Here is a 225,190-nt window from a genome sequence, read left to right as displayed (position 1 = left end):
GTTATACCCGTGCAAAGCGTCGCAATCATTTTGTGTCATTCATTTCCCTGACTTCGATGATCGGGCTCGCCCTTGGCGTGGTCGTGATGATCGTCGTGCTCTCGGTGATGAATGGCTTCGATCATGAGATGCGCACCCGCGTGCTGGGCATGGTGCCCCACGCGACCATCGAATCCACCGAGCCGATCAACGATTGGCAAAGCCTGGCCACCCGCGTCAAGCAGAACCCGCAGGTGACGGCCGTCGCGCCGTTCACCCAGATGCAGGGGCTGCTGACCAATAACGGTCAGGTGTCCAAGGTGCTGCTCAACGCCATCGACCCTGCGCTTGAGCGCAATGTGTCGATCATCGACAACTTCATGAAGCAGGGCAAACTCGACGATTTGACGCCGGGCAGCTTCGGCATCGTGATTGGCGACAAGGCTGCGACCAAGCTAGGCGTGGGCATCGGTGACAAGGTCACTTTCGTCGCGCCGGAGGTCAGCGTGACCCCGGCCGGGATGTTCCCGCGGATGAAGCGCTTCACCGTGGTCGGCATTTTCCATGTCGGCGCCGGCGAACTCGATGGTTATCTGGGCGTCACCAATCTGCAGGACCTGGCGAAAATGCATCGCTGGAAGCCTGATCAGGTGCAAGGCATCCGCCTGAAGTTCGACGATCTGTTCCAGGCACCGCGCGTAGCGTGGAACATCGCCCAGCAGCTTGGCGAAGACCATTATTACGCTCGCGACTGGACCCGCACGCATGGCAATCTGTATCAGGCGATCCGCATGGAAAAAGCCATGATCGGCCTGCTGTTACTGCTGATTGTTGCCGTGGCGGCGTTCAACATCATTTCCACACTGGTGATGGTGGTGAACGACAAGAAGGGCGACATCGCCATTCTGCGCACATTGGGTGCGACGCCGGGCACGATCATGCGCACGTTCATGGTCCAGGGCACGGTCATCGGCGTGGTCGGCACGGCGATTGGCGCAGTGGTCGGGATCTTCGCCGCGCTCAACGTCAGTGCCGCGATCTCCGCCCTCGAAGGGCTGATCGGCCACAAGTTCCTTAATGCTGACGTGTATTTCATTGATTATCTTCCCTCGCAAGTGCAGAGCCAGGACGTTGTCATGGTCTGCGCCGCTGCGTTGGTTCTGAGTTTCCTCGCCACCCTGTACCCAGCCTGGCGTGCCGCGCGCACCCAGCCGGCGGAGGCGCTACGTTATGAGTGAGTCGGGCATGAGTGAAAAAGCAATCTTGAGCTGCCGCAACCTGGGCAAATCCTACGAGGAAGGCCCGGAGTCGGTAGAAGTGCTGGCCGGTCTGCAACTGGAGTTGCACCCGGGCGAGCGAGTGGCGATTGTCGGTACCTCGGGCTCGGGCAAAAGTACCTTGCTCAACCTGCTGGGTGGCCTCGACACGCCGACCAAGGGCAGCGTCTGGCTCGACGGCGAAGAACTGTCGGCGCTGAGCGAGAAGAAGCGTGGCCTGCTGCGTAACCGTTCGCTCGGTTTCGTTTACCAGTTCCACCACTTGCTGCCGGAATTCACCGCGCTGGAAAACGTCTGCATGCCGCTGTTGATCGGCAAGACGCCGATCCCGGAAGCCCGTCAGCGCGCTACCGCGTTGCTCGAGCGAGTAGGTTTGGGCCATCGTCTGGAGCACAAACCGGCGGAACTGTCCGGTGGCGAGCGTCAGCGTGTCGCCATCGCCCGCGCGCTGGTGAACAAGCCAGGCCTGGTGATGCTCGACGAGCCGACCGGCAACCTCGACTCCCACACCGCGCAAGGCATTCAGGATCTGATGCTGGAACTCAGCACCTCGATGCGCACCGCGTTTCTGGTAGTGACCCACGACATGAACCTGGCCCGCCAGATGGACCGCGTCCTGCATTTGCAGGAAGGTTGCCTCACTCCCATCTGATTGGTTGAAACCCGGCGTCTGAAGAGGCGTCGGGTCTTTTATTTTTATACGGTGCCCCAGCGAATGTTCAGACCGTTATCGATCTTTATCGGCACGCGCTATACCCGCGCCAAGCGCCGCAATCGTTTTGTTTCGTTCATTTCGATGACCTCGATGATCGGTCTCGCCCTCGGCGTGCTGGCGATGATCGTGGTGTTGTCGGTGATGAACGGCTTCCAGCGTGAAATGAGCTCGCGCATCCTCGGCATGGTGCCGCACGCGACCATCGTTGGCGTGAAGCCGATCGATGACTGGCAGCCCGTCGCCGCCGCCGCGATGAAAAATCCCGAAGTGACTGCCGCCGTGCCGTTCACCGAAATGGAAGGCATGCTTTCCTACAAAGGCTTGATGCAGCCGATCCAGATCAGCGGCGTCGATCCGGCCCAGGAAGGCAAAGTCTCGATTATCGCCCAGCACATCGTTCAGGGCCGGCTCGATGCCCTGAAACCCGGTGAGTTCGGCGTGGTGATCGGTGAGATTACCGCCCGCCGTTTCCGTCTGAATGTCGGCGACAAAATCACCCTGATCGTGCCGGAAGTCAGCACCGCACCGGGCGGCATCACCCCGCGCATGCAGCGGCTGAACGTAGTGGGTGTGTTCAAGGTTGGTGCGGAACTGGACGGCTCGATGGGCCTGATCCATGTCGCCGATGCGGCGACCATGCAGCACTGGGAACCGAATCAGGTACAGAGCGTGCGTCTGGCGGTGAAAGATCTGTATGCCGCACCGAAAGTCTCCACCGACATCGCCGCCGGCCTCGGCGCCGATTTCAAGGCTGACGACTGGACCCACACCCAGGGCAGCCTGTTCAGTGCGATGAAAATGGAAAAAACCATGATCGGCCTGCTGTTGCTGATGATTGTCGCGGTGGCGGCGTTCAACATCATCGCGACGCTGATCATGGTGGTGAATGACAAGGGCGCGGACATCGCGATTCTGCGCACCATCGGTGCCACGCCGCGGCAGATCATGGCGATCTTCATGGTGCAGGGCACGGTGATCGGGGTTGTCGGCACCTTGATCGGTGGTGTGTTGGGTGTGATCGCGGCGTTGAACGTCAGTGAAATGGTCGGCTGGGTCGAGCGGGTGAGTGGGCAGCACATCTTCAGTTCCGATGTGTATTTCGTCAGTAACTTGCCTTCCGAATTGCAGGGTGGGGATGTGCTGTTGATCTGCTCCGCCGGGTTCATCTTGAGCTTCCTGGCGACGGTGTATCCGGCGTGGCGGGCGGCGAAGATCGAGCCGGCTCACGCCCTGAGATATTCGTAATCGTTTAGACCGCTTTCGCGAGCAGGCTCGCTCCCACAGGGGATTTGTGCACGACGCAGATCCAATGTGGGAGCGAGCCTGCTCGCGAAGGGGCCCGGAACTGCTGGCCTCAATCTCCCTTGGGCAACTCAATCACAAACCGCGTCCATCCAGCTGCTGATTCGCAATGAATCTGCCCACCATGGGCCCGGACTATCGATTGAGTAATCGCCAGCCCCAATCCCGCGTGCTCACTGCTACCTTCCTGTCGCGCCGGATCCGCCCGATAAAACCGATCAAACAAGCGCGGCAACAATTCAGCTGAAATCCCCTCACCACTGTTCTCGACGCAAACCCGCACAGCGTTCGCCTGTTCAACGATCGACACGCGAACGCAGCCCTCAGCCGGGGTAAACCGCAGCGCGTTATCCAGCAGGTTCGACATCGCCCGGCGCAACATGCTGCGATCACCGTCAATGCGGGCACTACCTTCGCGACTCAGCGTCACGTCAGCGTCTTCCGCCAATGGCGCAAAAAACTCCAGCAACACATCGGTCTCATCCGCCAGCTCCAGTGCTTCACGCTTGGGCATCAGCAAACCGTGGTCAGCCTTGGCCAGGTACAGCATGTCGTTGACCAGTTGCGCCATCCATTGCAGCTCTTCGAGGTTGCTGTGCAGCGCTTCGCGGTAGTCTTCGAGCGGTCTTGGGCGGGTGAGGGTGACCTGGGTGTGAGTCAGCAGGTTCGACAGCGGTGTGCGCAGTTCATGGGCGATGTCGGCAGAAAACGCTGACAGTCGCTGAAATGAGTCGTCAAGACGTCCGAGCATGGCGTTGAAGCTGTGGGCCAGTTCCGTAAGCTCTGGCGGCATTTGCGCTTCCGGCAGTCGGGCATTGAGCGATTGCGCGGAAATCCCACGAGCCACTGCACTCATGCGCCGCAGTGGACGCAAACCACTGCGAGCGGCCCAGGCACCCAGTAGCGCGGTGGCCAGTGCTGAAAGCCCGACAGTCAGCCAGATCAGATGCTGCATGCGTTGCAGGAAATGCTGGTGATGGGTGATGTCCAGCAACAGGGTGAGTTGTGGCGAGTCGGGTTTGTCCGGGTAGAGCGGGGCGTTGAGCACACGGTAATCGGTGCCCTCGTCGCTGATGGTCGATAAACCGCTGGTTTGCGGCAGATCGCGTGGTACATGGATCGAGCTGTCGTACCAGCGTTGGCCGTCACCGCCAGTGATGCGCAGTGACAGATCGGCCTGGCGACTGAGTTCATCCGCCAGCCGTGCCTCACTTTCATTGGCCTGAACATCCTGCAGGGCACGCCTCAGGCCGATCAGTTTACCGTCGAGCAATTGCTGGTCGAGCTCAATGAAGTGCGCCTCGCTGGCACGATTGAACAACACCCCGGCAAACAGTGAAACCACGGCGGTGCAAGCGGCGAACAGCAGGGCCAGACGCGAACTCAAAGACAAGCGGCGCATCAGGCTGGACGCTCTTCGAGCACATAACCCATGCCGCGTATGGTGTGGATCAGTTTGTTGGGGAATTCATCATCGACCTTCAGACGCAAACGGCGGATCGCCACTTCAATCACGTTGGTGTCGCTGTCGAAATTCATGTCCCACACCTGCGAAGCGATCAACGACTTTGGCAACACTTCGCCCTGACGGCGCAGGAGCATTTCCAGCAAGGCAAATTCCTTGGCGGTCAGGTCGATGCGCTGACCACTGCGTTCGACCCGGCGGCGGATCAGGTCCAGACGCAAGTCGGCCAGTTGCAGGCTGGTTTCCTGCGGTGTGGCGCTGCCGCGACGTAACAGGCTACGTACCCGGGCCAGTAACTCAGAGAAGGCGAAAGGCTTGACCAGATAGTCGTCGGCGCCGAGTTCGAGGCCGTGAACCCTGTCTTCCACGGCGTCTTTAGCCGTCAGAAACAATACCGGCGTGTCGAGTCCGGCACTGCGCACCGCTTGCAGAATCTGCCAGCCATTGCGTCCGGGTAGCATCACGTCGAGGATCAGCAACGCATAGTCACCGCTCAAGGCCAGTTGCTGACCGCTGTTGCCGTCGGCTACCAGTTCGGTGTTGAAGCCGGCCTCGGTCAGGCCCTGGCGCAGATAATGGCCGGTTTTCGCTTGGTCTTCGACGATCAACAGTTTCATGGGCGACTCGGCTTGATTCGGGGTGCAGGAACGACAGCTTTATACCGTGGGCGAGCGCGATAAGCGCCAAACTGACAAAGTTGTAATCTGCGTGTCAGGTAGATGCCAGCGCAGGCCGGCTAAAGTTTCCCACAGGCTGAACCTTATCTTGTTGGAGTACGACTATGTTTTTGCGCAATCCTTTGGCCGTCGCCGCATGTGTGCTGGCGCTGAGCTCGCCGGTCTGGGCCGGACCTGCGCACACCTACGATTTCGGCCAACCGGCGCCGGCCGCGAAAGCTACGCGCAGCGTCGAGGTGGTGCTGAACGACATGTCGTTCGATCCGAAAGCGATCCAAGTCAAAGCGGGTGAGACCATTCGCTTTGTGCTGGTGAATAAAGGCCAGTTGCTGCACGAATTCAACCTCGGCGACGCGGCAATGCACGCTGCACACCAGCAGGAAATGTTGCAGATGCAGCAAAGCGGCATGCTCACGCCTACCGGCATGAAAGAAATGTCCCACGACATGGCGGGCATGGATCACGCTGCGATGGGCCATGGCATGAAGCATGACGATCCCAACAGTGTGCTGGTCGAGCCGGGCAAAACCGCCGAGCTGACCTGGACCTTCAGCAAGGCCACCAGTCTGGAATTTGCCTGCAATATCCCCGGACATTATCAGGCCGGCATGGTCGGCAAACTGACTGTCAGTCAGTAAGCACTCAAAGGCGCGAGCAAAGGCTGGTAGAATCCGCTGATTCTTCAGTCAGGTTTCCGCCATGCATCCCGCAGCCGAACATTCGCCGCTGGGCAAATCCAGCGAATACATCGCCACGTACACGCCGTCCCTGCTGTTCCCGATTCCGCGTACCGCGAAATGGGCCGAGTTGGGCCTGACCGCCGAAACCCTGCCGTATAAAGGTGTGGATTTTTGGAACTGCTTCGAGTTGTCGTGGCTGTTGCCGTCGGGCAAACCGGTGGTGGCGATCGGTGAATTCAGCATTCCAGCGGATTCGCCGAACATCATCGAATCGAAGTCGTTCAAGCTGTACCTGAACTCGCTGAATCAGACGGCGTTTGCCGATATCGCGACGCTGGAAGCGACACTGGTAAAAGACCTGTCTGCCGCTGCCGGCAAGCCGGTGGGCGTGCGGGTTCGCAGCCTGAAAGACGTTGAAGCGGAAGGTGTCGTGGCGCTGCCTGGCGTGTGCATTGACGATCTGGATATCAGCGTCAGCAACTACGAGCATCCGCGTCCGGAACTGCTGCGCTGTGATGATTCGCGCATTGTCGAGGAGAGCGTGCACAGCCATTTGCTCAAATCCAATTGCCCTGTGACCAGCCAGCCCGATTGGGGCAGTGTGGTGGTGGAATATCGCGGCTCGGCGCTGGATCATGCCAGTTTGCTGGAATATATCGTCAGCTTCCGCCAGCATTCGGACTTCCATGAGCAGTGCGTGGAGCGGATCTTTCTTGATCTGCAACGGTTGCTGAAACCGGAGAAGTTGACGGTGTTTGCACGTTACGTGCGTCGCGGTGGGTTGGACATCAACCCGTATCGCAGCACCGAGAGCGTACAGCTGCCGAACCACAGACTTGTGCGTCAATAAATAACCGGGGTGTGAAATACCTAATGTGGGAGCGAGCCTGCTCGCGAAAGCGGCGGGTCAGCTGACATCATTTTTTAATGACACACCGCATTCGCGAGCAGGCTCGCTCCCACAGGGGGCTGCGTTGCAAATCGTGGAAATGAAAAAGCCCTGCCAGTGATGGCAGGGCTTTTTCGTGGGGCAGGGAATCAGATCCCCATGCTGCCCAGCGCGTTGACGATGTTGCGCAGGGTGCCGGCAATGGCCGGGTGTTCGAGTTCGAAGCGATCAACGGCCAGATTCACGCCATCGGCAATGCTGGCGTCTTGAGTCGCGCTCTCCAGTTTGATTTCGGATTCAATCTGCGCCATCAACGCATGCAGATCTTCACGTTCGGCTTCCGACAGCGGCGGATTCTGCTCCAGCTGCTCGCGCAGGGTATCGAGCTGTTTTTGCAGTTCTTGGGCGGGCATGGTGTTTTCCTTTTATCGAGAGGCACTGGCATTGACCGCAGCCGCGCGCCAAAGGTCTATGGCTGACCTTTAGATTAATCCACTCTCGTACAACCTGCATGATCCCGATCAGGGCTTTTCGCCTTTTAGACGGCGCAAGCTGATGTCGGCCAGACAGGTTTCGAGCTCGCCCAGATGATCGATCACCGAGTGCACGCCAAGGCCGAATAACTGCATCGTCGCCTTGCCGCGCAGTTGCTCGCGTTCTTTCTGGCTCAGGGCCTGCCACTCGCTTGGCGCCAGACCGCAGAGCGAACCGCAGGACGCCAGGCCGATTGTCCATAACCCGGCATTGAGCCCCGATTGCAACAGGCGCGGTTCGCCGCTGACCAGAACGCAACCGTCGAGGCTGCCGACGTTCAAGTCCATCAGCGCCTGCCAGCACGCGTTGGGAGCGGGCCATGGATTAATTGTTGCCGAATATTGCGCAGGTTTGATCCACGCCGGCAAAGTCGCCGACAGCGGCAGTGCAAGGGCAGGGGCCAGCTCATCGATCCAAGCGCAGGGAATCTGCTGACGCTGCAAGCTATGCAAGCTGTCGAGTGCGCCCGGCGTGGCTTCGGCATGTTCCGGCAGGGAAGTGGCCTGTTGCCGGGCACGAGCACCGAAATCCACCAGGCAGCCACTGAGGCCGAACAACACAGCGGTCAGGCCGGGGGCGGCGAGGGGCAAGGTTTCGGCATGTGACATGGCAGCGTCCCTGAAATAACAATCAGGCTAGGGCTTGCCGGTGACAGTTGGATGACAGCTGTGTGAAGGGCCTCCCGGGAAATGTCCTACAGGCCACATCATTCGTGGACTGCCCAAAAGGTCTTTTACGCTTATACTAGCGCTCTTAACGCCCAGGCCCTGATGCCCGCGCCAGTACAAATCCAAGGAGTTTTTCTATGCGCTGGAGCAATCCGCTCGCTCAGCTAAGTGTATGTGCCGGCCTGTTGCTGGCTCCGTTCGCCACTCCAGCGGCAACGGAAGAAGACCCTTGGGAAAGCGTCAACCGTCCGATCTTCCAGTTCAACGACTTCGTCGATACCTACGCGCTGAAGCCTCTGGCGCAGGGTTATGAGTTCGTGACCCCGCAGTTTCTCGAAGACGGCATCCACAACATGTTCCGCAACGTCGGTGATGTCACCAACCTGGCGAACAACATTCTGCAAGCCAAACCGGCTGCGGCTGGCGTCGACACCGCACGCCTGATCTTCAACACCACGTTCGGCCTGCTCGGCTTCTTCGATGTCGGCACCAAAATGGGCCTCAACCGTAGCGATGAAGACTTCGGCCAGACCCTCGGTTACTGGGGCGTGGGCAGCGGTCCATACGTGATGCTGCCACTGCTCGGCCCAAGCACCCTGCGTGATGCGCCGTCGAAATACGTCGACAGCTACACCGGTCCATACCGCTACATCAATGACGTGCCGGTGCGTAACTCGGTGTTCGGCCTGAACATCGTCGACACCCGCGCCAGCCTGCTGTCGAGCGAGAAGCTGATCAGCGGCGACAAATACACCTTCATCCGCAACGCCTACTTGCAGAACCGCGAGTTCAAGGTAAAAGACGGCCAGGTCGAAGACGATTTTTAATCTCGACCGGTAAACATAAAGGCGACCTCAGGGTCGCCTTTTTTGTGAGTAGCTATTTCATCTTCAGAATGCTCAGACCGAGCTTCTGGCTGTTGCCATCCTGAGCCTTGACCCACACCACTTCGGTCTCGGCTTCCAGGCCGCTGAGGGCCGCATGGTCGGAATCGATGCGTACGCTCAATCGGTCGCCAACCGCGAACTGGCGCGGTGCTTCGACCTGCATGCCACTGCTGGAGAGGTCGATGCACACCGCGGAAACCTCATCACCTTCATGAATCAACACGACATCGGCATCGACCCGCATGCGGATGAAATCGCGTTTTTCGCTGTAGTCCCGACCGGTTTGACTCATGGTTTCGTCCTTCCATTGGGTTACGGTTTGAGCTGTTCTTATAACTCTCGGTGATTTGACAAGTAAAGTCGTCAAGCGACCATCGGCGCATGCTTGAAACGCCCCGCGGATGGGAGTACCGTCTGCGCCTTAGAAGGGCACCTCTGGTGCAACCGTGTACGGAGCCAACGCTCGAAAGCGGTGCAACAGAGAGGCTAGAAAGCGAATCCAGTAGTCAGTGCAGGGCCTGTAGCCCCAGCCAACTACGCCAACCTAATTCTGGCGCCGTTTGCCCACATGCCAAAAACCAGTGCCACGCTGCTGATAATCGATGATGACGAAGTAGTGCGCGCGAGCCTCGCGGCCTATTTGGAAGACAGTGGTTTCAGCGTCCTGCAGGCCAGCAACGGCCAACAGGGTCTTCAGGTATTCGAGCAAGACAAGCCCGACTTGGTCATCTGCGATCTGCGCATGCCGCAGATGGGCGGTCTCGAACTCATCCGTCAGGTCACCGAGCTGTCGCCGCAAACCCCGGTGATCGTGGTTTCGGGTGCTGGCGTGATGAACGACGCGGTCGAGGCGCTGCGCCTGGGCGCGGCGGATTACCTGATCAAGCCTCTCGAAGATCTGGCTGTGCTCGAGCACTCCGTGCGCCGGGCCCTGGATCGTGCGCGTCTGCTGCTGGAAAACCAGCGCTACCGCGAGAAGCTGGAAAAGGCCAACCGTGAGCTTGAAGCCAGCCTGAACCTGCTCCAGGAAGACCAGAACGCCGGTCGCCAGGTGCAGATGAACATGTTGCCGGAAAGCCCGTGGAGCATTGACGAGTTCAAGTTTGCCCACCAGATCATCCCGTCGTTGTACCTGTCGGGTGATTTTGTCGACTATTTCCGTGTCGACGAGCGCCGGGTTGCGTTTTATCTGGCGGACGTATCAGGCCATGGTGCCTCTTCAGCCTTCGTCACCGTGCTGTTGAAGTTCATGACCACGCGCTTGCTGTTCGAATCCAAGCGCAACGGCACATTGCCGGAATTCAAGCCTTCGGAAGTTCTTGGTCATATCAACCGGGGGCTGATCAGTTGTAAGCTGGGTAAACACGTCACAATGGTCGGTGGAGTCATCGACGAGGAGACCGGTTTGTTGACCTATAGCATCGGCGGACATCTGCCGTTGCCAGTGTTGTACACACCTGACAGTGTTCGATATCTCGAAGGCCGTGGTCTGCCGGTGGGGCTTTTCAATGAAGCCACCTACGAAGACCACGTGCTTGAGCTGCCACCGACCTTCAGCCTGACGCTGATGTCTGATGGCATTCTGGATCTTTTGCCAGAACCTACGCTCAAAGAAAAAGAAGCCGCTTTGCCCCAGCGGGTGAAGTCAGCGGGCGGCAGCCTGGATGGTCTGCGGCAAGTGTTTGGATTGGCCACGCTAGGGGAGATGCCGGATGATATCGCCCTGTTGGTGTTGAGCAGGAATCTTTAATGAGTACCGGTAGAATCCAGTTCGCCGAGCAGGATGGCACCTTCGTCCTGAAGTTCGTCGGTGAAGTTCGCCTGACCCTGTGTTCGGCGTTGGATGCGACTATTGAGAAAATCTTCACCGCGCTGAATTTCAACGCGATCGTGATCGATTTGACCGAAACCCGCAGCATCGACAGCACCACGCTGGGCCTGTTGGCCAAACTGTCGATCCTGTCGCGGCAGAAGGTCGGCCTGCTGCCGACCGTCGTCACCACCCACGATGACATCACCCGTCTGCTGCAATCGATGGGCTTCGAGCAGGTGTTCAACATCGTCAACCATCCCGTGCCGTGCCCGGAATGCCTGGACGACCTGCCTGATCAGGACCAGTCGGAAGAAGTGGTGCGGATCAAGGTGCTGGAAGCGCACAAGATCCTAATGGGGTTGAACGATTCCAATCGTGAAGCCTTCCATGACTTGGTCAATGCCCTCGAAAGGCACTGATGGCCCTGTGGCGAGGGAGCTTGCTCCCGCTGGGCTGCGAAGCGGCCCAAAAATTGGCTACACGGTTTTTTCAGACAGATTGCATTGGCAGGGTTTGTGACTGCTGCGCAGCCAAGCGGGAGCAAGCTCCCTCGCCACAGGTGATCATCTGACTCAATTCATCACCTGCAACACTTGGCTGTTACTGAGCAGCATAAAAAAAGGGCGAACCCAATCGGGTTCGCCCTTTTTTGCATGTCGCTAACTCAAATCACAGCTTGGCCTGCAACAGCGCCTCAAGCTTCTCCTGGTCACGGGCAAACTGACGAATGCCTTCCGCCAGTTTCTCGGTGGCCATCGCGTCTTCGTTGGACAGCCAGCGGAACTGCGCTTCGTTCAAGCTGAGGCGCGCTTCACCGGCATGACCTGGCGCCAGTTTGCGCTCCAGTTTGCCTGTGTCCGCCGCCAGCTTGTCGATCAGGTCCGGGCTGATGGTCAGGCGATCACAGCCGGCCAGTTGCTCGATCTGGTTCAGATTGCGGAAGCTCGCGCCCATGACCACGGTCTTGTAGTCATTGGCCTTGTAGTAGTTGTAGATGCGCGTCACCGACTGCACGCCCGGATCATCGGCGCCGGTGTAGTCGTTGCCGTTGGCCTTCTTGTACCAGTCGTAGATACGGCCCACGAACGGCGAGATCAGGAATACGCCGGCATCGGCGCAGGCCGCTGCTTGTGCGAAGGAGAACAGCAGCGTCAGGTTGGTCTGGATGCCTTCCTTCTCCAGCACTTCGGCAGCGCGAATGCCTTCCCAGGTCGAGGCGATCTTGATCAGTACACGGTCGCGGCCAATGCCGGCCTTGTCATACAGCTCGATCAGGCGATGCGCACGCTTGAGCACTGCGTCTTTGTCGAACGACAGGCGCGCATCCACTTCGGTGGAAATGCGGCCCGGGATCACTTTGAGGATTTCCTGACCCACGGCGACGCCAAAACGGTCGCTGGCCAGGCCAACATCGCCCTTGCAGTCGCTGACGCAGGCGTTCAGCAGCTCGGCGTAAGCAGGAATGGCCGCGGCTTTGAGCAGCAGCGAAGGGTTGGTGGTGGCGTCGACCGGTTTGACGCGGGCGATCGCTTCGAAGTCGCCAGTGTCGGCAACCACGGTGGTCATCTGTTTGAGTTGTTCCAGCTTGGAAGTCATGTGTGTGCTCTGTCCTGTGGGTTTGACGACATTACCCGAGCGCTGACAGCCACTCAAGGGCGCGTACGTGTATCGATAGCCCTCGCGGCAACAACCTGAAAACGATTGTTTGAATGGTGGGGCGCAGTATCGATGAATACGATGCCAAAACCGCTCACAGGTTCAAAGCAACTGACCTGCGTACAGGTCAGTTGCGCACGGATTACTGGGCATTCAATTGAGTTTCGGCGGCCATTTTTGCAGGTTTCGGTTGGCCGTCAGCGGTTAGCAGGCCGAAGTTCTTCTCGCGCTCGTTACTGCCCGAGTCACTGTTTCGCCATTCATAGAGTGATGTCAGGGGGATGTTGAGTTTTTTCACATCGGCGATAAAGGCGCCGACTTTGCTAGCCTGGCCGTCGTTGCCGCCATTGGAACTGAGGGCCGATATGCCCCATTCGCTGATGACCCCCGGCAGATGGAAGTTCTGCTGAATAAACGCCTGTGCGTTGCTGATCTGCGCCGCCGTCATGCCGTAAGGGTGGTAGGAAACCGCGCTCAGGCATTTAGGGTATTCGCTGACGATGCGACTGAGCGCCACGGTTGAAGCGGAGCCAGCAGTGGGTGGCCGGGCGAAACCGTAGCCGAGCAGCGGCGTTGACTGCGCTGTGCCCTGCAATGATTTGCACACGGCGCTCATGAATGGCACGAACGTAGTGTCGAAATTACGCGTCGGCCAGTAGGTTTCAAGATCCGGCTCGTTCCAGATCTCGATCGCCACCAGTTGCGTGCTGTAGGACTTTTCCAGACCTGAGAGTGCATTGGCAAAGGATTCGCCGGCTGTCGCCAGGTCACTGGGTGAGGTGGCGGGCAAAGGCTTGATGGCGCGCACCGTCAGCAAAACCGGCAAGCCAGCGGATCTGGCCGCCGCGAAGGCCTCGCTGACCTGCTGTTGATAGGCTTTGGCGCTGAGACTGTCGCTCCACACGCCGAAGCGCACAAAGCTGAACCCGGCGGCTTTTATATGCGCGGCGTCCTCGGCGGTGAAGTTCTGGATCTTCACCTGGACACCGAAGGTCTTGGCGGGAAGGTTGGGGAAGAGTTCACTGGCGTGAACTTGAGTGATGGCACTGAGTGCCAGCAACGCACAGGCGAGCCGTTTGAGATGTGCTGATTTCATGTCTGTTCTCCCGATGGGAATGACAACGGCGAATAGTTATCTCGTTACATAAATTACGAAACTAACAATGGCACTAAGTGCGTGAATGTTATTTTTTGTCAGGAAGTCAGCGCCTGAAAATCACAGTTATTTTTGGTCCGCTAATTCTGGTTGGGGCGCTTTTACCTGTGTGGTACTAAATACGCTGGTACTAACAGGGTTAATCTATTTCTGAGTGCAGGAAGATCCAGTGGGTTCATTAAAAAGCCGTGCTGGATGTTGGCAGTTTGATATTACACAGGAAAGTAAACCTTGTTCAAAAAGATCCTTGTCGTCTGCGTCGGCAATATATGCCGAAGTCCGACAGCAGAACTTCTGTTGCGCAACGCGCTGGCCCCGGCAGAGATCTCGGTGACCTCCGCAGGCCTCTCGGCGCGTGTCGGCGAAGGCGTGGAGGCGTCGGCCCGGCAGGTTCTGGAAGACCACGGGCATAATCCCGACGGCTTCAAGGCGCGGCAATTGACACCCGATATCGTCAATGAATCAGACCTGATTCTGGTCATGGAAAAACAACACGTTAATCAAGTATTGAAGATTGCCTCTCACGCGCGGGGCAAAGTGTTCTTGCTCGGCAAGTGGCAGAGCGAGCGAGAAATACAAGATCCCTATCGTCAAGGCAAGGCCGCTTTTATTCATGCCCATGCATTGATTGAAGATGCTGTCAGCGCATGGGCGCAACGTCTCGCACGTTGATGAATATTCTTCAGATCAGTGAATGGTAAGAACAGACTTATGCAGTTACCGTCAGTAATCGCCAACCGTGATAACGATCAAGACAGTATTGATCTGCTCGGCATATTCGGCAGTTTGATTGACCAGAAATGGTTGATCGGTGCGTTTACCGGTGCCTTTATGGCCGCCGGCGTTGCCTATGCAGTGTTGGCCACGCCCGTGTACCTGGCGAACGCGCTGGTTCAGGTTGAACCGAAAAAGAACGACATGCTCGGTTTTTCCGATCTCAACAGCATGCTCGGTGGGCAATCGCCGTCGGTGACCGAAATCGGCATCATCAAGTCCCGTGCGGTGATCGGCAAAACCGTCGATGACTTGCGTCTGGATATCGACGTCACGCCAAACACCTTCCCGGTGATCGGCGGTTTTCTCGCCCGTCGTTATCGTGGCGAGACCGAGTTCAGCGTTGCGCCGCCACGTTTTGGCCTGAACAGCTATGCGTGGGGCGGCGAGCGTGTCGAGATCACCCGGCTCGACCTGCCGAAAGAACTGCTCGGCAAGAAACTCACGCTGGTCGCTGGCGAACAGCATCACTTCCAGTTGCTCGATGAAAACGACAACGTGCTGGTCGACGGTGTCACCGGTGAAGCCTTCGCGCAAGATGGCTTAGAAGGGCTGATCGCACAGCTTTCGGCCAACCCTGGTACTCGTTTTGAGGTGGTGCGCAATCCACGCATCGTGACGATTCAGGGCTACCAGGATGCGCTGGATATTTCCGAGCAAGGCAAGGAGTCGGGGATTATTCGCCTCGCGCTGGCCAGCTCCGACGCCGCTGAGGCGGTGAAGATTCTCAACAAAATCGCAGCGCTGTACGTGGAACAAAACGTCCGTCGCACTTCGGCAGAAGCCGCGCAGAGTCTGGCTTTCCTGCAAAGCCAGTTACCGCAGGTCAAACGTGATCTGGCCAAGGCCAGCGACGCGCTCAATGCCTACCAGACTCACGGCAAGACCGTGAACATCTCCCTGGAAACCCAATCGGTACTCGGTCAGTCCGTAGCGCTAGAAACGCGGATTTCCGAGCTGAAAATGCAACAAGCGGAGATGGATCGTAAATTCACCAAACAACATCCGGCCTATCGCGCATTGATGAGCCAGATCGGCGAGCTGACCCAGCAACAGAAGTCGCTGGAAGGCAAAGTCCAGGACCTGCCGGCCACGCAGCAAGAATTGCTCAACCTGACACGCGATGTTGAAGTCGCTTCGCAGATCTACACGCAACTGCTGAACAAGTCTCAGGAACTCGACATCGTCCGTGCCGGTGCTGTCGGCAACGTGCGCCTGGTCGATACGGCGGATGTCGACCTGACCAGTCCGGTCAAACCGAAAAAAGCCCTGATTGTGCTGATTGCGACCTTCCTCGGTGGGTTCCTCGGTGTGGCTCTGGTGTTGTTGCGTAAATCCCTCAGTCGCGGTCTGGAAGGGCCGGAAGCTATCGAGCAGCTCGGTTTGCCGGTGTACGCTTCGATTCCTTACAGCGCACTGCAACAGGAAGAGGACGGCAAAAAAGGTCGCGCCCGCGATGGCGTGGACAAACCGGCGTACCTGTTGGCGTTGCGCAACCCGACGGATCTATCCATCGAATCGATCCGCAGCCTGCGCACCTGCCTGCACTTCGCCGCACTAGACTCGACTAACAACCGCATCATGATTTCCGGGCCGAGCCCACAGGTCGGCAAGACGTTCGTGTCCTCCAACCTCGCTGCGGTGATGGCGCAAAGTGGTCAGCGCGTGGTGCTGATCGATGCCGACATGCGCAAGGGCCATCTGCACAAGACCTTGAACACGCCGATCAGCAATGGTCTGTCGGACCTGTTGGTCAAGCGCTGCAGCATCGAACAGGCGATCAACCAGGTGGATGGCGCCAACCTGCATTTCATCAGCCGTGGCCAGGTGCCGCCCAATCCTTCCGAACTGCTGATGCACGCCAACTTCCGCGAACTGCTGGCAGAACTCAGCAAGTTGTACGACGTGGTGATCATCGATACGCCGCCACTGCTGGCGGTGACCGACGCGGCGATTGTCGGCCGTGAAGCCGGCATCAGCCTGATCGTCACGCGTTTCGGGGTGAACCCGGCCAAAGAGATCGAACTGACCATTCGCCGCTTTGCGCAGAACGGCATCGAGCTCAAAGGCGCGGTGTTCAACGGCGTCGAGAAGCGCGCAGCCAGTTATTACGGCAATGGCGGCTACGGCTATTACAACTACGAATACGCCTCCGACAAGTCCTGAGTCAGCGATCGTTCTTACATGTTTGAAGTGGGTGAGTTGTGAAAAAAATACTGCACGTGGCTGAAACGATCAAAGGTGGCGTCGCGACGGTGATCCGCACGATTTCGACGTCACCCGAAGACGACGCTGCCAACTATCAGCTGGTCTATCTGGTCCCGCAGGATCAGGAAAAAGAACTGCACGGCATCCCCGCGCAGCAGATCCGCACTTTCGCCAGAACCGGGCGCAATGTGCCGTCGCTGCTGCGCTTTGCCTGGCGCCTGGCCCAGGTGATGCTCAAGGAAAAACCCGATGTGGTGCATCTGCACAGCACTTTTTCCGGGGTGATCGGCCGTTGCGTGTGCGTGCTGTTGCGACCGTGGCGCAAGCCGAAAATCGTCTACTGCCCGCATGCCTTTTCGTTCTTGATGGAAAGCTCGCCGACCAAGCAGAAAGTCTATGCGTGGATCGAGCGCGTCTTGCAGAAAGTCACCGACGTGATCATTTGCGTCAGCCAGTACGAGCTCGACAAAGCCGCGAAGTTTGGCATCGAGCGCAAGCGCATGAAGCTGATCTACAACGGCATTCATCGCAAGGAAGACGCGCCGAAAGCCAACACACCCGAGCCGATTCATCTGCTCTTTGTCGGCCGTCTCGACTACCAGAAAGGCTTCGATGTGCTGCTCAAGGCCTTCGCCAACGTGCAGCGCAACGACCTCAAGCTGACGGTGGTTGGCAGTGCGGTCAACGAGGATGCGGTCGAGTGCCCGCCAATGGACGCCGTCGAATACCTGCCGTGGGTTACGCCGACCGAAGTGCACGCGCTGTATCAACAGGCCGATGCGCTGATTGTCCCGAGTCGCTGGGAAGGCTTTGCGATGGTGCCGCTGGAAGGCATGGCCATGGGCTTGCCGGTGATCGCAAGCAATTGCACGTCACTGCCCGAGCTGGTCACTGACGAAGTGTCCGGTTACGTCTTTCCCTCCGGTGATCACCAGGCCTTGGCCGATGTGCTGGCGAAAATCCAGAAGCCGCGCTTGCTCGACCTCGGCAACGAAGGTCGCAGCATCGTCCGCGAACGCTTCAGCGCTGCCCTGATGATCCGCCAGACCTACGACCTGTATTGCGCTCCCACTTATTAAGTAGAACTCAAGCTTATGAACGTAACGATTTTGCATGGCTACAGTGCGTCCAACTCCGGTGACGGTCTGCTGGTCGATCTGGCGATTGCGCTGGTGCAGCGCAACTTTGGTGAAGACACCTCGATCAGCGTCGTGGCTTCCGATCCCGAATCCTTCAACTATCTGCCGCACCCGCGCTTTGATGCGCCAGTGATGGCGGCCAAGGGTCTGGGCCGGGTCAAGCAAGCGGTGTTTCTCAATCAGTCCTACGCCGGGCTCGCTGATCTATTGAAGAAAACCGACCTGATCGTCGGCGTCGGCGGCGGCTACATGCGTTCGAAAAGTGCCTTCGAACATATAAAGCTGAAGCTCGGTCACGCCAAGCAACTGGAAACCGCGATCCTCAGCAAAGTGCCGTCGGTGTACCTGCCGCAAAGCATCGGCCCGTTCCACGGCGAGAGCAGCAAGATCGTCGAACATTACGCCAGCGCCGACGCGGTGTTCGTGCGCGACAATCGCTCCTCGGCCATTTTCGACGCCTGCGAAAACGTCTATCGCGCGCCGGATCTGGCAGTGCAGTCGCTGGCCGGCAAGATCCTTCAGCAACCCAAGTTCACCCGTTGCGCTGCATCGCCGGCGACTGTCTGCGTGGTGCTGCGCAAGCCGCCGGAGTGGAGCAAGGAAAAGAAGGTTGCCTACGTCGCCAACCTGAAGTTGCTACTGCAGCGCTTGAAGAACAAAAGCAAAGTGGTTTGCGCAGTGCAAAGCGCGGTACGTGGCAACGATGACGGCGCGTTCTATCGCGAACTGGGCATCAACGAAGACCTGTTGTCGTTGAAGGCGACTATTGCCAAATACCAACCGGATCTGGTGATTTCCGTGCGCCTGCACGGCGCCATCGAGTCGCTGCTCTCCGGCGTGCCGGCGTACCACATCAGCTACGAACGCAAAGGTTTCGGCGCCTATCAGGACATGGGCGTCGAGGACTGGGTGATCAATGGCGGCGACATCAATGTCGATACCATCATCAACACGGTTTACGCGTCGAATGCACTGGCGGATTTCGGTAAGCGCCTGACCGACACCTGCCGCGAGATCGAGGCGAAAACCGCGGCCATGGACGAGATCATCAAAGGGATCGTTCGATGATATTTCGGCTATTGCTTCGCGGCGGAGCCTTGGGCGCGAAGTTTTTGCTGGTGTTGGCGATCACTCATTACCTCGGTTATGAGGCGTTGGGTTTCTACGGCGTAGTGGTCGCGGCGTCGTTGATCGCCTCGAAGTTCTACAGCGTCGGTTTCAGTTCCGAGATCAACCGGTTGATCAGCGTTGGCGGCAGTTCGCGCCGCGTCGTCGATAAAGTTCTGCTGCTGTATCTGGCGGTGGGGCTGGTGCTGTCGCTGGTGACCGTGGCGATTTATTCACTGTTCCAGCAAGTCGAGGCGACAACCGCGCTGATCCTCTGCGTGACCCTGGTTTTGCTCACCGAGCATCTGTCGTTTGAGATCAATTCCTTCGTGTTTTCCGCGCAGAAAGCCACGGCGGGCGCCTTGTTGTTTTTCATCAAGACCGGCCTGTGGGCGGTGTTGGCCGTGGGCGGGATGATGCTCGGCTGGGTGTCGGGAATCGCCAGTGTGTTGTGGTTGTGGGTGGTCGCCAACGTGCTGGTGATCATCGCCGGTTACTGGATCGTGGTGAACGTTCATCACGGCCGAGAAGCCGGGACACTGGCCACGGCTACTGTGTGGAAGGCCGGGCTGCCGTTCTACTTCGGCACCGGGTTGATCGCGTTGAGTCAGTACGCCGAACGCTTTCTGATCGCCGACCTCGAACCCTACGCCAGGCTCGGGCAATACGTGTACGCGTGGTCGGCGGCCAACACGTTGCAGGCGTTGTCGTATGCGGTGGTGGCGGTGGTCGGGATTCCGGTGCTCGCCAAGCGTTTTCAGGCTGATCAACAGGCCTTTACGGTCAAGCAACTGTTCGTCAACAAATGGGTGATGCGCTCGCTGCTGGTCTCGTCCGCAGTGGCGGTAGCGATTTATCTGTTCTTCAACGTGGTGCTCGATTACGTCGCCACCAGCGTGCCGCGCCCGGACAACGCGATCCTCGGCGTGCTGATTTTTTCCTTCGCCCTGCGCGCGATTGGCGACATCGTCTGGGGCGGTTTGATTGCCTCGAAAAACAGTCGGGTGTCACTCGCCAGCGCAGCGATCTGCTTGCTGGTTTCAGTGCCGGTCAGCTACGTGCTGATCAAACACTATTCGATCTATGGCGCCGCCTGGGGCAACGTCTTCGCGATCATCGTGCAGCTTGGCGTGATCGCTGTGCTGACCCGTGTGACCGCGGCGAAAAAGGCTGCTGTGTCATGGGCCTGAAGTTGCCGTGCATCGAGTTTCGCGGCAAGAAACTCGATTCGTACGTCTCGTTCCTGATCCTCTTCACCGGGCTGTTTCTGTCGGTGGCGATGCCGTTGCTGATCCCTCGCGATCCCGGCCCGGATGCGATGACGTTGTGGTCGTCGTATGCGCGTGCCGACAACTGCAATTTCTGGAACCCGTTCTCACCGGATCGCTCCTCCTATGAGTGTTCGGCGTTTTTGCTGCGGCCCACCGGGATCAACCTGACCAACGCCTGGGCCTACGGGATGTTCTGCAACTTTTTCCTCACGGCGATTCCGGTGGTGGTCTTTCGGCGTATGCCGCTGGCGATCTTCGGCACCTTGTGCCTGTGGGGCATCGTGCGCTCGTTCTTCCTGGAAAACCTGACCAAGGAAATCATCGTGTCAGTCGCGGTGTTGAGCATTTTGCTCAGCTCGTTGACGCGCAAATATCGCGGCGGTTTTTTCCTCTCGGCGGTAATTTACGGCGTACTGATCCGGCCCTACTGGATTCTGTTTTCGCTGTCGTGGGTCGGCGTCTGCGTGATGAAAAAGTACGTGTCGCGCACGACGTTCTTTTTGATGCTGTTCCTGTTTTATCTGGCCGTGGCCATGTCGATCCAGGTCGCGCTCGGGTTTCCGGTGTCGTCGATTCGCGCCAGTAACAACGAGTTGCGTACGGCGGGCGAGGAGGGCTCGAAATCGCTGATCGTCTCGTGGCTCAGCGGCAGTGACTTCGTCTCGCAGGCGCTGGACTCGATGATCATCTTCTTCCGGCTGTCGTTCCCCGTGGAGTTGATTCTGCTGTCCGGGCCGGGGCAGGTGATCTTCGTTGCGTTGATGATCATGACCGCGTTGCTGCTGTTCAAAGTCATCACCTCGACCGATTACAAGGGCGCGCCGATCCAGACCAAACCCAAGGAACTGATCGCGATTCCGCTGGCGTTTTTGCTGGTTCAAGGTTTGTTCGAGCCGGACTTCGGCTCCTTCGCCCGGCACTTTTCCATGGTCGTGCCGGTGCTGTTTGTCGGCCTGGGTTTGATGCTGCGGGCAAACAAACCGGTGCAGGTTGAATCAAGAATTCTGAATTGAGGCAGGTGCTTTATGTCGAGCAAGAAAAAGTCCCTGGAGATCGAAACCCTGCGCGGCCTGGCATGCCTGCTGCTGGTGCTCTATCACGTCATCGGGCCGTTGGGCGGTGGTTTGAAGATCGATATCGGCTCGCCGTTCCGGGTGATCGCCGACTCCATGGTGTACGTGCGCATGCCGCTGTTCACCTTTATTTCCGGGTACATCTATTCGATCTACAAAATTCGCGGCAATGACTTTTCCGCATTCTTCAGCGGCAAGGTGCGACGGTTGATCGTGCCGCTGTTTTGCGTCGGCGTGCCGTTTTCGGTGCTGCAAGCGGTGGGGCCGGGGGTGAACAAGGATGTCGGGGTGATCGACGCGTTGTTGTCGTTCTGGGTGCCGATCAACCACTTCTGGTTCTTGCAGGCGGTGTTCATCATTTTCATGTTCGTCGGCTTGCTGGAATGGCGTGGCTGGCTGCGTTCGCCGATGCGCTTGTTCGGGCTGTTCGCGTTTGCGGCGGTGTTGTTTTTGCTGCCGCCGTTCAAGCTCGATGCATTCGGTATTAATGGTGCGATTTACCTGCTGCCGTTTTTTGTCGCGGGGATGATCGGGCAGGAAAATGTCGACCGCTTGAAGCAGACGTTCAAAGTGATCGGCCCATTGGTGTTCGTGGTGATTTCGCTGACGCTGCTGTACGTGGCGGCGATTGATCGTGAGTTGATTGTTGATCGCCGTAGTCTGATCGGTCTGACCGTCGGTTGCGTATCCTGCATCGCGTTGCTGTCGAGTGATATGCGTTCGAAGGCGCTGACCTGGCTCGGTGGCTATTCCTATGCGATTTTCCTGTTTCATGTGTTGTTTGCGGCGACGTCGCGATTCGTCCTCGGGCGTTTGGGCGTGAAGGACGAAAGCCTGCTGGTGTTGGGGGGGCTGAGCTTTGGCTTGCTCGGGCCGGTGCTGTTGTCGATGATTTTCAGTCGGTTCAACTTTACCTCTGTGCTGTTTCTCGGTGAGCGCGCGGCGGCTAAAAAACCTGCCCCGATCATTAGCCCAGTTGCGCCAATTAACAGCTAAAAGCTTCGCGAGCAGGCTCGCTCCCACAGTGGACTTGTGCAAATCACTCAATCCCTGTGGGAGCTGGCTTGCCAGCGATGAGGCCGGGTCTGACGCAGACTTATTGCCTGATCCACCGCCATCGCTGGCAAGCCAGCTCCCACAGGATTAGTGGATGACCACAATAAAGTGGGAGCGAGCCTGCTCGCGAAGAGGCCGTTACAGACTCAAGGAATTTTTGCATGTTGGCAGTTGATGACGCGCAGCCCGTTGCCGCCTCGGTGGTTGAAGTGGGCGATGCACGCGAGCGGTTTGCGCAGTGGCGTGAAGGCAGGGCCGGCAAGGTCCTGGCGGTTTCGGTGATCGGCGACAGCTACAGCGCCGGGCAGGATTTTTATCTGAACAAGCTGGTGCAGCGCGTGGCCGGGGAGGTTGGATTTGCCGGACCGGGTTATGTCGGTTTCAACCACGGCGCGGCGCTGGGCGGTACGCATTTCAAGTACACCCGCAGCAGTGAAAAATACTTTGGTGGTGGCTGGAAGGTTTCAGAACTGGGGCAGGCGAGTCCGGACAGTCGCACGGTGACGGGGCGGCCCGGCGCATGGTTGCAGGTGGATGCCAGTCCTACGCCGCGCATCGACACGGCGGTCACTCAGGCGAAACTGCTTTATCTGGGCAACGGCGAATCCAGCGAGATCCGCTACCGCTGGGCGTCCAAGCAGGACTGGCAACTCTTGAAACTTGCAGGCGCGGGCGTTCAGGAGGTGCCGCTGACGGGTCAATCGGCAGCGAAAGACTGGTCATTCAAACTGGAAGTGGTGAAAGGCACGCCGACCTTGTTTGGTGTGTGGATGAGCAACGATCAGAACGGTGTGCGCGTGTCGAAGCTTGCTGCATCCGGTGCAGCCTCCGCTGACTTTTATCACCAGGATCGGCAATGGCAGGTGCAGTGGAAAGCCGCCGTAGCAAAAATCCCCGCCGACGTTTACCTGATTATGCTCGGTGGCAATGATCAGGGTTTCGGCGTTAAGCCAGAGCAGTATCTGCACAACGTTCAGGGATTGGTGGGAATGATCCGCGAGATCCAGCCTGCGGCGAGCATCAACCTGATCATGCGGCAGGACACCACGCGCTCCAGCGCCTACCCGATGTCGGCGTATGCGCAGGTATTGCAGCCTTGGGCGCACGAGCAGCACCTGGGTTACGCCAATTTGCAATGCGCGTTTGGCCCGGACGTCAAACGCTACGCCGCCGCGATGATCGGCCCGGACAAGATTCATCCGGTGCCGGCCACGGGGGGGAAGGTGATTGCTGATTACTTTTATGGCTGGATCATGGGCGTCAAGGACCGGTGCGACGCCCTCCCGAAATAACCACCAGACCCACTACAGGGGAGTGTGTTTATTCGAATTGTTCTATTTGGCTCAGCAGCTCCGTGAGTTTCTGTGGCATCAAGCGCGTATCGCACCGCGTCTCAACATTGATGATGATCGCCGGGTCGTTGCAGCAAATCCGCACGCGAAAGCGCCAGTCACCGAAGATCACCTTCAGCCCATCACTGTCATCCATTTCCAGCGCCAGCTCGCCATACAGCTTTTTCAAATGAGCGAGCAGTGGATAGGGATCGACCATCGGCCGGCGGATATCACCGGACGCCGGAAACACGCCAATCCGCTCCACCAGCAAAATCGTGCCCAGCCAGGATTCGTTGGCGCTGGGCAACGGCTGATGGCGGGCCAGCCAGCTCATCACCCCGAGGTTGCCCACCTCCCGTTCAATCTCTACCGAATGCTGTGCAATGTTCATGGTTGTCTGCCTTGAAAGGAAAAGTGGGCGGGGGAGGAGGCCGGTTTAGCGGCCCTTGAGGTACACGTTCTCGTAGCAGAAGTTGGTCGCCTGCAAGTAACCCTCGGCGTCGCCGCAGTCGAAGCGCAGGCCCTTGAACTTGTAGGCCAGCACGCAACCGTTCTGTGCCTGTTTCATCAGCGCGTCGGTGATCTGGATTTCGCCGCCCTTGCCCGGTTGGGTATCGGCGATCAGGTCGAAAATGTCCGGGGTCAGGATGTAGCGACCGATGATCGCCAGGTTCGACGGCGCATCTTGCGGGGCCGGTTTTTCCACCATGTTGTTGACCCGGTAGATGCCGTCGGACATCAGTTCGCCGGCGATCACCCCGTACTTGTGCGTCTGGTCGGCCGGGACTTCCTGAATGGCGACGATCGAGCAGCGGAATTTCTTGTAGAGCTCGATCATTTGCGTGAGTACGCCGTCACCTTCCAGGTTCAGGCACAGGTCATCGGCCAGCACCACGGCAAAGGGTTCGTCGCCGATCAATGGGCGACCGCTGAGAATCGCGTGGCCAAGGCCTTTCATTTCCACCTGACGGGTGTAGGAAAAGGTGCAGGTGTCGATCAGCTCGCGGGTGCCGGCGAGGAACTTCTCTTTCTCGGTGCCGCGAATCTGGTGTTCCAGCTCATAGCTGATGTCGAAATGGTCTTCCAGCGCACGCTTGCCACGACCGGTGACGATTGCCATGTGTTGCAGGCCGGCGTCCCGTGCTTCTTCAACGGCGTATTCGATCAACGGCTTGTTGACGATCGGCAGCATCTCTTTAGGCATGGCTTTGGTCGCCGGCAAGAAACGCGTGCCATAGCCGGCAGCGGGGAACAAACATTTACGAATCATAAAAGTATCCTGGACAGTCATGGAACACAGGCAACGGTTGCAGGCCACTAACTTGCCCGCAAGTTTCAATGATGATTGAACGATTGCTTTAATACCTGAGTCAGGTTGTTAATGGCAATTACGTGGCGCGCTAAATGACGACAATGTTATTAGATGTCGGTTAGAGCGTTATTAGTTATTTTTAGTCGGTATCTGTTGATAGTGATGTTTGCACTTGCAGTGCTAATAAGTAGCGGGCAATACAGTGTGACCTGCAAAAATATTTATTGCCAGTCATTGAACTGAATTTGTTTTTTGTTGTTGTCGCCTTGTTTGTGTGGATTGCGACACATCTCCACAACAACAGGCTTGACAACCTACCGGCTACTTACCCACTAACGGACCGCGCTATGAAGATTCTGGTAACCGGTGGCGCCGGCTATATCGGCTCGCACACCACACTTGCTTTACTTGAAGCAGGTTATGAAGTTGTCGTGCTGGATAATCTTTGCAACAGCAGCGACGCGGCACTGCATGCGGTAGAAGCCATCTGTGGCAAAAGTGCATTGATGATTCGTGGCGATGTCTGCGACCGCGCGTTGCTCGACCGGATTTTCCAGGAGCACGCCATCGAAGCGGTGCTGCATTTTGCCGGGCTCAAAGCCGTCGGCGAGAGCGTGCGCAAGCCTTTGGCCTACTACGAAACCAATGTCAGCGGCAGCATCACGCTGTGCCAGGCGATGGCGGCGGCGGGCGTGTTCCGCTTGGTCTTCAGCTCATCGGCGACCGTTTACGGTGAGCCTGAGCAGATGCCGATCCGTGAAGACTTCCCGACCGGCAACCCGACCAATCCCTACGGTCAATCCAAGTTGATCGTCGAAAACGTACTTCGCGACCTGTGCCAGTCCGAACCGCGCTGGAGCATCGCCTTGTTGCGCTACTTCAACCCGATCGGCGCGCATCACAGCGGCCAGATGGGCGAAGACCCTAACGGCATTCCTAACAATCTACTGCCTTACATCAGCCAGGTTGCGGTCGGTAGTCTGCAAGAACTGTCGATCTTCGGCGACGATTACCCCACGGTCGACGGTACTGGCGTGCGCGATTACATCCACGTCGTCGACTTGGCAGATGGCCACTTGAAGGCCTTGCAGTCGATCAGCGGGCGCCACGGCATTCATACCTGGAATCTCGGCACCGGCGATGGCTACAGCGTGTTGCAAGTGCTGCGTGCCTTTGAACAGGCCAGCGGGCAACCGGTGCCTTACCGGGTGATGCCGCGTCGTTCGGGGGATATCGCCGAGAGTTGGGCCGATGCTTCCAAGGCTGCACAAGAACTGGGCTGGAAAGCCACGCGTAACTTGCAGGACATGGTCACCGACACCTGGCGCTGGCAATCGAATCATCCGAAGGGCTATCTCGGATAATGTCGTTTTGATACCGAATGTTAGTTTCGGTCAGGTGTTAGATATCGTCTGGAAAATACGCTGGAAATGCCTTTTGCAAGCCCGTAGATATAAACCTGCCGTTCGACTTTTATCAGTTGGGTAAGACTGTGAAAGCACAACGGATCTTGTTCGCATTTTTCGCGGACTTGAACTCTACCACCTCTAACACACGCCGGTTTTTAACAGGATGAATGTTAGAAAGGAGTTGATATGAAAAAAGTGATGGCAGTTGCCCTGTTGACGATGTTGAGCAACTGGGCTGCCGCAGCTGAAGCGCCGCTTACTGCGGTAACCAATGTAGGTGGCAATGTAGCGGCTTCGCAAGCGCCGGCAGCCAGTACTGCAATGGTTGCCAGTGCTGTAGCGGCGTCCAACAGCGGTGGCAGTGCCAACGGCGGTACCACTGGTACGACGGGTACCACCGGTACAACCGGCACGCATAACTAACAGCGATTTTTGTTAGTGCAGTAAGGGTCGCCCGACGCAAGTCGGGTGACTTCTTTTTAGATTCGCCCTTGAATAGCGTAGTGCCATTATGACTCGTAGTTTTTCTCTTTTAATGTTGGCAAGTCTCGCTTTACAAGGTTGCATGTTTTCCCCGGGCCAATACCTGAGCACCAGTGATATCACCCGCCAAGGGGCCAGTGAAAGCAGCAGGGTCGAGCTGATCCCGATCACCCCCAAGCTTATTTCCACGACTCGCGCTACGCAAAAGCGCACGTCGGTGCCGAAGGAGCTGTTGGCGACCCCGGCCGAATATCGCATCGGCAACAACGATGTCTTGTACATCACGGTCTGGGATCACCCCGAGCTGACGGCCCCGTCCGGCGCGCAACAACAGATCGATGCCAACGGCCGTCTGGTGCGTTCCGATGGCACGCTGTATTACCCGTTCATCAAGGAAGTCCAGGCCGCTGGCCGGACCATCCAGCAACTGCGCGCGGACATCGAACAGCGGCTGTCGGCGTTCATCGCCGAGCCGCAAGTGGACGTTGCCGTGCTGCGTTTCGCCAGTCAGAAAGTGGTGGTCACCGGCGCGGTCGGCAAGGCTGGCCCGCAAGCGATTTCGACCAATCCGCTGAGCGTGGTCGAGGCCCTCGGCACGGCCGGCATCGATACCAACAATGCTGACTTGTCGGGCCTGACACTGACGCGCAACGGGCGGGTGTATCCGCTCAATCTCGACTCGCTCAACCAGCAGGATTCCGAGTTGCAGGGTGTCTACCTCAAGGGTGGCGACCAGTTGTATCTGCCGTACAACGACAACAAGCGTATCTACGTGATGGGCGAGGTCAATCAGCCGCGTGCATTGAGCTTCAAGACCGCGACGATGAACCTCTCCGATGTGCTCGGCTCGGTCGGCGGCTTGAGTCAGACCACCTCCAATGGCAATGCGGTGTACGTCATTCGCGGCGTGGAAAACCTCGATGTCGAGCCGGCGAAAATCTACCAGTTGAACGCCGAATCGCCGACCGCCATGGCACTCGCCACGTACTTTGAAGTGCGCCCTCAGGACGTCGTGTATGTCGGGCCTGCCAACGTGACGCGCTGGAACCGCTTCATCAGTCAATTGGTGCCGTCGGCGTCGATTGTCGGGACCGGGGCTTCCGCAGCGAAGAACTGGAGCGAATTCAGTAACAACAGCAAATAAGGTCGCCGACTGTGAATACGTTGAAAGTTGGCGTCTGCCTGATGGCGGCCCTGTTGCTGTGTGGCTGTAACCCGCTGATGAGCGCTTCGCTGAACAACCTCAAATCGGCGGTGATCGGTCCGGATGAAGTGGACGTGACGCCGGCCGAGGTCGCCGGGGTCAGTTATCCGCAACTCAAACTGACCACGCCGTCCGGCTCCGGGGTGCTGGCGCTGGTGCGCGAGCGTGAGGACCTGCAGTTCTGGGTCGCCTCCGGCAAACAGGTTTTGCTTTTGCGTAATGGTCTCGCCGTGCGCAGCATTGGCCTGGGCCTTGAGGGCGACCTTGACGGCACGCGACTGGCGGATGACTCGCCGTTCAAATCGGGTTTGCATCAAGTTGCCGATGGCTTCACCAGCCGACGCTGGATCGACCTCTACAAAGGTCAGGAAGTCGGGGTGATCGTCAACAGTCGCTTCAGCCGTCGCGCCACGGAAACCCTGAACATTCTCGACAAGGAATACACCGTGCTGCGTGTCGATGAGCAGATTGACGCCCCGGCCATTGGCCTGAGTGCGACCAATCGTTATTGGGTCGATCCGCGTGACGGTTTCATCGTCAAGAGTGAGCAGCAACTGACCTCGCAATTGCGCGTGAGGATTGTGCAACTGACCCCTGATCGCAGGCACCTGCCGTGATGCGGCTCAGGATGCTGTCGGCATGCCTGGTGTTGATCAGCAGCATCAGCCAGGCCGCCGTCACCGTCAGCGGTGACGTCGCCAACCCCGGGCCGGTCAAGTTGCCGGCGGGCGGGCGTTTGCTCGATGTGATCAACGAAGCCGTGCCCAATGCCGAAGGCTATTGGTTGGCCGGCGTTCTGCTGCGTCAGTCGTTGCTGGAAGAGCAGACGCGGCTCAAGGCTGGCGTGCTGTTCGATCTGGACGTGTTGCAACGCATGGCGGCGCTCTTCGACAGACCGAGCCGTGTGGCGCTCGCGCAACGGTTGATCGAGCAAGTGCGGGAAATGCCGGTGACCGGACGGCAGATCGCCGATCTCGATCCGGTGGCAATTGAAGTCGGCTTCGCCCGCAATATTCGGCTAGATGACGGCGATCAGCTGATCTACCCCAAGCGCGTCGACGAAGTGGAGGTGCTCGGCGCCGTCGCCGACACCTGCCACTTGCCTTACCAGCCGCTGCTGGAGGCCCGTGAATACCTGGAGAGCTGCACGCCGCTGGACGATGCCGAGGCCGACTACCTGTGGCTGATCCAGCCCAACGGCGTCTCGCGGCGCGTCGGCATTGCCCACTGGAATCGTGAGAGCGGGCAGTTTCCCGTGGCCGGCAGCAAGATTCTGGTGCCGGTGAAAAATGATGATCTGGATCCGCCTGTCCCTGAGCTGAATCAGCAGTTGGCCGAATTGATTGCCACGCAGCTGGCCGAGGTGGTTCGTTGAAGTTACGTTTTGCAGCTGTGTTGTTATTGCCCTGTGGTCTGGCGCATGCCGAGCCGCGCATTACTCAGAATGACTTTGGTGGCACCGGTCTGTTGCAGACGCCGACCGCGCGCATGGCCCCGGCCGGCGAGTTGAGCGTCAACGCCAACCGCACCGAGCCCTATAGTCGTTACAGCGTTTCGTTGCAGCCATTGGACTGGCTCGAAGGTTCGTTCCGTTACACCGCGATCACCAACCGGCCGTACGGCTCCGAGGCCCTCAGCGGCAGCCAGAGCTATAAGGATAAGGCGGTCGACGTCAAAGTCCGGCTGTGGCAGGAGAGCCATTGGCTGCCCGATGTCGCTCTCGGGTTCCGAGACGTCGGCGGTACGGGTTTGTTCTCCAGTGAGTTTTTTGTCGCCAACAAGCGCTTCGACAATTTCGATTTCAGCGCCGGCATTGCCTGGGGTTATCTGGGCAATCGCGGCGACCTCGACAACCCGTTGGGCTACGTCAGTGATCGTTTCGATACCCGACCCGCGCTCGAAGGCACCGGTGACGTCAACTCGGGTTCGTACTTTCGCGGCAGGCCGTCACTCTTCGGCGGCGTGAGTTATCAGACGCCCTGGGATCGTTTGAGTCTGAAACTCGAATACGAAGGCAACGACTACAAGCACGAGCCGAAGGACAACATCATCCAGCAGGACTCGCCGATCAACTTCGGCGCGGTGTTCAAGGTGGCGGACTCGGTCGACGTTACGGCGGCGTGGGAGCGGGGCAACACGGCGATGTTCGGCATCACCTTCCACACCAACTTCGTCAGCCGCAAAGCACCGGCCAAGACTTACGATCCGACTCCGGAACCGTTGCCGGCAAAGATGCCGACCGCGTCGATGGAGCAGGTCGACTGGGCGAACGTCTCGCAGCGTTTACAGCAGAATGCCGGCTACAAGGTCGAGCGCATCAGCCAGCGCGATTCCGAGTTGATCGTGTATGGCGAGCAGCAGCGTTATTTCCACTCGTCCAAGGCCGTCGGCCGGGCGAGCCGGATTCTCGACAACAGCGTCAACGACGACATCAACTGGTTCACCGTGGTCAACAAGCGCTACGACTTGCCGCTGGAAGAAACCAGCGTGCCGCGCCAGACCTTCCGCGAAGTGATCAACAACGAAGAGCCGCTGCAATCGCTGCACCGCACCACCGAAGTCAATCCGGCGATGCCGCACAACGAGAAAACCCTCTACACCGAAGCGCCGCAGCATTTCAGTTATGGCGTGGGTCTGGGCTTCAAACAGAACGTCGGTGGTCCGGATGGTTTGCTCTATCAATTCAGTGCCGATGCGGACGCCGAGTACCGCTTCAATCGCAGCACTTGGTGGAGTGGTTTGCTCAGCGCCAATCTGGTCAACAACTTCGACAAATTCACCTATGACGCACCCAGCGGTTTGCCCCGTGTGCGCACGGATTTGCGGCAGTACCTGACCGAGTCCGAAGTGACCATGCCGCTGTTCCAGTTGAGCCATACCGAGCAACTGGACAAGGATCTGTATGGCATGGTCTACGGTGGTTATCTGGAATCGATGTTTGCCGGGGTCGGGGGCGAAGTGTTGTTCCGCCCGACGGGCGAGCGCTGGTCGGTGGGCGCGGATCTGAACTACGTGCGCCAGCGTGAATTCGATCAGGGTTTTGGCCTGCGCGATTATTCGGTGGTGACCGGGCATATCACCGGTTACACCGATTTGCCGTATGACACGCTGGCGGCAGTCAGCGTCGGTCGTTATCTGGCCGGCGACTGGGGCGGCACGCTGGACATCTCCCGCGAGTTCTCCAACGGCGTGCGCTTCGGTGCCTGGGCGACGATCACCACGGCCGGCAGCGCCGAGTACGGGGAAGGTAGTTTCGACAAGGGCATCTATCTGTCCATCCCGTTCGACGAAATGATGAGCATGTCGACCATGCGCCGCGCCAACCTCGTTTGGGCGCCGCTGACCCGTGACGGTGGTGCAAGGCTCAATCGCAGCTATCAACTGCATTCGATGACCGATAGCCGGGATGACGACATGTTCTATCGCAACTTCGAGAAAATTACCGAGTAACCCAAAATCCCGCCCACCCCCAATCGTTGTAGGAGTGAGCCTGCTCGCGATAGCGCCCGACCAGTCGCCATCTGCATGCCTGACACACCGCCATCGCGAGCAGGCTCACTCCTGCAAGGGATATGTGTCGAACCGCCCAAATCCCTGGGAGCTGGCCTGCCAGCGATGACGGCGGCACATTCGGCATGGATACTGTCTGGCTTGACGCCATCGCGGGCAAGCCACGCTCCCACAGTGGTGTTGTGTCGAATCCAAAATCCTGGTCAACACACGATCCCCTGTAGGAGTGAGCCTGCTCGCGATAGCGCCCGACCAGTCGCCATCTGCATGCCTGACGCACCGCCATCGCGAGCAGGCTCACTCCTACATGGCGTACCGCGAACCCCAAATCCGGGGCACAAAAAAGGGGACTTTCGTCCCCTTGCGTTGGTGCATCCGGTCGCTTCAGCGCGTCAGTAGATATCCTTCGACAACAGCGTAAACGGTGTCTTCACCAGGATCTTCAAGTCCAGCCACAACGACCAGTTGTTGATGTACTGCAGATCGATCTCGACACGCTTCTGCATCTTGTCGAGGGTGTCGGTCTCACCCCGACAGCCGCTGATTTGCGCCAGCCCGGTAATGCCCGGTTTAATCCGGTGACGCGCCATGTAGGCAAGGATTTTTCCCGAGTAGAAGTGATTGTGCGCGACCGCGTGTGGACGCGGGCCAACCAGTGCCATATGCCCCTGCAGCACGTTGAACAGTTGCGGCAGTTCGTCCAGCGACGTGCGGCGAATAAAGCGGCCGACGGGGGTGATGCGCGAGTCGTTGCGGCTGGCCTGTTTGACGTCGCGGTCATCGTGGACACGCATCGAGCGGAATTTCCAGACCTTGATCACCTTGCCGTTCCAGCCATGGCGATCCTGCTTGAAGAACACCGGGCCAGGCGAGTTGAGTTTTACCGCGAGGGCAATGATCAGCAGCACCGGGCTCAGCAGAATGATTGCCAGCAGCGCGACGCTTTTTTCCGCCAGACTTTTGCTCAGGGCGGCGGTCGGTCGACTGGTCAGCGGGCTTTCGTTCAAGTAGATCGCCGGCAGGCCGTCCACGACTTTCACCGAGTGATTAAGCAGGGTCAGACTGTTCAGGTCCGGCACCCAGACGACATCCACGTTGGCACCCAGCAAGTCGACATACATGGCTTCGATTTGCGCCGCTTCCGACAGCGGCAGGGTGATGTACAAACGGCGGATGTCGTGGGCGTTGATCAGCTCCAGCAACTGTTCCTGAGCGCCGACGACGCGCGGAGCATCGGCATCCAGAGAGGGCAGGGAACCGTTGCTGACCAATCCCACCAGCGGCAGGTTTTCGATCTGGCTGAGCTTTTTCGCCAGGCCCAACGCCAGTTCACCTGTCCCGACAATCAGGGTCTTGTGCTCGCTTTTACGGGTGCGCTGGTAGAACTTCGAAAACGCATGCAGCGGCGCGTACAGCAGCGCCTGACCGAGGAAACCGTATACCGCCCAGCTCAGGATCACCTGGCGGGAAAACAGCTCATCGGCCTTGCAGACAAACGCGATGAAAGCCAGCGCCGCCATGGTCATCGACCAGCCCATGAACAGCCGGCCCAGCCCGGTCAGGTAGTTGTCGCGTTTGCGATAAACGCCACTGAACGTATAGGCCGGCACCGAGGCCAATACCGCCAGCGTTGCGCACATTCGGTAGTAGAACGCGACCGTTCCGGTGTGCTGCTCGGCCAGTACAAACAGCAGAGCAACAATAAACCCCTGCGCCAGCGCCCATTGGCCCCAAAAGGTCAGTCCCTTGAGGCCCGTGCTTCGATTGATACTGAGAGAAAGATCCATACGATATCCCCAAAAGACGTCCATTCAGGTTTCAACAGTTGAAAGCCGAGTTGTTAGTCAGAGTTATTGTTTTTGTTTTAACGAGTGTTCTGAGGTAACAGCGTCGATATGCCGAACTGTTGTCAGTCAATAGACTAAGTTATTGCCGGGGATGGTGTCTGACGAGTTCTAACAAGGTGGCACATTGCCAACTTTTAATAATTAAATATGAGTCTGTTAGAAAAGGTCGCAGAGAAGGGGGTGAATAAGTGATGTTGTATTTGTTACTGTTGGAAGGGTGGAGGCAGGGAGTTTAAATTTATCAAGGGAGGTGAAATCAAACAGAGTGCTCTTGTTGTTTTTGTAATCGCACTGTTTATCTGTTTGTTTTGTCCGCGAAGGTCGCTGTGGTTAAGCGACGATGTCCTGGATGAGGCAATAACCGCGGTTTCTTACGGCACGAAAAAGTCGCTCACCCTTACTGGCGCTTTTGAATTTGTCTTGCAGGCGACTCAGGCACATTTCCAGACCGCGATACTGTTCGGGCTCTCGGCCGATGCTGAGGATCAAGTCGTCACGGCTGACAACACGCTCTTCGTGATTGAGCATTTTCCTCACCAGTGCGGTTTCCAGTCCGGTAAGACTGATCTGCACATCTTCCTTGACCAGTGCGCCTTGAGCATTGTCCAGGTGCCAGGTTTCGGTGCCAGATGCATCGCTTGTCATGACTGGAGGCAGACTGCTGATTTCCTCAGTCGTTGCCGGAACGCTATGAAATGGATTCGTCGATTGGGCTGCGCGCCATTCCGACTCAAGCGTGGCGATTATTCGCTGGGTGTCATATTCGATGGTGCGGGCGACGCTCTTTCGGGTCCCGCTTGGGTAAGTGAACTCCATCAGCATCGGAGCGGAAGAGGGTGAAGTAGCACCTTCAATAAACATTTGCGCCTGAGACGTGCCGAACGAATTGAAACGCTCGCTGGACAGAATGCTCTCAAGTTCACGCTGCGACGTTGTACTGTGAGTCACGACGACAAAATATTTTCTGGGGAGGGTTGTACTCGTTTCCATGTCTCTCTCCTTAACTGCGTACCAAAAATTGGCTAAAAGGTCATTCGGCAGGCGAGCAATGACTTCCTTGGAAGTAATCGACAGGCAGGGTCTGGGCCCGAAAATGGCCCTCGATAAGTTCCACTCGATCTGCTGCTATGTTGTTGAGTTTATTGTTATGGTGTCGCGCTCATTCAAGTGCTTTGTTATAGGTAGATATGAAGTGCAACGAGAGCTATATGGTTGCATCAGACGATCCTTCGTACGTATGCAAAAGGGTGGCTGCCCTTGATCAGGCAGTCGATATCAGGCCCCGCATCAGGCGATAGCCATAGCCGCGGATACTCTGAATCGCGTTTGTACCATACATGTCCTTGATTTTTCCACGCAAGCGGCTGATCGATTTCTCCAGCGCCCTTGGGTCGTAGAAATTGGTATTGAGCCCCATGATGGTGGCGATTTCATCGTGGCTGAGAATGTGATTACCGGTTTGCGCAAACGCTTCGAGGATCTTCATTTCGGCAAACGAGATGTCGAGTTTCTGGCTGGAGCCCAACAGGCAGATGCGCGTGGGATCAAGCGTCAGACTGATATCGCGTTGCCATTCTTCACTGCTGAAGAACTCGCCCAGCAACTCGGCGCTATCGTCGGAGAGGGTGTTGAGCTTGATACAGAAGTCCGCCCCGGCAAGATAATATTTGATCTTGTTGAAGGCGCCCCGGCCAGTGATGACCGTGCAGATGATCGGTTTCAAGTTGTCGGTGCGCAGGTTCTCCACCAGCGCGAGATTGTCTTCGAGGGCCTGCGGGCTGTCGATGACAATGAAGATCGCGCGAAACGAACCAGAGTGTTCATTCTGCTTATATGAACTAGTGAACGAATCGACTTCAAGTGCCAAATCGGTTCGTACGTGCTTGGCGAGTAGCGCACTGAAATGTTCAGCCACACCACGGGTACGGCCCAGAGTGAGAACACCTGGTACGTCGTTTGTCGGGCGCGGACTACTAGTCGCCAAGTTCCCTGAGAGCATCATGCATTGACTCGAATTAGGTGCTGACATCGGGATGTTAAAGCACCGGTTCTCATCTGTGACTGACAATTGGTAACATTTAAGCGGATTTTAGACGTGGCTCCCGAGTTTTCTAACAATAATTAAGCATTTCAAGCTTTTAGTTGATTTTTTCGGGGGTGTGAACTAGTCGTTAGATAGTGGCAATATGAAATTGTGCCACTATTTTGAGCGCATGGCGACAGCTTTGTTTATGTCCATTGGCCACTGTCTAGCCATCTAGCATAGTGTGACATTGGTCACACTTTATTGGCAAGACGAACTTTTTACTACTAAGTGCCTAATTTTTTTCACACTAGTTCGTAGGCGGACGTTTATTAACATGACTTGAGTGTGTCTTTTGATAAGACGTAATCTCCTCGGCCAATAACAGCAAAAGATCGCAGCCTGGGCAGCTCCCACATTTAATGTGATTCCTTGTAGGCGCTGCCGAAGGCTGCGATCTTTTGATCTTTGTATTTTCAGATACTCAATCCCTGAGTGTTATAAACCAGTCGCCCGCGAAGAGCGCTCTGACGGAGGATTAATGGATTTCTGGACCCTTTTCCAGGTGTTGATTTTAGGCGCAGTAGAAGGCCTTACCGAGTTCTTGCCGATCTCCAGTACTGGCCACCAGATTATCGTCGCCGACTTGTTGGAATTCGGCGGCGAACGCGCGATGGCGTTCAACATCATTATTCAATTGGGTGCCATTCTTGCCGTCGTCTGGGAGTTCCGGCCAAAGATCTGCGAAATCGTCAAAGGTCTGCCGACCCAGCGCAATGCTCAACGCTTCACCCTCAACTTGCTGATCGCTTTTCTTCCCGCAGTGGTGTTGGGCGTTTTGTTCGCTGACGCGATTCATCACTACCTGTTCAACCCGATCACCGTAGCCGTTGCACTCGTCGTCGGCGGCATCATCATGTTGTGGGCTGAACAGCGTAGCCATGTGATCAGCGTCGAGCATGTCGACGACATGCGTTGGTCTGACGCGTTGAAGGTTGGTTTCGTACAATGCCTGGCGATGATTCCCGGCACCTCCCGCTCCGGCTCGACCATCATCGGTGGCCTGCTGTTCGGCCTGTCGCGCAAAGCCGCCACCGAGTTCTCGTTCTTCCTGGCCATGCCGACCATGGTTGGCGCTGCCGTTTACTCCGGCTACAAATACCGAGACCTGTTCCAGCAAAGCGACCTGCCGGTCTTCGCCCTGGGCTTTGTTACCGCATTCATCTTCGCGATGATCGCCGTGCGCGGTTTGCTCAAGTTCATCGCCAACCACAGCTACGCTGCGTTCGCCTGGTATCGGATCGCGTTTGGCTTGCTGATTCTGGCGACCTGGGCTTTTGGCTGGGTGAACTGGACGGCCGCAGCGGCAAGCTGATCACTGACTGCTGATCAACGCGGCGACGGCGAGGTCATTCAATTCGGAGTCGGGCGACTCCTGACGAAACTGCTGCAAGGCCGAGGTGAAATACGCCGCTTGCAGCATGCCGTCGCTGGCGAGGAAATATCGTGCCGCTTCGACTTCTTCTACCGAATACACACGCTTTTTCAGGCCGGACATGTCCGACAACCCATCGACCGTGATCATCGTCGTCGTGAAAGTCAGAAAACCGGCCATCTGGGTAGATTCAAAAGGACCATCTTCCCCATCACCGCACCCTTTCAAAAAATCGCAGCTGGCGCAGGCGCTGGCAGGGACGGTGAGGAGTAAAGCGAGGAGGGTGAATCGCTTGAAGAAAACACAGCTGAACGCGGGCATAAACACAAGACATCCTGTCGGTACAACAAAACCTCGGGCAACGCTCATTCGTTGCCCGCACATACAACGCGTCGATCAACGACCCGCCAACAACTCCGCCGCCTGATCCAGCAACGCCAACGGATCCTTGGCCTTGTGAATATCCACCGACAACAACTGGCGGAATTTACGAGCCCCCGGAAACCCAGTGCCCAGGCCCAGCACATGGCGCGTGATGTGATGCATCGCGCCACCCGCCAGCAAATGCTCGGCAATATAAGGCCGCAACTGCGCCAACGCCTCAGCGCGACCGATCACCGGCGCCGAACTGCCGAACAACTGCTGATCCACCTCCGCCAGCAAATACGGATTGTGATAAGCCTCACGCCCCAGCATCACACCGTCGAACGTCTGCAAATGCTCATGGCAAGCTTCCATCGTTTTGATCCCGCCATTCAGCACAATCTCCAACTCCGGAAAATCCGCCTTCAGCTGCGCCGCCACGTCATACCGCAACGGCGGAATGTCGCGATTCTCCTTCGGCGACAACCCCTCCAGAATCGCAATCCGCGCATGCACGGTAAAACTGGTGCATCCGGCATCGCGGACTGTGCCGACGAAATCACATAGCTCCGCGTAACTGTCTCGACCGTTGATCCCGATTCGGTGCTTCACCGTTACTGGAATCGAAACCGCATCCCGCATCGCCTTCACACAATCCGCCACCAGTTGCGGATGCCCCATGAGGCACGCGCCGATCATGTTGTTCTGCACACGATCGCTCGGGCAGCCGACGTTCAGGTTCACCTCGTCGTAACCGTGCTCCTGCGCCATACGGGCGCAGGCGGCCAGGTCGAGGGGTACGCTACCGCCCAACTGCAAGGCGAGAGGATGCTCGGCTTCGTTGTGACGGAGGAAACGCTCGTGATCGCCGTTGAGCAGTGCGCCGGTCGTGACCATTTCGGTGTAGAGGAGGGCGTTCTTCGATAGGAGGCGTAGGAAGAAACGGCAATGGCGGTCAGTCCAATCCATCATCGGCGCCACACTGAAGCGCCGAGACAGCTCGGAACGGGTAGGGCTAGTATTTACAGGCGTTTCAAGATTTTCGAAATTCATTGATACTGATCTTTTATACAGCGGTTTTTACCCATTTTTCCTTGTTTTCTGATGTCGGTTGCTACAATGTAGCAACCGAATTCGGCAATGTAGCAACTGGAAATGGGCACGATCACATCACGCAAGCGCAAGGACAACTCGACGGCTTACACGGCGCAGATACGGATCAATCGGGACGGGCGCACAGTTTATCAGGAAAGCCAAACATTCGACCGCAAGCAGGTCGCTCAAGCCTGGATCAAGCGTCGCGAGACGGAGCTGGCCGAGCCTGGTGCGATCGAGCGTGCGAACCGCAAGGGCGTGACGATCAGGAAAATGATCGAGCAGTACCTGGACGAGTACGAGAAGATCCGGCCGTTGGGCAAGACTAAGAACGCAACGCTCAACGCTATCAAGGATACTTGGTTGGGCGATCTTGACGACTCCGCGCTGACCAGTCAGAAGCTGGTGGAGTTCGCGCAATGGCGGATGAGCAAAGAGGGCGGCGGCGTTCAGGCGCAGACGGTCGGTAATGATCTCTCTCACCTCGGGGCGGTCCTGTCTGTGGCGCGTCCAGCGTGGGGTTACGAGGTGAGTCCGCTGGCTATGTCTGACGCTAGGAAGGTGCTACGTAAGCTAGGCATGGTGAGTAAGAGCAAGGAGCGTAACCGTCGGCCGACGCTTGAGGAATTGGACAAGCTTATGAAGCACTTCTTTGAAATGCAGGAGCGCCGCAAAGCCCAGATTGACATGCCGAAGGTTATCGCCTTTGCGCTTTTCTCGACGCGCCGGCAGGAAGAAATTACGCGGATCCGCTGGGATGATCTCGACGAGTCCCGGCAGGCTGTCCTGGTGCGTGATATGAAAAACCCAGGCCAGAAGATCGGTAATGACGTGTGGTGTCATCTACCAGATGAGGCTTGGGCAATTGTGCGGAGCATGCCAAAGGTTGAGCGGGAGATCTTCCCTTACAACTCGAAGTCAGTGTCAGCCTCATTCACTCGGGCATGCCCAATGCTCGGCATTGAGGATCTTCATTTTCATGACCTACGACATGAAGGTGTAAGCAGGCTATTTGAGATGGGGTGGGATATTCCAAGGGTGTCTAGCGTTTCGGGGCATAGAGACTGGAACTCCCTAAGGCGATACACTCATCTGTTCAAGCAGGGAGACAAATATCTCGGTTGGAAGTGGCAGTAGTGGACCCCTGGCGTTATTTTTTCGTAGCTGCTTCGAGGAGCGATGACCTATATGGAATTAACTGTTCTGCTAGATGATTTACCAACCCTCGATGATAAGTTAACTTGGGATTGCGAGATAAGGCGAATATCAGAAAGGATTGCAAATTGTCCCACACCTCATGTGCTGGGTGTTCACGGAAACTGGGGTAGTGGTAAGACTAGCTTTATGAGGCAGTTACAACATAAGCTAGGCGGGCAGTTTGATGAAGACGGGTCTGTTTTTAGAGGTCGACGTTTTAAGCCTTCAAGAGAAAACAAAAAAATCGCAACCGTTTGGTTTGATGCTTGGCGGTATCAGAATGAATTGACGCCGATAGTGGCATTGTTGCAAGAAATTCGTCGGCAACTTTCCGCTATGCCAATGGTTAGGGAAAAGTTTACCAAGCTTGGTACAATAGCGCTTAGATACACATTAGATAGTTTAAGTGATGTCGGAAAGGCTATAGGTATCGAGGCTATACCTAGTGCGGAAAAAATTCAAAAAATCGGCGAGCAATGGGAAGTGCAGAACCACTCTCAAGTTCTTAATACCGATTCCATTCGAAAGCATTTGCATGATACTATACTCAGCTTGTTGCCTAGAGGTAATGAGTCAAGAATTGTTGTGTTCATTGATGATTTGGATCGATGCAATCCAAAAGCAGCATTTAGGCTATTGGAAGGGTTGAAAATTTATTTGAATCTTCCTAATTGTGTTTTTGTGTTGGGCATGAACGAAAACGTTCTTACTGACGCTATTCGTGAAGAGATTTCAGTGCCAGGGAATGCTGAATCTGGCGAATTAGACCTCAGAGCAAGCCATTACCTAGAGAAAATATGTACTGACATTTATCGCCTTCCTCTCCCTCAAGATTCGAGTGGCCTTTTTAGTGCCTTACTATCTGAGTCACTAAGCCAAGAGTATGTAAACGCTTTCAATTTGTGTGTGGGGAAGTCGATTTGTTTGCCTCCAAATCCTAGAAGATTGAAAGCGCTTGCAAATCAGTGGGCAAGATTTGCCGGGTGTATCAAGCTTCCTGAATCTGCTACCGATCAAGCAGTATGGGCGGCTAGGGTTACAGTAGCTGCCTATATACATCAATTTCATAGAGACCTGTGGGAGCGTTGGCATTTCAACCCTGACTTCTGGAGCGAGTTTCTAGCTTGGTGCATTGGAGAACGTAGTACGGATTCGAACGGTTTGACATCAGCACCTAGCTGGGCTTCAGCATTGAAACTTACCACCAGAAGCCTCGATCCTGCTACGGCAATGCCGCCGGTATGGGCACAGCAATATCCTAACCCTGGCGATATAGATGTATTGTGGATAGATGAATTGGTTCGCCGCTACCAAGACTTCCTTGAACCGGTGGACTTCGAGCCTCTATTAGCTGGTAAGCAATTAGCTAAGGAAGTATTGAATGCCTAACATTGTGTTGGAGCTTGCAGATTTGTGGAGTGAGACGGAGCTACGTCCATTTTTAGGAGAGGTCAAGCGTCGTCATGGAGTAGTTGAGACACTAGCCTTGCCTTCCATGCGAGACCTCCCTCCAGTTCAGATCGAGACGTTATTTGTTCCTCCTTTGCTCGCGCATGCACCTGTTTCTGCCGATAGCGATCCAGAATTGTGGCCTGATGGTCGAACACTTTTGGCTGAACTGCAGGACTTTAAACAACTTGTAGTTTTAGGCGATCCGGGTGGAGGTAAGACCACTTTAAGTAACTGGCTTGCTTGGAGGTTGGCGGCGGGTTTGACATCGCCCTTACCTGAAATGCTGAGAAATAGGATACCTATTCCTTGTGTACTTCGGGAAATGCCTGTTGATATCTTTCGTCAGACAGTGTCGGTTGAGGAGTTGGCATGCTCTGTAGCCGATAAGTTACTAGGCGGCCTTGCGACCACTTCCATGAAGCAAGCGCTAGTTAGGCGAGTGCGTGCTGGTGGATATGTTTTGATATTGGACGGTATTGATGAAATTCCGCTCCCGCATCGAGGCACCGTTTCTCGGTGGATTCGTCAAGCTTATGAACATGAAGGTTGTGTTTTGGCTACCTCACGAATCGTCGGATATGAGGATGGCCCGGTAGACTGCCCCTTAGTTTCTCCTTCTCCCTCGGGAAGTAAAAGAGGATCAGCGAAGAAGTCTGATGGTGCCATATATGGCGTTTTTGAAGGTATTATCGAGGAAGTATATAAATATACTCATGATTTAAGTACGTCTAAGGGCTCAGATTCACGAGAGCCGAGCAGATGGGCACATGTAAGATATTTGATGCCTTTTGATCAGGGCCGTATAGCGTCTTTTTCTGAAAATTGGTATAGGCAACGTTGCGTTACTGAGCAAGAGGCACGGCAGAAAACTACTGATCTACTTGCTGCGTTGAGTCAGTCGGAAGTTACTCAGAAGTTAGCGCGCACGCCTAATCTTCTTAGTTTGATGGCAATTGTGCATAGAGAGCGGGCTCATCTTCCAGACGGTAAGGCATTGCTTTATGAAGAGATCGCTAATGCCTACATTAATACAATTGATAAACAGCGAAAAATTGCTCCTGGTGATGTTCTTGCGCAATATGGATGGAATGATCGTAAGGCTTGGTTAGCTTATGTGGGTTTCATGATGCAATCGGCTCGCAGCCACTTATCGAATCAAGATACAGGCATTCTCGCTGAGGAGGCGGACGTCGAGCAGTGGTTGACCGACGCTATGATCGTTTCTGGTGTGCCTTCTCCACATGAAGCTGCCAAAATCTTCCTAAATTGGGTAGCCCGGCGTAGCGGCCTGCTTCTTCCAAGGGGAGAGGCGAGGTACGCGTTTGTACATTTAAGTTTTCAAGAATATTTTTGTGCATGTTATTTAGACTCATGCATAGTAAGACCAGCTTTTATCCGAGATTCATTACCGATTGAAGCGGATGTTACTAGAAAAAAATTGGTTCTATGGAGTGAAGAGCCCTATTGGCTTGAAACTTTAGTTTTCTTGTTTGAACTGCTGTCTGCTGAAAGAGCTTCCGAGTGGGTAGATGATCTCGCATATATAATATTTGGTAATCATATGGAGCGCATTGTCCTGTTCTCCCAGTCATCAGAGCTTGCTGCGAGAATTTTAAAAAATAAGCATATTAAGATCAGTGGGGATGTAAAGGGCGGCCTAGCAACAGGGCTAGGGGCGCAGGCTATCGGTGAGTGGAAAGACGAGGATTTCAATGGCGACTCAGGAGCTTTGTCAGCGCTATTGGATACTGGTTACGCATTAGCTGTCGTGGGAGAGAACCGGGACGCAAGTGAACTAATAGATAAGATTTACCTATCTAAGGTTGTGGCGCATTTGGAAGACGTTACTGCGCCAGATAAAGTTAGGGTTTTAATTATTGAAGGCGTGCAATCAATTTCTTATGACTTGCTCGAAGCATATGTAAATGTACGTTACTTGTTGGTAAAGAATTCTAATGTCGAAAGTTCTGATTTTCTAAAAAAATTTAGAAATATGCGAGTTTTGCATCTTTTTTCGTTGCCTCTAAAAGATGTAGAGCCAGTGGTAGGTTTTGATGAGTTACAACATGTAAAGTTACACAATATGCCCTTGGCGGATCTGTCGCCAATCGCTGCATTGAAAGGTATAGTTACGCTGGAATTGCATGGGTTGGCAGTCTCGGACTTAAACCCAGTTTCGAAACTGAAAAAAATAAATTATCTAAGCTTGAATAATATTTTGGTAAATGATTTGTCGCCATTGGTAGGGCTCAAGAATTTGCATACTCTCTTTCTTGATGAACTGCCTGGCGTAGATCTTGAGCCGGTTGCATGTTTGAAGAAGTTGGATTATTTGAAAGTCGCGGACTTGCCTATAAAAGATTTTAGCTTCGCTTTGAATATGAAAAAGCTCACGACTTTGGATCTAAGGCGCTTGCCAATCACGGACTACACTGATGTAGGTAATATGAAGTGGCTTCGATGCATTTACGTAGTTGGGTGCAGAGGGAAAAATTTAGATGCGTTGAAGAATCTCTCTGAGCTAAGCGTTCTTGGTGTAATGGGTATGCCAGTTACAAATGTAGATTTTGTTTCTTATCTCAAAAAAGTTAGAACGTGTTATTTTGCTGATACGCATATTAAAGATTTAGGTCCTTTTGGAACAATGCAAGGGCTATATTCTCTCACCGTGGAGCAAACTGTCGTTCCCGATGTGGCACCATTGAGAAACTGCACGAACTTGGTTTATCTTGATATAGTTACAAAGTCGGCAGTTGATGTTGGACCTTTAAAGGTGCTCTCTAATTTAAGAACTTTTAATATTAGGTCGCCAAGCGTTATTAATATTGAGTCATTATCTACAATTGATAAATTGCAACTAAAATGGGAGGTTTGAAAAAAAAGGGCACTTTGTGCCCTTTTTTATTAGATTTTATTGGCGAGTGCTGCTAGCTCTCTATTGGCTTTCTCACGCTGTTTGTCAATGTAAGCAGCCAAGTCTGCTAGATGTACCCCAAGCGCCGCTTTTTGAGTGTTTGCGCCGAGTCGAACCACAGGGATAGTTATTTCTCCGCTTAGCTGTTTTGCTTTGAATTTTTCAACTGTCAATCCCATATAGTCATGGCAAATTATATTTAAAGGTATAACAGCCTTGCCACCATATTGAGCCATCAGTAAAAAAAATGTATTCATACTATCTCCTTTATGGTGTGTACTGTTGGCGATTCTAAGTAGCTTGCTAAATCATGAAGATATACGACCGGTTTTGCACGGACAGAGTTGTGAAGTCTTTTTACCTCTAAATTGATACGGCCTGCTTTGATTTCCTTTAAGAAGTGGCGATCCGTTTTAATATGAGGGAAATATATTTCGCGAATTTTTGTGATCGGAGGGCAGGGGGTGTCGAACTGTCTTCTTAGTTGGTCAATTGTGTCGGTCATGCTGCATCCGTCTGATTCTGTTCTTTTTGAGAAAGAAGCTTGAGACGAATCCTTTCGCCCAGTTCTGTCTTACTATTTCCAATAGCTGCTGCGCACACGTGGCCTTTTTTGTCTACTATTACCGCCCCAAACGGGAATGCGGTTGAGTTGGTCGGCGTTACGTAGGCGACCTGATCGTTAAAGATCACGTTGTTTACGCAGCGGAAAACCTCGGCCAGCTCGGTGTTCAGTACGGGCATGCTTTTCAATAATCGTATGGAGTCCGTCGAGGCGCCAACGAGCGTTGCGCGGCTGATTACCCCCGGGCAGTTCAAGAAGATCGAGATCAGCTTCAGGGCGCCGAGGGCTTGCGTGTAGGCATTGAGGTTGTTGGTTTTCATGCAGCGGCATCCTTTTTGGTAATGATGATTCCTAGCTTCTTGGCCAGCCATTCGATCCCTTCTTCCTTCACCATCACCACGGAGTAATGACGGCATTTGTTGAGGGAGGGAATCAGGGTGCTGCGCGGATCCGAATACAAATAGCCGCGATCTCGGTGCTGGCTGGCTAGATCGCCACTGCTGTTGAGAATGCTCAGCTCGCGCAACCTGGTGCGGAAGGCGCGGGGCTTGAGTCCGAGCAATGCGGCTGTTTCGTCCAGGGTGCGATTCATGGCGCAGTCCTCAGGCAGCGATCAGTTTGCGAACGCGGGCAAGCAATGCTTCCGAGTCCGCAAGTGCTCGATCAATTTGCGCCAGTCGGCCGGACTGCTCGGGTGGCGCGGGTTGAGCTGATTCAATTCGGCCGTTCGCAATGTCCTGGATGAAATCCCGCAGGTGCAGGTGATTGGCGCGGTCCGATCGCTTGAGGGTCAGTTCGCCGGTGTGACCTCCCAATTCAACGCTGACGACTGCGCTGTTTTGAGTGAGCTCCACATCAAAGCTTGCATAGATGGTTTGCTCTGGTTGTTGAAGAGGGCACACGGCACCTCCACCAACCTGGAGCATGTGATGCAACAGGTCTTGTTTAGTGAGGGGGATGAGGTAGTTATTCATGCCGCATCGTCTCCGAGCGGCCCGGCAGTGGCTTCGGATGCGTTAGCGATAATGACTGGCCTGATAGCGGCGGCGCCTTTGGGGTTGCTGACCACGAGAAGTCCCGTGCGAAGCTGTAGGTCTTCAACTGCGGCGCGACTGCTGCATGCGGAGGGGTGCAGGTAAACAGGGCAGCGGGTGTCGCTTTGCTGTGTGATTTGCATAGGTTGATCTCTTTGGTGAGAGGTAGATTCCGATGCGAAATTAGTGTTACTGATTTAATATGTCAACAGTATCACTTATAAAACCTGATAAATAAAATTAGTAGACGAAAAAAAAGACCCTTACGGGCCTTTTGGGAGAGATCTCTTAAAGCATTACCGAGTACCAGAAAACCTTCCCGATGATACGAATGTGCTGTTGGACGTAGTCGCCATCGTAGCGTTCGTCCGGGTGTTCCTCAGTGTTGTAGCTCCGTAGGCGCAAACCTGAGCCTGGCAATCGATAGAGGAGCTTCACGCGCAACTGTCCGTCATGATCAATGGCGTACATCTTGCCGTCCTGAACGACTGTATTCGCGGTGTCTACACCCACGGTACTGCCATCCGGAAGCACTGGCTCCATGCTGTTCCCAGTTACTGGAGCGCAACCTGCAGAAGCAGGATCGATGCTTTTTCTTTTGAGAGTACGTTTCCCGAAGCGAAGCTTGCGTCCGTTTGTTTCAAGCCTAACCTGAGATCCATTACCCGCAGACAATTCCACTTCCTTAAAGAATGGCAGCTCTACCTCATCAGGCCCGAGCGGGGTCTCGTCATCCCACACTTCAATCTGATGCATTTCCCAGTCGGGGGTTCTCGAGCTTTCATTGCCGCCCTGCGAATGCCGCAGGCGGGGCATTTCGGCGAGAGCAGCGAGACGTGGACTTACCTCTTCAAGCGAAAAGCCCAAGACATTCGAAAATTTGATCAGCGCTCCGATATTGAGAGGGATTCGGCCATTTAAGTATTGGCTGACAACGCTTTGCCCAGCCCATTCGCACAGATCGGCGATTTTGTCCTGGGTAAGGGAGGGGTCATGCCGTTTGCGGTCCTGATAAATAGCCTTCAAGCGCATGGCTTCGGCTTTTCGGGTCTCGTCGTCGGCAGAGAAGGATATCGAGGTAATCATGCATCCCAATTTATAAGGAAGACTTATTTTATCAAAACAGCTGCACGTCTTTTTCTCTTGCTGTTTAAAAGAAGTAACACTAATATTCATGCCGCAACGCCCATTCGAGGAAACGTGGATGGCAAACGAAATAGGAATTCCCTTGGGAGATTTCGCCGAGGGTAAGACTCAACCAGAGCTTGCTTTACTGATTGGGGTATCGCAAAGCGCTGTCTCTCAAATGCTCAACTCAGCTCGAGATATTCGAGTTCGGGTTGATGAGAAGGGGGCCTGTACAGCGGTAGAGATTCGTCTAATCGGATCGCGCCGCAAGGTCAGGGCCGCTTAAAAGGTGTCGAGCTGGGGCCTCTCACCAAAGAATCCCCCAGCCCGACTACGACGATACACAGCACATGCACATCGGTCGTGGTCATAGGATAGGGTTTGCCCTGGGCTATGGCTACACCGTAAACAGGGGATTTACGGTTATGAGTCGCACAGATCTTTTGCCGGACGCTGGTCCGGTCCTGCCACTACGCCAAGCGATTTATCGCGCTGGTCGTGACTATAAGGGCGGAATTACCGCCCTTGCCTTTGAAATGGTGTTGGACAACGACACCCTCCAGAAAAAACTCAAGCTCGATGAAGAACGCCGGTGGCTGAATCCAGATGAGCTTGAGGAAGTGATCAGGCTAACCGCTGATTCACGCTTGCTGGACGCATTGATGCGTCCAGCAGGTGCGGTTTGGTACCGGCCCGTGGCCGTACCGGCGACCCGTGATGCCTTGAAAGCGGTTGGGAAGCTACTCGGGGAAACCGGTGAATTCGTGGCGAAGATGCACGACGGCGCGGCGGACAACGTCTGGGAGCTTCATGAAGTCGTGGATCTCGAAAAGCACGGAATGGATGTGATCCGCGAAGTCCTTGGAATCATGGCGGGCGCTCGTCAGGCGATGGAGGATCGCATCAATGGCTGATGATATCGACCGCGCAAACGAGCAGGCGCAATACCTGCTTGATGTTGCTATTCATCGCAGTCGCCGCGTGCCATCGAGCCGCGTTAGCGCGCAGTTCTGTGACGACTGCGACGAACCAATCCCGTTGCTTCGACAGCAGAAGGTTGAAGGTTGCGAGACCTGCGTCTCTTGTCAGGAGTTGCGGGAGGCCCGGCGATGAGTGAATCGGGCAAAGGAACAGCCATCGCTACATGGGCAAAGCGTTACATCAGTACTTTTGACTTGGCACTCGTATCGATTGATCCAGGTGAAAAGGCTCCGAAAGGCCTAGGGTGGAATAAGCCCGGAGGCTATATCACCGACGCCGACACGGCCGAGGCGTTCTGGCAACGAAACCCAAATCACAACCTTGGCGTCGTGCTGGGGCCGAGCCGCGTTTGTTCACTGGATGTTGATGACGTTCAATGGACGCGACATGTTCTGTATGAACTGTTGGGCCTTGACCTTGATGCGATGGCAGTAGTGTTCCCGACTATCGTCGGGAATCCGCTGCGATTCCGGGTGGTGTTCAAGGTGCCGGAAGGCATCGAACTCACGCGTCATTCACTTTCATGGCCGAATGAAAAAGACCCGGACGGTTCGATTTTCAAAGGGTTGATGGACACGGCTAAGGTTGCGAAAGAGCAGGGTGATCTTGCCGCAGAAGCTGCTGCACGAACCGAAGCCGAGCCGTTCAAACGCTTCACGGTCTTTGAACTACGTGCGGGATTGGTGCAAGACGTATTTCCACCATCAATTCATCCCGGTACCGGCAAACCTTACATCTGGAAAACTGCTCCAAGTGCTACTGACGGGCTGCCGACGCTGACCAACGAGCTGCTTACCATTTGGCAGAATTGGGAGTTTTTTAAGCGAGATGCTGAAGCTGCGTGTCCATGGGCGGTTGCGCCACCAAAGCCACCGGTCAAAGCCCAAAAGCGTCCTGCACTCGGTGGCGGCAAACAGCCCTCGGTAATTGATGAATTCAACCGTTGTCACGATGTTGCGGAGCTTCTTCGTGCCCATGGATACATCAAGCGAGGCAATAAGTGGCTGTACCCTCAAAGCAGCACCGGTCTGCCAGGGGTGACGATCAGTGAGGACAAGGTTTATTCGCACCACGGTGCTGACCCTCTCGCGAACGGGCATCAGAACGACGCCTTTGAAGTGTTCTGCTTACTCGAGCACGGTGGCGACCAGTCGAAGGCTGTGAAGGATGCTGCGCGAATGTTGGGCATGCAATACGCCGCCCGTCCAGATCCGAATGATCTTCCCCCCACCCCATCCGGTGAAATGAGCGGGCCGATCTCCGACGAAACATGCCCGTCCAGCGAGGCCGCTCCTGCTCCTGACGGGGGGGCGGGGGAGGTCATAACGTTGGATCACATTCTGCGTCGTTTTGCGTTGGTCGAGGGCACCACGCACGTGTGGGACTGCGACCAATCGAAGGGAATGAAGAAGTCCGCTTTCGAAGCTCGCGTGGGCAAGCCTCTAGCTAAAGCCTGGTTGGACCACACCGGAAAGAGGCTGATTTCTGACGACCATGTTCGCGACATCGAGCAGGCGCGCCGCATGGCCGGGAAGAAGGGCGGCGCATTCGGGATGTCTCCAACTGATCGCTACGTTTACATCGATGGCACCAAAGACGTTTGGGATCGCGAAAAGAAGCGGCGCATAGCCGAGGGCGCGGTCAAGATGGCTCTGGGAGATACTTATCCGTTGTGGTTGAACAGCAGCGAGCGCCGCACCGTCGATGTTGAGCACATCGTGTTTGATCCGACCATGACGAAGGATCCTGCGGTGTACATCAATACCTTTGACGGGTTGCCGCTTGAGCCAGTCAGGGATGATGCAGCGTGTGCCAACCTGCGTTGGCTGATCTCATTTCTTTGTAACCATGATGAGGCGGCAACCGATTGGTTAACTCGCTGGCTGGCGTATCCGCTGCAGCACTTGGGCGCCAAGATGGATACCGCTGTGTTAATGCATTCGATTATGGAAGGTTCGGGCAAGAGCCTTTTGTTCGCTGACGCACTCGGCATGCTTTACGGCCAATACGCGGCGACTGTTGGTCAGACGCAATTGGAAAGCAGTTTCAACGCGTGGCAAAGCCGCAAATTGTGGTCCGTCTTCGAAGAGGTGGTCAGTCGCGATCAGCGTTACAACCAGGTGGGCAAGATTAAGCACTTGATCACTGGTAAAACGGTGCGGATGGAGTCGAAGTTCATTAATGGCTGGGAAGAAGCCAACCATATGAATGCGGTATTTCTCAGCAACGAGATTCTTCCGTGGCCAATCAGCGACAGTGATCGACGAATGCTGGTGATGTGGCCTATGGAGACCCTGCCAGTCGCAAGGCAAAAGGCGATTGGTCGTGAACTGGAGCAGGGTGGGGTGGCGGCGCTCTACGGTTGGTTACTGTCGGTCGATCTAGGGGACTTCAACCAGCGCACGCGGCCGCCATCGACCGAGGCGCGTGAGCGTTTGGTGGCCTTGAGTCGGGCCGGCTGGCAAACATTCTTGCATCTGTGGAAGTACAGCGAGCTGGGGCATGGGCTTTGGGGACCGTGTCTATCGACCGACCTCTATTCGTTATTTCTCGAATGGTGTCAGCGCAACAAAGAGCACGTGATGAGTCAGACCAAGTTCTCTCTATTCATCAGTTCTGAGGTGGATAAAACGCGGGCGATACCCTGGACTGACGGCAATAACCGTCGCTTCGGCGCGTTTTTCTTTCCTGTGGATCTGGATGCTTCCCCGCCCCCATCACTCAAGGCGGCAGAGCTGGGCAAGCAGGTGGAGAACTGGCGGGCGAAGGCCAAGCTGGCGGGCTGGCACGTGGACAGCTGGGATCACATCAAGGCGCTTGCAGCATGACTATTTTCAAAAGTGTGCTGGGTGTGTTGAGTGTGTGTCGGGTTGATTTTGAATACCCCACACAATTTGAGTGCCCGAATTACATGCCTTCGCGGGTGTTGTGTGGGGTGTGTTGGGTTTTGTGTCGCGCACGCGCATGCATGACGTTCTTTGCAACGAATTCAACGGAAGGAATTTTTTCTTATGCGAAGACTGATAAACCCAACAAACCCAACACACTCAACTCAAGTTTGATTGAAGCATTGAATTTAAAGGGATTAATGTGTGTTGGGTTTGTGTCGGGTTGGGGTATTTCTGTGTCGGGTTGGGTTTTACGGGGGCAGGGCAATGATTGAGGCGATGGAGTTATTGCTGAAACATTGGGGCGAGCAATGCCGACACGGCGGTGAAGCCGGAGGCATGGGTAGCCCTATGGCGACGATCATGGAGTGGGGCGGTTGCGCGCCGCGAGGCACACCCGGTTCTCGGATCCTTCTCGGCGGTGGTGCGGGACCAGATGCAATTGCGCAGGAAGTTGGTGCCGCCCTTTCCGAGATAGCCCGGCAAGATGGTCGGGGTGAAAGGCTGCAACAGTTGGCGGTTATGCGTTATGGCTTTGACCCTGCACCAACATGGGCAGCGCAGATGCACGAACTGGGCTACGTCTCAAAGGCGAAGCAAACCTACTACGATCTTGTACACCGCCTGCATGTGCGACTCTTTGAGGTGCTGGCCGAGCGCAAGAACGCAAGAAAGTGGCTTACCGTTGGTCGGGGCGCTTTGCCTCAAAGTCTCCTCAAAGTTGCGTCAAAGTTGCGTCAAGTTGGATAACCGAAAATGCCCCCTTTTCGGTTCCGTACTCAGGGGGTAAAAAGTCCCCACGATATGGATTCTGCGCCTTGGCGCTTCCCCGAGCACGTGCTGTGCACTTCGTCCTGGCGTATGCCGCGACATTGAAAACCCTGCCCTTCGGCGGGGTTTTCTTTTTTGTGTTCGGCATGCTCCTTCACTTGAGGCACAACATGACAAATGAGCAGCAAGCGCTGGCAGAAATGCCGATCTGGTTGGTGATCGTCCTGGCTCTGGTCGGCGGGGTATCCGGTGAGATGTGGCGAGCAGACAAGGATGGTGCCCGGGGCTGGGCGTTAATGCGTCGGCTTGCGCTTCGATCCGGTGCCTGCATTGTCTGCGGAGTATCGGCAATGATGCTGATGATCGCGGCGGGCATGTCGCTCTGGACGGCTGGCGCCTTGGGCTGTCTCACGGCAATGGCCGGTGCAGATGTTGCCATTGGCTTGTACGAACGCTGGGCTGCCAAGCGGCTTGGCGTGTGCGATGTCCCGCCGAATGGCGGCGGACCAGCCTGAAACCGCCGGGGACCCTGGGGTTATTCGGAGGGTACGGGGTCGGAAACCCGCGGGAAACTGTTAGCCGCAGGTTCCCCAGCTTACTGAAATTTCAATCATTGAAATCTTGAAAGGATTCATTGAAATACGTTGAAAAAGGAGGACTCATGACAGAACCAACCTACCTGTCGAAGAGCGCCTTCGCGGCCCGGCTCGGCAGGTCGCCGAGTTACATCACCTGGCTGAAAGACAACAACCGTTTGGTGCTATCGCCCAACGGCAAACAGGTTGATGTGCATGCCACCGAAGCGCTGATTCTCGACACCGCTGACCCAAGCAAGGCCGCCGTCGCCGAGCGTCACCAGCATGACCGGATTCAGCGCGACGTTTACAGCCAACTGTCCACGTCGGTCGAACCGACTTCCACGGCTGCGCCGCCGCAGGTGATCACCGGCGATGGCAAGCTTCCCGACTTCCAGAAAGCCCGTGCCCTGCGCGAGCACAACATGGCAAAGCTGGCCGAGATCGAGCTGGGCAAAGCCCAGGGCTCACTGGTCTCCAAAGAAGCCGTCGAAACCGGTGCCTACAACGCCGGCCGATTGCTGCGCGATCAGTTGTTCGGTCCGTTGCCGCAACTGTCCCACGACCTCGCGGCGATGACCGATCCCTGGCTGATCGAAAAACACCTGACGGCCACCTTCCGTCGAACGCTGGAGGAGGCCGAGCGCCTCTCTTCAGCAGACCTTGAACACGCCATGACAACGGACTGAACCCATGCACACGGAATTTCCTGACGGTGCAGAGGTGTACCGTGAGGCTTATTTCCGTGGACTGCGCCCCGACCCAGATCTTTGGATCGATCAATGGGCCGACGAGTACATGCGGATCCCGCGAGACACCGGTGCCCCCGAGCCCGGCCAGTACCGCACCTCACGGACACCTTATGCCCGCGAGCCAATGCGTTGCCTGTCGCCGGCTCACCCCTGCAGGCGCGTGGTCACCATGGTGGCCTCGCAGTTGATGAAAACCCAGATCGCTCTGAACTGGATGGGCGGCCTGATCCACATGGCGCCGTCAAACATCCTCGCGCTGCTGCCGAGCCTGGGCCTGGCCAAGCGGGTCTCGGGGCGAATCAGCAAAACCATCAAGGCCACACCAGTGCTGCGCGAGCGAGTCGCTGCCACCCGTTCGCGGGATGCGCGTAACACGATGGACACCAAGGAATTCGAGGGCGGTTCGCTCTACGTCACCACCGCCGGTTCGGCGGCCAACTTGTCTGAACTGTCTGCACGTTACATCTACGGCGATGAGGTTGACCGTTGGGAGAATGACGTCGGCCAGGAAGGTGATCCCATCCGATTGGCGGAGACACGAGCGACCAACTTCGGCCGTAACGCCAAGATCTATTTTTCCAGCTCGCCAACGATCAAGGGCGCTTCGCGGATTGCGGATCTGTTCGAGTCCAGCGACCAGCGGCATTACTACGTACCGTGCCCCACCTGCGGCCATATGCAAGTGTTGGAATGGGAGCGACTGCATTACAGCAAGGACTTCAGCACCGTGCATTACGAGTGCGCAGCCCCTGAGTGCGACGTGCTGATCGAAGAACATTACAAGAGCGACATGCTCGCCCGAGGCGAGTGGCGCGCTCATGCGGGTGGCGACGGGAAAACCGTTGGCTTTCATCTCAACGCGCTGTACTCCCCAACCGGCTGGATGGACTGGGGATCGCTTGCCATCGAGTTTGAAGACGCCAAAAAAGCCCAGGCTCAAGGTGATACGAGCCTGATGCAGGTGTTCTACAACACACGTCTCGCTAAGGTCTGGGACAGTGCGCTCGAACAGACCAAGGCTGAGGTGCTGATCGCTCGGGCGCGGCTTGAGAACTACACCCTCGGCGCGATGCCGGTCGGTGTGCTGATGCTGACCGGCGCCGTTGACGTCCAGGCTAACCGTCTGGAGTTGATGGTAATGGGCTTCGGCGTCGGCATGGAACGTTGGGTTGTTGACCATCAGATCATCTGGGGTGACCCAGCAGACGAACGCACCTGGGCGGTGCTGGACGAGAAACTCAAAGCTCGTTACCGGCATCCTTGTGGTGTGGGTCTGGCGATTCTCGCCGTGGGTGTCGACTCCGGTGGTCACCACACAGATGAGGTCTACCAGTTCTGCCGCGTTCGTCGCTGGCGCAATATCTTCGCCATCAAAGGCGCGAGCAAGCCAGGCCGGCCGGTGATTGCACAGCGCCCGTCCATGGTTGACGTGACGTGGAAGGGTCAGACCGAACGCAACGGTGCCGAGTTGTGGTTCGTCGGTACCGACACCGCCAAAGACTGGATCTACAACCGCTACCCATTCCCGGACGGTCCGGGTTCGCTGCACTTTGCCAACGACCTGCCGGACGAGTTCTTCGCTCAGTGCGTCGCCGAACGCAAAGTCGTGCGGTACGTGCGCGGTCACAAGCGCATCGAATGGGTGAAGGGCAAGGCTGAGCGCAACGAAGCGCTTGACCTGATGGTGTACTGCCTCGCGATGGCGCATTACCTCGGCATCAACCGCTACCAGGAACACGATTGGGACAGGGTGCGACAAGCCCTGGCCCAGTCCGGTTTGTTCGATGACGCCTTGAGCATCAAGCCTGTTCAGGGCGAGCGACTTGATGCTGAGCAAACACCGGCGCCCGAGGCTGTACGCCAGGCTCAACCCGTACCACCACCCGCTGCGCCGGTTACACAATCGCGACCGGCAGCCCCCCCTCAACGCCGCAGCTCAGCCAGCGGCTATCTGAAGAGACGCTGATATGTCCTTTACGAAAAAGCACCTCGACGCGGTTGAGGCGGCCATTGCTCGCGGTGAAAAAACTGTGCGCTACACCGACCGTACCGTGGAATACCGCACAGTCGATGAGCTGCTCAAGGCGCGCGAAGAAATACGCTCGTCGCTGGCCAGCGCCGCCGGGCCACGTTCGCGCGTGGTCCGGCTGTATCACGCAGGGAAGGGGGTCTGATGGCCCGCTATTTTCCGACGCTGACCCGTAACGGATTTGTGCTGCCGTCCAACATCAAGGCCAGTTACGAAGGCGCAGGTGAGGGCCGCCGATCCGCTGGCTGGGATGCTCCCGACAACGGGATCAACAGCATCAACACCCCGGCACTGCGCAATTTGCGGTCGCGCTCCCGGGCAGCGGTTCGCAATGACCCGTATGCCTTCAACGTCATCGACAAGCGTGTCAGCAACCTGATCGGCACGGGCATCACCCCTCGGCCAACAACCGACGATGATGCTTTGCGCAAGCTGCTGCAGGAGCTGTGGGGCGATTGGGTCGATGAGGCGGATGCGGATGATCGCACCGACTTCTACGGCCAGCAGGCGCTGGTGGCGCGCACGGTTGAAACCTCGGGCGAATGCTTCGTCCGGTTGCGTCCTCGCAGTCTGGATGAGGGTCTGGCGGTACCGCTGCAGCTGCAGATCCTCGCACCGGAATTTGTGCCGCACGACAAATTCGAGACCACCAAAAACGGCAACGTCATCCGCGCCGGCATCGAGTTCACCCCGGGCGGCAAGCGGGTGGCGTACTGGATGTACTTGTCGCATCCGCGCGATGCAGCCTCGCTGAACGCCGGCTACAACCAGCTGGTCCGAGTCCCGGACGCACAGGTACTGCACATTTTTGAACCGGTGGAGCCTGGTCAGTTGCGCGGTGTGCCGCGATTATCGCCGGTGCTCAAACGCCTGCGCAGTCTGGACAATTACGACGACGCGGTGCTGTTCCGGCAGGAAGTGGCCAACCTGTTTGCCGGTTTCATCAAGCGTCCGGCGCCGGAATCGGGTCCGGCTCCACGCGATCCGGTCACCGGCCAATTGCTGGATCTGGACCGCGATGGCTTCACCCCGATGGTCGCGCTCGAACCCGGCACCATGCAGGAACTGGGGGCAGGTGAGGAGGTGGAGTTCTCCAAACCGCCAGACGCCGGCAACAACTATCCGGACTTCATGCGGCAGCAACTGATGGCTGCAGCAGCGGGGTCGGGTACGCCTTACGAGATCCTCACCGGCGACATGCGCGGCATCAACGACCGAGCACTGCGGGTGGTACTCAACGAGTTTCGCCGCCGCCTGGAACAACTGCAGTTCAGCGTGTACGTCCATCAACTCTGCCGCCCAGTACGGGCAGCGTGGATGGATATGGCTGTGCTTTCTGGTGTCCTGGTGCTGGACGATTACGCACAGAAGCGCCGCCAGTACCTGCGCACTCGCTGGGTGCCACAAGGCTGGGCCTACATCCAGCCGGTGCAGGACGTGCAGGCGCGGCGGATGGAAGTGCAGGCCGGGTTTTCGTCGCGCAGCGAGATGGTCTTGCGCACCGGCTACGACGCCGAAACGGTCGATCTGGAAAACGCTGCCGATCTGGCGCGCGCCACCGCATTGGGCCTCAACTACAACACCCTTGATGCCGTCGAAGACACCGACGACAAGGAGCAAACATGAGCAAAACCGCGAAACCGCGCATTTACAACCGTGCAGGCAAGCGCGTCGAGGTTCAGGACAAGACCTGGTACGCCCTGCTGGCCAGCGGAGAGGCCACCGAGCGAGTGATCGAGGTTTTCGTCTATGGCGAGATCGGCGCGTGGGGCATCACTGCCAATCAGTTCGTGCAGGATCTCCGCGCCATGGACGACGGTGTGTCACCGGTGGTCGCCGCGTTCAACAGTATCGGTGGTGATCTGTTCGACGGTCTGGCCATGCACAACGCGCTGTCGCGTCTGGGCGAGCGGTGCACCGGGCGGATCGATGCGCTCGCGGCCAGTGCCGCCAGTGTCGCCGTGTGCGGTGCGCACCGGGTGGTGATCGCTTCCAACGCGATGTTGATGATCCACAACCCATGGACCTACGCCGCCGGTGATGCGGAAGACTTCCGCAAGGTCGCCGACGTCCTCGACCAGACCATGGAAGCCATCATTGCCGCGTACAAGGCCAAAGCGCCCGACATCGATGAGGTGGAGCTACGGCGTTTGGTGGCGGCCGAAACCTGGCTGACCGCCAACGAAGCGGTGGCATTGGGGCTAGCCGATGAAGTCGGCGACGGCGTCAAGGTCAAAGCGTGTCTCGGTCAAGGCGCGGTGTTGCAACGATTCCAGAACGCCCCGGCTGAATTGCTGGCCCAGCTCGAAGAGCCACCAGAACCGGATCCCGAACTTGAACCTGTCGATCCGCCGCTGGTGCCGCCTGTAGTCGACTCGGCCAAGTTGGCGTTGATGATCACTCAGCGCTGCACGGCGGCGGGCATCAGCAACCTGGTCGAACCGTTGCTGAATTCCACTCAGCTCGAAAGCGAAGAAATCGTTCTCGCCGGCTTGGCACGTGCCAAGGCGGTGAACGACCTTTGCGTCGCCGCGCGTCTACCGGAATTCAGCGCCGAGTATGTCGCGGCAGGTCTGGATGCGGCGGCGGTCCGGGCGCGGCTGTTCGACAAGATCGTTACCAGCGGCAAAGGCTTTGAAATCGACAACAGCCTGCCACTCGACGATGACCCGGCACCTAAGGTGCAAGCCAAGAAAATTGATCAGCCATCTATCTGGTCGGCCCGCCAAGCTGCCCACACAGGTAAATCCCATTCCGCTACAGGAGCAAGACGATGACGATCCAACGAGAGCCGATGCATGCAGGTGAATTTCTCCTGTCCGAAGCGGCTGGCACCATTTCCCGCGAGGCAATCAATGTCGCTGCCGGCCCTGCATTAGAGCCGGGGCAGATCCTCGGTTTAGTTAGCCTGACCGGCGAATTCGCCCCGTACAACCCAACGGCCGAAGACGGCAGCGAAAACGCTATCGCCATTCTCTACGGTCCGTTGGGTGAATCGGACGTGGTTCGGCGCGGTCGTGCTGTGGTGCGGCTGGCCGAAGTCAGCGAAGCGCACCTGACCGGCCTGGATCCGGCAGCCGAAAAAGCGCTGGCTACCCACTTCCTGATCGTCCGCTAAAGGCGATCGTCATCAATTATCCAGCCCGCCCTGTGCGGGTTTTTTGTTTTCTGGAGATAGCTTCATGGCTGACATTGAAATCTTTAACGACGATGCTTTTTCGGTCTCTTCGCTGACCGCCGCCATCAACGAACGGGAATACCTCCCGGGTCGCATCAGCAGCCTCGGTCTGTTTCAGGAGGAGGGCATCACCACCCTGACGGTCCAGATCGAAAAGGACGGCGACACCCTCGCCCTGGTACCAGCCGGTGAGCGTGGTACATCAGGATTGGTCGTCGGTGGCAGCAAGCGCAACCTGATCCCGTTTAACACCGTGCACCTGCCGCAGCGCTTCGCCATCAAGGCCGATGAGATCCAAGGCATTCGCGCCTTTGGCACCCGTTCGGAGCTGCAAGCCGTGCAGGACGTGGTCAACAAGCGTTTGGGTAAAGCTCGTCGACAGCTCGATGCTACGCACGAATTCCAGCGCATGGGTGCGCTGAACGGCCAGATCCTGGACGCGGATGGCAAAACCGTGTTGCTCGACATTTACAAAACGTTCGGTGTGACCCGCAAAAAAATGTCCATGGGACTTAACAATCCTGACACGGAATTTCGCGTTAAGTGCGGTGAAGCGCTGGATCTGCAAGAAGAACAACTAGGCAGCATCACCAGCAGTGGTTCCAGAGCGTTCTGCGGTAAGAATTTCTGGAATCTGCTCCTGACAAACGTAAAGGTGAAGGAGACTTTCCTCAACACCCAGCAAGCCGCAGCGTTGCGCGGTGATGCCCGTGAAAGCTTCGAATTCGGCGGCATTGTCTGGGAGCGTTATCGCGGCAAGATCGCTGGTGTGTCGTTCGTCCACGACGATAAAGCACTGCTGATTCCCGAAGGCGTACCAGACCTCTACATCTCAGTGTTTGCACCGGCTGACTATATGGAAACGGTCAACACCGAAGGCGTGCCGTACTACAGCAAGATCGAACCGATGCCGTTCAACAAAGGCATGGCCGGCGAAGCGCAATCTAACCCGTTGCACCTGTGCACTCGGCCACTGGCCCAGATCCTGTTGGAACTCTGACCGTGGGCTTTCGCGATCTGATCGCCGAGGTCGACGCGGTGGTGTTCGAAACGCTGGGCGATACGGCGCGGATAGAGGGTCGCGAGGAGCCAGTGTTCGGCATGTTCGCCGCGCCCTGGCTGCAACCCAAGCTCGGCAAGCTCAACACCGGGTTGCGCGAGCCGCGCTTCGAGATTCGCGTCAGCGATTCGCAAGGTCTGGAGCAGGGCATGCTGGTCAGCGTTGACTTGCCTGCCTTGGACGGCGGCGGTGACTATGACCTGATTCAGCTCGAACCGAGCGGCGACGGCCTGGTTGCCCTGATTCTGAGGTTGCGCCCATGAGTGTCGGCAGCTATTTCAAACCCTCGGCCGGGGGCGGGATGATCTCCATCCAGTCCTCGGCCGCAGACTTTCAGGCGTTCCAGGACTTTGCCCAGTTGGTGCCGAAAGCAGCTGCGGCGGCGCATCGGCGCGCGATCAACAAGACGTTGGGCTGGTTGCGCACGCACATTGCCCGAGCCGTTAGCCGGTCAGAGCGCATCGCTGTTGCGGCGGTCCGTCAGCGGTTGCGCAGCTACCCGGTTTCCGGCGGGGCCGCGAGCGGCAAACTGTGGTTCGGTTTGAACGCCATCGAGTCCAGCCGGATCGGTCGGGCGCGGCAAACCGGCAGCGGAGTGTCGGTGGCGGGGCGGCGTTATCAGGGTGCCTTTCTCAAGAAGGTCTACGGCAACAAGCCCGACATCTGGATCCGCACGGCCAGCAAGCATTTCAACGCGGACGACTACCCCGACAGCACGGTGTCACCTGGTCGCGGGCCGAGTTCGGGCTGGGTCGCCGAAAACGGCAGTCGTTTTCCGCTGGCCAAGGCCAAGGTATCGCTGGAGCAAGCCCGGCCGCACTTCGAAAGCTGGGTAAAAAAAGCGGATGAACGCCTGCTGGAGATCCTCAAGCAGGAACTCAACTTTGAGCTGCAGAAATACCTCAAGAGGATCGGCAATGTCTGACGAACCCTTCAGCCTGGACCAGCTTTATCGGGTGGTAGAACAGCATCTGCGCGCTAACCTTCCCGGCGTGCATACAGTCGCGGCCTGGCCGAACGTTGCTGATCGTGTGTTGCTGCCAGCGGTGTTTCTTGAGGTGGCGGAGATCGAGCCGGGTACCGATATCGGCACCGGCGAAACTTCGCTGATCTTCAAGTTTGAGGCTCGCATCATCGTCGACCCCATCAAGCCGCACCATCATCAACAGGCCGTGCAACTAGCGACGCAGTTGGCGGTGCTGTTACGTGCGCAAACCTGGGGGTTAGCAGTTGAACCCGCCGAGTTTGTGCAATCGCTGCAGGACTGGACCCAGCCGCACCTGGATGGATACACCGTGTGGCTGGTGGAGTGGACTCAGCAGGTCTATCTCGGACTTGAGGAGTGGCCGTGGCCAGATGATCTGCCGGGTGAGCTGCGTTTGAATGACTACAACGTTGAGGTGACTGTCGGTCCGGAGCAGGGTCCATGAGTTACGCAAGCGCCCAGCATGACCGCATGATCGCGGGGGCGGTAAAGGCTTGCTACGTGGTCGCGGTGGATCTGTCCGCTTCGCCGCCGGTATGTCGCGTCTCGGACGGCAGTGAATGGGTCAGCGCTTGGGTGCGGTGGCACAGCATCGCTGCGGGCAAGGCCAGGCATTGGCGTGCACCGTCTTTGGGTGAGCAGGGCAGTTTGATCAGTCCCAGCGGCGAGGTGTCGCAAGGCACGTTTGTCCCTGGCCTGTATGGCAATTCAGGTCCCCCACCAGACAACCGCGACCATGTCGAGGTCTGGCGCTTCGATGATGGCGGCTCGCTGATCTACGACTGGCAGGCCAAGAGCTACAGCATCACTCTGCCGAGCGGTACGGTCACCATCAAAGTGGCCAGCACGGAAGCGGTTGTAACCGATAGCGCCGTGAGCGTGACTACCGGCAACATCAACCTGAAAGCGGCGGTGATGATCGAAGGTGCGTTGCACGTCACCAAGGGCATCACCAGCGCCGGGTCAATCATCGACGCCACCGGCAACAGCAACCACCACACGCATTAATTCATTCACGACAGCCCGCCCAGTGCGGGCTTTTTCATGCCTGGAGAAATACATGGCCAAGATCGATACGACCTCAACTGAGGTGCAAACGTCCTCGGAACCTGCATTGTCATCCTCTACTTACTCATCGCCTGAGTTCTTGAAATTCCGCGACAAGCTCTACACGTCGCGACTGTTGATCGTGCCCGGTACTGACCGTTCCTATCCGGTCGACAAGGCGACGGTTGTGGTGCCGACCTCCGACATCGAAGCGGTCAAGTTCCTGAAAGCCAGCGAAGAATACGAGCCGTTCAAGGAGTGACATCGATGATCGGAATGGATCGCCACACCGGCCTACCCATATCCGGCATCGAGCATCTGCGGCAATCCATTGCCGACATCTTGAGCACGCCGCTGGGCAGTCGCCGGCACCGTATGGAATACGGCAGCAAGCTACGGCGGTTTGTCGATTTACCCATCAACGAAGGCTGGAAAAGCGCCGTACAGGCTGAGGTTGCCCGTGCTCTGGGGCGCTGGGAACCGCGTTTGAAGTTGGATCAGGTGCGCGTCATTTCCGTCATTGGCGGGCAAATCAATTTGCAAATCGTCGGGAAGTACCTGGGCGACAGCGTCACGTTGGAGGTGGCCGCATGAGTACCGTAGATCTGTCGTCGCTGCCGGCGCCGACCGTGCTGGAGCCTCTGGACTTCGAAGAGGTTTATCAGGACGGACTGAGCGTGTTTCGCGGGTACATGGGCGGCAACTGGACGGCCGCGCTGGAAAGCGATCCAGTGGTCAAAGTGCTTGAGGTCGGGGCTTACAACATGGTCGGCAATCGCGCCCGAGTCAATGATGCCGGCAAGGCACTGCTGCTGGCACACGCCATTCGCGGCGACCTCGATCACTTGGGGGCCAACGTCAATCTGGCGCGCCTGGTCATTCAGGCCGCGGATCTGCTGGCGGTGCCGCCGGTGCCCAAGGTCATGGAAGACGACGATCCGTTTCGCGAGCGCATCCAGTTGGCCTATGAGGGCTTGACCACAGCCGGCCCGCGTAACAGCTACATCCTGCATGCACGCAATGCCTCGGGGTTGGTGGCAGATGCCACGGCCGAAAGCCCGGCGCCTTGCTACGTAACGGTCACGGTGCTGGGGTTGGACGGGGAAGGCGAAGCGTCGCCGGAGTTGTTGGCGACGGTGGCCGCTGCGTTGAATGACGATGATGTTCGCCCGGTCGCTGATCGAGTGACCGTGCAGAGCGCGCAGGTGATCCGCTACGAGATTGACGCCATCTTGCACATGGCCGGCGCCGGCCCCGAAGCGGACGCCAGTTTGGCCGAGGCGAAGAGCCGCTTGGCTGCCTGGATCAATCCACGCAAGCGGCTGGGCGTCGAGGTCGCCCGCTCCGCTGTCGACGCTCAGTTGCACGTTGCTGGCGTTGCCCGGGTTGAGCTGGTCGGGTGGCAGGATCTGGCCCCGTCCAAGGCACAAGCGGCGTTCTGTACGCGGTACAACGTGAGGCTGGCGGGCTGATATGAAAAGTCTACTGCCGCTCAACAGTACGCAACTGGAACGGGCCATGGAGGCCGCGTTCTTCGAAAAGACGATTGTCCCTCTACGCGACCTCTACAACGCTGATACCTGCCCGGTGCATTTACTGCCGCACCTGGCATGGGCGTGGTCGGTGGATCGCTGGGATTACCGGTGGAGCGAAGCTACCAAGCGCGCGGCCATCAAGGCGTCGTACTACATCCACAAACACAAGGGCACCATCGGCGCCTTGCGCCGAGTGGTTGAGCCGCTGGGCTACCTGATCGAGATCGTTGAGTGGTTCCAGACGGTGCCCGAGGGCGTGCCCGGGACCTTCGCGCTGAAGGTTGGCGTTCTCGACACGGGTATCACCGAGGAGATGTATCAGGAACTGGAACGCCTGATTGACGATGCCAAACCCGTCACACGGCAACTGACCGGGCTGGCCATCAGCTTGGAGACCCAAGGGAATCTGGACATTGCCGTGTCCCTTTACGACGGCGACGAAATCGACGTTTACCCACCCGTCATGCGTGACATTGAGGTCACTGGCACCTTTGGCGTGGTCGGCCGTGAACACACCATAGACACCCTGGACGTTTATTATGATTGATGCGAACTCGCAGTTTTTCGCGATCCTCACGAACGTGGGGATGGCCAAGCAGGCGAACGCCGACGCGCTCGGCATTCCCTGGAAACTTACCGAAATGGGCGTGGGGGATGCCAACCCGAACGGGCTGGCAGATCCGCCCAATCCGGTGCCGTCGGCCATACAAACCAAGCTGCTCAATGAGTGGCGCCGAAAGCCGCTCAACCAACTGAAGATTGACCCGGTCAATCCGGCGGTGATCATCGCCGAGCAGATCATTCCCGCCGATGAGGGCGGTAAGTGGCTCCGCGAAATCGGCCTCTATGACGCGGATGGAGATCTGGTGGCGGTGGCCAACTGCGCACCTAGCTTCAAGCCGTTGCTGTCGCAAGGCTCTGGCCGCACACAAGTCGTACGCATGAACTTTGTGGTCAGCAACACCGGCAATATCACGCTCAAGATCGATCCGGCGGTGGTGCTGGCGACTCGCGAATACGTCGACGCGAAGATTCTGGACGAGCTGAGCAAGCTGGATATCAAGCAGTCAGTTCGTGCGGCGACCACGGCCAATATTGCTCTGTCCGGTTTGCAGGTGGTGGATGGCGTTTCGCTGAACGCCGGCGACCGGGTGTTGGTGAAGAATCAGACGGCCGCCAAGGACAATGGCCCGTATGTGGTAGCGGCTGGTGCCTGGGCGCGCGCCAAGGATGCGGACGACAACGCGAAGGTGACGCCGAATCTGACGATGGCGGTTGAGGTTGGCGCGACGCAGGCCGACACGATTTGGCAACTGGTGACAGATGGCGTGATTGTTGTGGGGGCCACGCCGCTGACATTCAAAGACATTACGGACGGTTTTGCCCGTTTGCTTTCGCCAAGCTTCTCCGGCAATCCGACAGCGCCGACACCAGCGCAATTCGACAACAGCAAGTCGATTGCTACAGCCGAATTTGTTAAACGAATGGGTCTTGAGTATTCGGGGTTTACGACGAACAGCGCGAGCCTGGCCCTTGCGTCTTCACACGTTGGTGGGGTTCACAGTTTCTCAGCTGTTGGTCAACTCACTGCAACGTTGCCGCCGACTGTTGGTGTCGCGCAGGGCGCCACTATTACGGTGGTATGTGCTGGCTCTGGTGGTTTGAGTGTTGCGGCGGCTGTGGGTGACGTGGTGTACACCTCGTCGGGTGTCACCGGGTCGATTCTGATGGCGCTGGGCGATACGGCTGAATTTATCCGATTGCAAGACCAGTGGCGGCTGATCGGCGGGACGGTCGCGTTGCGTTACGCGGCGGTTATGGGTGGGCCGAACTTCCTGACTCCGCCTCAGTTCGACAGCTCGCTAAGGCTCTCTACGACTGAGTTTGTACAGCGGGCGCAGGGAAATCTGCGTTCAGAAACGGCGGTGAATTCATCGACAACCCTGGGTGCGAACGCAATTGGTCAGCTTATTGTCGGACTTGGCGCTACGCCATTCACCACTACGCTGCCCCTCGCGTCTAGCGCTCCAAGTGGGTCGCAGATTCACTTTCTGGCGACAAACCCAGTATCGACTTGGATTGTTCAGCGGCAAGGCGCCGACATTCTCGACAACAACGCAGGCGGAACTTACATCGTTCTCGGGTTGGGCGATTCGGCCGTATTTGAGTCGAACGGGGTTGGTACGTGGAGGCTCGTAGGCGGGAGCGCGGCGCTTCGAAAGTGTGCCGACTTTACCTCGTTGCTGCTCACTGGCGGCCATCAAAAGCTGCCGAGCGGACTGATTATCCAGTGGGGCGGGGGCGTGACAGGTTCGAATGGTCAAGGCACTTTTACTTTGCCGATCATTTTTCCGAACGCAGTCCTGAAGGTTTTTATCACTGCTTCTGGCACTAACTCCGTGGCTACTCTCGGTGCTGTTACCACGAACTCGGTGGGGGCAAATTGCTATACCGGGAGCACAGGTGCCGGAAAGTCAGAAAACATTCAGTACTTCGCTATTGGCTTTTAAGGGGGGGATGATGTTCAGTTCAAAATCAGCTCGCGGGTTCGTCGATGGAGTAATCAACACTGCTATTCCTGCCGACGCGGTGGAGATATCGGCCGAGCGTCACGCCGAGTTAATGGCGGGTCAGTTGGCCGGAATGGTCATTGAATGGGGGGATGATGGTTTGCCGGTGTTGGTTGCGGCGCAACTGCCAACCGATGAGGAGTTGGCCACCGCAGAGCGCGCCTGGCGCGATGCGCAGATTGTCGCTTCTGATGGGGTTGTGGCCCGCCATCGCGACGAAGTTGAAAGCGGCTCTGTGACCACGCTGACTTCTGATCAATACATTGAGCTACAGGCTTATCGTCGAGCACTGCGCAACTGGCCGGAAGCGGGGGGATTCCCGCTCGCCGAACACCGACCGACTGCACCGCCCTGGCTCTCAACGCTGCCGCAATAAACGCTCCGCACTGACGGGGCGTTTTTCATTCCGTTACGCGTAACCCCAACACCCTCACAGCCTCGCTCATGCGGGGCTTTTCCGTTTCTGGAGATTGGACTTTATGAGTTTCTTTCACGGCGTTACGACCACCGAAATCAAGACGGGGGCGCGCACTATCTCGCTGCCGTCGTCTTCGATCATTGGTCTGTGCAGCACCTTTACCCCGGGCATCCTCGGCGGCGGCACGGCCAAGGCCGGCGAACTGAAGTTGATCACCACCGAGCGCGAAGCCATTGCGGCATTCGGCCCCGACTCGGCGATCACCAAGGCCTGTCAAGCCATCTACGTCAAAGCCAAGGCGGTGATCGTCGCAATCGGCGTACCCAAGCTGGAAGACGTGGCGCTGCAAACCTCTGCGATCATCGGCGGCGTCCTGGCCTCGGGCCAGCGCACCGGCCTTCAGGCGCTGATCGACGGCAAAAGTCTGTTCAATGCGCAACCGCGATTATTGATCGCGCCGGGTCACACCGCGACTCAGGCGGTGGCCACGGCGCTCGATAGCTTGGCGCAGAAACTTCGAGCCATCGGCATCATCGACGGACCTGGTACCACCGACGAGGCCGCCATGGCCTACGCCGAGAACTTCGGCAGTCGCAACCTGTACATGGTCGACCCAGGCGTCAAGTATTGGGACACCATCACCAGCAAGACCGTTGACGCACCCGGTTCGGCTTGGGCGGCGGGGCTGTTCGCCTGGACGGATGCTGAATACGGTTTCTGGGCCTCGCCATCGAACAAGGAGTTGACCGGCATCACCGGCACCGGTCGCGCGGTCGAGTACCTGGACGGCGACGAGACCTGCCGGGCCAACCTGCTCAACAACGCCAATATCACCACGATCATTCGCGATGACGGTTACCGCCTGTGGGGCAACCGTACGCTGTCGAGCGATCCGAAGTGGGCATTCGTTACCCGTGTTCGCACGCTGTTCATCCTCATGGACGCGGTGCAGGCCGGGCACAAATGGGCGGTCGACCGCTCGATCACCAAGACCTACGTGACCGATGTCACCAACGGTCTCAACGCGTTCATGGCCGACCTGAAAGCCCAGGGCGCGATCATCAACTTTGAAGTGTTCCCCGACACCGAACTGAACACGGCCAGCCAGATTGCCCAGGGCAAGGTGTATTGGCGCATCCGTTTCACCGACGTGCCGCCGGCAGAAAACCCGAATTTCCTTTTCGAAGTCACCGATCAGTGGATGACCGAAGTGCTTGAAGCAGCCTAAGGGGGCGTAGCCAATGATTCCTCAGACTTTGTACAACACCAACCTGTTCGTCGATGGCGTGAACTTCTCCGGCGACGTGCCCAGCCTGACGCTGCCCAAGCTGACCACCAAGACCGATGAGTATCGCGGGGGCGGCATGGCCGGCCCCATCGAGATGGATCAGGGGCTGGAGAAAATGGAGGCCTCGTTTGTCACCAAGGGCGTGCGCCGCGAGTCGCTGAAATACTTCGGTCTGGCAGATGGCACGGCGTTCAACGCCACGTTCCGTGGTGCCTTCAAGGGCCACAAGGGTGCGGTGACAGCGGTCGTTGCCACCCTGCGCGGCCGGCTCAAAGAGGTGGATCTCGGGGACTGGAAAGCCGGTGATGCGGCCGAGATCAAACACGCCGTTGCGGTCACGTACTACAAGCTCGAAATCGACGGGCGCCTGATGTACGAGATCGACATGGTCGCCGGCATTCAGGTGATCGACGGCAAAGACCAACTCCTCGAAGTGCGCCAGGCGCTCGGCCTGTAAGGAATAGATTCAGATGACTCAAGCAATCGCTAAAAACCTTCCGGCGTGGCTGTCGCTCAGTGCTGTCGGTGCCGTCGTAACGCTGACCCGCCCAAGCCAAGCCAATAGCATCGACGTCGAGACGTTGAAACTGCGTAACCCGACCGTGCGTGAAGTGCGCGCGGCTGACCGTGCTGCCAATGGCGATGATGAACAGCGCGAACTGATGCTGTTCGCAGGTCTCGCCGAGGTCGGACTGAAGGATCTGGAAGGCCTCAAGCTGACCGACTATCGCCGCGTGCAAACAGCGTATTCGCACCTGGTACCGAAAACCGATTATTCGCACTCGATGCCGGCGTGGTTGTCGCTGACCACCGACCAGGTGCTGGTAACGCTGTCGTGCCCGAGTGAAATCAACGGCGTGACCGTCGACAAGCTGGCCTTGCGTTCGCCGACCGTGGGCGATGTGCGTGCAGCCAACCGTGAAGTGGGTGGCGACGACGAGCAGCGCGAGCTGGTGTTGTTTGCTGCGTTGTCCGGTGCGCCTGTGGCGGATCTGGAGGGGCTGAAGCTGGTGGATTTTAACCGCTTACAGGCCGGCTATTTTCGCATGGACAACGACGACGGGCTTTAACCCCAGCGTTATCAAGTCGGCGGCGAAACGTCTGGCGGCGGAAACCGGATTTTCCGCTGCTGAGATCCAGTCGATGCCGTTCGCGGATATGGTGTGGTGGCTCACGGATTGAGCCGCCACCGGTAGTGCTGGGCACATGAGGGCCATGACATGGCAAACAAACTCGCCCTCGGGCTGGTGATCGGCGGTGCCGTCAGCTCCACGGTCGGCACCGCGTTCAAGGACGTGACCGGGCGCATCAAGCGCCTCGAGGCAGAAGGCAACAAAGCGCGTGTGCTGCAGCGCACGATTGGCGACACCATCCGCCTGCGCGAAGAGTGGAAAAAGGCTCACGACACCGGCGCTGCCGGCGCGTCCAAATTACTCAACCGTTTGAACTCGAACCTCGACAGCTTGAAAAAGCAGGGGATCGAGGTCGGCCGTCTGGAAAAAGCCTATCGCTCGATGGGGCAGACGGCCAAAAAAACCGAGCTGAAAGCCAAGGGTCATCAGCAGATTGATTCAGGCGTAAAAGGCATGAAGGGCGCTGTCGGTGCAGCGGTGGTCGGTGTCGGTGCCATGGCGGTACCAACCAAGGTCAGCGCTGACTTTGGCGCGATTGTGCGTGACATCGCGATCAAGGCCGGCATTGCCAACAAGCCGCAAGAGCAGGAGATGTCGCGCAAGATCATCGACACTTCGCGCGATACCGGCATGGCGCGCAACGATGTGGCCGACGTCGTCAATCAGTTGGTCGGCGCCGGTATGGATCTGAGCAAGGCGCTGGAATATGCGCCCGTCGCGGCCAAGTTTGTCGTGGGCCAGGGATCCAGCGGCGTCGACACGGCGAAGATGATCAACGCCCTGGGGCAGAACGCCAAGATCACCGACCCCAAGCAGATGCAGCAGGCGCTGGAGGCGATTGCCTACCAAGGGCAGGCGGGCAGCTTTGAAGCGGCCGACATGGCCAAGTGGTTCCCCGAGCTGCTGGCGAACATGGCCAGCAACGGCATCACCGGCTTGGATGCGGTGACCCAATTGGGTGCCATGTTGCAGGTGCAGATGAAGCAGGCCGGCAGTTCGGACGAAGCGGCCAACAACCTGAAAAACTGGATGGGCAAAATCGGTTCGACCGATACGGTCAAAGCCTACGAAAAAGCCGGGATCGACTACAAGGGGTCGATGCAGACCGGTTTGCAGAACGGCATGTCGACGCTTGAGACCAGTATGGCGCTGGCTCAGAAATACATTCAGGCGACCGATCCAAAGCGCGCGGCGGCCATGGCCGAAGCCACGTCAAAAATCAGCAAAGAAGCCGATCCAGACAAGGCGAAGGCCATGATGGCCTCGCTGGAAGAATCCTTGCGCACGGGCGACCTGTTCGCTGACATGCAGGTCAAGGCCGCACTGTCGGCCTACATGCAGAACAAGGCGTTGTACAGCCAGCTCAAAAACGATTCGCGTGACGCGACCGGGATCCTCGACAAGAACCTCGCCGAGCGGCGCGAGTCGTCATCGCAGAAATGGGCGGAAATGGCCCAGTCGATGGATGACGCCATGCGCAGCATCGGCGATGCCTTGCGGCCGGTGACGGATGTCGTCGCGGAGTCGTTGACCAAGGTCGCGAAAGGCATCACTTCGCTGTCTGACAGCTCGCCCGGCGTCGTGACGGGAATTGGATTGGTCAGTGCTGCACTCGTTGGATTGTCCGGTCTGTATAGCTCTTTCAAGATGGGCAAAGGGATGCTCAACCTGGCGCGCGGAGCCTTGGGTAAAGGCAAGTCGGGTGAAGTGCAAAAGGTCTTTGTGACCAACTCCAAGGACGGGGACGGCGATGGTGACGACAAGGAGGCCGAACCCAAGGGGAAGGCCGGCAAGGCGTTGTCGCTGGTAGAAACCGGCCTCAAAGCTGTGGCCTCGTACAAGGGTGTGCCCATCGACGGCGAAGGCGATGGTGACGACGAGGGCGGCGAGGTTGGAGACAAGAAGGCCGGCAAGTTCAACCTCATTACCACCGGCCTCAAGGTGGTTTCCATAGCCAAGGAAGCGGTCTCAGGCGGCGATGGCGATGGCGACGGTGGCGGCGAGTCAGGCGGCGGTGGCGACGAAGTCAAAAAGGTGTTTGTCGTCAATGCCGGCGCCATGGGTGGCGGTGCGGGTGGTGCAGACGGGCCGGGTGAATCACGTCGACGTTCGCGCAGTTCGAGACGCTCCCGCCGCCGTGCGGGTGGTACGCGTCCGCCCGTAGCCCGTCCGCCGGTGCCCGTGCCACGGCCGCCGATTCCGCCAGTGCCACCGGTTCCGGCCGGTGCGATGTCCAAACTGACTGGGGTGGTGCAGGCCGTCGGCAAGGTCGGCAAAGTCGCCAAGGGGATTCCCGGTGGTTCGCTGCTGGAAGCCGGTGCGATGGCGTTCGACACTTTCGAGAATGCCCAGACCCAGGACGAAAAGGCCGAGGGTTATGGCGCGGCCGCTGGCAATCTGGCCGGCACCATGGCCGGTGCAGCGGCGGGGGCGGCCATTGGTTCGGTGGTGCCGATTATTGGCACGGCAATCGGCGGCTTGATCGGCGCCTATCTTGGCAGTCAGGGCGGCGCGGCGCTTGGCGGTTCCCTGGGTAAATCGCTGTTCGGTGGCGAGGATGAAAAGCCTGAGGAAATCGCAAAGGCTCCGGTGCCGAGCACGCCGCTCATGATGGTGTCAGCGGGGCAGCAAGGCCCGGCGCTGGGTGATGTTGCGCGCTCGATGGCAGTGACGGCGCCGCTCAAGTCGGCGGCGCTCGCCATTCAACCCAAGGAGCCAGAAAAACCGATACCGGCCAAGGTAGACCAGCAGTTTCAGTACTCGCTGAACATGCCGGTCACGGTGCAGGGTGATGTCAAAGACCCGCAACAAATGGCGCAGGATCTGATGCCGCACATGCAGCGAATGATGGCGGACGCGGCGAAGAGTAACGCCGCCAAGCTGTACGACGAACCCCATGTCTAAGGAGGCCTCATGGCTTATATGGAGAGGATGCAATCGAGCCTGAAGTATTTGCTCGAGGCAGTGGAAACCGGGCGGCGCAGTGCTGACGGCATGCTGACCCCGGTCAACGGCGCGATCCGTGAACTGACCGGCGCCGCGTCCGAGCTGGAGAACATCCCGTTTGTTGGTCCGGCCATCGGCGCCAAACTTCAGCGGGTGATGCGCGGTGTCGACGCGGCTCAGGCCAAGGTCGGTCAGGTAGTGGCGGTGTACGGCCGCGCCACACGGGCGGCGGCTGAAGTGCAGGATCGGCTGGGCACGTTGAAGGAACAGGCGGGCAAGGCGGCCACGGCGATCAACAACGTCGCCGGCAAAGTCAGTCCTTCGCTGGCCAACATCGTGCCCACCAGTTCCTTTACCGGTGAGGCCACGCCGGCGCCGGAGGCGGTGAAGCCGTTCCCGCACCTGATGATCATTCAGCCGCGCGATCCGAAAATTGAGCCGTATTACTTCAACCTGGACACGGCGGCGTTTGATGAGTTGAGCCGTTCGACCGAATTTCGCTGGGCTTCGCAGGAGCGGTTGACGCGCCGCCCGGCGAAGCAGGCCATCGGTATGGGTGATGAAAAACTGACACTCAAGGGCACGATTTACCCAGGCTTCAAGGGCGGATTGAAGCAGCTCGATACGCTGCGTTCCATCGGGGCCAGGCTTCAGCCGCTGACGTTGACCACCGGCTATGGCGAGGTGATTGGTACGTGGTGCCTGAAAAACATCAACGAGGAACAGTCCGCGCTGCTGCACGGCGGGATTGCTCGCAAACAGGGTTTCACTTTGGAGTTTGAGCGCTATGGCGACGACATGCAGGACGTCTGATGGCGACATGCTCGATGTCATTTGCAACAACGCTTATGGGCATCTGAATGGCAGCGTCGAAGCCGTGCTTGATGCCAATCAGGGGCTGGCTGATGAGCCTCAGCCGTTCCGGGCGGGCGTGATTATCGTCCTGCCGGATCTGCCTATGCCGACCGAAGAAGGCATCTCGCTTTGGAATTGATGAGCTACAGTCATTTTTGTAGCCCAAAAGGACTTGCAGCTATAACCCCTTCAAAACCCGCCTTGGCGGGTTTTTTTATGGAAAAAATCCATGACTCCGATGTTTCGAATCGTCGCCGATGGGGCCGACGTTACGGCCAAAATCAATGATCGGCTGTTGTTGCTGCGTACCTCTGACAAGCCGGGCATGGAGTCCGACGAGTTTGAATTGCGTATCGACGACCGTGATGGGCAAGTGCAATTGCCACGACGTGGCAGCTCAATCGAGATCTACCTGGGGTATGTCGAAACGACCTTGGCGCGTATGGGCAGCTACACCGTGGACACGGTCGAAGTGTCAGGTCCGCCGGATACCATCGTGGTCAAGGGTAAGGCCAGCGACATGCGTGGCAGTGGCAAGACCATCCGTAGCGGAAGCTGGGAAGACGTGCCGCTGTCGAAAATCGTGGCTGACGTCGCCGCGCGCAATGGCTGGACGCCGGTGTGTCAGGTGTCGACCAAGGTCGCCCGGGTCGACCAGCTCAACGAGTCCGACTTTAACTTCATCACCCGGCTGGCCAAGCAATACGACTGCACAGCCAAGGTCGCCGACGGCAAGCTGTTGGTGATGCCACGCCAAGGTGGCCAGACAGCCAGCGGCAAGACGTTTGGCGCAATCACCCTGACTCGACGCGACCTCAGCCGTTGGCAATTTAGCCTCGGTGATCGCAACTCACACAAGGCGGTCGCCACCAAGCACCAGAACAAGAAGGACGGCAAGCTGGCGGTGGTCACCATCGACAACGATGACGCTCCGGATGGGCTGCCGGCAGTGCATACCGACCGCCATATCTACCCAGACAAAGGCGCTGCTGAGGCGGCGGCCAAGGCCCGTCTGTCAGCGTTCAACCGCTCGACCGCCGATGTTCGGCTTGAGATGCCAGGCCGAACGGACATCTTCGCCGAACGTCCCATCATCGCTCAGGGTTTCAAGGTCGGGCTTGATGGCGAGTACCTGGCGGATTCGGTCGAGCAGGTGTTCACCCAATCCGGATGGTCGACCACGGTCGAATGCAATGCCGGCAAAGCCGGTAAATCCAAGGGCAAGAAAAAGAAAGGGGCTAAAGCACCGCTCAAGGTTGTGAACATCGAGAAGCAGTAACCGCATCCCGTCGCCGCCTGAGTGCGGTTTTTTTACGTCTGGAGTTTGTATGTCCATCACTGAACAACAGCTGCAAAGCATCATGCCCAACGCCCGCCGCCAAGCGGGCGTTTTTGTATCCGCCCTCAACGCAGCCATGGCCAATCGACAGATCAACACGCCGAAACGCCAAGCCGCGTTTCTCGCGCAAGTCGGTCACGAGTCGGGTCAGCTGCAGTACGTCCGGGAACTGGGCGGCGACCAGTACCTGAGCAAATACGACACCGGCAACCTGGCGGCGAAACTGGGCAACACGCCGGCAGCGGATGGTGATGGCCAGCGTTATCGCGGTCGCGGCCTGATCCAGGTCACCGGCCACGACAACTACCTGCGCTGTAGCTTGGCGCTGTTCGGTGATGAGCGATTACTGCGCACACCTGAACTGCTGGAACTCCCGCAGTGGGCCGCTGAGTCGGCCGCGTGGTTCTGGGCGGTGAATGGGCTTAACGTGCTGGCCGATCAAAACGAGTTCAACACGATCACCCGCAGGATCAACGGCGGCCTCAACGGCCTGCAGGATCGGCTGGAGTTGTGGGGGCGGGCGAAGGCGGTGCTATGCGTTTCGGCGACTTGATATCAGGGCCTTACCAGTTGCTGGGAAAGGTGGTGCTGCTGATTGCCTTGGCCGGCACATCTGCAGGTATTACCTGGCGAGTGCAGGACTGGCGCTACGGTAGTCGCCTAAGCGAGCAGTCCCGGCAGCACACCGAAACCCTCAACCAACTGAATCTGGCCTCGGCCGCGCAGCAGCGTGCCGAGCAGGACAAACGCCTCGCGCTCGAGCAGCGTCTGGCATCCAGTGAACAAACCCATTACAGAGCCTTGAGCGATGTCCAACGTGATCAAGGTCGCCTGCGCGACCGCCTTGCCACTGCTGATCTGCGCCTGTCAGTCCTACTCGACGCCACCACCAGCGCCGGCAACGGATCGGTGCCAGCCGCCACCGCCACCGGCGGCGTGGTTCATGGCCCCACAAGAGCCGAACTTGACCCAGCGCATGCTCAACGAATTATCAGCGTCACCGATGACGGCGACCGGGGGCTGATTGCCCTCGCGGCCTGTCAGGCATACGCCAAAGAAGTCTCAACACCGAAGTGAAAAAGAGCGGCCGGTCCGGATGCGTCAACATCCGGATCGACCGCCGTCCCTGCAGATGGTCCCTGCAAGTCCAGCCAAGGCTCTTGCTCCGTGCACAAAGCGCGGCGAGCCTAGCACCTGTTTATCCATACAGTAAAGGTCTTGCTTTTTATGTCTACACCCATCATCCCTTGGATGGGCGGCAAACGCCGCCTGGCCGACCGCCTCCTTCCGCTTTTTCCGCCTCACGAATGCTACGTCGAAGTCTTTGCCGGCGGTGCCGCGCTCTACTTCATGAAGCCCCAGCCATCACCCGTCGAAGTCCTCAACGACATCAACGGTGATCTGGTCACGCTTTACCGCGTCGTGCAGAACCACCTCGAAGAATTCGTGCGCCAATTCAAATGGGCGCTCAGTTCGCGCCAGGTGTTCGAATGGCAGAAAATGACCCGCCCCGAAATCCTCACCGACATCCAGCGCGCCGCTCGATTCTTCTACCTGCAGCACCACGCCTTCGCCGGCAAGGTCTCCGGTCAGACGTTCGGCACAGCAACCACTGCTCCGGCCATCAACCTGCTGCGCATCGAGGAAAATCTCTCGGCCGCCTGGCAGCGCTTGTCCGGCACCTACGTCGAAAATCTCCCTTGGCTTGAATGCGCAGAACGTTACGACCGTGTCCACACCTTCCAATACATGGATCCGCCTTACTGGCAGACCGCTGGCTACGGCGTGGACTTTCCGTTCGAGAACTACGAACGGATGGCCGACTTCATGCGCCGCTGCAAAGGCAAAGTGATGGTCAGCATCAATGACCACCCGGACATTCGCCGTGTGTTCGAAGGCTTCCACTTCGAGACCCTGGACATCCGCTACAGCAACACCAATCAGCGGCAGGGGAAGGCCGAGGTCAGTGGTGAACTGGTGATCATGAATTGGGAGCCGGCATCGCTGGGAGGATTGTTTTAGCTCTGTTCTGAGATTTGGGAGGGCAGCTTTCGACCAGAAGCGGACGTTCGCAAGCGACTGCTACCGGCCAGAAGCGGACGTTGGCAAGCGACCGCTACAGACCAAAGGCAGATGTTCAGGAACGACTGATTCCGGTCAAAACGCGCCGACCGGATCAGGCGGCTTATGACTCGATTCCGTCATTCAGAACGGATCATTTGGCCAAAGCCAGATAATTTGGCACGACTATGAAATCAGAGGTGATTCATTCCCTACCACTGATTCTAATAAAGCTCACATCGGGTGTGCATCATATTGGAGGAAAATCGAACAGCACGCCAAAACGCTCTTTCACTGCCGTCAGAAGCCTTCAGAAGGGATGGTTCATAGTCCGATTGCAGCCCGGCTAAACGATACAAATCTCTGTAGGTTTCAGCCCCCAGCTCCTGGTTACAGGGAGCGCAAAGCGTCACCAAATTCCTAAAACTGGTTTCTCCCCCCTTTGAATGAGGCCTGACATGTTGAAGAGTCAGCTGATCCCGTCCTGTGCATAGGACACATTGATTATTGTCTCGATCAAGTATTCGCTTCTTGAACTTCCCTCGAAAGGTGCGCCTCCTAATAGATGGAGCAGCAATCTCAATATCAGTGAAAGAACCATATGGGGAAATAAGGCACTCACGTTTTTTGAGCCAATGACTCATGTGTTCTCTGGCAAAATCAGAGCTCACTAACGCCCAACCCTGAACACACGTCCAATCATAATAAGTGCGTTCGTCGTCAACCCACATATACTTAAATCCAAGCTCATCTAAGGCAACACCAAATCTCTCCTTGCTCACCTGCGACGGTTTGCGATACTCAAGTCCATCAGGGCCTGGCTTACTGCCCAAAGTGTCAGTTGAAAAATAGGCGTAACCCCCACATACGAGTTTCAAATCAAATGCATAAGACGCGCTCATTCCTATTCACTCCAATTGGTTGTGCGGATAATCGGACAAAATCAACTCAGAGTAAAGCGATAGCACTCATTGAGCATTCCGAAAGCTAAGGGGTGGCACAACGCCGCAAAAAAGTTAAATTTATAAAGTAGCCTCATATCATTATGATGATGCTGTACCCAAAACGTCATGTTTTACGCCACTACTCTCCTCTTCATCCGGCATTGGATATATCTGAAATACTTTTTTCGGCCAAAAACGGACAATCGAATTCCAAATCGCTTGAGCAGCCGAAGGTAGTCGCTATTTTCTCTTGCTGTAACTAGTAGCTCATTTTAAATTGTTTTTTATAGTGTGCACGGTACCTAAAAGATGATTATAAACACCATGCTTCTGAAGTCCAAACCGTTTGCCGAATGCATCGGATTTATCATTGGTACATTCCAATCCGATTTTGCTGTACCCAATACTCCCTGCGCACTCGACTAAAAAAGCCATAAAATTTCTTCCGTGGCCCCGTCGGTGCTCTTTGAATCCAATTCTACCAATTACCAAGGTGTCCGAATCCCATATGCCGCCCTTGGGCGGTGTAACTCGAAGATATAATTCATACTCATCACTGTGCGCATTCACGGTATGCCCTGTCACTGACTCAGTGAGCCTCTTTTTTTCTTCAAACTCCCTAGATAGATAACAATTAAGCATCTTAGAAAACTTTTGAGCATTTTCCTCTGACTTCTTTCGATCGGAGTCGCCTTCGATAATCTTGCTTACTTTATGCTGTTGAACAATATCCATCATCGGCCTGCGCTATTTTCTTTTTGGTCGTCTGGTGTATGTTGTTTTTAACTGTAAATAATTTCTCTCGTAGTTATCGAGTAGCGAAAACATTAGTCTGTCGATGGCATCGTGCTTTTCTGGATTTCTAAGCTTTTGTAGAAGCCTGCATAAATAGCGTGCTGGTAATTTTATTATTAGCACAGAGTGCGATTTGTGCATTTCCCTGACCCAATCCAACTCCACGCCGGTCATGTGCTCATCTTCATCTCGCGTTATTATGAATCCAAGTTTTCCGTATTGGCCTGTAAGATAGGATTGCAGTTGCCGATACTCTTCAGGTCCTAAGCCAGAATAATTTTTCGAGTCGAATACGACTTGGCGGACTTTATAGTCCTCGTGAACACGCTTCCAGAAGTCGGAGCCGGAACGATTGGTGCCGACAATGTCTCGACGTTGTACCGCTTGGCCATTAGGTGCTAATTCAAGGTTGACAAGGTGCGAAGCAAATATAATCCGCAAGGTATCAAGGCACCAATGCTCAAACTCTCGCGCGCCATCCCTGCCCAACGGAATCTTATCTAACTGTGAAACTGTTTGTCCTATTTTTACCTTTCGAATTTCAGGGGTTGCGGATTGTACGACAATGTCATATTCATCGTTGATCTCTTCCGCCTCCTCTGGAGCTAACGCGTTGCGAGAAAGGTTTAAGCCGAGCCAGTAGCAAGGGTGAATAAGTATTTTGTCTCTATTCTCAAATCCTTTGTCGGGAGTTCTTCCGTCATGACAAAATGAAAAAGCTGAGGTATTGCTGTCGTGGATGCCAATAAAACCCACACTATAAAGAGACTGCAGAAGCCCACTGGCTTGAAGTATCCTTGTTTCTGCCAAAGACTCATGATTGCTAGTATCTTCACTTGTCTCGATATGGTGCTGTATTACCTGGATTGCGCTTCCTACCAATAGTTCAGGCTCTCCATCTTTGAATGAGCTGGTGACCAACTGTATCGATGGAAATATTTTTGAATATTCTTTCCACAGATCTTCGAGGCGTGCGACTGATATGGATTGTGCTGCGCGGTCTAGATCTTGAATTACGGCCGTTTCTCTTGAGTTTCGCGCAGCACAGAAAAAAGTTTCATTAAGCAGCGAAAGTAAATCGCGAGGTCTATACAGTGTGAACTGTAAGCATTTTTTAAAGCCGTCACGCCCTTGGAGCTCTCCCGCAGTAACCCTGTCCCAAACCTTTTGGTCTTTCTCAACGGTTATTTTGAAAGATAATTTCATGCGTGCTGTAACCAGGGTTAGGAGCTGGGCCCAATCCCAGTGTAGGCGTATCACTTGGCCTTCGATATTTCTTGAATAATCGGGATCTTCTTTTGCAAGTGTCCGGTATATATTGTCGCGCAGAAAGACGATCGGTCGTATTAGATGAGATCTTTTATTTAGTTCGATAGCTGCGTAGGTTAGCCCTGCGATCATTCCAATACCGACGGCATCGGATTCATATCCCTCGTCTAACCGATCCATCAGCACTACGACTCGGCGATCTGCTTTGTCAAATAAACCTAATACTTTTTCTTCTACTTGGCTGAGCTCAAGGTTGCCCGGTAGATCACCCACCGCCTCCTCAGGATAAATGGAGGTAAGAAATAGTCTCGCTATGTTTCGGCATTTGGTAAGATAGCCTCCCTTGGTTTCATTCCATCGCATGAGATGAGAGCTGAGCAGGCTATCCCTCTCTATTAGCGAGGATAGCTTGTAGTTTGATAAAACATAGTTAGCCATCTCCATAAACATGGTGTATTTCCAAAGTAACTTGGTAACTGCTCTGGAGAGGTTGAAAGATTCTGAAAAGGGTCTCAACAATGATCGAAATCCGATTATTTCAGTGTCTTCCGGGGAAAAGCAAATAACGATTACTTTTTTATCTTTCTTCCAATGCTTTTGTAACTCTATGTATAGGGCGCTCTTCCCTGTTCCTCTTCGTCCTACAACAATAGTTCTGTCGTCAGACTCAATCAATGAACGAAAATCGGCGGTCGCTACGAAGGCATCTGACAACATTCGACTATCATTTTCTGCCGTCGTATCTCCTAGAGAGTTTGCTCTTATAGGTTGAGTAATACTATTCATCACTGCGCTCTCCTTAGCGTGGCTTGACGGCTGATTTTTTGTGATGTTTTTCGATAGAAAAATCTTGCCTCTCTGCTCAATCACAATGCACCCTCATCGATCGCCGATTGTCCCAACATTGGCATCTTTTCGAAATATATCCTGAAAATAGTCAGAAAGATTGTCTGCAGCGCTTTTTTTCGATTCGAATACGTAGCGTGAGATTGCGGCCGACTCACCACGACTTCACCTGTGGGCTGACCGGCTCTTCTTTTCGTTTATCGCACCCTGTTCAGCGGGGAGCCAGAGGTCTTTTGTTCATCTATATCAGCAGCCATGAATTGATGCCCGTTGCGGGTCGCGAACAGTTAATCACTAGCGCACCCCTTGGCCGGTAACGGACGCCTGCGAACGTCCGCAATTGGCCGAAAGCTGCCTCACGATCGGCTGAAATCGACGCACTGCTGTCAGTCACGACAGTCTTCAGTCGACTCTTCTTCGCACAAGCTACTCTTCACTTATCTGATCCACCGTTCAATGCGGTCATCGACAGCGCAATCTGAAAGTGTGACGTTTTTATGACAGCGCTGTCCTATAGCTGAGAGGTTCTTATGAACCCATCAAGACTCAGCTACGCGGCAGCGGAGGGTGACATGAAGGCTAGGGCCACAGTTATATGCCGGAAGGATGACCAAGTCCTTTACGTCCGAAAAACAAAATCCAAATGGACCTTACCTGGTGGCAAGATCGAATCAGGAGAAACCCCTGTTCAGGCCGCCGTACGGGAACTTGAAGAAGAAACAGGGCTGATCGCTGAGGACCTAACTTACCTCGCGCGTTATGAGAAAAACGATACAGTCCACTTCGTTTTCATCTTCATGCTTCAATCCGGTGAGAAGCCGTCTCCGAAAAATGAGATCGCCGCGTGCAAGTGGAGTCCTCGAAGACGAGTCCACGCTATCGAGTCGAGCCCTGTGACCAAGGCCATTGTAAAAATGTTTGCCGACTTTCAACCGATGCATTGAGTTGTACCTAGTTTTCTAGGTGTCGCGACGGGCTGCTTCTGGCCGATTGACGCCTGTCAGAAGCTTCCTAAAGTTGATCTGTCTCAAGCGCCAGTACCCAGCGGTTGAACGGCGCTGAGCCCGCCAAACCCAGCACGTCAAAGAACACCCATTTCCGAGTCTTCACCGAAAAAGACTGAACGGCTTGTCCGGGGGTAACCCTCTGTGCATTGCTGGTCGATATGACCTCACCAGACGCGCTTCCAATGTAAGGCGAGTTTCTGGGGTCAAGCATACCGACTTGCAACGTCCCGCAAGCGTCCGGAAGGTTCAAAGATAATGTTTCACCCGTTTCCAGGCGGCCCACGAATGTTCCATCAAACAAAATTGCCAGCGGGATAGCGTGGCCATAGGCGCTGTCAAACATTCCTTTCTTACGCTGAATGGTGATGTCCATGTGCTGTCCTTAAGGTGCTCACTACACAGAGTGTAGTCGCACGCTTACGACGCGCTGCGAGCGCGCGCACCGAGGTCTAACGCGCTCTAATTGGGCAGGCAGGTGGAATGACCGCTTCTGGCCGATCTGTGCTGTTCGTGGAGGGCAGAAAACGGCCAGAAGCTGACCTCCATACCAGTGAGCATAAACTCTCTCCCCTTTTCTCGAAGCCATTGCAGCGAGTTCAAATTGGCCATATCCTGACGACGGTTTTGAAAGCTCCTGCCTCCCCTATCGCACCTACGTGCCCGGTAAATGCTTTCTCCTCCTCCGCTTGCGGAGGTGCGACAAACTCATGCATGGCCCTACATCAGCCCGATCTAGTGTCTGTAATCGAGGGGAACCAGATGCACATGGATCGCTAATCTGGTGCCTCGTATGTCGATACTCACGCTGTCCTCGCAAGATGTAAAACTGCTATCGCAGATTCTTCACTCCACATCCAAATCTCTCGGCTGCGTAAGAAAGCTCGCCTTTCAGCGAGAAATGCTCAGCCAACTACTCGGTTTCTATGATTGGAATGGGGCATGCGCAATGCTGCCAGCGCACCGACATGAAACTACCCATGTTGCTATTGCCTTACTTGAGATACCGTTAGTCGTACCGAAGCCGTTCTTGAGCGTTGGCAACGACGCGCCATGGCGCTTGCCCGAGAAGATTCGCGATTACCTGATTGACCAATCCTTTAATCCGACAAGCCTGACCGTCACACACAACTCAAGGCCTGATTCGGCAGTGGATGTGAAACCACGACACTGGTCTTACATTTTCGCTCCGTCCCCCGGGCGCCACCTGGAACACAAAGTGGCATTTGCTCCTCACGAGCCCGACTACGGCAAGGGCAATCACACTCCTACCGTTATGACTTTTGACAACGATCTGGGTCAAAGGGCATTCACGGTAACTGTCTGGTCAATCACCCTACACCCGGCCTTGCTACAGGCCACGAACTTCACCGGAGCGGCATCGATGCCGCTCTACAACACTTTCATTGAATCTATAACTGGGCGCACACCCGAACTGCGCCAGGCCTACTGCCTGGTACCCAGCCGACAGAGCGGCTTTGCATACGCAATCGCCAAGTGCGATGAAAGAGGCCACGAGCTAGATGTCGTCAAACATATTCCGCACATGAATGTTGCCGAGGCTTGGGCGATGGTCGCACCGCTCAACAAGGCGCTTGGCCTATCCCTACTGGATGTTGCTGATATCACAAGCGCGTGCATTGATGCGAACAGTGACTAGGTTGTGATTCTCGGGCGGGCCCAGGCAATGGCAACCATCAACAATCGGCCATGTTCTGTACGTCCGCTTCTGGCCGATTGCTGCCTATAATCAAGGGCTAAAATCGACCCAAAGTTCCCTGCTAAAGTAAGCAATGGAGAGGGCCGACAAGTCCTCGTTCTAGCGCTTGAGCGACGCCTGGAAGCCATCACTGAGGCCACTGCCTAAAGGACGCGCCATTGGTCTGCTGATCGTGCTCTTCCAGCAAAAAGCTGAGATAGCTGCGAGCAAGGTTGCAATACAGGCGCGCCTCGTGAGGCTGAATCGCGATGCCTTCTTTTAGATCGGTTCCGTGGCGAACCCCGCCTCCTGTCGGCGATGAAAGGTAGCCGTGCAATGTCGTCATCCAGGTCAAAATGGTTTCCTGCGCCTTGCCCCGCTCCCGTTTTTTCATCTCGTTAATGATTGGTCCGAAATACTTCCCCTGAATCGTCACTGTGTCCTCGCCCATACCCCGAAAGGCTGTCGTGATCGACTCCAGAAGGAAAAGAATTTCCTGAACCGCGCGCCGGCCCTGACCTGCATCGAGCAGCCGTTCAGACTCTGCCAGGCATTCATCGATAAGCGCGCGGGCCTGTTCATCCAGCGAGGGTGCTAAACGCGGTACGGTGATCGGTGTATAGGCGCGCGTTGCGATTAAATCAGGCGGTTGAATTTCATAGCCCGCGTCATGCTTCGCCATGATAGCGTTGATAATTTGGAGGTCTGGCACGCCCAATCCGGACTGTTCGAGATCTACGCAGCAGTTCCAAAAAGCCTCGATAAATAAAGGCGCATTCTCAGCCGAGCTATCCATGAACCGAGATAAATCAGTCCACGCCCAGTCCGGACTGCTGCTTCGACCAGTCCCGCCGAAGCTGTTTTTGCATTGCTCAACTACTTGCCATACATCCCCCTGCGACGCAATTTTTTCAATCAGATCATAAAAATCACGGACGACGCCTTGCGGGATTGGCCCCGGGGATTTGAAACGCCACGACTTATCGAACTTTAGCAATTCATCTGTCCTCACAATCATTCAGAAACCTGCGTTCAATGACCACCTCAAGGTACAACAGTGACCTAAACTTCCAAAGTTCAGCGCTTCCGAATGGCCGTTAATGGCCGAAAGGAGACGCCCGAGAGGGGGGGGCGTGCAGGATGATAGTAGGAGTCCGGTTAGGGCAAATTTAGGGCATATCGTAGGCCGGGATAGGCCGGGGCATACCACGCGATAATTGTGTAAGTGCCCAGTTTGGTGGCCTGAAGCGGCCCCGAAGGAGTTAGGAAGGGGTTCGAATCCCTATCCAAACAGTCAGTAGCGGCAATTGCCCCAATAAGGGGGGGAAGGTCAGGTCTTAGCGCGTCATCCTTGAAGGGATCTCCGTAAGCGCATTTGAGGCCTAAGACCGGGACAAGATGCCCGGCGCGATTGAACGTAAACGGCGTCCTATCTATCGAGGCGCACTAAACTGCCTAAGTCGCATGATCGCGTCAGTGATTGCTTGCGCATTTCGATCAAGCGTTTCCAAGGCCGCAACGGCGTTTTCGGCAACAGTGTCTGCGCCAGACCCTGATATCCAATGGGTGATTTCTTCGATTGCCGCACCGAGTGCGTGCTGATTATGCAGGAGCAAAGTCAGAGCATCTGCCGTGACAATATTGAAATCCGAGGGATCTGACATGGTGTTCGTCCTTGAAGTCGATGCGTGGCTGAATCTATCCATCATTCTGCACGATCCTAGTCCAAAGCGAGCGACGCCGGTTCGCACATTACACATTTGCCTCTTCGAAACATCCGACCATAGGCCATCTTGGGATGGGGCAAAAATGGCAACTCCATCATGGCTGCTTCCAGGCCGAGCTGACTCTGGTAGATCCTTTCCAGCACATCCGATAACGAATATTCGTCAGCCATAACATCGACTCCTTTCCAAAAAGGAAAGCGTAGTACCGGTAGTACCCATTGTGGGCGGCAGTTGTTGAATGCTTAGAAATTGCTACAAAGCATTGTGTCTTTGAGGGCTTGGCGAGGCTGGCCGGGGTGCAGACGAAGGACTACGCCCAATCCATCATCGGGGCGACGGAGAAACGGCGGGACAGCGGGGCAGGTTGTAGAGGCATTGGGGGAATCTGAATCAGAGGGGCGAAGGTGGGGGAGTTTATCAGGAATGGTGCAGGGCAGAATCTCATGCGTCGTGAATACGTATTCCCGATCGCAATGAATCTGGCGTTGATCGCCTGGGTATTCCATGGAAGATCACGCCAGTCATATTGCTGTCAGCGGCAACAGTCAGACTTTTATGGCGTGATTTTGTAGCAGGCGGGCAGTGAGTTCGAGTTTGTCATTACGCTCGCTTGCTCGCTCAGGAAAAGTAGTGAGCCCATTCTCATCGACCCGCTCCTGGCCGAAAGCATCATCAATAGCTTGAGCCATGGCACTACGACCAGCCGTCGTATCGGGATCGATTGGACTCTCCTGGAGGCGAAGCCGGTTTTCACTGACAGCCAACTGCAGCGCATCCAGCTCGCTGGCAAGGGTCGCAATCCTGCTATCCATCCGTTGGGCCAGTTCATAGAGGCGGCTCTCTATGCCGATCGCCATCGCTTGGCTGTCAAGATATTGCCCCTTGCTTTGGTCAAATCTGCTCATGGCACGTGCAGCCAATTCCAAAGCATAGGCCTTGGTGGCCATCGCATTGACGTTGCCTTCCCAGCCCACCTCGGTGCCAACACCCAGGGTCACACCGAGGGTCGTATGCAGTTTGACGCCTGCCGAGCCGATAGCTGCTGTTGCACCTGCTGTGGCACCAACGCCCAGATTGGCGGCAGCGCGAACCTTGGCCGATAGGCTGTATGCATTGGCGTATTGGCTCTTGAACAGGTTGAGCTGAGCGCTCCCTTCTGCTTTCAGACCGGCGAAAGCCGAGGCGTTAGCTGTCACGCTGGCCATCGGTCCCGCTGGGGTCATCATCAGTGCGGCTCCTGCCTCCAGTTTGGCGTTGACGCCAACCTCGGCAGCGCCTGCGAGTTTGGCATTAAGCAGGTTGCCGACAGTCCAACTGCCCTCGACTGACAGCCCAAGCTTGCTGACCAGCTCGGCGCTGGCACCGATGCGCAGCAGGCTCACATCGTGAGGGCCAGGCTTATAGCGCTCACCCTCAGTGTTGTTGAGGATCCGGGGGGCGGAGTTGAACGCTAGTGACCCTTCGACTTTACCGATCATCGCCTCGGCCTTGGCTCCGGCCATGTTCTCCTGAACCAGGGTCGCTTTTGTGGAAAGCTCGCCAATAGGGGTCTGGCTGCGAGCTTCCCATTTACCGATCTCGATTTTGGCAAATGCTTCAACCAACACGCTTGCGTTGATTAGCCCTATATCGCGGAACTCCTTCTGACTGACAGGCTGTCCGGGTTTGATCTCGTGACTGGCGACATCGAGAGGACGCTTGAGCTCAGCTCGCACACCGAGCTCATAGCTCATCTTTTGCTTGTTTTCTCCTTGCCAGAGTGATTTTTTCTCTTCAGCCAAGGCCTGATAGGGAGCGTCCAGTCCATCCACCAGCGCTGTCAGTAATTCGGTCCTTAGTAGACCAATCTCACCCTGCTGCTTCACCTTCTGGGCCAGACTCAGAGCTAGCACTTCCTTGAGGTGACCCATCTCCAGGAGGTGGCTGTGGGCTATCAGAATGTCACGACCGTTCTCTTCGGCTGTGGCTTGTGGCCGCAGCGCCCCAAGAGTTGGTAATTGCAGGCGCAGTGCACCACAGAATGCCTTCCACTCATGACTTCCGGCGACTTCCTCTTGGGTGGGAGCACGCTCTAGACGGCAGGCTGTCATTGTTTCACTTACTCCGAACATCAGGTCGAGTCCACTTTGCAGTTCTCGTTTGAACAGATCATGAGCCCCCTGTTGCCGTAAGTGAGTAAGTTCCCCTATCCATTGACGAATATGATGATTGCTCTCAATGGGTTGATTAACTCGCCCCTGCTCATTACAGACCCATGCCAGTTGAAAGGATGGGGCCTGCCCTCCTTGGCTGAACGCTTGACGTCGAGAGGCGATGTCATTCACCAGTCGTTGAAGTACCGGATCCTGCTGACGGGATCGGTTCCTTCCTGACTCGAGCCAAAACTGCAACGCGTTATCGATTTTCGCCAATGCGGCCAGCGAAGGTGTTGTCTGGGCCTGATAATTACGTACCGCCTGAATGACAGCCTTTAGTTCTTTACTCTGGCTGTGAGTGATGTTGCGGCGGATCCCTCTTTCAAACTCACGATTTCCGGTATCAAGAAGGCGCAGTCTGTTGTTACCCAGAGTGATGACCGTCGGCTGTTGCGGCCTGGATTGAGACGGGGGGAGTTGGCTGATGTCGGGATTGTGGGGTGCTGTCTTCATGTAATTACCCAGCTGGCAATGGGGCGAAAGACCTTTAACTTACGCCATTACCCAGAAGCAATTTGTCAGAGATAGCCTCGCTTTTTTAGGATTCAGACCAACCCGAATGAGAGGTGAGCGAGTCCCTCTTGTTTAACGGCGGGCCGTGCATTAGCGCCCCTGTGCTACAAAAATACGACGACAGCTAGTAAGCAACAGCCTGGCGGCCAAATAGAGTGACGTTCTCCTTTGAACAAGGCTTGGCTATGTATCACTCGCTCGTCACTGCACTCTTTACTCACCTCGGACTACCCACTCCTGAAGCCGGGCAAACCATAACTACGTTTACTGTCAACGATGAGCTGGTATTGACGTTGGCGGAAGATGACGACCATTTGGCCATTTATCTGCTGCTACCGGGCCATGTGATGCCTGATTCCCCGTTGCTGACAAAGTTCTGCAGCGACACTGTGTTTCTGTTGGATCGGACACCTCAAGGTGAGACGCTGCTTTGGAGCCGGGAGTGGCTAGATCATTTGACGGTCGACAGTTTGTTGCTGTTCCTGGAGCGTGCTATTGAACTGGCTACTGAACTACTCGCCCATAAGCACGACAGTCAACAACCGCTGGAACAGAGTTCGGGAATAAGGGGGTAGCGGGCGTGGGCATCCAGTGGGGAAATGATAAAGAGTTGATTTGCTGTTTTTAGGTCGCTTGACGAAGGCGTATGGATAAGTTTTTCGATTGCAACATCAACACAGGCTTTGAAGATTTCTACAGTTGGAGAAGCTAAGAGTGCCCAGAAAATCAATGCGATCACGGCATGTGGGTGCCTGATGGCGAGGCACTCGAATTTTCTTGAATTTAAACAGCGAAGACTGCGCTTGTTTAAGTGAGTTGAGGTGGTGTCGTCCAAGACCTACAAGACCTTGCGCCACCCCCTACACGTAAGACAGAATCCGCCGGCTTGTGCGTCTAGGTCGCGGGTTCTATCGTTCCGTGGTCACTGAAAACCAGTGATCGGGTTTGGTAGCCCGTCTCCGTCAGAGGCACAAGACTACTGTCTTGCGACGACGTTTCTCGTCTTCGTTTTATGGTGGTCATGCGCGGGGCGTCTTCGGATGCGCCGGGGTTCCTGACGACCGGTCTACCAACCTGCGTATGGCCTCCACCCTTCGTTTGGTAGCGAGAGTGATGGCTCCTTTTCGTTAATCCGTCAGGAGTTACACCATGTTCAAGCCAACACCGAATCCGCCGGAAACCGATCCGGCATCCCCGTACCAATCCCCCAACTCCAAAAAACTCAACGAAGCCGCCGAACGCGCGCTCGATCACTATCTGCTGCCCGCCAGCCAGATCATGTCCAGCGTCAACGAGCCCGAGCGCATGTACCTCGCCAATCCGAAGTACGACTCCGAATCCCTGTTGGCCAACGCCAGCGAAACCCTGAGTTCTGCCTCGGAAATGCTCAACAACTTCGCCGCAGTGCTCGACCCTTCGCACCGCAAAACCGCGTTGGGCATTGCGCAGGTGGTGATGCTGGGCGAGTTGGCGGTGAATCAGGCGTTGGATAACGTCGAAGTGAAGGCGTAAACCAGTTCCCTTTGTGGCGAACGGCTCAGTCGTCGCCACGGAGGGGGCGCTGAGCAAAGCAGCCGAGAGGAGGGTGAGTAAATGGACAGGGTGATGGCCATTTAGTAGCATTCCGCGCCTTTACTCAGGAGTCGCCGCATCATGGAAGCTACATCGTCCCAACCTTGGTACAACACACGTCCCGCCGTTGTCTTTATGGCCGTTTTTTATTGCTTTGTTGTATTGATTCAGGCCGGCCTGTGGGTGGCTCATGACGGGTTTCAGCAAGCGCGGGAAGGAGATATTTCGTTGCTGATGTTGCTGAATATTTGTGTAGTGGCGTTGTTGATGTTTGTCGGCGGCTTACTGCTGCTGGCGAGAAAGAAGATCAGTTCGCTGTGTTTTATTCTCGCGTTGATTCTGGGGGTTGCCTTCTCTCTGTCGCAAATGAACAGCGGTTCGGTTGTGCATCTGCTTACCCTGCCGATGTTCAAAGAATATGCACTGGTGTTCGGTATCTGGGTGTATAGCCTGCAATTGCGTACTACGGGTTATTTTTCCGCTCGATAACCCCATTCGTATTGCCCGTAGTGCCCTGGTGGCTGATTAGGCCGGGCGCTTGATTGTCAGCTATTTACGTGAAGAGAATTTATGTCTGCTCCTGATAAGCCGAAGCTGCCGCTGCAAGCATTCGTGATGTCGTGCCTGGTGGCCGGCTGGGGTCTGGTGTATGCCGGTCAGGTGAAGTGGGCGGTGCGTGTTGTCGCTTTGCTCTATCTCGGTGTGATTTTACTCGGTGTCTGCGGGGTGCCTGCCACGCCAGTGGGCCTCTATGCCTTCGCTACGTTTATTGTCCTGGTGAAACTCGGCTCCGCCACGGCAGCGGCGATATCGGTGCGCAAAAACGACAGTCCGGTGAACAGCCCCAGCACTCGTTTTCATGTGCTTTACGTGGTGGCGCTGGTCATCCTCACGCTGGTGCTTTTGGGGCCACTGCGAGGCCCGACGCTGGGATTCAAGACTTATTTCATCCCCTCTGGCTCGATGATTCCGACCCTTTCGATCGGTGACTATATCGTCACCAAAATGCGCATCGACGCACCGCAGGTTGGCGACATTGTGACTTATCGCTACAACGGCTCGGAGGCGGTCAAACGTGTGGCGGCTGTGGGTGGCGATACCTTGTCGATTGTTGACGGTAAGGTCATTCGCAACGGTGAAAACATGGGGCTGTTCTTTGCACCGCCAGAGCGCGTGAAGGATCCACGTTATCTGCAAACGCCGCAGACGGTGGTCGAGAAAGATCATGTTTATCTGCTCGGCGATAACCGCGATGTCAGTAACGACAGTCGCTTTATGGGCCAGGTCGCAGTCGAGGACATTACCGGTAAAGTCACCGGAATCTGGTTTTCGCCCGATCGATCGAGGATTGGCACAGCCTTTCACTGAGAACAAACTGATTCGCCGACTCAACCGCGTGCGTAAATCATGTCCCCTGTGGCAACGGGGTGTTGTTGCCGCAGAGCGGCTCAACTCGAACGTTTAAGGTGCGCCGAAAGCTCTTTCCACGCATCCCCATAGTTAAACCGCAACCAAGCGGCGTGCAGTCGGTGAAGCTGCCGCCGCATCCAGCTGTTTTCCTTCGCCAGCAGCATGTCCTCGATGTCCTGATTCAACTCATCGGCTTTGAGTCCTGTCCAGATCGGCGGCAGTGGACCGGCGAGGTTCCAGGCGCAGACCACGGCGACTTCCGAATAGAGGATGTCTTTGATCTGTTCCGGATCGTAGCCTTGGACTTGGCTGGCGATGTAGGGGTAATCCACGGCGGTGTCGACGAAGATCCACGACAGGGCGTCGCGAATTTTAAATAGCTCGTCAGGGCTCAGTTCTCGTCTCAAATATGGGCGCTCCCTGCGCTAGGCGTTATTCAAACGTTCGATCACAGGGGCCAGTGCCGGGCGCTTGTCCTGTCATTCAACCTTGGTAATTCCCAGCAGAACCACGTCTATCCGAACGCCATCCTAGACCACGTTTTGCCGCCGAACACCCTCGACTTCAAACCCGAATTTCTGGTGCATCTTTACCAGGAGTTGCATGGGATGTCCTTGTCTGGCGGTCAGGTGATTCTGAACCGGCGCTGTCGATCAGGAAAGTTTCATGTTGCGGTGCGCGGCGCGGGCCTAGGATGTTGGCACAAGATCGTCGCTTTTCATCCCGAGGGGAATCGTGCCATGCGCCTGAATATCGTCAAAGTGCTGTTGGTTGCTGCAGCGGTGTCAGTGTTGAGTGCTTGTGCGGGGACGGGCGGGTTGACGACGACCAGTTGTTTTTCAGCGGATTGTCAGTCGTTGGATGGGCGTAGTAATGCGACGACGCTGAAGTTTGGCGGGAACAGCATTGGCAGCAGTCTCAATCAGTACAGCTCCGGCATGTTGCATGACGATTGAAGTACACACATGAATTGTGGAGAGGGAGCTTGCTCCCGCTGGGTTGCGTAGCAGCCCCAAAAGATAGGCCTGCTGCGCAGTCCAGCGGGAGCAAGCTCCCTCGCCACGGTTTTAGTTGCTTCGCTGAAAAGAGGGGGCGCTTTGCGACCCATCGGGAATAAATCCCCTCACCACGGCTTTTGTGGTTTATCGCGTTACAGGTAGTGCTTGAAGAAACCCGCCATTTTCTCTACCGCCGGGCCGACAAATTGTTCTTTGTCGTACAGGTCGATGTGGCTTGCGCCTTCGATCAATACCAACTCTTTGGGCTCCATTGCCTTCTTTATGGCCAATTCACTGAAGTAACGAGTATCGGCCTCAGTACCGGCAATCATCAGCAACGGGTGTGGTGAGATCAGGTCGATGCGGTCGTAGGACGAGTACGCCGCAATCCGGTCGATGCTGGTGAACACGTAGGTGTTCGGCGAGTGCGGGTGCTGTGCCCGTGGGGTGCGGTAGTACTCGCTGCCTTCGCGATACAGCGTCGGGGTGCCTTCGGCGATATCGGCCGGGTTGTCTGGCACGATCGGGTCGAGGCGCACGGGTTCGCCACGGGCTTCGCGGGTGCGTTGCTGGCCGACTTCTTCGAGCAATTGTTTGAGTTGCTCAGGAGTGCCGGTGCCGCCAAGGCCTTCGCGGAACAGCAGGCCGATGTCGGCGGCGCTGACGGTGGCGACGGCGCGGATGCGTCGGTCAGTCTGGGCGGCGAAGGGCACATAGCCGCCGGCCGCGCAGATGCCGAGGGCGCCGATGCGTTGCGGGTTGACCGAAGCATGGTTGGACAGAAAGTCGACCGCGCCTTTGAAATCTTCAGCACGCACGAACGGATCTTCGAGGAAGCGCGGTTCGCCTTCGCTTTCGCCTTGGTAGCTGGCGTCGAAGGCGAGGGCGATCAGGCCTTTTTCGGCGAGTTTCTGTGCGTAGAGGCCGGCGGTCTGCTCTTTGACGCCGCCGAACGGGTGGCCGACGACGATGGCCGGGCGTTGTTCGCCGGGTTGCAGGTCGTTCGGGGTGTAGAGGTGGCCGGCGAGTTTGAGGCCGTTGCTGAGGAAGCTGATGTTGGTTTTCATAGGTGCACTCCACGGGTTGGTGCGGTGCCGCAGGTGGCGGCTGACGAGGCAAAGATTGAACCCGTGGGAGGGAGGCAAAAAGAGAGCGCGGTTCCTGGGAAAGTTTTTCCTATGATAAAGAGAGCCTTCCTTGATTCGCGCGCGAGCGCCATGATCGCCCCATGACTATAGAAAAAAGCCCCAACGACCTCGGAGAATTCCTCCGCGCGCGTCGTTCCGAACTCGATCCAACGCAGGTCGGATTACCCGCCGATACCGGGCGTGCGCGCCGTGTCGCCGGTTTGCGCCGCGAAGAAGTGGCGATGCTCGCCGGTATCAGTGTCGATTACTACACGCGTCTGGAGCAGGGACGCTTGTCGCCGTCCAAGTCCGCGTTGGCCGCCGTCGCGCGCAGTCTGCGCCTGCAAGAGGATGATCTGGATTATCTGTATCGGCTGGCGCGGCTGGGTCGCACCACGGTTGATCTGCATCGACGACAAACCGTCGGCGCGCAAACCCAACGTCTGCTAGACAGCCTGCGGGACATTCCAGTGATGGTCATCGGTCGCTACATGGATGTGCTGGCGTGGAATCCCATGGCGACGGCGCTGTACGTCGACTTTTCCGAGATACCGATCGAACAACGCAACCTCATTCGTCTGTCATTTCTCGACCCGCGGTTTCGCAGTTTGTACGTCGATTGGGAAAACAACGGGCGCAACTGCGTGGCGTTTCTGCGGATGGACACGGCGCGCTTTCCGGACGATCCGCGACTGGCTTCGCTGATCGGCGAACTGTCCCTGCGTGACGAGGACTTCCGCCGCTGGTGGGCGACTCATCTGGTGGCCAGCCCGACCTGCGGCAGCAAAACCTTTCAGCATCCGCAGGTGGGGAAGCTCAGCCTTGATTGGCAGATGCTCTCCTGCACGGAAAGCCCCGATCAGGCGATCATCGTCATGACCGCCGCGCCGGGCAGCGAGGCCAGCGAGTCGCTGAAAAAACTCACTGTGGCAGCGCAATCCATTCGCTCAGGGTTTTCTGATATTTCCCGGTGACCTTGCTCAGATGCAGCCACTGATCGACGTAGAGCTTCCAGCTGATGTCATCGCGCGGCAGTAGATAAGCCTTCTCACCGTACTGCATGTATTGATGCGGATTCACTGCGCACAAACCGGGTTTGAGCTTCTGCTGGTACAGCGCTTCCGAGGCGTCGGTGATCATCACGTCGGCCTTGTTGTCGAGCAGTTGCTGGAAGATCGTCACGTTGTCGTGCAGGGCCAGTTGCGCTTTGGGCAGGAAGGCGTGGACGAAGGCTTCGTTGGTGCCGCCGGCCGGTTCGACCAGGCGCACATTGGGTTGGTTGATCTGTTCAATCGTTTGGTACTTGGACTGATCGGCGCAGCGTACCAGCGGGATCTTGCCGTCGGTGTCGAGGGTGTTGCTGAAGTAGGCCTTTTTCTGCCGCTCCAGCGTCACCGAGATGCCGCCCATGCCGATGTCGCATTTGCCGGCCTGCATGTCCGGCATCAGGGTTTTCCAGGTGGTCTGCACCCATTCGACTTTGACGCCGAGGCTGTCGGCCAGCGAGCGGGCCATGGCGATGTCGATCCCTTCGAAATCGCCGTCGTCGCGTTTGAAGGTGTAGGGCTTGTAGTCGCCGGTGGTGCAGACACGCAACTGGCCTTGTTGCTGGATGGTGTCGAGGTGTGAAGGTGTTTCTTGCGCTTGCGCGGTGGCGGCGAAAGTCAGCGCGACGAAGAAGGACAGCGTGCTTTTTGGAATTGTCATTGCGATCGGTCTTGTGCAGGGGACGGTAGCCCAGTGTAGTGAAAGCCTTTTTGGCGTGTCATCCCAAGGGTTTCAATCTGGGCACGGTAACGTCCGTTGAGGGAAGCGTGGCGTGCTGTTTAAACGGTTTGAGAATTGCTGACTGGACCGTGTCCCAATTAAGGACATGACCCGCCCACATTTGCCAGCCGAGTCCGGGAGTCCGCACGGGCCGCAGCGGTTTACGGGTTACCTTGCTGTGTCGCGTGGCGATGCAAAAGCGCGAGTAGCGGGGCAACTGGTAAAGGCTCAACTGACGTAGATCGCTGCTGCACAGCAGCAATATGTCGCCGAACGAGAGCAGGGGGAACGCGGTGACTTCGACCTTTTTCTTTTCGTTGAGTCGGGTCTGCCACTGTCGGTTGTCGACATCGCCAAGGCTGATTTCTTCGTCGAGGATGAAGCGAGCCGGCACTTGCTGACGAATCGCCAGATTGCCGGCCGCCGCGTAAGTAATGGTTGGCATGGCCCCCGGAGATACCAGTAAAAATGCTGCGAAAAGCACCAGTGCAGCGGCAAATCCATAGGCGATTCGAGCGATGACGTGGCCTTTGCTGATGTAAAAGATGAAAACAGGTACCAGGCTCAGAACCAGTGTGCCGAGGGAAAACAACGCGACAACAATCACGGCTCTGGCGTTGTCTTCACCGACGTAAGTTGAAAGGATCAGCAGAGTCGGCAATGAGGCGAACAAGACTGCCAGACCGATGACGCCGCCTACGAAGACTCGGAAGCCGTTTTTCTTCCACGTCACCCAGCCATGGGTGTTTTCATCGAAGATCGCTCGAAAATGCTTGAGAGCGAACAGCGAAAAGTAGGCGAGAACCGTGACGACGAAGATCATTAGTACCGAAATGCCGGTATTGAAGGCGTTCGGGTACATGAACATCATAAAAATGAATGCACAAAAACCGAAACACAGCGGAAGCAGTAACCAGGCGGCGATTCGATTGTGTTTTTCCGGGACTTTTTCAAACATCGAGACAGTGATGCCATAGAACCAGGCACTGGCAGACAGCACGCCGAGATAACCGACCATGATCAACACGATCAACAGCAGCCAAAGGGCCAGCGCGGATTTGGCATCGATAGCCGCGAGGAACAAGTCTGTGCGGCCAATTGCACGTAAGTAAACGTACAGGCCCAAAATTGCCAGACCTGCACCCAGAAAACCCAGTGTGACGGTGATCTGACTCCAGTACTCGAGAACACGTTTGAAGTTGCGTTTGAAAAATTGCGTAAACGTCGGGGTTGAAGCATCCATGCGATCAGAAATTCCAGCGATTGTGGTTGAAGGGGGTGTAACGAGAAAAGGCCAGACTTCTTCTGGAAGTCTGGCCTTTAAGAGGCGCAGGTATCGTAATAGTGAAGAGGGAGAACCTAAAGTCCCAAACCTTCCTGCACCACTTGCAGCAAGTTATTTTCGGTCAGCGCAATCGCATCCAGTTGTTGCCCGGTTTCAACGGTCTGCAACCACCAATGACTTTCGTGGTGTTCGTCGACGGTGCGCAGCAGGTAAGTGTTTCTGTCCGGCAGGGTGATTTGCATGCGCCCGGCGCCATCCTCGGTAAACCGTGCGATGGGATCAAATGTCAGGCTTTGGTTGTTTGCTTCAATGACCAGTTGATCGATGGCGTAATCGTGGGATTCACCATCGGGTGACGTTTCGCAAACGTGCGTAGGATTGCGCCGAATTTTCAGGCCGACTTCGGTCACCGGTTGCAGCCAGGCCTCGATGCGGTGGTACAGGTCGTAGACCTGCGCCGGCCAGCAATCGATCTCCAGCGCGGCATCCGCGTGGGTGTGCCGTGTTTGCTTGAGTTTGGCGGCGAGTTCGTCTGCTTTACTCATTTCGGATCCCTGTCTGTTGATGTCTGCCTGTTAATCGTAGACGTTTCAACGGGGTACGGTGTTGCCTTGCGTCATGCGTCTGCAACACAAGCATGTCCAAATCACGGCTGGCCAAGTCTGGCCAGGATCGAAAACCACGGACGCAGGCGTCCCAAGGAGCGGGTAGATGAAAAAGCTGTTTACAATTTTGGCGGTGATTGCACTGACGGCCGGTAGCATCGGCCTGAGTTCGGCGCGGCAATCGCAGTCGAGCAAAGCGCAGGCGGAATCGGTGGCGGGGGTGTTCGACTACTACCTGCTGACGTTGTCCTGGTCGCCGACCTTTTGCCTGACCCATAAGGACGACGTGCAATGTTCCGGCAAAGGTTACGGCTTTGTCCTGCACGGTTTGTGGCCGCAATACGCCAAGGGCGGCTGGCCGGAATCCTGCCCGCCGCTGACCACGCTGTCGGCGGCAGAAAGCAGCAAAGGCCTGACGTTGTTCCCGACGAAAAAACTCCTCGATCACGAATGGTCCAAGCACGGCACCTGCAGCGGCCTCGGTGCGATGGGTTATCTGGATGCGGCGGATAAAGCGGTGGGCGCGGTGAAAATTCCTGAAGAACTGCAACCGTTCAGCACTTCGTATTACTTCGAGGCGCAGGAAATTGCCGATCTGTTCCGCAAGGCCAATCCGGGGATACCGGCGGATGGCATCGCGGTGATTTGCAGCGGTCCGGAGCTGTCGGAAGTGCGGGTGTGCATGGGCAAGGACTTGCAGTTCGGTGCGTGCGGCAAGGGTGTGAAGACGCAATGCCGGGCGGGGGATATTCGAGTTCCGCCGTCGCGTTGATTTGACTCAAAATCGAGAAAACAACCACTAAACCTGTGGCGAGGGAGCTTGCTCCCGCTGGGGCGCGAAGCGGCCCCGCTCTTTGTCTCAAAGAATGGGACTGCTGCGCAGTCCAGCGGGAGCAAGCTCCCTCGCCACAGGATTTTGGTCTACCCGAGTACTTTGTCGCTCTTAGCGCTGTTTACATGCGTCCAGTGCTTGCTGATCTTTCAGGTCAGTGGTGATGCCTAACCGATATTTGCAGTATTCAATCACCTGGCGCTTCTCTTCGTCGTCAAGTTCGGACAAGTGCTTGTCGTCCCTTTCGTAGGCAAAAATATTCACAAACTGCACTTTTAGTGTCGGTTGCTTTTTGAGAAAGAAGACTTTCTCGGGATCGGCATCTTCCATCTTTTCGTAGTAACCCACGAACAGTGCCGCAACCAAGGCGAGCGCCGCAAAAAATATCAGAGGTTTCATGAGCAGGGCGGCCGTAATGTGCTGAACAATGGGCGCCTTGAAGTGGTTATCGCGGCAAGAAGTCAAAACTCTATCAGTGTTGGCCCCGTGTTTTCGCGAGCCTGACGGCGTATGTTCAAAAAAAGTTCTTCAAAACAATCATCCAAATGCTCGCCGCGCCGATAGGTATGGAGTTGGGCGTGTGCCGATGCCACTTGTTTGCCGTGTACCCCCCCGTGAACTACGCTCACAAAATATAAGGGTTTCGGGCTCGCGCCCTTGTTGTACCTGCCCAGGACACGGTTTTGCCTATCCCCATTCACGATCCACATCAGGCTCCCGGCACGCTTAAACGTCTGCCGCTACGCAAAGCGGCGGCGCTGTTTATCGTTGCGGTGTGTCTGTGCCTGTTCGGTTTGCTGTATCTGCAACTGGAGCAGTCGCGGCGCCAGGATCTGGCGGTGGCGCAAATGGCGTCGAACAACCTGACCCGGGCGATGGCGCAGCAGGCCGAGGACACGTTCCTGGCGGCGGATCTGGTGATGACCAGCCTGGTCGACTGGATTCAGGACGACGGTTACGGCGCGGCGCAGCGGCCGCGACTGCAGAAGACCCTTGCCCGTCGCGTGCAGCAACTGAATCAGTTGCACGGCATGTTTCTGTTCGACCGTCAGGGTCAGTGGGTGATTACCTCATTCGCCGATCTGCCTCGTGGCAATGGCGTGGCTGATCGCGAGTATTTCAAGTTTCACCAGCAGAACGCCTCGACGGTGGCGCACATCGGCCCGGCGATTCGCAGCCGTGAGAACGGTGAGTGGATCATCCCCATGTCCAAACGCGTCAATGACCAGGCCGGCAATTTCCAGGGCGTGCTGATGGCCGGGATCAAGATGGCCTACTTCGACCAGTTCTTCGAAAGCTTCAGCCTTGACGACAACGGCATCATGTTCCTTGGTTTGACCGACGGCACATTGCTCGCGCGGCGGCCGTTTGATGAATCACTGATCGGCACATCACTGGCGCAAGGCGAGATCTATCAAAAGCAGTTGCCCAATGCGGCGGCCGGTACGGCGATGATCAATTCGGTGGTCGATGGCATCACCCGTATGTATGGCTATCGGCAACTGGCGTCGTATCCGCTGGTGGTGTCTGCCGGGACTTCGCGGGACACGATTCTCAAGGGTTGGTACGAGCGGGCGTTCCAGTCCAGCGTGATTGTGGCGCTGGTGATTCTTGGCGTCGGGCTGTTCGGCTGGGTGTTCATCCATCAGGTGCGCGATGGCGAACGGATCGAAAAGAACCTGCGCAAGGCACAACGGGCGCTGGAACAGATCGCGACGCACGACAGCCTCACCGGGCTGGCCAATCGGCGCTTGTTCGAGCGCTCGCTGGAAATCGAATTTGCCCGGGGCGCACGGCAGGTCAGTCCGGTCAGCCTGATCATGCTCGATATCGATTTTTTCAAGCGTTACAACGACGCCTATGGGCATGTGGCCGGCGATCAGTGCCTGACCCAGGTTGCTCAGGTGCTGAGAAACTGCTGCCAGCGCAAATCGGATCTGGCGGTGCGCTATGGCGGCGAGGAGTTTGCGGTGTTGCTGCCCGACACCGACATCAACGGCGCGCTGGCGATTGCCGGGCAGATACGCCGCAGCGTGATCGACAAGCGCATCACCCACAGTGGATCACCGACCGGTTATCTCACCGTGAGCCTGGGCTGCTATGCGTTTATCCCCAATGGTAATGACAACCCGGAAGTGTTTATCCAGCGGGCGGATGCGGCGTTGTACCAAGCGAAAAATGCCGGGCGCAATCGGGCGGCAGTGCTGTCGATGGATGACAGCATCGGGGAATTGATGCGTTCTGACCGCTGATACACACATCCCTTTACCTGAAGAGACCTGCTATCCCTGTGGCGAGGGAGCTTGCTCCCGCTGGGGCGCGAAGCGGCCCGCTCTTTGACTTCAAAAGCAGGGGCCTGCTACGCAGTCCAGCGGGAGCAAGCTCCCTCGCCACAGAGTGAACATTCAGTACAGGGTGGGTATTCAATTCATTTACCACGGATGGCTCTTGTTCGTTCAGCCGCCCGTGCCACCGCCGGCGCCGCCGGTCCCACCACCTGCTGACCCCGTGCCACCACCGGCACCCGAGCCCGAACCGCTGGCGCCGCCATTGGTGCCGGTACCTGAACCTGCGCCGCCAGAGTTGGTGCCGCCCGAAGGTGCGCCCGGCGTGTTGTCCGGTGGCATGGTCGAGCTGGTGGCACCGCCGGATTTGGTGCCGGTGGCATCAGCGCCATCGTTGGCCGCGAAGGTCGCGGCTGAGGCCGTGGCCAGCAGGCCAGCGAGCAATAACGAGGTAAGTTTGCGCGTCATCATGATCCGTCTCCAGAAAGGGGATTTACCTGATATTGGTCTGACGCGCCGAGCGCTTGGTGCCGGTCGAGTGACGAGCGGTCAATCGAGTGGCCTCCTGATCTTCTGGAATATTGGCTATTTGCCGAACCACTCGCCGGGACTAACGTAGGCACACATTCACTTGCCCCGGAAACCCGCCATGAACGCTCGTACCGACTTCTACACCGCTTCCCCGGACGCCCTGAAAGCGATGATTGCCTTGGAAACCGCCGTCTCCAAGTTGCCGCTGGAAAAGACCCTGGTTGAACTGGTCAAACTGCGCGCCTCGCAAATCAACGGCTGCGCCTTCTGCATCGATATGCACACGGCTGACGCGATCAAGGGCGGTGAAACCCCACGTCGTCTGTTCGCGGTGACTGCATGGCGTGAAGCGCCGTTCTTCAGCGAGCGTGAACGCGCCGCGCTGCTGTGGACTGAATCGCTGACCCAACTGAGCCTGACCCACGCTCCGGATGAAGATTACGAAGTGGTCGCTGCGCAGTTCACGCCGAAAGAAATGGTCGATCTGACCGTCGCGATCAGCACCATCAACAGCTGGAACCGTTTGGCGGTAGGCTTCCGCAAAACCCCACAGATCTGACGCAATATTCCTTGTAGGGTCTTCAAGTCAATGTGCATCGGCACTCGGCGCGGCCGGTGGTTGTACCTTGCGCATCAAGGGCACCATCGCCGTGGCGATGACGAAGCACACCATAATCATCAGAAACGTGTCGCCGTAGGTTTGCGTCTGCGCCTCGCGGTAGGTCAGCAACCATAATTGGCGCAGGCTGGCGGTGACGCCGACGTCACCGCTCTGGCCCAGCGCCGCGAGGTTGCCGCCGACCTGCGACAGCCACTGATTCATCGCCTCGTTGCTGCTGTTCAGATGTTCCGCCAATCGGGTGAAATGCAGGTTGGTGCGGTCATTGAGAATGGTCGCGCACGCCGCAATCCCGATCGCACCACCCAGATTGCGCATCAGGTTGAACAAGCCTGACGCATGCTTCAGGCGGGCTGGCGCCAACCCACCCAACGTCAACGTCACGGCCGGCGGCACTGCCAATTGCTGGGCAATCCCGCGCAAGGCTTGCGGCAGCATCAATTGCCCCGCGCCCCAATCGTGGGTGATCGGACTGAACTCCCACATCGACACCGCGAACAGACCTAGCCCGACCATCATGATCCAGCGCAGATCAATGCGATTGGCCAGAAAGGCATACAGCGGAATCGCCATGATCTGGAACACCCCGGTGGAGAAAACCGCCAGACCAATGTCCAGCGCGCTGTAGCCACGCACCCGGCCGAGAAACAGCGGCGTCAGGTAAATCGTCGCGAACAGGCCAATCCCGGTGACGAACGAAAAGAAGCAGCCAAGGGCAAAGTTGCGGTCCTTCAATGCGCGCAAATCGACGATCGGATTGGCCACGTGCAAGGTGCGGCCAATGAAGGCCAATCCTGCCAGACCACTGATCCACGCAGTGGTCAGGATGGTCTGGTCGCTGAACCAGTTCCAGCGTGGGCCTTCTTCGAGGGTGTATTCCAGGCAGCCGAGAAACAGTGCGAGAAAAACCATGCTCAGATAATCCGCGCCCTTGAGCAGCGACAGTTCCGGCTGGTCGATCTTCACCAGCATCGGCACCGCCACCGCGACGAAAATTCCCGGCACCAGGTTGATGTAGAACAGCCAGTGCCACGAGGAAATATCGGTGATCCAGCCACCGATCACCGGCCCCATTGTTGGCGCCAACGACGCCACCGCGCCGATGGTCGCCGCAGCAATCACCCGTTGTTTGCCGGTGAAGAAAAAGAATGCCGTGGTGAACACCAGCGGAATCATCGAACCGCCGAGAAAACCTTGCAGGGCGCGGAAAGCGATCATGCTCTGGATATTCCAGGCCACACCGCAGAGCAGGCTGGCGAGGGTGAAACCCACCGCTGAGGCGCAGAACAGCCAGCGCGTGGAGAACACTCGCGACAACCAGCCCGACAGCGGAATCACGATGATTTCGGCGATCAGGTAACTGGTCTGCACCCATGCGGTTTCGTCAGTACCGGCGGACAGGCCGCCGCCGATATCACGCAACGACGCCGAGACAATCTGGATATCCAGCAACGCAATGAACATGCCGATGCACATCGTCGCGAAGGCAAACACCTTGGTCGCGGTGGCCATGTCCGCCGCGTTGAACGGCTGCGCGGGAGCGGCGAGGGCGGTGCTCATGGCGCGACAGCCACGGCGCTGGTTTCAGGTTGTGCGCGGGTGTCGACTTCAGCGGTGACCGACAGGCCCGGACGCAAGTGGCCGAGCACGCCATCGGCCGGGTCGAGGAGAATGCGCACCGGCACGCGCTGGACGATTTTAGTGAAGTTGCCGGTGGCGTTTTCCGGCGGCAGTACGCTGAACTGTGAACCGGTGGCCGGGGCGAGGCTGTCGAGGCGCCCATGGAATTCCTGACCGGACAGCACATCGGCGCGGATGCTCACGCGCTGGCCGGGTTTCATCCGCGCCAATTGGTCTTCCTTGAAATTGGCATCGACCCACAAGCCGCTGGCCGGCACCACCGACAGTTGCTGTGAACCGGCCTGCGCGTAGGCGCCGACCCGTGCGCGGCGGTTGCCGATCACGCCGTCAACCGGAGCGCGCAGCTCGGTGTAACCAAGGTTGAGCTGCGCCAGATCTCGTTCGGCTCGGGCTTGCTGGAGGGCGGCGCGGGCCTGTTGTTTCTGCGTATCGATGACCGCCAGTTGGCGTTGCGCGGCGAGCAGTTCAGCCTGGGCGCGGGCGCTCAAGGCCTGGGCGGTTTTGAAGGTGGCGTCGGCACGCTGGGCGCTTTCGACCGAGACCGCGTTGGTGGTCACCAGACGTTTGTAGCGGGCGTTGTCATCCCGCGAACGCGCGGTTTCGGCACCGGCCGCGTCGATGCCGGCGCGGGCCTGGCCGATCACCGCTTGCTGAAGTTGTTCGGTGGCGTCGAGGTTGGCCAGCAGCGCCTCTTCGGCAGCCACCGCGCCCTCGGCTTTGGCGAGGTTGGCGCGATAGTCGCGGGCATCGAGGCGGATCAACACGTCGCCAGCCTTGACGTGCTGATTGTCGCTGACCAGCACTTCGTCGATGTAGCCGGCGACTTTCGGCCCAATCACCGTGACGTCGCCACCAATATAGGCATCGTCGGTTTCTTCAAGAAAACGCCCGGCACCCCACCAATGCACGGCGTAGAGACCGGCGAAGATCAGCGCGAGCAATCCGGCGCCGGGAAGCAATAGGCGTGTAAGCAGGGGAGGCCTGGTCTTCACCACAACAGGTTCGAGGGTGGGCATGCTGGTCATGGCGGATTACCTGCGTAAACGGATTGTTATTACGGCTGCAATATGACGCGGGTAATATTTCGTGGCAAATTATTTCGGATGCCGGTCGTCAGTTGTTTATTTGAGCCACTGGCCCGGTGTGCTGCCCGTCATGGATTTGAAGAAGCCGATGAAAGCGCTGTCGCTGGCAAAACCCGATTCAAAAGCGCAGTAACTCAGGCTGCGCCCGGTGGCGAGCAATTCCATCGCGCGCATCAAGCGCCACTGTTGGCGCCATTGCTGATAACTCATGCCGGTTTCGCGCTGGAAGATCCGCCCGATGGTGCGGCTGCTGGCGCCGATCTGTTGTTCCAGCACTTGCAACTCCGGCGGCAGGCGTTCGGGTGTTTGCAGCAACGGCGCGAGGCGTTTGTCTTGAGGTAATGGCAACAACATCGGTTGCTGCGCCGCTTCAGCGATTTCGCTCAGGCACAGGCCGAGCAGGTGGGCGAATTTGCCCTGCTGCCAATCGGTGGCGAAATCTGCCAGCGCCATGGGTTCCAGCACCGCACGCAACAAGGGACTGACTTCGATCACGCACACCTGCTCTGGCAGCTCGGCGCACAGCTCGGGGATCAAGTAGATGGAGCGGTAATCGACACTTTGCTGCATCACCGCCCGATGGCTGACACCCGCCGGAATCCACGCAGCCCGCGACGGTGGCAGCAGGCACAATTGCTGCGCCAGAGTAATTCGCGTGCAGCCTTGTCGCGTGTACAGCAGTTGCCCGCGTTGATGACGGTGCAGGCCGGAGTCGTGATCGCCCAAGGTCGAGGCGATACCTATCACGGGTGCGTGAAAGCGATCAGCGTCAAACGTTGCGTGGGCATCGAGCCAGGCCATGAATTGTCCGATTTCAGCGATAAGTTGGCGGGATTCGGATAATACGCCACTCGCCGTTTCTTAAACTCCTCGGCGGTTTATGGGAGGAGTGATGAAGAATGAACAACAAACATTTCCTGTGGCTGGCGATTGCGCTGCTGATGTTTCCACAAATCGCGCAAACCCTGTACAGCCCGGCGCTCGGTGATATCGGGCGAGTGTTTAACGTCGGCCCGCAAGTAGCGGCACAAACGTTGTCGGTGTATTTCCTCGCGTTTGCCGTGGGTGTGGTGGTGTGGGGGCGATTGTGTGATCGCATCGGTCGGCGACCGTCGATGCTTGCAGGCTTGGCAATCTATGCAATTGCCACGCTTTCAGGTTTGCGGGTGAGCACCTTCAACGGTTTGTTGTTGGCGCAGATGTTCGCGGCGTTTGGTGCGGCAGTCGGCTCGGTGGTCACGCAGACCGTGTTGCGTGACCGCTTCAAGGGCGCCGAATTGGCGCAGGTGTTTTCCCTGGTGGGCATCGCCTTGGCGGCCAGTCCCGCGCTCGGTCTGTTCAGTGGCGCCAGTCTGGTTCAGGCCTTTGGTTATCGCGGTGTGCTGAGCGCCTTGCTGTTATTGGCCGCGCTGCTCTGGTTGTGGAGTGTGTACGCCTTGCCGGAAACCCGAGCGGAGCAACCACCGCACGTGTGCCTGTTCGAAACGTTAGGGCGTATGCTGCGTGACCCGGGTATCTGGCGCTCGGCGCTGTGGATCGCCTCGTTCAACGTGGCGTTGTTCAGTTATTACAGCCTCGCGCCGTTCATGTTTCAGCGGCTGGGGGTGGACGCCAGTGTGTTCGGTTACAGCGGCGTGATCCTCGCGCTGGGCTCAGGTTTTGGAGCATGGCTCAACCGGCGTTTATTGACGGTTGGGTTCGAGGCATTGCAGTTGATTCGTCTCGCGGGTGGCATCGCGTTGTTGGGCGGCGTGGGCGTGTGGTTGGCGCAAGACAGTGTCGCGTTCGTGCTGCCGATGCTGCTGGTGGTGTTGGCGTTCGGCTTGGCGATTCCCAATGTCCTCGGGTCGGCACTGGCGCATTACGCTGATCGACTGGGCACCGCCGGGGCGTTGTTGGGTTTGATCTATTACCTGCTGATCGGCGCGGGACTGATGTTCGCCGGCTGGTTTCAAGCCCTCGGGGAAACCCTGATAGCGTGCAGCGCCGTGGCGTTGCTGCTGACAATAAAGCCAGGCAAAGCAATTGTTTAAGAAATGTAAGCGCTGTAGGAAGCGTCTTGCATTTGTGTGGGATGGCTCCGACTATCACGATCATTGATGACATGGCATTACGCCATTTGATGATCGCAAGGATGTTGCGTGCCGTATCCGTTTCGCGCTGTTTTTCGTCGTCGTTCCACGCGTTGCCCGCTGTTGTCGGCCTTTGTGTTGAGTGTGTGTGCCTCCTCGATTGAAGCAGCCGAACCTGTCGCGCCGGGCCAGGAAGCGCTGCGCCAGCAGCAACAGCAACAGCGTGATCTGCAACAACTGCAGCTTGAGCAAAGGAAGCGGCAATTGGAGCGCGGCGCGTTCGGTCCGGCGCCGCTCACCCCGGCCATCCCGCCAACAGTCACCCCTGATGAGCGCTGCTGGCCGTTGAGCGGCACGCGCATCGGCGGCGTCACACTGATCGACAGCGACAAACTCAACGTACGGATCAAACCGCTGCTGGCGCCGTGCATGGGCGTCGGCCAGATCAATCATCTGCTCGCGACCATCACCGCGAGCTACGTCGACAAGGGCTACATCGCCAGCCGTCCGTATCTGGTCAGCGCACCGGCAGCGGGGCAGTCGCTGGATATCTGCGTTGACGAAGGCTATATCGAATCCATCGAACTGGCCGATCAGAGCCTGCCGGTTTCATTGGGCGGTGCTTTTCCGGGAATGCTCGGCGAGCCGCTGAACCTGCGAGATCTGGAGCAGGGCCTTGATCAACTGAATCGCCTGCGCTCGATCGATCTCACCGCCGACATCGCCCCCGGCAGCCAACCCGGTGCCTCGCGGCTCATCCTGCGTTCGCGCAGTGCCACGCCGTCACACTGGGCCTTGAATGCGGGCCTCGACAACCTCGGCAGTGCCAGCACCGGACGCGACCGCGACACCGTCAGCCTCAGTCTCGACAGCCCGTTGCAACTCAACGACTTGTTGAGCCTCAGCGCCAGCGACACCCTCAACCAGGGCGACCGCTACAGCCGCAACGCCAGCCTGTATTACGCGATTCCCTACGGTTACTGGACCTACAGCGTGTTCGCCAGCCATGCCGAATATCGCGCGCCATTCAAACTGCCGAGCGTGACCTTCCACAGCAACGGCATCACCGATCAGGTCAGTCTGCGCGCCGATCGTGTGCTGTGGCGCGACCAGAGCCGTCAGCTCAGCGCCAACCTGCAACTGGCGCACAAGGATGTCGACAGCTATCTGCAAGACGTTCGCCTCGGTATTCAAAGCCCGACGCTGACTGTGGCTGAGGCCGGGCTCAATCTGTTCTGGCTTGACCGCGCGGTGTGGAACCTCGACGTCAATTACGCCCAGGGTCTGCGCTGGTTTGGCGCCGACGACGACTCACAGCAGCAGATCAACAACCTGCCCAAGGCGCAGTTTCGCAAGTACCGCGCCGGCCTCAGCCAATGGCGCAACGGTCAACTCGGCGCGCAGGCCTGGCAGTGGCAGAGCCAATTGAATTTGCAGTACAGCCCGGACCCGTTGCCGGCCATCGAACAACTGCTCGGCACCGACGATTCGGCGGTGCGCGGCTATCGCGTCAGCAGTGCCTCCGGCGCCAGCGGCGCGATCTGGCGCAACACCCTGCGCTTGCCGTTGCGCAGTGAATGGCCGGTGCAGATCACTCCGCGTGTGGGTCTCGACCACGGCTGGATCAAGGCCGACCACGGTGCTCAAGGCCAACGCCTGAGCGGTGCCAGTGTCGGTCTGAATCTGGGCTGGAAGAACCTGCAAGTGGACGTCGATTACCAACGCGCCCTCAACACCCCGAACGGTCTGCAACACGAGCCACACACCTGGCTGATGCGCGTCGGGGTACAGATATGACGCTAGCGCAACCAACAACGCAGTGAACCAACAGCCGTCGGATCTGAGCGCGTCAGCCACGGCCCAGACTAAACGCGCAACGTGATGCCGTACTCACATGGAGACGTTTTTATGCCAGCACACACCTTTGCATTTCATCTTTCGCCTCGGGGCAAATTGCGCTGGGCGATTGCCAGCCTGTTCTTCGCCGTGCACCTGCCCAGCGCAATCGCCGGCGGCGTCGTGGTCGCACCCGGCCCCGGCGGCACTGCGCAATTGCAGACCCAGGGCGGTGTGCCCATCGTCAATATCGTCGCGCCCAACGGTTCGGGCCTGTCACACAACCAGTTCCTCGACTACAACGTCGACCGCCAAGGTCTGGTCCTGAACAACGCCTTGCAGGCCGGGCAATCGCAGCTGGCCGGGCAACTGGCGGCCAACCCGCAACTGCAAGGCCAGGCCGCGAGCGTGATCCTCAACGAAGTGATCAGCCGCAATCCGTCCGCCATCAACGGCGCGCAGGAAATCTTCGGTCGGCCCGCCGACTATGTGCTGGCCAACCCTAACGGCATCTCGGTCAATGGCGGCAGCTTCATCAACACGCCGAATGCCAATCTGGTGGTCGGTCGCCCGGAATTGAACGACGGCAAATTGCAAAGCCTGAATACCCGCGACGCCAGTGGTCAGTTGCAGATTCAGAGCGGTGGCCTGCGCAACGGCGAGGGCTCGATCAACCTGATCGCGCCGCGCATCGACAGCCAGGGCGCGATCACTGCGCGCGATCAGTTGAACCTTACGGTCGGGCGCAATCAAGTCGATTACGCCAGCGGCCAGGTGAAAACCGTCGAGCCTGCCGGCAACACCGGCGATCAACGTATCGACGCCAGCCTGTTCGGCGCGATGCAAGCCGGACGCATCAACATTGTCAGCACCGCCGAAGGTGCGGGCGTACGGGTTGGTGCGGTGCAGCTGGCCGGGCGTGACGGCGTGCAGATTCGCTCGGCCGGTGACCTCAGTGTCAGCGGTGAGGCCGTGGCCAACAGCCTCGACGTGACCCGCGCCGGTATCCGCAGCAGTCAGGGCGATGTCGCTTTGCACAGCGGCAAGGACCTGACGCTGGCCGCGACTGATGTCAGCGCTCGTGATGTCACGCTCGACGCCAAGCGCAACCTGACCCTGTCGACGGTCGAAAGCCGCAAGCTTCAGGAAAAGCGCGAAAACTGGAACAACAGCACCATCGGCATCACCTGGGAAACCTACGACCGTACCCAGACCGACAGTGAATCGCGTCAGCACGGCAGCCAGATTATCGCCAGCCGCGACGCCAAACTGTCGTCCGGCAAAGACACCGAGCTGAAAGCCGCCAAGGTCGAAGCGACGAACAATCTCGACGTGCAAAGCGGCGCTGATCTGCGCCTGACCGCCGCCACTGAAAGCCATACCCAGACTGATCAAGGCAACCACCGCAAACACTTGTGGAAAGCCGACTGGAACAGCAGCAGTGAAGAGCAGCGCAGCGTCACCAGCCAGTTGAAGGCCGGCAATATCGCCCTGCAAACCGCCGCGTTGTTGCGTTCCGAAGGCGCCGAGTTGACCAGCGCCGGCGACATGCAACTGGCCGGCAAACAGGTAGAAATCACCACGGCCACACGGACCAACCGCAGCAGCGACAACCGTTACTCGGGTGACTTGGTGGGCGGCGGTTTCTTCGGCAAGACCGGTGATGCCGACAAGGGCAAAACCCAGCATCAGGGCAGCAAGGTCAACGCCAGCGGCAAACTGATCGTCAAGGCTGACGATGTGCGCATCAGCGGCAGCCAGGTGCGTGGCGGCACCGACGCCAGCGTGATCAGCGACAAGGGTTCGCTGATTGTCGATGGTGTGCAGGACACCTCGCACAGCAACAACCACGACAAGGACAGCAAGTTCTTCGGCATCACCAAGGACGAGTCGCGGCAGAACAGCAAGGACAGCAGCACCGTGCGCAGCGAGCTGGTGTCCGACAGCAACCTCAAGCTCAAGAGCGCCAAAGACATCGAGGTGGCGGGCTCGACGGTCAAGGCTGACGGTGCGCTGACGGCCGACGCAGCGGGCGATGTGAATGTGCATTCTGCGCAGAACACTCACGACAGCACTGACACCACGCAAACCCGTGGCTTCGATGTGTACGCCAAAGAGCAAACGCCGGAGCAGTATCGCGCCGGCGTTCACTACGAAGACAAACAGAAAACCGTGACCAGCAACGACGTCACCCAGCAAGGCTCCAGCCTCAGCGGCGGTAGTGTGCAGGTCAAGGCTGGCAGTGACATCACGCTCAAAGGCGCGGAGGTGAAGTCCACCGCTGGCGACACAACCTTGAGCGGCCAAAACGTGTCGTTGCTGGCCGAGGCCGACAGCCACAAAACCTCCACCGACACCTCCAGCACCGGCGGCGGTTTCTACTACACCGGCGGCCTCGACCGCGCCGGCAGTGGCGTCGACTTCGCCCACAGCACGACGCAGGATTCGACCTGCAAAACCACCGCGCAAACCTCTAGCGTGCAGAGCAACGGCGGCCTGACCATCAATGCCGACAAACTCGCCACCGAGGGCGCGCAGCTCAAGGCTGGCAACGGCCTGAGTATTGCCGCCAACGAGATCGACAATCGCGCGGCCAGCAACAGCGAAAGCAGCACGCACAACGACAGCAACTGGTCGGCGGACATCGGCGCCAACGTCGAGTACAAGGACATCGCCCGGCCTATCGCGGGCGCGGTCAAGGACGTGCTCAACGGCAAAGTGCCGGACAAGGACGCTCTGGCCAATCTCGGTCAGCCTAACGTCGGTATCGACGTTGCGGTCGGTCACGGCAGTGCCAGCAAAACCGAGCAAAACCACAACGCCGTAGTCAGCCGTTTTGACGGCGGCTCCGTGGATGTGAACACCACTGGCACGCTGCATGACCAAGGCACCCAGTACAACGCCAGCGCCGGCAACGTGAACATCAGCGCTGACAAACTGGTTGCCGATGCCGCGAGCAACACGCACAACAGCAACGCTAATGCAGTGGACGCCAAGGTCGATGTGCGCGTTTACACCAAGACCGGTGAAGACGTGAACGTTGCCGGCAGCGGCGCGGGTGGCAGCAGTGCGTCGAGTAAAGGCAGCTCTAGCGCCGTGGTCGGCGGTTACGCCGGCAGCCAGGGTGTGAACATCAAGATCGGCGGCGATGCGCAGTTCGAAGGCAGCCGCTTCGATGGCGGGCAGGGCGGTGTGAGCATCAAGACTGGCGGCGAGCTGGCGCTGAATCAGGCCAGTGACCGCCAGACCAGCAATGACAGCAGCCTGCGCGGCAATGGTTCGCTGACGGTCGGCACCTTGCCGGGCACCGATGGCACCAACGTCGATCTCGGCGCCGGTTTCCAGCTCGATCACACCGGCCAGCAGAGCACTGACACGCAGGCCCACGTCGCGAGCATCACCAGCAACGGCCCGGTGCAGTTGAGCAGCGGCGGCAACCAAGTGCAGCAAGGCACGAAGATCGACAGCGCTGGCGCCATCGATCTGCACGCTGGCGGCAAGCTCGAGTTGCAAGCGGCCACCGACACTCACACCGCCACCGGCAGCAACCTCGGCGGCGGTTTGAAGGGCGGCGGCAGCAAAACCAGCAGCGAGAAGAGCCTCGATCAGGGCGGTAATCTGAGCGGCAATTTCAACATCGGTCGGGTCAACGAGGACTCGCAGACCCGCACCGGCGGCCAGCTCAACAGCCAGAGCGGTATCGCCTTGAGCGGTGACTCGATTCACCTGCAAGGTACTCAGGTCAGTGCACCGAACGTCAGCATCGATGCGCAAAAGGGTGGTTACGTGCAGGAGTCGGCGCAGTCCACCGACAACCGCAATAACTGGAATGTCGCGCTGAATGCCGGCGGCAATCTGAGCAGCAAAACCCCGACCGCTGCTGATGAGAAGGCCAGCAGCGACCACGGCTTCAATGTCGGGGCCAAAGTGGGCGTGGATTATCTGCAAGGCAGCACCCAGCAGAACAGCCAGATCAAGGCTGACAGCGTGGTGTTGAACAGCGCCGGTGATGCACAGCTGGCCGGTGCACGGATCGACGCTAAAAATGTCAGCGGCAAGGTTGCGGGTGATCTGACCGTTGAAAGCCGTCAGGACTCGAGCAACCACGCCAAGGTCGATGTCGATCTGGGCCTGACTGCGAAGAAAAACCCACCGAACGACAAAGAGAAACTCGCCGGCACTGACTACAAGCCGACACTGAAAGCGCAGGGTGAGTACGCGCACAAGGACAGCGTTGCGCACGCGTCCGGGATCAGTGCCAGCCACGGTGTAAACCTTGCTGTTGGCGGTACTACACAACTGACCGGCGCGCAGATTTCAGCGACGGGAGGGAAGGTCGATCTGGGTGGCTCGAAGGTCATCAGTACTGATCTGAGCAATCGCGATTATGGTGTGAAGGCCGGGTTGGACTTGCCGCATAAAGCCGAGGAAAACGCACCGAAGGTTTCCCTGGAAAACGGCAACCTGAAAGTCGGCCCGGTCACCCTGAGCGGGCATCTGGACACCCAGACCCTGCAAGCCGGGATCGACGAAAAAGGCTGATTCACTGGCCAGTGGTGGATGCACCTGAACCCGCATCCACCAAAAACCTGTGGGAGTGTGCCTGCCCGCGAAGGCGTCCATCCAGTCAATGCAATGAGTGACGGGTGGAGCGCATTCGCGAGCAGGCTCGCTCCCACTTTGTTTTGCGCCAGGCGTTAAATCTCGCGCATCATGCGCGACCTTAAAGACGCCAGGGAGGCAAACAATGAAAACAGCATCTGCCGTTTTACTCGGGACTTTGCTGATCACTCAAACATCAGCGTCCTTCGCGGATAACAGCAATGGCAAAAATCTCTATGTGCAGCGCTGCGCCGTGTGCCATGGCGCCGATATAAAAGGCACAGGGCCACTGGCACATAAAAGCAATCCGGCCACACCTGACCTGACAACGTCCGCGTTCAAAAAACGATTGAATGAGTATCCAGGTGTGATTGTGTCCTCGATCATCCTTCGGCCAAACGGCAACCTGATTCCGAAAACGTTGCAAGAGAACGGGGTAAAGATACCGCCGCATGCCTGGAGCATTAAGGATCTGCGCGACTTGCATGACTACATGAGCGGCGTGATTGCGGTAAAACGCTGATCGCGAGTTACGACCCGGACAGTCGGTCGAGGAATCCATTGCTTCGGCTTAATGGTAACCATTACTATTCACGCCCTTTTCCTCAGCACGCCGCCCATACCCCCATGCGTCCCCGCAGACCCGGCTTTTTCGAACATTACGAAGAGTTGATCGGCACCTGGACTCGCCGCCTGCGCAATCGCGCGCAGGCCGAGGATCTGGCGCACGACACCTTTGTGCGGGTGCTCGAGTCCGATTCGGCGGCGGTGCAGCAGCCTCGGGCGTATTTGCACCAGACCGCGCGCAATATAGCGGTCGACGGTTATCGGCGTGAGGATCGGCGCGGCGCCATGGCGTCGCAGGCCATCGATGACAGTGAGTCGTCAATCGGCGACCCGGAGCATTATATGCACGCGATCCAGTTGGCCGACTCCATTGAACGGGCGCTCGGTGAGCTGCCGGTCAATTGCCGGAAGATTTTCGTCTGGCAGAAGATCGAAGGCCTGACCCAGGCGGAAATCGCCGAACGCCTGGGTCTGTCCAAGAACATGGTCGAAAAGTATATGATTCGCACCCTGCGGCATCTGCGTGATCGCCTCGACGGGTTGCAGTCATGAGCCGCCGCAGCTATTCATCCCCAGCCCAACAGGACATTCCATGATGGATACGCGTGATTGCGCGTGCGGGCAAACAACGGTGCGCGATGAAGCGGCTCGCTGGTTTGTGCGTTTGCAGGAGCCGGCCGTCAGTGCCGACGAGCAGCAGCGCTTTGATGCCTGGCTGAATGAACATCCGCAGCACCGCGACGAATTCCAGTTGCTGCAAGGCTTGTGGTCGGCGGCAGATTTGCTGCCGGCGCCGCGTCTCAAAGCCCTTGTTGAAACACCGCCCACTCGCCGCGAACGCCGTCCGTTGTTGCGTTATGCCGTGGCCGCCAGTGTGGCGGCGGTGGCGCTCGGGCTGGGTTTGTTCAGTGGTTTGAATCATCCGGGCGGGTACAGCGCCGAATTCGCCACCGCGCTGGGCGAGCGCAAACATGTGGCGCTGCCGGACGGTTCGGTGATCGATCTGAACAGCCGCAGCCGCTTGCAGGTGCGCTATGAAAAGGATCGTCGGCTGATCGAGTTGAGCGAAGGCGAAGCGATGTTCAGCGTTGCGCATGACACTTCCCGACCGTTCGTGGTCGAGGCGGGCAGCGGCAAGATCACGGTCACCGGTACGCGTTTCGATGTGCGCCGCGACGTCACGCAAACCCGCGTGGCGGTGGAGCAGGGCACGGTGAAAGTGCAGGGGCGCGATGCGCCGGATAACCCATTCATCACCCTGACCGCAGGCCTCGGCACTTATGTCGATGCGCAAGGCAAAGTCGCCGCCGCCTATGCAGTCAACCCGGCGGAACTGACAGCGTGGCGCAGCGGCAAACTGGTGTTCAACAACGCCAGCCTCAGCGAAGTCGCCGCCGAAGTGTCGCGTTATCGGCAGAAGCCGCTGACCGTCGCCAACCCGACGGTGGCCAATCTGCGCCTGACCAGCGTGTTCAAATCCGACAATACCGACGCCTTGCTCAAGGCTTTGCCGAGCATCCTGCCGGTGGCCGTACGCACCCTCGCTGATGGCAGTCAGGAAATAATTTCAAAATAAAATTCAGGTTTTTTTCGAGTTCATCGTCTTCCTGTTCAACTGCAACTGGTTTGCATTAACAGCCGCACACTCTTGCGATCCACAGGACTACGTTCGACGTGAAAACCACCACTGCCAACAACAAAAAATCCCCTTGGTTGCCGCTGGCCCTCGCGCTGGCGGTCAACGCCGCGATGCCCCTCGCATTCGCTGCCGACGCCATCCACATCCGCGCGCAGCCGCTGGGCCAGGCCCTGAGTGAACTGGGCCAGCAAACTTCGCTGCAGGTGTTTTTCAGCCCGGACCTGGTCGCCGGCAAACAGGCCCCGGCGGTGGATGGCGATATCTCCCCGGAGCAGGCGCTACGCCAATTGCTGCAAGGCAGCGGTCTGGATTATCAGCTCAACGAAGGTTCGGTGACGCTGTCGCCTGCTGCGACTTCCGCCGCCGGCAATGGCCCACTGGAATTGGGCGTGACTGACATCAAGGTGGTCGGCGACTGGCTCGGTGATGCCAACGCCGCCGTAGTGCAGAACCACCCAGGCGCGCGCACGGTGATCCGCCGCGAAGCGATGGTCGAGCAGGGCGCGATGAACGTCAGCGATGTGCTCAAGCGCGTGCCGGGCGTGCAGGTGCAGGACTCCAACGGCACCGGCGGCAGCGATATTTCCCTCAACGTCGGCGTGCGCGGTCTGACTTCGCGTCTGTCGCCACGCTCCACTGTGCTGATCGACGGCGTGCCGGCAGCCTTCGCGCCTTATGGCCAGCCGCAACTGTCGATGGCGCCAATTTCCTCCGGCAACCTCGACAGCATCGACGTCGTACGCGGTGCCGGCTCCGTGCGTTATGGGCCGCAAAACGTCGGCGGTGTGATCAACTTTGTCACCCGCGCCATTCCGGAAAAAGCCACCGGTGAAATCGGCACCACGCTGGAAACCACTCAGTACGGCGGCTGGAAGCACATCGACACGGCGTTCCTCGGCGGCACCGCCGACAACGGCATGGGCGTGGCGTTGCTGTACTCGGGCGTCAACGGCAACGGTTACCGCGAGCGCAACAACGGCAACGACATCGACGACGTGTTGCTCAAGACGCACTGGGCACCGACCGATCAGGACGATTTCAGCCTCAATTTCCATTACTACGACGCCAGTGCCGACATGCCCGGCGGTCTGACGCAGAAGCAGTACGACGACAAACCGTACGACTCGGTGCGTGACTACGACCAATTCACGGGGCGGCGCAAAGACGTGTCGTTCAAGTGGATCCGCCAGATCGACGAACGCACCCAGGCAGAAGTCCTGACCTACTACACCGACAGTTTTCGTGGCAGCACCATCGCCGCCCGCGACCAGAAAACCCTCAGCTCGTACCCGCGCTCCTACTACACGTTGGGCATCGAGCCGCGCGTGTCGCGGGTATTCGATGTCGGCCCGACCACGCAGGAAGTCAGCGTCGGCTATCGCTATTTGAAAGAGGCGATGCACGAGTCGTCGAGCCGTGTGGCGCTGGTCAACAACCAGCCGGTGCTCACGCCGACGTCCGATGGCCATACATTCCAGGACCGCACCGGCGGCACTGAGGCCAACTCGGTCTACATCGACAACAAGATCGACGTCGGCAACTGGACCATCACCCCGGGCATTCGCTTCGAACACATCAGCACTGACTGGCACGATCGCGCTGTGCTCGACACGGCGGGCAAACCGGTGCAGGAAAAAAACCGCAGCATCGAAAGCAACGAACCGCTGCCGGCGCTGAGCGTGATGTATCACCTGTCGGATGCGTGGAAACTGTTCGCCAACTACGAAACGTCGTTTGGCAGCTTGCAGTATTTCCAACTCGGTCAGGGCGGCTCGGGTGATCAGACCGCCAACGGTCTTGAACCGGAAAAAGCCAAGACTTACGAAATCGGTACGCGCTACAACGATGACGTGTGGGGCGGGGAAGTGACGCTGTTCTACATCGACTTCGACGACGAACTGCAATACATCAGCAACGACGTGGGTTGGACCAACCTCGGCGCGACCAAGCACCAGGGCATTGAGGCGTCTGTGCATTACGACATGGCGGCGCTGGATCCGCGTCTTGATGGCTTGACCGCGAATGCCGGTTTTACTTACACCCGCGCGACGTATGAAGGTGAGATTCCGGGGTTCAAGGGGCGCGATCTGCCGTTCTATTCGCGTCAGGTGGCGACGGTTGGTTTGCGGTATGACGTCAATCGCTGGACTTACAACATTGATGGTTTTGCCCAGTCGAAGCAGCGTTCGCCAGGTACCGGGGTGAATGCTGATGGCAGTTTCAATGGCAACTACATCACTGACGGCACGGCGGACGGGCAGTACGGCGATATTCCGGGGTATGTTACCTGGAACGTGCGTGGTGGGTATGACTTTGGGCCGCAGGTGTCGAATTTGAAGTTGGGGGCGGGGGTGAAGAACGTTTTTGACAAGCAGTACTTCACGCGTTCGAGTGATAACAATTCGGGGATGTATGTGGGGGCGCCTCGGACGTTCTTCGTGCAGGCCAGCGTGGGCTTCTGACCTTTTGCGCAGGCGGCTGTCGCCAGCCGCCTGCAGCACAATTATTCATTTTTATCGGTTGATTCAAGTAACTGGAAATCCACCACCGGGGAGGGATTGCCTACGATGTCATGACCTTTGAGACAAACTCTTTTTGGGCCATCGGCAACCGTGACGATAAACGCGCTCTGGTTCTCCCCAAGGCGTTGATAGCCCTCGGCGTTCAGGCAATCGGACGTTTGCGGGGGAATAATTTTGTATTGGTAACCCGCGTCAGTCAGATCCGGCGCCACTTCGACCGGGGTAACGGTAAAGGTGTTTTTTTCACTTTCAAACAACGTATAGACCGGGGCAAGGTTTGACGGCCCTGCCAGTGCCCAGCGCCAGTAGACTCGGGCATTTCGAGCCGACCATCGATCCACGGTGACTGTCTTGTGGGGTTGCCCCATGACGCATAAGAAATAGAAACCGGGGCCTGCGCGTAAAGCGTGAGTCGAGGTGTCTTGTTCTTTACCTTTGCTTTGTCGAGCCGGGCCATAGCCCTCGCCGTTCGCGCAGTCGGCCAGTGTTCGAGTGTATTTGAGCCGGTAAAACGGTTGATCCAGGGTAAAGGTCTGTTTCCACAGCAGCGGATCAAAACCACCCTCTGTATTTCGTAGCATCCGCACGTAGTTTTCATCGTTGCGCGGTTCGAAGTCACTGGCCGGGCCGAGCGGGCAGTCGACATTGTCGGAAGTGAATCGACCCGCGTCGAAGCAGCGATCCAGAGAGGTGACGGGCGTTGCATAGTTGGTGTCCGGCGATTTTTGCGGCGTACCATCACTGATTTCGCAGGGCTCATCCGCACCGCACCGCGATGGTCCGCCGATGCGCGTAGTCGTACCGATTACCCCGAGGATCTCGTTGCCATATCGAGTCAGGACCGGTGAACCGGAAATACCGATGCGTACACCCTCGCAGCGATTGCTAAGTTGGTCGAACCAAACGAAACCTTCCTCAAATATGGCGACCGACGCTTCCTGCCGGCAGGCGACCCGTGTCAGAAAGGAGGATTGCGGTGCTCCGACGATCAGCACGTTCGAACCCGCCGCCGCAGGTTGGCGCGTCAGCTTCAGCGGTGTGATTCCGTCATCCATCAGTTGTTTCAGAGAACGGTCAAGTTCAACGATGGCAATGTCACCACCGCGCCGCGTACCCCAAGGGATTCGCACTATCGAGTAGGTCTGCTGCCGGGCCTGCGTGTCCTTGAAATAGTTGAAAATGACCCGGCCAGAGACGGGGGCATTATGGATAAAACGATCTGCGTCGCTATACACGCAGTGTCCCGCTGTCAGTACATAGGCCGGACCGTCCTGATTGCCATCGGCATCGCGCGTGTCGATCAGGCTGCCGGAACAATCAGATTTTCTGACTATTACCCGACCGATCGCCAACCAGTGCCGGTGTTGCCCATGGTCGTTGCTCAAGACCTGCTCCGGCGCGAAATTGGCCACGGCTTCACCTAGATCCAGATCGGCTGGCGTCGACGCCTGTGCACCATGGCTCAGACCGAGCAGCAGTGGAAGCGCCAGAATTCCGTTTCTGCAGATCGATTTCATGATGCGTCCATAAGAGGTGACTGATCTTATGCTGCGACGCGATGCGATCTCCGTCCACTGTCAGAAATGACAGTGGACTGCGTAATAATCTACCGTTTGTCGTAAATCCCTTTCCTCAGACCTTGAGCACTTTCCCGCCAATCGCCACCGCCACCAGCAGCACTGCCATCAGCCCGAAAGCAAAACTCAAACTGCTCGCATGGGCGACAAAACCAATCACCGCCGGCCCCGCCAGAATCCCTGCATAACCCAACGTCGTGATCGCCGGCACCGCGATGCTTTCCGGCATCACCGTCTGCTTGCCCACCGCCGTATACAGCACCGGCACGATGTTCGAGCATCCGGCGCCGACCAGCGCATAACCGACCAACGCCGCTTGCCAGCTCGGTGCAAACGTCGCCAGAAACAGCCCGGCCGCGGCCAGCAGACCGCCAAACAGAATGATCCGCGTCGCGCCGACGCTGCGCACAATCCGGTCACCCATCAAACGTCCAGCCGTCATGGTCAGAGCAAACGCTGCGTAACCCAAACCGGCATAAGCCGTGTCGATCCCGCGCTCCTGCGCCAGGAACACCGCACTCCAGTCCAGCGCCGCGCCTTCGGTGAGGAACACGATGAAGCACATCCCGCCGATAAACAGCACAATGCCGTGGGGCACCGCGAAGGCCGGGCCAGAGCTTTCACTGCCGTAGGGCAACATGTGCGGCACGCACTTGAACAGCGCGGCAATCAGTACGCCCACCACCACCAGCATCGCCCCCAGCGGCGACAGACCGAGGCCGAGCAGGGCGCTCACGCCCGCCGCGCCGACAATCCCTCCGAGGCTGAACAAACCGTGAAAGCCCGACATCATGTTCTTGCCGCTGGCGCGCTCGACGATCACCGCTTGCAGATTCACCGTCGAATCCACCGTGCCCAGCCCGGCGCCGAACATGAACAGCGTGGCGATCAGCGCCGGGATCGACGACACCGTTGCCAGTAATGGCAACGCTGCGCAGATCAGCAAGGTGCCGCCGGTGGCGACCCGACGACAGCCGAACCGAGTCGCGAGAATCCCCGCCAACGGCATCGCCAGAATCGAACCGACCCCAAGGCACAGCAGCAACAGGCCCAGCGTCCCCTCATCGAGTCCGGCCCGGGCCTTGGCATACGGCACCAGTGGCGCCCACGCGGCAATGCCGAGCCCGGCGATGAAGAAGGCGATGCGCGTGGACATCTGTTGCTGGCGTCCGGGGACGAAAGTGTCTTGGGGGTTGAGGCTGGTCATATCAATCCTTGGCAAAAACATCGCGTCCCCGAAGGACAGTGATTCAGCGTCGAGGTTCGATCGCCGATCATTCGAGGACGTACAGCCGACATCGTACCCTGTAGGAGTGAGCCTGCTCGCGATAGCGGTGGGCCAATTTAAAAAAATGTCGACTGACACACCGCTATCGCGAGCAGGCTCGCTCCTACAAGGGATCGCAGTTTACAGTGGACTTCTATGGCAGCAGGGAAGAAGGGTGATGACGCAGTTCTACGATGCAAGGGGCAATATCTACGGGGTGATTTTACCCAGAGCATTGCGCGAGGCGGGCGTTGATTTGCCAGCCAACGCCGCTGAATGCGCGTCATCGCGGCAGGCGTGGAGTGAGGCAGCGGTGAGGCTTTGCTGTGACTGGCCAGAAGGTCAGCGGCCAGCGAACAGTAAATCCCACCGCAGTGACGGCCTGCTGATCGGCCCGTTCCAGATTTCGCCACCGTTCGATGTGTTGATCGTCAACACCGACGGCACGCTTGCCGAGCGCAGTGGCAACGGCCTGACGATTTTTTCTCAGGCACTGACCGAGCAAGGTTTACTGCCGGAGGAGGGCGCGCTGTTGCGGGTGCATCATGACAAGGGTGACCCGGTGGAAACCTCGGTGAAACCGGCTGAAGTCGATGAGGTAAAAGGTTTTTGGCTGGATCTCGGTCAGCCCGGTTTCGGGCCGTTTTCCGTGGGCGCGCAGAACGTCGAAAGTGTCGATTTGAACGGTCGGGAGGTGAGTCATGTGCAACCCTTGGCGCAACTCGATCCTGCATGGCGCCACAGTCAGTTCGTGCGCATCGGCAATCCGCATTGCGTGACACTGCTCGGCGACAAGACCGCGTTGCCCACTTACGAGAGAATGCGTGAATCACCACTGAACGAAGACCTGACCCGAATCGCCTACGCCATGCCGACCGGCACCGGACAACCCTGCCCGGCGGGCATCAATCTGCAGTGGGCCGCGCGCGAATCAGAGCAACGGATTGTCGCGCGCGTGTTTGAGCGCGGCGAAGGCCCGACTGCGTCCTCGGGCACCAGCGCCAGCGCGGTGGCCTCGGCAGCGTGGCGGGTCGGTTGGGTCGCGGCAGGCGCCGTACACGTCGTCATGCCCGGCGGCACGGCGCCGATTCTGCTGGAAGAGGCCAATGGGCAATTGCTGCGCGTCAGCCTGTTCGGCACAGCCCACCAGATTGCCTGACCCCTGTAGGAGGGCGTGGCAGGGTCAGTGAGCCTTGAACAATGTCACGCTCGTTACTCGGTCTCCTTCGACTTTCAGTCGCAGCAACGCCTGTGGATCGGGCTGCTCTTCAAAACACTCAACGATGACCGAATGCGCCGAAGACGCCAGCAGCGACAGGCTCCGCGCATGCTTCAACTGGCGTTTCACCGCTGCGCTGACCGGTATCGGCGCGTGGCCGTCGCGTACTTGCTCACAGAACGCCAGGGCGAGTTCACGCGGCGTCGGTGCAGGCGGTGAGGTCAGGCCGGCCTCGTCGAACAGTCGATTGAGTTGCTCGGCCGCACTCACTGCCCGGGGGAACCCCGCGAATGCCGAAGCCTGCAACAGCACTTCGGTCATTTCACCGGGCGCCAATCCCGAGGCCAGCCCGGTCTTGAGGTGTACGCTCAACGGTGGGCCAACCATGCCCGAGGCCACGATCGCAGCGAAGGACACCGCCTCACGCAGGCGCGGGTCGAGGCCGGGACGAGCATGCAGATGCCCGTACACAACGCCGACGGCCAGTTCGCCCAGTGCGGGCACGGTATGAAACAAGGCATCGAGACGGGCACCGCCGTCGGGCACCAGCTCGATAAAGGTATGGCGGCCTTCGGCGTACAGCGTGGCCATCGGAGTGGAGAGAGGGTTGTGTTTCATGGCGAGTCCTCAAGCGAATGAGGATGGCGGCTGATCAACTACGCACGAACTTCAGCATGAAAGAGCGTCCATCGAAGTGGAGTGAATCGGCGCCGTTGCGACGCCGACTTCTATACCTTAGACGAACTCCACCACCGGCATCTGCCGCTTCATCAACACCTCACCGCCACGAATCGAATACAGCGGCAGGCCCTGGCTGCGGATCACCTCGTAATCGCTGTCCGCCGACAGAATCAGCAGGTTCGCCGGGCGTCCCTGTTCCAGGCCGTAACGTTCGCCCAGATGCATGGCTTTGGCGCTGTTGTCGGTCACCAGATCCAGCGCACTTTGCAGGTTGCGGTAGCCGAGCATGTGGCAGATGTGCAGCCCGGCTTCGAGGACGCGGAGGATGTTGCCGTTGCCCAGCGGATACCACGGATCGACGATTGAGTCCTGGCCGAAACACACGTTCATGCCGGCTTCGAGCAGTTCGTTGACGCGGGTCACGCCACGGCGTTTCGGGAAGTTGTCGAAGCGTCCTTGCAGGTGAATGCTCTCGGTCGGGCAGGAGACAAAACTGATCCCGGAATGGCCGAGCAGGCGGAACAGTTTGGCGCAGTAGGCGTTGTCGTAAGAACCCATCGCCGTAGTGTGACTGGCGGTGACCAATGCCCCCATGTCGCGGCTGCGTGCTTCTTCGGCAAGCACTTCGAGAAAGCGCGAATGCGGGTCATCGGTTTCATCGCAATGCACATCGACGAGGCAACCGGTGCGCTCGGCCAGGTCCATCAGGAACTTCACCGAGCTGACGCCTTGATCGCGGGTGTATTCGAAATGCGGAATCCCGCCAACCACGTCGGCGCCCATGCGGATCGCTTCCTCCATCAGCTCACGGCCATTACGGAACGACTCGATGCCTTCCTGCGGGAATGCGACGATTTGCAGGTCGATCAGGTGACGGCTTTCCTCACGCACTTCGAGCATGGCTTTCAGTGCGGTGAGTTGCGGGTCGGTGACATCGACGTGGGTGCGCACATGCTGGATGCCGTGGGCGGCCAGCGTCTGAATGGTCTTTTTGGCGCGGTTTTTGGTGTCTTCTTCGGTGATGGTGACTTTGCGCTCGCCCCAACATTCGATGCCTTCGAACAGCGTGCCGCTCATGTTCCAGCGTGGCTCGCCAGCGGTGAGGGTGGCGTCGAGGTGGATGTGCGGTTCGACGAAGGGCGGCACGACCAGATTGCCGCCGGCGTCGAGGTCGTCGCGGCCCAGAGTCGGGGCTTCGGTCTGGCGGGCGATGCTGCGGATCAGCCCGTCTTCAAGGTGCAATTCGTGCAAACCGTCCTGGTTGCGCAGTCGGGCGTTGATGATGTGCATCAGGCGAATCCTTTTTTATAGGTCTTGTAGTGGCGAACTGGCGCTGCGGGCGCCGAGCAGGCCGGTGACGATGACATACGTTAGCGCGGCAGCGGCAATGCCTACCAGCGGCGCGACCCACGGCGAACTGAACGCGGCAACGGTGCCGACCGCGTAAGCCCCGAGCCCCGGCCAGTTGAACGCCGGCAGCCGGGCGTCGGCCAGGCGCGGATAGTGGCCGCGCCAGCGGTAGAAAAAGTCGGCCATGATCACCCCGCCAATCGGCGGAATCACTGTGCCCAGCAATATCAGATACGGCACCAGCATGTCGTACATGCCCAGCAGGGCGAGCAGGGTGCCGATCACCGCGCCAGCCAGGGTCACGGTTTTACGTCGGCTGGTGCGCAGCAGGTTGCAGCCGGCGACGGCGAAGTTGTAGATGGTGTTGTCCTGAGTGCTCCAGATGTTCAGCAATAACATCGCCATCGCGGCCATGGCGAAACCTTGCAGCAGCAACACTTCAACCACGTCCGGCTGTTGATAGACGATGGCGCCGTAGGCACCGATCAGCACCATCAAACCGTTGCCGATAAAGAAACCGATCAGGCTGGCCAGCACCGCCACCCGTGCCGAACGGGAAAACCGCGTCCAGTTGGTGGCTTGCGTCGCGCCGCTGACGAAGGTGCCGAACACCAGCGTGATCGCCGTTGACCAGTCCATCGACGCCGTTGGCACCACACTGAGCAAACCTTCGAAGCCACCGACCTTCACCGTCGCCACCCACATTGACAGCATCAGCAGCAACATCATCGCCGGCACCGCGATGTACGACAGAATTTCCAGTCCGCGATAGCCGACGTAAGCCGTGGCGCAGAACATCAGGCCGAACAGCACCATCAAGCCGAGCACGGTGCCTTCATCGAGTTCGAAGTATTTGCCAATCACCACGGCAGCCGTCGCGGTGCCCCAGGCGTACCAGCCGATCTGGGTGAAGCCGAGGATCAGGTCGCTGAGCTTGCTGCCGACTTCGCCGAAACAGAAACGGCCCATCAGCACCGAGTTGAGGCCGCTTTTGAAGGCGATGTAACCGAGGCCCGCCGCGTACAGGCCGAGCAGCAGATTGCCGACGATGATCACCGCCATCATCTCGCTGAAACTGAATGCCACGCCGAGCTTGCCGCCGGCAAACATGGTTGCGGTGAAGAATGTGAATCCCAGTAACACCATGGCGGTCGAGGCCAGGCCTTTACGCGCGTGCATCGGGACTTCGCTGAGGGGGTAATCGTTGCCGGGATCGTTCTGCGTCATGGGGCGGTCCTTTGCTGGAAGGGGAAGACGCGGGAGAGGTTGCAGTGGTCGTGCCAAATGCCGGGTGGCGCGGGTTATGTATAGACGAGACACATGGATTGGCGCGAAAGCGGTGCAACTGAATGCACCCGAGCCCAATGTGGGAGCGAGCCTGCTCGCGAAGGCGGAGCCTCAGATGACATCTGCGGTGACTGATGAACCGCTTTCGCGAGCAGGCTCGCTCCCACAAGGGATTTGGTGGGGTTAGAGGAAGCGGAGCAGGGCGGCGACGATGGCTTCCGGGGCGTCTTCCTGGACGAGGTGGCCGGCGTTGGCGATGGCGTGAAATTGCGAACCGGGGATCAACTGGTGCAGGGCGCGGCCGCGTTCGATGGGGATCCACTGATCGTCTTCACCCCAGAGAATCTGCACCGGGCAGCGGATGCTCGGGTACAGCGGTTCGGGCTCACGGGTGTAGCGCTCGTCCATCTGCGCGATCTGCCGATAGAACGCCGCTTGCCCCGGATCGCCGAGCCACGGCTGCACATAGGGCGCCAGTTCTTCATCGGGAATATCCCGATGAATCGCTCCACGAATGTAGGTCGGCACGATGGCGCGCTGGATGTAATCCGGCAGGCCGCTGAACGCCGCTTCGTGCTGGCGCACATGCTGCACGAACGGTGAGCCCCAGGGCGTCAGCGCGACCGGGTCGATCAGCGTCAGGCTGCGGTAATCCTTGCCGTTGAGCAGGTGTGTGCGCAATGCCGTGGCACCGCCGAAGTCATGGGCGACGACGTCCGGACGGTCGAGTTGCCAGTGCTCGAGCAGTTGCGCCAACAGCTCGTTCTGCACCCCGAGGGAGACATCGGCGTCCGGCTGTTCGGAGCGCCCGTAACCGAGCAGATCGAAATAGTGCACCCGGTGTGTGGCGAAAAAGTGCGGGGCGATGCGGTGCCACACGTACGACGAGAACGGCGTGCCATGCACAAACACCAGCGCCGGACCGTCGCCGCGCACGGCATGGCGCACGGTGTGCCCGTTGAAGTCAAAGACCTGATCCAGCAGCCAGTCCGTCATGGGCCTGTCCTCTTGGCGGGTTTGAGCCAAAAAGCATAGGCATAAAAAAACAGCCGTGAAGGCTGTTCTCTGGCAAATCACTGTTTCCTTGTGGGAGCGAGCCTGCTCGCGAAGAGGGCGTGTCAGTCGATATCAATGTCGGCTGATAATCCGCTTTCGCGAGCAGGCTCGCTCCCACAGGGGAATTCGGGGTTACTGGATCACTCGCCGCGATAGATGCAGCCGCTGGTGCACGTCTCGTGAATGCGGATGGCGCTCAGTTCCGGCAGCAGTGGCTTCAATTCATTCCAGATGAATTTGGCCAGCACTTCGCTGGTCGGGTTTTCCAGGCCGGGAATGTCGTTCAGGTAGTTGTGATCGAGACGCTCGTACAGCGGCTTGAAAATCGCCTTGATCTCGGAGAAATCACGGATCCAGCCAGTGTGCGGATCGAGGTCGCCGCTCAGGTGAATCGCCACTTTGAACGAGTGACCGTGCAAGCGTCCGCATTTGTGGCCGTCCGGGACGTGCGGCAGGCGGTGGGCGGATTCGAAAGTAAATTCCTTGAAGATTTCCACAGTATTTTTGGCTCTGTTCAGATGGCGTTCGCCGCAGCGATTCGGGCAGGCGGCGAGTTTACCAGAGCTCTGGGCAAAACACTGACTAAAGGGTCAGCAGGCGCTCGGCGAGGCGACCGTTGGCAGCCAGTTCCAAAAACTCGTCGCCCAGTCGGCGGCTTTCGTCCATCGCCGCGTGCCAGTATTTCTGGCGGCTCGGGGCGTCACCCATGAAGCGCTTGAAGTCGTTACGGTCGGGCAGTTTGCCGTAGGGCAGGCGCGCCAGATATTCCTTCGAAGGCGCGAGCAGCAGCACGTCCTGCAAGCGCTCGGTCGAGGCGCGGCGCCACGGCAGGGTCTTGTCGAACCAGCCCGGAATCACCCGATCGGTGAAATGCGGATAAAGCACGATGCCGTCGCCGCTGTAGGGCAGGTCGAGGTGATAGTCGAGCAGGCCGCCATCGCGGAACGTGCCGACACCGGCGCCGGGCAAGTCGCGCACGCCTTCCATGACCATGGGGATAGAACCTGAAGCCAATAGCGCCTGACGCAGGTTACCGGCATTCAGTGCGACGAAGCGTGACGGGAAGTCGTTCAACGCATGCACCGGCGGCGCCAGGCGCGGATCGTGGATGATCAACCGTTCGAAGTGTCGCGACAGCCGTGCGCGGCCCCGCAGGTTGTCGGCGATCACCGAACCGAGCGCCAGCCCCAGGCGACCGCGGTGGTCGTCGGCCAGACGTCCGTGGCTTTTCACCACCATGATGTTCAAGCGGTAATCGGCGTTGCCGAGGATGCTGGCGTCGCGGCCATCGAGCAGGTCATTGAGCATGCGCTGTGAGCTCTGGCTGATCTCGGCCATGGTCACGCCTTTGTTGAAGTTCTGCTCGGCGTACAACTGCCCGAGACGGCGGATGCCTTCGGCCGCATCCGGCAGGCAGGCGCTGGCGAAACGCCAGGAACCGACCGACGCACCGATCAGAGATCGTTCGCGCGGTGCACTCGGCAGCCACTCACCGAACAGCGCCAGATCCAGCCCCTGAATCCCCAACGCCTTCGGCCCACCGGCCGCGCCGGGCAGGGTGCCGACGTCGGCGGCGTTCAGGCCCTGGGCACGAATGCGCGCCATGGCCCGTGGGCCAGCCTTGAGGGTGAGGGCGGGGAACTTGATGTGGATGGCGGTCATACCGGTCTCGATCGTTAGCAAGCGAAGGATTATAGGCGAACCGTTGAACCCTGTGGGAGCGGGCTTGCCCGCGATGACGGCGGGACAGCTGGCATCTCTGTGGCTGAAAGAACGCTATCGCGGGCAAGCCCGCTCCCACAGGGTTTTGCATGATTCAACAGATCTGGTGTTGCTCTGGGGCAATGATGGCAATTCAGTTTCAGTTAAGTTCATCCCGCTAAGGTGCCGACCGTAAGCAACACATAAAAATACGGAGACACCCATGAAAACCCTGACTGCCCTGTCCCTCGCCTCGATCCTCGGCCTGACCGCCAGCTTCGCCCATGCTCGTGATCTGGGGCCGGATGAAGCCCTGCGGCTGCGCGACGCTGGTACTATCGTCTCCTTCGAGAAGCTCAATGCCACGGCACTGACCAAACACCCGGGCTCCGAGATCACTGATACCGAGCTGGAAGAACAGTACGGCAAGTACATCTACCAGATCGAAATGCGTGATCCGCAAGGGCTGGAGTGGGATCTGGAATTAGACGCGGTGACTGGGCGGATTCTCAAGGATCATCAGGATACGTAATGAAGGTTAATGTTCGCGCCACCAGCCGCACTGCGTTGGCGCTTGTGATTTTCTGCTCGGCGGCGATGGCCCGCGACCTCGGCCCGGACGAAGCCATGAAACTGCGCCAGAACGGCGTGATTCTGCCGCTGGAACGAGTGCTGCAGCAGGCCATGGATCGCTATCCCGGCGCGAAACTGCTGGAAGTCGAGCTGGAAGAAAAACACGACGTGTACATTTACGAAGTCGAGTTGCTGACGGTCGAGGGTGTCGCCCGTGAACTGCACTTGAAGGCCGATACCGGCGAACTTGTGAAAGACAAGGAAGATTGATCGATGCGTTTGCTTCTGGTGGAAGACCACGTGCCACTGGCCGACGAACTGATCGCCGGCCTGCAACGTCAAGGCTACGCGGTGGATTGGCTGGCCGACGGCCGCGATGCGGTGTATCAGGGCAGCAGTGAGCCTTATGACCTGATCATCCTCGACCTTGGCCTGCCCGGTGTGCCGGGGCTTGAGGTGCTGGCGCAGTGGCGTGCGGGCGGCCTGGCAACGCCGGTGATCATTTTGACCGCGCGCGATTCCTGGGCCGAGCGCATCGAAGGTTTGAAGGCCGGTGCCGATGATTACCTGACCAAACCGTTCCATCCGGAAGAACTGCACCTGCGCGTTCAGTCGCTGCTGCGCCGCTCCAAGGGCCAGGCCAATCAACCAACGCTCAAGGCTGCCGGCCTGCATCTGGACGAGGGCCGTCAGTGCGTGACCCGCGACGGTGCCGACATTCAACTGACCGCCGCCGAGTTCCGTCTGCTGCGTTATTTCATGCTCCACCCGGAGCAGATCCTTTCGAAAAGCCACCTCGCCGAACACCTCTACGACGGCGAAACCGAGCGTGACTCCAATGTCCTCGAAGTCCACGTCAATCACCTGCGCCGCAAGCTCGGCAAAAGCGTGATTGAAACCCGTCGTGGTCAGGGTTACCTGTTCGGCGGGCAAGCTTCGTGAGGTCAATCCAGCGCCGTTTGAGCCTGGGGTTGATCAGCGTCATGGTGGTCGTCGGCCTGGTGCTGGCGCAGACCAGCCTGTGGTTGTTTGAGGTGGGGTTGCAGCGTTATCTCGAAGCCGGATTGCGCAACGACAGTGAAAGCCTGTTGGTGGCTCTGGTGCGTGGGCCGCAAGGCTTGCAACTGGATGAGCGGCACCTGTCGCCGGCCTATCAGCGACCATTTTCCGGGCATTACTTCCGTATCGATTTCGCCGACAGTCATTGGCGTTCGCGCTCGTTGTGGGATCAGGATCTGCCGCTGCTCGAACATCCCGGTCTGCACAGCAATCTGCAATTGGGCCCGGACGGTCAGCAGTTGCTGGTGCTGCGTTCGGACTATCGGCGTTTGGGGCAGTCGATCTCGATCAGCGTGGCGCAGGATTACACGCCGGTGCGCGAGAGCTTTCAGCGTATGCGCCAGATTGGTCTCGGCCTGGGCCTGGGCGGGCTGCTGCTGATTCTGTTTCTGCAACGCCTGACCGTGCGCCGCGCGTTGAAACCGCTGGAAAAGGCCCGCGAGCAGATTGCGCAATTGCAGCAGGGCCAGCGTTCGCAACTCGATGATCAGGTGCCGGTGGAGCTGGAACCGTTGGTGGCGCAGATCAACCATTTGCTCGCACACACCGAAGACAGCCTCAAGCGTTCACGCAATGCGCTGGGCAATCTGGGGCATGCGCTGAAAACACCGTTGGCGGTGCTGTTGAGTCTGGCGTCGAGCGAGAAACTCGACGGCCACCCCGAGCTGCGCAAGATCCTCAAGGAACAACTGGAGCAAGTGCAGCAACGGCTTAACCGCGAACTGAACCGGGCGCGACTGTCTGGTGATGCATTGCCCGGCGCATTGTTCGACTGCGATGCAGAACTGCCGGGATTGCTGGCGACGTTGAACATGATTCATGGCGAACACCTAGCGCTGAGTTACGTCGCGCCGCCGGGTCTGCAATTGCCGTGGGACCGTGAGGATTTGCTGGAGCTTTTGGGCAACCTGCTGGACAACGCCTGCAAATGGGCGGATGCCGAGGTGCGCTTGAGTGTGATTGAGCGTACGGACGGTTTTGCCCTGAGCGTGGAAGATGACGGCCCGGGGATTCCCGAGGAACAACGCGCTCAGGTGTTCAGCCGGGGAACGCGGCTGGATGAACAGACCCACGGGCATGGCCTGGGATTGGGGATTGTGCGCGACATCGTCGACACGTGGGGCGGGTTGCTGGTGCTGGGCGAGAGTGAGTGGGGCGGGTTGAAGGTGGTGATCGAGCTGCCTAAACGCTGATCACCCAAACACCACCAATCCCTTGTGGGAGCGAGCCTGCTCGCGAATGCGGTGGGTCAGACACATCATCGTTCACTGACACACCGCTTTCGCGAGCAGGCTCGCTCCCACATTGGGTTTTGCAATGGGCCGTCAGACGCGGAACTGATCCATCAGACTCTGCTGCTGATTCGCCAGGCTATTGAGCGACTGGCTCACCCGCGCCGATTCATTCGCCTGCCCGGACAACGACTCCGTCACATCACGAATCGTCGCCACGTTGTTATTGATCTCCTCAGCCACCGCGCTCTGTTCCTCGGCCGCACTGGCGATCTGCAGGTTCATGTCGCTGATCACTGTCACCGCATCGCCGATCTGGCGCAGCGCGGTTACCGCTTGGCCGACCTGTTCAACGCTGCCCTGCGCCTGACGATGGCTGTTGCCCATCGAACCGACCACGTCTTGCGTGCCGGTTTGCAGTTGCTCGATCACCTGACGGGTTTCTTCCACCGACTCTTGCGTGCGGCGGGCGAGGTTGCGGACTTCGTCGGCGACCACGGCAAAACCGCGTCCGGCTTCACCGGCGCGGGCCGCTTCAATCGCGGCGTTGAGCGCCAGCAGGTTGGTCTGCTCGGCGATGGCGCGGATGGTTTCCAGCACGGCGCCGATCTTCTCGCTGTTGGCGGCGAGGCCTTCAACCTGGATCATCGCCGCGCTCATGTCAGCGGCGAGGGTGTCGATGCTCGCGGTGGTGCGGTCGATCACGGTCAGACCCTGGCGGGTGGCGCGGTCGGCATCCTTGGCCGCTTCGGCAGCCTGGGCGGCACTGCGAGCGACGTCTTGCGCGGTGGCGCTCATTTCGTGAGAGGCGGTGGCGACCTGATCGACCTGACGGTATTGCTGCTCCATGCCGGCGCTGGTCTGGGTGGCGATGGCCGAGGACTGGTCGGCCGTGTTGCGTGCGTCCTGCACCGAGCGTTTTACCTCAGCGATGATCGGCTGCAACTTGTCGAGGAACTTGTTGAACCAGCCGGCCAACTGACCGAGCTCGTCCTTCTTGTCGTAGGCCAGACGGCGGGTCAGATCACCTTCACCGCTGGCGATGTCTTCGAGCATGTTTGCCACGCCGAGGATCGGTCTGGTCACACTGCGTGCCATCAGCCACACCAGCAACAGGCCGATCAGCGCGGCCAGCACGCCCAGACTCAGCTCGATCAAAGTGCCCGAGTTGTTGCTCGCATCCAGTTGCTGCTTGAGCGCTTCGGCGCGCGCCACCAGGACTTTTTCCGGTACATCGAGCAACACCGCCCAAGACGGACCGCCGGGAATCGGCTGGAACGGCGACAGCACTTTCAACTGGCCGTTGCTGTGCAGGCTGGAAACGCTGGTGCTTGCGGCCAGTTGGCGCAGCAGTTCGGCGCCGCTGGTGGTGTCGATGGCGTCGAGACGCTTGCTCAGTTTGCCGGCGTCCGGACTGTAGCCGGCGAGCAGGCCGGTGGGGCTGATGATGCTCACGGCGGTCTGACCGTCATAGAGCTTTTTGCTCGCGCTCTGACTGATCGATTGCAGGCTGTTGAGGTTGATGTCGACCGACAGCGAGGCAATGACTTTGCCGTTGACCACCAGCGGGAAGACGATGCTGGTCATCAGCACGTTCTGGCCATCGATCACATAGAAGTACGGTTCGATCACGCACGGTTTGAGCGTGGTGCGCGGGCAGGTGAACCAGGCGTTGGCGGCCTGACCGCTAGGGCCAGTGCTGGTGTCGGCCATGTCGCTTTCCGGCAGGGCCATCGAGGTGATTTTGCCTGGCGTCGGTTGCGACCAGTACAGGGCGAAACGGCCCTTGTCGTTGCTGCCGAGCTCCGCTTGCCCGGCGAACAGTTCGTCTTTGCCGTCCAGTGCGTTGGCTTCGAACACCAGCGACAGGCCGAGCAGGTCGGGGTTGGCTTGCAGGGCGGATTTGACCTGACGGGTCATGTCTTCACGCAGGTCGAAGGCGTCGAGGAAGCGCTTTTCGGCCTGTTCACGCAGGAACAGCACCTGACGCGAGAAACCGTGGCCGTACTGATAGGCGTCCATGAACTGCTGGCGAATACCGGCGGCTTGCACTTCGCCCTGGGATTCGATGCGCGCCTGCGCCGATTCGGTGAGCATCTCCATGCTGGAAGCCTTCACCAGTTCGGAACTGTGCTCCATGCGGTACAGCGAAAGACCCACCAACAGGGTCACGATACCGGCCAGGCAAAGTCCGGCGAGCAGGGTGATTTTCCATTGGATGGAAAGTTGTCTGAGCGACATGGAGACGTCCTTATTCGATAAATATCTGAGACTTTGCACTGTAACGGCCGCGTTTCGGCTTTCTTTATCCTTGAAACACAATATGGCGAATTGCCGCATGTTGTGGCTGGAATCCCCTTTTTGCGTTCATGCACAGCCTGTGGCGAGGGAGCTTGCTCCCGCTGGGGGCGAAGCCCCCCAAAACCTGCGAATGCGGGTATCCAGACAGACCGAAGACGATGGGTTTGCGGCTGCTGCGCAGCCGAGCGGGAGCAAGCTCCCTCGCCACAGGTTTATAGCCAGTCTTGCCTGTTGTTTTGACACCGCCGCCACTCTGCGGCACAGTGCGCGCCCTTCTAATAAGACCCTCTTTGCAAATCCGCCGGTACTCCATTGGCGGACTCATCCTGTCTGGCGGTGATTTTTCCACCGCAGTGTTTTTGAGGTAGTGAAATGAATGCAGTCATTGCAGCAGTCGGCGTCATGCTGATCCTCAGCCTGTCCCGCGTGCACGTGGTGATCGCTTTGATCGTCGGTGCGCTGGTCGGCGGCCTGACCGGTGGTCTGGGCATCGACGCCACGCTCAAGGCGTTCAACAGCGGCCTGGGTGGCGGCGCGACCGTGGCGTTGTCCTACGCGCTGCTCGGCGCTTTCGCCGTGGCGATCGCCAAGTCCGGCCTGGCCCACGCGCTGGCCGACCGGGCTCTGGCGATGGTCGACCGGCAGCACAGCACCGGAGGCGGCAGCGTCAAATGGCTGCTGATCGGCCTGTTATGGGTGGTGGCGATTGCCTCGCAGAACATCCTGCCGATCCACATTGCGTTCATTCCGCTGCTGGTGCCGCCACTTCTATATGTGCTGACCAAATTGCAACTGGATCGCCGCTTGATTGCCTGCGTCATGACCTTTGGCCTGATCACCCCGTACATGTTTCTGCCGGTGGGCTTCGGCAACATCTTCCTCAATGAGATTCTGCTGGCCAACGTTGCGCGCAGCGGCGTCGACATCAGCGGGATCAATGTCACCCACGCCATGGGCATTCCGGCGCTGGGCATGGTGTTCGGTCTGGCGATGGCGTTCATCAGCTACCGCAAAAAACGTGTGTACGACCTGACGAAGATCGAGCAGGTCGAGCAGGTCGCGGTGCAGTACAACCCGATGAGCCTGATGATTGCCGGGGTGGCCATCGCGGCGGCGTTCATCGTTCAGTTGTTGCTGGACTCGATGATTATCGGTGCGCTGGCCGGCTTCCTGATCTTTTCGGTGTCCGGCATCGTCAAGTGGCGCGAGACCGATGACCTGTTCACTGAAGGCATGAAGATGATGGCGATGATCGGTTTCATCATGATCGCCGCGTCCGGTTTTGCCGAAGTGATGAAGGCCACCGGCGAAGTGCAGACGCTGGTCGAGTCGTCGGCGTCGTGGATCAATCACAGCAAGGCTGTCGGCGCGTTGCTGATGTTGCTGGTGGGGTTGCTGGTGACCATGGGCATCGGTTCGTCGTTCTCCACCGTGCCGATTCTGGCGGCGATTTTCGTACCGCTGTGCGTGCAACTGGGCTTCAGCCCGTTGGCCATCGTCTGCATCGTCGGCACGGCCGGCGCACTGGGCGACGCCGGTTCGCCAGCCTCGGACTCGACCCTCGGCCCGACCTCCGGCCTGAACATCGACGGCCAGCATCACCACATCTGGGACACCGTGGTGCCAACGTTCCTGCACTACAACTTGCCGTTGCTGGCATTCGGCTGGGTGGCCGCGATGGTCCTCTAAACACTGAAACCTGTGGGAGCTGGCTTGCCAGCGATGGCGTCAGATCAGGCAATATCCATGTGTCTGACACACCGCCATCGCGGGCAAGCCCGCTCCCACAGGGTTTTGGGTGTCCGTTCAACTCAACTTTTGCTTTGGTGTGCCGTTAAAGCCTTTAACCACGCCAATAAAACCAAAAGAGTGAGCCCCCGAAATGCGCTTGAGTCTCAAGGCCAAAGTCCTGTCCCTTGCCGTCCTCCCGGTATTGCTCTTCGCGCTGGTCATCAGCCTGACCACGCTGTTCATCCTCCAGGAACAGGCGCACAAAGAGGTCGATCAGACCCGCGAGCGCCTGCTCAGCGATGCCAAAGCCACCCTGCAAAGTTACGTCGCCGTGGCCATGACCACGATCAAACCCCTGTACGACGCTGCCGCTCCCGGTGACGCCGAGGCACGTGCGCAAGCGATCAAACTGCTTTCGGGCATTCGTTATGGCAAGGACGGCTACTTCTTCGGCTACGACTCCGAGACCGTGCGCCTGTTCAAGGCCAATGACCCTGAAGGCGTTGGCAAAAGCTTCAAGGACAACCGCGATCCGAACGGCGTTTACGTCAATCGCGGTCTGGTCAGCGTGGCCAAGGACGGCACCCACTACCTGCAATACAGTTCGCCGTTGCCCGGTAATGCTCAGGTGCTGGTGCCGAAACTCGGCTACACCGAATACCTGGCGAAGTGGGACATGGCCGTGGGTACCTCGGTGAATCTCGACGGCATCGAAGCGCAAGTCGCGCTGGTTGAAGCGCAAGTGCAGGAACGCATGCAAGGCGTGGTGCTGAGCATCGTCGGCGTGGCCGTGGTGGTACTGTTGGTGATTGCGGCGGCGGGGATGCTGCTGGCCAATACCATCTTGCGTCCGCTGACCCTGATGAAAGCCAACCTTGATGACATCGCGGCGGGCGAGGGCGATCTGACCCGTCGCCTGAACATCACCAGCCAGGACGAACTCGGCGAACTGGCCGGCTCGTTCAACCGTTTCGTCGACAAGATTCACGGTCTGGTGCGGCAGATCACCGAGATGACCACACAACTGACCGGGCTGGTGACACAGGTGTCGGATCAGGCCCAGCGTTCCGATCAGGCGATGGAGCGTCAGCGTCACGAAACCGATCAAGTGGCCACGGCAATCAACGAAATGTCCGCCGCCGCCCAGGAAGTCGCCAAGAGTGCGCAAAACGCCGCCGTCGCTGCCCAGCAGACCGATGAAGAAGGGCAGAGCGCGAAACGGGTGGTGGCCGGCAGCATCAAACAAATCCATGCACTGGTCGATGACATCCGCAGCAGCGGTGTGTCGCTGGACAGTTTGCAGCAGGACGTCAGCTCGATTGTCGGCGTGCTCGGGGTGATTCGTTCGATTGCCGAGCAGACCAATCTGCTGGCACTGAACGCAGCGATCGAAGCAGCGCGGGCCGGTGAAGCCGGGCGCGGGTTTGCGGTGGTGGCCGATGAGGTGCGGGCGCTGGCCAGTCGTACGCAGATCAGTACTCAGGAAATCCAGGGGATGATCGATCGCTTGCAGGCGGGTACGCAGTCGGCGGTCGAGGCGATGCGTCGTTCCAGCGAGGCGGGCGACGGGACCTCACAGCAGGCCAATCAGGCCGGGGCGTCGCTGGATGCGATGGCGGAGTTGATTGCGACGATCAACTCGATGAACGCGCAGATCGCCAGTGCAGCGGAAGAGCAGACGGCGGTGGCGGAAGAGATCAACCGCAGCGTCCATCAGATTGCAGTGGCGGTGGACAGCGTGGCGGATGAAACGCAACAGGGCGCGCAGACGTCGCGCAGCCTGGCGGAGTTGGGGCAGCGCTTGGGCAAACTGGTCGGTCAGTTCCGGATCTGACGCGATTTGGGGCCCGAAACAAAACCCTGTGGGAGCGAGCCTGATCGCGAAAGCTGTGTGTCAGTCACCACTGTGATATCAGACATACCGCATTCGCGAGCAGGCTCGCTCCCACATTTGGATTTGTGTGCGCCTCAAGGTCTGTCCCAGTAGGGGATTTCGCCGAAGCATTCGATGAAGAAATCAATCACCGTGCGCACCTTCACCGACAGTCGCCGGCTCCCCGGCCACAGCACGGCAATCTGCTGCGGCTCCAGACTGTTCGACACCTGATAATCCCCCAGCACTGGCACCAGCGTGCCTTCGCGCACCGCTTCGCCGATCAGCCACGACGGAAACATCACCAGCCCCAGCCCCTGTACGGCGGCTTGGGTCAGGGTGTCGGCGTGGTTGCCGGTGATCGGGCCTCGCACCGAATACGGCGTCCAGTCTTCCTGACCCTGACGGAAAAACCAGCGCTGCTGGCCGGTCGCGCCTTTGTAGGCCAGGCACTGATGCAGCGCCAGATCGGCGGGGTGTTGCGGCGTGCCATGACGTTTCAAGTAAGCCGGGCTTGCTGCGACCTGAAAACGGTGCGGCGCAAGTATCCGTGCCTGCATGCTCGAGTCGTGCAGCGGGCCGATGCGAAACAGCAAATCGGCGCCTTCCTGTAGCGGGTCGACGTAGTGGTCGGTTTGCTGAATATCCAGTTGCAGCTTCGGATACCGCGCGCACAGCTTGCCCAGCCATGGCGTCAGATGCCGTTGACCGAACACCACCGGGGCGTTGATGCGTACGAGACCTGTGGGTTCACTTTGCTGTTCCTGCAACGCCTGTTCGGCTTCCTCCAGTTGCACCAGCACCAGCCGCGCATGGTGGCCGAGCATGCGCCCGGCTTCGGTGGGTGTCACGGCGCGGGTGTGGCGGTAGAGCAATTGCTGGTTCAGCGCCTGCTCCATCAACTGGATCTGCCGGGAAATCGAGGAGGGCGCTACGCCTTCGCGGCGGGCGACTTCGGAAAAACTGCCGTGGTCGAGCACCGCCACAAACAGCCTGAGTGCCTTGAATCCGAGTTCGTTGAGTCCGTGCATGAATCATCCTGCTGTGCGAGTTACGCAAAAGTGTTGTCCGGATGCTCCCATTTATCGCACAGCTTCGCCAGCCGATAATCCGCGCCATCGTTTACTTGAGTGGGATGTTGTTTATGCAGACGTTGGATGAGGTGAGTGTCAGCGCACCGGCGAGCAACTCGGGATTGCGCCTGTTGTTGCTGCCGCTGGTGATTTTGGCGGGCATGGGCTTGTCGGTGGAGGCGGGGTTGCTCGGGCCGTTGGGTGTGCAGGTCGGGCATCTGTGGGCGACCTTGAGCATCTTTGGCGTCGGTTCGGCGATTCTGTTTTTGCTGTTGCTGTTCAGTGGCCCACAACAAGGGCCGGCGCTGAACACGTTGCCGCGCTGGCAATTGATCGGTGGTTTTCTAGGGCCGGTTTACGTGGTGGTGCTGACCCTGGCCACGCCGCACATTGGCATTGCCATGACCATGATCGCGATCCTCTCCGGACAGGTCGGCAAGAGCGTGCTGATCGACCATTTTGGCTGGTTCGGCGCGGTTCGGAAAAAGGTCAACGGTGAACGTTGGCTGGCGCTGCTGCTGATTGTCGCGGCACTTGTTCTGATAGCTCGGGGTTGATGATGAATCTGATTATTTTGTTGGCCGTGGTGGTCGCGGCAGGCGCGGTGTTGAGTGTTCAGGCCGCGATCAATGGCCGTCTGGGTGAAACCGTTGGGGTGTTGCGCAGCAGTTTGCTGACGTTTGCCGTGGGTGCGCTGGTCACCGGATTGCTGATCCTGTTCTTCGAACCGGCCCACGCGGTGAGTTTGCTCGACGTGCCGAAATGGCAACTCAGTGGTGCGCTGTTCGGCGTGGTGTACATGATCGTCATGGTTGGCGCGGTGCCTCGGGTCGGCACCGCAGTGGCGACGGTGGCGGTGATTGTCGGGCAGTTGGGCATGGGTATGTTGATCGATAATTTTGGCTGGCTCGGCAACCCGGCCATCGATTTGTCCGGCAGCCGGATCCTGGCGATGGTCTGCCTGGCGCTGGCGTTGGTATTTATGTATCGCAGCAGTGTGCGGCAGGACGTTTGAGCGAGGTGGCGCCCACAATTCCACTGTGCTGGCGCCAACGCGTATGATGGCTTCACGCTTACTACACCCGTTATTGCACAGGTCGACAATGGCAAAAATCAGCGATACCCACAAAGCGCCAATGGCCGGTCGCAAGAACCTCACGGCGGAGGATCGTCAGCAGCAAATGGTCGAACGGGCCATCACCCTGTTCGCCCAGAAAGGTTTCGCCCTGACGACACGGGAGCTTGCCCAGGGGTTGCAGGTTACTCAGCCCTTGCTCTATCGCTACTTCCCGAGCAAACAGCTTTTGATCGAACAGGTATACCAGCAGGTGTTCATGAACCGCTGGGATCCTGATCTGGAGCCTCGACTCAAAGATCGCACAATCCCGCTCAGGGAACGGCTGATTGATTATTTCATCGGCTACACCCGCACCATTTTGAACAATGAGTGGGTGCGTATTTTCTTGTATGCCGGCTTGCAGGATCCAGCGCTGAACCAGCGCTACCTCAAGCGCCTGCATGAGAATATCTTTCTGGTGATCAATGAAGAATTGCGTCACCAGAGGCAACTCGCCGTGCCACCGACTGAACATGAACTGGCACTCGAGATCGAAGTGCTGTGGGGGTTCCACAGCAGCTTCTTCTACCTCGGGGTACGCAAGTGGGTCTATCAGATGGCCGTCCCGGAGAATCTGACCGAGCTGATTACCCACCGGGTGAATACTTTTCTGGACGGTGCCTTGCATTGCGATCCAACGCTCGCGGAGCAATGACCGGCGGACGCGTAACTGCTCAGTGTGGTGTTTCGAGCAAGTGCGGGCGGTAGCCTCCTCGCCGACTGAAGACCAGCCACAAAACGGCAAAGGCGAAGACCAGTAAACCTGGCAGCAACGCCACCACCAACAAGGCACTGGCCGTGTCGTATTGATCCATCAGGGTACCGATGGTCGGCACAGCCACCATCACCGATAGCATGCCCGCGCCGCCCATCAGGTTGATCAGCAGAGCTCCGCCCTTGGGTAGCAACTCGCTGGTAATCGCAAGCATCGTCGGCCAGAAGAAGGTTTTACCCACCCCGAATGCGGTTACGCAGAACAGCGCGGCAGCGCCACCCCAGCCGCCCGATAGTCCGCTGCGCCCCGACAAACCCAGACCCAGTAGACCTGCCGCCGTCAGTACTGCACTGAAGGTCAGCACGGCAAACGGCGAATACCGCGCGAAGATCCAGCCCGAAGCGTATTGCCGAAGAATGAACATCAGGCCTGCGGTGTAGACCAGTAACAGGATGCTGTTGCTGCCCAATTGCGGAAGGAGGTCGACCATGATCTTGGCGAACCATTGATCCGGCGCCAACTCGGTGGCCGCCGTCACCCACATCAGCAGCATCAGCACGATGAACAACGGACGCTTGATCTGGGCGAACATATCGCGGCTGGATACGCTTGCACTTACCCGTTCCGTACTCGGGTATTGCAAGGGTACGACCAGCATCAGGTAACCGAGGGTCGGCACGCCGACGACCGCCAGTTTGACCTGCCAGGACAGGCCGAGCTGCCCCAGCCCCCAGGCGATCAGACCGCCAGCAATCAGACCCATCGGCCACCAGGCGTGCAGCCTTGTCAGCATGCGTCGCTTGTCACGCTTGAACAGCGTGGCCACCAGCGGGTTGGTCACACCTTCAACGACGCCTTGGGCGATCCCCGTGAGTAGAAAACCGAGGTAAAGCACCGTGGTTCCGCTGGCTGCAAAAATATCGTCGATCGGCTGACCACTGCTGTTGGCCGGCGCCAAAAGAATCAAGGCAATCCCAAGCAAGTAGCCCACGCCCGACAAAATATGCAGACACTTCATGCCCACGAAATCGACGATCAGTGCGCAGCCAATAATGCCCAGGGTGAAACCCCAGAACACCGATGAAATCGTCAATCCGATCATCGCGTTGGACAGCAGGTAGTCGGCGCTGATGGACTGCAGCACATCTGCGCGGATGGAGAAAATCATTGAAGTGACCAGCAGCGACAGGCAACTGGCGAAGAACAGCTTATTGGCCTGAATCATGGTTTTGTCTCCCGATTACTGCGTGTCTATTTCGGCAAACAGGTAGACCAGGCAGAAGCCGTCCATGGGCATGACAGGGTTGGACCAGATCATTCGTGTATGCCGGGCGCGCTCGGCAAAAATGTCGACCAGCAGGTCGGAAGCGCCATCCAGTGCCTTGGGATGATCGTAAAAATCCTCCGCGACATTGAGCACGCCTTCGAGTCGGTAGATCTGGCGAATGCGGCTCAACTCACCGACTGCATCCTTGAGTTGGGCAATGGCATTCAACGCCGCCAGGCGACAGGCCGCGTAACCTTGTTCCAGATCCAGATCGCGGCCCAGACGGCCGCGGTACTGCAACTGGCCATCGATCCAGGGAAACTGGCCGGAGGTCATCAGCGTATTGCCGACAATGCTCCAGGGCACATAATTTCCCAGTGCCGGCGCCGGACTTGGCAAGGTCAGCCCGCGGGCTTGCAGACGCAATTCGGGTGTGTCGAGAGTGTTCATGGTGAGGTCCTGTGCTTTTTTTATTGTCAAGCGCGCCAACGGCGCGCCTGGACGCTATACCGAGGGATTTTTTCTGTTGCTCAGCCGAGTGGGGCAAGCCACGAGGCAAGCATCTGTGGGTTTTTATCCAGCCAGAGAATGGCCGCCTGGTCTGCGCTTTTGCCGTCGCGATTGATCGCGTAATCAAGCTCGGCAACGATGGCGTTGCTCAGGCGAATGTTGTCCAGAACCTGAATCTGCGTAGCGGTGAAGTGATCCAGACGGTCGGCCCGTGCCAGCAGTACCGCACGGTCGACGCTACCCAGCAGACCTTTGGGATCCTTGAGGTCGCGTATGCGATGACGAAAATGCAGAAACTGTGGATGCCAGAGTGGCACCACTCCCCAGCGCTGGGTCTGCACCAGTTTCTCGAAAGCGCCCACACACTCTTCCTGGGTGCCGGTGCGAAAGCTGTAGCCGGCCGCAGCGAGCCCGTAATCGTCCATCATTCGCAGGGAGAAACGGGTGATACCCGCGCCCGGACCGATGCCCTGTATCGCCTTGTGCATTTGCGCTTTGACCTGCGGCTTGAGCAAGTCTTCGACCGAGTCCACCTCGGACACCGGGATGTAGTCAGGCACCCCCCACAGCGCATAGGGGGCGTAATGCAAACCAAGCTCCCGCGTTGCGACCTGCTCCTCGACTCGGGTCTTGTACAACCCGTGACTGGAAGGAATCCAGGCTGAGGCAATCATGTCGATTGACCCCACGCGCAGTTGTTCGAAGTTGGCCTCGTGCAGTGCGTAGGAACGCTCTACAGCAAAACCCATGCGCTGCAATACCGCGGTCACAACGGCCCCAGTGGCATGATGAAAGGAAAGATCAGTGACGCCGAGTCGTACCATGGTCTTGCTCTCCGCGAGGATATTGCCGCGAGCCAGCAACGGCGCCAGAAGCGCAGTACCGGCCAAGGCGTGAATGAACTGTCTGCGATTGAAGCCGGCCATCAGCATTCGTCCTCAGACGTGCCGATCGCCAGGTGCGGCATGGCTTGGCCAACGATCCGGCTACCCGGCGCATAATCGAAAATCATCTCGATGGTGATGCCGTTAGGATCCTCGAGGAACAGTTGGTGCTCGCCAATCTGCGGAATGACTCGCTCGCGAAAGACGATCCCCATGGATTGCAGACGCGTCTGCACCTGTTCCAGCCCTTCGCAACGCATCGAAACGTGGTCGAGCGACCCCGAACCGTAGCCGCCCTGCTTGTCGCCGAGGTACACCTGAAGGTCCTTCTGATCGCCGGTGACACTGGCAATGTGCAGCAGCGGATGGCCGCCGGCATACATCCAGCAGCCGGGAAAAAGAAAACCCGGGCGTGGACCTGGTGTCAGGCCGATGACTTGTTCGAAGAACTCGGCAGTTTCTGCCCAGCGTTCGGTGCGAATGGTGAAATGGTCGAGCTTGAGGACGCCCATGGAGTCTCCTGGCAGTGATTAAGCTTCGCGTGACGAATTAATTATCAGTCGATAAATTATTTTAGGCAATAAGTTATCGATTGATAATTTGTATGAGAGAGATAGAGATGTTCACATCCGCTGTCTTCAGGGATGTGCCTTCATGGCGAAGGATTGGCTGGAACGGGATTTCATCGCGGCACGAGACCGCTCACATAGTCCTACACTGTTTCCCAGGGCTGCCATTCAAGCCCCAGACAACCACCACTCAAGGAGTCTGTCCCATGCCTGTTAATTCTGATAGCACCTGTGACTGTCCTGAATGCAAGTGCAAGCTCGGTGAGCATCCGATTGCGCGCCACGGCAAGCATTACTGCTGCGAAGGCTGCGCCAAGCACCACGAACATGGTGAGGAGTGCTCCAGCAAGGGCTGTAAGTGCGCCCACGGCTGACGATCGCCCATAAAAAAGTGGAGCCTATTCAGGCTCCACTTCCAGTTTCAGACTTTCATCATCCAGTCGCTCGGTATGCCGCACTGTGCCCTGTAATCGCCTGCCATCAACCCGAACCACCACGGTTTTCGCCTGGTCGAGGTTTTCCGGTAACGGTGCCGGCACCCGCAGGGCGAAACAATAAGGATCATCTTCGACGGCTTCCAGACCCACTCGACAGTCGACGCTTTTGGTGATGCGTCCGAACAAGGTGTCCAGGCCGTAATCAAGTTGCGCCGGACTGCTGATGTTAGTCACTGTGCATTCCCCCGAATGATCCTGATGGTCGCGCAGTGAGCTTAGCTCGTCGGTCGCCAGACAACATTTTCGACGCCGAATTTTTCCGCCATCGGTTTGCTGGTCTTCTGCACTTTTTCGCGGCCGAAGCGCGGGATTCGACCGACTCCCGCGTCGCAGCTCGCCCAGTGCCACGCCTCGGCGTTGTCCATTTTGTCCGAGCGGATAATGAACGACTTGGGCGTGCCGTGAAGGGTGTATTCAATGACGTAGAGTTTTGCGTTGTTCATAAAGCCCGTATTCCTCCCTGTGGTAATAGAGGGATCGCAGCGCGCGTGGAAAATTCACTCGGATTGTCCGACGGTTTTCGCCATTGGCGACGAAATGGCCGACTGGTTACCATGGCGCTTCCGCCAACCCCAATGAATGCTCGCCATGGCCCTCGCCGCACCCCCCGATCTGAGTGACACCGATGTGCCCGTGCAACCGCTGGCGCGCACCTATCCGCGTGGGCTGTTTATCGAGCCGCATGAGCATGTCTGGGGGCAGTTGTTGTATGCGATGAGCGGGGTGATGTGGGTCGAGACGCCGCATGAGGCCTTGGTGGTGCCACCGCAGCGGGCGGTGTGGTTGCCGCCGGGTGTGCCGCACGGGATTCGCGTGGTGTCGGATTTGCAGATGCGCAATATCTACCTGCGCCCGGCGCTGGCGGCGACGCTGGATGAGACGGTGCAGGTGATCGAGGTCGGTGGGTTGTTGCGCGAATTGATCGTCGGCCTGGTGGAGCAGGGCGACAGTGGTGCGCCGGAGTATTACGAGGCGCTGGTCGGGCTGGCGCTGCTGGAGTTGAAACGCGCAAGGCGTTCACAGTTGAAGATTCCGCTGCCGGATGATTCCGATCGGCGCTTGATGAATCTGTGTCAGGCGGTGATGGCATCACCGTCGCTGGAAATTCCCTTCGAACAGCACGCGGAAAACGCCGGCGCCAGCGTGCGCACGCTGGCGCGGTTGTTCAAGGACAGCCTCGGCATGGGTTTCGCCGAATGGCGGCGGCAGGTACAACTGGCGACGGCTGTGGCGGAGTTGATCCAGGGCGTGGCGGTGAGTGTGATTGCCCGTGAACTGGGTTATTCGCCGAGCAGTTTCAGCGACATGTTCCGCCGTGAGCTGGGCGTCGCCCCGTCGCAATTTGTCTTGGAATAGACACCGCATATATGGCTGTACTCAATCCCTGTGGCGAGGGAGCTTGCTCCCGCTGGGGTGCGGAGCAGCCCTCGTTTTTGGTTTTAAAGAGGGTTGCGCTGATCAATTTTTTGGGCCTGCTGCGCAGTCCAGCGGGAGCAAGCTCCCTCGCCACAGTGTTCACTTGAACGCGAGACTTGGCCGAAATTCAGAAGTCCTTGGCCGGTACCCTTTGCAGCCTTTCCCTAGACTCTGCCCATTCCCTTCACGCGGCGGAGTTCTCCGATGAACTACCTGATTTCACTGGCCATCGGTCTGGGCGTCGGCCTGCTCTACGGCGCGCTGGACTTTCGTTCTCCAGCCCCGCCGGCGATTGCGCTGGTCGGTCTGCTCGGCATGTTGGCCGGTGAGCAGTTGTGGCCGATGGGTCGGCAACTGGTGGCGGGCTGGCTGTCCTGAGTTTCCTTTTTCCCATTCGGTGGATGTGTCCATGAAAGCACTGCAATTCGATAAAACCGGCGACTTGTCTTCCCTGCGCTACGTCGAGGTGCCGACGCCGGTACCGGGCGCCGATGAGGTGCTGGTGCAGATCAAGGCTGCCGGCCTGAATCCCAGCGACGTGAAAAACGTCCTTGGGCGTTTCCCCTACACCACGCTGCCACGCATTCCCGGTCGTGACTTCGCCGGTGTCGTGGTCGAAGGGCCGCAGGCGTTGATCGGCCAGGAAGTCTGGGGCACCGGGCGTGAGTTGGGTTTTTTCGCCGACGGTTCCCATGCGCAATTCGTCAAACTGCCGGCCGACGGCGTGGCGCACAAACCGTCGCACCTGAGTTTCACTCAGGCCGCCAGCCTCGGTGTGCCGTACACCACGGCGTGGGATGCGCTGGAGCGCAGCCTCGTCACCGCTGAAACCCGTTTGCTGGTGATCGGCGGCGGTGCAGTCGCCACGGCAGCATTGGCGCTGGCGAAAGTACGCGGTGCGCAATTGCTGGCAGCGGCGCGCCGGCCGGAGCAGGTCAAGGACTTGCAGGCGCAGGGTTATCAGACGATTCAACTGGACAAACCCGAAGACCTCGGCGCGCAGGTCAATACGGTGTACCGCGGCGGCGCCGATGTGATCTTTGATACCACTGGATTCTGGTTGCCAGCCTCGGTGTCGGCACTGGCCACGTTCGGTCGCATCGCCATCATCGCTGCGCCGGTGGATGGCCATGTGCAGTTGCCGGCACTGGCGTTGTACCGCAAGGGTGGCTCGGTGGTCGGCATCAACTCGCTGCTGTATGGCGTTGCAGCCTGTGCGGCGATGCTCGAGCAGTTCGGGCGTTTCTTCGATGAAGGCTTGCTGCCATTGCCGCAAGGGTTGGTCGAGGCGCCGTTGGCTGAAGGCCTGGCGCGCTATGCCGACGTCAACCAGGGCAGCGGCGACAAAGTCATCCTCATCCCCTGACACACCTTAAATCTCCTTAACACCCCCGCAACCTGTGGGAGCTGGCTTGCCAGCGATAGCGTCCATTCAGGCAATCTCCTCCTCACCTGATCCACCGCCATCGCTGGCAAGCCAGCTCCCACAGTTATCTGCGTTGGTTTTAAGGGGCGGGAACGCCGTTTTCCCATGCCGACCAGTTCTTGAGGATGTCCTGCACCAGCGGATTACCCGCGCGATAAAGGTTTTCCAGCGCCGGCACAAATCCGCCCTGATCGGCATATTTGAGCAGGTTGTTCACCTCACTTCCGCCCGGTTCAGGACGGTCGAAATCAGAACCGGCGCGCACCACGGCCAGACGTTGCACATCCACCAGACCTTCGCGGCTGGCGCGCAACAGCGCCTCAAAGGTCGAGTTGTCTTCCTGTTGCGTTGTGCAGTATTCGCCTTTGTTGTCGGTCAACAGTTTGGTCCAGACCTCGGCCCGTTCGCTCAGGCGCGTGCCCGAGAACCAGGTGTTGCCCGCCAGCGTGTCGCAACGGGTGACGACGGGCGGCTGATTAGCCGGTGCGGAGGGATATTTCAGGCGCCATGCGGCCGATTCCTTGCTCTCGCTCAGTTCGACTTTGTGGCTGAGGGCGAATGCTTTGGCTTGCAGTTTCGGGTTGAGTTCGAAGACTTCGGTCTTGTAGTCCAACGGTGGTTTTTCGTTCGGGCCTTGGGTGTTGATGCCCAGGTAACCGGTCGGCCAGCTCGACGGCACATCGCGTGAATCGATCTCCCACTGCGTACCGAATTCCACCAGGTAATGCGCCCATGCGGCGGTGCCGATGGTGCCATGTTTGGGGCTGATCCCGGCGATCCCGGCGATCAGGAAGTAGCTTTTGCGCAGGTCGAATTTCGGCGACAGGGCCAGGGCCAGTGTCGAGGCGGCCGCATTGGTCTGGCCCATGCCGGTGGTCAGCAGACACACCTGCCGGGCGTTGCAACGGATGCTCGGGTATTCGGCGGAAAGGCCCGGCACGCGGATTTCCTGCTTCAATTCGAGGCGATCAATCCAGTGCTGCGCCTCGGGGGCGAACATGGTGATCAGCACGACTTTCGGTTGAATCGGTGCCTCGGTCGCCCATGCGCTGGAAGAGAGCAGGGCTGCACCGGCCAAAGTAATACGCGTCATTGCTTGCATGAAACCTCCTGAAGATCAGAACTGATAACCGACACCCGCGTAGTAACCCCAACCATTCGACCGCGCGCGGAAATTGCCGTCGCCGAAGTTCAGCTCGCTGCCGTCTTCCCAGTTGCCGCCGTTGTGGAAATAACGCCCGACCAACGTGAAGCGCAAATGGGTGAACGAGTAGAGCAATACGTTAGTCGCCACCGTCGCGTTGGCGGTGCGCGCCGGGTTGTCCTTGTGGATGTCCGAGCCGAAGTCGAAGTTGGTGAAACCGATGTAGGTCAGCGACGCGCCGTTGCTGAATTTGTCGATCGGCACGATGTATTTGAGCTGGGCGCGGTAGCCGTCCCACGAATATTCATTGCTCGCGCCGTAGTTTTCCCACTGATAGCGCCCGTACAGATTGGCCGACAGGTTGACCCGCGAATGGGTGTCGATGTCAGTGCCGAAGCCGCTGTAGAGGGTGTTGGCGCGGTTCTCTTTGCGGCTGCCGTGGTCGTAGATCCAGTCGAACGCGACGTACCATTCCTTGAACGGGCCGATGGCCAGGCTACGGCCAGCGAGGTAGTCGATGGAGATGCGCGGTTCGTGTTCCATGAACACTGGCGAGCCGTGATCCCACACGCCCTTGTCGTGGCTGTTGCCGATGTTGAAGATCTTCGGGATATCGATGTAGCCGTACAGTTCGAACGGACCCTTGCGGCCGAAGTATTCGTATTCCAGGTAGATATCGTCGGCCGGCTGCGGGCCGAAGCTGATGTCCTTGCTGCCGATCAACATCAGGTCCTGGTTGTACCAGTCCGACAGGTACGCGCCTTTTTTCGGCGGACTGGCTTCGGGGCTGAGGGCTTCGCCTTGAGCGGACTCTTCCGGCAGTGCGGGTTGGGCGAGGGCGCTGTGGCTGAGAAGTCCGGTAACGCCGGTCAGTAGCAGGGAAACAGCAAACGTGCGCGCAAACGGGGCGCGAAGTGAGGCAGCGGGGTGCATTCAAAGTCCTTTTTTGCGGATCGAGGCCCGGATTCTGCGGACCTGTGGGGGTTTGTCGGGAAAATGCCGGTATTGACGGTTCGCAAACGTTTGCACAAGCCGTACCAATGTTTTCAATTCTCTGATATTTCGTCGATTTCAACGGTTTTTCTGACCGAGCGATCACATTTTTCAAAAGCGCAAAAAATGCCGGCGGGTATGACTCCTGTGGCGAGGGGATAAATCCCCTCGCCACAAAGCCATGTCAAAGGCCCGTCGGTACGGGCTGAAACGCTTATCCCAGACGCCTCTAGTCTTAAAGTATTAACACCATTTAATCAGTGCCCCATTGCTGGGCGTCTACTAGCTTTGTCCCCAATCAACGGTTTTGTGATGACCGTCGCAGTCTTGATTCGCGTGTGGAATAAGCACGGCTCTGCGCGCCTTCAAGGAAGAAATTGGCCACGACAAGGAGTAGCCCGTGGAAGCAAGGTTTGGTGTCGCCCTCGTTTCGCGTTTTTCCCCACTTTCCCTTGCTGTGCATTTGAGCGTCGCCGGGCTTCTGTTCGGCGGGGTCAGCGAGCAGGCCTTTGCGACCTGCTCGGCGGCGGGCTCGACAATTACGTGTACGGGTGTTCCGACCCTGCCACTGTTTCTCAATGACTACAGCAGTGCCACCAGCGGTCTGACGGTCAACGTCGCCAACGGCGCGCAGATGAACGCGACACTTGGCGGCAAGGTCATCAACCTGACCGGGGCCAACATCAACCTGAACAACTCCGGCACCCTCGACCCGGCGTTGCTGGGCCTGGTCTCGATCCTCAGTGGCGGCGCATTCATCGGCACCGGCGCGACCAGCACGGTGAGCATCGTCAACAACACCACCGGGCTCATTCGCGGTACCGGCATGTTGCTCGGCCTCAACCTGACCAGCATTGACGGGCTGGGGATTGCCGTGAACAACTCGGTGTCGGGCACTACGACCATCAGCAACGACGGCACGATTACCTCGACCGGGCTGTCGGTCGGCGGGATCACCCTGGCCGATACGCCAGTGGTCGGGGTCTATGGCGGTTCGCAAGTCAACATGACCAACAGCGCCAGCGGCACGATCAACGGCCGAATTGCGTTCGAAACGTCGGTAGCGGGCAACACCTTCACCAACGCCGGTAACATCACTGGCGGCGTGTCGATGGGGGCGGGCAGTACCAACACCTTCTACGCGATCACAGGTTCCAGCGTTAACGTCGGTGACGGCGTGCAAGTTTCTGTCGGCCTCGGTGGCCTGATCGGTGTCAATCTGACCTTCGCTCCGACCGGGACGATCGATGGCGGCGCGGCCGGTACCAACACGCTGATCCTGCAAAACCCGATCGGCCTCGGCGGCGGTACCACCGGCACCGGCACAGCCTCGAGTGCGACCTACGTCAACTTCAACAACCTGACCCTCAACAGCGGCACCTGGACCTTGCAGGGACCACTGGTCAGCGGCGCGACCACGCTCAATGGCGGTGTCGCGCAGTTCAATGACAACGCGGCGTTCGGCAGCGGAGTGCTGACGTCCAACGGCGGGATTCTCCAGGCCAGCAACGCCGGATTGTCGCTGGCCAACCAGATCACTCTGGGCGCGGGTGGCCTGACCTTGCAGGGCATCAACGGCACGACCCTGAACGGCGTGATTTCCGGTACTGGCGGCCTGACCAAGATCGGCAGCGGTCAACTCAACCTCAACGGGATCAACACTTACTCCGGCAACACCGTGCTCAACGGCGGCATAACGCTGGTGGGCAACAATCAGGCGTTCAGCAGCGGCGGCATCACCGTTGGCGGCTCTTCGAGCATTTCGGCGACGACGCCGATTTCGTTGGCTAACGCGATCACGCTCAACAGCACACTGACCGCGACCGGCACCGGTGCACTGACCCTGGGCGGGGTGATCAGCGGCGCTGCCAACCTGACCAAAACCGGCAGCGGCAGCCTGACCCTCAACGGCATCAACACCTACACCGGGATTACCAGCCTCAGCGCCGGCACCTTGCGTGTCGGCAATAACAACGCGTTGGGCACTGGCGTGCTCAACACCAGCAACGGCACCAGCCTCGACAGTACCGCCAATGTGACCCTGGCCAACAACGTCGGTATCACCGGTGCACTGAACGTGCTCGGCAGCAATGCTCTGACCCTGGCCGGCATCGTCTCCGGCACCGGCGGCATTACCAAGAGCGGCAGCGCCAGCCTGACCCTGACCGGCAACAACACCAACAGCGGCACCACCGCGCTCAATGGCGGTACGTTGCTTGTCGGCAGCAACACGGCGCTCGGCACAGGCGCGCTGAATGCGGCGAACGGCACAACGCTGGATGCGACCACAGCGGTGACGCTGGCCAACGCAGTGGCGCTGGCGGGAGGTTTGACCCTCGGCGGCACTCAGGCGATGGGCCTGAGCGGCGTCATCAGTGGTGCCGGCAACCTGAGCAAAAACGGCACGGCCAACCTGACGCTCAGCGGCAACAACACTTTCTCCGGCGGTACGGCGTTGAATACCGGCACGCTGATCGTCGGCTCCAACACCGCGCTGGGTACCGGCGCACTGACCACTGCGGCGGGCACCACCCTCGACGCCAGCACCACCGTGGCCCTGAGCAACGCCGTCGCCCTCGGCGGCAATCTGAACGTCGCCGGCAACGCCAATCTGACTCTCGGCGGTGTCGTCAGTGGCAGCGGCGGTTTGACCAAGAACGGCGCGGCCAACCTGATTCTCAACGGCGCCAACACTTTCAGTGGCGGCACCACCCTCAACGCCGGGACCCTGACTGTCGGCAACGCCGCCGCGCTGGGTAGCGGCAGCCTGACCGTCGCCAGTGCCGCGACCCTCGACAGCAATACCTCGGTCATCCTCAACAACAACGTTGCGCTCAACGGCAACCTGGCCATCGGCGGCAGCAACGGCATGATCCTGGGCGGCGTGCTCAGCGGCGCCAGTCAGTTGATCAAGAACGGCACCGCCAACCTGACCCTCAATGGCGCCAACTCCTTCATCGGCGGCACGGCGCTCAACGCCGGCAGCCTGACCGTCGGCAACGGCGCGGCACTTGGCACCGGCACGCTGACCGTCGGTGGTGCGGGCGGCTCACTCAATAGCAGCGCCAACGTAACGCTGAACAACGCGATTGCGCTGAACGCCAACCTCACCGTCGGCGTCGCCAACCCGCTGACCCTCGGCGGGGTCATCAGCGGTGGCAGCAACCTGATCAAGGGTGGTACTTCGACCCTGACCCTGACCGGCAACAACACCTACACCGGCGCTACGTCGTTGAACGCCGGGACACTGATCGTCGGCTCCAACACCGCCCTCGGCACCGGTGTACTCAACGCCGGCAACACCACCACGCTGGACGCCAGCACCGCGACCAGCCTGGCCAACAACGTCAACCTCGGCGGTAACGTGACCATCGGCGGCAGCAATGCGCTGACCCTCGCGGGTGTGGTCTCCGGTGTCGGTGGCCTGACCAAAAGCGGCCCCGCCGACCTGATCCTCAACGGCGCCAACACCTACTTCGGCAACACCGCGCTCAACGTCGGCAAGCTGATTGTCGGCAGCAATACCGCGATCGGCAGCGGCGCATTGAACGCAGCGGCGGGCACCACGCTGGACACCAACACCGCCGTCACCCTGGGCAATCAGGTCAACCTCGCAGGCGCCATGAACATCGGCGGCAGTGCGGATCTGACCCTCACCGGGACCGTCGCCGGAGCCGGCAGCCTGGTGAAAAACGGTGCGGCCAATCTCAATCTGAATGGCACCAATACCTACGTCGGCGGCACCACGCTGAACGCCGGTACGGTGACTGTCGGCAACAGTTCGGCGCTGGGCACCGGTGCCTTGACCGTCGGCGGTGCGGCGACGCTGGACAGCAGTTCGCCGCTGGCCAGTCTGGCCAACGCGGTGGTGCTCAATGCGGCACTGAGCGTCGGCGGCACGCAGAACCTGACCCTCGGCGGTGTGATCAGCGGCGCCGGTCAGTTGATCAAGAACGGTGCGGCCAACCTGACCGTCAACGGCACCAACACCTACAGTGGTGGCAGCACGCTGAATGCGGGTACGCTGACATTGGGCTCGGCCGGTGCATTGGGCAGTGGCGGCTTGACCGTCGGCGGCGCTTCGACGCTGGATACCAGCACCGGGATGACCGTCGGTAACAACATCACCCTCAACGCCGGCCTGACTTTGGCCGGCAGCAACACCCTGAACCTCAGCGGCGTGATCGATGGCGCCGGCAGCTTGACCAAGGATGGCTTTGGCGATCTGACGCTCAGCGGCAACAACACTTTCACCGGCGCGCTGAACATCGCCTCCGGCAGCGTCACCACCGTGAGCAGCGGGGCGCTCGGCAACACCTCCGGCGCCAACATCAGCGCCGGTGCGAATCTCTATCTCAACAGCAGCGCCAGCCTCAACGGGCTGAGCGGCAGCGGCAGTGTGCAGATCGCCGGCGGTAATGCGCTGACTGTGGGCGGCGTGAGCAGCACCAGCACTTTCGACGGTGACCTCGGTGGCAGCGGTGGTCTGACCAAAGTCGGTACCGGCACGCTGAACCTCACCGGCATCAACGGGATTACCGGCAACACCAACGTCAACGGCGGTACGCTGAACCTCACCGGTTCGCTCGCCAGCACCCAACTCAACGTCAACAACGGCGCCACCCTCACGGGCACCGGTTCGGCGCTGGGCTTTATCACCATCAACAGCGGCGGTCATTTGGCGTTGTCCTCGGGCAATACCTTGTCCACCTCGTCGCTGATTCTCACCGCCAACAGTAATGTCGACGCGAGCCTCGCTACGCCATCGACCAGCTCGCTGATGAACATCGGCGGCAACCTGACCCTTGACGGTAACCTCAACGTCACCGATGCCGGCGGTTTCGGCGTCGGTGTCTATCGCCTGTTCAACTACATCGGCGCGCTGACCGACAACGGTCTGACCGTGGCCGGTGTACCGGTGGGATACGGCCTCGGCGACATCCTCGTGCAGACCCTCGGCAATCAGGTCAACCTGGTGGTGTCGGCGCCGAACACCAACCTGCGTTTCTGGGACGGCAGCCAGACAATTCCCAACGGCACAGTGGACGGCGGCAGCGGCACGTGGAATGCCGGCGGCACCAACTGGACCAATTCCAACGGCACGCTGAACCAGACCTGGGCCGGCGACTTTGCGGTGTTCCAGGGCACGGCGGGCACGGTGTCGGTCAACGGCACGCAACTGTTTACCGGGATGCAATTCCTCACCGATGGCTACAACGTGGTCAATGGCACGGCGGGGCTGCTGACCGCCGTCAACGGCAGCGGTGGCACCACGGCGATGCGCGTTGATCCGGGCGTGACCGCCACGGTCGGTGTGAACATCGACGGCAGCGGCATTCTCAACAAACTCGATGCGGGCACCCTGGTGCTCAACGGCGCCAACAGCTACACCGGCGGCACGCAACTGGACGGCGGCACGCTGGTGGTCGGCAGCAATACCGCACTGGGCACTGGTGCGTTGATCGCCAACGCCGGCACGCAACTGGACAGCAACATCGCCGTGACACTGGCCAACGCTGCCACGCTGAATGGCAACCTCACGGTGCTCGGCAGCAATGCCTTGACCCTCAACGGTGTCATTTCCGGCACCGGCGGCTTGATCAAGAACGGATCGGCCAACCTGACCCTCGGCGGCAACAACGCCTTCCTCGGGCCGGTGGCGCTGAATGCCGGCGGACTGATTCTGGCGTCGAACAGTGCGCTGGGTTCGGCCACCCTGAACGCGGCGAACGGCACCACCCTGGATGCCAGCGGCACCTTCACGGCGGGCAACGCGATCAACCTGGCGGGCAACCTCGGCATCGTCGGCAGCAACGATCTGACACTCAGCGGAGCCATCAACGGTGCCGGCAGCCTGACCAAGAATGGCGCGGCCAACCTGATCCTGAGCGGGGCCAACAACTTCCTCGGCGGCGTGACCCTGAATGCCGGCACCCTGACCGCCGGCAGCAACGGCGCCCTCGGTCTGGGCAACCTGACCGTGGCCGGTGCCTCGGCGCTGGACAGCAACACTTCGGTGTCGCTGGGCAACAACGTGGTGCTCAACGCCAACCTGACCAACACCGGCACCAGCGACGTAGCCCTCAGCGGAGTGGTCAGCGGCACCGGCGGTCTGATCAAGAACGGCGCCTCCAACCTGACCCTCAACGGTATCAACAGCTACAGCGGCGGCACCACGCTGAACGCCGGCACCGTGACGCTTGGCACCTCGGCGGGCCTGGGCTCCGGCGCGGTGACTGTAGCGGGCGCGTCGACCCTCGACACCACTGCGCCGCTGGTGCTGGCCAACAACATCAACGTCAATGCCAACCTGAGCGTGGCCGGCAACAACAACCTGACCCTCGGCGGTGTGATCGCCGGGGCGGGCACCTTGACCAAGAACGGTCTGGCCGATCTGACGCTGTCCGGCAACAACACCTTCAGCGGCACCTTCGATGTGCAGTCCGGCAGCCTGACTACGCTGGGCAACTCGGCACTGGGCAGCAACGCCGGGGTCAATCTCGGCGCTGCGGCGACCCTCAACCTCGGCGGCTCCGGCAGCCTCGCCAGCCTGACCGGCAGCGGTACCGCGCTGATCGGCGGCGGCAACACGCTGAGTATCGGCGGCAACAATGCCAGCAGCATTTTCGACGGCGTGCTCACCGGCACCGGCGAGTTGAACAAGCTCGGCACTGGCACCCTGACGCTGACCGGTATCAACAGCCTGACCGGTAACACCACCGTTAACGCCGGCACCTTGAACGTCAACGGCTCGCTCGACAGTGCCAGTGTGCTGGTCAACAGCGGCGGTACTCTGGCTGGCAGCGGCTCGCTCGGCGGAGCAGTGACCGTGGCCGATGGCGGTCATCTGGCCGGCGCTACTGGCAGCACCCTGTCAGTGAATTCGTTGGTGCTCAACGCCAATTCCAACTTCGACGTGGGCCTCGGTGCTCCGGTGTCCGGTGGCGGCAACGCACTGGTCAACGTCGGCGGCAACCTGACCCTCGACGGCACGCTCAATGTCAGCGACATCGGCGGCTTCGGCAGCGGCGTGTATCGCCTGATCAACTACACCGGCGGCCTCACCGACAACGGCATGCTGATCGGCGCGGTGCCGGGCAGCGTCACTCCGGGCGACCTGACCCTGCAAACCGCGCTGGCCAACCAGATCAATCTGCTGGTCACCGCACCGGGCGTCACCGTGCAGTTCTGGGACGGCAATCAGCTGATCGCCAACGGGTCGGTGGAGGGCGGCAGCGGCACCTGGGGCACCGGCACCACCAACTGGACCGACGTCAACGGCACCACTAATCAGGCCTGGACCAACAACTTCGCGGTGTTCCAGGGCACGGCGGGCACGGTCACGGTCAACGGCGCACAAACCATCACCGGCATGCAGTTCGTCACCGATGGCTACAGCCTGCAAAACGGCACGGCGGGCTCACTGAATCTGGTCAACGGTTCGCTGGGCAATGCGACCGTGCGCGTCGATCCGAACGCCACCGCAACGATCGGTGTGGCGCTCAACGGCGCCGGTACCCTCGGCAAATACGACACCGGCACGCTGGTGCTCAACGCAGCCAACGGTTACACCGGCGGCACCGCGCTCAATGGCGGCAAGATCGTGGTCGGCAACAACGCGGCGCTCGGTACTGGTGTGTTGACGGCCGCCAACGGCACCGCGCTGGACAGCAACACCGCCGTCAGCCTCGGCAACGACGTGGTGCTCAATGGTGGCTTGACCGTCGCCGGCAGCAACGCGTTGACCCTCGGCGGCGTGGTCAGCGGCAGCGGCAGTCTGATCAAGACCGGCGCTTCCAGCCTGACCCTTAACGCCAGCAACACTTACAGCGGTGGTACCACGCTGAACGCCGGCACGCTGATCCTCGGCAATAACAGCGCGATCAGCAGCGGCGCATTGAGTGTGACGGGCAACTCGACACTCGACAGCACCTCGGCGCTGCAACTGGCCAACGCGATCAACCTTGGCGCGCAACTGACCCTCGCCGGCAACCAGAACACCACGCTGATCGGCGCGGTCAGCGGCAGCGGCAGTCTGCTGAAAAACGGCACGGGTGACCTGGTGCTCAGCGGCGCCAACACTTACAGCGGTGGCACCACGCTGAACGGCGGCAGCACGCGCGGCGACACCAGCAGCCTGCAAGGTGCGATCGTCAACAACGCGGCGCTGACCTTCGAGCAGAACGCCGATGGCAGCTACACCGGCAACCTCACCGGCACCGGCACGCTGAATAAAACCGGCAGCGGTCAGTTGCTGCTGACCGGCAACAACACCTTCACCGGCAACACTTCGGTGCAGGCCGGCAATCTGATCGTCAATGGTGTGCTCAACAGTGCCAACGTCAACGTCGCCAGCGGGGCGAAAATCGGCGGTGGCGGGCAGCTCGGCGGAGCGGTGCAACTGGCCAGTGGTGCAACCCTGCTCGGGGGTGGCACGGCGACACCGTTGTCGGTCGGTTCTCTGGCGCTGTCCTCTGGCACTAATCTGGACTTCAGCCTCGGCTCGGCGGCCAGCTCCACCACCGTGGTCGATGTCGCCGGTAACCTGACCCTCGACGGCACGCTGAACATCAGCAACGCCGGCGGCTTCGGCACCGGGGTCTATCAACTGTTCCGCTATGGCGGCAGCCTGACCGACAACGGTCTGGTCTATGGCAGCCTACCGGTGTCGGCGGCCAATCTGACGCTGCAAACGGCTATCGCCAATCAGATCAACCTGCTGGTGCAAGGCACGCCGGGTGAGGTGCAGTTCTGGAACGGTGGCACCACCAATCCGGATGGCAGCATCGGTGGCGGCAGCGGCGTGTGGGGCCCGGGCACCAATTGGACCGATCCGACCGGCACCCAGGCGTTGGCTTCCAACGGTCAGTTCGCCGTGTTTGGCGGGCAGGGCGGGACGGTCACCGTGCAGGGCAATCAGAACTTCACCGGCCTGCAATTCCTCGCCAGCGGTTACAGCCTGGTGCCAGGCGCGGGTGGCACGCTGACGCCGGTCAACGGAGCTGACGGCAGCCTGGCGCCAGTGCGCGTCAACGCTGGGGGCAGTGCGGAAATTTCCACCCCTCTGGTGGGGACTGGCGGCATCGAGAAACTCGATTCCGGCACCTTGATCCTCAGTGGCGCCAATACTTACAGCGGGGGCACCACCGTCAGCGGCGGTACGCTGATTGGTAACACCACCAGCCTGCAAGGCAACATCCTCAACAACGCTTCGCTGGTGTTCCAGCAAAACGCCAATGGCCAATTCATCGGTTCGCTGCGTGGACTGGGTGCGATGCTCAAACGCGGCGCCGGGACCTTACTGTTGACCGGTGACCAACCGTTCAGCGGCACCGTGTCGGTCGATCAAGGCGTGCTGCAAGTCGGCAGCCGCGCCGCGCGAGCGTCGTTGGGCGGTCAAGTGACCGTGGCCAATGGCGCCGGACTGAGCGGTAACGGCAGCGTCGGTTCGGTGGTCAACCACGGTGTGGTGGCGTCGGGTGCCGAGGCCGGGACGTTGAGCGTGGCCGGCAACCTGACCAATGCTTCTGACGGCGTTTTGGCCTTGACGGTCAGTTCGCCAACCGCCACGCCATTGGCCGTTGGCGGCACGGCTTCGCTGGGCGGTGGTTTGCAGGTGAACTCGCTCGCTCCGTTCACCGGCAATATCACCTACTCGCTGATTACTGCAGGCGGCGGTGTGAATGGCACCTTCAGCGCTGCGGATCTGCCGCAATACGCGTTCCTCGACACGGCGCTGGTGTATGACGCCAACGCGGTGAACCTGGTGGTCAGCCGCAACGGCAACTCGTTCACCGATGTCGCCGCGACCGGCAACCAGAGCGCTACCGCTTCGGCGTTGTCGCGTAACGGCGCCGCCGGTGCGGCGTTGCAGAACCAGATCGTCAACCTCAGCGTGGCCGGTGCGCGCAACGCCTTCGACAGCCTGTCTGGCGAAATCCACGCCAGCACCGCCAGCGCGATCCTCGAGGATTCGCGTTACGTGCGCGAAGCCGTCAACGATCGCATGCGCCAACCTTCGTGCAGTGCGCCGGATGATCCACGCCGTGCTTTGGCGCCAAGTGACAACCAACTGAGTAGCAACGGTTGCCACGGCGAAATGGTCGGCTGGGTTCGCGCACTCGGCGCCTGGGGTGAATCGGATGGCGACAGCAACAGCGCCAAACTCGATCGCAACCTCAGCGGCTTCCTGCTCGGCACCGACAAGCAGATTGATGATCAGTGGCGCGTGGGCATGGCCGCCGGTTACACCCGCAGCGATCTGGATGCTCATGATCGTCGTTCGGATGCCACGGTCGACAGCTACCACCTGGCGGCGTACCTCAACTCGCAGTTCGATGCTCTGGCAGTGCGCCTCGGCGCGGCTTACAGCTGGCACGACATCGAGACCAAGCGCAACGTCAGCGTCGGCACTTACAACGACCGCTTGAAGGCCAACTATGATGCGCGCAGCGCCCAGGTGTTCGGTGAAGTCGGTTACACCATTGACGCCGCCGGCATTGCCCTGGAACCGTTCGCCGGTCTGGCTTACGTCAACTACGACACCGACAAGGCCAAGGAAAAGGGCGGCGTAGGGCGCCTGGAAGCCGATGCCGATCAAGACATCACGTTTTCGACCCTCGGCCTGCGCGCCGGCAAAGTCATCACCCTGAGCAACGGCGGGCAATTCACGCCGCGCGCGGCGATCGGCTGGCGGCATGCCTTCGGCGACACCAAACCTGATGCCGACCTGACCTTCATCGACGGCGGCGCCTCGTTCAGCACGCAAGGCGTACCGATCGCCAAGGACAGCGCCATCGTTGAAGCGGGCGTGGACTTCCAGATCAGCCCGACCGGCAAGCTCGGGGTCGGCTACTCGGGACAACTGTCGAACGACAGCAACGATCACGCGATGACCATCAGCTTCAGCCTTGGCTTCTGAATTAGGGTCGAAGCACTTTTAGCCGCCCGCAAGGGCGGTTTTTTTTGTTCGAGCAAAAGATCGCAGCCTGCGGCAACTCTTACAGTGAAACGCGATTTTCTATGCAGGAGCTGCCGCAGGCTGCGATCTTTTGATCTTGAGTTTTCTACATTCAGGACTTTCGCCTCGATTGCCTTCGCAAGCAGGCTCTGAGTATCAGCACAAGAATCGCCAACCTCGCGCTCTGCTAGAATCCGCTCCATTCCCCTGCCAGAGACTCTCCCCATGAGCGAGCCGATTCGTCTGACCCAATACAGCCACGGTGCCGGTTGCGGCTGCAAGATTTCCCCGCAGGTGCTGGAGGTGATTCTGGCCGGCAGCGGGGCGCAGAATCTTGATCCGAAACTGTGGGTCGGCAATGCCTCGCGTGATGACGCGGCGGTGTACGAGATCGATGCCGAGCGTGGTGTGGTGTCGACCACCGACTTCTTCATGCCGATTGTCGATGACCCTTTCGACTTCGGCCGCATTGCCGCGACCAATGCGATCAGCGACATCTATGCGATGGGCGGCGATCCATTGATGGCGATTGCGATCCTCGGCTGGCCGGTCAATGTGCTGGCGCCGGAGGTGGCGCGGGAAGTGATTCGTGGCGGTCGCGCGGTGTGTGATGCGGCGGGTATTCCTTTGGCGGGCGGGCACTCGATCGATGCGCCGGAACCGATTTTCGGCCTGGCCGTCACCGGTCTGGTGGAAAAACGTCACATGAAGCGCAACGACACCGCAACTGCCGGTTGCCTGTTGTACCTGACCAAACCGCTGGGCATCGGCATCCTCACCACGGCGGAGAAAAAGGGCAAATTGCGCCACAGCGACGTCGGCGTCGCCCGCGACTGGATGTGCACCCTGAACAAACCCGGCAGCCGTTTCGGTAAGCTCGCCGGCGTCACCGCGATGACCGACGTCACCGGTTTCGGCCTGCTCGGGCATTTGGTGGAAATGGCTGACGGCAGCCAACTCACTGCGCGTATTGCCTACGACCGGGTTCCGCGTCTGGAGAGCGTCGAGTACTACCTCGATCAGGGCTGTGTGCCTGGCGGCACGTTGCGCAATTTCGACAGTTATTCAAGCAAGGTCGGTCGCGTGCAAGAGCTGCACAAACGCGTGCTGTGCGACCCGCAAACCAGCGGCGGTCTGTTGATTGCCGTCACCCCTGAAGGCAATGACGAATTCCTCGCCGTCGCCGAAGAACTGGGCCTGAACCTTGCGCCAATCGGCGAACTGGTTGAGCGACAGACGAACGCAGTCGAGGTGATTTGATGCTCCGCGACTGCACCGACTACCGCGATATTTTCCTCAACGACCGACCGCTGATGGACGCCCGTGCGCCGGTCGAGTTTCACAAAGGCGCGTTCCCCGGCGTGATCAATCTGCCGCTGATGAATGACATCGAGCGGCAGAAGATCGGCACTTGTTACAAGCAGCACGGGCAGCAGGCCGCCATCGAACTGGGTCATCAACTGGTGTCTGGCGCCGTCAAGGCCGAGCGCATCCAGGCCTGGGCCGACTTCGCCCGGGCGCATCCTGACGGTTACTTGTATTGCTTTCGTGGTGGCCTGCGTTCGCAGATCACGCAACAGTGGCTGCGCGACGAGGCGGGCATCGACTACCCGCGCATCGGCGGCGGTTACAAGGCGATGCGCAACTTCCTCATCGACACGCTTGAGCAAGCCATTGCACAGTGCGATTTCGTTTTGCTGGGCGGCATGACCGGCACTGGCAAGACCGAAGTGCTGGTGCAATTGCGCAACGGACTGGATCTGGAAGGTCACGCCAATCATCGCGGTTCAAGCTTCGGCAAACGCGCCACCGGACAGCCTTCGAACATCGATTTCGAAAACCGTCTGACCATCGATGTTCTGAAGAAGCGCGATGCCGGGATCGAACAGTTCGTGCTGGAGGACGAAAGCCGGGTCGTGGGCAGTTGTGCCTTGCCGCTGCCGCTGTATCAGGGCATGCAGCAATACCCGATGGTTTGGCTGGAAGACAGTTTTGAGGATCGTGTCGAGCGGATCCTGCGTGATTACGTGGTGGATCTGTCGGCGGAGTTTTCACAGGTGCATGGTGAGCAGGGTTTTGCCTTGTTTGCCGAGCGCTTGCTGGACAGTTTGAACAACGTGCAGAAACGTCTCGGTGGCGAGCGCCATCGGCGTATGTTGATTCTGATGGAAGACGCCCTGGCCGAGCAGGAGCGCAGCGGCGCGGTGGATTTGCACCGGGGCTGGATCGAAGGATTGCTGCGCGAATATTACGACCCGATGTATGTGTTTCAACGCGAGAAGAAGGGCGGACGGATCGAGTTCGCGGGAGAGCGCGGGGCGGTGCTTGAGTATCTGCGTGAGCGGGTGAATCAGAAGATTTGAGGTTGTAGCGGCTGGCCTCTTCGCTGGCAAGCCAGCTCCCACAGTGTTTTGTGCTGACTGCCAATATAGGCATCACCCAAAAACCTGTGGGAGCTGGCTTGCCAGCGATGAGGCCCGACTGACAGCAAAAAACTCAGGTCGGGCAAGTCGCCTTGCCATTGTCCAGCCCTTGCTTGTAGCTGTGGCTCTGCAGGCTGGCCTTGCCGTTGTGCCAGGTCAGCGTCAGCACATACAGCGAGTCAAAATCGCCACCATCCCAGTCCTTGGTGATGGTTTGCTTTTCGCCAACGGCGTTGCCGGCCACTTTGTTGATCAGTTCCGGCAGATAACCGTGCGACCACGCGGTGTAGATCGTCGAGTTGTGATACTTGTCTTCGAGCAGTTCACGCGCCAGGTCGCTGGTGTCGTTGGCCGAGAACTCGATGTTCACCGGCAGGCCAAGCTTGATCGCGGCTGGGCTGATGGTCATCAACGGGCGAATGTAGCTGTAGGAATTGTCCAGTTCGCCTTCCTCGACATTGCGTGTCGGGTTGGCGGCGAACACATAATCGGCCTTGCCGAATTTTTCCGGCAACAGCGTCGACAGGTCGATTGCGCGGTTCAGCCCCTGGCAATTGAGCTGGCCGAGACCGCCCTCCGGTTTTTCCGCGTGACGCAGGAACACCAGGGTCTGGGTGCCATCGACCGGTTGCGCACGGCTTTCGCTGGACTCCAGCGACAGGAACAGCGCGCTGACCGCCAACAGGGAGGGCAGGGCCACATACGCGCGATGTTTGAAACGTTTGGCGAAACGCATAAGGTTCGTCATGGATTAAGAGGGTCTTCAGCGTGTTCGGTTAAGGCTGACAAACCTTTACACCGCAGGCTCCCAGCACCGGGTGTTTTCCATGTCGTGTTGCGCTTCCCTTGCGAAAGGCTTAACTCAGAGTCCTCTGAGGCCGGTTGGTTCGATTCGCACGAGTGCGCGGCACTCTAACGGCAACCAGGATCGGCTTGCGGAGGAGATTAATCACTGAATGTTACGGTTCCTGTAGGAGCCGCCGAAGGCTGCGATCTTTTGATCTTGCTTGAAGGCTCAATATCAAAAGATCGCAGCCTTCGGCAGCGCCTACATTATGATCGGGTTTTAAATTGTGACTGGATGCTTCCCATGACCGATCTGTCCGCGTTCCCGATCAGCCAGAAATGGCCGGCGCAGTACCCTGACTGGATTCAGCTCTACTCATTGCCGACCCCCAACGGCGTCAAAGTCTCGATCATGCTGGAAGAGATCGGCCTGCCGTACGAGCCGCACCGCGTCGGTTTCGACACCAACGACCAGTTGTCCCCGGAGTTCCTCTCGCTGAACCCGAACAACAAGATCCCGGCGATCCTCGATCCCCACGGCCCGCAAGATCAGCCTTTGCCGCTGTTCGAGTCCGGCGCGATTCTGATTTACCTCGCTGACAAGAGCGGCCAGTTATTGGCCCAGGAAGGCGCGCTGCGTTACGAAACCATTCAGTGGCTGATGTTCCAGATGGGCGGCATCGGTCCGATGTTCGGCCAGCTCGGTTTCTTCAACAAATTCGCTGGCAAGGACTACGAGGACAAACGTCCGCGTGACCGCTACGTCGATGAAAGCAAACGCCTGCTCAAGGTGCTCGACACACGCCTGGAAGGCCGCGACTGGATCATGGGCGAGCGGTACACCATTGCCGACATCGCGACGTTCCCGTGGGTGCGCAACCTGATCGGTTTTTATGAGGCGGGCGACCTGGTCGGTATCCAGAACTTCCCGAATGTCACCCGCGTACTGGAGCGCTTTCTGGCGCGGCCGGCGGTGGTACGTGGTTTGACGATTCCTTCGTAATCGCTATCTACCCAAAACCTGTGGGAGCTGGCTTGCCAGCGATGAGGCCGTCAGAGTCGACATCTATGTTGACTGAACCACCGCTATCGCTGGCAAGCCAGCTCCCACAAGGATCCTGAGTGTTCTCAGGGATTATTGCGCGCTCGGTAATGCACTCTTGATTGATCCAGGTTTGTACGCCAACCCCCGCAAGGCATAAGCTTCGCCCCCTACGACTTTCGTCTCATCTGCAGGTTTCAGGAAAGCCCCATGTCCAGTCAGTTCCCCGAAGCACGTCCCCGCCGTCTGCGCCGCAATGCGAGCCTGCGCAGTCTGTTCCAGGAAACCGAGTTCAGTCTGAACGATCTGGTGCTGCCGATTTTCGTCGAAGAAGAAATCGACGACTTCGTGCCGATCAACAGCATGCCCGGCGTGATGCGCATTCCCGAGCGCAAACTGGCCAGCGAGATCGAGCGCTATGCCCGCGCCGGCATCAAGTCGGTGATGACCTTTGGCGTGTCCCATCATCTGGACAGCAACGGCAGCGACACCTGGCGTGAAAACGGTCTGGTCTCGCGCATGTCGCGCATCGCCAAGGATGCCGTGCCGGAAATGATCGTGATGTCCGACACCTGCTTCTGCGAGTACACCGATCACGGCCACTGTGGCGTGATGCACAACCATGAAGTCGACAACGACCAGACCCTGATCAACCTCGGCAAACAGGCTGTAGCGGCGGCCCGCGCCGGCGCTGACGTGATTGCGCCGTCGGCGGCGATGGACGGCCAGGTACGGGCGATTCGCCAGGCCCTCGATGCAGCCGGTTTCACCCAGATTCCGATCATGGCGTATTCGACAAAATTCGCTTCGGCGCTCTACGGCCCGTTCCGCGAGGCCGGTGGAAGTGCGCTCAAGGGCGACCGTAAAAGCTATCAGATGAACCCGATGAACCGCCGTGAAGCCCTGCGTGAATCGCTGCTTGACGAGCAGGAAGGCGCTGATTCGCTGATGGTCAAACCGGCCGGCGCGTATCTGGACATCATCCGTGATATCCGCGAGGCCTCGAACCTGCCGCTGGCGGCGTATCAGGTGAGTGGCGAGTACGCGATGATCAAGTTCGGCGCACAGGCCGGGGCGATTGATGAGGATCGTGTGGTGCGCGAAAGCCTGGGCGCGATCAAGCGTGCGGGAGCGGATTTGATCTTCACGTATTTCGCGATGGACCTGGCCCTGGCCGGGATCTGACGTCCAACGCATTACCCCTGTGGGAGCGAGCAGGCTCGCTCCCACATTTTTGTGGTGTGTCAGGGGCAATTGAAGAACGGCCGGATGCCGTGGTCGCGGAAGTAGCGTTCGATTACTTTGGGGTCGGCGCTGTTCTCGGCAATCGCCACGTACGTATCCGGGCGCAGCAAATAGAAGCCGTTACGCCCCAATCCCGCCGTCTCAAACGCCGGTCGCCAGTCGAACACATGCAGCGGCAGGTGATGTTCGTTGCACCATTCGATCATCTCGTCGCTGGTGTCGCCGTACACATGCACCTGCCAGCACGGCTGGCGCAGCGGCTCGTAGTTATCCCCTTCACCGTCATGCGCCCACGGCAAGCGGTCACCGCCGTGGACGTGTCCGGCCATGCCCTGGCTGAGCGGCATGCCGCGATAGTTGAGGGTGACTTGCGACACGGTGCGGAAGAGAAATTCGCGGCTGGCTTCGAACGAGGCCATTTTTGGAATCAGAAACGGTGCGACGCGCATGCGCAGCAGATCAGCCATGCGCCCCTCGGCGGTGACGAAGCTGAAGACTTTGTCGGTGGTCGACACCAGTTTGCGGGCGAAAGCGATGCGTTCGGTTTCGTAGCTGTCGAGCAGTCTGGTCTCGGCGCCACCGCTGATGACCGCCGCGAGTTTCCACGCCAGATTGATCGCATCACCGATGCCGGTGTTCATGCCCTGACCGCCCGCCGGGCTGTGCACGTGGGCTGCATCCCCGAGCAGGAACACGCGACCATTGCGAAAGTGCTCCGCCACCCGGTGATGCACGCGATAGGTGGAGAACCAGTTGACCTCCTCGATGTGCACTTTCAGGTGCTCGATGGCGCGGCTGCTGACGTCAGAAAACTCCAGTGTTTCGACGCGTTCCGCACGTTCGTCGCGCACAGTGCCGATCAACCGTGCGCGGCCTTCTCCGGCCAGCGGAAAGACCGCGAGAAAGTCCGCTTCATCCAGATCCAGATGCAGCTCGCCATTCATCGCCGGGCCACTGGCCTGGACATCCGCCACGTAGAAAATCTGTTGATAGGTGCCACCGGGGAAACCGGTGTCGAGGGTTTTACGCACCACCGAACGGGCTCCGTCGCTGCCTGCCAGGTAGCAGGCCTGGCAGATTTCCTGTTCGCCATCGGGCAGGCGTAAATGGGCGATGAGACCTTCGCCGGTTTCCTCGAAACTCTCCAGCGTGGTGTTGCGTTCGACGCTCACGCCATAGTCTTCAAGCCGATCGATCAGCAGCCGTTCGTGCTCGTCCTGCGGGAAGATTTCGACGAACGCATAAGGTGTCAGGCCTTCGCCGATGCGATTGAGCGGCAATTGCGCGACCGGTTTGCCGTTGACCCAGAAATTCGCTGCCGCGACGCGATGGCCGTTACGCACGATGGTGTCAGCGAGATCCAGTTGCCGATACAACTCCAGCGTGCGCGCCTGCACCGCCAGCGCCCGGGAGGTGGTGCCGGGGGCTGAGGTCTTGTCGATGATGCGCACGCGAACCCCGAGTTTGCTCAGCCACAGGGCCAGCACCAGTCCGGTCGGGCCGGCGCCAATGATCAGTACGTCGCTGCGGTTCATGGGGCTGTCCTCCTTTGGCTGTGCAGTAAGTATGGATCAGCAGGGCGGGGCGGCCAGTTTGTCAGCCAGACGGAAAAGGCCCCGCAGCGTTGGGGCGGCGGGGCCTTTTTGATTTCTGGCAGAGATTCTGTGGCGAGGGCGCTGGCTCCCGCCGGACTGTGCAGCAGTCCGCTTCTGTCAAAGAAGCGAGGGCCGCTTCGCGACCCAGCGGGAGCAAGCTCCCTCGCCACAGGGGTGGGTGTTCGGCAGCGGTTTAGAAGTCGATAGTCCCCGACAACTTCGCCACGCGCGGTTCACCCTGAGTCAGATAACCACCCTGGGCCGATTCCCAGTACTTCTTGTTGGCCAGGTTCTCGACGCCCAGACGCAACGTCACGTCTTTCTCCGACACCTTGAAGGCGTAACGCGCACCCGCGTCGAAGCGGTTCCAGGTCGGCAGGCTGAGGTTGTTCGCCGCATCGGCGTATTGACCGCCAGTGCGCAGCATCCGCGCATTCAGCGCTACACCTTGCAGGCCCGGTACGTCCCAGTCGGCGCCGGCGTTGAACTGGAAGGTCGGCACGCCGATCGCATGGTTGCCGTCGTTGGCGCCGTTGAGGGTGTTTTTCAGTTCGGTGTCCATCAGGGTCAGGCCGCTGATCAGGCGCAGGCCGTTGATTGGCTCGCCAAACACATTCAGTTCCACGCCTTTGTTGATCTGCTCGCCTTTACGCACGTAGGTGCAGGTGGTGGCGCTGCTGATTTCACAGTAACCGTCGCTCGGTTGCTCGATGCGATACACACCCAGGCTCGCGCCGTAAGTGCCCATGTCGACTTTTACCCCGGCTTCGGTCTGCTTGGAACGTGCCGGTGCGTAGACTTCGTTGCCGTTGGTCACACGAAATCCACCGCTGCTGGTCGGCGAGGTCGGTCCCTTGGCCAGACCTTCAATGTGGTTGGCATAGAACGACACGTGCTCCCATGGCTTGAACACAAGGCCGTAGACCGGTGTGGTGATCGACTCGTCGTAGCTCGATTTACGGTCGCCGCTGCCCCAACTCGCATAGTTGTAGCCTTGCACAACCATTTGCTGACGACGCAGGCCAGCGGTGATCAGCAGGCGATCGTCGAAGAAGCCGAGGGTGTCGGAAAGCGCGATGCTGCGGTTGAAGGTCTTGCCGACGATGCCCGGGTCATTGAGGTCGCCGCCGGAAAAGTTGCCGACCGGCGCCGGCGTGTTCACCGGGTGATAGATGTTGTTGGCGTACTTGGTCAGGTCGAAGTCGTAGGCGCTGCGCTGCTCGGCCCAGATGCCGGTCAGGCCGAAGTTGACCTTGTGGCTGACAGGACCGGTGTTGAACTTGCCGTTGAGGCCGGCCATCACGCTGGTGTTGTCTTCATCGTGGGGGATGAACGAGCCAGTGGTGAACGACGCGCCATTGTTGCCGACCAGCGTGGTCGAATTGTAGCGGCCGACTTCGCGGGTGTGCTTGGCGCCACCGGCAGCGTAGGCGGTCCAGTTGTCGTTGAGGTCATATTCGGCGCGAAGCATGCCGAAGGTGTCTTCGATGTCGGTGTAACCCCACTTCGGCGCGTAGTTGGTGTCCGCCGATGGTGCGTCCGGAATGTGCGTGGCGGTGCCGAGGTTGACCGAGTTGCGGCCACCGTTGACGCGCTCTTTCTGGTAAGCGAAGTCGCCGGAAATCCGCAGCGCATCGCCGCGATAGTCAAGGCCGATGGCGAACAGTTTCGAGCGTTGGTTCTCGTGGTCGATCCCGGTATCGCCTTCACGTTGCGACAGGTTGATCCGTGCGCCGAAACGGTTGTCTTCACCGAAACGCTGACCGATATCGAAGTGATGACCGACACGGCCTTCACTGTTGATGTCGGTGGTATAGCGGCGCAGCGGCACATCGCCGGCGCGTTTTGGCTGCAGGTTGACGCCGCCGCCGATGCCCGAACCGGTCGGGGTCACGCCATTGATGAAGGCGTTCGGGCCTTTGAATACTTCCACGCGCTCCAGGGCGTCGGTGGAAATGATCTGCCGCGGCAGTACGCCGTAGAGGCCGTTATAGGAAATGTCATCGCCATTCAGCGGCAGGCCGCGAATCATGAACACCTGCGCTTGGTTGGAGAAACCGGAAGCCTGGCGCACCGAGGAATCGTTGAGCAGCACATCGGCGACGTCTTCGGCTTGCTGATCCTGGATCAGTTGCTCGGTGTAGGAGGCTGCGCTGAACGGCACGTCCATCATGTCCTGATTGCCCAACACGCCGAGCTGACCGCCACGGGCAACCTGACCACCGGAATATACCGGGGGCAGGGCGTTTGGCGTCGGGGCTTGCGCGTTGACGTTGACGTCGTCCAGCACCAGCGCTTTGTTGTCATCTTCAGCAGCGTGGGCGGTGATGGTCAGGGAGCACAGCAGGGCGAGAAGCGTCGGACGGAAGGGCACGGCAAGTCGAGCTGGAGCGGGCATTTTTGTACCTGGAGGCGCACGGCCGGTGAGAAAAGTTAAGGCGGCGCGGGAACTCCTTGCGCAAATGCGACTCCAGGTGCAAATGATAGTTTTTCTCAGTAACGTTTTGCAATCAGTTTGTCATTACTGGCTGAAACCTTTAATCCAAGGCTTGATTTGCTTCCTTGTGGCGAGGGGATTTATCCCCGATGGACTGCGCAGCAGGCCCCTTGGAAATCAAAAGCGGGGCCGCTTCGCGCCCCATCGGGGATAAATCCCCTCGCCACAGATAAATCCCCTCACAGCAAGGTCTGTGAAAGTCTGGCTTGTGGAATCCCATTGATCGTATGGTGAACCCGGCTCAACGGACTGGATGGAGCAACATGCACGCCCCCCGATTACTGATTACCCTCGCCGCGCTGCTGGTGCTGGCTGGTTGCGCCGGTCAGCGCAGCAGCGAGCCTGTACCCCGTGCCCCCGCCGAAGTGAAGGCCGAAATCGTGCGCCTGATGCCCGCGAAAACCGCCGACCGCCAAGGCTGGGCCACGGATATCTATGCCGCGTTTGCTGCACAGAACATCAGCCCGACGACACAGAATCTCTGCTCGGTGCTCGCCGTGGCCGAACAGGAATCCACCTTTCAGGCTGACCCGACAGTGCCTGGCCTCGGCAAGATCGCCCGTGACGAAATCGACCGGCGTGCCGCCAAAGTGCATATCCCCAGCCTGCTGGTCAGCGGCGCCCTGCAAGTGCGTTCGACCAACGGAAAAACCTACAGCGAACGTCTGAGCGCGGCGCGCAGCGAAAAAGAGTTGAGTGCGATTTTCGATGACTTCATCGGCCGGGTGCCGATGGGCCGTACGCTGTTCGGTGGCTTCAACCCGGTGCACACCGGCGGACCGATGCAGGTCAGCATCGAATTTGCCGAGCAACACGCCAAGGATTACCCGTACCCGGTGGACGGCACCATTCGCCATGAAGTGTTCAGCCGGCGCGGTGGCATGTATTTCGGTATCGCACACTTGCTCGGTTATCCGGTCAGCTATCGCGAACCGCTGTATCGCTTCGCCGACTTCAACGCCGGTTGGTACGCCAGCCGCAACGCGGCGTTTCAGAATGCAGTGAGCCGTGCCTCGGGTATTCCGCTGGCGCTGGACGGTGACTTGATTCGCTACGACTCGATCATGCCCGGCACTACCGAACTCGCGGTACGCACCCTCGGCAAGTCGCTGGGCATGCGCAACCCGACGATTCGCGATCAATTGGAGAAGGGCAAAACCCTGGAATTCGAAGAGACCAGACTCTATCAACGGGTATTCGAATTGGCGGAGCAAGCGGAGGGGAAAAAGCTGCCGCGTGCGGTGTTGCCGGGGATCGTGCTGCAGAGCCCGAAAATCACCCGAAAACTCACCACGGCGTGGTTCGCCAAACGCGTGGATGAACGTTACAACCGCTGCATGGCCAAGGGCGGCTGATTCACCCAGACGTAAAAAACCCGGCTGACGGGAGCCGGGTTTCTCTGGGTTGTTGCGGTAACGCCATTCATTCAGGCGACGCGGCGTTCAAGCAGACGATCCGAACCACCTTCAGCGACGCGGCGTTCGATCAGACGATCCGAACCACCTTCAGCGACGCGGCGTTCAAGCAGACGATCCGAACCACCTTCAGCGACGCGACGTTCGAGCAGACGATCCGAACCACCTTCAGCGACGCGACGTTCGATCAGACGATCCGAACCACCTTCAGCCACACGGCTTTCGATCAGTTTGTCCGAACCGCCTTCAGCGATCATGGTGTGGGCCGGGGTAGCGGCGAAAGCGTTGATTGCGAAAACCGAGAAAGCGATGCCGAGGATGGTTTGGCGTTTCATGATGGTGTGCTCCGGGGGTGTTGTTGGTTGGTATGGAGCCGATGTTACGCCCGGGATTTTTTATGAGAACTTCATTGATGTAATGGTGAACATCGACGCCAATGATGATTGCCAGCACCCCCGCGCCAGAGCCCTACAACACCTTCACCGCACGCCCGATCGCCTGAATCGGCCCGGTCGGTTTGCCGATCGGCGAGCCGTTGGCGCCTTCCAGCGTCAGCTCGAATAGCTGATTGGGTTGCAGCGGCGGCAACTTGTCCAGCGGCACTGACAGCGCTTGCCCCGGCTTGACCAGGCCGAGTGACACCGGGCCTTGCCAGCCGTCAGCCTTGGTCCAGAATTCCAGCGCCTTGTCTGCCGGCACCTCGACCACTCCCAGTGGAATCAACTGAATCTCGTGGGCATTGCTGGCCTGGATCACCCAGCCCGGCGCCTTGTCCTGTGGCGCAACCAACACCACCAGATAACTCGGTTTCGGCGTGGTCTGGGTCAGCAGAATCGAGCCCAGTATCAATGTCGCGGCCAGCCCGACAGCACTCAAACCGCGCCACAGCGGCAGCAGATTCCACCATGAGGTGGCAGGCGTTTTTTGCGTGAGGCGTTCAACGCTGCGTTCGATCCGTTGCCACAACTGTGCCGACGGCTGTTGTGGCGTGGCGATATCCGTCAGCTCCAGCAGTCGCCGCTCCCAGGCATCCACTGCCGAGCGCAGCTGCGGCTCATGCGCCAGACGTTTCTGCACCTCGCTGCGCTGTTCGGCGGATAGAGTGCCGAGCACGTACTCGCCGGCCAGTTCATCGCGGTCCTGCGCCGATTCGGTGGTCATCCCATGCACTCCCGCAACGCATTGAGGCTGCGCTTGATCCAGGCTTTGACGGTGCCCAGCGGCGTGTCGAGGCGAGCGGATATTTGCGCGTGGCTGTAACCATCGACGTAGGCGTGGAGGATGCAGCGCCGGCGTTGCGCATCGAGTTGTTCGAGGCAGCGATGGATGCGCGCGGAATGCGCGTGTACATCGAAGGCCTCATCGTCATGCGTGGTCAATTCGTGATCGTCGCTGAACGGCGTTTCCCGACCCTGATCTCGCAACAGATTCAGCGCCAGATGCCGGGTCACGCTGAACATCCAGCCACGCGCCGAACCACGCGCCGGATCAAACCCGGCGGCACCGTTCCAGATCTTGATGAACGCCTCATGCACGATGTCCTCCGCCAGCGCCGTGTCGCGCACCAGACGCTTGGCCACGCCGAGCAGACGCGAGCCTTCCTGCACATACAAATCACGCAGGGCCGAGCGCTCGCCGCGAGCGCAGGCAGCGAGACGGGCTTCATAATCGAACACCGGTTCAGGCAAAGACATGTCGTGCAATCTAGCTCACATTTAACTTCATCACACAGAACCCTGTGGGAGCGGGCTTGCCCGCGATGGCGTCGTGTCAGCCAACTTCTTCTTCACTGATCTACCGCTATCGCGGGCAAGCCCGCTCCCACAGGTTTTGTGTAGGGCCTGTGACCTCAGTTCGCCGCCCAGAAAATGTAATCCGCCTGGTACTTCACCACTTCCTGCTTGCCCTTGTTCGCCGCCGTGCATTCGCTCGCCGGTGCCACGCCGCCCTTGAGTGCAACGCGCTGGATGTAGCTCACACCACTCATCGCGCCTTTACCCTCGGCCGGGTTGGCCTTGACCAGTTGATAAGGCAGGTTGCCCGGGCTCGACGGTGCCACGGCTAATTGCGTGCCGGTGATTTTCGAACCGTCCTTGGCCTGCCAGGTGGCCGGCGGGCCGAAGTAGGTGCCGACCTGTTTGCCGCTGCGATCATTGAGCACGGCTTTGGGGCCGACGAAAATCCATTCGGTCTGCCCGGCCGCATTGGGCTTGTCGCGGCATTCGTAAGTGATCTCGCCAACCCCGGTGGTTTCCATCGAAATCTTGTGGCCATCCGGGACTTTGATGGCGTCGGGATAGCTGCTTTGAGCAAAGGACGTCGAGGCGACTGCGAGCAAACCGGTGAAGCCAATCAGCTGGGTGATGTTCATCAGTGTTTCTCCGAAAAGGGTAGATCGCTGGCAGCCAAAGAGGGCTGTTACAGGGACTACCCATGGCGGAGGCATTTGGATGCAGTGCCCGGCAAATAAATTTCAAACCCCACTGACCTTCCCTGTGGGAGCGAGCCTGCTCGCGAAGGCGCCGGATCAGTCAGCATTCATGTGACTGACACACCGTATTCGCGAGCAGGCTCGCTCCCACAGGGTTTGGAATCTGGCTTCAGGCTAGAGGCTTTCAGCAGTTCCTGGGTGTACGGATGCTGCGGCGCCGCAAAAATCTGCCGTGACGAACCCTGTTCAACCACCTTGCCATCCTTGATCACCATCAAGTCATGCGCCAACGCATGCACCACTGCCAGATCATGGCTGATGAACAGATACGTCAGCCCATGCTTGATCTGCAATTGCCGCAACAACTCGACGACCTGCTTCTGCACCGTGCGATCCAGCGCCGACGTCGGTTCATCCAGCAGAATCAGCGCCGGCTCCAGCACCAGTGCTCGGGCGATGGAGATACGCTGGCGCTGACCGCCGGAAAATTCGTGGGGGTAACGATGACGACTCTGCGGATCGAGGCCGACTTCGCCCAACACGCGAATCACCGCTGCCTCACGCTCGGCTTCGGTGCCGATGCCATGGGTCAGCAGACCTTCGGCAATGATCTGCTGCACCGACATCCGTGGGCTGAGGCTGCCGAACGGGTCCTGGAAAACCACCTGAATCTGCCGCCGCAACGGCCGCATCAATCGCTGGTTGAGCAGGCTCAGTTGCTTGTTGCCGAAGCGAATATTGCCCTCCGATTCCACCAGCCGCAGGATCGCCTGGCCCAGCGTCGACTTGCCCGAACCGGATTCGCCGACGATCCCCAGCGTCTTGCCGCGTTGCAGGGTGAAACTCACCCCGTCCACGGCTTTGATGTAATCCTGCTGACGACTGAACAACGCCTTGGGCAACGGGAACCAGACTTTCAGGTCATCGACTTCCAGCAGGTTGTGATCGTACTGACTGGCCACCGGTGCGCCGCTCGGTTCGGCCTCGATCAGCAAACGGCTGTACGGATGCTGCGGCGCGCGGAACAGCGTTTCGCAATCAGCCTCTTCGACGATTTCACCATGACGCATCACGCAGACCCGCTGAGCGATGCGCCGCACCAGATTGAGGTCATGGCTGATCAACAGCAACGACATGCCGAGGCGCTGCTGCAACTCGATCAGCAGTTCGAGAATCTTCTGCTGCACGGTCACGTCCAGCGCGGTGGTCGGCTCGTCGGCGATCAACAATTGCGGTTCGTTGGCCAGCGCCATGGCGATCATCACCCGTTGCCGCTGGCCACCGGAGAGCTGGTGCGGATAGGCTTTCAAGCGCTGCAAGGGTTGGCGAATACCGACCAGTTCCAGCAACTCCAACGTCCGCTCACGGGCAGCGCGGCCCTTCAGCCCCTTGTGAATTTCCAGCACTTCGCTGACCTGCTTTTCCACGGTGTGCAGCGGGTTCAGCGAGGTCATCGGCTCCTGAAAAATCATCGCGATACGGTTGCCACGCAAACCGCGCATCTGCTGCTCGCTGGCGTGCAACAAGTCGACGCCGTTGTAGCGGATCGAGCCGCTACTGCTGACGTTATTGCCCGGCAGCAAGCGCAGGATCGAATGCGCCGTCACCGACTTGCCAGAGCCGGATTCACCGACCAGCGCCAGGCACTCGCCGCGACGAATATCCAGGTTCAAACCGTGCACCACTTCCTGCCCGGCGAAGGCGACGCGCAGGTCGCGGATTTCGATCAAATGGTCTTTCATGTCAGCTCCGGGGATCAAGATCGTGGATCGAACGCATCACGGCAAGCCTCACCAATAAAAACCAACAAAGACAAAATCAGCGCCAGGGCGAAAAACGCCGTCAGCCCCAGCCACGGCGCTTGCAGATTGCGCTTGGCCTGACCGATCAACTCGCCCAGCGACGCGGTGCCGGCCGGCATGCCGAAGCCGAGAAAATCCAGTGCAGTCAGCGTGGCAATGGCACCGGTCAGAATGAACGGCAGGTAGGTGAGGGTGGAGGTCATCGCGTTGGGCAGAATGTGCCGACGCATCAGTTCGCTGTCGGTCAGGCCCAAGGCCCGCGCGGCTTTGACGTATTCCAGATTGCGCCCACGGAGAAACTCGGCGCGCACCACATCGACCAGCGCCAGCCACGAAAACAGCGCCATGATCCCCAGCAGCCACCAGAAACTCGGCGAGACGAATCCGGACAAAATGATCAGCAGGTACAGCACCGGCAACCCCGACCAGATTTCCAGAACCCGCTGCCCGAGCAAGTCGACCCAGCCGCCGTAATAGCCCTGCAACGCTCCGGCAACAATGCCGATCAGTGCGCTGATACCGGTCAGGATCAAGGCAAACAGGATCGAAATCCGCGTGCCGAAAATCACCCGCGCCAACACGTCGCGAGCCTGATCGTCAGTGCCCAGCCAATTGCTCGAGGAGGGCGGACTCGGCGCGGGTTCGGTAAGGTCGTAATTGACCGTGTCGTAGCTGAACGGGATCGGTGGAAACAGCATCCAGCCGCCCTGATCCTCGATCAGTTTGTGCACGTAGCCGCTGGCGTAATCCGGCTGGAACGGCAGTTCGCCGCCGAAATCGGTCTCCAGGTAATCGCTCAGAATCGGGAAGTACAAGGCGTTGTGGTAGCGGATCACCAGCGGTTTGTCGTTGGCGATCAGTTCGCCGCCGAGGCAGATCAGGCACAGGCCGATAAACAGCCACAATGACCAGCGACCGCGCCGATTGGCCTTGAACTGTGCAACGCGACGCTGACCGAGAGGAGAAAGAGTGAACATCAGGCAGTCCTCGCCGAGAAGTCGATGCGCGGGTCGAGCAGGGTGTAGCAGAGGTCGCCGATCAGCTTGATCAGCAGGCCGAACAGGGTGAACAGAAACAGCGCGCCGAACACCACCGGATAGTCCCGCGACACGGCCGCTTCGTAACTCATGCGCCCGAGGCCATCGAGGTTGAAGATGGTTTCGATCAACAGCGAGCCGGCGAAGAACACCTCGATCAGCGCCGACGGCACACCCGCGACCACCAGCAGCATCGCGTTGCGAAACACATGGCCGTAGAGCACGCGCCTTTCGGTCAGACCCTTGGCCCGTGCGGTGATCACGTATTGGCGGCTGATCTCGTTGAGGAAGCTGTTTTTGGTGAGGATGGTCAGCGTGGCGAAACCACCGATCACCAGCGCCGTCACCGGCAACACCAAGTGCCAGAGGTAGTCGCCGATCTTGCCCAAGGTGCTGAGGCTGTCGAAGTTATCCGAGACCAGCCCCTGCACCGGAAACCAGTTGACGTAGCTGCCACCGGCGAACACCACGATCAGCAGAATCGCGAAGAGAAATGCCGGCATCGCATAACCGATGATGATCGCCGTGCTGCTCCAGACATCGAACGCGCTACCGTTCTTGATCGCTTTGCGAATGCCCAGCGGGATCGAAATCAGGTAAGTGATCAGCGTCGCCCACAGCCCCAGCGACAGCGACACCGGCAACTTCTGCGCGATCAGGTCGGTGACCTTGGCGCCGCGAAAGAAACTGCTGCCCAGATCCAGCTGCGCGTAGTTTTTCAGCATCAGCCACAGGCGTTCATGCATGGGTTTGTCGAAGCCGTAGTGGTGCTTGATTTCCTCGATCAGCGCCGGGTCCAGCCCGCGGCTGCTGCGCCCGGCACCACCCGTCGCGGCAACCTCGCCACCACCGCCCATGCTGTGCCCGCCGAAGCCCTGCAGGCGGGCGATGGCTTGCTCCACCGGGCCACCCGGCGCGGCCTGCACAATCAGAAAATTGACCACCAGAATGCACAGCAGCGTCGGGATGATCAGCAACAGGCGTCGACTCAGATAACGCAGCATGTCACTGGCCCCCCGCGAGTTGGCTGTGCATCTGCTGAGCGGTCAACGGCTTCGCCGAGACCTCCCACCAGGTGTTGAGGCCTTCGTCGTACGCCGGTTGCACGGGCGGCATGCCGAAGCGGTTCTGATACACCGTCGGCGTGCCCTTGGAGTAGTAGTTGGGAATCATGTAGTAACCCCATTGCAGCACCCGGTCGAGGTCGCGGGCGTAATGCACCATGGCCTCGCGGGTGTTGGCCTGCACCAGCCCGTCGATCAGTTGATCGACCGCCGGATTGGCCAACACCATCGAGTTGGAACTGCCGATTTGCGTGGCACTTTGCGAGGCATAGAGGCTGTACAGCTCACGCCCCGGCGAGACGATCGGATCGCCACTGCGCGGGAAACTGGTGACGATCATGTCGTAGTCCCGGGCGTTGAGCCGGTTGACGTATTGCGCCGAATCGATGCGTCGCAGATTGAGGGTGATGCCGATCTGCGCGAGGGTGCGCTTGAACGGCAGCAGCATGCGGTCGAAACCGCCCTGACCGTCGAGGAAAGTGAATTCCAGCGGCTCGCCGTCAGCGTTGACCAGACGATTGCTTTTCGCTGTCCAGCCCGCCTCGGCGAGCAGCTTCAAAGCTTGCAGTTGCTTGTCGCGGATGTAGCCGCTGCCATCGGTTTTCGGTGCCTCATACACCGTGGTGAAAACCTCGTCGGGGACCTGCCCGCGCAACGGTTCGAGGATCTTCAATTCTTCGGCGTCCGGGAGCGCGGTGGCGGCCATTTCGCTTTTTGGCCAGAAGCTGTTCTGGCGCACATAGAAGCCGCGCATCATCTGCTTGTTGGTCCACTCGAAATCCCACAACAGGCTGATCGCCTGACGCACCCGGCGATCCTGGAAGATCGGGTTCTGCAGGTTGAACACGAAACCTTGGGCGGCGGTCGGTTTTTCCGGTGCCAGAATCGATTGCTGCAAGCGCCCGTCACGCAGCGCCGGACTGTCGTAACCGACCACGTATCCGGAGGAGGAAAACTCGCGGTTGTAGTCGAACGCACCGGCCTGCAACAACTGGCGGGCGACGTCGGTGTCGCCGTAGAAATTCACCGTGAGGGTGTCGAAGTTGTACATGCCGCGACTGACCGGCAGGTCCTTGCCCCACCAATCCGCCTCCCGTTCGAAACTGATGCTGCGTCCGGCGTCGACCTTGCTCACCCGATATGGCCCGCTGCCCAACGGTGGCTCGAAACCGCCGCCATTGGCGAAGTCGCGGGTTTTCCACCAGTGCTCGGGGACGATACGCATCGTCGCCAGATCCAGCGCCAACGTGCGGTTGAGGTTGTTCTTGAAGGTGAAGCGCACCTGCCGAGGGCCTTCGATCAGCACGTCTTGCACGTCAGCGTATTGCTGGCGATAGCTCAGGCTGCCCTTGGTCATCAGCAGATTGAAGGTGTAGCGCACGTCTTCGGCGGTGATGGGTGCGCCATCGGCGAAGCGTGCCTTGGGATTCAAGGTGAAACGTACCCACAGACCCTGAGGATCGCGCTCCATCTGTTGCGCGACCAGCCCGTAGACGGTGTAGGGCTCGTCGAGCGAGCGAAACGCCAGCGGCGAATACACCCAGTCGTTGACCTGCACCACGCTAATGCCCTGATCGGCATACGGCGCGATGTAGTTGTACTGGCCGATTTCCATCGACGCGCGGCTAAGCGATCCACCTTTGGGCGCGTGCGGATCGACGAAATCGAAATGCTGAAAGTTAGCCGGATACTTCGGCGCTTCGCCGTACACCGTCATCGCGTAGCTGCCGCCAGCCAGCGCGGGTACGACGTTGCACAGCAACGCACCGCCGAACAGCAGAGCGGCCATGTTGCGCATGAATTTCATGAAGTTTTTCCTCTAGGCCCGAAAACTCACTAGCAGCGCTAAAAACTGTGGCGAGGGAGCTTGCTCCCGCCGGGCTGCGAAGCAGCCCCAAAAATCAGACTAACCCTGCAGATTTTTGTGAGTGCTGCGCACTCAAGCGGGAGCAAGCTCCCTCGCCACAAAGGTTTGCATTCACCCGGTTTTTACGGTGTTGTTGCCTTAGAAGTGATACGTCATGCGCGCAAACAGCGTACGGCCCAGCGGGTCGGTGTAGCGCGGGTCATAACCGCTCTGGAAGTTGTAAGCCTGGTTGGAGAACGGCGGGTTGCGGTCAAACACGTTCTTCATCCCGGCATCGACATCCAGCACCTTGAAGGTGTAACCGGCCGACAGGTCCCACACCGAATACGACGCCACGCGTGCATGGGTGTCGCGGTCGTAGTCGTTGTAGCCGGTGGTGAAGCGGTTGGTCAGCGCCGCCCGCGCCGCGCCGAAGGTCCAGCTGCCGGTGAGGTTGTGTTTCCAGCGCGCGATCACGCCGTCACCCTCGAAATCGCCAACCTTGTCGGTGAACGGGCCTTTGATGGTGCTCTGGAAGTCGTACTCGTCGACGTACGTGCCTTGCAGCCCCAGACCGAACTGGCCGTACGGGGTGTTCGGGAAGCGATAGTCGAGCGAGACATCGACGCCATTGGTTTCGACGATGCCGAGGTTGGCGTTGCCGGTGACGATGTAATTGAGCGTGCCATCGGCGTTGCGCACGAAGCGATCCGGGTAGCTGCCGGCCTGATCAAACACGGTGGATTCCGGGAACGGCTGGATCTGGTTGGAGATGTGAATCCACCAGAAATCCAGACCGACCGACAAGTTGCTGATCGGCTGATACACGAAGCCAAGGGTGACGTTGCGCGCCTTCTCCGGGGCCAGATCTTCGTTGCCGCCGATCTGGTTGAGGAACTGCTGACCGCAATCGCGCCCGCCATTGCCGCCCGGTTGCACCACGCCGCCGGTACACAGCACCGGGTCGTTGTAGTAGCCCTGGGTGTAGGTGATGCTGCGCGGCGAATACAACTCATATAGCGACGGCGCACGGAAACCTTCGCTGTAGGCGCCACGCACCACCAGCTCTTTCAGCGGCTGATAGCGGAACGAGTATTTCGGGTTGGTGGTGCTGCCGAAGTCGCTGTATTTGTCGTGGCGCACGGCGGCCGAAAGTTCGAGGCTGTCGAGCACCGGCACGTTGATTTCGGCGTACGCGGCTTTGACGCTGCGATCACCCTCGACGCTGCCGGCCGGGTCGATACCGAGGCTCTGGATGTCGCCAGCGAACGACTCGAAGTCCTGATGGAATTTCTCTTTGCGGTACTCGCCACCCAAGGCCAGACCGGACGGGCCGGCGCCGAACCAGTCGCCGATTTCACGACTGATACGACCATCGAAACCGGCTACACGGCCGACAGCGGTGGAGTAGGCGCCGTGGTACGCGGCGGCGTCGATGTACTGCTGGCCGGCAGCGGATTGCGGGCCGAACGGGTTAAGCAAACCGCTGGCCAGACCGTTGATCATCGCCTGATCGCTGACATAACCACTGGTGACGCTGGAGACGATTTTGTTCTGGTTATACGACGCGCCGACGTTGTAATCCCAGCCACCGACCAGACCGTCGAAACTCAACAGAAAGCGCTGGCTGGTGTTCTGGTCTTTCGATTCACGCGGGCCGGCGGCGGTTTCACGCCAGTTGACGTCGACCGGTTGCGTCGGGTCGAGGGCAAAGCCGGTTGGCGCCGGGGTGATGCCGTTGCCGGGATAGTAGGGCGACGAGGAGTCCAGGCTCAGCCCGGTCAACGGCGCCGGGCCGACGGCGGTGGCGTTGTTGTTACGCGACCAGAAGTATTCGAGATTGACGTTGTGGTCGTCGCTGAGTTTGCCGGTGGTCTTGCCGAAGAACGAGGTCTTCTCGGTTTGCGGCACCAGGTCGATGTATTCGCGGGTGCTGAAGCGGCACAGGCCATCGCGGGCGATCAGGTTGGGGCCGTTGCAATTGCTGTTGGCCAGCGGGTTGGTGGCGTTGCCGTTCTGGCTGTAGTTGCCGGGGAACGCGGTGCCGGAGGTCTGATCGAGACCGCGACCGGGCGCGTAGTCGGTGGCGAACGAGCGGTCGTTGGCGTCGAGGTTCTGCTGTTTGTTGTAGTTGAACACGCCGAGGACGTTGAAGCGGTCTTCTTCCAGATCGCCGTAACCCCAGCTGGCGCTCATGTCTTTGGTCGCACCGCCGCCGCTGTGGGTCGGGGTTTCGCCGCCGAGGGTGAGTTGGCCGTCGGTGAGTGATTTTTTGGTGATGAAGTTGATCACGCCTCCGATGGCGTCGGTGCCGTACAGCGCCGATGCGCCGTCGCGCAGCACTTCCACGCGCTCGATGGCGGCGAACGGGATCATGTTCAGATCCACCGCGCCGCCGGCCGAGTTGGTGCCAGACAAGGCGTTGTTGGCCAGGCGTCGACCGTTGAGCAGCACCAGCGTCTTGTTCGCGCCGATGCCGCGCATGTCGGCGAACGATGCACCGCCAGTTGCTGAACCAACCGAGCCGGCACTGTTGTTGATCGACTGGCTGCCGGTGATGCGCTGGACCAGTTCGGCGGTGGTGGTCACGCCCTGTTTGCGCAGTTCATCGGCCTTGAGAATGGTGATCGGCACGGCTGTCTCGGCATCGACCCGGCGAATCGCCGAACCCGTCACTTCCACCCGTTGCAGTTGCGTGGTGGGCGCAACCACCGCCGCAGCGGCCGGAACGGCAACGTTGTCGTCCTCGGCCGCTAGCACGGTCCCGGCGCCCATCCCCATGGCCACCAGATACAACGGAACAAAACGGTGACGAGAAATCGTTGCCACCAAAGGTTTGAGCGTAAAGCGTGGAGTGTTCATCAGCATGGTTGTTTCCGACTTTGTCAGACGTTATCGAAATGGCCTTGTGAGCCCTGATTGCGCAGGTCACGGTGGTGCCGCGCCGCGAAAAACCACTTTCTTCAAGCAAGCCGATCCCCTCCGAAGACGCGTAGCGTTTTTTCGGTCGGCCGAGTGCGACGGGATTTCTTCAGCGGTGCCGGGCGCGTGTTTTCAGTGCGCGCCCGACACCGCACTCAGTGGGTGGTCATCACCGAAATCTTGCTGATGCCCGAGCGTTCGATGGACGCCATGGCCTTGGCCACCTGGCCGTAATTGACGGCTGCGTCGGCCTGCAACTGCACGCGGACTTCGGCGTCCTTGGCCTTGACCTCCTTGAGGCTGGCCTCCAAAGATTCCGGGGCCAGTTCGGTCTTGGCCAGATAGAACTTGCCGTCCTGATCGACGCTGACCACCACCGGGTCCTTTTTCTCGGCGGGGGCAACGGCGTCGGTTTTCGGCAGGTTTACTTTGATCGCGTTGGTCATCAGCGGCGCGGTGACGATGAACACCACCAGCAGCACGAGCATCACGTCGACCAGCGGCGTGACGTTCATTTCGCTGAGCACTTCATCGCTGTCCTGAGTGGAAAAAGACATCAGCTGGCCTCCCGCACGGCGGCTGTGGTTTTGCTGGCGATGGCCTGACGGCTGATGGAAAACGCACTGCGCGAGGCGAGGGCGTCGAAGTCGTGGGCGAAGTCATCCATGTCCGCCGAAGCGAGCTTCAGACGACGCAGGAAGAAGTTGTAAATCAACACCGCCGGCACCGCGACGGCGATACCCACGCCGGTGGCGATCAACGCGTGACCGATAGGCCCGGCGACCGCTTCAAGGCTGGCCGAACCGGTTTCGCCGATGCTTTTCAGCGCTTCCATGATTCCCCACACGGTGCCGAACAGACCAATGAACGGCGCGGTGCTGCCGATACTGGCGAGGATTGCCTGGCCGTTTTCCAGCGAGCGGCGCTCCTTCTGAATCTGCTGGCGCAGGTTGCGCTCCAGCCGATCGGAACGGTTGATGGTGTGCGCCAGTTGTTGCGTGGTACGTGGCGAATCTTCCACCAGCAGCGCTTCGAAACCGCTGCTGGCGATGCGCGCCAGCGAGCCCGGATATTGGCTGGCGTGTTCGGCGGCGGTGAGCAGGTCCGGCGCGCCCCAGAAGGCTTTGCTGAATTGTTTGTTCTGCGCTTTCTGCCGCAGGTATTGCGCCGACTTGACCAGCAGAATCGCCCAGCTGACCACGGAAAACAGCACCAGACCCCAGAGCACACCGGGGACAATCATCGAAGACAAATCGTTCATGGTTACACCTCGCTTGCGTTATTCGGTTGTGCGTTGATTGAGTGTTGGTTATTGCGGCAATTTGAAATCGATGGTCTGGGTCGCGAAGCCGTCAATCGGCGTGTCACCGCGCTTGGCCGGAATAAACTTCCAGTTCTTCACCGCCGCGACAGCCGCGTCATCCAGTTGCGGCTTGCCGCTGGACTTGGTGACTGTCACTGAACCGGCGCGACCGTTTGCCAACACCTGAATGCGCAGCACCACGCTGCCTTCCCAGTTGCGCCGCAGTGCCAGCGACGGGTATTCCGGCGGTGGGTTGCCGAGGCTGGCGAGGCCGGAAATCGCTGCCGATTCCTTCACCGGGCCTGGCGCTGCGGCCGGAGCCGCTGGCGCGCTTGGTGTGGCCGGCGCAGCAGGGGCGGCCGGTTGTGCCGGAGCGGGCGGCGCTTTCGGCGGCTCGACTTTCTTCACCGGTTTGGGCTTCTCGACCGGTTTCGGTTTCTCGATGGGCTTGGGTTTTTCCACCGGTTTCGGCGGTGGCTTGACCGCGTCCTCGTCTTCCACCGGTTGCTCAGGTTCCGGCGGGGGCGGCGGCGGTGGCGGTGGTTCAGGCGTCGGCGGCGCGGGCGGCGTCGGGCTGGTGAGTTCGACGGTCATTTCCGGGATCTGTGGCGGCGTCGGCAACGGCTCTGGTCGCGATTGCTGGAGAAACCACCAGGCACCGCCATGTATCAGCGCCGACACGGCGATCAACAAGACCATTTGCTGTTTGTTCAACCCGCCGGGTTGCGAGGTATTGGCTTTGAATGCCGGCCTGCCCGGTGGCGGCGGGACCGGCGCTTCCCGCAACGGCCCCGGCAGGGTTCTGTGCTTTACCGCATCGTTCATTAAAGCTCCCTCGGGTTGATGAAGGGCAATAAGCTGCCGTCCGAACATGTGGGGGATGTTCGAGTGGGTGAGTGCAACTTTGTTAAAGGTGTGCGCAAGCCGATAGTTGAACTATCCGGTTAACAAGGCTGGTGCGAACTTACTGGCTTTGCGCTATCGACTTCGTCTGTTCATTAGCCATTCCCTGGTGTTGTTCTATGTAGGAGCCTTCGGCAGCTCCTGCAGTTGATTGCTCGAATTCTGTTTTGCAACCGCTGTGCCAGATGTTGCCGAAATGTAGAAGGCTTATTTCATGAGTGTTACCCATGTCGCATTTATATAAGTTTTGCCCTTGTGGGGATTTTTCTCCGGCCAGCAGATTCCCGTAACTCCCGTTAGTGGAGCTTTTTCAGAGGCGAGTCAGGCTCTACGCGGTATCACGCTGATCGGCGGGATAGAGCGGCGGCGTGGCTGGCGGCCGGGGCACTTGCTGGTGCGCGGCGGACTGATTTGGTGCGGGCCAATGTTTTAGCGGGTCACGGGGTATGTTCCTTGTTCTTGTTTGAATGAAATCAATGTTTGAAGTGCTCAGTAGTTCAAGTCACTGGAGCTGTTTTGGTGCACTTGCTGAGTCGCTGAAAGTTATTGTTAGACAATCCTGCTTTCGCTCATCTAATGCCGCAATTGCGCAATACTATTTCGAGTCATATTTAAAAAATAAATAGCACGCCGCTGTCGGCGAATAGCTCATCGCCGAACGCCGCGCGCTGTCATTGGGTCAGGTAATAAAGTAAATGAGTTGGCCGCCGGGACTGTTCAGATGAACTTGGCGTGGTGCACAAAGAGGCGAGCAGAGGGTGATGCAGCAAAGCGATTGAAGATTCACGCGGTGAACTCCTTGTTGCCAGCTCGGATACACGAACTTTTGGTTCGGTATCGCACCTTACAAGAACGCGGATAGCGTTCGATGATTGCTCTTGGTGCGGGATGGGCACCGTAAGCGCTGTTTTGCGAGGTTTGAATTCGCAAGTGGCGAGTGCATGGGAAAAGCGTGCCAAAACCGATACAACTGTTGACAAATTCGCTCTAGTGGCGAGGGAGCTTGTCGGAACGCCGCCCGTCCCGCTGGGCTGCGAAGCAGACCCAAACCCGGTAAATGCACTACAACTGATACATCGCGGTGATGGGTTTTGCGGTCGCTTCGCAACCGAGCGGGAGCAAGCTCCCTCGCCACAGGGGATGGGAAGTCAGTCGAAGGGGGATTTATGTATCAACTGTATGGGCACAGAAATTCAGGCGCGGCCGCCATCGAAGCCGCGCTGGAGTTGTGCCAGATCGCCTATCGCTTCATTGATATCGAAGCCAGTGCCGAGGCTGCCGAGGCGCTGGCCAAGCTCAACCCGATGAAACAGATCCCGACTCTGCAGTTGCCCGACGGCAGTGCGATCACCGAGAGTGCGGCGATCCTGATTCATCTGGGCCTGACGTTTCCTCAGTCCGGCCTGCTGCCGGCGCAGGCTGCCGCTCGCGATCAGGCGATTCGCGGTCTGATCTACATCGTCAGCAACTGCTACGCCGCCATCGGTGTGGTCGATTACCCCGAGCGCTGGCTGGTAATGCCCGACGAAGCTTCGCGGCAGAACCTGATGGCCGGAGCTCGGGAGCGCTTGCACTGGAGTTGGGAGGTGTTCGCCGACGAGTTCTCTGGCGAGTTGTACCTGGATGACGAAACGCCCGGAGCGCTGGATGTGCTGGCGGCGGTGGTGACGCGCTGGGCCGGGAGCCGCGAGCATTTGCGTCAGGCGCGACCGGGGTTCTATGCGTGGTTGCAGCGGATTGACCGGCATCCAGTGCTGGCGCCGGTCTTCGCCCGGCATTGGCCCGCCTGAACCCACCACCTATCCAAATGTAGGAGTGAGCCTGCTCGCGATAGCGGTCTGTCAGCCACCTTGTTTTTAGCTGACAGACCGCTATCGCGAGCAGGCTCACTCCTACAGGGGGGCGGCGGTGTTTTTGCGATTTATTCCCCGCGAATGTACTGCTCCAGCTGCTTGATCAGCTCGGCCTGTTCGGCAATCGCTTCCTTGACCAGGTCACCGATCGACAGCAGGCCGATCAGCTTGCCGTTCTCCACCACCGGCAAGTGGCGCAAGCGTTTGTCGGACATGATGCCCAGGCAGGTGTCGACGGTCTGGTGAGTGTCGACGGTGATCACGTTCGACACCATGATGTCGCGAACCGGCGTGCCCACCGAAGAGCGGCCATGCAGCACCAGTTTGCGCGCGTAATCGCGTTCGCTGATGATGCCGACCACTTCGTCGTTTTCCACCACCAGCAAGGCGCCGACGTTTTTCTCGGCCATCTTCATCAGCGCTTCGAGCACCATGTGATCAGGTTTGATCTGGTGCACTTCCTGATTTTTCTGATCTTTGAGCTTGAGCAGTTGGGCGACGGTCTTCATGGCGGTTACTCAGGTGTTGTCGTTGTTATCCAAGCATCGTAGACGCAAGCGCGCAGAGCAAGGTGGCAAAGCGGCAGATAGCACGCAAAAAACGTCATTTGCCGAAAAATATCCCGATCACTGAAGAACCGAGGCTGAGAATGATCCCTGTGGCGAGGGAGCTTGCTCCCGCTGGACTGCGCAGCAGGCCCCAATCCTGAGAATTCGGTTTGCCTGATACACCGCATTGTCTGATTTTGCGACTGCTACGCAGCCGAGCGGGAGCAAGCTCCCTCGCCACAGAGGATGGGGGCATTCCCGGCAATGCTGCGTAGAATGCCTTTCTGTTTCAATTCCTGAGGTCGCAGTGGTGGATTTACAGCAGGGCTTCGTCCTGACCCGGCATTGGCGCGATACCCCGGCCGGCACCGAAGTCGAGTTCTGGCTGGCGACCGACGCCGGGCCGCGCCGTGTGCGCTTGCCGCATCAGCCGTCGGTGGCGTTTATCCCCGCCGAGCAGCGTGAAGCGGCCGAACGCTTGCTGCACGACGAAAAGAATGTCGAACTGCGCCCGTTGGCCCTGCAGGACTTCGAACATCGTCCGGTGCTGGGCCTGTATTGCCAGCAACACGGCCAGTTGATGCGCCTTGAAACCGCGCTCAACCGTAACGGTGTCGACGTTTTCGAAGCCGATGTGCGCCCGCCGGAACGCTATCTGATGGAGCGTTTCATCACCGCGCCGGTCCTGTTCAACGGTACAGCCGATAACGACGGCGTATTGCTCAACGCGCAATTGAAACCGGACCCCAAGTACCGGCCGAAACTACGCCTGGTCTCGCTCGATATCGAAACTACCGAAACCGGCGAGTTGTATTCCATCGCCCTGGAAGGCTGCGGCGAGCGCCAGGTGTACATGCTCGGCGCGCCGAACGGTGACGCCAGCATCGTTGACTTCGACCTCGAATACTGCGACTCGCGCACGCTCATCCTGAAGAAACTCAACGACTGGTTCGCGCTGCACGACCCCGACGCGATCATTGGCTGGAACGTCGTGCAATTCGATTTGCGCATCCTCCACGAACACGCACGGCGCCTCGGCGTGCCGCTGAAGATCGGCCGTGGCGGTGAAGAGATGCAGTGGCGCGAACACGGCAGTCGCAACCACTACTTCGCTTCGGCGGCGGGGCGGCTGATCATCGATGGCATCGAATCCCTGCGTTCGGCAACCTGGAGCTTCCCTTCGTTCAGCCTCGAGAACGTCGCGCAGACCCTGCTCGGCGAAGGCAAGTCCATCGACAATCCGTACCAGCGCATGGACGAGATCAACCGCATGTTCGCCGAGGACAAACCGGCGCTCGCCAAGTACAACCTCAAGGACTGCGAACTGGTCACGCGGATCTTCGCCAAGACCGAACTGCTGACCTTTTTGCTCGAGCGCGCCAGTGTCACCGGCCTGCCGGCGGATCGCAGCGGCGGCTCGGTGGCGGCGTTCACCCATTTGTATATGCCGCTGATGCATCGACAGGGTTTCGTCGCGCCGAACCTGGGCACCAATCCGCCGCAAGCCAGCCCCGGTGGTTTTGTCATGGACTCACAACCGGGCCTTTATGAGTCGGTGTTGGTGCTCGATTACAAGAGTCTGTATCCGTCGATCATCCGCACCTTTCTGATCGATCCGGTGGGGCTGATCGAAGGTTTGCAGCACCCGGACGATGCCGATTCAGTGCCGGGTTTCCGCGGCGCACGTTTCTCGCGCAGCCGCCATTGCCTGCCAGCCATCGTCTCGCGAGTCGCCGAGGGCCGCGAGACCGCCAAGCGCGAGCACAACGCGCCGCTGTCGCAAGCGCTGAAAATCATTATGAACGCCTTCTACGGCGTACTCGGTTCCAGCGGCTGCCGCTTCTTCGATACGCGCCTGGCGTCGTCGATCACCCTGCGTGGCCACGAGATCATGCTACGCACGCGCAAGCTGATCGAAGAGCAGGGCCACGCGGTGATTTACGGCGACACCGACTCGACCTTTGTCTGGCTGCGGCGCCCACACGGGCAGGAAGAAGCGGCGAACATCGGTCATGCGCTGGTCAAACACGTCAACGACTGGTGGCGGGCGCACGTGCGTGATGAGTACGGGCTGGAAAGTGCCCTCGAATTGCAGTTTGAAATTCACTACAAACGCTTTCTGATGCCGACCATTCGGGGCGCGGAGGAGGGCAGCAAGAAGCGCTACGCCGGTCTGGTGACTCGCGCCGATGGCACGGAGGAAATGGTCTACAAAGGCCTGGAAACTGTGCGCACCGACTGGTCGCTGTTGGCCCGGCAATTTCAGCAGGAACTCTACGAGCGAATCTTCCAGCGCAAGCCGTATCAGGACTACGTGCGCGACTACGTGCGCAAAACCCTCGCCGGTGAGTTTGATGATCGACTGGTCTACCGCAAGCGCCTGCGCCGCACTCTCGACGACTACGAACGCAACGTCCCGCCGCATGTGCGCGCGGCGCGGTTGGCTGATGATTACAACGCCCAGCACGGGCGCCCTCGGCAATATCAGAACGGCGGCTGGATCAGCTACGTCATCACCCTGGCCGGCCCCGAGCCACTGGAAGTGCGTCGTGCCGCCATCGACTACGACCACTACATCACCCGGCAACTGCAACCGGTGGCGGATGCGATCCTGCCGTTTGTCGACGACGACTTCTCAACCCTGATCGGCGGGCAGTTGGGCCTGTTTTGAGTCGAGCAACTGCAGCGTCCATTCATCGAGAATGCCGTGGAAGTAACGCTCCAGTGCCTGATTGAACAGGCTGTCTTCAGCGGCAAACTGGGCGAACAGCGTCATTGAAGAATGAAATTTCAGGTCATCGGGATGGCCGAAAATCTCGGCAATCGAGCGCTGCTGCACATTCAACACTAGCTGCGTGCAGGTGCGCAGCCGCGCGCCGAGCAACGGGTGATCCAGATAAGCGCGGGTTTCGGCGGCCGAGCCGATGGCGAAGCGTCGGGACATTTCGCTGCCGCCCAATCCGGCGAACTGCGGGAAGACAAACCACATCCAGTGGCTGCGTTTGCGGCCTTCGTCGAGTTCGCGCTGAACCCGTTCGAACACCGGGTCCTGGGCCAGGACAAATCGTTGCAGATTGAACGGGTCGTACTGATCAGTGCTTCTCATCGCGAAGCCCTCGCCAGCTGCTGGCTCAGACCATGGCCAGCCGCTGCTTGCGTTGTGGCGCTTGAAACGCCTGGTCCAGCGCCGCCAGATCCCCGGCCTCCAGTTGCAGCTGCGCCGCTTGTGCATTGAGTTGCACATGTTCCGGTCGCACAGCCTTGGGAATCGCAATCACACCATCCTGACGCAGAATCCACGCCAGCGAAACCTGTGCGGGGGTTACCCCATGACGAATGGCAATCTGATTCAGCAGCGGTTCAGCCAGCATCGCGCCGCCCTGACCAATCGGACAGTAGGCCATCAACGGCATGCGCTGGTGTTGGCACCACGGCAGCAGGTCGAATTCGATGCCGCGCTCTTCCAGGTTGTAGAGCACCTGATTGGTCGCGCAGGCTGAACTTGAAAGTTCTTCGAGGTCATCGACGTCGAAATTCGACACGCCCCAACGACCGATCTTGCCGTCCTCGCGCAGGCGTTCGAACGCCTCGACGGTTTCTTCCAGCGGATACTGGCCGCGCCAATGCAACAGATAAAGGTCTATGTAATCTGTACCGAGCCGGCGCAGGCTGCGTTCGCAAGCCTGCGGGATGCCTTTGCGGCTGGCGTTGTGCGGGTAGACCTTGCTGACCAGAAACACCTGATCGCGAATACCGGCAATGGCTTCGCCGACAACTGTTTCGGCACCACCCTCGGCGTACATCTCCGCCGTATCGATCAGGGTCATGCCCAACTCGATACCCGTGCGCAGCGCCGCCACTTCACGCGTGTGCGCCGAACGGTCTTCGCCCATGCGCCAGGTGCCCTGGCCAATCACCGGCACCTGCACACCGGCCAATTCGAGAGTACGCATGCAACCTCCTTTCTGAACGTGTCGATATCTTTTAGTGGGCAGCAGGATAGCGCAGGGGTTCCAAATGAGGATCTTCGGTTCGGCGACGGCGATTGACCTTTCGCGAGGGCAAGGCCATTTCACAAGTGCGCAAGAAGTTGCGCACTTTTCGTCGTTTATTTCGGTTCAAGCGACGTAGGAATACGATAGGTTTCGCTCAGGACCCTGATCCGCAAGGGCTTTGTGATATCTGGCATGAAGTTTGATAACAACAGCATGCCGCGGGTACAAACGCCGGTAGCGCGTAATAAGGGAATACATGATTTCTACTGATTTTCATCAGCTTGTTCAGTTGTTCATAGAGGGGGAGGGTAATCTTCAGCCAGGTATTTTTGGGTTGAGCGGCGTTTCCGAGTCGGATTTCATAAGCGCCGATTTTGAACTGATCGGCGATCCGGGTGGTTTTCATTCTTTCGAGAAAGCATTCGAAGTCCCTTATTTTCGTAGAAAAATAACGGTTGTTTTCAAGCAGTATTTTTTTGCGAGCGAGAGTTTGGGGGGAGGTCTTGGTGTTGCCGGTGGGGTCAGGCTGACTTCGCTTTTGAGAAGGCAGCCATTTGCTACATCAAGGGGGCATGTCGATACGAATCGTATGGCGTTCTTTTTTATCGAGGATAAAAGTGATGGGGCACTGATTTTTGAAGAAAAAATCGTCATAACATTCGACCAGTGGTCCAGGCGCAATTCTTATATTGTTTCAACGGTGGAGTGTGATTTTGATAATGCACACTTCAATGAAATAGCTAAGAAAGCGGTTCGCGAAACGTTAGAACCGTTCACTCACGATTCGATGAGTAGAGATGCAAAGCGACGAGGCTGCTCACGCGCATTGAATCGTTTGATTGCAACGCTTTAATCCGCACTGCTGGTCAGGCCTGCCATGAAGCAGTTTACGGATGATGTACCTGGTGGTGGCGGCGCGCGCAAGGTCACTACAAAAAGCCTCAGTTATAGTTCGGTGTTCAACAAGTCGCTTCAAATTTAAAGGAATAAACATGAAAAAAGCTGCTTTCTTTTTTGCCATCACTGCCGCTTTCGGCACCGTCAATGTTGCCCACGCGGAGGGGCCGGACGCTGCCACGCTGAAGGGAATATATGACATGGGACGTAACACGGCCGGCCTGATCAAGCATTGCGTTGACAAAGGCTTGCTGAAAGCCGACAGCGTGGATAACGCCAACAAAATGGTAGGGTTTGTGTCCGAGATGCCGGGGGAGATGGACAAGAGCGAAGGAGACAAAAGCGAAGCCAACGGGCGCAAAGGGGAAGTGCTGACGGAAGGTAAATACCAGAAACTGGAAGCCAACCTGCCATCGAACCTGACGCTCAAGCAGTGGTGCGAACAGGCCGATCAAGGCATGCGCGAGGGATTGAAAAGCGCCGGGCTGATCGAGGGCTGATCTGACCTGATCAAACACCAAAGACGCTCGCCGAACGCGGGCGTTTTTTATTTCTTTCTGGAGCACCGCAGTTGATCCTCGTTCTTGTGTGTGCAGGATCTGATTTCGCTTTAGAACGGAAGGTTAGGAAAACTGCGGTGTAGAGACGATCTTTAATTTCTACGAAAGCAGGTTTTATGAAGTTGCCTGTGGTGAGGATATTGTCAGGGTTTTTGCCGTTCCCAAGCACTTCGACAATGATAGATGACGGGGCCGCTTAGCGGCCCGGCGGGAGCAAGCTCCCTCGCCACAGATGCAGTGTGGAGCTATTTTGCGGAGAACTTCAGCACCACGCTGTGGGCATAAGTCTGCCCCGGATCAAGCCGAGTACTCGGGAAGTTCGGCTGGTTCGGCGAGTCCGGATAGTGCTGCGTTTCCAGGGTAAACGCGCCCCAATGCGGATACACCTTGCCGCCCTTACCCTTGACGGTACCGTCGAGGAAGTTGCTGGTGTAGAACTGCACCCCCGGTTCCGTGGTGAACAACTGCAGCACACGACCAGACTGTGGATCACTCACCTCAGTAGCAACTTTGCCGATGTCGCCCTTGGTATCCAGCGCCCAGTTGAAATCGAAACCACCCTGTTTCGGCTCGGCGAATTTCAACTGCGGATGATCAGCCTTGATATGCGTGCCGATTGCGGTCGGTTTGGTGAAATCCATCGGCGTGCCCGCCACGGGCGCCAGTTCGCCGGACGGGATCAATTTGGCAGTGACCGGGGTGTAATGGCTGGCGTGCAGCGTGGCGACCTGTTTGAGAATGTCGCCATTGCCGGCGCCGGCGAGGTTGAAGTAGCTGTGGTTGGTCAGGTTGAGCACCGTCGGTTTGTCGGTGCTGGCCTTGTAGTCGATGCGCAACTCATTGTTGTCGGTGAGGCGATAGGTCACTTCGGTGGTGAGGTTGCCGGGGAAGCCCATTTCGCCGTCCGCCGACAGATACGTCAGGGTCACGCCGACCGAATCCTTGTCCTTGGTTTCTTGTGCTTTCCAGACTTTCTTGTCGAAGCCCTGCGTGCCGCCGTGCAGTGCATTGGTCTTGTCGTTTTGCGGCACTTGATAGCGCTTGCCATCGAGTTCGAAAGCGCCCTCGGCCAGACGATTGCCAAACCGGCCGATGGTCGCGCCGAAATACGCGGTGCCTTTCTGATAACCCTGCACATCATCGAAACCGAGCACGACATCGTCGAACTTGCCGTGCTTGTCCGCCACTTTCAGCGATTGCAGGGTCGCGCCGTAGGTGATGACGGTCGCTTGCATGCCGTGGCTGTTGCGCAGGATGTATTGCTCGACGGGCGTGCCGTCATTGGTTTTGCCGAAGGCTTTGTGTTCGGCGCTGAGGCCCGCCGCGTTGGCGGAAAGGGTGGCGATCATCAGAGAGAGTCCGAGGCCGGAGAGCAGGTGACGGGATTGAAGCATGGTTGACCTTCCTTTTTGTTTTTGTTTTCGAATCCCATGTAGGGATGGTATTAGTCATGCTATTTGCGATGTGAGTGAAAATTTATAGCGGATTAAACGTTTATTGCAAAAATAAAGTCGGACTAAATGGTTGCCGAAGGTCGGGAAATACCGTGGGCACTGCACTTTTTCGCAATCGGCGGCTCTATCCATGGCCAGGATGCGGTGACTCCCGCCGCACAGGAATGTGCCTGTTCGAGAATTCATGCCGAGCGTTTTTCATCTGATCACTGTGTTTTTCCGCCGACCGTGCCTGCTGCTGGTGTGTTTGTCGTCGCTGCTGTTCAGCGGTTGCAGCCACCAGGACGGCAACGGCTTTTTCAATCAGATGCGTGAAGGCCAGCCGCAGGAATTCCTGCAGACCAGCGTCGACCGCATGGCGACGTTGGCGATGCGCGACAACCTCAACAGCCTCTACCGCTTGATGGGCAAGCTGTATCTGCGCAACCCCGAAGAACTGCGCAAATCCGGTTTCCTCAACATCAGCACAGCGGTGAAGCAGGTGCGCCTGGCCATCGAGCAGCAACAGCCGCTGCCGGTGCTCGGCGATCGCAAGGATCTGGCTGCGCTCAGCTATGCGATGAGTCCGGAGTTTCTCGGTGATCGCGTCGGTGCGTTTATCTATGCGATCGGCAGCATGCTGGTGACCGCCCATGGCAATCGCACCGAGTTCTACATGACCGACGCGATCAATCCGACATTCGTGCACAACGCTGCACGCAATATCGAAAAAGCCACGTGGATTTTGTCCCAGCGACAGAACAAGGAAGGCCAGCCGTTGTTGTTCTCCAACGAGATCTCGGAGGAGGGCAGCAACCTGAGTTTCGCCACCGAGTTCGGCAAAATTGTGGCGCGGCTGGACCTGATCACGCAGATGCTTGATGAGCGTTACCGGCGGATCGGCCTTAACTATGCACAGAGTTTGCTGTTCCTGAATTTCCTGCCGGTGCAGTGAGTTCGGCGGGGGCGGTGATGATCAATGCACCACAAAACCCTGTGGGAGCTGGCTTGCCAGCGATAGCGGTGGGTCAGGCAAAGCAGTGTTGCCTGACCTGGCCTCATCGCTGGCAAGCCAGCTCCCACAAGGTTATGTGGTGCACATTGACTCAATAGCCAATGCGGTTTTTGTATACAATCCATCGCCGCTATTGATCAAAAGGGAGCAGTACCCGTCATGACCGACCCCGCAAGCGCCGATTTCAGCCGCGTCGACCGCACCGCCCGTGCGGACAAACTGCCTTATGCCGCGTTGCTGGCGTTCGCCATGACCGGTTTCATTGCCATCCTCACCGAAACTCTGCCGGCCGGGCTGCTGCCGCAAATCGGCGTGGGCCTCAACGTCAGCGAAGTGCTCGCCGGGCAACTGGTGACGTTGTACGCGCTGGGTTCGATAGTCGCGGCGATCCCGCTGACCGTCGCCACGCGTGGCTGGCCTCGGCGGCGGGTGTTGTTGATGACGGTGGGCGGGTTTCTGCTGTTCAACACCATCACCACGTTTTCCACCCACTACGGTCTGACCCTGGCCTCGCGCTTTCTCGCCGGGATGGCGGCGGGGCTGTCGTGGGGGATCATGGCCGGGTATGCGCGCGGGATCGTGCCGGTGCATCAGCAGGGGCGGGCGCTGGCGATTGCCATGCTCGGCACCCCGGTGGCGCTGTCGTTGGGCACGCCGGCGGGGACGTGGCTGGGCAATCTGATCGGCTGGCGTGCGTCGTTCGGGATCATGTCGGCGCTGGCCCTCGTGCTGGCAGCGTGGATCGTCATCGCGGTGCCGGATCGACCGGGGCAGGCCAGTGACGAGCGTCTGCCATTGCTCGAATCGTTGCGCCTGCCGGGCGTGCGGCCGGTGTTGTTCGTGGTGCTGACGTGGATGCTCGGGCACAACATTCTCTACACCTACATCTCACCGTTTTTGATGCAGGCCGGTCTCGCCGACCGGGTCGATCTGGTGTTGCTGGTGTTTGGCCTGTGTTCGCTGGTGGGAATCTGGATCATCGGCCTGCTGGTGGATCGCTGGTTGCGCTGGCTGACGTTGATCAGCCTTGCGGTGTTTGCACTGACAGCACTGGTGTTGGCGCTGATTGCGCCGTCACCGTTGCTCATTTATGCCTGCATGGCGGTGTGGGGCCTGTCGTTTGGCGGCTCGGCCACCTTGCTGCTGACTTCGGCGGCGGACTCGGCCGGTGAGCATGTCGACGTGGTGCAGGCGATGCTCACCACCTCCTGGAACGTAGCGATTGCCGGCGGTGGCTTGTTTGGCGGCTTGTTGCTGGATCGGGCGGGGGCGATGTCGTTTCCGTGGGCGCTGCTGATTCTGTCCCTCATCGCTTTGGCGACGGTGTGGATCAACAAGACCCACAGCTTCAAACCGGGGCGGCGCCAGCATTGACTCATCAACCACTCCATAACCTTTGTGGGAGCGAGCCTGCTCGCGAATACGGTGGGTCATTCAACTCATCTGTCGACTGACACTACGTCTTCGCGAGCAGGCTCGCTCCCACAGGTGGAGAATAGTGGTGATTTCGATATTGCATAACGATAGACCGCATCGATATATGTGGTTATAAGAAAAATCGCTATGCTGCGGGCCAGATTTTTCCTGTCGTTTTTCTGGACGGTTTAATGGAATTGGCAAATTTCGGCCTGATGATTGCCGGGCTGGTGGTGGGGTTTATCGTCGGCATGACCGGTGTCGGCGGTGGTTCATTGATGACGCCGATCCTGCTGTGGTTCGGCATCAACCCGGCAACGGCGGTGGGCACTGACCTGCTGTACGCCGCCATTACCAAATCCAGTGGTGTGCTGGTTCATCGCAAGAACAAGAACATCGACTGGGCCATTACCGGCTGGCTTACCCTCGGCAGCGTGCCGGCAGTGGCCATGACCCTGTGGTTTCTCAGCACCCTGCACACCGCGCCGGATGCGATGAACGCCATCATCAAGCAGGCGTTGGGCTTCGTGTTGTTCGCCACCGCGCTGGCGATTTTCTTCAAGAAACGCTTGCTCGAATTCGCTCACAAACGTGCGGGCGGCAACTACAACCCGAGTGGTTCGCGGCTGAACGTGATGACCGTGATCACCGGTCTGATCCTCGGCACCATGGTTGCCCTGACCTCGATCGGTGCTGGTGCCTTGGGCACGGTCGCGCTGTTCATCCTCTATCCGCTGTTGCCAACGCGCCGTCTGGTTGGCACCGAAATCGCTCACGCCGTGCCGCTGACGCTGGTGGCAGGTCTTGGCCACGCGAGCATGGGCAACATGGATTGGGGCGTGCTGGGCTTTTTGCTGGTCGGTTCGCTGCCAGGCATCTGGCTCGGCAGCCACCTGACCGGACGCATCTCTGATGAAGTGCTGCGTCCGTGTCTGGCGACGATGCTGGTGTTGATCGGTTACAAATTGGCGTTCTGATCCGGCCTCAATCTCTGAGTCGGAACAAAACCTGTGGTAAGGGGATAAATCTCCTCGCCACAGGGGTTATCTCAGTCGGCAAAGGTGTACTTCATGATCGTCACCGGCAAATCTTCGTAGACCAGATCCTCGACCACTTCCCAGCCCAGCCGCGCATACAGTGATTGCGCCGCGTCGGTGTACAGATACAACTCCCGCACACCCAGCCCCGCAGCCTCTTCAACAATCCGCTTGACCAGTTGCGAAGCGATCCCGCGTCCACGGTCCTCGGCTTTCACATAAACCCCGGCCAGCCAGGGCGTCAGGTCCGGGCGGGTTTTCATATCGCTGTCGATCAGCAGCGCGCCGCCGAGCAACCTGCCGTCTTCGATCGCCACCACCACGCTGGGAATCGCGCCCTTGCCGCACGCCGCGCGCATACGTTCGGTGCGTGCTACAAGGGTATCGCCCGGGCGAAATTCACCCCATTCCTTGAAGTTGAGTTCGGCCAGTTCTTCAATCAGTTCGGGGTGATCGCAAAGGTAGTCGAGGTGCATGCGGTTGAACTCCATTTCGTCGGCGAAACGACCACCCTAATGCGCTCATGAAAGGTAATCAAATCCACCTCACGATTGCGCGCATCCGGTTGCGCAATGTCCGGGCTGACCTAAGCTTCTGACAAGGCGAAACATATTTGCCGGGCGCGCCCGGAACAATCGCCACGATGCGCAATCATTAGAGCGTGGATATCAAAAGGAGATGCGCATGCTCATCAGGTCAATGACCCTGACACTCTTGCTGGCGATTGCCGGCCCCTTGTTCGCCGCTGAAAACGATTCGCCGACTGCCGGAGATATGGGCCGTGCCCGACCGCTGATCGTGATCGCGCAAAGCACCGTTGACCCCGTGTGGGTGGGCCTGAAAAAGTCGCTGGAGGATCCGGCGAACAAGAAAGGCGTCGCCGATCGCAACATCAAGGTCTACACCATCCTCAACATGACCGGCCAGCTCGATGGCAAGGACCTTGGCCAGCAGGACACCATGGCGTTGCTGCGCTCTCTGAAACTGGGTGCCGGGGCTTATCCGAAAGTGTTCCTGGTCGGCAAGGACGGCGAGACCAAACTCTCGGCGTCGGGGGATGAAGCGAAGTCAGTGGACCTGAAGAAAATCTTCGACACCGTTGATGCGTTGCCAGCCACCGAGAAGGACATCGCCCCACCGTCCGTGGCGACGACACCCGCGGCCACCGAACCGGCGACGAAAGGCGCGAAAGGTGCCAAACCGACAAAACCCGCCAAACCGGCCAAGCCACCGGAAATGCCGGATGACTGATGGCATGGCCTGAATCAAAAAATGGGCGACCTCAACAGGTCGCCCATTTTTTGTTGCCTGCAAAAGATCGCAGCCTGCGGCAGCTCCTACAGGATCGGGTTTTCACTCGGTCAATGTAAGAGTTGCCGCAGGCTGCGATCTGTTGATCTTCAAGTTTCGCAAATATTAATCTGCTGCCAGGTGCATCACGGCAGAATCTGGCGGATTACATTGACCAAAACGGGAGAGAAGGGCTGAAGCTGACCCCTTTGAGGCGTCAACATATCTTCGAGAAGGATGCTCAAGAGATCCTCGTCCTCCAGTCCGTCAGGTCGCAGCCCTCCGGTAAAGATAAGGTCATCGACCATCCGTTTGCGTTTTTCGATGAGGCCGCGATTGCTTTCTTCGGTGTCGCCAAGATTCAGCGTCTTGATTGATTCTGTGGCTCGGTCGGTTTTGCCAACGACGCGTCCGGACAGGTAAAACTTGAGCTCGGTTTCGCACTCAGCCATGAACGGCGTCACTTTGAGCGGCTGAGTCTTTCGACCATGCCCACAGTGATGACGACTCTCGCAACTGGCAACGATGTTGCTGAAGTCCAGGGTGCGCGCAGGGAATCGATCCTGGGCTGCGACGTGTTCGTTGTGTGCGGCGCCAGCGGAGATGGACTGGCAGCAATAAGCGCAGAGTCCGAATTGTTCAGTGATACAAGCTGCGCGAACGGATTGACGTTCTTCGGCGGGCAAATCGCGATAAGTTGCGGTGTTGTTTCTGACCTTCCATTGGCTCAGCGATGCTGGCTCAGTTCCTTTGAGAATCTTACGCACTGCGCAACTCCAGTTTGCGGATCAGCAAAGCGGCTTTTGCCAGCTCGATATGACCCTCGGGAAGCTCCTTGGAAAGCTCGGTGAAAAGCGTCTGAGCTTTCTTCAGCTCACCGTCCTGCAAACATTCCATCAATCGATTCAGGCGTTTCTGCACGTCGCTGTTGCGAATATCGGTGTCCATGACTTCCAACAGCACCTGATTAGCATCCAGACCGTACAGGCCGTTGTGTTCGCGGATTTCGCCGTCATTGAGTACGTAAACCAGCACATCCTTGGCGTCGCTGATCACCAGCGGCGAGTGCGTGGTCAGGACGAACTGGCAGTTCGGGAAGGTTTCGCTCAACTGCCGGATCAGGCTGCGCTGCCATCTTGGGTGCAGGTGCAGATCGACTTCGTCGATCAGCACGATGCCGTCGCCGTGCAGCGGGTTGTCCAGCGACTGGTTCATCATCGCCAAGCGCCGTGCGATATCACCGACCAGTGCCATCATCGACTTCTCGCCTTGGGAGAGTTGGGCGACGTTGAGGGTGACGCCGTCCTTGTCGATGGCCATGTGCAGGCGTGGTTTGCGCTGGACACGCAGGTTGGTAAAGCCGGGCATGAATGCGGCGATGGCTGAGCGCACGGCGGTCAACTGGCGGTCGCGGGAGGAGGCTTTCAGATTGGCCAGGGTTTTCCAGACATCGCTGTCGGTGCCGAATTTCTCGGAGATTTCGGCCAGAGCTGTGTCGGAAATGCCGGTCTCGTTTTCGCTGTCCTCGCGCTCGCGGAACCATTCGAAGAAACGGCGGAAGTCGACGCCTCGGTTGAGCGAGTTGTCGTAGCCGTCGAGTTGGTCGAAGGTGTGTTTGGTGCGGATTTTTAGCGGGATTTCGAGGACGGAGCGTTCGACCGGGTAGTAGGCGATTAGGGGGAGGGAGGCTTTGTCGTCTTCGGTCAAACCAGAACGGTAATGATCTGCCAGGAGGGTTACTTCTGTCAGGGTGCTATGCATAGGGGTTTTATGCCCTTGTCTTCCTCGGCCAATTGCCCAAACGAAAAAAGGGCTATTTGGGTCATCGGGAAAACTTAATCCTGGATGGGTATAGTCTGCTACGGCAATTGTAATGACCGAACTAGACGCGCCATTCCGGATTTCTTCTTGTGCAATGGGGCTGCCATTGCCTTTTTCAGTGCGAATTCTTGCAACCAGCCAGCTCAGCGATACGGCAAGCGACTTGAGAAGTGTTGTTTTGCCTGCACCATTGTTACCCACCAAAACAGTTACATTCGAAGGGTGTTTTAAGGTTGGGGCGAGTTCAAGAGTCAGTTCTTTGAACCTGCCAAAGTCCTTTAGCTTAAGTTTGGTGATTTCCATTACAACGCCCTTTGCCGCTCAGTCGGTTTGTATGCTTTGGCGCGCATTATGTCACTCGTGGACGCGGATTGATTCGATGCAGTGTAGATACAACAAATTCAGTCACTCCTCAAAATTCGTTGCAGCATATTCCTACGGAAATGTCTGAGGCAAAGGCCTGCGTCGACCGTGGATTTTTCCTGCAAGTCGCGGCGGCGTTGGTGAACTGGTGCGCTGTGGGGCAGGGGAATATCCTTTTTTGGCCGCTGAAAAAAACAGCGGTCGGATGTGGAAGTCCGGTGATTTCCCGAGAGCGCATATGCGCCCGTAAACACATGTCGGCGATTTATATGCCAACATTGTGGCTTATGGCAGCTATGCGCAGGAGCACTCTCGAGTGCACCGGGTTCCTCGGGTTGTCCCGGACTTCCACACCTGCGCAAAGCTGCCACCCTCTCGTGGAAGTGAGTTTGGCAGTTTTTCTTTAAATGCCCCGAGGGTTTAATTTATGAAAAAACATACTCCAAGTCCTGCTGAATCCCCCATGACTTCAGGATCCTTCGACTCCCGCAACAATCGCCTCCGCGACCCGAATCACCCCGATCCCGTCAGCTACGTCTTCACCCTCCGCCCCGATATCGATACCCCCACGCTGCTAACCCACGCTTGCGAAACCCTCGTCTCACTTAACGTCCTGACCACCGACATGGCCTGCAAGCTGGACGATTCCCAGCGCAGCCTCGCCTTGGCGATTCAGCAATTGGCCGTGACCGGCGAGTTGCTGGTCAACCGCGCACTGGACAATCTCGACCCGCAGCAAACCGCAATTCAACATTGAACAGGGAGGTTCAAGCATGGCGCGCTACATCCCCATTACCGGTATCGACTGCAAGATTCCATGTCTGCTGATCGACAGCGAAGCACCCGTAGACGTGTTGCACGGTACGGCGGCGTATCGCTTGCGCTGTGTGACGCAGTTGCTGGAAACCTTGGCGCTGGAAGAGGGCAAGGGACACGATGCCTTGCTATTGCAGGATTTCGCCCGGGTGTTGGCGATTCCGTTGCGTGACAGTTGTGACTTGATGGATGTCATCGGGTGGCGGTTGCAGGCGCAGCTTTAAGCGCTGAAACAAAATGGGCGACCTCAGGAGGTCGCCCATTTTTTTGTGAGTAGAGAACCCTGTGGTGAGGGGATTTAGCGAAACGTCGCACCGCCCCGATGGGCTGCGAAGCAGTCCCAAAGCCATTCGATACGGTGTATGTAATGCAAACCCAGTTGTTCGGATTGGGGCCGCTTCGCAGCCCATCGGGGATAAATCCCCTCACCACGGTTTTGGGTCAGTCCTTCAGCGCACTGAAAATCTCATGCGCAATCTTCACCCGTTCCGCATTCGGGTAATTCTTGTTGGCCAGGATCACGATGCCCAGATCCTTCGACGGCACAAACGCCACGTACGCGCCAAAGCCACCGGTGGCGCCGGTTTTGTTGTACAGCACATTCGCCGGTTCAGGCTGCGGTGCGTTCAGCCATTTGACCTTGTGCGCCTCCATCGCCATCGGCGTCGAGTTGCCGTCCTGCAGTTTTTTCAGGCTGATCGGATACGCATAACGTTCCCAGCCCAGGCCTTGGGTCATGTCGCCCACGCTGTAGTAACCCGTGTGCGTCGCGGCGATGGCGTTTTGCAGCGGTTGTTGCAGGCTGGCCGGTTTCAGGTTGGCCTCGACGTAACGCAGCATGTCCGCCGCGCTGGTCTTGATGCCATAGGCTTCGGCGTCGAGAGCACCGGGGCTGACTCGCACGGGCTGGTCGTTTTTGTCATAACCCTTGGCGTAGAACTGCTCTTCGGACGCGGGCACTTGAATAAAGGTGTGCTTGAGGCCGAGTTGCGGCAGCAGGGTTTCACTCATGGCCTGATCAAATGGCTGGCCGAGACTTTTCGCCGTCAGGTAACCGAACAGGCCCAGGCTCGGATTGGAATACAGACGATGGCTGCCCGGCGGATAAGCCGGTTTCCATTGCTGGTAATAGCCGAGCATTTTGTCGGCGGAGTCCGCTGCGTCAGGGAACTGCAACGGCAAACCGCCGGCGCTATAGGTGCCCAGTTGCAGCACGCTGATGTTGTCGAAAGCACTGCCTTTGAGTTCCGGCCAGAGTTGGCTGGACTTGGTCGAAAGGTCCAGTTTGCCCGTTGCCTGGGCGTAACCGGCGAGCATTGCGGTGAAGGTTTTACTCACCGAACCGATTTCAAACAGGGTGTTTTCGCTGACTTTCTGCCCGGTATCCTTGGCGGCGACGCCGTAGTTAAAGTAATGCGCCTTGCCGTTATAAGTGAGTGCGATGGCCAGGCCGGGAATGTTTTGTTGTTGCATCACCGGTGTGACCACACCGTTGACCAGCGCTTGCAGTTGTTCATCGGTTTGTGGGGCTGCCATGCACGTGGCAGCGCCGAATAACAGGCCGAAAGCACTGCGGGAAATGACTTTGGTCGGGTTGATGAAGGACATGAGTGAACCACTCTCCATGAGTGTTGAGGGTGATATCCCGCTAGACTGCGGGCAATTTCAACGTTGGGCGGCTGATCAGCGCCGACAATTTAGGCAGTCTGGCATTCATCGGCAAACGATGAAAACTCGGATGAGCCATTAGAAAAATTTGGGACATGGCATGATTCGACCTCAATTGCCGCTCAATGCATTGCGCGCTTTCGAAGCATCGGCGCGGCATCTGAGCTTCACCCGTGCTGCCGTGGAGTTGTGCGTCACCCAGGCCGCCGTCAGTCATCAGGTCAAAAGCCTCGAAGCGCAGCTCAACGTGACCCTGTTCAAACGCTTGCCCCGTGGGCTGATGCTGACCAGTGAGGGCGAAACCTTGCTGCCGGTGTTGAGCACTTCGTTTGACCATATCGCGCAGATTCTGGAACGCCTGGCCGGTGGACAATATCGCGAGATGTTGACGGTTGGCGCGGTCGGCACGTTCGCCGTGGGTTGGTTGTTGCCGAGGCTGGCGGACTTTCGGGCGAAACATCCGCTCATAGATTTACGGCTGTCGACGAACAACAATCGCGTGGACGTTGCGGCAGAAGGGCTGGATTACGCGATCCGTTTTGGCGCGGGGGCGTGGCATGGCATTGAGGCAACGCGTTTGCTCGATGCGCCGCTGTCGGTGTTGTGCGTGCCGGAAATCGCCCGGCAATTGCACACGCCGGGGGATCTGTTGCAACAGAACCTGCTGCGCTCCTATCGCACCGATGAATGGCCGGAATGGTTTCAGGCGGCGGGGCTGGCGACCCAGGCGGCACCACCGCAGAGCATCGTCTTCGACTCGTCATTGGCGATGATGGAAGCGGCGTTGCAGGGCAGCGGGGTGGCGTTGGCGCCGCCGCTGATGTTCGCCCGGCAATTGGCGGCGGATGCGATTTGCCAGCCGTTTGCGATTGAGATTACGACGGGGAGTTACTGGTTAACGCGGTTGCAGTCACGCCCGGAAACGGCGGCGATGATGGCCTTCAAAAACTGGCTGCTACAAATCTCAGGTTGAAATAAATACCCCCTGTAGGAGTGAGCCTGCTCGCGATAGCAGTGTGTCATTCAACATTTATATCGACTGACACACCGCTATCGCGAGCAGGCTCACTCCTACAAGGACGGTGGTGAATTCAACTGATGATCAGCGCACCAGACACGGTCGCCTGTTATCGAATTTCCACCCGGGAATCAAAAACTGCATGGCCACGCTGTCATCCCGCGCGCCGAGGCCCATGCCTTTATACAGCTCGTGCGCCTTGGCCAACTGGTCCATGTCCAGTTCGACGCCCAGCCCCGGTTTCTGCGGCACCTGCACGCAACCGTCGATGATTTGCAGCGGCGCCTTGGTCAGGCGCTGGCCGTCCTGCCAGATCCAGTGGGTGTCGATGGCGGTAATTTCACCCGGCGCGGCCGCAGCGACATGGGTGAACATCGCCAGGGAAATATCGAAGTGGTTGTTGGAGTGTGAGCCCCAGGTCAGGCCCCACTCATGGCACATCTGCGCCACGCGCACCGATCCCTGCATGGTCCAGAAGTGCGGGTCGGCCAACGGGATGTCAACGGACTGCAACTGGATCGCGTGACCCATCTCGCGCCAGTCGGTGGCGATCATATTGGTGGCGGTTTTCAGTCCGGTGGCACGGCGAAACTCGGCCATCACTTCGCGGCCGGAATAACCGTTTTCCGCACCGCACGGGTCTTCCGCGTAAGCCAGTACATGATGCTGGTCACGGCAAAGACGAATCGCTTCTTTCAGCGACCATGCGCCATTCGGATCGAGGGTGATCCGCGCTTCGGGGAAGCGCTCGGCCAGTGCCGTCACCGCTTCGATTTCGGCATCGCCGCTGAGTACGCCGCCCTTGAGTTTGAAGTCCTTGAAACCGTACTTCGCATACGCGGCTTCCGCCAGGCGTACCACGGATTCGGCGGTCATGGCCTTCTCGTGCCGCAGGCGAAACCAGTCATTGTCGGCATCCGGCTCACTGCGGTAAGCGAGGTCGGTTTCGCGCTGATCGCCGACATAAAACAGATAGCCGAGCATCTTCACTTCATCGCGTTGCTGACCTTCGCCGAGCAGCGCCGCGACCGGTACGTCGAGGTGCTGGCCGAGCAGGTCGAGCAGGGCGGCTTCGAGGCCGGTGACCGCGTGAATGGTGATGCGCAGGTCGAAGGTTTGCAGGCCACGGCCGCCGGCGTCGCGGTCGGCGAAGGTCTGGCGCACTTGGTTGAGGATCTTCTGGTAGGTGCCGATGGGGCTGCCGATCACTAGGCTGCGTGCGTCTTCCAGTGTCTGGCGAATGCGTTCGCCACCGGGCACTTCGCCGACGCCGGTGTGGCCGGCGTTGTCCTTGAGAATGACAATGTTGCGCGTGAAGAAAGGTCCGTGGGCGCCGCTGAGGTTGAGCAGCATGCCGTCGTGACCGGCCACCGGGACGACTTGCATGTCGGTGATGATCGGGGCTTTGGCGGTGTTGTCTACGTTCATTGTTTTTATCCCTGGAGTCGGAAGTCAGGCGTGTTTTGGCGCGGCGTCGGTCACGGCAATGGCCGGTGTGGGTTTCGCGGTGGTGCGGGCGAAAAACACGATGATCGCGGCGATGATCGAGGTCGCGGCCAGGCCATAGAGGCCGCCCTGAATCGAGCCGGTGTGTTCTTCGAGCAGGCCGAATGTGGTCGGCGCGACAAAGCCGCCGAGGTTGCCCACCGAATTGATCAGCGCGATCACTGCCGCAGCGATTCGTGCATCCAGATACGCCTGTGGAATCGGCCAGAACAGCGACGAGGCAGACTTGAAACCCAGCGCCGCAAAGCAGATCGCGACGAAGGCGAAGATCGGCCCGCCGGTGGTCGACATGAACATCCCCGCAGCGGCGATCAACAGGGCGGTGGCGACCCACGCCTGCTGGTGTTTCCACTTGGCCGAGAACGTGGCGAAGGCATACATGCCGACAATCGACAGCAGCCACGGGATCGAGTTGAACAAGCCGACCTGGAAGTCGCTCATCTCGCCCATCTTCTTGATGATGCTCGGCAGCCAGAAGGTCGCGGCGTAGATCGTCAGTTGAATGAAGAAGTAGATCAGACAAAACAGAATGATCTGGCGGTCCTTGAGCAGTTTGCCCATCGATGGCCGGATCGGCGTGGCGGCCTCGCGGGCCTTCTGTTCATCGTCGATGGCCGTGACCAAAGCATCCTGTTCGGCGCGGGTCAGCCATTTCGCGTCGTGGGGTTTGGCGTCGAGCCAGAACCAGACGAACACGCACAGGCACACCGAGAACATCCCCTCAATGAAGTACATCCATTGCCAGCCGTGCAGGCCCAGACCTTCAATTTGCAGGAGCAGTCCGGACAGCGGGCCTGAGATCAAAGACGCCACGGCTGAACCACTGAGGAAAATCGCAATGGCTTTGCCGCGCTCCGCGCCCGGCAGCCAGCGGGTGAAGTAATAAATCACCCCGGGAAAAAAACCGGCTTCGGCCACGCCGAGCAGAAAGCGCAGAACGTAGAAGTGGGTTTCGTTCTGGATGAACGCCATGCCGGCGGCGACCAGTCCCCAGGTGAGCATGATGCGAGTCAGCCAGATGCGCGCGCCGACTTTCTGCAAGAGCATGTTGGAGGGCACTTCGAACAGGGCGTAACCGATGAAGAACAGGCCGGCGCCGAAGCCGTAAGCGGCGGCGCCGATGCCCAGGTCGTGTTCCATATGCGTGCGGACGAAACCGATGTTTACCCGGTCAATGTAATTGACGATGAACATGATCACGAAGAGCGGCAGGACGTGGCGTTTCACTTTCGAGATGGCGGATGCCAGCGTTTCATCAACGCCCTCGTTCATCCCGGAGACGGAGGTTTTCACTTGGTTTTCTCCCACTGATTATTTTTATGCGGGGTACGGCTGGGTCGTGCGATGTTGATAGACATCATACAACCTGATTTTTTTGTCCTACAAGTGGGAGGGACTGATTAATTTCCTCTGATGCACGGTTTTTTTATTCCTTCTCAGGTTTTGGTCTAGATTTTATTGGGTGATATCGGCGTGAGAAAGAAGCGAATACCGTTTGCTACTGATGTGCAGGCTTTGTGGGAGTGCTGAGAAAATTGGCGGTTATTGAATGTTGTCATACAAGTTGGTGGTAGGTTCAAGCTAGAATCAAGCTTGTCAGCCATCCGCTCAGTGCTACGATCCGCAAGCCCCGTTCACCGGAACCGACCATGCAAGAAGATCTCGACGCTCCCGCCCGAAAACGCGTGCATAACCTCGCGCATGATCTGGTGGAAAAACTCACGCAAAGCATCCTGCTCGGGCAGATGTCGCCCGGCGACAAACTGCCGTCGGAAAACGCGATCGTTCAGGAGCACGGTGTCAGCCGCACGGTGGTGCGCGAGGCGATTTCCAAATTGCAGGCTTCGGGGTTGGTCGAGACGCGCCACGGCATCGGCACCTTTGTCATTGAACGTGTACCGGAGCAGGGCCTGCGCCTGAATGTGGATACGGCACTCGGGGTGCGCAGCATTCTCGAATTGCGCATGGGCCTGGAAACGCAGGCCGCCGCACTGGCTGCACAGCGACGCAGCGAGCAGCAGTTGCTGCAGATGCGTCAGGCACTCGACGACTATCAGCGGCTGCTGGCCAACAACGACAGTTGCGTCGAGGCCGACCGGCGTTTTCATCTGCTGATCGCCGAGGCCACCGGCAACGTCTGCTTCAGCGAGATCATGCAGCAACTGGGCAGCGCGATGATTCCTCGTACCCGGGTCAACGCAGTCGAACGGGGCGCGGCGGATTTGAGCAAACTGGGGCAACTGGCCAATCTTGAACACGAGGCGATTCTGAATGCGATCAAGCGTCAGGATCCGGATGCGGCGCGTGCCGCCATGTGGCTGCACCTGACCAACAGCCGTGACCGGTTTTCTGCTCGGGGTTGATGGCCGTCGGTCTGTTCGATAGCACGCCGCCGGCAGGGCTGATTCCAAGCTGTACGGCCCGGGTTTTCCGGACCTCCTAAGCGAGGTGCGTCATGGCTAACGATTTGCTGTTTCAGGGTGGAGTGCTGCCCACCGACCCGACCCGGCCGCTGCCCGGTACCGATGAACCGACCCTGGCTGATCACGATTCGCCGATGGGAATGCCCCCAGGGCGCGATCCGTTGAGTGATGCTGACCGGCCGGACGACTGGAAGGATCCGGCGGCGGATGACGATGTGCCGCCGGCAGATGAACCGACGCCGTTGTCGGATGATCGGCGCTGATCGGTGATTGCCTTGATAATGTGTTGTTATTCAGGGCGTCATCGCGAGCAGGCTCACTCCTACAGGGTTTTATGGCATGCCCAGAATCCATGTGCATCCACCGCCCATTGTAGGAGTGAGCCTGCTCGCGATTGCGGAATTGAATTCAGCACATCTCCGGGATCAGACCTCAACAGCCCGAACACCCCAAACCCGCCGCTCCAGATTCAACGCCAACACACTGATCAATACTACCGCCGAGCCGACCAGCACCATCAAGCTTGGTCGCTCGCCCAATCCCACCGAAGCAATAGCCATCGCCGTCGGCGGAATCAGGTACAGCGTCATCGTCGCCCGACTCAAATCCACATGCCTGAGCACAAATCCCCACGCCAGATAGGCCAGCGCACTGGGAAAAATCCCCAGCGCCAGCACCGCCCATTGCACCCGCAGCGGTGCTTTCATCACGGTCTCGCTCAACCCCGGCAAATAAATCATCAGCAGCAATGTCCCTGACCACACCGCATAGCACACCAGGCTCAAGCCGTCATAACGACGGGCATGATGCTTTTGCAGGGCGAAATAAATGCTCCACGACAGCGCCGCCAGCAGGATCAACAAGCCATGCGCATCAATCTCGCCGAGGCCGCGATCACCACTGACCACAATCACCACACCGACCAGCCCGAGCAACACACACGCCCAACGCCAGGCACTGACCTGATCCTTGAACACGAAACGCGCCAACAACGTGCTGAATAACGGGCTCGATTGCGCCAACACACTCGACGCGCCGGCACTGACACTTTGCTGGCCAATGTTCAGCGCAACGTGATGCAGGCTGACCGCGAAGAATCCCAGAGCGAACAGCAGCGGCACATCACTCAGGCGTGGCAAGCGAATGCCTTTGCACGCTGCGATGACTGCCATGAACACCGATGCCAGCAAAAACCTCATCAGCGCCAGATGCCCAGGATCGTAGGCTTGCAGGCCGATGTGAATGCCGGTCGGCGAATAGGCCCAGCAGCCGACGACAAAGGCCATGGCCAGAACAATTTTCAAGGAGGAGGGAGGCTGCATGATCGAGGCACCAAGGGGGTTGATGCGCCGAGTATCCGGGCGGTCAATCGTTCGCCACAACTGACTTATACTGCGCTGAATGTTCACTCAGAGTGATGAGTATGGAGCTGGCACAAATCCGTATGTTCAAGACCGTGGCCGAGGTTGGCAGCATCGTGCGGGCGGCGGAAAAGCTGTTTTGCGTGCCGTCGAACATCACAGCGCGGATCAAGGCGCTGGAGGCCGAGCTGGGCGTGGCGCTGTTTTTGCGTGAGGGCCGTGGGCTGCGGATCAGTCCGGCAGGGCAGACGTTTCTCGCCTATGCCGAAAAGATTCTCGCGCTGACGGCGGAAGCCAAACGCGCAGTCGATCCATCCGCCGAACCTTCGGGGCCGCTGCGCATCGGTGCCATCGAGTCGTCGGCCACCGGGCGTTTGCCACGGCTGCTGGCGAAATTTCACAAGCGTTATCCGCAGGTGGCGCTGGAACTGACCACCGGCACTTGGGGGCAGTTGCTCGACGATACGGTCAGCCATCGTCTCGACGGGGCGATTGTCGCGGTGGACGTCGAACGCTCGCAGCTCAAGCGCACGCCGATGTACCGCGAAGAGTTGCTGCTGATCGCCTCGACGTCGTTTGGGCCGGTGCACGACATCAATGATCTGCAAGACAAAACCGTGTTCATGTGGCCGCAAGGCTGCCCTTATCGTGCGGCGCTGGAGCATTGGTTGTTGCGTCAGGGGCAGGCGCTGCCGATTGTCAGCCTCGCCAGTTACGGGGCGATTGTCGGCTGTGTCAGCGCGGGCGCGGGCGTGGCGCTGGTGCCCAAAGGGGTTTTTGAGCAATACGCCAAAGGGGCGGGGTGTGTGGCGTATGAGTTTGCCGAACTGACCGCCATTGAAAACCTGTTTTACTGGCATGAAAACGCCGGTGTGCATCCGGCGCGTGAGGCGTTTGTGGCGATGTTGCGTGAGGAGTTCACCTAAGCATGCGGTGATCTATTGTGGCGAGGGAGCTTGCTCCCGCTAGAGTGCGCAGCACTCTCAAAGAACGTGCAGCACGGGAAAATTTCAGGGCCGCTCCGCAGCCCAGCGCGAGCAAGCTCGCTCGCCACAGGTATCCTATAAAGGCTTCAATTTGGCGGCGCAGTAAGATCGCGCATCAACAACCCGAAGCGCAAATCCACCGCATCTGGAATCGGCACATACACCGTATGCCCATCCCCCGGCGCCACTTCGATCGCTTCACCCTTGAGGTTGTGCAGTTCGTGCAGATCGAAGTGAAAGTTACCCTTGGGCGTCATCAGTTCCAGGTGATCACCCAAGGCAAAACGATTCTTCACCTTGACCTCGGCCAGGCGATCACGTCGCTCGCCGGTCAGCTCGCCAACAAACTGCTGGCGCTCCGACACGGAGCTGCCGTGCAGATAATTCTGGTATTCGTCATGCACATGGCGGCGCAGGAAACCTTCGGTGTAACCGCGCTGGGCCAGCGATTCCAGATCGGTCATCAGGCTGCGATCAAACTCGCGCCCGGCCACCGCATCATCGATTGCCCGGCGATAGACCTGGGTGGTGCGCGCGCAGTAGAAGTGCGATTTGGTCCGGCCCTCGATCTTCAATGAGTGCACGCCCATACGTGTCAGCCGTTCAACGTGCTGCACCGCGCGCAGGTCCTTGGCGTTCATGATGTAGGTGCCGTGTTCGTCTTCGAATGCTGGCATCAGTTCGTCGGGGCGGTTGGCTTCCTGCAACAGAAACACCTGCTCGGTGGGCGTGCCGAGGCCCAGGGTCGGCTCGGGCTGATAGGTCTGGACGATTTCGCCGAGCTGATTTTCCGTGGCCTCCTGCGCCGAGTATTTCCAGCGGCAGGCGTTGGTGCAGGTGCCCTGATTGGCGTCGCGCTTGTTCATGTACCCCGACAGCAGGCAGCGACCGGAATAGGCCATGCACAGCGCACCGTGGACAAACACTTCCAGCTCCATACCCGGCACGTGTTCGCGGATTTCACCGATTTCTTCCAGCGACAGTTCGCGGGACAGGATGATCCGGCTCAGGCCCTGTTGCTGCCAGAACTCGACGCTGGCCCAGTTCACCGTATTGGCCTGCACGGAAAGGTGGATCGGCATCTGAGGAAAATGCCGGCGCACCAGCATGATCAGCCCCGGGTCGGACATGATCAGCGCGTCCGGCGCCATCTCGATGACCGGTGCCAGATCCTTGAGAAAGGTCTTCAGCTTGGCGTTGTGCGGGGCGATGTTGACCACCACGTAGAAGCGCTTGCCCTGCATCTGCGCCTCACGAATGCCCAATGCCAGGTTGGCGTGATCGAACTCGTTGTTGCGCACCCGCAAGCTGTATCGCGGCTGGCCGGCGTAGACCGCATCGGCGCCATAGGCGAAGGCGTAACGCATGTTTTTCAGGGTGCCGGCGGGGGCGAGCAGTTCCGGGGCGGCGAGGGCAGGCGTGGGGGTCATGGCGGCGTCGATCGTAAAAGCGCGGCAGGGTAATGCGCCCGCCAATCGAGTTTATTGATCTGGATCTATCTTTGCGCGTGTGACGGGTATCTGTGCAAAAACAGCACAGATCATGTGCCGGTTGCACTGTGTTCGATGGGGCGATACGCGCTTAACCTTTGCTCATCCACTCAATAGCAGAAGGAAAGTCCCATGCAACGTTTTACCCGGCGTTTTCTTGCCGCTTGTGCATTCTCCGGTGTATTGGCGAGCACCGCCGCCGTGGCTGACGGCCATCCGACCATCCGGGCGATGTCCGGCGCCACGTCGACCGATTACTTGCCGGCGGGCAAATCCGCACTGCTGGTGATCGATTTCCAGAACGAATACTTCACCGGCAGGATGCCAATCCCGGACGGCGCCGCCGCCCTGGCGAAAACCCGTGAGCTGATTGCCTTCGCGGACAGCCACAAGATTCCGGTCTACCATGTTCAGCACGTCGCGCCGGCTGGTTCGCCGGTATTTGCCATCGATGGCGAAACGGTGAAATTTCATCAGGACATGCAGCCACGCGCCAACGATGTCGTATTGCAAAAGACCACGGTCAGCGTGTTCGGCAGCACGGATCTCAACGAGCGCCTGAAGAAGTCGGGGATTGAAACCGTGATCATCGCCGGCCTGATGACCCACGCCTGCGTCGCCGGTGCCGCCCGTGATGCCGCGCCGCTGGGTTACAACGTGATCGTTGCGTCCGATGCCTCGGCGACCCGCGCAATCACTCGCGCCAATGGTGCTTCCATCGACAAGGACTCGCTGCACAAAGCGGCGCTGGCGGAAGTCGAAGACACCTTCGGTGACGTGCTCAACACCGCGCAGATCGTCAAACTGCCGGTTCGCTAATCAGCCCGCGCTGATCCGCAACTATGCTCCATGAATAAAGATGGCACTCGTGCACGCCCCGGCGGACTAACAACCGGGGCGTGCATGACGCCTGACTGACATGGACCGGACATGAACGTAAAAAGTCTTCAATTCAAATCCCTGACCGTGCTGCTGTTGCTGGTCACGGTGGCCTTCATCTGGATTCTGCTGCCGTTTTACGGTGCGGTGTTCTGGGCGGTAATCCTCGGCATTCTGTTTGCGCCGCTGCAGCGCCGGTTGCAGATGAAATTCGGTTGGCAACGCAACTTGACCTCGCTGTGTACGTTAAGTATCTGCCTGGTGATTGCGATTTTGCCGGTGATCATTCTCAGCGTGCTGTTGGTGCAGGAAGGGGCGACGCTCTACAGCAATATTGAAAGCGGCAAACTCGATATCGCCGCCTATCTGGCGCAGTTCAAACACAGCCTGCCGCAGTACTTTCAGCACTTGCTCGATCGCTTCGGCATGGGCGAACTCAACGGCGTGCGCGAGAAAATCGTCAAAGCGGCGATGCAGGGCAGCCAGGTGCTGGCGAGTCAGGCGTTCAGTTTTGGCCAGGGGACGTTCGAGTTTGTGGTGAGCTTTTTCATCATGCTCTATCTGCTGTTTTTCTTTTTGCGCGATGGCGCGGAACTGGTGCGCAAGATACGCATCGCAGTGCCACTGGAGGAGCATCACAAACGTCGCCTGCAACTGAAGTTCAACCGGGTCGTGCGTGCGACAGTCAAAGGCAACCTGGTCGTGGCGATTACCCAAGGCGCGTTGGGGGGGGCGATTTTCTGGTTTCTGGATATCCCCAGCGCGTTGCTGTGGGCGGTATTGATGGCGTTTCTGTCGTTGCTGCCAGCGGTGGGGGCGGGGATTGTCTGGGCGCCGGTGGCTGCCTATTTCCTGCTCAGCGGGATGATCTGGCAAGGCATGGTGCTGGGCTTGTTCGGGGTGTTCGTGATCGGCTTGGTGGACAACGTGCTACGCCCGATTCTGGTGGGCAAGGACACGCGCATGCCCGACTACATGATTCTGATCTCGACCCTGGGCGGGCTGGCGGTGTTCGGCTTGAACGGGTTTGTCATCGGGCCGTTGATTGCCGCGCTGTTCATGTCGAGCTGGGCCTTGTTTATCGAGACCAAACCCAAAGTCCAGCTGCCTTAGGCGTGAAACGCTGCGCTGCCGATCTGTTGCGACAGGGCTTGCGCAGCCGGCAGGGAAGTCAACGGGCCGCTGATTACTTCGCCGTCACGCATCACATACCAACAGGCGAGCAATCCCAGCTCTCTGAGTGGTGCGGGAACGGCGCTGCCGATTACTGACATGATTTGAACCTGAGCCATGACGCGTACCTCCATCAAACGATGGGGCTACCTTAGGGGCTCGCCGTTCTCAGCGACAATCAACGCTTTCGATAGTGGTCATTGATAACAGTGAGGACTGTTTCAATCGACAACCTGGTCAAGCATGTGCACCACTTCGTGCTCATTGAGCAGGCCCTTGTGCACCAGATTTTCCGCCAGCAGCGAAAGGAATTTGGCGCAGCGGTGGCCTTCCAGGTGCTTGAGCTCGGTCAACGCGTTGTACACCTTGCTGGAGGTGCACAAGCCGACGATGCGGTGCGGATTTTGTGTAGGCATGGAGTCGTCCTTGTTGTTATCAACCTGTTGTTTACGGACGGATTCAGATTGCAGTTCCGTCATGACAAAAAAATGACCGTTTCAAGCAAAAGACCCTGTCGGTCGAATCAATCATGCCGACTTTAACGGCTGAAACTGTCCTCACAGCGACCTTTGCGAGATTTTTTCAGACGCTGGCCGACCGACGGTCATAAAAAAGCCCCGCTATAAAAGCGGGGCTTTGTGTTTCGGTTACCAGCGTGGGCCACCGTAGTAGTGTGGTCGGCCGTAGTAACCACGCGGTGGGCCGTAGTAAACAGGGGCCGGTTGCACGTAGACCGGTTGTTGCACGTAAACCGGCGCCGGCTGGTAATAGACCGGAGGCGGTGGCTGTTGCACGTAGACCGGGGCCGGTTGCGCATATACCGGCGCTTGCTGCACATACACCGGACGATCCTGATTGATCAGCGCCGAGCCGATGATGGCCGAGCCAACGATCGCGCCAAACACCGCCGGGCCTTGCCAGTAGTTGCCGCCATGGGCTTCTGCTTGCCCTGCGACAGCAAATGCACCGATCAGCAGGGCCACGATAGGGAGTTTACGAATCATGATAAATCCTCGGTTCTTCGACCCGGCGGCAGGGCCTGCACCAGGCCCACAATTGTCGCGGGGATACTTCTATGACAGCGAAATTCGGAAAATCAGCACAGCCGCTGGGTAAATTTTGTGTAAGGTCTGTACCGGCTTCTTTACCGGGCCATGCAATGGCCGCTGAGCACCATACAGACAGGCCGCTATGATCGTTCAGAACCCGATGGGCTGGCTAATCCCGTCCATCCGAAAGTGCGTTTGAAGGAGAAGTTTCATGCAGATGAATCCGAACAAAGACACCCAGCTGTGCATGTCCCTGTCGGGACGTCCGGGGAATTTCGGTCTGCGTTTTCATAACCATTTGTATGAGCAGTTGGGCCTGAATTTCTACTACAAGGCCTTCAGCAGCCAGGACCTGACCGGTGCGGTCGGCGGGATTCGGGCGTTGGGCATCCGTGGCTGCGGCGTGTCGATGCCGTTCAAGGAAGCCTGCATCGCGCTGGTTGATGAGTTGGATGCATCGGCGGCGGCGATCCAGTCGATCAACACCATCGTCAACACGAATGGCCATCTCAAGGCTTACAACACCGATTACATCGCTATCGCGCAGTTGTTGGAAACCCATGCGGTGCCCAAGGATTCGACGTTTGCCCTGCGCGGCAGCGGCGGTATGGCCAAAGCGGTGGCCAGCGCGTTGCGTGATGGTGGTTATAAAAACGGTTTGATCGTCGCTCGAAACGAGCGCGCCGGTCGCGCGCTGGCGGACTCGTTGGGCTATCGCTGGCAGGCTGAATTGGGCGGCGAACGTGTGCAGATGCTGATCAACGTCACCCCGGTCGGTATGGACGGCGGCCCGGAAGCGGGGCAACTGGCGTTCGAGCCTGAGGTGATCAAAGCGGCGGATACGGTGTTTGATGTGGTGGCGATTCCGTCGGAAACACCGCTGATCGTGCGCGGCCGGGCCGAAGGCAAACGGGTGATTACCGGGCTTGAGGTGATTGCGATCCAGGCGCTGGAGCAGTTTGTGTTGTACACCGGGGTGCGGCCGACTGAGGAGCAGTTTCAGGCGGCGGTGGCATTTGCCCGCAGCTGACTTCCTGGTTTTTTGTTGATTTGGCGGGCCTCTTCGCGAGCAGGCTCGCTCCCACATTGGAATGCATACGCCTGTGGGAGCGAGCCTGCTCGCGAAGGCCGCCCCTCGGTTGCAAATTTCGATTGCCTATACTGCCTCACCAGCAAGCCAAGACTTGCCCACTCACAAAAAACCGAGGTCAGCATGCATCCGCGCATCCTCAATCTGCATCAGGTCGAACTCGAACCGCTCCCGCAAGCCCTGGCGCCAGAAGGCGAAACCGCCGGGCGCTACCAGCAACGCAGCGCCCGGATCGGTCAGCGACTTGGTGCGCAAAAACTCGGATATCGGTTGTATGCGCTGCCGCCGGGCATGCGTGGCAGCCCGTTTCACAGTCATCGGGTCAATGAAGAGATGTTCTATGTGGTGGCCGGGGAGGGCGAGGTGCGCCTCGGCGCCGAGCGTTTCCCTATCCGCACGGGAGACGTGATCGCCTGCCCGGCGGGTGGCCCGGAAATGGCCCATCAGATCATCAACACCAGCCAGGCCGAACTGCGTTATCTGGCGGTGAGCACGCAGCAACAGCCGGACATCTGCGAATACCCGGATTCGAACAAGTACGCCGTGATGGACAACTTCAGTGTGGATGCTGAGGGCAACGCCTCAGGTTTCGTCGCCGTGGCGCGGCAGGCGGATGGTGTTGATTACTGGGATGGCGAATAGCAGCGAACGCTGATTTTGCTGTGAATGAGCTTTTTGTGGCGAGGGAGCTTGCTCCCGCTGGGGCGCGGAGCGGCCCCCTTTCGAGGCAACCCTGTTTACAGGTTGACTGACATTACGACTGCTTCGCAGCCGAGCGGGAGCAAGCTCCCTCGCCACAGAGTTTGATCGCCGGTTATTCGAGGCGCGCCAGGCGTTCTTCCAGCGCTGCAATCCGCGCTTCCAGTTCTTCGATGCGTTCCACCGAAACACCACCGCTGGCACGTTCCCCCGGATTCTGCCGCGCCGACAAAATTGCCTCGATGTCCGCCGGATCACCCAACGCATGGGTATAACGATCCTCGCGCTGCCCCGCCTGACGCGGAATCAACACCGCCAAGCCTCGTGCGATCAGGCGCTCAAGCTGATGCACCACCTGCTCGGCATCTTCGAAATCATGCATGCGCCCGCTGCGGGTGAGCAATTCGTTGATGGTTTGCGGGCCGCGCAGAAACATCAGGCCACTCAAAATCACCTGCGCCGGCACCAGTTCCAGCGCCTTGTCGACCTTGTGCTCCCAGCGGTCGGCGCGACTGCCCATGACCAGTTTGGCGAAACCGCGACCTTCGAGGGCGCGCAGGCTCTGGCCGACCTGACCCTGAGTGAGGTTCATCACCGGTTCACGGCTGGTCTTCTGGTTGCAGGCTGTGACCAGCGCGTTGAGGGTCAGCGGATAGGTTTCCGGGCTGGTCGCCTGTTTCTCGATCAGCGAACCCAAAATACGGATTTCCGTGGCGTTGAGCCGTGGCTCGTCAAAGGTGGATTCTTGTTCGGTGGTCATCGCGCGTTCCCTTTGCAGTCGAAGGCGCCTAGCCTAATCCTTGCCAAACAAAAGGCAAGCCGTGTGGTCATCAAGCATGGCTATAATCGCCACCACGTTCCACCCAGCCACTACACGAGACTGCCATGACCATTTCCCTGTACGCCGCATCCGTCCCGGTTTTTCAACAAATGCTCAACGCCCTGAGCGATGTCCTGAAAAAGGCTGAAGCCCACGCCACCGAGAAAAACATCGACCCGAACGCCTTCCTGCAAGCGCGCCTGTACCCGGACATGTTCCCGCTGGTGCGTCAGGTACAGATCGCGGTCGACTTCGCCAAAGGCGTTTCTTCGCGTCTGGCTGAAGTCGAAGTGCCGAAGTACGACGACACCGAAACCACCTTCGCCGAGTTGCAAGCGCTGATTGCCAAGGTCCTGGCCTACATCGGCGAGATCAAGCCTGAGCAGATCAATGGCAAGGAAGGCATCGAAATCGTTACCCGTCCAGGCACACCAAAAGAGAAGCGCTTCAGCGGCCAGGCTTACCTGCTGACTTACGGCCTGCCGCAGTTCTTCTTCCACGTCACCACCACCTATGCGCTGCTGCGTCATAACGGTGTTGAAGTGGGCAAGCGCGATTACATGGGCGCGTTCTAAACCGCCCGGTAACAAAAAGCCCCGCCAAGGTTCACACCTTGGCGGGGCTTTTCATTTTCCATTGTGGGAGCGAGCCTGCTCGCGAATAGGGTGCCAGGCGACATTGGTGTCTGCTGACACACCCCTTCGCGAGCAGGCTCGCTCCCACAGGGGTTGGCGGTTACGCAGTGCGTTGAGCTTTCGCTTCTTCACCCAGGCAGGCCGCTGCGGTAAACAGCACATCAGTCGACGAGTTCAGCGCGGTCTCCGCCGAGTCCTGCAGCACACCGATGATGAAGCCGACCGCCACCACCTGCATGGCAATCTCGCTCGGAATACCGAACAGGCTGCACGCCAGCGGGATCAGCAGCAGCGAACCACCGGCCACACCCGAAGCGCCACAGGCACAGATCGCTGCAACAACGCTGAGCAGAATCGCCGTCGGAATGTCCACGGCGATGCCCAGCGTGTGCACGGCAGCCAGGGTCAATACGGTGATAGTGATCGCCGCGCCTGCCATATTGATGGTCGCGCCGAGCGGAATCGACACCGAATACGTATCTTCATGCAGACCCAGACGCTTGCTCAATTCCAGGTTGACCGGAATGTTCGCCGCCGAACTGCGGGTGAAAAATGCGGTGATACCGCTTTCGCGCAGGCACTTGAGGGTCAGCGGGTAGGGGTTGCGACGCAGTTTCCAGAACACGATCAGCGGGTTCATCACCAGCGCCACGAACAGCATGCAGCCGAGCAGCACTGCCAGTAGATGCGCGTAACCGATCAGCGCACCGAAACCGGAAGTCGCCAGCGTCGAGGCCACCAGGCCAAAAATACCCAGTGGCGCGAAGCGAATGACCACGCGCACGATCACGGTGACGCCGTTGGACAGATCACCCAGCACTTCGCGGGTGGTGTCGCCGGCGTGGCGAATCGCGATGCCCATGCCGATCGCCCAGGCCAGAATGCCAATGAAGTTGGCGTTCATCAGCGCGCTGACCGGGTTATCGACCACGCTCAGCAGCAGGCTTTGCAGCACTTCGCCGATACCGCCCGGAGCCGTGACGGCAACGTTGTCGGTGGACAGCACCAGATGCGACGGAAACGCCATGCTGGCAACCACGGCCACCACCGCCGCAGCGAACGTGCCCAGCAAATACAGAAACAGAATCGGCCGGATGTGGGTTTCCTGGCCGTGTTTGTGGTTGGCAATCGAGGCCATCACCAACACGAACACCAGAATCGGCGCGACGGCTTTCAATGCCGAGACAAATACTTTGCCGATGAACGCCGTGCCTTTCGCCGCTTCCGGGGCGAACAGCGCCAACGCAATACCGGCGATCAGGCCGATCAGGATCTGCGTGACCAGGCTGAGGTTTTTCAAGCGTTGCAATAGAGAAGGGGATGAAACGGTCATGACGGCATCTCTGATTTTTTATAGGGTGCAAGGTTGCGCAAAAACCGGTGGCGAAACGGCGGCAGGCCACAGGCACGAACCCAAAGGGTGACGCGACATCAACGCCATTAAACTGGTCGTTGAACAGGGTGTACGTTTTGCAGGGCGCGGACTTTATCACAGCGTAGGCCTTATCCTTCAGGCATGTGACGATCTGCCACCCGATCGACAGACAAGATAGACAGGTTTGTGCAACTCAGTCCGGAAACACTCTGTTAATATTCTCCATCCTCATTTTCAAGTTCTGCCAGCGGGCCTTTCGGTCATCGCTGGTGTCGTCGTTTTGCTGGAGTTCCCCATGCTGTTGCCCATTCTTCTGTTGTCTGCCGCCGGCTTCACGGTGCTGACCACAGAGTTCGTCATCGTCGGCCTGCTGCCGGCGATTGCCCGAGACCTTGAGGTCACGATCCCGCAGGCTGGTCTGCTGGTGACTCTATTCGCTTTTACCGTGGCGATGTTCGGCCCTTTCTTGACCGCATATTTCGCCCGCTTCGAGCGGCGCAAACTGTTTATCACCATTCTGATCATGTTCGGTCTGGCCAATACCGTGGCCGCGATGGCGCCGAACATCTGGGTGATGGCCATTGCCCGATTGATCCCGGCACTGGGGTTGCCGGTGTTCTGGGCACTGGCCAGTGAAACAGCGGTGGACATCGTCGGCCCGGACTACGCCGGTCGTGCAATTGCCAAGATCGGCTTTGGCATTGTCTGCGCGACGGTGTTCGGTATTCCGGTTGGCACGCTGATCTCCGATGCGTTCGGCTGGCGTAGTGCCTTCGGCATTCTCGCGTTTATCGCGTTTGCCAAAGCGCTGTTGTTGTTTGTTTACCTGCCCAAAACCGATCTGCATCAGCATCAGGTGAGCTTCCGCTCACAGTTCAAGATCCTGCGCAGCCCGTTGATGATCGGCCACATCGTGCTGTCGATTCTGGTGTTCAGCGGCATGTTTACCGCCTACACCTACCTGGCGGACATTCTTGAGCGTCTCGCCGGTTTCAACGGCACGGTGGTCGGCTGGTGCCTGATGGGCTTCGGTGCGGTCGGCTTGATCGGCAACTCGTTGGGTGGCCGTGCCGTGGACCGGCATCCGCTGGGGGCGTCGGTGTTGTTCTGTGCGTTCATGATCGCCGGCATGGTGTCGCTGGTGCCGAACATTCATTCGCCGTTGGGGTTGGCGGTGGCGATGGGCATCTGGGGCGTGACCCAGGCGGCGTTGTTCCTGGTCAGCCATGTGCGTTTGATGAAAGCGGCGCCAGAAGCGCCGGCCTTTGCCGCCTCGTTGAATATCGCCGGGGCCAATCTGGGCATCGGCCTGGGCGCAATGATCGGTGGTCGGGTCATCGACAGTGCCGGGCTGGGCTTCCTCGGGTTCGCCGCTGCCGGATTCATTCTGCTCTCGGTATTCCTCGCCATGGTGTTGATGACGCTCAAGCCGCGCGAAGTGTGCGCAGAGGCCTCATAACGCGGTAAACAGCTCGCGTCGGGCACCTTCGGTAATCGCAACGATGCCGGGGTGCTTGACCTTGCGCTCCACCGAAATGGCGTAAAACGACTCGGTCACGGCATCGGTCTGGCCAATCAATTCAACGCCGTACTGGCGTTTCACTTCATCGGCAATCACGCTCGGGCCGATAAAAATCCCGCTGCCGGATTGGCCGAATGCCTGCATCAAGGCACTGTCATCGAACTCGCCGACGATTTGCGGCTGGATCTGCTGCTCGGCAAACCAGCGCTGCAAACGACTGCGCACCACGGTTTCCGCCCCGGGAATCAATAGCGGCGCGCCGTGCAGGCTGCGCGGAAAGTCCTGCCCGTAGCGCTCGGCCAGTTCCGCGGTGGCGAAGAAACTGATCCCGCACTCGCCGAGCTTCTGGCTGTAGCCTTTGATGTCGAGGTGCGACGGCATCGGGCTGTCGGAAATCACCAGATCGAGGCGCTGAATCGCCAGGTCCGCCAGCAAACGTTCGAGTTTGTCCTCGCGACAGGTGATGCGCAGCGGCTCGTTGAGCTCCATGGTCGGCGCAATCAGGCGATAGACGATGGATTTTGGTACTACGTCCGCCACGCCGACACGGAACAGGATCTGCTGTTCGTTGGGCTGGGCGCGCAGCATCAACTCCAGCTCGCCGCCCAGCTGAAACATCTGCTCGGCGTAGGGCAGGGCCTGGCGCCCGGCTTCGGTGAGTTCAAGTTGCCTTCCCACTCGTTTAAACAAATCGATGCCGTAGGTCTGTTCGAGCAGGGAGATCTGTCCGCTGATGGTCTGTGGTGTCAGGTTCAGTTGCTCGCAGGCACGCACGATGCTGCCAGTCTTGGCCACCACCCAGAAGTAATGCAGTTGTCGATAATTAAGCATCGGCGCGTCCTTGTTGCGTGGATTCGTAAAAAACGAAGTATAGACGGTAAAAATACGAATTTTCCTGAAGTGTTCGCTTCTCTAGAATGCCCAGCCATCGACGGCCGGTCTGTGACCCTGTCTATTCATTCGAAGGAAGCCCCATGAAATACACATTCCCTGCGTTGTTGTTTACGTCTTTACTGGTTCTGTCCGGTTGCGATCAGGCCGAGAAAAGCGCCCAGCAGTTGATGGGCAAGGCGGCCGAGAGTGCCAAACAGGCCATCGACGATACCCATAAAGCTGCCGAGCAAGCGCTCAGCGATGCCACTGGCGGGCTGATCGAGAAAAAAGAAACCCCGGAAAAAGACTCGGAAAAATCCGAATCTTCCTCCAAGACCATCTAATTCGTCTTACACAGAGTCAGGACTGACCCATGGAATATCTGTTAGAACTCGCCGCCAGCCCCACCGCCTGGGTTGCTTTGGCCACACTGGTGGTGATGGAGATCGTGCTTGGCATCGATAACCTGATCTTTATCTCGATCCTGACCAACAAACTGCCCGAGCAGCATCGCCAGAAGGCTCGCCGCATCGGTATCGGCATGGCGTTGATCCTGCGTCTGGCACTGTTGAGCACCATCGCCTTCATCGTGCAGTTGACTGCACCGGTGATCGAGATTCTCGGCCAGGCGTTCTCCTGGAAGGACATGATCCTGATCGCTGGTGGTCTGTTCCTGGTGTGGAAGGCAACGACGGAAATCCATCACAGCATGGACCCGGCGCCGGAAGATCCGAAGTCGGCTACTTCGACGGTGACCCTGGGCTTTGCCGCCGCTATTGGCCAGATCCTGATGCTCGACATGGTGTTCTCGATTGACAGCATCATTACCGCGGTCGGCATGACCGAACACTTGCCGATCATGATTATCGCGGTGGTGGTCTCGGTGCTGGTGATGTTGCTGGCGGCTGATCCACTGGCCAAGTTCATCAACGACAACCCTACCGTGGTGATGCTGGCCCTGGGCTTCTTGATCATGATCGGCATGACGCTGATCGCCGAAGGCTTCGGCGCCCATGTACCGAAAGGTTATGTGTATGCCGCGATGGCGTTCTCGGCGGCGATTGAGGTGTTGAACATGATGTCGCGTCGGGCTCGGCAGAAGAAAGTGGCTGAGCAGGCGTAAACGCTGAAAGTGCAAAAACCGCCTGAGCTCATGGAGTTCAGGCGGTTTTTTTCGGTTCAGGATTTGTGCTGCGGGTAAGGTCCAGCCCCTCACCCCAGCCCTCTCCCGAGGGAGAGGGAGCCGATCTTTTGTGATTTTCAAACCTGAGTTCGACTCGCTATTTCAAGTCGATGTACTTCGGATGAGCACCTCGGTCAGTCCCCTCTCCCTCTCGGAGAGGGTTAGGGTGAGGGGCTTTTGCTTTCTTTAGTGCGCAGTCGCGTGGCGAACGCGTTGCTTTTCAACTTTTTCAATTGGCGTGGTGGGAGCCGGATGATGATGACGCCGCGCAACCCGCAACACCCCCCACAGCATGGCGGCGGCAACCGCCAGCCAGCCGGCAATCAACATTACGATGGTCATGGTCAGGCTCATCTGTGCCTCCTCTTTGCCCTGCATCGGGCGCACGCTTTTTCAATTCGCTCTATTTCAATGACAGTCTAGCCAATGCCGTGTTTCAGGCTATTGACCAAAGGTCGGTGGTGACCAATCAGTTCGCTCTATGTAACCGATGCGTCTACGGTTTAGAGCTATACCGCAGCCGTTCGCGGCCCTATGATCGCTGGCGTTGCCGGAACACGATGACCGGCGTCTGAATAGAGAGTGACGATGGTCCAGGTATTTTCTCGAATTCGTGCGGCGCTGCTGCTGGCTGGTTGCGCAGTCGTGTTGGCCGGTTGTGCGGGCAGTGTGGCGCCAGAGGTCAAGCGTCTGCCTGAGCGGGTCGAGCTCAGTGGCACGTTCTATCGGGGCGAAGCCAATCAGAGTGCGCCGCAAGTGTTGGCCAGCCTGTTGTCGCAGCAAGGCATCGTGATAACGCCGGGATTGCTGGAAAAACCGCTGCACTTGCCAGGTGCTGAAGACAAGTTGCAACAGAATCTGCAGAACCTCGCTCGCGAATACGGCATGGTCGTGTATCCGCTGGACAAGAATCTCCCGGCTTTGCTGACGCAGGTTGCCGCTGGTTATCCGGTGATGGTGCGGTTCAGCGAAGGTTCGGCATTCTGGGCTGAACCGCGTTACGCGATCCTGTCCGGCTACGACCGTAACAAGCAGAAAGTGCTGCTGCGCGCCGGCATGAACCGCCGCGAACTGATGAGCTTCAGCGCTTTCGAGTCGGCATTCGAAAAGTCGGGTGGCTGGGCCATATTGATTCAGAAGCCTTCGCAGATCCCGGCGGATGTTGATCGGCAGCGCTGGTTGAAAGCCGCAGATGAACTGGCTCAGGCCGGTCAGGAAAACGAAGCGGCACAGGCGAAGAAGGCGCTGGCAGCGCACTGACATTCCGTTCGTCAATTGCCGGGCACGACTGCGTCCGGCAAGCCTCAGATGAATATGGCCGGTTTTCGCGGCTGAATCAGGAGGCGACATGACAGATTCCCCATTCCCGCAAGGCCCGCATTCTTCCGAGCATTCCTCTGGCGATGACTTGGGATTTGACCCGGATTCGCCGGATGTCGCTGATCCGCAAGTCGATCCCATTGGCCCCGCCAAAGCCCCAAAAGATCTGAAACCCGGTGAAGACGAGAAGAAACCGGGCAAACCCTACGACCCGTTAGCCGATCTGAAACCTTGATGTGAGGTGCGTATGAGTACCGATTCAAGCTTCGATGACCAAAAGCCCGACAGTGTGCCTACGACCCTGGAGCCAGAAGTTGATCCAGTACTGGATCCGGACAGCCCGCTACGTGATCCATTGGCGCGGCCCAATATCATGACGCCCGAGCCTGTGCGGGATCCCAGCAAAGGCGATGGCATCCCCGATGACGACAAAATGCCACTGCCGAACGACTGATTCATAGACGAAAAAAAGCCCCGAAAATTCGGGGCTTTTCTTTGTGTGACGGCTTACTTGGACGCTTCAACCACGCCGCTCTGGCGCGCCTTGAGGTTTTTCTCGGCTTTGTATTGCTGAGCTACCGCCGGAACACTGGCGCTCTTGCCGGTTTCCATCCAGCTGCGAATGCGACTGGCATCGGCAAAATGCGTGTACTTGCCAAACGCGTCGAGAATCACCAGGGCCACCGGGCGGTTGCCCATCTTCGTCACCAATACCAGGCAATGCCCGGCGGGATTGGTGAAGCCGGTTTTGGTGATCTTGATGTCCCAATCGGCTTTATTGACCAAGTGATCGGTATTGCGAAAGCCCAGGGTGTAATTGGGTTTGCGGAAAGAAACGGTTTTTTCCTTGGTGGTGGTGAGTTCACTGAGGATCGGATATTTGCTCGCGGCCACCAGCAACTTGCTCAGATCGCGGGCAGTGGAAACGTTGCGCTCCGACAGACCGGTCGGCTCGACGTAGTGGGTGTTGGTCATGCCCAGTGCCTTTGCCTTGGCATTCATCGCCGCGATAAAGGCGACATATCCACCCGGATAGTGATGCGCGAGGCTGGCGGCCGCACGGTTTTCCGAGGACATCAGGGCAATCAGCAGCATCTCGCGGCGCGGCAGCTCACTCTTCAGTTTGACTCGGGAGAACACGCCCTTCATTTCCGGCGTGTGGCTGATATCGACATCGATCCATTCGTCCATGTTCTGTCGGGCTTCAACCACTACCAATCCAGTCATCAGCTTGCTGACGGAAGCGATCGGTACGATCACGTCAGGGTTGCTGGAGTAGATGACTTTGTTGGTCTGCATATCCATGAGCAGGGCGCTGCCGGAAGCGATCTTCAGTGTCGAAGCGTCACGTGGGGCAGCGGTGGTTTCCGCAGCGTTGATCGTTGGCGTGATGAATGTGCCTGTAAAAGCAAAAAACAGGCTCAGAATCGAAAGACGAATTTTCACGCGGGCGAACTCATAAAGGTTGGATATTCCGTTAGTTTGTAACGGGTTATTTCTTAAGACCGGCGCATTTTAGGAGTATGGCTGAAGAACTGTCGATGGTTGTTTGGATGACCTGAAAATCTCGTGAAAAGGCCTGAAAAAAGAGTGGTTTCCGGCGAACGGTTAGTGTTTTTTCTCATGCACAAAAAACCCCGCACGAGGCGGGGTTCTTGTGCAGCTGAAAATACGTCTTAAGCGTGCAGGGTTTCCGCCGCATAAAGGGTATTTTCCAGCAGGCAGGCGCGGGTCATCGGACCGACGCCGCCCGGGACCGGAGTGATCCAGCCGGCGCGAGGCAGGGCGGTTTCGTAGACAACGTCACCGACCAGTTTGCCGTCGTCCTGACGGTTGATGCCGACGTCGATGACGATCGCGCCTTCCTTGATCCACTCGCCCTTGACCAGGCCTGGCTTGCCGGCAGCCACAACCACCAGGTCAGCACGGCCGACGTGGCCGGCCAGATCCTTGGTGAAGCGGTGGGTCACGGTCACGGTGCAACCGGCCAGCAGCAGTTCCATCGCCATCGGGCGACCGACGATGTTGGAAGCGCCGACAACAACTGCGTCCATGCCATAAAGATCAGCACCAGTGCTTTCTAGCAAGGTCATGATGCCTTTAGGTGTGCACGGGCGTAGCAGCGGAATGCGCTGGGCCAGGCGACCGACGTTATAAGGATGGAAACCGTCGACGTCTTTGTCCGGGCGGATGCGCTCCAGCAGTTTGGAAGCGTCCAGATGCTCAGGCAGTGGCAGCTGAAGCAGAATGCCGTCGATCGCCGGGTCGTCATTGAGACGATCGATCAGATCGGTCAGCGCCTGCTGAGTGGTTTCAGAGGGCAGGTCGTAGGCTTGAGAGAGGAAGCCGACCTCTTCACAGTCTTTACGCTTGTGCGAGACATAAACCTGAGAGGCAGGATCGCTGCCGACCAGGATCACCGCGAGGCCGGGAGTGCGCAGGCCTTGCTGGCGACGCTCGGCAACTCGTTTGGCGATCTGCTGGCGCAGGCTGGCGGCGATCGATTTGCCGTCGATTAGTTGTGCAGTCATTGCGCGTGATTAACCATCGAGAGGGGAAAAAAAGAGAACGCATTCTCGCATGTCGAGCGGTGAGGGCAAAGGCGCTTGGTCAGCAAATTCCCCTAACTCCTTTAATTAAATGAATTTTTTTCAAAAATCATTTGACGACCTTTGGAGCGCTCTATACTATTCGTCGCACTTGTCGGGCACAGCCTAGCACTGGTTAAGAAGGTGATGCGGAATCAACGTTCTGCAACACTGGAAAGCACTTAGTTTGTAGTCCTTTAAGAGTACAGATTAATAAGGCGCCCGTAGCTCAGCTGGATAGAGCATCCGCCTTCTAAGCGGATGGTCGCAGGTTCGAGTCCTGCCGGGTGCGCCATTAGGCAGCATTGGCACAAGTAGCGCGATATGGTGGGCGTAGCTCAGTTGGTAGAGCACGGGATTGTGACTCCCGTTGTCGTGGGTTCGATCCCCATCGTCCACCCCATATTTCGAAAGGCGCCAGATTTAACAGTCTGGCGCCTTTTTTGTTTTAGCGGTTTGGAAACCTGGCGAATGCCGGTTTCGAGTCGCAGGAGCAGGGCGCTTCGTCGTATTTTTGTTGCTCGATGATGCTGCGCTGCTCGCCGGGCTTGCTTGCAAGGTCGGACGTCAGGGGTGAATGACCTTCTCCTCTATATATAGAAGAGGTTGGTGCAGAGCCCTGGCGTGATTGGTTGTATTCGCCTGTGGGGCGCGAAGCATCTTTGCGTCGCCCCCTATAAATTGCCTGCTGTTTTTTTACCCGTTTTCAGTAGGGTGACTTCTTGAGTTTGACCCACTAGAATGCATGCCCTTGATTCTGGGGTCGGAAACGGCCGGCTAACGTCTGTGCAACGAGGAATATCCATGCAAGTTTCTGTTGAAAATACTACTGCTCTTGAGCGCCGCATGAGCGTCACCGTGCCGGCTGAGCGCATTGAGAGCCAGGTCAACAAGCGTCTGCAGCAGACTGCCCAAAAGGCCAAGATTGCTGGCTTCCGTCCAGGCAAAGTGCCAATGAGCGAAATCAAGCGCCGTTTCGGTGCTGATGCTCGCCAGGAAGCTGTTGGCGATGTTATCCAGTCCTCCTTCTACGAAGCAGTGGTTGAGCAAAAGCTGAACCCGGCGGGTTCGCCTTCGATCGAGCCCAAGTCGCTCGAAGCTGGCAAGGATCTGGAATACGTTGCCGTATTCGAAGTGTTCCCTGAGTTCACCGTTGCCGGCTTCGAAGGCATCACCGTTGAGCGCCTGAGCGCTGACGTGGCTGACGCTGATCTGGACAAGATGCTCGACATCCTGCGCAAGCAGAACACCCGTTTTGAAGTGGCCGACCGCGCTGCCCAGAACGAAGATCAACTGAACATCGATTTCGTTGGCAAGGTTGACGGCGAAGTATTCGCTGGCGGCTCCGCCAAGGGCACTCAGCTGGTGCTGGGTTCCGGCCGCATGATCCCGGGCTTCGAAGAAGGTCTGGTAGGCGCGAAGGCTGGCGAAGAGCGCGTTCTGAACCTGACCTTCCCTGAGGACTATCAGAACCTGGACCTGGCTGGCAAAACTGCCGAGTTCACCGTCACTGTAAACACCGTTTCCGAGCCAAAACTGCCTGAGCTGAACGAAGAATTCTTCGCTCAGGTCAGGCAGTTTTGGGTGGGAAAAGGGGGTTACAGTGACGGTGGACTGGGGGGTGTTGCGAGGCAGGGGCTGGTTGTGTTAGTGGTCTGGGTGGGTGTGGG

General features: G+C 58.5%; 216 protein-coding genes, 2 tRNA genes and 5 pseudogenes. 128 read left to right on the top strand and 95 right to left on the bottom strand.

What is annotated here, in order from left to right:
• From ACIOWE_RS03570 to ACIOWE_RS03560, 3 genes are all read left to right on the top strand, one after another.
• The coding region (locus tag ACIOWE_RS03570) for a lipoprotein-releasing ABC transporter permease subunit (RefSeq protein WP_401387436.1) at positions 1–1,217 on the top strand (1,217 nt) is incomplete at its 5' end.
• 7 nt (positions 1,218–1,224) lie between these two features.
• Complete coding sequence (lolD, locus tag ACIOWE_RS03565) at positions 1,225–1,908, top strand: lipoprotein-releasing ABC transporter ATP-binding protein LolD (RefSeq protein WP_169844077.1); 684 nt, start codon at positions 1,225–1,227, stop codon at positions 1,906–1,908.
• A 63-nt stretch (positions 1,909–1,971) separates the two neighbouring features.
• Complete coding sequence (locus tag ACIOWE_RS03560) at positions 1,972–3,216, top strand: lipoprotein-releasing ABC transporter permease subunit (protein WP_401387433.1); 1,245 nt, start codon at positions 1,972–1,974, stop codon at positions 3,214–3,216.
• Positions 3,217–3,325: 109 nt separating this feature from the next.
• On the opposite strand, the gene ACIOWE_RS03555 is transcribed toward ACIOWE_RS03560, so the two are convergent.
• Entirely contained in the window at positions 3,326–4,675 is a 1,350-nt protein-coding gene (locus ACIOWE_RS03555) for a heavy metal sensor histidine kinase (RefSeq protein WP_401387430.1), read from the bottom strand.
• Positions 4,675–5,355, bottom strand: a complete 681-nt coding sequence (locus ACIOWE_RS03550) for a heavy metal response regulator transcription factor (RefSeq protein WP_401387427.1) — start codon at positions 5,353–5,355, stop codon at positions 4,675–4,677. Before ACIOWE_RS03550 ends, ACIOWE_RS03555 begins: the two co-directional genes overlap by 1 nt.
• Before the next feature lie 164 nt (positions 5,356–5,519).
• Between ACIOWE_RS03550 and ACIOWE_RS03545 the strand changes: the two genes are divergently transcribed.
• The 3 genes and pseudogenes from ACIOWE_RS03545 to ACIOWE_RS03535 all read left to right on the top strand — a co-directional run.
• Positions 5,520–6,053: a plastocyanin/azurin family copper-binding protein gene (locus tag ACIOWE_RS03545; RefSeq protein ID WP_201237468.1), complete on the top strand. Its 534-nt coding sequence runs from the start codon at positions 5,520–5,522 to the stop codon at positions 6,051–6,053.
• A 61-nt stretch (positions 6,054–6,114) separates the two neighbouring features.
• Positions 6,115–6,945: an NADPH-dependent 7-cyano-7-deazaguanine reductase QueF gene (queF, locus tag ACIOWE_RS03540; protein WP_103305084.1), complete on the top strand. Its 831-nt coding sequence runs from the start codon at positions 6,115–6,117 to the stop codon at positions 6,943–6,945.
• A 16-nt stretch (positions 6,946–6,961) separates the two neighbouring features.
• A pseudogene (locus tag ACIOWE_RS03535) lies at positions 6,962–7,060 on the top strand (metal ABC transporter ATP-binding protein); the annotation flags it as partial.
• A 73-nt stretch (positions 7,061–7,133) separates the two neighbouring features.
• On the opposite strand, the gene ACIOWE_RS03530 reads toward ACIOWE_RS03535, so the two are convergent.
• Together ACIOWE_RS03530 and ACIOWE_RS03525 are read right to left on the bottom strand one after the other, a co-directional pair.
• The gene (locus tag ACIOWE_RS03530; protein WP_083368391.1) at positions 7,134–7,397 is read right to left on the bottom strand and encodes a DUF4404 family protein; all 264 of its coding nucleotides are present in this window, start codon (positions 7,395–7,397) and stop codon (positions 7,134–7,136) included.
• Between the two features lie 108 nt (positions 7,398–7,505).
• Positions 7,506–8,126, bottom strand: coding sequence for an HAD family phosphatase (locus ACIOWE_RS03525; protein WP_401387423.1), 621 nt, complete (start codon positions 8,124–8,126; stop codon positions 7,506–7,508).
• 197 nt (positions 8,127–8,323) lie between these two features.
• On the opposite strand from ACIOWE_RS03525, the gene ACIOWE_RS03520 reads away from it, so the two are divergent.
• Positions 8,324–9,013, top strand: a complete 690-nt coding sequence (locus tag ACIOWE_RS03520) for a VacJ family lipoprotein (RefSeq protein WP_401387420.1) — start codon at positions 8,324–8,326, stop codon at positions 9,011–9,013.
• Positions 9,014–9,065: 52 nt separating this feature from the next.
• Here the strand turns inward: ACIOWE_RS03520 and ACIOWE_RS03515 are convergent, their stop codons facing one another.
• A complete protein-coding gene (locus ACIOWE_RS03515) occupies positions 9,066–9,365 on the bottom strand; it encodes a PilZ domain-containing protein (protein WP_401387417.1) in 300 nt (99 codons plus the stop codon).
• Between the two features lie 276 nt (positions 9,366–9,641).
• Between ACIOWE_RS03515 and rssB the strand changes: the two genes are divergently transcribed.
• Both rssB and rssC read left to right on the top strand, forming a co-directional pair.
• Positions 9,642–10,823, top strand: coding sequence for a two-component system response regulator RssB (gene rssB / locus ACIOWE_RS03510; protein ID WP_047302218.1), 1,182 nt, complete (start codon positions 9,642–9,644; stop codon positions 10,821–10,823).
• Entirely contained in the window at positions 10,823–11,305 is a 483-nt protein-coding gene (rssC, locus tag ACIOWE_RS03505; protein ID WP_042560140.1) for an anti-sigma factor antagonist RssC, read from the top strand. The genes rssB and rssC overlap by 1 nt, the downstream gene beginning before the upstream one ends.
• A 250-nt stretch (positions 11,306–11,555) precedes the next feature.
• On the opposite strand, the gene tal is transcribed toward rssC, so the two are convergent.
• Positions 11,556–12,482 (bottom strand): transaldolase, encoded by a 927-nt coding sequence (tal, locus tag ACIOWE_RS03500; protein WP_201237474.1) that lies wholly within the window; start codon positions 12,480–12,482, stop codon positions 11,556–11,558.
• A gap of 202 nt (positions 12,483–12,684) precedes the next feature.
• Positions 12,685–13,638 carry a glycosyl hydrolase family 5 gene (locus ACIOWE_RS03495; RefSeq protein ID WP_401387414.1) on the bottom strand — a complete coding sequence of 318 codons (954 nt, stop codon included), beginning with the start codon at positions 13,636–13,638 and terminating at the stop codon, positions 12,685–12,687.
• Positions 13,639–13,929: 291 nt separating this feature from the next.
• On the opposite strand from ACIOWE_RS03495, the gene ACIOWE_RS03490 reads away from it, so the two are divergent.
• The 8 genes from ACIOWE_RS03490 to ACIOWE_RS03455 all read left to right on the top strand — a co-directional run bounded on the left by ACIOWE_RS03490 (position 13,930) and on the right by ACIOWE_RS03455 (position 23,618).
• On the top strand, positions 13,930–14,370 hold the full coding sequence (locus ACIOWE_RS03490) for a low molecular weight protein-tyrosine-phosphatase (protein WP_401387411.1): 441 nt from the start codon (positions 13,930–13,932) through the stop codon (positions 14,368–14,370).
• Between the two features lie 39 nt (positions 14,371–14,409).
• A complete protein-coding gene (locus tag ACIOWE_RS03485) occupies positions 14,410–16,638 on the top strand; it encodes a polysaccharide biosynthesis tyrosine autokinase (RefSeq protein ID WP_401387408.1) in 2,229 nt (742 codons plus the stop codon).
• Between the two features lie 38 nt (positions 16,639–16,676).
• Positions 16,677–17,759 carry a glycosyltransferase gene (locus tag ACIOWE_RS03480; protein ID WP_401387405.1) on the top strand — a complete coding sequence of 361 codons (1,083 nt, stop codon included), beginning with the start codon at positions 16,677–16,679 and terminating at the stop codon, positions 17,757–17,759.
• Between the two features lie 15 nt (positions 17,760–17,774).
• On the top strand, positions 17,775–18,887 hold the full coding sequence (locus tag ACIOWE_RS03475; RefSeq protein ID WP_401387402.1) for a polysaccharide pyruvyl transferase family protein: 1,113 nt from the start codon (positions 17,775–17,777) through the stop codon (positions 18,885–18,887).
• Positions 18,884–20,116 (top strand): oligosaccharide flippase family protein, encoded by a 1,233-nt coding sequence (locus ACIOWE_RS03470; protein WP_401387399.1) that lies wholly within the window; start codon positions 18,884–18,886, stop codon positions 20,114–20,116. The genes ACIOWE_RS03475 and ACIOWE_RS03470 overlap by 4 nt, the downstream gene beginning before the upstream one ends.
• Complete coding sequence (locus tag ACIOWE_RS03465) at positions 20,107–21,210, top strand: hypothetical protein (protein ID WP_103305096.1); 1,104 nt, start codon at positions 20,107–20,109, stop codon at positions 21,208–21,210. Before ACIOWE_RS03470 ends, ACIOWE_RS03465 begins: the two co-directional genes overlap by 10 nt.
• A 12-nt stretch (positions 21,211–21,222) precedes the next feature.
• The gene (locus ACIOWE_RS03460) at positions 21,223–22,266 is read left to right on the top strand and encodes an acyltransferase family protein (protein ID WP_401387396.1); all 1,044 of its coding nucleotides are present in this window, start codon (positions 21,223–21,225) and stop codon (positions 22,264–22,266) included.
• A 221-nt stretch (positions 22,267–22,487) separates the two neighbouring features.
• Positions 22,488–23,618: an SGNH/GDSL hydrolase family protein gene (locus ACIOWE_RS03455; protein WP_401387393.1), complete on the top strand. Its 1,131-nt coding sequence runs from the start codon at positions 22,488–22,490 to the stop codon at positions 23,616–23,618.
• A gap of 28 nt (positions 23,619–23,646) precedes the next feature.
• On the opposite strand, the gene ACIOWE_RS03450 is transcribed toward ACIOWE_RS03455, so the two are convergent.
• Positions 23,647–24,051 carry a mannose-1-phosphate guanylyltransferase gene (locus ACIOWE_RS03450; RefSeq protein WP_401387390.1) on the bottom strand — a complete coding sequence of 135 codons (405 nt, stop codon included), beginning with the start codon at positions 24,049–24,051 and terminating at the stop codon, positions 23,647–23,649.
• Between the two features lie 45 nt (positions 24,052–24,096).
• On the bottom strand, positions 24,097–24,930 hold the full coding sequence (gene galU / locus ACIOWE_RS03445) for a UTP--glucose-1-phosphate uridylyltransferase GalU (RefSeq protein ID WP_007910549.1): 834 nt from the start codon (positions 24,928–24,930) through the stop codon (positions 24,097–24,099).
• Positions 24,931–25,319: 389 nt separating this feature from the next.
• Here galU and galE point away from each other — a divergent pair, with 389 nt between their 5' ends.
• The 6 genes from galE to ACIOWE_RS03415 all read left to right on the top strand — a co-directional run bounded on the left by galE (position 25,320) and on the right by ACIOWE_RS03415 (position 31,518).
• Positions 25,320–26,336 carry a UDP-glucose 4-epimerase GalE gene (galE, locus tag ACIOWE_RS03440; RefSeq protein WP_401387387.1) on the top strand — a complete coding sequence of 339 codons (1,017 nt, stop codon included), beginning with the start codon at positions 25,320–25,322 and terminating at the stop codon, positions 26,334–26,336.
• 231 nt (positions 26,337–26,567) lie between these two features.
• Complete coding sequence (locus tag ACIOWE_RS03435) at positions 26,568–26,804, top strand: hypothetical protein (RefSeq protein WP_007910552.1); 237 nt, start codon at positions 26,568–26,570, stop codon at positions 26,802–26,804.
• 142 nt (positions 26,805–26,946) lie between these two features.
• Positions 26,947–28,008: a polysaccharide biosynthesis/export family protein gene (locus tag ACIOWE_RS03430; RefSeq protein WP_401387384.1), complete on the top strand. Its 1,062-nt coding sequence runs from the start codon at positions 26,947–26,949 to the stop codon at positions 28,006–28,008.
• A gap of 11 nt (positions 28,009–28,019) precedes the next feature.
• Positions 28,020–28,685, top strand: a complete 666-nt coding sequence (locus ACIOWE_RS03425) for a YjbF family lipoprotein (protein WP_401387381.1) — start codon at positions 28,020–28,022, stop codon at positions 28,683–28,685.
• Positions 28,685–29,443 (top strand): capsule biosynthesis GfcC family protein, encoded by a 759-nt coding sequence (locus tag ACIOWE_RS03420; protein ID WP_401387378.1) that lies wholly within the window; start codon positions 28,685–28,687, stop codon positions 29,441–29,443. The genes ACIOWE_RS03425 and ACIOWE_RS03420 overlap by 1 nt, the downstream gene beginning before the upstream one ends.
• Positions 29,440–31,518: a YjbH domain-containing protein gene (locus tag ACIOWE_RS03415; RefSeq protein ID WP_401387375.1), complete on the top strand. Its 2,079-nt coding sequence runs from the start codon at positions 29,440–29,442 to the stop codon at positions 31,516–31,518. Before ACIOWE_RS03420 ends, ACIOWE_RS03415 begins: the two co-directional genes overlap by 4 nt.
• Before the next feature lie 452 nt (positions 31,519–31,970).
• On the opposite strand, the gene ACIOWE_RS03410 is transcribed toward ACIOWE_RS03415, so the two are convergent.
• From ACIOWE_RS03410 to ACIOWE_RS03400, 3 genes are all read right to left on the bottom strand, one after another.
• Complete coding sequence (locus ACIOWE_RS03410) at positions 31,971–33,365, bottom strand: undecaprenyl-phosphate glucose phosphotransferase (RefSeq protein ID WP_201237489.1); 1,395 nt, start codon at positions 33,363–33,365, stop codon at positions 31,971–31,973.
• A 390-nt stretch (positions 33,366–33,755) separates the two neighbouring features.
• Entirely contained in the window at positions 33,756–34,415 is a 660-nt protein-coding gene (locus tag ACIOWE_RS03405; protein ID WP_401387371.1) for a transcriptional regulator, read from the bottom strand.
• A gap of 271 nt (positions 34,416–34,686) precedes the next feature.
• Positions 34,687–35,427, bottom strand: a complete 741-nt coding sequence (locus tag ACIOWE_RS03400) for a winged helix-turn-helix domain-containing protein (protein ID WP_401387368.1) — start codon at positions 35,425–35,427, stop codon at positions 34,687–34,689.
• 562 nt (positions 35,428–35,989) lie between these two features.
• Here ACIOWE_RS03400 and ACIOWE_RS03395 point away from each other — a divergent pair.
• Complete coding sequence (locus tag ACIOWE_RS03395; protein WP_401387365.1) at positions 35,990–36,823, top strand: undecaprenyl-diphosphate phosphatase; 834 nt, start codon at positions 35,990–35,992, stop codon at positions 36,821–36,823.
• Here ACIOWE_RS03395 and ACIOWE_RS03390 read toward each other — a convergent pair whose 3' ends face one another.
• Both ACIOWE_RS03390 and dusA read right to left on the bottom strand, forming a co-directional pair.
• Positions 36,824–37,204, bottom strand: a complete 381-nt coding sequence (locus tag ACIOWE_RS03390; protein ID WP_401387362.1) for a DUF2388 domain-containing protein — start codon at positions 37,202–37,204, stop codon at positions 36,824–36,826.
• 75 nt (positions 37,205–37,279) lie between these two features.
• Positions 37,280–38,299 carry a tRNA dihydrouridine(20/20a) synthase DusA gene (dusA, locus tag ACIOWE_RS03385; RefSeq protein ID WP_401387359.1) on the bottom strand — a complete coding sequence of 340 codons (1,020 nt, stop codon included), beginning with the start codon at positions 38,297–38,299 and terminating at the stop codon, positions 37,280–37,282.
• A gap of 102 nt (positions 38,300–38,401) precedes the next feature.
• Between dusA and ACIOWE_RS03380 the strand changes: the two genes are divergently transcribed.
• Genes ACIOWE_RS03380 through ACIOWE_RS03370 form a run of 3 tightly spaced genes read left to right on the top strand, consistent with a single transcriptional unit; the run spans position 38,402 to position 43,865 of the window.
• Complete coding sequence (locus ACIOWE_RS03380) at positions 38,402–39,478, top strand: site-specific integrase (protein WP_401387356.1); 1,077 nt, start codon at positions 38,402–38,404, stop codon at positions 39,476–39,478.
• A 51-nt stretch (positions 39,479–39,529) separates the two neighbouring features.
• Positions 39,530–40,927: a P-loop NTPase fold protein gene (locus ACIOWE_RS03375; RefSeq protein ID WP_401387353.1), complete on the top strand. Its 1,398-nt coding sequence runs from the start codon at positions 39,530–39,532 to the stop codon at positions 40,925–40,927.
• Complete coding sequence (locus tag ACIOWE_RS03370) at positions 40,920–43,865, top strand: hypothetical protein (RefSeq protein WP_401387350.1); 2,946 nt, start codon at positions 40,920–40,922, stop codon at positions 43,863–43,865. The genes ACIOWE_RS03375 and ACIOWE_RS03370 overlap by 8 nt, the downstream gene beginning before the upstream one ends.
• 29 nt (positions 43,866–43,894) lie before the next feature.
• Here ACIOWE_RS03370 and ACIOWE_RS03365 read toward each other — a convergent pair whose 3' ends face one another.
• The 6 genes from ACIOWE_RS03365 to ACIOWE_RS03340 form a co-directional block, all read right to left on the bottom strand.
• Entirely contained in the window at positions 43,895–44,161 is a 267-nt protein-coding gene (locus ACIOWE_RS03365; protein WP_401387347.1) for a pyocin activator PrtN family protein, read from the bottom strand.
• Entirely contained in the window at positions 44,158–44,409 is a 252-nt protein-coding gene (locus tag ACIOWE_RS03360; protein ID WP_401387344.1) for a pyocin activator PrtN family protein, read from the bottom strand. The genes ACIOWE_RS03365 and ACIOWE_RS03360 overlap by 4 nt, the downstream gene beginning before the upstream one ends.
• The gene (locus tag ACIOWE_RS03355) at positions 44,406–44,789 is read right to left on the bottom strand and encodes a hypothetical protein (RefSeq protein ID WP_401387341.1); all 384 of its coding nucleotides are present in this window, start codon (positions 44,787–44,789) and stop codon (positions 44,406–44,408) included. The genes ACIOWE_RS03360 and ACIOWE_RS03355 overlap by 4 nt, the downstream gene beginning before the upstream one ends.
• Complete coding sequence (locus ACIOWE_RS03350) at positions 44,786–45,061, bottom strand: hypothetical protein (RefSeq protein ID WP_401387338.1); 276 nt, start codon at positions 45,059–45,061, stop codon at positions 44,786–44,788. Before ACIOWE_RS03350 ends, ACIOWE_RS03355 begins: the two co-directional genes overlap by 4 nt.
• 10 nt (positions 45,062–45,071) lie before the next feature.
• Positions 45,072–45,443 carry a hypothetical protein gene (locus tag ACIOWE_RS03345; protein WP_401387335.1) on the bottom strand — a complete coding sequence of 124 codons (372 nt, stop codon included), beginning with the start codon at positions 45,441–45,443 and terminating at the stop codon, positions 45,072–45,074.
• 348 nt (positions 45,444–45,791) lie between these two features.
• Positions 45,792–46,589, bottom strand: coding sequence for a helix-turn-helix transcriptional regulator (locus tag ACIOWE_RS03340; protein WP_159245150.1), 798 nt, complete (start codon positions 46,587–46,589; stop codon positions 45,792–45,794).
• Positions 46,590–46,677: 88 nt separating this feature from the next.
• Between ACIOWE_RS03340 and ACIOWE_RS03335 the strand changes: the two genes are divergently transcribed.
• From ACIOWE_RS03335 to ACIOWE_RS03170, 34 genes are all read left to right on the top strand, one after another.
• Positions 46,678–46,917, top strand: a complete 240-nt coding sequence (locus ACIOWE_RS03335; protein WP_401387332.1) for a Cro/CI family transcriptional regulator — start codon at positions 46,678–46,680, stop codon at positions 46,915–46,917.
• 139 nt (positions 46,918–47,056) lie between these two features.
• Entirely contained in the window at positions 47,057–47,545 is a 489-nt protein-coding gene (locus ACIOWE_RS03330; RefSeq protein WP_401387449.1) for a phage regulatory CII family protein, read from the top strand.
• Positions 47,538–47,744 carry a TraR/DksA C4-type zinc finger protein gene (locus tag ACIOWE_RS03325; protein WP_101158491.1) on the top strand — a complete coding sequence of 69 codons (207 nt, stop codon included), beginning with the start codon at positions 47,538–47,540 and terminating at the stop codon, positions 47,742–47,744. Before ACIOWE_RS03330 ends, ACIOWE_RS03325 begins: the two co-directional genes overlap by 8 nt.
• On the top strand, positions 47,741–50,440 hold the full coding sequence (locus ACIOWE_RS03320) for a DUF5906 domain-containing protein (protein ID WP_401387328.1): 2,700 nt from the start codon (positions 47,741–47,743) through the stop codon (positions 50,438–50,440). Before ACIOWE_RS03325 ends, ACIOWE_RS03320 begins: the two co-directional genes overlap by 4 nt.
• The gene (locus ACIOWE_RS03315; protein ID WP_401387325.1) at positions 50,437–50,775 is read left to right on the top strand and encodes a hypothetical protein; all 339 of its coding nucleotides are present in this window, start codon (positions 50,437–50,439) and stop codon (positions 50,773–50,775) included. Before ACIOWE_RS03320 ends, ACIOWE_RS03315 begins: the two co-directional genes overlap by 4 nt.
• The gene (locus tag ACIOWE_RS03310) at positions 50,768–51,250 is read left to right on the top strand and encodes a hypothetical protein (RefSeq protein ID WP_401387322.1); all 483 of its coding nucleotides are present in this window, start codon (positions 50,768–50,770) and stop codon (positions 51,248–51,250) included. Before ACIOWE_RS03315 ends, ACIOWE_RS03310 begins: the two co-directional genes overlap by 8 nt.
• 191 nt (positions 51,251–51,441) lie before the next feature.
• Entirely contained in the window at positions 51,442–51,786 is a 345-nt protein-coding gene (locus ACIOWE_RS03305; RefSeq protein WP_034156347.1) for a phage holin family protein, read from the top strand.
• Between the two features lie 146 nt (positions 51,787–51,932).
• The gene (locus ACIOWE_RS03300) at positions 51,933–52,535 is read left to right on the top strand and encodes a terminase small subunit (RefSeq protein ID WP_401387320.1); all 603 of its coding nucleotides are present in this window, start codon (positions 51,933–51,935) and stop codon (positions 52,533–52,535) included.
• Positions 52,536–52,539: 4 nt separating this feature from the next.
• Positions 52,540–54,564 carry a phage terminase large subunit family protein gene (locus ACIOWE_RS03295; protein WP_401387317.1) on the top strand — a complete coding sequence of 675 codons (2,025 nt, stop codon included), beginning with the start codon at positions 52,540–52,542 and terminating at the stop codon, positions 54,562–54,564.
• A 1-nt stretch (position 54,565) separates the two neighbouring features.
• Complete coding sequence (locus tag ACIOWE_RS03290; RefSeq protein WP_008087653.1) at positions 54,566–54,772, top strand: phage head-tail joining protein; 207 nt, start codon at positions 54,566–54,568, stop codon at positions 54,770–54,772.
• Positions 54,772–56,253 carry a phage portal protein gene (locus ACIOWE_RS03285; RefSeq protein WP_401387314.1) on the top strand — a complete coding sequence of 494 codons (1,482 nt, stop codon included), beginning with the start codon at positions 54,772–54,774 and terminating at the stop codon, positions 56,251–56,253. Before ACIOWE_RS03290 ends, ACIOWE_RS03285 begins: the two co-directional genes overlap by 1 nt.
• A complete protein-coding gene (locus ACIOWE_RS03280) occupies positions 56,250–57,404 on the top strand; it encodes a head maturation protease, ClpP-related (RefSeq protein WP_401387311.1) in 1,155 nt (384 codons plus the stop codon). Before ACIOWE_RS03285 ends, ACIOWE_RS03280 begins: the two co-directional genes overlap by 4 nt.
• Positions 57,401–57,745, top strand: a complete 345-nt coding sequence (locus ACIOWE_RS03275; protein ID WP_034156291.1) for a head decoration protein — start codon at positions 57,401–57,403, stop codon at positions 57,743–57,745. The genes ACIOWE_RS03280 and ACIOWE_RS03275 overlap by 4 nt, the downstream gene beginning before the upstream one ends.
• A gap of 64 nt (positions 57,746–57,809) precedes the next feature.
• The gene (locus ACIOWE_RS03270; RefSeq protein ID WP_401387308.1) at positions 57,810–58,805 is read left to right on the top strand and encodes a major capsid protein; all 996 of its coding nucleotides are present in this window, start codon (positions 57,810–57,812) and stop codon (positions 58,803–58,805) included.
• 2 nt (positions 58,806–58,807) lie between these two features.
• Complete coding sequence (locus ACIOWE_RS03265) at positions 58,808–59,128, top strand: hypothetical protein (protein WP_401387305.1); 321 nt, start codon at positions 58,808–58,810, stop codon at positions 59,126–59,128.
• Positions 59,125–59,790, top strand: coding sequence for a hypothetical protein (locus ACIOWE_RS03260; protein ID WP_401387303.1), 666 nt, complete (start codon positions 59,125–59,127; stop codon positions 59,788–59,790). Before ACIOWE_RS03265 ends, ACIOWE_RS03260 begins: the two co-directional genes overlap by 4 nt.
• On the top strand, positions 59,783–60,295 hold the full coding sequence (locus ACIOWE_RS03255; protein WP_401387300.1) for a hypothetical protein: 513 nt from the start codon (positions 59,783–59,785) through the stop codon (positions 60,293–60,295). The genes ACIOWE_RS03260 and ACIOWE_RS03255 overlap by 8 nt, the downstream gene beginning before the upstream one ends.
• Positions 60,292–60,858: a phage baseplate assembly protein V gene (locus ACIOWE_RS03250; RefSeq protein WP_401387297.1), complete on the top strand. Its 567-nt coding sequence runs from the start codon at positions 60,292–60,294 to the stop codon at positions 60,856–60,858. Before ACIOWE_RS03255 ends, ACIOWE_RS03250 begins: the two co-directional genes overlap by 4 nt.
• A 52-nt stretch (positions 60,859–60,910) precedes the next feature.
• The gene (locus tag ACIOWE_RS03245; protein WP_401387294.1) at positions 60,911–61,159 is read left to right on the top strand and encodes a hypothetical protein; all 249 of its coding nucleotides are present in this window, start codon (positions 60,911–60,913) and stop codon (positions 61,157–61,159) included.
• Between the two features lie 5 nt (positions 61,160–61,164).
• Positions 61,165–61,491 (top strand): GPW/gp25 family protein, encoded by a 327-nt coding sequence (locus ACIOWE_RS03240; RefSeq protein ID WP_122505839.1) that lies wholly within the window; start codon positions 61,165–61,167, stop codon positions 61,489–61,491.
• Positions 61,488–62,369: a baseplate J/gp47 family protein gene (locus ACIOWE_RS03235; protein ID WP_401387291.1), complete on the top strand. Its 882-nt coding sequence runs from the start codon at positions 61,488–61,490 to the stop codon at positions 62,367–62,369. Before ACIOWE_RS03240 ends, ACIOWE_RS03235 begins: the two co-directional genes overlap by 4 nt.
• Position 62,370: 1 nt before the next feature.
• On the top strand, positions 62,371–62,979 hold the full coding sequence (locus tag ACIOWE_RS03230; RefSeq protein WP_401387289.1) for a phage tail protein I: 609 nt from the start codon (positions 62,371–62,373) through the stop codon (positions 62,977–62,979).
• A complete protein-coding gene (locus tag ACIOWE_RS03225; RefSeq protein WP_401387287.1) occupies positions 62,972–64,942 on the top strand; it encodes a phage tail protein in 1,971 nt (656 codons plus the stop codon). The genes ACIOWE_RS03230 and ACIOWE_RS03225 overlap by 8 nt, the downstream gene beginning before the upstream one ends.
• A gap of 10 nt (positions 64,943–64,952) precedes the next feature.
• On the top strand, positions 64,953–65,378 hold the full coding sequence (locus ACIOWE_RS03220) for a phage tail assembly chaperone (protein WP_401387284.1): 426 nt from the start codon (positions 64,953–64,955) through the stop codon (positions 65,376–65,378).
• Positions 65,379–65,481: 103 nt separating this feature from the next.
• Complete coding sequence (locus ACIOWE_RS03215) at positions 65,482–66,648, top strand: phage tail sheath subtilisin-like domain-containing protein (RefSeq protein ID WP_401387282.1); 1,167 nt, start codon at positions 65,482–65,484, stop codon at positions 66,646–66,648.
• 13 nt (positions 66,649–66,661) lie between these two features.
• Positions 66,662–67,165 carry a phage major tail tube protein gene (locus tag ACIOWE_RS03210; protein WP_142579941.1) on the top strand — a complete coding sequence of 168 codons (504 nt, stop codon included), beginning with the start codon at positions 66,662–66,664 and terminating at the stop codon, positions 67,163–67,165.
• 13 nt (positions 67,166–67,178) lie between these two features.
• A complete protein-coding gene (locus ACIOWE_RS03205) occupies positions 67,179–67,778 on the top strand; it encodes a phage tail assembly protein (RefSeq protein WP_401387279.1) in 600 nt (199 codons plus the stop codon).
• A 150-nt stretch (positions 67,779–67,928) separates the two neighbouring features.
• On the top strand, positions 67,929–70,745 hold the full coding sequence (locus ACIOWE_RS03200; protein ID WP_401387277.1) for a phage tail tape measure protein: 2,817 nt from the start codon (positions 67,929–67,931) through the stop codon (positions 70,743–70,745).
• Between the two features lie 9 nt (positions 70,746–70,754).
• Positions 70,755–71,600, top strand: coding sequence for a phage tail protein (locus ACIOWE_RS03195; protein WP_401387274.1), 846 nt, complete (start codon positions 70,755–70,757; stop codon positions 71,598–71,600).
• Entirely contained in the window at positions 71,575–71,781 is a 207-nt protein-coding gene (locus ACIOWE_RS03190; RefSeq protein WP_401387271.1) for a tail protein X, read from the top strand. Before ACIOWE_RS03195 ends, ACIOWE_RS03190 begins: the two co-directional genes overlap by 26 nt.
• A 90-nt stretch (positions 71,782–71,871) precedes the next feature.
• Positions 71,872–72,921 (top strand): phage late control D family protein, encoded by a 1,050-nt coding sequence (locus ACIOWE_RS03185; RefSeq protein ID WP_401387269.1) that lies wholly within the window; start codon positions 71,872–71,874, stop codon positions 72,919–72,921.
• Between the two features lie 49 nt (positions 72,922–72,970).
• Complete coding sequence (locus ACIOWE_RS03180) at positions 72,971–73,534, top strand: glycoside hydrolase family 19 protein (protein WP_401387266.1); 564 nt, start codon at positions 72,971–72,973, stop codon at positions 73,532–73,534.
• Positions 73,516–74,058, top strand: a complete 543-nt coding sequence (locus tag ACIOWE_RS03175; RefSeq protein ID WP_401387263.1) for a lysis protein — start codon at positions 73,516–73,518, stop codon at positions 74,056–74,058. Before ACIOWE_RS03180 ends, ACIOWE_RS03175 begins: the two co-directional genes overlap by 19 nt.
• A 150-nt stretch (positions 74,059–74,208) precedes the next feature.
• Positions 74,209–75,003 (top strand): DNA adenine methylase, encoded by a 795-nt coding sequence (locus tag ACIOWE_RS03170; RefSeq protein ID WP_401387260.1) that lies wholly within the window; start codon positions 74,209–74,211, stop codon positions 75,001–75,003.
• Between the two features lie 263 nt (positions 75,004–75,266).
• Here ACIOWE_RS03170 and ACIOWE_RS03165 read toward each other — a convergent pair whose 3' ends face one another.
• The 3 genes from ACIOWE_RS03165 to ACIOWE_RS03155 form a co-directional block, all read right to left on the bottom strand.
• Entirely contained in the window at positions 75,267–75,944 is a 678-nt protein-coding gene (locus ACIOWE_RS03165; protein WP_401387257.1) for an HNH endonuclease, read from the bottom strand.
• Positions 75,945–76,253: 309 nt separating this feature from the next.
• A complete protein-coding gene (locus tag ACIOWE_RS03160) occupies positions 76,254–76,721 on the bottom strand; it encodes a hypothetical protein (RefSeq protein WP_401387255.1) in 468 nt (155 codons plus the stop codon).
• Between the two features lie 12 nt (positions 76,722–76,733).
• Positions 76,734–78,836, bottom strand: coding sequence for a P-loop ATPase, Sll1717 family (locus ACIOWE_RS03155; protein WP_401387252.1), 2,103 nt, complete (start codon positions 78,834–78,836; stop codon positions 76,734–76,736).
• A 632-nt stretch (positions 78,837–79,468) separates the two neighbouring features.
• Between ACIOWE_RS03155 and ACIOWE_RS03150 the strand changes: the two genes are divergently transcribed.
• On the top strand, positions 79,469–79,840 hold the full coding sequence (locus ACIOWE_RS03150) for an NUDIX hydrolase (RefSeq protein WP_401387446.1): 372 nt from the start codon (positions 79,469–79,471) through the stop codon (positions 79,838–79,840).
• Between the two features lie 67 nt (positions 79,841–79,907).
• Here the strand turns inward: ACIOWE_RS03150 and ACIOWE_RS03145 are convergent, their stop codons facing one another.
• Positions 79,908–80,276 carry a hypothetical protein gene (locus tag ACIOWE_RS03145; RefSeq protein WP_095135724.1) on the bottom strand — a complete coding sequence of 123 codons (369 nt, stop codon included), beginning with the start codon at positions 80,274–80,276 and terminating at the stop codon, positions 79,908–79,910.
• 417 nt (positions 80,277–80,693) lie between these two features.
• Here ACIOWE_RS03145 and ACIOWE_RS03140 point away from each other — a divergent pair, with 417 nt between their 5' ends.
• A complete protein-coding gene (locus ACIOWE_RS03140) occupies positions 80,694–81,560 on the top strand; it encodes a hypothetical protein (RefSeq protein ID WP_401387249.1) in 867 nt (288 codons plus the stop codon).
• Positions 81,561–81,747: 187 nt separating this feature from the next.
• Here the strand turns inward: ACIOWE_RS03140 and ACIOWE_RS03135 are convergent, their stop codons facing one another.
• The 4 genes from ACIOWE_RS03135 to ACIOWE_RS03120 form a co-directional block, all read right to left on the bottom strand.
• Positions 81,748–82,596: a hypothetical protein gene (locus tag ACIOWE_RS03135; RefSeq protein ID WP_401387247.1), complete on the bottom strand. Its 849-nt coding sequence runs from the start codon at positions 82,594–82,596 to the stop codon at positions 81,748–81,750.
• Between the two features lie 436 nt (positions 82,597–83,032).
• Entirely contained in the window at positions 83,033–83,263 is a 231-nt protein-coding gene (locus ACIOWE_RS03130) for a hypothetical protein (RefSeq protein ID WP_401387244.1), read from the bottom strand.
• 56 nt (positions 83,264–83,319) lie between these two features.
• Positions 83,320–83,496, bottom strand: a complete 177-nt coding sequence (locus tag ACIOWE_RS03125) for a hypothetical protein (protein WP_401387242.1) — start codon at positions 83,494–83,496, stop codon at positions 83,320–83,322.
• A 375-nt stretch (positions 83,497–83,871) separates the two neighbouring features.
• Positions 83,872–85,974, bottom strand: coding sequence for a hypothetical protein (locus tag ACIOWE_RS03120; RefSeq protein ID WP_401387239.1), 2,103 nt, complete (start codon positions 85,972–85,974; stop codon positions 83,872–83,874).
• A gap of 215 nt (positions 85,975–86,189) precedes the next feature.
• On the opposite strand from ACIOWE_RS03120, the gene ACIOWE_RS03115 reads away from it, so the two are divergent.
• The 4 genes from ACIOWE_RS03115 to lepB all read left to right on the top strand — a co-directional run bounded on the left by ACIOWE_RS03115 (position 86,190) and on the right by lepB (position 88,974).
• Positions 86,190–86,609: a hypothetical protein gene (locus ACIOWE_RS03115; RefSeq protein ID WP_401387236.1), complete on the top strand. Its 420-nt coding sequence runs from the start codon at positions 86,190–86,192 to the stop codon at positions 86,607–86,609.
• Between the two features lie 574 nt (positions 86,610–87,183).
• On the top strand, positions 87,184–87,546 hold the full coding sequence (locus ACIOWE_RS03110) for a DUF6124 family protein (RefSeq protein ID WP_401387233.1): 363 nt from the start codon (positions 87,184–87,186) through the stop codon (positions 87,544–87,546).
• A gap of 141 nt (positions 87,547–87,687) precedes the next feature.
• Positions 87,688–88,095, top strand: coding sequence for a hypothetical protein (locus ACIOWE_RS03105; protein ID WP_401387231.1), 408 nt, complete (start codon positions 87,688–87,690; stop codon positions 88,093–88,095).
• 81 nt (positions 88,096–88,176) lie between these two features.
• Positions 88,177–88,974: a signal peptidase I gene (gene lepB, locus ACIOWE_RS03100; protein WP_401387228.1), complete on the top strand. Its 798-nt coding sequence runs from the start codon at positions 88,177–88,179 to the stop codon at positions 88,972–88,974.
• 80 nt (positions 88,975–89,054) lie between these two features.
• Here the strand turns inward: lepB and ACIOWE_RS03095 are convergent, their stop codons facing one another.
• Together ACIOWE_RS03095 and ACIOWE_RS03090 are read right to left on the bottom strand one after the other, a co-directional pair.
• On the bottom strand, positions 89,055–89,423 hold the full coding sequence (locus tag ACIOWE_RS03095) for a hypothetical protein (protein WP_401387225.1): 369 nt from the start codon (positions 89,421–89,423) through the stop codon (positions 89,055–89,057).
• Positions 89,424–89,495: 72 nt separating this feature from the next.
• Positions 89,496–89,603: pseudogene (locus ACIOWE_RS03090) on the bottom strand (UDP-4-amino-4,6-dideoxy-N-acetyl-beta-L-altrosamine N-acetyltransferase); the annotation flags it as partial.
• 153 nt (positions 89,604–89,756) lie between these two features.
• On the opposite strand from ACIOWE_RS03090, the gene ACIOWE_RS03085 reads away from it, so the two are divergent.
• Positions 89,757–89,972 (top strand): hypothetical protein, encoded by a 216-nt coding sequence (locus tag ACIOWE_RS03085; protein WP_401387443.1) that lies wholly within the window; start codon positions 89,757–89,759, stop codon positions 89,970–89,972.
• Positions 89,973–90,166: 194 nt separating this feature from the next.
• Here ACIOWE_RS03085 and ACIOWE_RS03080 read toward each other — a convergent pair whose 3' ends face one another.
• Positions 90,167–91,081 carry an alpha/beta hydrolase gene (locus ACIOWE_RS03080; RefSeq protein ID WP_401387222.1) on the bottom strand — a complete coding sequence of 305 codons (915 nt, stop codon included), beginning with the start codon at positions 91,079–91,081 and terminating at the stop codon, positions 90,167–90,169.
• A 161-nt stretch (positions 91,082–91,242) separates the two neighbouring features.
• On the opposite strand from ACIOWE_RS03080, the gene ACIOWE_RS03075 reads away from it, so the two are divergent.
• Positions 91,243–92,115: a helix-turn-helix domain-containing protein gene (locus tag ACIOWE_RS03075; RefSeq protein WP_401387219.1), complete on the top strand. Its 873-nt coding sequence runs from the start codon at positions 91,243–91,245 to the stop codon at positions 92,113–92,115.
• Here the strand turns inward: ACIOWE_RS03075 and ACIOWE_RS03070 are convergent.
• The 3 genes from ACIOWE_RS03070 to ACIOWE_RS03060 form a co-directional block, all read right to left on the bottom strand.
• Positions 92,063–92,848: a transporter substrate-binding domain-containing protein gene (locus ACIOWE_RS03070; RefSeq protein WP_401387216.1), complete on the bottom strand. Its 786-nt coding sequence runs from the start codon at positions 92,846–92,848 to the stop codon at positions 92,063–92,065. The genes ACIOWE_RS03075 and ACIOWE_RS03070 overlap by 53 nt on opposite strands.
• 58 nt (positions 92,849–92,906) lie before the next feature.
• Entirely contained in the window at positions 92,907–94,151 is a 1,245-nt protein-coding gene (locus ACIOWE_RS03065) for a hypothetical protein (RefSeq protein ID WP_401387213.1), read from the bottom strand.
• Positions 94,152–94,267: 116 nt separating this feature from the next.
• A complete protein-coding gene (locus ACIOWE_RS03060; RefSeq protein WP_401387210.1) occupies positions 94,268–94,738 on the bottom strand; it encodes a hypothetical protein in 471 nt (156 codons plus the stop codon).
• A 166-nt stretch (positions 94,739–94,904) separates the two neighbouring features.
• Between ACIOWE_RS03060 and ACIOWE_RS03055 the strand changes: the two genes are divergently transcribed.
• Positions 94,905–95,570 (top strand): ribonuclease T2, encoded by a 666-nt coding sequence (locus ACIOWE_RS03055; protein ID WP_401387207.1) that lies wholly within the window; start codon positions 94,905–94,907, stop codon positions 95,568–95,570.
• 171 nt (positions 95,571–95,741) lie between these two features.
• On the opposite strand, the gene ACIOWE_RS03050 is transcribed toward ACIOWE_RS03055, so the two are convergent.
• Complete coding sequence (locus ACIOWE_RS03050) at positions 95,742–96,029, bottom strand: hypothetical protein (protein ID WP_401387204.1); 288 nt, start codon at positions 96,027–96,029, stop codon at positions 95,742–95,744.
• A gap of 284 nt (positions 96,030–96,313) precedes the next feature.
• Between ACIOWE_RS03050 and ACIOWE_RS03045 the strand changes: the two genes are divergently transcribed.
• Positions 96,314–97,882, top strand: a complete 1,569-nt coding sequence (locus tag ACIOWE_RS03045) for a diguanylate cyclase (protein WP_401387201.1) — start codon at positions 96,314–96,316, stop codon at positions 97,880–97,882.
• A 204-nt stretch (positions 97,883–98,086) separates the two neighbouring features.
• On the opposite strand, the gene ACIOWE_RS03040 is transcribed toward ACIOWE_RS03045, so the two are convergent.
• A complete protein-coding gene (locus ACIOWE_RS03040) occupies positions 98,087–98,386 on the bottom strand; it encodes a hypothetical protein (protein ID WP_201237503.1) in 300 nt (99 codons plus the stop codon).
• A 178-nt stretch (positions 98,387–98,564) separates the two neighbouring features.
• Between ACIOWE_RS03040 and ACIOWE_RS03035 the strand changes: the two genes are divergently transcribed.
• On the top strand, positions 98,565–99,005 hold the full coding sequence (locus ACIOWE_RS03035; RefSeq protein ID WP_401387197.1) for a carboxymuconolactone decarboxylase family protein: 441 nt from the start codon (positions 98,565–98,567) through the stop codon (positions 99,003–99,005).
• Between the two features lie 27 nt (positions 99,006–99,032).
• Here the strand turns inward: ACIOWE_RS03035 and ACIOWE_RS03030 are convergent, their stop codons facing one another.
• The 3 genes from ACIOWE_RS03030 to ACIOWE_RS03020 all read right to left on the bottom strand — a co-directional run bounded on the left by ACIOWE_RS03030 (position 99,033) and on the right by ACIOWE_RS03020 (position 102,592).
• Positions 99,033–100,625: a DHA2 family efflux MFS transporter permease subunit gene (locus ACIOWE_RS03030; RefSeq protein WP_401387194.1), complete on the bottom strand. Its 1,593-nt coding sequence runs from the start codon at positions 100,623–100,625 to the stop codon at positions 99,033–99,035.
• The gene (locus ACIOWE_RS03025) at positions 100,622–101,731 is read right to left on the bottom strand and encodes an HlyD family secretion protein (RefSeq protein WP_401387191.1); all 1,110 of its coding nucleotides are present in this window, start codon (positions 101,729–101,731) and stop codon (positions 100,622–100,624) included. The genes ACIOWE_RS03030 and ACIOWE_RS03025 overlap by 4 nt, the downstream gene beginning before the upstream one ends.
• A gap of 96 nt (positions 101,732–101,827) precedes the next feature.
• The gene (locus ACIOWE_RS03020; RefSeq protein WP_401387188.1) at positions 101,828–102,592 is read right to left on the bottom strand and encodes an AraC family transcriptional regulator; all 765 of its coding nucleotides are present in this window, start codon (positions 102,590–102,592) and stop codon (positions 101,828–101,830) included.
• A gap of 98 nt (positions 102,593–102,690) precedes the next feature.
• On the opposite strand from ACIOWE_RS03020, the gene ACIOWE_RS03015 reads away from it, so the two are divergent.
• The 7 genes from ACIOWE_RS03015 to ACIOWE_RS02985 all read left to right on the top strand — a co-directional run bounded on the left by ACIOWE_RS03015 (position 102,691) and on the right by ACIOWE_RS02985 (position 114,969).
• Positions 102,691–103,824, top strand: a complete 1,134-nt coding sequence (locus tag ACIOWE_RS03015; RefSeq protein ID WP_401387185.1) for an MFS transporter — start codon at positions 102,691–102,693, stop codon at positions 103,822–103,824.
• A 108-nt stretch (positions 103,825–103,932) separates the two neighbouring features.
• Positions 103,933–105,660, top strand: coding sequence for a ShlB/FhaC/HecB family hemolysin secretion/activation protein (locus ACIOWE_RS03010; RefSeq protein ID WP_401387182.1), 1,728 nt, complete (start codon positions 103,933–103,935; stop codon positions 105,658–105,660).
• A gap of 111 nt (positions 105,661–105,771) precedes the next feature.
• The gene (locus ACIOWE_RS03005) at positions 105,772–110,241 is read left to right on the top strand and encodes a hemagglutinin repeat-containing protein (protein ID WP_401387179.1); all 4,470 of its coding nucleotides are present in this window, start codon (positions 105,772–105,774) and stop codon (positions 110,239–110,241) included.
• A gap of 205 nt (positions 110,242–110,446) precedes the next feature.
• On the top strand, positions 110,447–110,824 hold the full coding sequence (locus ACIOWE_RS03000; protein ID WP_401387176.1) for a c-type cytochrome: 378 nt from the start codon (positions 110,447–110,449) through the stop codon (positions 110,822–110,824).
• Between the two features lie 104 nt (positions 110,825–110,928).
• Entirely contained in the window at positions 110,929–111,420 is a 492-nt protein-coding gene (locus ACIOWE_RS02995) for a sigma-70 family RNA polymerase sigma factor (RefSeq protein ID WP_401387173.1), read from the top strand.
• Positions 111,421–111,460: 40 nt separating this feature from the next.
• The gene (locus ACIOWE_RS02990; protein WP_401387170.1) at positions 111,461–112,444 is read left to right on the top strand and encodes a FecR family protein; all 984 of its coding nucleotides are present in this window, start codon (positions 111,461–111,463) and stop codon (positions 112,442–112,444) included.
• 98 nt (positions 112,445–112,542) lie between these two features.
• On the top strand, positions 112,543–114,969 hold the full coding sequence (locus tag ACIOWE_RS02985) for a TonB-dependent siderophore receptor (protein WP_401387167.1): 2,427 nt from the start codon (positions 112,543–112,545) through the stop codon (positions 114,967–114,969).
• Positions 114,970–115,010: 41 nt separating this feature from the next.
• On the opposite strand, the gene ACIOWE_RS02980 is transcribed toward ACIOWE_RS02985, so the two are convergent.
• Positions 115,011–116,546, bottom strand: a complete 1,536-nt coding sequence (locus ACIOWE_RS02980; RefSeq protein ID WP_401387164.1) for a trypsin-like serine peptidase — start codon at positions 116,544–116,546, stop codon at positions 115,011–115,013.
• Between the two features lie 115 nt (positions 116,547–116,661).
• Positions 116,662–117,813 (bottom strand): MFS transporter, encoded by a 1,152-nt coding sequence (locus tag ACIOWE_RS02975; protein ID WP_401387161.1) that lies wholly within the window; start codon positions 117,811–117,813, stop codon positions 116,662–116,664.
• A 238-nt stretch (positions 117,814–118,051) separates the two neighbouring features.
• Here ACIOWE_RS02975 and ACIOWE_RS02970 point away from each other — a divergent pair, with 238 nt between their 5' ends.
• Positions 118,052–119,032, top strand: coding sequence for a diaminopimelate epimerase (locus ACIOWE_RS02970; protein WP_401387158.1), 981 nt, complete (start codon positions 118,052–118,054; stop codon positions 119,030–119,032).
• A gap of 24 nt (positions 119,033–119,056) precedes the next feature.
• Here the strand turns inward: ACIOWE_RS02970 and ACIOWE_RS02965 are convergent, their stop codons facing one another.
• The 6 genes from ACIOWE_RS02965 to ACIOWE_RS02940 all read right to left on the bottom strand — a co-directional run bounded on the left by ACIOWE_RS02965 (position 119,057) and on the right by ACIOWE_RS02940 (position 125,128).
• Complete coding sequence (locus ACIOWE_RS02965) at positions 119,057–119,710, bottom strand: carboxymuconolactone decarboxylase family protein (RefSeq protein WP_201237516.1); 654 nt, start codon at positions 119,708–119,710, stop codon at positions 119,057–119,059.
• Between the two features lie 117 nt (positions 119,711–119,827).
• Complete coding sequence (gene codA / locus ACIOWE_RS02960; protein WP_401387155.1) at positions 119,828–121,063, bottom strand: cytosine deaminase; 1,236 nt, start codon at positions 121,061–121,063, stop codon at positions 119,828–119,830.
• 15 nt (positions 121,064–121,078) lie between these two features.
• The gene (codB, locus tag ACIOWE_RS02955) at positions 121,079–122,350 is read right to left on the bottom strand and encodes a cytosine permease (RefSeq protein WP_401387152.1); all 1,272 of its coding nucleotides are present in this window, start codon (positions 122,348–122,350) and stop codon (positions 121,079–121,081) included.
• A 243-nt stretch (positions 122,351–122,593) separates the two neighbouring features.
• The gene (locus ACIOWE_RS02950; RefSeq protein WP_401387149.1) at positions 122,594–123,406 is read right to left on the bottom strand and encodes an alpha/beta fold hydrolase; all 813 of its coding nucleotides are present in this window, start codon (positions 123,404–123,406) and stop codon (positions 122,594–122,596) included.
• Positions 123,407–123,606: 200 nt separating this feature from the next.
• The gene (gene queD, locus ACIOWE_RS02945; RefSeq protein ID WP_007955941.1) at positions 123,607–123,963 is read right to left on the bottom strand and encodes a 6-carboxytetrahydropterin synthase QueD; all 357 of its coding nucleotides are present in this window, start codon (positions 123,961–123,963) and stop codon (positions 123,607–123,609) included.
• Between the two features lie 85 nt (positions 123,964–124,048).
• Entirely contained in the window at positions 124,049–125,128 is a 1,080-nt protein-coding gene (locus tag ACIOWE_RS02940; RefSeq protein WP_401387146.1) for a patatin-like phospholipase family protein, read from the bottom strand.
• A 262-nt stretch (positions 125,129–125,390) separates the two neighbouring features.
• Here ACIOWE_RS02940 and ACIOWE_RS02935 point away from each other — a divergent pair, with 262 nt between their 5' ends.
• Genes ACIOWE_RS02935 through ACIOWE_RS02920 form a run of 4 tightly spaced genes read left to right on the top strand, consistent with a single transcriptional unit; the run spans position 125,391 to position 127,992 of the window.
• Positions 125,391–125,699, top strand: a complete 309-nt coding sequence (locus tag ACIOWE_RS02935) for a PepSY domain-containing protein (protein WP_401387144.1) — start codon at positions 125,391–125,393, stop codon at positions 125,697–125,699.
• The gene (locus ACIOWE_RS02930; RefSeq protein ID WP_201237522.1) at positions 125,699–126,010 is read left to right on the top strand and encodes a PepSY domain-containing protein; all 312 of its coding nucleotides are present in this window, start codon (positions 125,699–125,701) and stop codon (positions 126,008–126,010) included. The genes ACIOWE_RS02935 and ACIOWE_RS02930 overlap by 1 nt, the downstream gene beginning before the upstream one ends.
• 3 nt (positions 126,011–126,013) lie before the next feature.
• Positions 126,014–126,682, top strand: a complete 669-nt coding sequence (locus ACIOWE_RS02925) for a response regulator transcription factor (RefSeq protein WP_201237523.1) — start codon at positions 126,014–126,016, stop codon at positions 126,680–126,682.
• Positions 126,679–127,992, top strand: coding sequence for a sensor histidine kinase (locus ACIOWE_RS02920; RefSeq protein ID WP_401387142.1), 1,314 nt, complete (start codon positions 126,679–126,681; stop codon positions 127,990–127,992). The genes ACIOWE_RS02925 and ACIOWE_RS02920 overlap by 4 nt, the downstream gene beginning before the upstream one ends.
• A 132-nt stretch (positions 127,993–128,124) precedes the next feature.
• Here the strand turns inward: ACIOWE_RS02920 and ACIOWE_RS02915 are convergent.
• A pseudogene (locus ACIOWE_RS02915) lies at positions 128,125–128,718 on the bottom strand (methyl-accepting chemotaxis protein); the annotation flags it as partial.
• 264 nt (positions 128,719–128,982) lie between these two features.
• Positions 128,983–129,951: pseudogene (locus ACIOWE_RS02910) on the bottom strand (HAMP domain-containing protein); the annotation flags it as partial.
• A gap of 753 nt (positions 129,952–130,704) precedes the next feature.
• Between ACIOWE_RS02910 and ACIOWE_RS02905 the strand changes: the two are divergent.
• The 3 genes and pseudogenes from ACIOWE_RS02905 to ACIOWE_RS02895 all read left to right on the top strand — a co-directional run bounded on the left by ACIOWE_RS02905 (position 130,705) and on the right by ACIOWE_RS02895 (position 133,897).
• On the top strand, positions 130,705–132,021 hold the full coding sequence (locus ACIOWE_RS02905; RefSeq protein ID WP_201237526.1) for a Na+/H+ antiporter family protein: 1,317 nt from the start codon (positions 130,705–130,707) through the stop codon (positions 132,019–132,021).
• A 193-nt stretch (positions 132,022–132,214) separates the two neighbouring features.
• Positions 132,215–132,991, top strand: a pseudogene (locus tag ACIOWE_RS02900) (cache domain-containing protein); the annotation flags it as partial.
• 84 nt (positions 132,992–133,075) lie between these two features.
• A complete protein-coding gene (locus ACIOWE_RS02895) occupies positions 133,076–133,897 on the top strand; it encodes a methyl-accepting chemotaxis protein (protein WP_401387440.1) in 822 nt (273 codons plus the stop codon).
• A gap of 134 nt (positions 133,898–134,031) precedes the next feature.
• Here ACIOWE_RS02895 and ACIOWE_RS02890 read toward each other — a convergent pair whose 3' ends face one another.
• Complete coding sequence (locus tag ACIOWE_RS02890) at positions 134,032–134,967, bottom strand: LysR family transcriptional regulator (protein WP_401387138.1); 936 nt, start codon at positions 134,965–134,967, stop codon at positions 134,032–134,034.
• 113 nt (positions 134,968–135,080) lie between these two features.
• Between ACIOWE_RS02890 and ACIOWE_RS02885 the strand changes: the two genes are divergently transcribed.
• From ACIOWE_RS02885 to ACIOWE_RS02875, 3 genes are all read left to right on the top strand, one after another.
• A complete protein-coding gene (locus tag ACIOWE_RS02885) occupies positions 135,081–135,566 on the top strand; it encodes a DMT family transporter (RefSeq protein ID WP_401387135.1) in 486 nt (161 codons plus the stop codon).
• Complete coding sequence (locus ACIOWE_RS02880) at positions 135,566–136,024, top strand: DMT family transporter (RefSeq protein WP_401387132.1); 459 nt, start codon at positions 135,566–135,568, stop codon at positions 136,022–136,024. The genes ACIOWE_RS02885 and ACIOWE_RS02880 overlap by 1 nt, the downstream gene beginning before the upstream one ends.
• A 121-nt stretch (positions 136,025–136,145) precedes the next feature.
• Positions 136,146–136,781 carry a TetR/AcrR family transcriptional regulator gene (locus ACIOWE_RS02875; protein ID WP_401387130.1) on the top strand — a complete coding sequence of 212 codons (636 nt, stop codon included), beginning with the start codon at positions 136,146–136,148 and terminating at the stop codon, positions 136,779–136,781.
• Between the two features lie 19 nt (positions 136,782–136,800).
• Here ACIOWE_RS02875 and ACIOWE_RS02870 read toward each other — a convergent pair whose 3' ends face one another.
• The 4 genes from ACIOWE_RS02870 to ACIOWE_RS02855 all read right to left on the bottom strand — a co-directional run bounded on the left by ACIOWE_RS02870 (position 136,801) and on the right by ACIOWE_RS02855 (position 140,014).
• Positions 136,801–138,066 carry an MFS transporter gene (locus tag ACIOWE_RS02870; RefSeq protein ID WP_401387127.1) on the bottom strand — a complete coding sequence of 422 codons (1,266 nt, stop codon included), beginning with the start codon at positions 138,064–138,066 and terminating at the stop codon, positions 136,801–136,803.
• Positions 138,067–138,081: 15 nt separating this feature from the next.
• Positions 138,082–138,558: an Atu1372/SO_1960 family protein gene (locus tag ACIOWE_RS02865; RefSeq protein WP_201233094.1), complete on the bottom strand. Its 477-nt coding sequence runs from the start codon at positions 138,556–138,558 to the stop codon at positions 138,082–138,084.
• Between the two features lie 80 nt (positions 138,559–138,638).
• Positions 138,639–139,544 (bottom strand): glycine betaine ABC transporter substrate-binding protein, encoded by a 906-nt coding sequence (locus tag ACIOWE_RS02860; protein WP_401387122.1) that lies wholly within the window; start codon positions 139,542–139,544, stop codon positions 138,639–138,641.
• Positions 139,544–140,014 (bottom strand): VOC family protein, encoded by a 471-nt coding sequence (locus tag ACIOWE_RS02855; RefSeq protein ID WP_401387120.1) that lies wholly within the window; start codon positions 140,012–140,014, stop codon positions 139,544–139,546. The genes ACIOWE_RS02860 and ACIOWE_RS02855 overlap by 1 nt, the downstream gene beginning before the upstream one ends.
• A 263-nt stretch (positions 140,015–140,277) precedes the next feature.
• On the opposite strand from ACIOWE_RS02855, the gene ACIOWE_RS02850 reads away from it, so the two are divergent.
• Positions 140,278–140,445 carry a metallothionein gene (locus ACIOWE_RS02850; protein ID WP_401387117.1) on the top strand — a complete coding sequence of 56 codons (168 nt, stop codon included), beginning with the start codon at positions 140,278–140,280 and terminating at the stop codon, positions 140,443–140,445.
• 24 nt (positions 140,446–140,469) lie between these two features.
• Here ACIOWE_RS02850 and ACIOWE_RS02845 read toward each other — a convergent pair whose 3' ends face one another.
• On the bottom strand, positions 140,470–140,742 hold the full coding sequence (locus ACIOWE_RS02845; RefSeq protein ID WP_401387114.1) for a hypothetical protein: 273 nt from the start codon (positions 140,740–140,742) through the stop codon (positions 140,470–140,472).
• A 41-nt stretch (positions 140,743–140,783) separates the two neighbouring features.
• Entirely contained in the window at positions 140,784–141,011 is a 228-nt protein-coding gene (locus ACIOWE_RS02840; protein ID WP_008081484.1) for a DUF6555 family protein, read from the bottom strand.
• A gap of 136 nt (positions 141,012–141,147) precedes the next feature.
• On the opposite strand from ACIOWE_RS02840, the gene ACIOWE_RS02835 reads away from it, so the two are divergent.
• From ACIOWE_RS02835 to ACIOWE_RS02825, 3 genes are all read left to right on the top strand, one after another.
• A complete protein-coding gene (locus ACIOWE_RS02835) occupies positions 141,148–141,924 on the top strand; it encodes an AraC family transcriptional regulator (RefSeq protein WP_401387112.1) in 777 nt (258 codons plus the stop codon).
• A 264-nt stretch (positions 141,925–142,188) separates the two neighbouring features.
• On the top strand, positions 142,189–142,362 hold the full coding sequence (locus ACIOWE_RS02830) for a DUF1427 family protein (protein ID WP_007969534.1): 174 nt from the start codon (positions 142,189–142,191) through the stop codon (positions 142,360–142,362).
• 31 nt (positions 142,363–142,393) lie between these two features.
• Positions 142,394–143,350, top strand: a complete 957-nt coding sequence (locus ACIOWE_RS02825) for a zinc-binding alcohol dehydrogenase family protein (protein WP_401387109.1) — start codon at positions 142,394–142,396, stop codon at positions 143,348–143,350.
• A 139-nt stretch (positions 143,351–143,489) separates the two neighbouring features.
• Here the strand turns inward: ACIOWE_RS02825 and ACIOWE_RS02820 are convergent, their stop codons facing one another.
• Both ACIOWE_RS02820 and ACIOWE_RS02815 read right to left on the bottom strand, forming a co-directional pair.
• A complete protein-coding gene (locus tag ACIOWE_RS02820; protein WP_401387106.1) occupies positions 143,490–144,512 on the bottom strand; it encodes a purine-nucleoside phosphorylase in 1,023 nt (340 codons plus the stop codon).
• Between the two features lie 15 nt (positions 144,513–144,527).
• Complete coding sequence (locus ACIOWE_RS02815; protein WP_401387103.1) at positions 144,528–145,487, bottom strand: nucleoside-specific channel-forming protein Tsx; 960 nt, start codon at positions 145,485–145,487, stop codon at positions 144,528–144,530.
• Between the two features lie 460 nt (positions 145,488–145,947).
• Here ACIOWE_RS02815 and ACIOWE_RS02810 point away from each other — a divergent pair, with 460 nt between their 5' ends.
• Positions 145,948–156,468 (top strand): autotransporter-associated beta strand repeat-containing protein, encoded by a 10,521-nt coding sequence (locus ACIOWE_RS02810; protein WP_401387100.1) that lies wholly within the window; start codon positions 145,948–145,950, stop codon positions 156,466–156,468.
• On the opposite strand, the gene ACIOWE_RS02805 is transcribed toward ACIOWE_RS02810, so the two are convergent.
• Positions 156,432–156,710 carry a hypothetical protein gene (locus tag ACIOWE_RS02805; protein ID WP_401387097.1) on the bottom strand — a complete coding sequence of 93 codons (279 nt, stop codon included), beginning with the start codon at positions 156,708–156,710 and terminating at the stop codon, positions 156,432–156,434. The two genes, ACIOWE_RS02810 and ACIOWE_RS02805, sit on opposite strands and share 37 nt — an antisense overlap.
• A 22-nt stretch (positions 156,711–156,732) precedes the next feature.
• Here ACIOWE_RS02805 and selD point away from each other — a divergent pair, with 22 nt between their 5' ends.
• Positions 156,733–157,767, top strand: coding sequence for a selenide, water dikinase SelD (gene selD / locus ACIOWE_RS02800; protein WP_201237538.1), 1,035 nt, complete (start codon positions 156,733–156,735; stop codon positions 157,765–157,767).
• Positions 157,767–158,870, top strand: coding sequence for a tRNA 2-selenouridine(34) synthase MnmH (gene mnmH, locus ACIOWE_RS02795; RefSeq protein ID WP_401387094.1), 1,104 nt, complete (start codon positions 157,767–157,769; stop codon positions 158,868–158,870). Before selD ends, mnmH begins: the two co-directional genes overlap by 1 nt.
• Before the next feature lie 133 nt (positions 158,871–159,003).
• On the opposite strand, the gene ACIOWE_RS02790 is transcribed toward mnmH, so the two are convergent.
• Complete coding sequence (locus ACIOWE_RS02790; protein ID WP_201237540.1) at positions 159,004–159,678, bottom strand: histidine phosphatase family protein; 675 nt, start codon at positions 159,676–159,678, stop codon at positions 159,004–159,006.
• 342 nt (positions 159,679–160,020) lie between these two features.
• Between ACIOWE_RS02790 and ACIOWE_RS02785 the strand changes: the two genes are divergently transcribed.
• Entirely contained in the window at positions 160,021–160,719 is a 699-nt protein-coding gene (locus ACIOWE_RS02785; protein ID WP_401387091.1) for a glutathione binding-like protein, read from the top strand.
• 249 nt (positions 160,720–160,968) lie between these two features.
• Complete coding sequence (gene hemB, locus ACIOWE_RS02780; RefSeq protein WP_201237542.1) at positions 160,969–161,943, top strand: porphobilinogen synthase; 975 nt, start codon at positions 160,969–160,971, stop codon at positions 161,941–161,943.
• 59 nt (positions 161,944–162,002) lie between these two features.
• Here the strand turns inward: hemB and ACIOWE_RS02775 are convergent, their stop codons facing one another.
• Positions 162,003–163,538 (bottom strand): FAD-dependent oxidoreductase, encoded by a 1,536-nt coding sequence (locus ACIOWE_RS02775; protein WP_401387088.1) that lies wholly within the window; start codon positions 163,536–163,538, stop codon positions 162,003–162,005.
• 253 nt (positions 163,539–163,791) lie between these two features.
• Complete coding sequence (locus ACIOWE_RS02770; protein ID WP_401387085.1) at positions 163,792–165,996, bottom strand: TonB-dependent receptor; 2,205 nt, start codon at positions 165,994–165,996, stop codon at positions 163,792–163,794.
• Positions 165,997–166,358: 362 nt separating this feature from the next.
• Between ACIOWE_RS02770 and ACIOWE_RS02765 the strand changes: the two genes are divergently transcribed.
• Positions 166,359–167,450 (top strand): DUF1615 domain-containing protein, encoded by a 1,092-nt coding sequence (locus ACIOWE_RS02765; RefSeq protein WP_401387082.1) that lies wholly within the window; start codon positions 166,359–166,361, stop codon positions 167,448–167,450.
• A 71-nt stretch (positions 167,451–167,521) separates the two neighbouring features.
• On the opposite strand, the gene ACIOWE_RS02760 is transcribed toward ACIOWE_RS02765, so the two are convergent.
• From ACIOWE_RS02760 to ACIOWE_RS02705, 12 genes are all read right to left on the bottom strand, one after another.
• Positions 167,522–167,845 (bottom strand): hypothetical protein, encoded by a 324-nt coding sequence (locus ACIOWE_RS02760; protein WP_401387079.1) that lies wholly within the window; start codon positions 167,843–167,845, stop codon positions 167,522–167,524.
• Between the two features lie 133 nt (positions 167,846–167,978).
• The gene (locus ACIOWE_RS02755; protein ID WP_401387076.1) at positions 167,979–168,671 is read right to left on the bottom strand and encodes an anti-sigma factor domain-containing protein; all 693 of its coding nucleotides are present in this window, start codon (positions 168,669–168,671) and stop codon (positions 167,979–167,981) included.
• Positions 168,668–169,204 (bottom strand): sigma-70 family RNA polymerase sigma factor, encoded by a 537-nt coding sequence (locus ACIOWE_RS02750; RefSeq protein ID WP_401387074.1) that lies wholly within the window; start codon positions 169,202–169,204, stop codon positions 168,668–168,670. Before ACIOWE_RS02750 ends, ACIOWE_RS02755 begins: the two co-directional genes overlap by 4 nt.
• A gap of 155 nt (positions 169,205–169,359) precedes the next feature.
• Positions 169,360–169,881, bottom strand: a complete 522-nt coding sequence (locus ACIOWE_RS02745) for a DUF3455 domain-containing protein (protein ID WP_401387071.1) — start codon at positions 169,879–169,881, stop codon at positions 169,360–169,362.
• A 167-nt stretch (positions 169,882–170,048) separates the two neighbouring features.
• Positions 170,049–171,683 (bottom strand): ABC transporter ATP-binding protein, encoded by a 1,635-nt coding sequence (locus ACIOWE_RS02740; protein ID WP_401387068.1) that lies wholly within the window; start codon positions 171,681–171,683, stop codon positions 170,049–170,051.
• 14 nt (positions 171,684–171,697) lie between these two features.
• Positions 171,698–172,720, bottom strand: a complete 1,023-nt coding sequence (locus ACIOWE_RS02735) for an ABC transporter permease (protein WP_401387065.1) — start codon at positions 172,718–172,720, stop codon at positions 171,698–171,700.
• Positions 172,720–173,784, bottom strand: a complete 1,065-nt coding sequence (locus tag ACIOWE_RS02730) for a microcin C ABC transporter permease YejB (RefSeq protein WP_401387062.1) — start codon at positions 173,782–173,784, stop codon at positions 172,720–172,722. The genes ACIOWE_RS02735 and ACIOWE_RS02730 overlap by 1 nt, the downstream gene beginning before the upstream one ends.
• 1 nt (position 173,785) lies before the next feature.
• Positions 173,786–175,651, bottom strand: a complete 1,866-nt coding sequence (locus ACIOWE_RS02725; RefSeq protein ID WP_401387059.1) for an extracellular solute-binding protein — start codon at positions 175,649–175,651, stop codon at positions 173,786–173,788.
• A 198-nt stretch (positions 175,652–175,849) separates the two neighbouring features.
• On the bottom strand, positions 175,850–178,558 hold the full coding sequence (locus tag ACIOWE_RS02720) for a TonB-dependent receptor (protein WP_401387056.1): 2,709 nt from the start codon (positions 178,556–178,558) through the stop codon (positions 175,850–175,852).
• 209 nt (positions 178,559–178,767) lie between these two features.
• The gene (locus tag ACIOWE_RS02715; RefSeq protein ID WP_016775377.1) at positions 178,768–179,169 is read right to left on the bottom strand and encodes a biopolymer transporter ExbD; all 402 of its coding nucleotides are present in this window, start codon (positions 179,167–179,169) and stop codon (positions 178,768–178,770) included.
• The gene (locus ACIOWE_RS02710; protein ID WP_371748312.1) at positions 179,169–179,855 is read right to left on the bottom strand and encodes a MotA/TolQ/ExbB proton channel family protein; all 687 of its coding nucleotides are present in this window, start codon (positions 179,853–179,855) and stop codon (positions 179,169–179,171) included. The genes ACIOWE_RS02715 and ACIOWE_RS02710 overlap by 1 nt, the downstream gene beginning before the upstream one ends.
• Positions 179,856–179,921: 66 nt before the next feature.
• The gene (locus ACIOWE_RS02705) at positions 179,922–180,740 is read right to left on the bottom strand and encodes an energy transducer TonB (protein WP_401387053.1); all 819 of its coding nucleotides are present in this window, start codon (positions 180,738–180,740) and stop codon (positions 179,922–179,924) included.
• Between the two features lie 1,244 nt (positions 180,741–181,984).
• Between ACIOWE_RS02705 and ACIOWE_RS02700 the strand changes: the two genes are divergently transcribed.
• The gene (locus tag ACIOWE_RS02700; RefSeq protein WP_401387050.1) at positions 181,985–182,608 is read left to right on the top strand and encodes a glutathione S-transferase N-terminal domain-containing protein; all 624 of its coding nucleotides are present in this window, start codon (positions 181,985–181,987) and stop codon (positions 182,606–182,608) included.
• Between the two features lie 131 nt (positions 182,609–182,739).
• Here ACIOWE_RS02700 and ACIOWE_RS02695 read toward each other — a convergent pair whose 3' ends face one another.
• Entirely contained in the window at positions 182,740–183,180 is a 441-nt protein-coding gene (locus tag ACIOWE_RS02695; protein ID WP_401387047.1) for a CBS domain-containing protein, read from the bottom strand.
• Positions 183,181–183,529: 349 nt separating this feature from the next.
• Between ACIOWE_RS02695 and ACIOWE_RS02690 the strand changes: the two genes are divergently transcribed.
• A complete protein-coding gene (locus ACIOWE_RS02690; RefSeq protein WP_401387044.1) occupies positions 183,530–185,890 on the top strand; it encodes a DNA polymerase II in 2,361 nt (786 codons plus the stop codon).
• On the opposite strand, the gene ACIOWE_RS02685 is transcribed toward ACIOWE_RS02690, so the two are convergent.
• Together ACIOWE_RS02685 and ACIOWE_RS02680 are read right to left on the bottom strand one after the other, a co-directional pair.
• Positions 185,855–186,325, bottom strand: a complete 471-nt coding sequence (locus ACIOWE_RS02685) for a DUF1810 domain-containing protein (RefSeq protein ID WP_401387042.1) — start codon at positions 186,323–186,325, stop codon at positions 185,855–185,857. The two genes, ACIOWE_RS02690 and ACIOWE_RS02685, sit on opposite strands and share 36 nt — an antisense overlap.
• Positions 186,326–186,350: 25 nt before the next feature.
• Positions 186,351–187,172 carry an aldo/keto reductase gene (locus ACIOWE_RS02680; RefSeq protein ID WP_401387039.1) on the bottom strand — a complete coding sequence of 274 codons (822 nt, stop codon included), beginning with the start codon at positions 187,170–187,172 and terminating at the stop codon, positions 186,351–186,353.
• Positions 187,173–187,470: 298 nt separating this feature from the next.
• On the opposite strand from ACIOWE_RS02680, the gene ACIOWE_RS02675 reads away from it, so the two are divergent.
• A complete protein-coding gene (locus ACIOWE_RS02675; protein WP_401387036.1) occupies positions 187,471–188,067 on the top strand; it encodes a hypothetical protein in 597 nt (198 codons plus the stop codon).
• Between the two features lie 139 nt (positions 188,068–188,206).
• A complete protein-coding gene (locus ACIOWE_RS02670; RefSeq protein ID WP_401387033.1) occupies positions 188,207–188,611 on the top strand; it encodes a hypothetical protein in 405 nt (134 codons plus the stop codon).
• A gap of 305 nt (positions 188,612–188,916) precedes the next feature.
• Here ACIOWE_RS02670 and ACIOWE_RS02665 read toward each other — a convergent pair whose 3' ends face one another.
• A complete protein-coding gene (locus tag ACIOWE_RS02665; protein WP_401387030.1) occupies positions 188,917–190,065 on the bottom strand; it encodes an aldose epimerase family protein in 1,149 nt (382 codons plus the stop codon).
• A gap of 244 nt (positions 190,066–190,309) precedes the next feature.
• Between ACIOWE_RS02665 and ACIOWE_RS02660 the strand changes: the two genes are divergently transcribed.
• From ACIOWE_RS02660 to ACIOWE_RS02650, 3 genes are all read left to right on the top strand, one after another.
• The gene (locus tag ACIOWE_RS02660; RefSeq protein ID WP_401387027.1) at positions 190,310–191,059 is read left to right on the top strand and encodes a hypothetical protein; all 750 of its coding nucleotides are present in this window, start codon (positions 190,310–190,312) and stop codon (positions 191,057–191,059) included.
• 219 nt (positions 191,060–191,278) lie between these two features.
• A complete protein-coding gene (locus tag ACIOWE_RS02655; protein ID WP_401387024.1) occupies positions 191,279–192,493 on the top strand; it encodes an MFS transporter in 1,215 nt (404 codons plus the stop codon).
• Positions 192,494–192,726: 233 nt separating this feature from the next.
• Complete coding sequence (locus ACIOWE_RS02650; protein WP_401387021.1) at positions 192,727–193,512, top strand: sulfite exporter TauE/SafE family protein; 786 nt, start codon at positions 192,727–192,729, stop codon at positions 193,510–193,512.
• A gap of 71 nt (positions 193,513–193,583) precedes the next feature.
• Here the strand turns inward: ACIOWE_RS02650 and ACIOWE_RS02645 are convergent, their stop codons facing one another.
• The gene (locus ACIOWE_RS02645) at positions 193,584–194,048 is read right to left on the bottom strand and encodes a GNAT family N-acetyltransferase (protein ID WP_401387018.1); all 465 of its coding nucleotides are present in this window, start codon (positions 194,046–194,048) and stop codon (positions 193,584–193,586) included.
• A 208-nt stretch (positions 194,049–194,256) separates the two neighbouring features.
• Between ACIOWE_RS02645 and ACIOWE_RS02640 the strand changes: the two genes are divergently transcribed.
• The gene (locus tag ACIOWE_RS02640; RefSeq protein WP_401387015.1) at positions 194,257–194,823 is read left to right on the top strand and encodes a DUF4174 domain-containing protein; all 567 of its coding nucleotides are present in this window, start codon (positions 194,257–194,259) and stop codon (positions 194,821–194,823) included.
• 185 nt (positions 194,824–195,008) lie between these two features.
• On the opposite strand, the gene ACIOWE_RS02635 is transcribed toward ACIOWE_RS02640, so the two are convergent.
• Positions 195,009–195,629, bottom strand: a complete 621-nt coding sequence (locus ACIOWE_RS02635) for a TIGR02646 family protein (protein WP_401387012.1) — start codon at positions 195,627–195,629, stop codon at positions 195,009–195,011.
• A complete protein-coding gene (locus ACIOWE_RS02630; protein ID WP_401387009.1) occupies positions 195,622–196,986 on the bottom strand; it encodes an AAA family ATPase in 1,365 nt (454 codons plus the stop codon). The genes ACIOWE_RS02635 and ACIOWE_RS02630 overlap by 8 nt, the downstream gene beginning before the upstream one ends.
• A 523-nt stretch (positions 196,987–197,509) precedes the next feature.
• Here ACIOWE_RS02630 and ACIOWE_RS02625 point away from each other — a divergent pair.
• Both ACIOWE_RS02625 and ACIOWE_RS02620 read left to right on the top strand, forming a co-directional pair.
• Positions 197,510–197,803, top strand: a complete 294-nt coding sequence (locus ACIOWE_RS02625) for a DUF6124 family protein (RefSeq protein WP_401387006.1) — start codon at positions 197,510–197,512, stop codon at positions 197,801–197,803.
• Between the two features lie 16 nt (positions 197,804–197,819).
• Complete coding sequence (locus ACIOWE_RS02620; protein WP_201233059.1) at positions 197,820–198,086, top strand: hypothetical protein; 267 nt, start codon at positions 197,820–197,822, stop codon at positions 198,084–198,086.
• A 217-nt stretch (positions 198,087–198,303) separates the two neighbouring features.
• On the opposite strand, the gene ampC is transcribed toward ACIOWE_RS02620, so the two are convergent.
• Positions 198,304–199,470, bottom strand: coding sequence for a class C beta-lactamase (gene ampC, locus ACIOWE_RS02615; protein ID WP_401387003.1), 1,167 nt, complete (start codon positions 199,468–199,470; stop codon positions 198,304–198,306).
• Between the two features lie 160 nt (positions 199,471–199,630).
• Between ampC and ACIOWE_RS02610 the strand changes: the two genes are divergently transcribed.
• A complete protein-coding gene (locus ACIOWE_RS02610; protein ID WP_401387000.1) occupies positions 199,631–200,503 on the top strand; it encodes a LysR family transcriptional regulator in 873 nt (290 codons plus the stop codon).
• Positions 200,504–200,632: 129 nt separating this feature from the next.
• Here the strand turns inward: ACIOWE_RS02610 and gudD are convergent, their stop codons facing one another.
• Both gudD and ACIOWE_RS02600 read right to left on the bottom strand, forming a co-directional pair.
• Positions 200,633–201,976, bottom strand: coding sequence for a glucarate dehydratase (gene gudD, locus ACIOWE_RS02605; RefSeq protein ID WP_401386997.1), 1,344 nt, complete (start codon positions 201,974–201,976; stop codon positions 200,633–200,635).
• 24 nt (positions 201,977–202,000) lie between these two features.
• A complete protein-coding gene (locus ACIOWE_RS02600) occupies positions 202,001–203,347 on the bottom strand; it encodes an MFS transporter (protein WP_401386994.1) in 1,347 nt (448 codons plus the stop codon).
• Between the two features lie 356 nt (positions 203,348–203,703).
• Here ACIOWE_RS02600 and ACIOWE_RS02595 point away from each other — a divergent pair, with 356 nt between their 5' ends.
• Positions 203,704–204,417, top strand: coding sequence for a FadR/GntR family transcriptional regulator (locus ACIOWE_RS02595; RefSeq protein WP_401386991.1), 714 nt, complete (start codon positions 203,704–203,706; stop codon positions 204,415–204,417).
• Positions 204,418–204,509: 92 nt separating this feature from the next.
• The gene (locus tag ACIOWE_RS02590) at positions 204,510–204,740 is read left to right on the top strand and encodes a hypothetical protein (protein WP_401386988.1); all 231 of its coding nucleotides are present in this window, start codon (positions 204,510–204,512) and stop codon (positions 204,738–204,740) included.
• Positions 204,741–204,902: 162 nt separating this feature from the next.
• Here ACIOWE_RS02590 and ACIOWE_RS02585 read toward each other — a convergent pair whose 3' ends face one another.
• Positions 204,903–205,799, bottom strand: coding sequence for a DMT family transporter (locus ACIOWE_RS02585; protein ID WP_401386985.1), 897 nt, complete (start codon positions 205,797–205,799; stop codon positions 204,903–204,905).
• A 101-nt stretch (positions 205,800–205,900) separates the two neighbouring features.
• Between ACIOWE_RS02585 and ACIOWE_RS02580 the strand changes: the two genes are divergently transcribed.
• The gene (locus ACIOWE_RS02580) at positions 205,901–206,764 is read left to right on the top strand and encodes a LysR family transcriptional regulator (RefSeq protein WP_401386982.1); all 864 of its coding nucleotides are present in this window, start codon (positions 205,901–205,903) and stop codon (positions 206,762–206,764) included.
• A gap of 146 nt (positions 206,765–206,910) precedes the next feature.
• Here the strand turns inward: ACIOWE_RS02580 and yegQ are convergent, their stop codons facing one another.
• Positions 206,911–208,254 (bottom strand): tRNA 5-hydroxyuridine modification protein YegQ, encoded by a 1,344-nt coding sequence (yegQ, locus tag ACIOWE_RS02575; RefSeq protein WP_401386979.1) that lies wholly within the window; start codon positions 208,252–208,254, stop codon positions 206,911–206,913.
• Between the two features lie 192 nt (positions 208,255–208,446).
• On the opposite strand from yegQ, the gene ACIOWE_RS02570 reads away from it, so the two are divergent.
• Positions 208,447–209,133, top strand: coding sequence for a cysteine hydrolase family protein (locus ACIOWE_RS02570; protein ID WP_401386976.1), 687 nt, complete (start codon positions 208,447–208,449; stop codon positions 209,131–209,133).
• Positions 209,134–209,244: 111 nt separating this feature from the next.
• Positions 209,245–210,306: an AI-2E family transporter gene (locus ACIOWE_RS02565; RefSeq protein ID WP_401386973.1), complete on the top strand. Its 1,062-nt coding sequence runs from the start codon at positions 209,245–209,247 to the stop codon at positions 210,304–210,306.
• On the opposite strand, the gene ACIOWE_RS02560 is transcribed toward ACIOWE_RS02565, so the two are convergent.
• From ACIOWE_RS02560 to ACIOWE_RS02550, 3 genes are all read right to left on the bottom strand, one after another.
• Positions 210,303–210,485 (bottom strand): hypothetical protein, encoded by a 183-nt coding sequence (locus ACIOWE_RS02560; RefSeq protein ID WP_401386970.1) that lies wholly within the window; start codon positions 210,483–210,485, stop codon positions 210,303–210,305. The genes ACIOWE_RS02565 and ACIOWE_RS02560 overlap by 4 nt on opposite strands.
• Before the next feature lie 102 nt (positions 210,486–210,587).
• Entirely contained in the window at positions 210,588–210,782 is a 195-nt protein-coding gene (locus ACIOWE_RS02555) for a hypothetical protein (protein ID WP_201237577.1), read from the bottom strand.
• A gap of 231 nt (positions 210,783–211,013) precedes the next feature.
• Positions 211,014–211,370, bottom strand: a complete 357-nt coding sequence (locus ACIOWE_RS02550) for a hypothetical protein (protein ID WP_166226097.1) — start codon at positions 211,368–211,370, stop codon at positions 211,014–211,016.
• Positions 211,371–211,626: 256 nt separating this feature from the next.
• On the opposite strand from ACIOWE_RS02550, the gene ACIOWE_RS02545 reads away from it, so the two are divergent.
• Together ACIOWE_RS02545 and ACIOWE_RS02540 are read left to right on the top strand one after the other, a co-directional pair.
• Positions 211,627–212,445 carry a shikimate 5-dehydrogenase gene (locus ACIOWE_RS02545; RefSeq protein ID WP_401386966.1) on the top strand — a complete coding sequence of 273 codons (819 nt, stop codon included), beginning with the start codon at positions 211,627–211,629 and terminating at the stop codon, positions 212,443–212,445.
• Between the two features lie 183 nt (positions 212,446–212,628).
• Positions 212,629–213,147 (top strand): cupin domain-containing protein, encoded by a 519-nt coding sequence (locus ACIOWE_RS02540; RefSeq protein ID WP_401386963.1) that lies wholly within the window; start codon positions 212,629–212,631, stop codon positions 213,145–213,147.
• Between the two features lie 172 nt (positions 213,148–213,319).
• On the opposite strand, the gene ACIOWE_RS02535 is transcribed toward ACIOWE_RS02540, so the two are convergent.
• The gene (locus tag ACIOWE_RS02535; RefSeq protein ID WP_201237581.1) at positions 213,320–213,964 is read right to left on the bottom strand and encodes a YceH family protein; all 645 of its coding nucleotides are present in this window, start codon (positions 213,962–213,964) and stop codon (positions 213,320–213,322) included.
• A gap of 125 nt (positions 213,965–214,089) precedes the next feature.
• Between ACIOWE_RS02535 and ACIOWE_RS02530 the strand changes: the two genes are divergently transcribed.
• The gene (locus ACIOWE_RS02530) at positions 214,090–214,599 is read left to right on the top strand and encodes a DUF1993 family protein (RefSeq protein ID WP_123529389.1); all 510 of its coding nucleotides are present in this window, start codon (positions 214,090–214,092) and stop codon (positions 214,597–214,599) included.
• A 160-nt stretch (positions 214,600–214,759) separates the two neighbouring features.
• Here the strand turns inward: ACIOWE_RS02530 and sstT are convergent, their stop codons facing one another.
• A complete protein-coding gene (gene sstT / locus ACIOWE_RS02525) occupies positions 214,760–215,992 on the bottom strand; it encodes a serine/threonine transporter SstT (RefSeq protein WP_201237583.1) in 1,233 nt (410 codons plus the stop codon).
• 337 nt (positions 215,993–216,329) lie between these two features.
• Between sstT and ACIOWE_RS02520 the strand changes: the two genes are divergently transcribed.
• Complete coding sequence (locus ACIOWE_RS02520) at positions 216,330–217,493, top strand: MFS transporter (RefSeq protein WP_401386959.1); 1,164 nt, start codon at positions 216,330–216,332, stop codon at positions 217,491–217,493.
• On the opposite strand, the gene nhaR is transcribed toward ACIOWE_RS02520, so the two are convergent.
• Complete coding sequence (nhaR, locus tag ACIOWE_RS02515; RefSeq protein ID WP_201237585.1) at positions 217,488–218,387, bottom strand: transcriptional activator NhaR; 900 nt, start codon at positions 218,385–218,387, stop codon at positions 217,488–217,490. The genes ACIOWE_RS02520 and nhaR overlap by 6 nt on opposite strands.
• Before the next feature lie 143 nt (positions 218,388–218,530).
• Here nhaR and ACIOWE_RS02510 point away from each other — a divergent pair, with 143 nt between their 5' ends.
• Positions 218,531–218,773, top strand: a complete 243-nt coding sequence (locus ACIOWE_RS02510) for a hypothetical protein (protein ID WP_201237586.1) — start codon at positions 218,531–218,533, stop codon at positions 218,771–218,773.
• A 29-nt stretch (positions 218,774–218,802) separates the two neighbouring features.
• Positions 218,803–219,552 (top strand): TerC family protein, encoded by a 750-nt coding sequence (locus tag ACIOWE_RS02505; RefSeq protein ID WP_401386956.1) that lies wholly within the window; start codon positions 218,803–218,805, stop codon positions 219,550–219,552.
• Between the two features lie 246 nt (positions 219,553–219,798).
• Here ACIOWE_RS02505 and ACIOWE_RS02500 read toward each other — a convergent pair whose 3' ends face one another.
• Positions 219,799–219,966 carry a hypothetical protein gene (locus tag ACIOWE_RS02500; protein ID WP_401386953.1) on the bottom strand — a complete coding sequence of 56 codons (168 nt, stop codon included), beginning with the start codon at positions 219,964–219,966 and terminating at the stop codon, positions 219,799–219,801.
• Positions 219,967–220,200: 234 nt separating this feature from the next.
• Between ACIOWE_RS02500 and ACIOWE_RS02495 the strand changes: the two genes are divergently transcribed.
• The 3 genes from ACIOWE_RS02495 (at position 220,201) to ACIOWE_RS02485 (ending at position 221,386) form a co-directional block, all read left to right on the top strand.
• Positions 220,201–220,872, top strand: a complete 672-nt coding sequence (locus ACIOWE_RS02495; RefSeq protein WP_401386950.1) for a peptidase C39 family protein — start codon at positions 220,201–220,203, stop codon at positions 220,870–220,872.
• 88 nt (positions 220,873–220,960) lie between these two features.
• The gene (locus ACIOWE_RS02490; protein ID WP_401386947.1) at positions 220,961–221,167 is read left to right on the top strand and encodes a DUF6021 family protein; all 207 of its coding nucleotides are present in this window, start codon (positions 220,961–220,963) and stop codon (positions 221,165–221,167) included.
• Between the two features lie 12 nt (positions 221,168–221,179).
• Entirely contained in the window at positions 221,180–221,386 is a 207-nt protein-coding gene (locus ACIOWE_RS02485) for a hypothetical protein (protein ID WP_401386944.1), read from the top strand.
• Positions 221,387–221,439: 53 nt separating this feature from the next.
• Here the strand turns inward: ACIOWE_RS02485 and pbpG are convergent, their stop codons facing one another.
• Together pbpG and folD are read right to left on the bottom strand one after the other, a co-directional pair.
• A complete protein-coding gene (gene pbpG / locus ACIOWE_RS02480) occupies positions 221,440–222,378 on the bottom strand; it encodes a D-alanyl-D-alanine endopeptidase (RefSeq protein WP_201237592.1) in 939 nt (312 codons plus the stop codon).
• Positions 222,379–222,608: 230 nt separating this feature from the next.
• Complete coding sequence (gene folD, locus ACIOWE_RS02475; RefSeq protein WP_201237593.1) at positions 222,609–223,463, bottom strand: bifunctional methylenetetrahydrofolate dehydrogenase/methenyltetrahydrofolate cyclohydrolase FolD; 855 nt, start codon at positions 223,461–223,463, stop codon at positions 222,609–222,611.
• A 275-nt stretch (positions 223,464–223,738) separates the two neighbouring features.
• Between folD and ACIOWE_RS02470 the strand changes: the two genes are divergently transcribed.
• From ACIOWE_RS02470 to tig, 3 genes are all read left to right on the top strand, one after another.
• Positions 223,739–223,815 (top strand) — tRNA-Arg (locus ACIOWE_RS02470).
• Positions 223,816–223,847: 32 nt separating this feature from the next.
• A tRNA-His gene (locus ACIOWE_RS02465) sits at positions 223,848–223,923 on the top strand.
• Positions 223,924–224,324: 401 nt separating this feature from the next.
• On the top strand, positions 224,325–225,190 hold an 866-nt coding region (gene tig, locus ACIOWE_RS02460; protein WP_401386940.1), incomplete at its 3' end, for a trigger factor.

It is taken from the genome of Pseudomonas sp. NPDC087598 (genome assembly GCF_044743525.1).
Taxonomy (GTDB): Bacteria; Pseudomonadota; Gammaproteobacteria; order Pseudomonadales; family Pseudomonadaceae; genus Aquipseudomonas.
The sequence above is the reverse complement of the archived record's forward strand: the minus strand, read 5'-3'. Positions and strand labels throughout refer to the sequence as shown.

What these genes read in the sequence shown, in the direction of transcription:
- ampC (WP_401387003.1), bottom strand. Translation starts at nt 199,470, where the DNA reads ATGTCCTTCATCAACCCGACCAAAGTCATTTCCCGCAGTGCTTTCGGC.
- yegQ (WP_401386979.1), bottom strand. Translation starts at nt 208,254, where the DNA reads ATGACCCCCACGCCTGCCCTCGCCGCCCCGGAACTGCTCGCCCCCGCC.
- ACIOWE_RS02675 (WP_401387036.1), top strand. Translation starts at nt 187,471, where the DNA reads ATGATTTCTACTGATTTTCATCAGCTTGTTCAGTTGTTCATAGAGGGG.
- ACIOWE_RS02545 (WP_401386966.1), top strand. Translation starts at nt 211,627, where the DNA reads ATGCAGATGAATCCGAACAAAGACACCCAGCTGTGCATGTCCCTGTCG.
- hemB (WP_201237542.1), top strand. Translation starts at nt 160,969, where the DNA reads ATGTCCAGTCAGTTCCCCGAAGCACGTCCCCGCCGTCTGCGCCGCAAT.
- ACIOWE_RS02620 (WP_201233059.1), top strand. Translation starts at nt 197,820, where the DNA reads ATGGCGCGCTACATCCCCATTACCGGTATCGACTGCAAGATTCCATGT.
- ACIOWE_RS03250 (WP_401387297.1), top strand. Translation starts at nt 60,292, where the DNA reads ATGAGTTACGCAAGCGCCCAGCATGACCGCATGATCGCGGGGGCGGTA.
- ACIOWE_RS02825 (WP_401387109.1), top strand. Translation starts at nt 142,394, where the DNA reads ATGAAAGCACTGCAATTCGATAAAACCGGCGACTTGTCTTCCCTGCGC.
- ACIOWE_RS03315 (WP_401387325.1), top strand. Translation starts at nt 50,437, where the DNA reads ATGACTATTTTCAAAAGTGTGCTGGGTGTGTTGAGTGTGTGTCGGGTT.
- ACIOWE_RS03170 (WP_401387260.1), top strand. Translation starts at nt 74,209, where the DNA reads ATGTCTACACCCATCATCCCTTGGATGGGCGGCAAACGCCGCCTGGCC.
- ACIOWE_RS02765 (WP_401387082.1), top strand. Translation starts at nt 166,359, where the DNA reads ATGCACGCCCCCCGATTACTGATTACCCTCGCCGCGCTGCTGGTGCTG.
- ACIOWE_RS02715 (WP_016775377.1), bottom strand. Translation starts at nt 179,169, where the DNA reads ATGTCTTTTTCCACTCAGGACAGCGATGAAGTGCTCAGCGAAATGAAC.
- ACIOWE_RS02875 (WP_401387130.1), top strand. Translation starts at nt 136,146, where the DNA reads ATGGCCGGTCGCAAGAACCTCACGGCGGAGGATCGTCAGCAGCAAATG.
- ACIOWE_RS03145 (WP_095135724.1), bottom strand. Translation starts at nt 80,276, where the DNA reads ATGGACATCACCATTCAGCGTAAGAAAGGAATGTTTGACAGCGCCTAT.
- lepB (WP_401387228.1), top strand. Translation starts at nt 88,177, where the DNA reads ATGTCTGCTCCTGATAAGCCGAAGCTGCCGCTGCAAGCATTCGTGATG.
- ACIOWE_RS02925 (WP_201237523.1), top strand. Translation starts at nt 126,014, where the DNA reads ATGCGTTTGCTTCTGGTGGAAGACCACGTGCCACTGGCCGACGAACTG.
- dusA (WP_401387359.1), bottom strand. Translation starts at nt 38,299, where the DNA reads ATGAATTTCGAAAATCTTGAAACGCCTGTAAATACTAGCCCTACCCGT.
- ACIOWE_RS02840 (WP_008081484.1), bottom strand. Translation starts at nt 141,011, where the DNA reads ATGAACAACGCAAAACTCTACGTCATTGAATACACCCTTCACGGCACG.
- ACIOWE_RS02580 (WP_401386982.1), top strand. Translation starts at nt 205,901, where the DNA reads ATGGAGCTGGCACAAATCCGTATGTTCAAGACCGTGGCCGAGGTTGGC.
- ACIOWE_RS02850 (WP_401387117.1), top strand. Translation starts at nt 140,278, where the DNA reads ATGCCTGTTAATTCTGATAGCACCTGTGACTGTCCTGAATGCAAGTGC.
- ACIOWE_RS02940 (WP_401387146.1), bottom strand. Translation starts at nt 125,128, where the DNA reads ATGACCGCCATCCACATCAAGTTCCCCGCCCTCACCCTCAAGGCTGGC.
- ACIOWE_RS02505 (WP_401386956.1), top strand. Translation starts at nt 218,803, where the DNA reads ATGGAATATCTGTTAGAACTCGCCGCCAGCCCCACCGCCTGGGTTGCT.
- ACIOWE_RS02630 (WP_401387009.1), bottom strand. Translation starts at nt 196,986, where the DNA reads ATGGAAATCACCAAACTTAAGCTAAAGGACTTTGGCAGGTTCAAAGAA.
- ACIOWE_RS03410 (WP_201237489.1), bottom strand. Translation starts at nt 33,365, where the DNA reads ATGGATCTTTCTCTCAGTATCAATCGAAGCACGGGCCTCAAGGGACTG.
- ACIOWE_RS02725 (WP_401387059.1), bottom strand. Translation starts at nt 175,651, where the DNA reads ATGAAATTCATGCGCAACATGGCCGCTCTGCTGTTCGGCGGTGCGTTG.
- ACIOWE_RS02895 (WP_401387440.1), top strand. Translation starts at nt 133,076, where the DNA reads ATGACCACACAACTGACCGGGCTGGTGACACAGGTGTCGGATCAGGCC.
- mnmH (WP_401387094.1), top strand. Translation starts at nt 157,767, where the DNA reads ATGCTCCGCGACTGCACCGACTACCGCGATATTTTCCTCAACGACCGA.
- ACIOWE_RS03230 (WP_401387289.1), top strand. Translation starts at nt 62,371, where the DNA reads ATGAAAAGTCTACTGCCGCTCAACAGTACGCAACTGGAACGGGCCATG.
- ACIOWE_RS02595 (WP_401386991.1), top strand. Translation starts at nt 203,704, where the DNA reads ATGCAAGAAGATCTCGACGCTCCCGCCCGAAAACGCGTGCATAACCTC.
- ACIOWE_RS02935 (WP_401387144.1), top strand. Translation starts at nt 125,391, where the DNA reads ATGAAAACCCTGACTGCCCTGTCCCTCGCCTCGATCCTCGGCCTGACC.
- ACIOWE_RS03360 (WP_401387344.1), bottom strand. Translation starts at nt 44,409, where the DNA reads ATGACCGACACAATTGACCAACTAAGAAGACAGTTCGACACCCCCTGC.
- ACIOWE_RS02790 (WP_201237540.1), bottom strand. Translation starts at nt 159,678, where the DNA reads ATGACGAACCTTATGCGTTTCGCCAAACGTTTCAAACATCGCGCGTAT.
- ACIOWE_RS02750 (WP_401387074.1), bottom strand. Translation starts at nt 169,204, where the DNA reads ATGTCTTTGCCTGAACCGGTGTTCGATTATGAAGCCCGTCTCGCTGCC.
- ACIOWE_RS03175 (WP_401387263.1), top strand. Translation starts at nt 73,516, where the DNA reads ATGCGTTTCGGCGACTTGATATCAGGGCCTTACCAGTTGCTGGGAAAG.
- ACIOWE_RS03320 (WP_401387328.1), top strand. Translation starts at nt 47,741, where the DNA reads ATGAGTGAATCGGGCAAAGGAACAGCCATCGCTACATGGGCAAAGCGT.
- ACIOWE_RS03350 (WP_401387338.1), bottom strand. Translation starts at nt 45,061, where the DNA reads ATGAATCGCACCCTGGACGAAACAGCCGCATTGCTCGGACTCAAGCCC.
- ACIOWE_RS02685 (WP_401387042.1), bottom strand. Translation starts at nt 186,325, where the DNA reads ATGAGAAGCACTGATCAGTACGACCCGTTCAATCTGCAACGATTTGTC.
- ACIOWE_RS02660 (WP_401387027.1), top strand. Translation starts at nt 190,310, where the DNA reads ATGCCGAGCGTTTTTCATCTGATCACTGTGTTTTTCCGCCGACCGTGC.
- ACIOWE_RS02735 (WP_401387065.1), bottom strand. Translation starts at nt 172,720, where the DNA reads ATGTTCACTCTTTCTCCTCTCGGTCAGCGTCGCGTTGCACAGTTCAAG.
- ACIOWE_RS03335 (WP_401387332.1), top strand. Translation starts at nt 46,678, where the DNA reads ATGCCGCAACGCCCATTCGAGGAAACGTGGATGGCAAACGAAATAGGA.
- ACIOWE_RS03470 (WP_401387399.1), top strand. Translation starts at nt 18,884, where the DNA reads ATGATATTTCGGCTATTGCTTCGCGGCGGAGCCTTGGGCGCGAAGTTT.
- ACIOWE_RS03180 (WP_401387266.1), top strand. Translation starts at nt 72,971, where the DNA reads ATGTCCATCACTGAACAACAGCTGCAAAGCATCATGCCCAACGCCCGC.
- ACIOWE_RS03260 (WP_401387303.1), top strand. Translation starts at nt 59,125, where the DNA reads ATGAGTGTCGGCAGCTATTTCAAACCCTCGGCCGGGGGCGGGATGATC.
- ACIOWE_RS02485 (WP_401386944.1), top strand. Translation starts at nt 221,180, where the DNA reads ATGAGTACCGATTCAAGCTTCGATGACCAAAAGCCCGACAGTGTGCCT.
- ACIOWE_RS03080 (WP_401387222.1), bottom strand. Translation starts at nt 91,081, where the DNA reads ATGAAAACCAACATCAGCTTCCTCAGCAACGGCCTCAAACTCGCCGGC.
- rssC (WP_042560140.1), top strand. Translation starts at nt 10,823, where the DNA reads ATGAGTACCGGTAGAATCCAGTTCGCCGAGCAGGATGGCACCTTCGTC.
- ACIOWE_RS02585 (WP_401386985.1), bottom strand. Translation starts at nt 205,799, where the DNA reads ATGCAGCCTCCCTCCTCCTTGAAAATTGTTCTGGCCATGGCCTTTGTC.
- ACIOWE_RS02775 (WP_401387088.1), bottom strand. Translation starts at nt 163,538, where the DNA reads ATGAACCGCAGCGACGTACTGATCATTGGCGCCGGCCCGACCGGACTG.
- ACIOWE_RS03225 (WP_401387287.1), top strand. Translation starts at nt 62,972, where the DNA reads ATGATTGATGCGAACTCGCAGTTTTTCGCGATCCTCACGAACGTGGGG.
- ACIOWE_RS02680 (WP_401387039.1), bottom strand. Translation starts at nt 187,172, where the DNA reads ATGCGTACTCTCGAATTGGCCGGTGTGCAGGTGCCGGTGATTGGCCAG.
- ACIOWE_RS03160 (WP_401387255.1), bottom strand. Translation starts at nt 76,721, where the DNA reads ATGGATATTGTTCAACAGCATAAAGTAAGCAAGATTATCGAAGGCGAC.
- ACIOWE_RS03085 (WP_401387443.1), top strand. Translation starts at nt 89,757, where the DNA reads ATGCGCCTGAATATCGTCAAAGTGCTGTTGGTTGCTGCAGCGGTGTCA.
- ACIOWE_RS02520 (WP_401386959.1), top strand. Translation starts at nt 216,330, where the DNA reads ATGCTGTTGCCCATTCTTCTGTTGTCTGCCGCCGGCTTCACGGTGCTG.
- ACIOWE_RS03120 (WP_401387239.1), bottom strand. Translation starts at nt 85,974, where the DNA reads ATGAAGACAGCACCCCACAATCCCGACATCAGCCAACTCCCCCCGTCT.
- ACIOWE_RS03545 (WP_201237468.1), top strand. Translation starts at nt 5,520, where the DNA reads ATGTTTTTGCGCAATCCTTTGGCCGTCGCCGCATGTGTGCTGGCGCTG.
- ACIOWE_RS03190 (WP_401387271.1), top strand. Translation starts at nt 71,575, where the DNA reads ATGGCGACGACATGCAGGACGTCTGATGGCGACATGCTCGATGTCATT.
- ACIOWE_RS02865 (WP_201233094.1), bottom strand. Translation starts at nt 138,558, where the DNA reads ATGAACACTCTCGACACACCCGAATTGCGTCTGCAAGCCCGCGGGCTG.
- ACIOWE_RS03465 (WP_103305096.1), top strand. Translation starts at nt 20,107, where the DNA reads ATGGGCCTGAAGTTGCCGTGCATCGAGTTTCGCGGCAAGAAACTCGAT.
- ACIOWE_RS02640 (WP_401387015.1), top strand. Translation starts at nt 194,257, where the DNA reads ATGCTCATCAGGTCAATGACCCTGACACTCTTGCTGGCGATTGCCGGC.
- ACIOWE_RS02880 (WP_401387132.1), top strand. Translation starts at nt 135,566, where the DNA reads ATGATGAATCTGATTATTTTGTTGGCCGTGGTGGTCGCGGCAGGCGCG.
- ACIOWE_RS02930 (WP_201237522.1), top strand. Translation starts at nt 125,699, where the DNA reads ATGAAGGTTAATGTTCGCGCCACCAGCCGCACTGCGTTGGCGCTTGTG.
- ACIOWE_RS03285 (WP_401387314.1), top strand. Translation starts at nt 54,772, where the DNA reads ATGGCCCGCTATTTTCCGACGCTGACCCGTAACGGATTTGTGCTGCCG.
- ACIOWE_RS03035 (WP_401387197.1), top strand. Translation starts at nt 98,565, where the DNA reads ATGAACGCTCGTACCGACTTCTACACCGCTTCCCCGGACGCCCTGAAA.
- ACIOWE_RS03555 (WP_401387430.1), bottom strand. Translation starts at nt 4,675, where the DNA reads ATGCGCCGCTTGTCTTTGAGTTCGCGTCTGGCCCTGCTGTTCGCCGCT.
- ACIOWE_RS03430 (WP_401387384.1), top strand. Translation starts at nt 26,947, where the DNA reads ATGTTTTCCCCGGGCCAATACCTGAGCACCAGTGATATCACCCGCCAA.
- ACIOWE_RS02550 (WP_166226097.1), bottom strand. Translation starts at nt 211,370, where the DNA reads ATGATTCGTAAACTCCCTATCGTGGCCCTGCTGATCGGTGCATTTGCT.
- ACIOWE_RS02495 (WP_401386950.1), top strand. Translation starts at nt 220,201, where the DNA reads ATGGTCCAGGTATTTTCTCGAATTCGTGCGGCGCTGCTGCTGGCTGGT.
- ACIOWE_RS03560 (WP_401387433.1), top strand. Translation starts at nt 1,972, where the DNA reads ATGTTCAGACCGTTATCGATCTTTATCGGCACGCGCTATACCCGCGCC.
- folD (WP_201237593.1), bottom strand. Translation starts at nt 223,463, where the DNA reads ATGACTGCACAACTAATCGACGGCAAATCGATCGCCGCCAGCCTGCGC.
- ACIOWE_RS02500 (WP_401386953.1), bottom strand. Translation starts at nt 219,966, where the DNA reads ATGAGCCTGACCATGACCATCGTAATGTTGATTGCCGGCTGGCTGGCG.
- ACIOWE_RS02740 (WP_401387068.1), bottom strand. Translation starts at nt 171,683, where the DNA reads ATGAAAGACCATTTGATCGAAATCCGCGACCTGCGCGTCGCCTTCGCC.
- ACIOWE_RS03340 (WP_159245150.1), bottom strand. Translation starts at nt 46,589, where the DNA reads ATGATTACCTCGATATCCTTCTCTGCCGACGACGAGACCCGAAAAGCC.
- ACIOWE_RS02870 (WP_401387127.1), bottom strand. Translation starts at nt 138,066, where the DNA reads ATGATTCAGGCCAATAAGCTGTTCTTCGCCAGTTGCCTGTCGCTGCTG.
- ACIOWE_RS02830 (WP_007969534.1), top strand. Translation starts at nt 142,189, where the DNA reads ATGAACTACCTGATTTCACTGGCCATCGGTCTGGGCGTCGGCCTGCTC.
- ACIOWE_RS03200 (WP_401387277.1), top strand. Translation starts at nt 67,929, where the DNA reads ATGGCAAACAAACTCGCCCTCGGGCTGGTGATCGGCGGTGCCGTCAGC.
- ACIOWE_RS03345 (WP_401387335.1), bottom strand. Translation starts at nt 45,443, where the DNA reads ATGAATAACTACCTCATCCCCCTCACTAAACAAGACCTGTTGCATCAC.
- codA (WP_401387155.1), bottom strand. Translation starts at nt 121,063, where the DNA reads ATGCACATCATCAACGCCCGACTGCGCAACCAGGACGGTTTGCACGAA.
- ACIOWE_RS02860 (WP_401387122.1), bottom strand. Translation starts at nt 139,544, where the DNA reads ATGGCCGGCTTCAATCGCAGACAGTTCATTCACGCCTTGGCCGGTACT.
- selD (WP_201237538.1), top strand. Translation starts at nt 156,733, where the DNA reads ATGAGCGAGCCGATTCGTCTGACCCAATACAGCCACGGTGCCGGTTGC.
- ACIOWE_RS02490 (WP_401386947.1), top strand. Translation starts at nt 220,961, where the DNA reads ATGACAGATTCCCCATTCCCGCAAGGCCCGCATTCTTCCGAGCATTCC.
- ACIOWE_RS02965 (WP_201237516.1), bottom strand. Translation starts at nt 119,710, where the DNA reads ATGAAACACAACCCTCTCTCCACTCCGATGGCCACGCTGTACGCCGAA.
- ACIOWE_RS03405 (WP_401387371.1), bottom strand. Translation starts at nt 34,415, where the DNA reads ATGGAAACGAGTACAACCCTCCCCAGAAAATATTTTGTCGTCGTGACT.
- ACIOWE_RS03290 (WP_008087653.1), top strand. Translation starts at nt 54,566, where the DNA reads ATGTCCTTTACGAAAAAGCACCTCGACGCGGTTGAGGCGGCCATTGCT.
- ACIOWE_RS03435 (WP_007910552.1), top strand. Translation starts at nt 26,568, where the DNA reads ATGAAAAAAGTGATGGCAGTTGCCCTGTTGACGATGTTGAGCAACTGG.
- ACIOWE_RS02820 (WP_401387106.1), bottom strand. Translation starts at nt 144,512, where the DNA reads ATGCAAGCAATGACGCGTATTACTTTGGCCGGTGCAGCCCTGCTCTCT.
- ACIOWE_RS02905 (WP_201237526.1), top strand. Translation starts at nt 130,705, where the DNA reads ATGAATGCAGTCATTGCAGCAGTCGGCGTCATGCTGATCCTCAGCCTG.
- ACIOWE_RS03220 (WP_401387284.1), top strand. Translation starts at nt 64,953, where the DNA reads ATGTTCAGTTCAAAATCAGCTCGCGGGTTCGTCGATGGAGTAATCAAC.
- ACIOWE_RS03055 (WP_401387207.1), top strand. Translation starts at nt 94,905, where the DNA reads ATGAAAAAGCTGTTTACAATTTTGGCGGTGATTGCACTGACGGCCGGT.
- ACIOWE_RS03450 (WP_401387390.1), bottom strand. Translation starts at nt 24,051, where the DNA reads ATGAACATTGCACAGCATTCGGTAGAGATTGAACGGGAGGTGGGCAAC.
- ACIOWE_RS03355 (WP_401387341.1), bottom strand. Translation starts at nt 44,789, where the DNA reads ATGAAAACCAACAACCTCAATGCCTACACGCAAGCCCTCGGCGCCCTG.
- ACIOWE_RS03210 (WP_142579941.1), top strand. Translation starts at nt 66,662, where the DNA reads ATGATTCCTCAGACTTTGTACAACACCAACCTGTTCGTCGATGGCGTG.
- ACIOWE_RS03030 (WP_401387194.1), bottom strand. Translation starts at nt 100,625, where the DNA reads ATGAGCACCGCCCTCGCCGCTCCCGCGCAGCCGTTCAACGCGGCGGAC.
- ACIOWE_RS03075 (WP_401387219.1), top strand. Translation starts at nt 91,243, where the DNA reads ATGACTATAGAAAAAAGCCCCAACGACCTCGGAGAATTCCTCCGCGCG.
- ACIOWE_RS02885 (WP_401387135.1), top strand. Translation starts at nt 135,081, where the DNA reads ATGCAGACGTTGGATGAGGTGAGTGTCAGCGCACCGGCGAGCAACTCG.
- ACIOWE_RS02770 (WP_401387085.1), bottom strand. Translation starts at nt 165,996, where the DNA reads ATGCCCGCTCCAGCTCGACTTGCCGTGCCCTTCCGTCCGACGCTTCTC.
- ACIOWE_RS03150 (WP_401387446.1), top strand. Translation starts at nt 79,469, where the DNA reads ATGAAGGCTAGGGCCACAGTTATATGCCGGAAGGATGACCAAGTCCTT.
- ACIOWE_RS03255 (WP_401387300.1), top strand. Translation starts at nt 59,783, where the DNA reads ATGTCTGACGAACCCTTCAGCCTGGACCAGCTTTATCGGGTGGTAGAA.
- ACIOWE_RS03295 (WP_401387317.1), top strand. Translation starts at nt 52,540, where the DNA reads ATGCACACGGAATTTCCTGACGGTGCAGAGGTGTACCGTGAGGCTTAT.
- ACIOWE_RS03205 (WP_401387279.1), top strand. Translation starts at nt 67,179, where the DNA reads ATGACTCAAGCAATCGCTAAAAACCTTCCGGCGTGGCTGTCGCTCAGT.
- ACIOWE_RS03065 (WP_401387213.1), bottom strand. Translation starts at nt 94,151, where the DNA reads ATGGATGCTTCAACCCCGACGTTTACGCAATTTTTCAAACGCAACTTC.
- ACIOWE_RS03275 (WP_034156291.1), top strand. Translation starts at nt 57,401, where the DNA reads ATGACGATCCAACGAGAGCCGATGCATGCAGGTGAATTTCTCCTGTCC.
- ACIOWE_RS02565 (WP_401386973.1), top strand. Translation starts at nt 209,245, where the DNA reads ATGAACGTAAAAAGTCTTCAATTCAAATCCCTGACCGTGCTGCTGTTG.
- ACIOWE_RS03520 (WP_401387420.1), top strand. Translation starts at nt 8,324, where the DNA reads ATGCGCTGGAGCAATCCGCTCGCTCAGCTAAGTGTATGTGCCGGCCTG.
- ACIOWE_RS03270 (WP_401387308.1), top strand. Translation starts at nt 57,810, where the DNA reads ATGGCTGACATTGAAATCTTTAACGACGATGCTTTTTCGGTCTCTTCG.
- ACIOWE_RS02645 (WP_401387018.1), bottom strand. Translation starts at nt 194,048, where the DNA reads ATGCACCTCGACTACCTTTGCGATCACCCCGAACTGATTGAAGAACTG.
- ACIOWE_RS03400 (WP_401387368.1), bottom strand. Translation starts at nt 35,427, where the DNA reads ATGATGCTCTCAGGGAACTTGGCGACTAGTAGTCCGCGCCCGACAAAC.
- ACIOWE_RS03550 (WP_401387427.1), bottom strand. Translation starts at nt 5,355, where the DNA reads ATGAAACTGTTGATCGTCGAAGACCAAGCGAAAACCGGCCATTATCTG.
- ACIOWE_RS03525 (WP_401387423.1), bottom strand. Translation starts at nt 8,126, where the DNA reads ATGTCACATGCCGAAACCTTGCCCCTCGCCGCCCCCGGCCTGACCGCT.
- ACIOWE_RS03235 (WP_401387291.1), top strand. Translation starts at nt 61,488, where the DNA reads ATGAGTACCGTAGATCTGTCGTCGCTGCCGGCGCCGACCGTGCTGGAG.
- ACIOWE_RS03390 (WP_401387362.1), bottom strand. Translation starts at nt 37,204, where the DNA reads ATGCCCGCGTTCAGCTGTGTTTTCTTCAAGCGATTCACCCTCCTCGCT.
- ACIOWE_RS03040 (WP_201237503.1), bottom strand. Translation starts at nt 98,386, where the DNA reads ATGATGACGCGCAAACTTACCTCGTTATTGCTCGCTGGCCTGCTGGCC.
- ACIOWE_RS02560 (WP_401386970.1), bottom strand. Translation starts at nt 210,485, where the DNA reads ATGGCTCAGGTTCAAATCATGTCAGTAATCGGCAGCGCCGTTCCCGCA.
- ACIOWE_RS03240 (WP_122505839.1), top strand. Translation starts at nt 61,165, where the DNA reads ATGATCGGAATGGATCGCCACACCGGCCTACCCATATCCGGCATCGAG.
- lolD (WP_169844077.1), top strand. Translation starts at nt 1,225, where the DNA reads ATGAGTGAAAAAGCAATCTTGAGCTGCCGCAACCTGGGCAAATCCTAC.
- codB (WP_401387152.1), bottom strand. Translation starts at nt 122,350, where the DNA reads ATGACGCAGAACGATCCCGGCAACGATTACCCCCTCAGCGAAGTCCCG.
- ACIOWE_RS03245 (WP_401387294.1), top strand. Translation starts at nt 60,911, where the DNA reads ATGGCCAAGATCGATACGACCTCAACTGAGGTGCAAACGTCCTCGGAA.
- ACIOWE_RS03025 (WP_401387191.1), bottom strand. Translation starts at nt 101,731, where the DNA reads ATGACCAGCATGCCCACCCTCGAACCTGTTGTGGTGAAGACCAGGCCT.
- nhaR (WP_201237585.1), bottom strand. Translation starts at nt 218,387, where the DNA reads ATGCTTAATTATCGACAACTGCATTACTTCTGGGTGGTGGCCAAGACT.
- ACIOWE_RS03310 (WP_401387322.1), top strand. Translation starts at nt 50,768, where the DNA reads ATGATTGAGGCGATGGAGTTATTGCTGAAACATTGGGGCGAGCAATGC.
- ACIOWE_RS02570 (WP_401386976.1), top strand. Translation starts at nt 208,447, where the DNA reads ATGCAACGTTTTACCCGGCGTTTTCTTGCCGCTTGTGCATTCTCCGGT.
- ACIOWE_RS02705 (WP_401387053.1), bottom strand. Translation starts at nt 180,740, where the DNA reads ATGAACGATGCGGTAAAGCACAGAACCCTGCCGGGGCCGTTGCGGGAA.
- ACIOWE_RS03475 (WP_401387402.1), top strand. Translation starts at nt 17,775, where the DNA reads ATGAACGTAACGATTTTGCATGGCTACAGTGCGTCCAACTCCGGTGAC.
- ACIOWE_RS03530 (WP_083368391.1), bottom strand. Translation starts at nt 7,397, where the DNA reads ATGCCCGCCCAAGAACTGCAAAAACAGCTCGATACCCTGCGCGAGCAG.
- ACIOWE_RS02755 (WP_401387076.1), bottom strand. Translation starts at nt 168,671, where the DNA reads ATGACCACCGAATCGGCGCAGGACCGCGATGAACTGGCCGGCGAGTAC.
- ACIOWE_RS03370 (WP_401387350.1), top strand. Translation starts at nt 40,920, where the DNA reads ATGCCTAACATTGTGTTGGAGCTTGCAGATTTGTGGAGTGAGACGGAG.
- ACIOWE_RS03110 (WP_401387233.1), top strand. Translation starts at nt 87,184, where the DNA reads ATGTTCAAGCCAACACCGAATCCGCCGGAAACCGATCCGGCATCCCCG.
- ACIOWE_RS03365 (WP_401387347.1), bottom strand. Translation starts at nt 44,161, where the DNA reads ATGAATACATTTTTTTTACTGATGGCTCAATATGGTGGCAAGGCTGTT.
- ACIOWE_RS03000 (WP_401387176.1), top strand. Translation starts at nt 110,447, where the DNA reads ATGAAAACAGCATCTGCCGTTTTACTCGGGACTTTGCTGATCACTCAA.
- ACIOWE_RS03005 (WP_401387179.1), top strand. Translation starts at nt 105,772, where the DNA reads ATGCCAGCACACACCTTTGCATTTCATCTTTCGCCTCGGGGCAAATTG.
- ACIOWE_RS02670 (WP_401387033.1), top strand. Translation starts at nt 188,207, where the DNA reads ATGAAAAAAGCTGCTTTCTTTTTTGCCATCACTGCCGCTTTCGGCACC.
- ACIOWE_RS02980 (WP_401387164.1), bottom strand. Translation starts at nt 116,546, where the DNA reads ATGAAATCGATCTGCAGAAACGGAATTCTGGCGCTTCCACTGCTGCTC.
- ACIOWE_RS02720 (WP_401387056.1), bottom strand. Translation starts at nt 178,558, where the DNA reads ATGCTGATGAACACTCCACGCTTTACGCTCAAACCTTTGGTGGCAACG.
- ACIOWE_RS03020 (WP_401387188.1), bottom strand. Translation starts at nt 102,592, where the DNA reads ATGGCCTGGCTCGATGCCCACGCAACGTTTGACGCTGATCGCTTTCAC.
- ACIOWE_RS03165 (WP_401387257.1), bottom strand. Translation starts at nt 75,944, where the DNA reads ATGAGCGCGTCTTATGCATTTGATTTGAAACTCGTATGTGGGGGTTAC.
- ACIOWE_RS02855 (WP_401387120.1), bottom strand. Translation starts at nt 140,014, where the DNA reads ATGGGCGTCCTCAAGCTCGACCATTTCACCATTCGCACCGAACGCTGG.
- ACIOWE_RS02805 (WP_401387097.1), bottom strand. Translation starts at nt 156,710, where the DNA reads ATGGAGCGGATTCTAGCAGAGCGCGAGGTTGGCGATTCTTGTGCTGAT.
- ACIOWE_RS02995 (WP_401387173.1), top strand. Translation starts at nt 110,929, where the DNA reads ATGCGTCCCCGCAGACCCGGCTTTTTCGAACATTACGAAGAGTTGATC.
- ACIOWE_RS02710 (WP_371748312.1), bottom strand. Translation starts at nt 179,855, where the DNA reads ATGATTGTCCCCGGTGTGCTCTGGGGTCTGGTGCTGTTTTCCGTGGTC.
- gudD (WP_401386997.1), bottom strand. Translation starts at nt 201,976, where the DNA reads ATGAACGTAGACAACACCGCCAAAGCCCCGATCATCACCGACATGCAA.
- ACIOWE_RS03215 (WP_401387282.1), top strand. Translation starts at nt 65,482, where the DNA reads ATGAGTTTCTTTCACGGCGTTACGACCACCGAAATCAAGACGGGGGCG.
- ACIOWE_RS02760 (WP_401387079.1), bottom strand. Translation starts at nt 167,845, where the DNA reads ATGAAACGCCAAACCATCCTCGGCATCGCTTTCTCGGTTTTCGCAATC.
- rssB (WP_047302218.1), top strand. Translation starts at nt 9,642, where the DNA reads ATGCCAAAAACCAGTGCCACGCTGCTGATAATCGATGATGACGAAGTA.
- ACIOWE_RS03455 (WP_401387393.1), top strand. Translation starts at nt 22,488, where the DNA reads ATGTTGGCAGTTGATGACGCGCAGCCCGTTGCCGCCTCGGTGGTTGAA.
- ACIOWE_RS03130 (WP_401387244.1), bottom strand. Translation starts at nt 83,263, where the DNA reads ATGTCAGATCCCTCGGATTTCAATATTGTCACGGCAGATGCTCTGACT.
- ACIOWE_RS02890 (WP_401387138.1), bottom strand. Translation starts at nt 134,967, where the DNA reads ATGCACGGACTCAACGAACTCGGATTCAAGGCACTCAGGCTGTTTGTG.
- sstT (WP_201237583.1), bottom strand. Translation starts at nt 215,992, where the DNA reads ATGACCGTTTCATCCCCTTCTCTATTGCAACGCTTGAAAAACCTCAGC.
- ACIOWE_RS02665 (WP_401387030.1), bottom strand. Translation starts at nt 190,065, where the DNA reads ATGCTTCAATCCCGTCACCTGCTCTCCGGCCTCGGACTCTCTCTGATG.
- ACIOWE_RS03195 (WP_401387274.1), top strand. Translation starts at nt 70,755, where the DNA reads ATGGCTTATATGGAGAGGATGCAATCGAGCCTGAAGTATTTGCTCGAG.
- ACIOWE_RS03140 (WP_401387249.1), top strand. Translation starts at nt 80,694, where the DNA reads ATGTCGATACTCACGCTGTCCTCGCAAGATGTAAAACTGCTATCGCAG.
- ACIOWE_RS02535 (WP_201237581.1), bottom strand. Translation starts at nt 213,964, where the DNA reads ATGACCACCGAACAAGAATCCACCTTTGACGAGCCACGGCTCAACGCC.
- queF (WP_103305084.1), top strand. Translation starts at nt 6,115, where the DNA reads ATGCATCCCGCAGCCGAACATTCGCCGCTGGGCAAATCCAGCGAATAC.
- ACIOWE_RS03050 (WP_401387204.1), bottom strand. Translation starts at nt 96,029, where the DNA reads ATGAAACCTCTGATATTTTTTGCGGCGCTCGCCTTGGTTGCGGCACTG.
- ACIOWE_RS02950 (WP_401387149.1), bottom strand. Translation starts at nt 123,406, where the DNA reads ATGACGGACTGGCTGCTGGATCAGGTCTTTGACTTCAACGGGCACACC.
- ACIOWE_RS02990 (WP_401387170.1), top strand. Translation starts at nt 111,461, where the DNA reads ATGATGGATACGCGTGATTGCGCGTGCGGGCAAACAACGGTGCGCGAT.
- ACIOWE_RS03060 (WP_401387210.1), bottom strand. Translation starts at nt 94,738, where the DNA reads ATGAGTAAAGCAGACGAACTCGCCGCCAAACTCAAGCAAACACGGCAC.
- ACIOWE_RS02510 (WP_201237586.1), top strand. Translation starts at nt 218,531, where the DNA reads ATGAAATACACATTCCCTGCGTTGTTGTTTACGTCTTTACTGGTTCTG.
- ACIOWE_RS02590 (WP_401386988.1), top strand. Translation starts at nt 204,510, where the DNA reads ATGGCTAACGATTTGCTGTTTCAGGGTGGAGTGCTGCCCACCGACCCG.
- ACIOWE_RS02530 (WP_123529389.1), top strand. Translation starts at nt 214,090, where the DNA reads ATGACCATTTCCCTGTACGCCGCATCCGTCCCGGTTTTTCAACAAATG.
- ACIOWE_RS03325 (WP_101158491.1), top strand. Translation starts at nt 47,538, where the DNA reads ATGGCTGATGATATCGACCGCGCAAACGAGCAGGCGCAATACCTGCTT.
- ACIOWE_RS03495 (WP_401387414.1), bottom strand. Translation starts at nt 13,638, where the DNA reads ATGAAATCAGCACATCTCAAACGGCTCGCCTGTGCGTTGCTGGCACTC.
- ACIOWE_RS02745 (WP_401387071.1), bottom strand. Translation starts at nt 169,881, where the DNA reads ATGAACATCACCCAGCTGATTGGCTTCACCGGTTTGCTCGCAGTCGCC.
- ACIOWE_RS03300 (WP_401387320.1), top strand. Translation starts at nt 51,933, where the DNA reads ATGACAGAACCAACCTACCTGTCGAAGAGCGCCTTCGCGGCCCGGCTC.
- ACIOWE_RS02970 (WP_401387158.1), top strand. Translation starts at nt 118,052, where the DNA reads ATGACGCAGTTCTACGATGCAAGGGGCAATATCTACGGGGTGATTTTA.
- ACIOWE_RS02540 (WP_401386963.1), top strand. Translation starts at nt 212,629, where the DNA reads ATGCATCCGCGCATCCTCAATCTGCATCAGGTCGAACTCGAACCGCTC.
- ACIOWE_RS02700 (WP_401387050.1), top strand. Translation starts at nt 181,985, where the DNA reads ATGTATCAACTGTATGGGCACAGAAATTCAGGCGCGGCCGCCATCGAA.
- ACIOWE_RS03305 (WP_034156347.1), top strand. Translation starts at nt 51,442, where the DNA reads ATGACAAATGAGCAGCAAGCGCTGGCAGAAATGCCGATCTGGTTGGTG.
- ACIOWE_RS02730 (WP_401387062.1), bottom strand. Translation starts at nt 173,784, where the DNA reads ATGCTGCGTTATCTGAGTCGACGCCTGTTGCTGATCATCCCGACGCTG.
- ACIOWE_RS03330 (WP_401387449.1), top strand. Translation starts at nt 47,057, where the DNA reads ATGAGTCGCACAGATCTTTTGCCGGACGCTGGTCCGGTCCTGCCACTA.
- ACIOWE_RS02975 (WP_401387161.1), bottom strand. Translation starts at nt 117,813, where the DNA reads ATGACCAGCCTCAACCCCCAAGACACTTTCGTCCCCGGACGCCAGCAA.
- ACIOWE_RS02835 (WP_401387112.1), top strand. Translation starts at nt 141,148, where the DNA reads ATGCTCGCCATGGCCCTCGCCGCACCCCCCGATCTGAGTGACACCGAT.
- ACIOWE_RS03460 (WP_401387396.1), top strand. Translation starts at nt 21,223, where the DNA reads ATGTCGAGCAAGAAAAAGTCCCTGGAGATCGAAACCCTGCGCGGCCTG.
- ACIOWE_RS02610 (WP_401387000.1), top strand. Translation starts at nt 199,631, where the DNA reads ATGATTCGACCTCAATTGCCGCTCAATGCATTGCGCGCTTTCGAAGCA.
- ACIOWE_RS03015 (WP_401387185.1), top strand. Translation starts at nt 102,691, where the DNA reads ATGAACAACAAACATTTCCTGTGGCTGGCGATTGCGCTGCTGATGTTT.
- ACIOWE_RS03125 (WP_401387242.1), bottom strand. Translation starts at nt 83,496, where the DNA reads ATGGCTGACGAATATTCGTTATCGGATGTGCTGGAAAGGATCTACCAG.
- ACIOWE_RS03070 (WP_401387216.1), bottom strand. Translation starts at nt 92,848, where the DNA reads ATGACAATTCCAAAAAGCACGCTGTCCTTCTTCGTCGCGCTGACTTTC.
- ACIOWE_RS03395 (WP_401387365.1), top strand. Translation starts at nt 35,990, where the DNA reads ATGGATTTCTGGACCCTTTTCCAGGTGTTGATTTTAGGCGCAGTAGAA.
- ACIOWE_RS03280 (WP_401387311.1), top strand. Translation starts at nt 56,250, where the DNA reads ATGAGCAAAACCGCGAAACCGCGCATTTACAACCGTGCAGGCAAGCGC.
- ACIOWE_RS02815 (WP_401387103.1), bottom strand. Translation starts at nt 145,487, where the DNA reads ATGCACCCCGCTGCCTCACTTCGCGCCCCGTTTGCGCGCACGTTTGCT.
- ACIOWE_RS02785 (WP_401387091.1), top strand. Translation starts at nt 160,021, where the DNA reads ATGACCGATCTGTCCGCGTTCCCGATCAGCCAGAAATGGCCGGCGCAG.
- ACIOWE_RS02650 (WP_401387021.1), top strand. Translation starts at nt 192,727, where the DNA reads ATGGAATTGGCAAATTTCGGCCTGATGATTGCCGGGCTGGTGGTGGGG.
- ACIOWE_RS03485 (WP_401387408.1), top strand. Translation starts at nt 14,410, where the DNA reads ATGCAGTTACCGTCAGTAATCGCCAACCGTGATAACGATCAAGACAGT.
- ACIOWE_RS03375 (WP_401387353.1), top strand. Translation starts at nt 39,530, where the DNA reads ATGGAATTAACTGTTCTGCTAGATGATTTACCAACCCTCGATGATAAG.
- ACIOWE_RS03105 (WP_401387231.1), top strand. Translation starts at nt 87,688, where the DNA reads ATGGAAGCTACATCGTCCCAACCTTGGTACAACACACGTCCCGCCGTT.
- ACIOWE_RS03380 (WP_401387356.1), top strand. Translation starts at nt 38,402, where the DNA reads ATGGGCACGATCACATCACGCAAGCGCAAGGACAACTCGACGGCTTAC.
- galU (WP_007910549.1), bottom strand. Translation starts at nt 24,930, where the DNA reads ATGATTCGTAAATGTTTGTTCCCCGCTGCCGGCTATGGCACGCGTTTC.
- ACIOWE_RS03155 (WP_401387252.1), bottom strand. Translation starts at nt 78,836, where the DNA reads ATGAATAGTATTACTCAACCTATAAGAGCAAACTCTCTAGGAGATACG.
- ACIOWE_RS02695 (WP_401387047.1), bottom strand. Translation starts at nt 183,180, where the DNA reads ATGAAGACCGTCGCCCAACTGCTCAAGCTCAAAGATCAGAAAAATCAG.
- galE (WP_401387387.1), top strand. Translation starts at nt 25,320, where the DNA reads ATGAAGATTCTGGTAACCGGTGGCGCCGGCTATATCGGCTCGCACACC.
- tal (WP_201237474.1), bottom strand. Translation starts at nt 12,482, where the DNA reads ATGACTTCCAAGCTGGAACAACTCAAACAGATGACCACCGTGGTTGCC.
- ACIOWE_RS03515 (WP_401387417.1), bottom strand. Translation starts at nt 9,365, where the DNA reads ATGAGTCAAACCGGTCGGGACTACAGCGAAAAACGCGATTTCATCCGC.
- ACIOWE_RS02655 (WP_401387024.1), top strand. Translation starts at nt 191,279, where the DNA reads ATGACCGACCCCGCAAGCGCCGATTTCAGCCGCGTCGACCGCACCGCC.
- ACIOWE_RS02555 (WP_201237577.1), bottom strand. Translation starts at nt 210,782, where the DNA reads ATGCCTACACAAAATCCGCACCGCATCGTCGGCTTGTGCACCTCCAGC.
- ACIOWE_RS02625 (WP_401387006.1), top strand. Translation starts at nt 197,510, where the DNA reads ATGACTTCAGGATCCTTCGACTCCCGCAACAATCGCCTCCGCGACCCG.
- ACIOWE_RS03185 (WP_401387269.1), top strand. Translation starts at nt 71,872, where the DNA reads ATGACTCCGATGTTTCGAATCGTCGCCGATGGGGCCGACGTTACGGCC.
- ACIOWE_RS03420 (WP_401387378.1), top strand. Translation starts at nt 28,685, where the DNA reads ATGCGGCTCAGGATGCTGTCGGCATGCCTGGTGTTGATCAGCAGCATC.